The following is a 222,763-nucleotide window of genomic DNA, read 5'->3' on the forward strand; positions in this document are numbered from 1 at the left end:
TGTCGCGCTGAGCACCCCAATTTGGAAGCTTTGGCGAAAGAAGGCATCCCGGTCTATGGCATCAACTACAAAGATCAGTTGGCCAACGCAGATGCGTTCCTGACTGAGCTTGGCGATCCTTACACCGCGATGGGACGCGACGAACAAGGCCGCATGGCATTGGATTGGGGCCTCTACGGTGTTCCTGAAACCTATGTGATTGACGGCGATGGTAAAATTATCCTGCGCTTTGCAGGGCCTATCACGCAACGGGTGATTGAAAGCACGATCCGCCCTGCCTTGGAAAAGGCGGCAGGCGGTTAGACACCTGCATGCGGCTTTAGTAGGTTTTACAATCGATAGCCTCCGGTCACACCGAGGACTTCACCGGTTATGAAGCCCGCCGCATCAGAGGCCAGAAATCGAACGACCCGAGCGATATCCTCTGGCACGCCGACACGCCCAAGGGCGGTGTCTTTGACGAACAGTTTTGTCAGGTCATCCGGGCGCGGGGCTTCGGGGATGTTGATCGCACCAGGTGCAACCGCGTTGACGCGAATACCCTGCGGGCCCAGTTCTTTGGCCATGGCACGGGTCCACAGGTTGAGCGCGGCCTTGCTGGCCCCGTAAGTCGCGGCATCGCGCGGCGGAAGGGTCGCGTTCATGGATGAGATATTCACGACGCTGGATCCGCTTTGCAGATAGGGCAAAGCTGCTGTCAGCAAGGCTATGGGTGCGATCAAGTTAAGGTCCAGAATATCCCTGTGGTCCTGTGCGGCAAACATCTCTTTCGGAGTCGAACGCACAAGCCCCGCATTGTTCACGATGATGTCCAGCCGCCCATACCGTTCGATGACCTGTTCGACAACGCGCCCGGGCTGATCATCCTGTGTCAGGTCCGATCGGATGGCCAGAAAGCTGCGATCCAACACATCCAAATCCGGCGCGCTGTTCAACCATGTGAACGCAACTTGATGATCACGGCCGAGGTCTTCGACGATTGCCCGGCCAATCCCTCGGGCGCCGCCGGTTATCAATGCAACTTTGTCCATAGTCACACCAAATCTGCAAAGTGGATGCGTTACAACGCTAAATCTGATCGTTCTTGAACTGCGTCACCTGCGCAGCAGAATCCAGATCATCGCCGCGATGAACGCGAAGGTCACAAGGTTCATCAGCGTATCTGTGAGATCACCGATCAGCATTGCGCTGGCCCTCCTCTCTCAGGCCGCGGAACAAACAGACCATCAGCAGGACAGAAATAAAGACAAAGGGCAAAGCGCCAAGCGAGATGAGGATCTTGACCGAGTCCACTGACCCAGAAAGGATCATCGCAACGCTCAGCAGCCCCAGTAAGCCCCCCCAGATCAGGCGCACGCGTGGAGGGGGGTTCTCGTCGCCACCTGTCGAGAAGGTGCCCAGGACAAATGCAGCGCTTACGACGCTGGTCACAATGAACAGAAACGCGGCCAGTACCGTTGCGAGCGTTGTCACCAGGGACAGCGGCAGACGGTTAAGCAAGGCGAAGGTCACGCGTTCAATGTTTGTCTGCGTATAGGTCAACAGTTCCCCCGCCCCGTTGAGAGCCTCGAACAGGCCAATGCCGCCAAAAGCGCCGAACCAAAGGATCGAAAACAGCGTAGGGGCGAAGAGTACTCCGATCACGAATTCTCGTATTGTTCGACCGCGAGAGATGCGGGCAACGAAGACACCCACAAATGGGCCCCAGGCGATCCACCAGACCATATAGGTCAGAGTCCAGTCGCTGAACCATTTGGTGACGTCATCGCCGAAAAACGTGAAGGTCTGAAAACCCCTTGGAATGACATTGGTGACGTAATCGCCGAAACCCTGAACGACTGTATTCAAAAGATATTCCGTCGGGCCCAGGACCACCGTGTAGGCAACAAGGCTGATAGCAATCAGCATAGCCGCGTTGGACAGTCGCGCCATGCCTTGACCCAGATCGATCAAGAGTGCCGGGATATACGCAGCGACCATCGCCAGAAAGACAACGCCAATCAGTAGGGCTCCGACCGTTTCCCGGCCACCCAGAACAGCTATGCCATCTGCCACCTGAAACACGCCCATAGCCATGGAACCACCAACGCCGATGGCTATCGCGACGATCGCCATGAAGTCAGAGAACCATCCGACACGTTCGGCCCAGCGTTCGCCGGGAAACAGGCTTTTGATCGGCGCGCTGACCATCATCCCGGTGCCGCGGCGAAAACTGAAATAAGCGATGGTGAGCGCTGTTGAGCCGTAGATGGCCCAAGCGTGCAGACCCCAGTGAAAATTTGTCGCCAACATGGCTTGCTGCGCCGCGATAAATTCCGGCGCCATGCCTGAGATAAAGTTGAAATGGGTGAGTGGTTCTGCCACGGCCCAAAATAGCAGACCGACGCCCATCCCGGCAGAGAACAACATCGAAATCCATGTGGCGGTCGAGAACTCTGGTTCTTCGTCATCGCGACCAAGGCGAATTTTGCCATAAGGAGAAAATGCCAAAAACAGGCATCCGATCAACATGCCCGACGCGGCGAGCATCACGAACCAGCCGCGGCTGTGGAAGGTCTGTTGAACGATACCACTTGCCCAGGTCACCAAACTCTGGATGTCGACAACACCCCATATCCCGATCACAGCGATAACGCTAAGGGAGCAAACCATCAGGGCGTTGGGTTTCTGCATGACACATGATTTCCGTTGATGACCTCGCCCAACAGTTTCAGGTTTTCGAATGAATGACCAGAAAACAAAAAACCCCCGGCGCTTAGCCGGGGGTTAGAAACGCTTGCTTTGCTACCGGGTTACGATGCCTTCGCAAGATTGCGTAGCACGTAGTGCAACACACCACCGTTTTCGATGTACTCAATCTCTGGTGCGGTATCGATGCGGCACTTCAGGGTGATGGTCTTCTCGGATCCATCGCCATAGACGATCATGCAGGGTACCTCTTGCAGTGGCTCGACGCTGTCCAGACCGTGAATCGAGACGGTTTCGTCTCCCTTCAGACCCAGCGTTTTGCGCGTGTCACCGCCAGTGAACTCAAACGGAATGACGCCCATACCGACCAAGTTCGAGCGATGGATGCGCTCAAAGCTTTCGGCGATCACAGCCTTGACGCCCAGCAGCGCGGTCCCTTTGGCCGCCCAGTCCCGAGACGAACCCGCACCATATTGCTCGCCACCAAAGAGGACCAGTGGGGTGCCCTGTTCCTGATAGGCCATCGAGGCTTCATAGACTGAGGTCTGTTCGCCATCTGGGCCTTTGGTGTAACCACCTTCGACACCGTCCAACATTTCGTTCTTGACGCGGATATTGGCAAAGGTTCCGCGCATCATGACCTCGTGGTTGCCACGACGCGAGCCATACGAATTGAATTCGCGCGGTTGCACTTGGCGTTCAGTCAGATACCTGCCAGCGGGTGTGGTCGTGGCAAAAGACCCGGCGGGCGAGATGTGGTCGGTGGTGATCATGTCGCCCAGGATCAGCAGAACCTTGGCCCCGTCGATATTCGAGATCGTGCCTGGTTCAGCCCCCATACCCTGGAAATAAGGAGGGTTTTGAATATAGGTCGAGGTCGGCGGCCAGTCATAGGTTTCCTGTTGCGGAACCTCGACCTCTTGCCATTTTTCGTCACCTTTGAAGACATCGGCGTATTTCGACTGGAACGCCTCGCGGGTCACGGTGGCCTCCACCAGCTCCGCGATTTCGGCTTGGGTTGGCCAGAGGTCTTTCATATAGACGTCGTTGCCGTCCTTGTCTTGACCGATGGGCTCGGACGTCAGGTCGATATCCATTGTACCCGCCAACGCGTAGACGACTACCAGAGGCGGCGAGGCCAGATAGTTCGCGCGCACGTCTGGGGAAATACGGCCTTCGAAGTTGCGGTTGCCGGACAAGACCGAGGTGGCGACCAGATCGCCTTCGGCAATAGCTTCTGAAATCTCTCTCTGGATCGGGCCCGAGTTGCCGATACAGGTGGTGCAGCCATAACCCACAAGGTTGAATCCGATCTTGTCCAGATCCTCTTGCAGACCAGCCGCCTCAAGATAAGCAGATACGACCTGCGAACCCGGCGCCAGCGAGGTTTTGACCCAAGGTTTGCGATCCAGACCCAATGCTGCGGCCTTGCGGGCGACCAGACCTGCGCCGATCATGACGTACGGGTTTGACGTGTTGGTGCATGAAGTGATCGAAGCGATCACGACCTTGCCCGATTCCATGCCCCATTCTTCACCTTTGACTTCGATCTGTTTGCCCATCGGACGCTTGAACGTCTCTGCCATTTCCTTGGTAAAGGCCGCCTTGGCACCTGTTAGTGCAACATAGTCTTGCGGGCGTTTGGGGCCCGAGATCGCAGGAACGATGGTGCCCATGTCCAGCGACAGCGTGTCGGTGTAGATCGGGGCGTAGTTCTCATCGCGCCAGAGACCGTTTTCCTTGGCATAGGCTTCGACCAGTGCCAGACGATCCTCGTCGCGGCCGGTATTGCGCATGTAGCGAAGGGTCTCGCCGTCGATGGGGAAGAAGCCGCAGGTCGCGCCGTATTCGGGTGCCATGTTGGCGATGGTGGCACGGTCGGCCAACGGCAGACTGTCCAGACCTTTACCGTAGAACTCGACGAACTTACCGACCACGCCCTTTTTGCGCAGCATTTCCACGACCTTCAGGACAAGGTCAGTGCCGGTCGTGCCCTCGATCATCGAGCCGGTCAGTTCAAAACCAACAACCTCGGGGATCAGCATCGAGATCGGCTGACCCAGCATCGCGGCCTCGGCCTCGATCCCGCCGACGCCCCAACCCAGAACGGCCATGCCGTTCACCATCGTGGTATGGCTGTCGGTGCCAACCAGCGTATCAGGATAGGCAACCTCATCCCCGTTTTGATCCGTGTCAGTCCAGACGGTCTGGGCCAGGTATTCCAGATTTACCTGATGGCAGATGCCGGTGCCCGGGGGTACAACGCGGAAGTTGTTAAAGGCGTTCTGTCCCCATTTCAGGAATTGGTAGCGTTCCATGTTGCGTTCATATTCGCGGTCCACGTTCATCTGGAACGCGCGGGGATTGCCGAACTCGTCAATCATGACCGAATGGTCGATGACCAGATCAACCGGGTTCAGCGGGTTGATCTTTTGTGCGTCGCCACCCAGCGCCTTGATACCGTCGCGCATCGCTGCAAGGTCGACAACAGCCGGAACACCGGTGAAGTCCTGCATCAGCACTCGGGCAGGGCGGTAGGCAATCTCTCGCGGGTTCTTTCCGCCATTTGCGCCCCATTCGCTGAAGGCCTTGATGTCGTCGACCGAGACGGAAAAGCCGTCATCCTCGAACCGCAAAATATTTTCCAATACCACTTTCAGCGCGGCAGGCAGTTTCGAGAAATCACCCAAGCCGGCCGCTTGGGCGGCGGGGATTGAGTAATAAGAAATGGATTTACCGTTCACGCTCAGGCTGCGGCGTGTCTTGGCGGTGTCCTGTCCGACTTTGATGGGCATCAGTGGCCTCCCTCTCAAATGACTTGGAAAATGGGATTCGCTGTCTGTTATCTGTATCACCAAAGCCCTTGGTTCAAGGTTGAATAATAGCAAAGCTGTCTTTTTGGTATACTATTGTACACAAATTTGGAAAATCATGTATTCCTGCCTCAAGAAACCTTGATTGGTCGTTGAATGCCAAAGCGGTTATTGCTGATACCCGACCGACCAAACCGAGAGTTCTTATGTTCAGATTCGCCGCATTGACCGCCCTGATGTCCTGCCTTCTGGCTGCCTCTGTTGCGGCTGAGGATGATCCAGTGGTGGTTGAATTGTTTACGTCACAAGGATGCTCATCCTGCCCTCCGGCAGACCGCTTGATGCATGACCTGGCCAAACGCGACGACGTCATCGGCTTGGCGCTGCACGTGGACTATTGGGATTACATCGGTTGGAAGGATGAATACGCCGATCCGGACCACACCCTGCGGCAGCGTGCCTATGCTCGGGAAGGGGGGCGTTCGATGATCTATACGCCGCAGATGGTCATTAACGGGCAACATGACATTGTGGGCGCACAATCTCGCGAACTGGATCGTCTGATCAATGCTCATCTCAAGGCGACCCCTGAGGCATCGGTTACAGCAACCCGAGCAGCAGATGAAGTGACAGTGGATGTGACGCCCTTGAAACTGTCAGAGGGCGAGACCTATGACGTGCGTATCGTACAGTATTCGCCCATGCGCCATGCCTCGATCCGTCGCGGAGAACTGGCCGGGCACGAACTGGACTATGCCAATGTCGTTGAGACATGGCAGATTGCGGGGCAGTGGGATGGAAATGCCCAGGAATCGTTTTCAGCTCAGCTCAGCTCTGATCTGCCTGCCGTTGTGCTGGTGCAAAGGGCAAGTCACGGGCCGATTGTTGCGGCCACCCGGGTGAAGTGATTAGGGTGTTTCTTTGGGGTTTATCCCCAGCACGTTCAAGTTTTTCCAACGGCGATGAATCCAGAACCATTGCCCCATGTGCTGCCGCACCACCTTTTCCAAGTCATCATTGGTAAACTGGGTCATGGTTTTGGGGTCCGAATGCGGTACCGGATCATGCAGGATGATTTCAAAATCGATGCCATTGGGCTGCCGCACCGCATAACACGGAATGAGCTCGGCCTTGTACTTTATGGCCAGTTCTGCGTTCAAAATGGACGTTGAAGCAGGCTTGCCGAAGAACATAAGTTCCTCGCCGCCTAACGCATGAAGATCGGATACAATGGCTATGATCCCACCCTTTTTGAGCGAACGCACCATTTCGACCATCCCGCGCCGCCCTTGCTCGAACATCGGCGCGCCGGTTTTGTAGAAGGCTTCGACATAAGCGTCGTTGAAATAGGGGTTGGCCATTCGGCGATAGAGGCAGCCAATCGGTTGGCCGCTATGTTCCTGCAGGGCGATGCGCGCGGCCAGATAGTGCCCGAAATGCGCCGTGATCATCATGACCGGACGCCCTTCTGCGATCGCCTTGTCAAAGGCGGCAATGCCCGGACCGGAGATTTTTGCCGATTTTTGCCGCTCAGTGAATCCCTCGGGTGAAAAATGCTCCATGATAGCCCGGCCGGCATTATCCGGCACATCGCGGCAGATCTTTTTCACTTCGGCATCGGACAGGTCAGGGCAGGTGAGCTTCAGGTTCCGCCGGATACGTGTACGAAACCCGACAACCGGCGCCAAAGTACGCATGATCGCGCCCATGGTCGCGACTCGCCGCTCATATGGGGCAAGGCGCATTGCTCCGATGACCCCTTGAAGGAGCATATTGGCGACATAGTATTTTCCAAGCTCTAACCGGCTGAGCTCCGACTTTTCGACGGGCATGGAGGTGTCTCACCGCGTGTTGCGAAGTTGCTTTGCCAGACATACAGCCCGACGTAGGCAAGCTCAAGCGCTCAGAGAAGGGGAAAAATCCGGGTCTTCATGTATTGTCCAATTACCAGCCTCTGGCGTTGAGGATTTACTATGTTTCTTCGTCTTCGTCATTTTCAATCAGGGCGATTGTTCCGGTGTCGACCAGCATCCGAATGGCACCAACGACCTGAGTCATCGCGTCTTCGGCTTCGGATTGCCTAACGCGCCCGCGTTCACCCATTTCTTCGCGCAGGTTATCCGCCATTCGGGACGAGATATTGGACAACAGGAACTCGACCGACGCCTTGTCATCATCTGCTGCGGCACCAGCCAGCGCTGTGACCAGAACGGGTTGCTCCACTTCGCGCAGGATAACCGGAACGTCCCGAGGCGTTATACGTGTTGATACATGAGCGAAGGTAAAGATCGATCGGCGCACAAGGTCGGCGAAATCGGCGTCATCTTCGTCCAGCGCGCTCAACAAGTCGTCGCGTGTGGCAGCTGCAGATTGGTTCAAGATTGCGCCGACCCTTGCGCCGGGGCCATCATCGAATGCCTGCGCCGGGCGCTGATCAAGCTGCGCAGCCAGAGACCAGCCGATCCGCTCGACCGCTTCGGGGGTGACATTCGCGGTCTTCGAGACAGCAAAGGTGATCCGCCGTGCCACCGGCCCGGGCATGTGGCCCAGCATCTGAGCAGCCTGTGCGGTGTCCATCTTTGACAACATCACCGCAGCCACTTCGGTGCTTTCCGCCTGCGCCATGGCTGCAAGATCTTCGACGGGGATGTCGCGCAGTCTTTGCCACGGGTCACCGATCTGTCGTACCCCGGCCACTTTGCGGAGGCGGGCCGCTGTTTTAGGCGCGATCTTTCCGTTCACCGCATCCAACGCGCCGGCCAGGCCGTGAGGAAGTGCAAGGCCGATGTTGTCCAGAGCATCGCTGAACTCCTGCGCCACCGAATCGAGGGTCACGCGGTCCACCAGACCCATCTCACCCAGCTGATGGGTCAGTTTTTCTTGTAGATCGTCGGGGAGTTCCTCCAATGGGAGGTCAGCGCCTTCGTTCAGTAGAAACCGCACAACAACCGCTGCCTTTTGACGGTTGGTCAACGCCCGAGGGACAAGGCGCGGTGTGGTGTCATCCCCTTTGGCAAGCGGAGTGGGGCCCCCGGGTGCCGCGTTTATCAATGCGTTTGTTTCCTGCATCTGCCTGTGGTGCCAAAACTACTGAGCCACAGGCAGATTACAGAGAATCGGGTTAAATAACCTTGAAGTTTAGTAGTTATAGGTCAGCCCGGTGCGGATCGCTTCGCGCAGCGATGCCTCGGCCCAGGTTCCTTCCCCGCCACGCGTTTTGATTTCGCGCCATTGTTCGATGGCCAGATCGGTTCTGCCCTCGGTTACAAACCCTTGTGCCATATAGCTGCGGGCCAGAAAGTTGTCGGGGTTGGCGTTGATGGCATTCTGATAGAAAACGTTCGCCAGTTCCAATTCGCCCATCTTGCGGTAGGTGAAGCCCCAATAGGTCAGCACACGATCGTCGTTTTGGTCCATGATCCGCAGGATATCCTGAGCGTGTCCGTACTGCCCGTCATAGGCCAATTCGCGGACGGCATCATACAGTTGATCATCGGAAAGATTGGTCTTGTTGGGTTTGACGCATCGGCCTCTGGCCTCGTCGAAAACACGACCGAACAGACATTTCTTGGTCGTGTTCGTCGGTTTGGGTGGGCTGCTGCTGTCACCGCCTGCGGCATGGACCGCTGGGGCAAAGGCAAAGGCTTGCAAGGCAAGGGCCGAAGCTAACAAAAGGCGCATAATCCTACTCCGTTCTCTGGGCTGCTCATAAGATCATAGTGCGATCTACAAAAAAGCTAACAGTTGAACGATTGCATTTATTCATAAGTAGGACAGAAAATTGTCAGCTATTGACGGATTTCGCGCAGCTTTGAGTTTCTGAGTCCCAGGATGTGCCGGGTGCGCAGGATTGCGTCTGTTTGGTGTGTGCATTGCACGCAAGGCTTGCGGTTGCAAAAAGCGCAAGTGCTGCTGCGCTGGCAAGGGTTTTGACCATGGCGTTTTCCCTCCAAGGAATGCGCCGCAAGCATACCTTATTTTAGGCGCGCTGGCAAAAGAACAAGACCCGCTCTGCTTGCGGCAGAACGGGTCCCGAAATTCAACTTCAAAAAATGGTGTTATTCACCAAACACACGGGCAAAGATCGTGTCGACGTGTTTGGTGTGATAACCGAGGTCGAATTTCTCTTCGATCTCTTCGGGGCTGAGCGCGGCTGTGACATCGGCGTCTGCCAACAACTCTTCCTTAAAATCGGTACGGTGTTCCCAGACCTTCAGCGCATTGCGCTGTACCATGGCATAAGCGTCCTCGCGGCTGACACCGGCTTGGGTCAACGCAAGAAGAACGCGCTGACTCATGACAAGTCCGGGGAACTTGTTCATGTTCTCAAGCATGTTTTCGGGGAAGATCAGCATTTTGTCGATCACGCCTGTCAGTCGCGCCAGCGCGAAATCCAGTGTGATTGTGGCGTCGGGTCCGATCATGCGTTCTACCGAAGAATGCGAGATGTCGCGCTCGTGCCAGAGTGCCACGTTTTCCATCGCCGGGATCACGGCCGCGCGCACCATGCGGGCCAGCCCGGTCAGGTTCTCGGTTAGCACCGGGTTTTTCTTGTGCGGCATCGCCGAGGAGCCTTTCTGGCCCATCGAGAAAAACTCGGCCCCCTCAAGCACCTCGGTCCGCTGCATGTGGCGGATTTCGATGGCGATGTTTTCGATGCTGCTGGCGATCACGCCCAGAGTGGCAAAGAAGGCCGCGTGGCGGTCGCGCGGAATGACCTGAGTGCTGATCGGTTCAGGCACCAGCCCCATTTGGTCACAGACATGTTCCTCGACGCGCGGGTCGATATTGGCAAAAGTACCAACAGCACCGCTGATCGCGCCGGTGGCGATTTCCGCGCGGGCGTCGCGCATGCGCGACAGGTTGCGGTCCATCTCGGCATAGAAGCGCGCGAAGGTCAGGCCCATGGTGGTGGGTTCGGCGTGGATGCCGTGGCTGCGACCGATGCGGACGGTGTCTTTGTGTTCAATCGCGCGACGCTTGAGCGCGGCCAGCAGACCTTCGAGATCGGCGATCAACAGGTCTGCGGCACGGGTCAGCTGTACGTTCAAACAGGTGTCCAGCACGTCCGAACTGGTCATGCCCTGGTGCACAAAACGTGCCTCTTCGCTGCCGACATGTTCGGCCAGGTGGGTCAGGAAGGCGATGACGTCGTGCTTGGTGACGGCCTCAATCTCGTCAATGCGGGCCACGTCGAATTCCACGTCCTTGGCCTTCCATACGGCCTCGGCGTTTTCACGAGGGATCACGCCCAGATCGGCCATGGCGTCGCAGGCGTGTGCCTCGATCTCGTACCAGATGCGGAACTTGGTCTCGGGCGACCAGATAGCGACCATGTCAGGGCGGGAATAACGGGGAATCATTGGCGGCAGCACCTTTATGTGATTGGGATGAGGCGTTGGCGCGGGGTTTAGCCCTGTGCGCGCGAGGGAACAAGATGTGAGAGCAGGTATGAGACGGTTTGCCCTGATTTTGGTCTTTTGGCCGGGTGTTTTGGCCGCAGACGGCTTCCAGAAACTGTCGGGCGAGGAAATCCTCGCAGCTTTGACCGGCAAGAAACTGGAATATGGAAGAGGGGTCTGGCAAACATTCGAGGCCAGCATGATTACCCAGTACTTCTCGGGCGGGCCAAGCGCGGGGCGCTGGGCCGTGCAAGAGGATCAGTATTGCTCGACTTGGCCGCCGTCGGACCTGTGGGCCTGCTATGATGTCTTTCGGAATGAGGACACGATCCGCTTTGTAGATGATGCAGGTGGCCAGACCGATGGAGTCTATTCGCCATAGACGTCCCATGTTTCTATGGCGGTGTGGAATTTGGTTTTGGTAATCGGCAGTTGCGCCGCTTGGTGGTCAGTGAAGTACGAACGCGGCTTTTTCTGGTCTTTTCGACGCAATGCTGGACAAGGCGCGCCCTCACGGTTCAATCTGTGGGTACAGAAACTATCAGGTTATTGAAATATGCGTTTATTTTCAGGTCCGATACTTGCCGCCTGCGCCGCAGTCTGGCTGGGCGGGGCAGGTTCTGCGATGGCCGACACCCCTGCGACATATACCGAGGATGGTCGTGCGCTGTTTAGCTTTAACGTGCCCGATTTCTGGTTGCTGCGCACCGGTGGCCCACGTGAGATCGAAGACACCGAGTTGGGGGATCCGCGCGCCGTCGCGCGGGTCATGGGGCTGCGGCCTGTGACAGATGACACCGTCTGGATGGGCTTTGTCTCTCCGGCAGGGGTTGCGACCATTCAGGACGGTATCCGGTATCTTCAGGATATCGATAAGTTTCTGGTCAATGATCCGACTGTCACCAGCACCAGCGACACCCGTATCGGCGGATTGCCTGCCCGGGTTTTTCGAGGGACTGGGCGTCGGGACGGCACAGGGCTGAGCTTTACTGCCACAGTTATTGACCTGCCAAGCAACCGAGTTGCCATAGCTGTCGCGATCCTGCGTGACGGTGCAAATCCAGATTATGCAGATGACCTGAATGACGTCTTCGCGTCGTTCCGGTCGCGTCAGTGAGGGAGGGTGCGATGAGCCTGAGACTGTTCAAACGAATATCCCTCGCGCTGGGGCTGGGGGCTGCGACGTTAACTCTGTCGGCGTGTGATGGTGTTTCGGTAGGGGTCGGGTATGGGTATGACCCGTTTTATGACTCAATGCTCTGGAACGACTATTACCGCCGTGATGTCAATGTGGGTATCAATCCACCAGACCGGCCAAATCGCCCAGATCGGCCAACGCGCCCGGATCGCCCGAAACCGCCGGTTGCCAAACCGCCTGCGCGGCCAAAGCCCCCGACGGCACGGCCACCTGCGGCGCGCCCGCCGATACATCGGCCATCGCCGCGCCGCTGATAGCTTGAAGGCCGCCCTCGGGCGGCCTTTTTCACGGTAGAAGTTCGGTCGTGATATGGGCTGACCCTTCGAGTGTCCGGTGAACCGGGCACTTGTCCGCAATTTCCAGCAGACGTTGCTTTTGGGCTTGGTCCAGTGGTCCGGTCAATCGGATTTTGCGGCGGAATTGATCCACTTTACCTTCATTTGCGAGCCCGGCGTCCTGAGCGTGAACCTTGTCGTGACAGACATCCACACTCACGCTCGTCAGAGGCCAATTCTTTCGCCGCGCATACATCCGTATTGTCATGGATGTACAAGCGCCCAGACCGGATGAGACAAAGCCATAGGGCGACATGCCCTTGTCCGTACCGCCGTAAGAAGCTGGTTCATCCGCGACTGCGTGGTGATGTGGCCCGGCCTGAATGTCCTGCATGAAGCCGCTTGGGTCCGCTTCGGTGACGCGCACAACGCCTTCCGGGGCGCCCGGTGGCGGGGCGGGCGGGCACAGCTTCACATAGCGTGAAACCCATGCTGAAATCACATCGGCCGCATATTCGGCATCCGCTGCGCGCGTGATCAGGTGATCGGCATCATCGAGAGTGACAAAGCTTTTTGGGTGCTTGGCCGCCAGAAAGATGGTGCTCGCGTTGTCGATGCTGACCGTTTCATCCCGTGGCGCATGAAGGATCAGCAAAGCGGCTTTGAGGTCGGCGATCGCGGCGGTCAGGGCGGATTGGGCAATGTCATCCACAAAGGCTTTTCCGATGCGGAACGGGCGCCCGCCCAAAGAAACCTCAGCGCTTCCGTCCTGCTCGATCTGAGGCAGCGCGTCTTCAAAGTGATGCGAGACGTGACCGGGATCTGCCGGTGCGCCCAATGTCACAACGGCCTTTACCGTCGGAATACCAGCGCGCGCGCGCAAAACCGCCGCGCCGCCCAGCGAATGGCCGATCAACAGGGCAGGGGCCATATTGCGCCCGGCCAGATATTGCGCGGCTGAGATCAGATCCTCGACATTGGACGTAAACGTCGTATTGGCGAACTCGCCCTCGGAATGACCCAGCCCGGTAAAGTCAAAGCGCAGCATCGCGATTCCCATTGCCGCCAAGCGGGCCGAGATGCGCCGTGCTGCAGGGATGTCCTTGGAACAGGTAAAGCAATGGGCAAACAGGGCGGTTGCCAGAACCGGTCCGTCGGGCAGATCCAATCGCGCTGCCAGTTGGCTGCCGTCATGTCCGGCAAAAGTGATGCGTTCCGTGGGCATGTCGGCTCCTTGAGTGTGTTGGGGGAACACAGACAATACTGTGTTCATGCTGGTCTGGTCTCAACCCCTATGTCAGTCGCGTCACGTGAAGGTGAGGACATTGAGAACATTGTGCGTTTTTTTTCGCCTGAGCATCATCATTACACTGCGCATCAGGCTTTGAGGAACGTATCTGCCGCTCTGATTTAAATGCATCACGAAATGTGAGGTAAATTCGATCAAACATTCATTTCACTTATATCGCCCTCGCGCACATCTTTGGAACGAAGATGTTGACCAAGGAGATACCCATGTCACATGCAGAGTTCACCGCCCGCACCCGCGAGATGCGCCCGCTGTTGGTCATCGCGTTGCTACTGGCTGGCCTTAGCGGTTTTGTCATCGGCCAGTCTTGGCCCGCGAACTTGAGCGGGCCGAAGGAACAGGTACGTCCAGCCATCGAAGACTGGCACGGCAATGTCCGCCGTTCCTATTGGTCAGAGTGAGGCTTTGGCCTCACTCTAGTCCCATCAACCGAGCATCGAAGGGGTATTTTGTCAGGTTCTCGTACCCGTTTTCGGTAATGAGAACCTGATCTTCCAGCTTGATGCTGAAGTCGCCGCCGACCTCACCAACGCAAGCTTCAACACACAGAACCATTCCGGGTTCCAGCGGGTAATCATATGATCCTTCGACAGCCTTATCGGGATAAGCCACAAGCGGCCATTCATCGCACAGGCCGACGCCGTGCATCAGGCAGCCGTATTTCTGCGCTTGAAACTTCTCGTCCAGCCTATGGGCATTCGCTGTCAGTTCCGGGATCATCACGCCGGGTTTGAGCATCTCCATGTTGGTCATGATGTGTTCATGCGCGTGCTGCATGGCATAGATCATGTCCTCACGCGGCTTCTGATCGCCAATCCACCAGCTGCGGGAAATGTCGATGCAGATCCCGTAGGAACCAATCAAGTCGGTGTCGAAAGAGATGATCTCATTTTTCTGGGTGATCCGAGGGCCGCATTCCTGAAACCACGGGTTGGTGCGTTGGCCCGAAGCCAGAAGGCGCGTTTCGATCCACTCTCCACCGCGCTTGATATTCTCCGCATGCAGTACGGCCCAGATGTCGTCTTCTGAGGTTTTTCCATCCCCCACATTGGCACGCGCGAACTTTTCCATTTCAGCAACGGCTGTCTCACACGCGTGGCTGGCGCAACGCATGGCGAGGAGTTCGTCCGGTCCCTTGATGGCGCGGGTCTTTTCGGTCAGCTCTTCGCCTTCCATGATCTCGAACCCCTGCGCTTCAAGCGCACGCAACCCGTGCAGCATGATCTTGTCGACGGCCAAGCGCGTGTTGCCACCGCTGTGCTCTTCGATCAGCACCCGCACTTCATTCGAGAACACATCCGCGGCCACATCGACCTTGTCGCCCCGGTCGAAGTAAAACAGATCAGCGCCCGAACGCTGTTCCCGCACCAAAGGGTTGAAGGTGCTGAGGAAGGGTGAATTCTTGTAGTCCCAAATCACCATATAACCATCAGCGCACAGCAGAACCGCGCGGAACGGGTTATGTGTGTTCCACAGCTGCATGTTCGTGCTGTCGGTGGCATAGCGAATGTTCAACGGATCAAATATCAGCAAGCCGCCATACCCGCGGTCCACAATAGCCTGCGTCAGCCGCTTCCAGCGATGTTCGCGCATCCGTGCGAGATTGGGCAACTCAAGCCCTGCAGCGGCCCATTCGTCAAATGCCAGCTGCGTCGGTCCGATTTCAATCCGGTCATTGTCATTTGGGGTGCCATCCCCCAACGTAGCACCTCGGCTGGGGTCAATCTTGCGCGAATCTCGGTAGTGCTGGTTCATGACTGACCTCATTGTGTGTTCAAGCAAAGTTAGAGAGCCGCTCTTTTCCGTCTGAAAAAAATGCGACGGCGTGGTTGTCGTTTTTTGACCGAAACGTTGAGAAAGGCATGTTAAGTCTTTTCCATGCCACAGATTTTGCAAGAAACCATCCCTTATGATTTTGCCAACTTGCGTGCCTTACCGGGAATACAGCCGACGACTCTGGACCAGTGGCTGCATCAGGACGAAGCGTTTGTGGGACAGATGCAACGCCGCGAAGAGTTGCTGTCTGAACGTCGCGACGAGGTTCTGATGCTTGATCCACAGGCCGAGCCCGCGGCCCGCGAGCTGCTGGATCTGGTGTTGGCACAGGTCTACCCCTCGGCCGGGACAACTGCGGTCCGAACCGATGGCGTGACGGTTCCCGTCGATGAAGATCGACCGCTGGATACGTTGTGCAAACTGGTGCAGGAAGATTTCTGTATTCTTCAAAAACATGGGGAAGAGCATGTTCTGACCGGTGCGATCCTATGCTTTCCAGCCAGCTGGCGTTTGTCAGAAAAATTCATGCGGCCTCTGATTGGCATTCATGTGCCTGTCGAGAACTATGATGAAAATATCGCAAAGCGGGTGCAGCGGTTGTTTGACGGTATTCAACCCGTCCGTCCGTTGTGGCGTTTCAACGCACTCTGGTACGAGGACCCCGAGCTTTTCCAACCCCGTAGTATCCATGCGCCGCGTGAGATAAAGGATCGGCTGCAAGACTCATTTTTGCGCAGTGAGCGACAGACGCTGTTGCGCCTTCCGAAAACGGACGCGGTCGTGTTTTCGATCCACACCTATGTTTTAGCCGCAAACATGGTTGCAGAAATGGAAAACCCCGCCTGACGGCGGGGCCTCCAAGGAGGGTCTTGGGTAATTTGGTTACATGCCCAGTGCGTTTGCAACTCCGGCAAAGGCATCGCTGGCGTTCAGGGCAACAATGGCGAAGGTCAAGACAAGCACCTGGGTATTGAGGCGAAAGTCTTCACCACGGACCAGGTTAACCGCTGCCATCGACGCGGCGATCGGAGTGGAGACAGTGGCCAGAACGCCTGTCATGCACCAACTGCTGAGGCGGAGGGCATCGCTTGGCCGTTCATCGTCCTGCGCGTTTTCCATTTGCGGCTCTGCCTGATCGGATTGGGCCGCGTCTTCGCTGCGGAACGCGATGCTGAGCAGTTGCTCATCGGTCAATTGGATTGGTCGCGCCGACGGAGTGTGAAGGGCACTGATGCTTTCATCCGGTTCGGGTATGGACATGCTGGAAAACTGACCATTCAGCGCTTGAAAGATCTGCTTTCTATCCCGTGTTGCGCGGCTTGGGGTCAGGGTGTCAAAGGCGCTCATGAACTGCTCGACCGTCAGCACCGTTTTTGGCGAAAGCCATTCCACGCGCCGGGTCGAGCAAATATCGACCATGCGATACAGAATGACGACCAGCATCAGTTCGGAAATTTCTGCGTCATCCAGTAACGGTGATACTGGCGTAATCGACAACACAAGGCGGTTCTGAGGATGTGACACGCGGGGCTTTGTTATGGTTTTTAGCCCCGCGGCACGATCCATGCGCTCGTATCGGTCTTCCTGCTCGGGTTTGCCTGCATCCAGTGTCAACCGAACCAGATATTGGCTCGAGACAATACTGGCCTCGGACATGCTCAGCAGGGCCTTGCGCTCGACCAGATGACCGTAGTCCTCAAGCGTCGCTGCAACAATTGTGCCAAACCGCTCAATCGTGCCGCTTGCGTCGCCATCAAATTGCAGGCCGCCATGGTAGCTGTGCTTCCGAGCCACTGCTCTGTCCTTATTCAAGAAGTGTTCCAGGGGTACTCTAACAACTGTTCTGGGGCAGAATTTGGCGGAAAATGCAAAAAAATGATTTTTTCCCGTGATTGGTTACGCATTGGAAACCAAGAAATTAAAGGCTTTTCTTTGTCACTGTGGCGTAAATGTGGCGAAAGCTGGTGTGACCCGTGTTTTCCGCGAGGCGGGGCTATTGATCGATTCGGGCGGCCATGATGGCAATGGATTGTTGATATACAGAGGCCGCGTTCCACTGCTGCAAGATGCGAAAATTTGGTTCTCCTGGCTGATAGCCGCGCCCCGGTTTCCAGCCCTTCTTGCGAAGAAAATTCGCGGTTGAGGCCAGTGCGTCCGTCATATCGTAAAAGTCGACACGCCGATCGCCAGTGGCGTCGACCCCATAGGTCAGGGCATTGCCCGGTAGGAACTGCGTATGGCCCAACTCGCCATGTTTTGCCCCTTTTGTCGCCATTGTGATGCTACCCATGTCCACCAGTTTCAGTGCCCCAATTGCGTGAGGAACGAAGAACTCGGACCGGCGACAATCATAGGCCAGTGTTGTGATTGCGGAAACAACTTGACTATCACCCATGAAATTACCAAAGCCGGTTTCCATGCCATGAATGGCGATCAGAACGCCTGCAGGCACACCGTATTGCCGTTCAAAGGCTGCATAATAGTTTGGGTTGGCGGCTTTGCGTTTGCGCCCTTGTGCGACGATCGTATCAGCCCCTCGGACCCGCATGAATTTGTCCAGCGAGTATTTAAAGCTTTTCTGATTGCGGTCCGCCGAAATGGTGCGCGTCGCGTACTGTGTCTGGGACAGTGCTTGCAATCCTTTCTTTTTGACCCCGGCCTTGCGTGCCTGTTCGGCAAAATCTGCCTTCCACGCTTCAAAACCTGCACTGGTGTTCCCGCAGGGTGCAGCCAGAACAGGGGAAGTCAGGGAAAGAACAAGTATGGCGGCAAGGCGAAACATGGGCGTAATCCGATCGAGTTGAAATCTGGTCTAAGCCTAGCGTGAGCGTCGGTTCCGGCAAAGCGGTTAGTAAAGGTCCAACTCACCCTTTTCCTTGAGCGTTTCGAACCATTCTTCGGGAGTAGCCTTGATGCGCGCGTGCTTCACCATCATTGCGTTCATGTTTGGCAGATTGGCCGAATCCGGCCAGTCTTCTGGTTGCCACAAGTGCGAGCGGATCACGCATTTCGGACAATGTGCAAAAACGGTCTCGACATGGATCAGCAGCGCCAGTTTAGGCGCGTGCCCGTCTATGGCCATGCTTTCCAACAATTGGGGGTCGGCACAGATGCGGGCTGCGCCCCGGATGCGGAGCGTTTCCAACTTGCCGGGAACAAAGAAAATTACGCTGACGCGCGGGTCCTTCAGAACGTTGTGGAACGTGTCCACACGTTTGTTGCCCGGCCGATCCGGGATTGCGATCAGGGTATCGGACAGCACCTGAACAAAACCGGGCGGGTCGCCGCGGGGTGAAATATCCAGGTACCCGTCCGGGTTGGCCGAGGCGATCAGGCAGAACGGTGAGGTCGCGATGAAGTCGCGACACATCTGATCGAGTGAGGGCATTTCCTTGGCAATGATCTGAGGCAGCGGGTGACCGGAAATCTGTCTCAGTTCCTGTTCGGATGTCACGATGTTTGAGTATTCTGAAAAAGGTGAAGGACTATGAGGCATGCGGTTGTCTCCGACCGGAAGTTTCCGCACAAGTCTGTTGGATCAATGGTGGCGCGTCAAACCTAGTGCAAAGTAATGACAAGGGCGCCCTATTGGGCGCCCTTGCAAGTCGTTTCTGTATGCAGCTTAGCAGCTGTAATACATGCCGTACTCAACCGGGTGCGGCGTGTGCTCGTAGGTTTCGACCTCTTCCATTTTCAGTGCGATGTAGCCGTCGATCTGGTCTTTGGTGAACACGTCGCCCTGCAGCAGGAAGTCGTGATCCGACGCCAGAGCTTCCAGAGCCTCGCGCAGCGAGCCGCAGACGGTTGGAATGTCTGCCAGTTCTTCGGCAGGCAGATCGTACAGGTTCTTGTCCATCGCTTCGCCCGGATCGATCTTGTTCTTGATGCCGTCCAGACCGGCCATCAGCAGCGCGGCAAACGCCAGATAGGGGTTTGCGGCCGGATCGGGGAAACGGGCCTCGACGCGCTTGGCTTTCGGGCTTTCGGTCCACGGAATACGGACACAACCGGAACGGTTACGTGCCGAGTAAGCACGCAGAACGGGGGCTTCGAAACCGGGGATCAGACGCTTGTAGCTGTTGGTCGCCGGGTTGGTGAAGGCGTTCAGGGTCTTGGCGTGCTTCAGGATGCCGCCGATGAAGTACAGTGCTTCGTCCGAAAGGTCAGCGTATTTGTCACCCGCGAACAGAGGTTTGCCATCTTTCCAGATCGACATGTTCACGTGCATGCCGGTGCCGTTGTCGCCGGCGATGGGCTTCGGCATGAAGGTCGCCGATTTGCCGTAGGCATGTGCAACGTTGTGGATGATGTATTTGTACTTCTGCAGCTCGTCGGCCTGTTTGGTCAGGCTGTCAAAGATCAGACCCAGCTCGTGCTGGCACGAAGCAACCTCGTGGTGGTGCTTGTCGACCTTCATGCCCAGACGCTTCATGGTCGAAAGCATTTCCGAACGCAGGTCCTGGGATTCGTCGATCGGGTTCACCGGGAAGTAGCCGCCCTTGACACCCGGACGATGGCCCATGTTGCCCATTTCGTATTCGGTATCGGTGTTCCACGACGCGTCGGTTGCATCAACTTCGTAGGATACCTTGTTGATGCTGTTCGAGAAACGAACATCGTCAAACAGGAAGAATTCAGCTTCAGGGCCCATATAAGCCACGTCACCGATGCCGGATGCTTTCAGGTAGGCTTCAGCTTTCTGGGCGGTGCCGCGCGGGTCGCGCTCATAGGCTTCGCCAGTATCTGGCTCAACAACCGAGCAGTGCACACAGATGGTTTTTTCTGCATAGAACGGATCGACATAGGCGCTGTCGGTGTCGACCATCAGCTTCATGTCCGACGCTTCGATCGACTTCCAGCCCGCGATGGACGAACCGTCGAACATAAAGCCTTCTTCCAGAAAGTCTTCGTCGACCTGATCGGCCATCAGGGTCACGTGTTGCAGCTTGCCACGGGGGTCGGTGAAACGGACGTCGACATATTCGGCGCCCTCTTCCTTGATCAGCTGAAGAACTGCGTCCTTGCTCATTCTCTTGATTCCTCTGACTTGAAGATTGGTGTGTTACAGTGCGTCCGAACCGGTCTCGCCGGTGCGGATACGGATGGCTTGTTCAACGGGCGAGACAAAGATCTTGCCGTCGCCTATTTTGTCGGTCTTGGCGGCCGACACGATGGCTTCGATGGCGGCATCGACCTGATCATCGTCCAGCACGACCTCGACCTTCACCTTGGGCAGAAAGTCGACGACATATTCTGCACCGCGATACAGCTCGGTATGGCCTTTCTGACGACCGAAACCTTTGACCTCGATCACGCTGAGGCCCTGGACGCCCACGTCCTGCAATGCCTCTTTCACTTCGTCCAGTTTGAACGGCTTGATGATCGCTTCGATCTTTTTCATCCCGGCTCACCTTGAATGGTTGTCTCAGGGGCAGTGATCACGTCTAAGATCGGGCGGCAATGTGATTGCGATTTTGGGCAGTGTGGTATGCGTTGAAAACGGGCGCTGTGCTAATTTATGGGCGCGTTGCCTAAAAACTAATCAGAATTGAATCGCGCGAGGGTTTGGGATGACGGAATTGCTGACAGCGGCGCAGATGCAGGTCATCGAAAAGACAGCCATCGAGTCCGGTGAAGTGACAGGTCTCGAGTTAATGGAGCAGGCCGGGCAGGGCGTTGTTGATGCAATCTTCGAGGAGTGGCCAGCGTTGGACAGGCGAGGGGCCAGCCCCTCGCGCTCCCCGGGATACTTGGGGCCAGATGAAGGGGATCCGTTGCGCGCGGTGGTGCTGTGCGGACCGGGGAATAATGGTGGGGACGGATTTGTCGTGGCGCGGCTGTTGCGGGAACTGGGCTGGGCGGTTGAGGTCTTTTTGTACGGTGATCCGGAGAAACTGCCGCCGGATGCACGGGTAAACTATGAGAGGTGGGGAGAAGAAAACGAAGTTCGCGTATTCGCCGTCGACCCCGCCCCGTTAGAGGATGATTTTCTTCGGTTTCCGAATGAAATGGATCTGATTGTCGATGGGGTTTTCGGCACTGGTCTCACCCGGCCATTTGCAGGTGCGTTTTCCATGTTGGCCAACGCACCGGCCAGAACCCTGCTGCGAGATCAAGGCGCAAAGGTCGTAGCAATTGACACTCCAAGCGGCTTGTGCGCCGACAGCGGGCGTGTTCTTGGCCACGCAATTGCTGCGGACATGACGGTGACGTTTCACAGTAGAAAGTTAGGACATGTCTTGAGTGATGGTCCGGCGACCTGTGGGACATTGAAAATCAAGTCAATTGGGCTCGATCCAGCAGAAAACGATCAGGTCGTTCATGCGACCGATGCCGATAGGGTGAAGCTTTCGAAAGCTTCAGGCGGGCACAAGTATGCGCATGGCCACGCTCTGATTCTGTCCGGCGGCTCTGGCAAGACCGGTGCAGCGCGATTGGCGTCCCGGGGCGCTTTGCGGATTGGCGCGGGTTTGGTGACGCTGGGTGTGCCTCCGTCCGCACAAATGGAAGTGGCCAGTCAGATCACTGCTCTCATGTTGCAGCGTGTCGAGGGAAAAGATGGTTTGGCCGACGTTTTGACTGACACTCGCCTGAATGCCCTTTGCCTGGGGCCTGCGCTTGGGTTGGAGCGGGCACAGGTGCTGGTGCCGGTGGCCTTGGCGGCGCAGCGGGCGACGGTGTTGGATGCGGATGCTTTGTCTGCCTTTGCAGACGACCCCGGCGCATTGTTCGCGCAAATCCACGAAAACTGCGTGCTGACCCCTCATGGCGGCGAATTCGCACGGCTCTTCCCGGACATTGCCGAGAAGCTGAATGCGGTGCCTACCAATGGCCCTGCCTATTCCAAGGCCGACGCTGCGCGCGCGGCTGCAAGGCGGGCAGGGTGTGTGGTTGTGTTCAAAGGGCCGGATACGGTGATTGCGTCACCTGATGGGCGATGCTCGGTCAACTCAGCCTCATACGAAAGAGCAGCCCCTTGGTTGGCGACTGCCGGATCCGGTGATGTGCTGGCGGGATACATCACCGGTTTGCTGGCGCGCGGATTTGCACCTTTGCACGCTGCTGAAGCTGCGGCGTGGTTGCATGTGGAATGCGCACGCCAATTCGGCCCCGGGATGATCGCCGAGGACTTGCCAGAGCAGTTGCCAGATGTGTTTAGAAAGATGAATATTTGAGTATATTGGCGGGAGTTGGCTCAAAACTCACCGAGTCGGCGATATTTCGCCGTCAAGATCAACGTCAATGCAGACCGGATGTTTGCCAGACGCATAACTGGGGGTCACAATTCATTTGCGTGCCCTTACAGCAGATGTGCTATGTTTCATGTAAATATATGGAATATATTGTTAAATTGTAATAGTGATCGTGGCTTTTGTTGCGAAATTGCAATGCTTGCGCGGGATAGAATGCGGGCCACTGGAATGCTCGCGCTCAGTAACATTTGGGTAGTACCTGAAACCCGAACCTTTCATGGTGAGTGAAATGACCCCTTGTATCAAATACATGTCAGTTGCAGCCATTTTGACTGCGACAACTGCAATTCCGGCTGTTGCCGAGTTGAAGTATGAGAACAACTCTGGCGGCTATGTGCTGTTGTATGGACAGTTCAACCCGGCCTTGATTTCAGTTGATGACGGGCAGGATACTGAGACCCGTGTTCTCGACAACGATCTATCGAACAGCCGCGTCGGCCTGCGTCTTATGCAGCCTTACGGACAAAACGAATTCACGTTCCGATTTGAATCTGCGCTCGGATTGCCGAACTCGACCGAGTGGAACCAGAACGGTACAAATTTTAGTGGCTGGACTCGTGAAGATATTCGTCACGTGGATTTCGCCTTGAAGGGAAATTACGGTAAATTCTCGGCGGGTCAGGGCAGCATGGTGTCTGATGGTGCCGCAGAAACTGACCTCAGCTATGTTGGAACTGCGCTGTATTCGTTTACCAATGACGAAAACTCGGGCTTCTTCTATCGCGACACGACAGGTTTGCTGAGTGGTATTACGGTTGGCGACAGTTCCAGCAACTTTGACGGCGCGCGCCGCGGACGCGTGCGGTATGACACGGCGTCGTTCAATGGGTTCTCGGCCGGTTTTGCTTATGGTCAGAACATCCTGTCCAGCAGTGATGACGACGACTACTACGACGTCGGTTTGTTCTATGAAAACACCTTTGCCGGCGGTGTGGAATTCGCAGCATCCATTGCTTATGCGGTAAGAGATCGGGATGACAACTCGGGCGATCGCAAAGACACGATCGGCTCAGCGTCGGTCCTGCTGCCCAGCGGTCTGGGTTTTACGATCGCTGGTGGCACACGTGACGATGACCAGGCCGGTGCTACGGATCCGAACTACTGGTACGGCAAGATCTCGTACGAGGGTAACTGGGTGTCTTGGGGCAAGACGGGTGTCGGCATCGATTACTATGGCGGCTCGGACTTCGAAAGCAACGGTTCGGACACCAAAGCATGGGGTATCGCCGTGGTTCAGAAGGTCGAAGCGATCAACACAGACGTCTATCTGAAATATCGTAACCACGACTTTGATGACGGTTCATCCTTTGACAACAACGAAGCCTGGGTATTGGGCGCGCGTTGGAAGTTCTGATCGCACTGAAAAAATCAAACATGAACGCTCCGGTTTCCGGAGCGTTTTTTTGCGGTTTAAGCGATCAAATACTGTTGGATTCCGCCTTTGCCCCTTGCACGTAAGCTGCTGTCCAAATAGAAGGCGTCAAATTTGCCTGGCGCGCCCTTTTTGCGCGCCCCGAATCCTATGGGGACTACCATAATGCAGGTTACCGAGACGCTGAACGAAGGTCTGAAACGCGGCTACAACATCGTTGTGACCGCAGCCGAGCTGGACGCAAAGGTCAATGAAAAGCTGAACGAAGCGCAGCCGGAAATCGAAATGAAAGGTTTCCGCAAGGGCAAGGTGCCGATGGCGTTGCTGAAAAAGCAGTTTGGCCAGCGCCTGCTGGGCGAAGCGATGCAGGAGACCATCGACGGTGCCATGAACAAGCACTTTAAAGACAGCGGCGACCGCCCTGCGCTGCAGCCCGATGTCAAGATGACCAACGAGGACTGGAAAGAAGGCGACGACGTAGAAGTCGCGATGTCCTACGAAGCACTTCCCGCGATCCCCGAAGTCGACCTGAAATCGGTCGAGCTGGAGAAGCTGGTTGTCAAAGCCGATGACGCAGCCGTGGAAGAAGCGCTGAACAATCTGGCCGAAACTGCACAGGACTTCAAGGCGCGCCGCAAAGGCTCGAAAGCCAAAGACGGCGATCAGATCGTGTTCGACTTTGTCGGCAAGGTTGACGGAGAAGAGTTCGAAGGTGGTTCGGCCGAAGAGTACCCGCTGGTTCTAGGCTCCAACAGCTTCATCCCCGGTTTCGAAGAGCAGCTGGTTGATGTGAAAGCCGAAGAAGTCAAAGACGTCAACGTCACCTTCCCGGAAGAATACGGCGCAGAGCATCTGGCCGGTAAAGACGCTGTTTTCACCTGCACCATCAAAGAGGTGAAAGAGCCGGTTGCGGCTGAGGTCAACGACGATCTGGCCATGAAATTTGGTGCCGAAGATCTGGACGCCCTGAAAGCCCAGATTTCCGAGCGTCTGGAGGCGGAATACGCTGGTGCCTCGCGCGCTGTCATGAAACGCGCCCTGCTGGATGCACTTGACGAGAAAGTATCGTTCGACCTGCCGCCTTCGCTGGTGGAAGCCGAAGCCAAGCAGATCGCGCATCAGCTGTTCCACGAGGAAAACCCGGACGTGGAAGGCCACGACCACGGTGAGGTTGAGCCCACTGAAGAGCACACCAAACTGGCCGAGCGTCGTGTACGTCTGGGTCTGTTGCTGGCCGAGCTGGGCCAGAAGGCCGAGGTTGAAGTGACCGACGCGGAAATGACTCAGGCGATCATGAACCAGGCGCGTCAGTACCCCGGTCAAGAGCGTCAGTTCTTTGAGTTCGTTCAGCAGAACGCTCAGATGCAGCAGCAGCTGCGTGCGCCGATCTTTGAAGACAAGGTTGTGGACTACGTCTTCGAACTGGCTCAGGTCGCTGATAAAGACGTCAGCAAAGATGATCTGCAAAAAGCTGTCGAGGCATTGGAAGAGGAGTAATCCTCTTCCGCCCATCCCCAATGGGCACAAAAAAACGGAGCCGCCTGTTCATCAGACGGCTCCGCTTGGGTGGCTTTTGTACCTATGAGGTGAGGGGGTCATGCCTCATGAGCAAAAGCACGGGGGGTTTGTAGCAGAGCGGTTTTCTGCTCTGGTGTGAACGTGTTCGAGAGCGCTTCGATCAGCTTCAGCACATCTTGCCGTTCAGCTTCTGTCGTGGCTGCACTCATCTGTTCGACGAAATACTTCTCAAGATCCGTCAGTGGTTTGTGATCTTGATTTGCTGGCGCGCGCGCTGCGGCTTTCTTGGCGGCGAACAGAGCCAGTGCATCGTCTTCATCGATAAAGACATCGTTGCGAATGCCCGCGAATTCTCGCAAACCCGCGATGCGTTCGTCGGTGCAATCCAGCAGGGCGGCCAGTGCATGGACCTTGCCCATCGGAACTGTTTTACCGACATAGTCATATGGGGCGCAGTTCGACCGTTTCAGAACCCGGTCCATGACCGGATCGATAACAGTGATGATATCCTGGATACCAGCGTTCTTTGCATATTCCAAAGAACCGATCATCAACTCGCATGTTGCGTAGGAGACCGAGTTCTTGTCCTTGCCCCGAGTGAGACGTTGGGTGTCGACGCAGAAGCGGGTCGATTCCCACATGGTTGCGCTGCGCAAGGGAGCTTCCCCGCACAAGATCGCCGAGAAGACATCCGACAGCATGTGAGGGCCGGTGGTCTGGAGGGCACGCACGGCTGCGACGACATTCCCCTCATCGTCGAGTCCGATTACATATGCCGGGTCCAGATGATCGAACTCGTCGATTTCTTTTCCGTCCTGAATATTAACGTCCCATCCAAGACGTTCGCCAAAAACACGTGCTCTCAACTCGAACATTTCGTCAAGAACCTCGCTGAACATATGTCTGTTCAGGCCATCTACCACGATGATCATTTCTTCCCCCTTCGAGTGGTTGTTCGGTAATTTCGACGTTACCGCTCTCTGGGGATATTTCTATTGGGGGATTCCCGTATTTTGGCGAAATTTTGCGTTTTTTATGATTAGCCTGGGGTAATTAGACCAATCGCTATCGCCCGACCGACGGCTTGCGGCGTTGTCAGCGCACTAAGCTTTTCTCGGCTTGAACGCAAGTGAACTTCTACCGTCCGGTGTGAAATGGACAAAATATCGCCGATGTCCTGTTGGGATTTACCTGCAGCAACCCATTGCAGGATCTCTGCTTCTCTGGACGAAAGCGTCGGATGATACAGCGCATTCGTCAGTTCATCTGTCGAAACGACGTGGTCATGAATGTGGACCGCCATGGACTGCAGATCGCTGATCACATGAGTGTAGAGCTTGCGCCACTCTTCCTTGCTGCAGTTGCGCGTGGCGCTCAGCAGACCGATGTCCCCATAGGGGCCGCGCACGGGAATTGTAACGCCTTGATTGGACAGACCAAAATCACTTGCATCTCGGAACACGCGCTGGAAATCGGGGCTGCGCTCGAGGCGACTCCAGTCGACAGGAGCAATGCTGCGGCGGGCCATGTGGATGGTGGGATCCACCATGATCAAACCCTGGTTTTGGTAGTGCTCGGTCCACGCGTCATCATATGTAACGAAACCGGCAACCGTCCCAGCGGCTGGGTTCATGCCCGCATAAGCGGCATGGTCCATCTCATGCTTATCACAGATTTGCCTTAGAAATTCAGTGTAGCGAACTTCTGAATCCGGCAGAGTGCTCAGATCGACAATTTCCATGCGGCGCCTACCAACTGCGGCCCATCTTTGTGCTCGATGGTGTGGTCGAGCAAACGTATAAACAGAGTGGAACCCGATTACCTCACTCGAGCAGAACACCATATTTTCTTAAACGTGACAAGGCGAGGCATATATTGTCTGCGCAATTCAGGACATTGCGATGATCAATAGAACATTTTTGTCACTATATCGCCTGAAGTGCTAACCTTCAGGCGAAAACTGACGCCAAACACCGTCAAGATGCGGGTCTGAGCCCGGTTTCTACCAGCATTCCACGCGCTTTGGCTTCGGGGTAAAAACCCTTGGCGTAAAGGAAAATCGCCCTTTGCTGATCGCCATCAGAAATCAGCCAGGCCCCGCGCAGGTATTTTCCAGCGAACTCAAGGTTGGTATCTGCGTCCAGAAGGCCTTCGGCATTTCCTTTGTAACCCATCGAGCGGGCAGTGGCCGGGAGGATTTGAAGAAGGCCATAGTAAGGGCGGTTCACGGCCCAGGGGCGATGCGTGCTTTCGCGGATGGCCAGCTTGTGAACAAGCTCACGCGGGAGTTCGTAATGATCCGCCCATTTGTTGATCGACGCTCTGAGTTCAGGCGTTTCATTTGGATAGAGCGGCGGGTTGAACTGAGACGTGTCGGCTTTGGAGACCTCTCCACCGCTACATGCAATCAGTGGGATCGTGAGCAGAAAGGCAAGGGCGCTGCGGCGGGGATAAGCGGGCATCTAGAATCTCCGGGCGATTGAGGGGCAATGATATGAAACGTTGATACGGTCGCAAGACTAGCGTTAAATTTGGGCCGAAATTTGCTCGTGCACCAACGCCATGAAAAAAGGCCGCACGAAATTGTGCGGCCTTTCGATTGGTTAAAGCTTAAGCCTAATCAGGCTTTGGCTTCGTCTTCCTCAGCAGGGACAGCTTCGGCAGCCAGATCATCGTCTTCCGATGCGGCCGAGCCGATGTCGTCGAACAGTTCTGCGATCTCGAATTCAGCGGCTGCTTCTTCTTCAGCGGCCAGTTCCTGGATCGATTTGCCCGATGCCTGCAGTTCGGCTTCTTCTTCCGAACGTGCAACGTTCATCTTGATCTGGACTTCAACTTCGGGGTGCAGTCTGACTGCGACCGAGTGCAGGCCCAGTTCCTTGATCGGCGCGATCAAGATGACCTGTTTCTTGTCGACGGTGAAGCCTGCTTCGGTTGCAGCGTCTGCGGCGTCACGCGGAGTGACAGAGCCGTACAGAGCGCCAGCGTCCGACGCCGAGCGAATCACAATGAACTGCTGTCCGTCCAGCTTTTCAGCCAGCGCTTCAGCTTCTTTCTTGGTTTCCAGGTTGCGTGCTTCCAGCTGCGCTTTCTGGGCTTCGAACGACGCGATGTTGGCGTCCGACGCGCTCAGGGCTTTGCCCTGGGGCAGCAGGAAGTTGCGGGCATATCCGGACTTGACGTCAACGACATCGCCCATCTGACCCAGTTTCGCAACGCGTTCCAGCAGGATAACTTGCATGTCAGTCTCTCCTTACTTCACGGCGTAGGGCAGCAGGGCGAGGAAGCGCGCGCGCTTGATCGCACGGGCCAGTTCACGCTGCTTTTTCGCCGAAACGGCGGTGATGCGCGAAGGTACGATCTTGCCACGCTCAGAGATGTAACGCTGCAGCAGACGTGTGTCTTTGTAGTCGATCTTCGGCGCGTTCTCACCCGAGAACGGGCAGACCTTACGACGGCGGAAAAATGGTTTTGCGGCCATGGTTTAGTGTCCTTTCCTCAGGCGGTGATCAACGACGCTCGCGGCGGTCGCCACGTTCGTCACGCTTCTGCATCTGAACCGACGGGCCGTCTACGTGGCCGTCGACCTTGATGGTCAGAACGCGCATGACGTCATCATGCAGGCGCATCAGACGTTCCATTTCCTGAACCGCACCCGAGGGGGCGTCGGTCTTCAGGAAGGCGTAGTGGCCTTTGCGGTTCTTGTTGATCTTGTAGGCCATCGTCTTGACGCCCCAGTACTCGCTATCAACCAGCTTGCCGCCGTTGTCAGCCAGTACGGTGCCGAAATGTTCGACGAGGCTTTCCGCCTGCGCGTTGGACAGATCCTGACGCGCGATCATTACATGCTCATACAGTGGCATGTGCACTCCTGTTTATATCAAGGCGCATTTCATAGGCGGGGCCATTTGGTCCTTCGCGACCCTGCCACGAGAGGCTGCGCGATTCATATGACTGCGAAGGATGGCCCCGTATACACGTTTGAGCGGGCGGGGCAAGCCCTGCCACATATGCCTCTGAGAGGCCGCCCAATTTCCTTTGGGACGCCCAATTGCTGACGCTTTTCGGCTCAAAGTTGTTTTTCGTACCGGGCGTTACCCGGACCCAACCGAATTTCGACAGTAACCTGATAAAAGGTGAAATGGTATGACCGCGACAAACACAAACACATACCGGGAAGAGGCGACCAGTTCGCGCTTTGAAAATTCGGTACCGGTAATGATCACGTTCGCACCGAACTGGAAGGCCCGTTTGATTCTGGCGCGTATGGTCGGTGCATTCCTGATCGTTTCGGCATTCTCGATGTGGCTGATGCCTGGATCGATGATCAGCGCGGATGTTTGGCCGATCAAGATGGTGGCATCGATGCTGTTTCTGATCGTGGGTGTCAGCTTGCTAACGATCGATATCATGGACCCCCGGCCGGATGCCTATTTTGATCCCATTCGTCGTGAAGTTCGAGTGCTGCAGAAGAACGAAGGTGGGCGTCCGCAGACCGTTTTGCGCCGCAGCTACGACTCGCTGGGTGGTGCGCGTTTCGAAGAGAACGAAGTTCATCTTTTCGACGTGGACGGCAGCCTGTTGATGAAGCTGCCGCTTGAATCGGCGGATGTCAGCCGAGCTCTGAAAGGACAGTTGAGCAAAAGCGTAACAATTTTCGGCTGAATTCTATTCTGTTCAAAAAGGAACAGAAGTTGTGTCGGAATGAGGGTTGTGTGCCGCCAATAGGCGGCACATTTAGTTTGTGAGCAACCGTTACGGTTTGCATTCACAAAAAACGCGGAGATTGTTATGAAATCCACCCTTCTTGCTGCCGCACTGGCTGTATCAGCGACCACGGCATTTGCCAGCGCCGAGAAATACGTGTTGGACCCGAGCCACAGCCAGGTTGTCTTCAGCTATGACCACTTGGGCTTCTCGACCACAACTGGCATGTTTTCGGGCTTTGAAGGCGAGATCATGTTTGATCAGGAAGATCCGGCTGCGTCGAGCGTTAGCGTATCGATGCCGGTCTTGGAGATGTTCACAGGCTGGAAGCCGCGTGAAGATCATTTCATGACGGAAGATTTCTTTGGTGCGGTCGAGGGCGATCTGATTACCTTTACCTCGACAGGTATTGAGGTAACCGGAGAAAACACTGCCAATATCACTGGCGACCTGACCATGAACGGCGTGACTAAGTCTGTTGTTCTGGACGCCGAGTTGAACAAAGCTGACAACCACCCGATGGCAAACAAGCCTTGGGCCGGTTTCAGCGCGACCACAACTCTGGTCCGCAGCGATTTCGATCTGGGCCAATTTGCACCGTTCGTCGGCGACGAAGTGCAGGTTCAGATTTCGGTCGAAGCTCAAAAAGCTGAGTAAATACAGAGTTTCGAAAATCGAAGCCGCCGGTGATTGTTTCACCGGCGGTTTTTTTTAGCTTTATTGGTTGCGGCGGGCTGTGAGCTCGACGGTAGCGGATACAGCAAAGCCCAACGACTCTTCTGTGGGTTGTGAAGTACCGACGTTAAAGTCCAGCCGATTCAGTTCAACAGACCCTGCCATGCTGGCCGTATCGCCCTGAAGATCCAGCGAGAAGGGTAGAATGATATCCATCGTGCTATCGCGAATGGTCAGCGGGCCGCGAGCCTCGAATCCGGTTTCGGTTTTGAACAGATCCGCAGTGAATTGAGCCGTGGGGAACTGCGCTGAATCAAAGAAGTCTGCACCCATAGCCTGATCAGTGACCGAACCAAGGCTGAGCGAGCCAATGGCAATGGTAACATCCACCGATCCCGCAGGCCCGGCTTGCGCCGGATCGTCGAAGGTAATGGCCGCCGTCCAATCTGCAAAGGAACCGGTGACGGGGCTGCCCAGTTGCGAGATGGTTATTGACAGGGTGCCGGTCTGTACCTGCCAGTCGGATTGAACTTCGGCAAGTTCGATGTCTGCGTCGTCGGCTTCTTTCGCAAATTCCCCTGTGATCCAGCCGCCCGACAATACCATGGCCCAAACGGTCACAGCGGCAACCGCAGGAACCAGAGAATGATGTTGCTGCGGAGGCTCGGGCGAGTTTGCCTGGCCAGGCAACATTCTGCGCAGTGTACTGTCTTTATCAACGACATGGTGTTTCAGCGCGCCAGCGACGTGCAAGACAAGGGATCCAACCAAAACCCACATGAACAGCCAATGAAGCACGCCTGTTACTTCGGCCACTGCTTCGGATTTCGGGACAAATGGCAGGTTTTGCCCGAAAGGCCACAAGATCGGGGCAAAGCCTTCTGTTGCGGCGTGGTGGACCCAGCCGCTCAGAGGAACAAGGACCAGCGACCCGTACAGGAGCCAGTGCACGGTTTCTGCGGCAAAAGCTTCGGGTTTGTTGTCGGCATTCAAAAGGCCCGGTTTGGTCTGAGTTAAGGCCCACAGAATGCGCGCCAGGGCGACGAAGAATACAGTGATCCCGACCGTTTTATGTAATGAGAAGACACGCGCTGCGCGGGCGATCTCGGCCTCGGTCGGGGCGGTGTTGGCGTGAAGAACCGCATACGCCAGGTTGTCCGCGATCCAGCCGAGCGGCAGGGCCGTCAGGATCAGCAGGGCGGTGAGCCAGTGAAACGTTTTTGCAACGCTTCCGTAGCTGATAAAAGAATTGGTCGCGGCCATGTGTCGAGGACTCCGAGATTCTTGGTTTTGTCCAAAGTAAAGCCACGCGAGGCTTACACAAGTAAGCGCGGGTGCACAGTAATAGTGCCAGAATGCAGAACGCAGGCAGCGCTTGTGCCAGACGGTCAGTCAGTTTACACCCCGCCGCAACCTAACAATATGCATGAGGTTGGCATGACACTCGCGTTCGTTTTTCCGGGGCAGGGCGCCCAGACTATCGGTATGGGCAAAGCTCTGGCCGAGGCTTACCCGGCGGCTCAAGCCATCTTTGATGAGGTGGACGAAGCGCTGGGAGAGAAGCTGAGCAGCCTTATCTGGGAAGGCGACATCGCCGAGCTGACGCTGACACAAAACGCACAGCCCGCACTGATGGCAACATCGATGGCCGCTATGCGTGCCTTAGAGGCCGAAAGTGTTTCGATCAGCAAGGCGGCTTATGTGGCTGGTCACTCGCTTGGTGAATATTCCGCATTGGCTGCTGCTGGTGCTTTGTCGGTCGCCGACACCGCACGTCTTTTGCGCGCGCGTGGGCAAGCGATGCAAAGCGCCGTGCCCGTGGGCGAAGGAGCCATGGCTGCCATCCTCGGGTTGGATCTGGATACTGTACGTGCCGTGGCAGAAGAAGCCGCGCAGGGCGAGGTTTGTCAGGCTGCAAATGACAACGACCCAACCCAGGTAGTAGTATCAGGATCAAAAGCCGCCGTGGAGCGTGCTGCTGAAATCACCAAGGAAAAAGGCGCAAAACGTGCAGTAATGTTGCCTGTAAGTGCTCCATTTCACTGCAAGCTGATGCAACCGGCTGCAGATGTTATGGCAGAAGCGCTTGCTGCTGTAGAAATCAAGGCGCCTGCGGTGCCTTTGGTGGCCAATGTGCGCGCTGAAGCGGTCAGTGACCCGGATCTGATCCGTCAGTTGCTGGTCGAGCAGGTGACAGGTTCGGTACGCTGGCGGGAAAGTGTGCAGTTCATGGCGGCGCAGGGCGTGACAGAAACATGGGAAATCGGTGCTGGTAAAGCGCTGTCCGGCATGATCCGCAAGATTGATCGTGCCATCGCGGGCAAGGCTGTTGGCACCCCGGAAGATGTTCAAAAGGCCGTTCAGGCCGAATCGTAAGCTCAAAACGCGTCGTAGCCGACGCACAAAGAGGGAAACCGAATGTTTGATTTGACAGGTAAGAGCGCGCTGATCACCGGTGCATCTGGTGGCATCGGAGGTGATATTGCGCGTGCGCTGCACGGGGCGGGCGCAACGGTTGGATTATCCGGTACACGAGTCGAGCCACTGCAAGCTTTGGCAGATGAACTGGGCGAGCGCGCGCACGTACTGCCTTGCAACCTGAGTGATCCAGAGGCGGTCGACGCATTGCCGAAGCAAGCGGTCGAGGCGATGGGTTCGGTGGACATTCTGGTCAACAACGCCGGCATCACGCGGGACAACCTGTTCATGCGCATGTCCGACGAGGAATGGCAGAGCGTCATTGACGTGAATATGACCTCGACCGTGAAACTGTGCAAAGGTGTGATCCGGGGCATGATGAAGGCGCGCTGGGGCCGGATTGTGAATGTCTCGTCCGTAGTGGCCATGATCGGTAATCCGGGGCAGGCGAACTATGCCGCGTCTAAGGCCGGAATGATTGGCTTTTCCAAGGCTTTGGCCCACGAAGTTGCAACACGCGGAATTACCGTGAATGCCGTTGCACCAGGTTTTATCACGACCGCAATGACCGAGAAACTGACCGAGGAACAGAAAAAGGGTCTGTTGCTGAAGGTTCCGGCGGGCCGCATGGGCGATCCCGAAGAAATCGCGGCAGCCGTTCTGTACCTTGCAAGCCCCGAAGCAGGCTATGTTACTGGAAGCACCTTGCATGTGAACGGCGGTATGGCCATGTTGTGATCGCGTCAGGGGCGAACGCGAAAGCGTTTGCCTCTTGCGTCGACTATGCTATAGGCGGCGCATCTATGCGGGGCCGGTCTTTCAGGTCGGCCTTATACTTTCCCGTTTACACGGGACCCAAACCGCCCGAAACGGGCAAATCAAAGCCAACCCGTGCGGGCAAGGGCAGAATCGGGCAGACCGCCCTGTAAAGGAATGAGGAATAGACATGAGCGACGTCGCAGATCGCGTTAAGAAGATCGTTGTTGAGCACCTGGGTGTTGAAGAAGACAAAGTCGTGGAAAACGCGTCTTTCATCGACGATCTGGGCGCAGACAGCCTGGACACCGTTGAGCTGGTAATGGCCTTTGAAGAAGAGTTCGGCATCGAGATCCCTGATGATGCAGCCGAAACCATCCAGACCTTCGGCGACGCGGTCAAGTTCATCAGCGAAGCGTCCTAAGCGCTTCTTTCTGATCAAAAGCGGCGCTTCCGGGCAACGGAGGCGCCGTTTTTTTATGCCCGGTCAAAATTCGGTCTTGCACGGCTTTTTTACACTGCGCACTGTTTCCAATGAGGCAAAACTCGAAGTGGACAGGGCATGATAAGATCCACTCCAATGATAAATACCGCGCGTTTGACGCTCTGCGCCATGCGCCCCGAGGATTTTGAGCGGTTCGCGGAGATCTGGCGTGACCCTTGCGTCGTGCAGCATGTTGGCGGGACTCCGCGAACACGTGGCGAAGCGTGGGATTCATTTCTGCGCAATGCGGGACACTGGCAAATGGCCGGATTTGGCCAGTGGGGTGTGATGCAGCAATCAACGCGAACGCTGATTGGGCAGGCAGGGTTCTTTTACGGCAACCGTCGCATGGGCGAAGATTTTGATGGTTTCCCTGAGGCAGGTTGGATTCTGGCCACAGAAGCGCAGGGGCAGGGGCTGGGGTATGAGGCGGCGAAGGCCGCGCATGACTGGTTCGACCGCGTGATTCCCGGACCTTTGGTTGCGATGGTGAACGCGTCCAATCTGTCTTCGCAGAAACTGGCGAAAAAGCTGGGCTATGTTTTGATGCGGGAAGGGGTGTATAGTGAAACCCCGGTGCATTTGTTACGGCGCAACGGACCGCCCGCCCGCGCGTAATTCCGCCACTTTGCCTATATGCCGCAAAATGGCCAAACTGTGCCGATCCCGGTGAATCGGGTTTGGATTGCGCGATCTATGCTGCCGGGGACTTCAAAGCGATTGAGCGGAGGAACAAGCTCATGAGGATTTACCCCACGATGGAACTACAGAACGGCCGGTGTGTCACGCTGGACAAAGGCCGTCTGGATAATGCGATGATCTGGCACGTGAATCCGGTTGAAACCGCGCGGAGCTGGGCCGAGGCCGGTGCCGAATGGATGCATCTGACCGATTTCGATGCGATTGAAGGCAAAGACACCAACGCTGAGCTGATCGAGGAAATCATTCGGGGTGCCGAGATTCCCGTGCAATTGGCCGGTGGTATGCGCACCCGTGAACAGGTCGAATACTGGATCGACAAAGGGGTGGGGCGTGTCGTGATCGGCACTTTGGCCGCGCTCGAGCCGAATCTGGTCAAGGAACTGGCCAAGCTGTATCCGGATCAGATCGTGCTGTCTGTCGACGTCTGGCAGGGATATGTCATGACGGATGGCTGGCGCAACCAGAGCGCTTTCACCCCCGAAGCATTCATCGACGCGTTCGAGGGTGTACCGCTTGCCGCCATCGTCGTGACGGATATCGACAGTGACATGGAAGATGTCGACGCTCAGCTGGGTCTGATTTCTGGGTTGGCCGCGCATTCCCGTACCCCGGTAATTGCAAGCGGTGTCGTGCGTACGGCGGATGATATTTCCCGGTTGGCTTATATTCCCAACATCTCGGGCGCGATTGTCGGGCGCGCGCTGTTCCGCAAATCGCTGGATCTGGCCGAGGCGCTGGACACGGCGAAAGCGGCGCAAGAGCCGGTGGCACAGTTTCAATAACCCGTTCCGCCCTTTCTGACGTGTGCATGAAAGGGCGGGCACACCGTTTTTCCACAATTTGTACTTCTTTGGATGATCGGCGGCAGGATGCCTGCGCGGAAATCGCCCTTGCTCTTGCCCCCGCACCCCGGGCCGGGGTATGAGCGGTTCTCATAACAGGAAGCAGGCAAGAGGCATTTCATGCGCAGAGTCGTTGTAACCGGTCTTGGATTGGTCACTCCTTTGGCCAGCGGGGTCGAGGAAACATGGTCGCGGCTGCTGGACGGAGAATCCGGCGCGGGCCCCATCACGCATTTCGACGCCGAGGCAAGCGGGGTCACTACGACCTATGCCTGCGAAGTGCCCCGCGGTGACGGAACCGACGGCACGTTCAACCCTGATGACTGGATGCCGCCGAAAGAGCAGCGCAAGATCGAGGATTTCATCCTGTATTCGATTGCGGCTGCGGAAATGGCCTGCAAGGACGCGAACTGGTTGCCTGAAGATGAGGAAGACCGCCTGCGAACAGGTGTCCTGATTGGTTCGGGTATCGGTGGGCTGGGCTCGATTGCCAACACCGCCAATCTGATCCGCGACAAAGGCCCGCGCCGTGTATCGCCATTCTTTATTCCGGGCGCTCTGATCAATCTGGCTTCGGGTCAGGTATCGATCCGTCACGGATTCAAAGGGCCAAACCATTCGGTTGTGACAGCATGTTCTACCGGCGCCCACGCCATCGGCGATGCCAGTCGGATCATCCGGGCGGGCGACGCGGATGTCATGGTCGCGGGTGGCGGTGAAGGCTGTATCTGTGAAATTGGTATCGCGGGTTTCAACGCGTGCAAGGCGCTGTCGACCAAGTACGCTGATGACCCCAAGAAAGCCAGCCGCCCCTATGATGTCGACCGTGACGGGTTCGTCATGGGCGAGGGTGCGGGCATTGTGGTGCTTGAGGATTACGAACACGCCAAAGCGCGTGGTGCGAAGATCTATGCCGAGGTTCTGGGCTATGGCATGTCGGGTGATGCGTATCACATCACCGCACCGTCAGAGGATGGCGATGGGGCCGAACGCTCGATGAAAGCCGCGCTGCGTAGCGCTGGGCTGGAGCCGAAAGACCTGGACTATATTAACGCGCATGGCACCTCGACCATGGCGGATACGATCGAACTTGGCGCTGTTGAACGTTTGCTGGGGGATCACGCCGCAAGCGCCACAATGACCTCGACTAAATCGGCAACCGGACACCTGTTGGGGGCTGCGGGCGCGATTGAGGCGATCTTTTCGGTCCTGGCGATCCGCGATCAGGTTGCGCCACCTACGATCAACTTGGACAACCCGGCTGTCGAAACCCCGATTGATCTGGCGCCAAACGCAAAGCGCGAGCGTGAGATCAACGTGGCTCTGTCCAACTCGTTCGGGTTTGGCGGTACCAATGCCAGCGTAATCTTCGGAAAGGTCAGTTAAATGTGGCGGGCCATTGCTTCGAACGCGCTGACCATGTTGGTGGTCGGCCTGTTTCTGATGGGCGGTCTGATCCTTTGGGGACAGTCCCAGTACAAAGCGGAAGGCCCGCTTGAAACCGCAATCTGCCTGCAGGTCAGAAGCGGGTCGAATATGACGCGTGTCAGCCAGGAACTGGAAGAGCAAGGCGCGATCCGCAGCGCCACGATCTTTCGGATGGCTGCGGACTATACGGATCGGGCGCAACGTTTGAAAGCGGGTAGCTTTCTGGTGCGCGAAGGCGCGTCGATGGAGCAGATCATCGATGAGGTTACCAGCAGCGGCGCCAGCACCTGCGGGTCTGAGATCGAATATCGTATCGGCGTTACGCGGGCCCAGACTCGGGTGCGCGAACTGAACCCGGCAACCTTGGATTTTATCGAGATCGCTTCGTTCGATGCGGCTGAAGAAGAGACACCGGAAGCCTATACCGAGAAACGCAACGAGGCGGACACAAGGTATCGCGTGTCGTTGGCCGAAGGTGTGACCTCGTGGCAAGTGGTCGAGGCGTTGAAGTCCTTCGATGCCCTGTCAGGTGAGGTGACCGAGATCCCGGCGGAAGGAATGCTGGCACCCGACAGTTACGATGTCGTGGCGGGTCAGGATCGCAGTGCCATTTTGCAAGAAATGCAGGATAAGCAGCAGTTGCGGATCAATGCAGTTTGGGAAAACCGTCAGGACGGGCTACCGCTGGAGAGCCCCGAAGAGATGCTGATCCTTGCGTCGATCATCGAAAAAGAAACCGGTGTTTCGGAAGAGCGTGGGCAAGTGGCCAGCGTATTTGTGAACCGGCTGAATCAAGGGATGCGGCTGCAGACGGACCCGACTGTGATCTATGGTGTCACCAAAGGGCAGGGCACCTTGGGCCGTGGATTGCGGCGCAGCGAGTTGAACCGCCCGACGCCGTGGAACACCTATCAGATCGACGGGTTGCCACCGACGCCGATTGCCAACCCCGGTTTGGCAAGTCTTGAGGCCGCCGTTGCACCGGATGACACGAGCTTTGTGTTCTTTGTCGCGGATGGCACTGGTGGGCACGCGTTTGCCGAGACGTTACAAGAACACAATCGCAACGTCGCCAAATGGCGCGAGATTGAGGCAGAGCAGAGCTCGGGAAATTAATCTGAACGAAAAGCGTTTTTGTTCTTTGGATTTGCCAACGCCGGTTCTTGACCCGGCGTTGGCTTTTTTGTTGGTGCCGTTCCGGCCTTACGCCGCAGGGCGTTTGCCGCGGGGGCGACGCCGTTTGTTGGCAGCGGGTTTTCCATCCCCATTAGCAGGCTTGGGCTTGAACGCCCGACGGCGGTTGTTCGGGCGGCGCGCAGGCTTTTCTGCTACGGTTCCTTCAGGCAGGGTCCCACTAGCGACCGGGATCTCGATTTTCATCAGCTTTTGGATCTGACGGAGCAGATCAACTTCTTCGGCTGAACAGAATGCAATTGCCTCACCCTCTCGACCCGCGCGTGCAGTTCGACCGATGCGATGGACGTAGTTATCGGGAACCTCGGGCAGATCATAATTGATGACATAAGCCACGCCGGGGATGTCGATACCACGCGCGGCGACATCGGTAGCCACGAGAACGTTAACCTCGCCTGCGCGGAAGGCCTTGATCGCGCGGTCACGTTGCCCCTGGCTCTTGTTGCCATGGATCGAGGCGGCGTTAAAACCGTCGGCGACCAGTCCTTTCATCAGTTTTTCAGCGCCGTGCTTCGTGCGCGAGAATACCAACGTCAGAGCGTCCATATCCTTTGACAGAATCTCGCGTAGCTTGTGGGGTTTTCCCGGCTTGCTGACAAAATGGATCGATTGAGTGATCTTGTCGGCGGCTTTACCCGGGGGCGAGACCTGAACGCGCTGCGGATTGGTCAGGTAGGCACGGCTGAGCTCTTCCATCTGCTTTGGCATCGTGGCCGAGAACAGCATGGTCTGGCGAGGTGTGCCCAGTTCTGGCGCGATGCGGCGCAGGGCGTGGATGAACCCCATGTCAAGCATTTGGTCCGCCTCGTCCAGCACCAGGTGCCGGACCGAGCTTAGGTCGACCGCGCGGCGATCCATCAGGTCAATCAGGCGGCCCGGTGTGGCGACAAGGATGTCAGTGCCGCGCGACAGGAACATGATCTGTTTGTTGATCGATTGGCCCCCAACCACTGTGGCGACGCGCAGTTTGGTGTTCTTGCTAAGGCCGCGCAGGCTGTCGGCGATCTGGTTGACCAGCTCGCGGGTGGGCGCCAGGATCAATGATTTGGCCATTTTCGGCTCGGGTTTGCCAGGCTGCGCTAGAAGGTGATCGATCAGCGGCAGGCCGAAGGCCAGAGTCTTACCAGTGCCGGTCTGAGCAAGGCCGAGGATATCGTGCCCATTCAGCGCCAGCGGAATGGCCTGATTCTGAATCGGAGTGGGTTGTGTAAAATTGGCGCTTTTCAGCGCTTTGTTAAGTGCGGGGGCAAGGCCCAGCATATCGAAGTCGAACAAATAACTATCCTTTATGCCCGGAGCAATCGCCCACGGACAAGTCGTGACGGGTCGCACATGGCGACCTGCAGGGGTTGTGCGAGACCTCGGGACGGGCAGGCGCACCCTGCGCCATCCGGTCATCGCGTCAAGAACCCTGCGTGATGGGGAACTGTGATGTGGATCGGGCGCTGTAGGGCGGAAGAGGTCCGCGCAAGCTCACGCAGCAGCGCTTTGATTGAGTGCACATGAGGGTTGAGAGAGGGATTGTCAAGCTGGCATTTGAAATTGGAGCGAGGTGTTGGCAATGAAGTCGTCGCATTTCCGTCGTTTCTTCGCCCAACTCTGAATGACGTTCTGAAACGTGTTGGCCATACAAAACGGATTTTTCAGCGAGAGCCGTTTTCGCAAAACAGTTAAGCTGAGGAAGGAAATACTTATCGCATCGGACGGTCTGTGTTGCGTCTGTGTTGCGCAAATCATTGACTTTACGGGCTTAATGCCGTATAGGTTGTGTCATGCTAGAAGAAGTGCGCAATGGCCCCGGGGCGACCCGGTGGCCGTTTTTCGTTTCTCTCGTGCGGAGAAAACTCACGCATGAGGTCACAGGCAAACATGACTTTGATTACCCCGGAAGAGCGGATTTCCCAGACGGCTGACTTGTTGCAGTCGCTTGAGAGGTCCATTCGCGATCTGCGGCAAGCGGCGGAAGACCTGCGCAAACAGATCGGTGCCGGGGAGGATGCAGATCTTGCTGGTTCAGCCAGACAACTCGGGCAGTTAGAGGGGCTGATCCGAAGTTGTCAGAAAGTGGAGACAAGCTTTGTCGAACAACATCACAGACAAGCCGGAATTGCCCAAAGCGGGTACGCGTTTGACCTTGACCGAGCTCGGTTTGAGGTCGGGTGCAGGTTGGCTCGCCTCCGCACCTGTTGCGGTGCAGAACAGATTTCTGAGTGAGATCGGGGAGGGGGGGCTGTGTGCCCTCCCTTTCCTGTTTGAGTTCTGGGCGCTGCCGCATCAGCTGCCGCCCAAGAGCGACTGGCGGTCCTGGGTGATCATGGGCGGTCGCGGGGCAGGCAAAACGCGGGCTGGGGCCGAGTGGGTGCGGTCGATGGTTGAGGGGTCGAAAACGTTGGATAATGGGGAGGCCAGTCGCGTGGCACTGGTCGGTGAGACCTTTGATCAGGTGCGCGATGTGATGATCTTTGGCGATAGCGGGATATTGCAATGCTCGCCGCCAGATCGTCGACCTTCATGGAAGGCTTCTGAACGCAAGTTGATCTGGCCCAATGGGGCTGAGGCGCAGGCGTTTTCGGCGCATGATCCTGAGGGGCTGCGCGGCCCTCAGTTTGATGCGGCTTGGGTGGATGAGCTGACCAAGTGGAAGAAGGCCGGGGAAACCTGGGACATGCTGCAATTTGCGCTTCGATTGGGGGATCGGCCCCGGGTCTGTGTGACGACCACGCCGCGCAATGTGAAGGTTTTGAAGGAGTTGCTGGCGTCGCCGTCCACCGTGCAGACCCATGCGCCGACTGAGGCGAACCGGGCCAATCTGGCGGGCTCGTTTCTGGACGAGGTGCGCGCGCGCTATGCGGGTACGCGGTTGGGGCGGCAGGAGTTGGACAGGGTGCTGCTGTCGGATGCCGAGGGGGCACTGTGGACGGGGTCGATGCTGGAATCGGCGCGGTGCACGCAGGTGCCGGAGTTGCATCGGGTTGTCGTGGCGCTGGATCCGGCGGTAACGGCGGGGTCGGGTACAGATGCCTGCGGGCTTGTGGTTGTGGGCGCGCAGGTGCAAGGGCCGCCCGAGAGTTGGCGCGCCTATGTGCTGGCCGACCGGACGGTGCAGGGCGTTGGCCCGGCGGGCTGGGCGCAGGCGGCGATTGACGCAATGGATGAGTTCGGGGCCGAACGGCTGGTGGCCGAAGTCAATCAGGGCGGGCAATTGGTGGAAGAGGTCGTGCGGCAGGTGGACCCTCTGGTGCCTTATCGCGCGGTGCGGGCGTCGCGCGGCAAGGTCGCGCGGGCGGAACCTGTGGCAGCACTGTATGAACAGGGACGGGTGGCGCATGTCACCGGACTGGACGCGCTGGAGGAGCAGATGTGCCAGATGACCGCACGCGGGTTCGAGGGGCAGGGTTCGCCGGACCGGGTGGACGCTCTGGTCTGGGCGCTGCATGAGTTAGTGGTGGGGCCGGCGGGGACGTATCGGAGGCCGAGGGTGCGAAGTTTGTAAGCCCATTGCGGCAAGTGCATCAAGCGCTTTAGACAGGAGCCAGTTCATCTGGCCATCGTCTGGGAAGTTCAGAGATAATCAGCAGAACGTCTGCCCCGGCTAGAACGGCTTGAATATCGTGTATCAAGCGCAGGTTGAGGCGATCGACTTCGTGCGCGAGAATGGAACGATGTGGGTCGTAGTAAACCGTCACATAATAGGAACGGCCCAGTTTGGTGACAGACAGATCCCGAATTTTCCCGCCATCCTCGACCAGGGTTGCACGTAGGGCGCGGCGTGCGGTCGCGATGGTTGCGGGGCTGGCGCTTACGCCAGCAAGCTCGCCCAGTCCGCCTCTGAATTCACGGATATACGACCCGAGGGCCAGCAGACAAAGTAGCAAGACAACCACGGAATCCCCGATCGGTGCGAGCGCAGCAAGAGGGCCTTCCTTGAAGTAGTAGATGGCTGCCAAACCGATGCCTGCCGCAGCAGTGATCAGCCCGTCAAAAAGCGCCGCCTTGGCCTCCAGTCGCAGAATTGCGCTGTTTCGTCCGATGCGGTGCCAGGTGAAATGATGAAAGGCCCAGAGAAAGGTGCAGGTCACGCCAATCCCCGAGAAATAGAGGATCATGGGCGCAAAGCTTAGGGGTTCAGGGGGCAGGCCGATCAGATAGTTGTAGATGTTTTTGAGGGCACTGGTAATCGCAAACAGTACAAGACCCAAAAGAGATAGAGAGCGGAATGTTGAAAAGATCGCCTCGTCTGCGGCATAGCCGAAAGGCCTAAGCTTGTCGGGTCCTGCATCAATTCGTTGGCTGATCTTTCGGCCGAGAAAAGCCGAAGAAAAACCTATCAGTGAGAACAGACCGTCCATCATGATTGCGTTCGAGTTCGATAGAATGCTCGCTAGGATTCCAGCTGCACCCATAAAGAGGTTGCCGCACATGGCTACCACGAGTGCGCGACTTTCCATTCGTTTTCTGGTGGCCAAATCTGGCTGAGTCATCCGGTCGGTCCTGGATTGGTGTCAAGTGCTTCTACCAATAGCCATTCATTCGAAATTGGCCACCCCTTTGGCCAAGCCTGTTGCCCATCCTCCGTACGCCCCATTCCCGAGGCTTAAACTTCTTTCCGTCATAACTCTTTTCAACAAGCCGGGCAGAGCGGCGGCAGAAAGGAGCACAGATGGTATTCGATTTCTTGCGTCGTGGATCGGCTGGGGAAGCGCCCGAGGCAAAGGCGAGCGCGGCGGGGCCTGTGGTGGCTTGGCAAACGGGCGGGCGCGTGGCGTGGAGCCCTCGGGATGCGGTATCGCTGACGCGGACGGGGTTTTCGGGGAACCCGGTGGGGTTCCGTTCGGTCAAGCTGATTGCCGAGGCGGCGGCGGCTCTGCCTCTGGTTCTTCAGGATCAGGTGCAGCGATATGATGTGCATCCGATCCTGTCCCTGATGCGCCGTCCGAATGCGGCACAGGGGCAGGCGGAGTTGATGGAGGCGCTGTTCGGGCAGTTGCTGCTGTCGGGCAATGCCTATGTTGAGGCGGTGCAGGCTGACGAGAGCCTGCCGGTTGAGTTGCATCTCTTGCGCTCGGACCGGATGAGCGTGGTGCCTGGCGCGGATGGGTGGCCCAAGGCGTATGATTACGCGGTGGGTGGCAAGAAGCACCGGTTTGCGGCGGAAAACATCTGTCACATCAAGTCGTTCCACCCGCAGGATGATCACTATGGGTTCTCGCCAATGCAGGCGGCAGCGATGGCGATTGATGTGCATAACAGTGCGTCGCGGTGGTCGAAATCACTGCTGGATAATGCGGCGCGGCCTTCAGGGGCGCTGGTTTGGAAGGGCGGCGATGGCCATGGGGTGATGGCCGAGGATCAGTTCCGTCGTCTGAGCGATGAGATCGAACAGAACTATCGCGGGGCGCGCAATGCTGGCCGTCCGATGGTTCTGGAAGGGGGGCTGGATTGGAAGCCGATGGGGTTCTCGCCGTCCGATATGGAGTTTCAAAAGACTAAGGAAGCCGCCGCCCGCGAGATCGCGCTGGCCTTTGGGGTCCCGCCGATGCTGCTGGGGATTCAGGGCGATGCGACCTATTCGAACTATCAGGAGGCCAACCGGGCGTTCTATCGCCTGACCGTGCTGCCCCTGGTGACGCGGGTGGCGGCAGCTGTGTCGGAGTGGCTGGTGGGCTTTACCGGCGAGGAGTTGGTGATGAAGCCCGATTTGGACCAGGTGCCTGCGCTGTCGGCGGAGCGAGATGCGCAATGGGCGCGGGTCAACGGGGCCGATTTCCTGACGGATGCCGAGAAACGCGCTTTGTTGGGGCTGCCGGAGCGTGCCGATGGCTGAGGGGTATCCCCCATTCGAGTGCGCGCCGGGTCTGCGTCTGGCCGCGCATGAGCGGGTGGCCGAGATCCAGCACGCACATCTGTGTCGGCGTTTGGATCAGATCGAAGAGATGATGGAACGGCTGGAGCGGCGGTTGTGGCTGACGGTCTACGGCGTGGCGGCAGTAATCCTGGCACAGGCGTTTCAGTCATTCCTTGTGGTAACGCCATAAATTCAGTGAGTTACATGGAGAAGTTTGTGGATTTGGAACATAAATTCGCGCGGTTCGGAGACGGATTGTCGGTGTCTGATGATGCGGTGATCGAGGGTTATGCCAGTCTGTTCGGTCAGGTCGATCAAGGCAGTGACGTTGTGCAGCGTGGGGCGTATCGCGGCTCGCTTGAGGGGCTGGCCAAGGCGGGTCAGCGGGTCAAGATGCTATGGCAGCACGACCCGTCGCAACCCATCGGCGTCTGGGACGAAGTGCGTGAGGACGACAAGGGCCTGTGGGTCAAGGGGCGTCTTCTGGAAAGCACACAGAAAGGCCGTGAGGCGGCGGAGTTGATCCGGGCAGGTGCAATGGATGGCCTGTCGATTGGCTATCGCACCAAGCGGGCTGTGAAGAATGACAGGGGCCAGCGGGTCCTGACCGAACTGGAGCTGTGGGAGGTGTCCTTGGTGACCTTCCCGATGCTGCCCAGTGCGCGGGTGGCGGCGAAGGGAACGACCCCGGACGCCGAGGAAGCCCTGCGCAGTATTGCCGAGGTGTTCAACGATGCCCGGCAGGAGTTGGCGCGGACCTAGCGCGCCTCAAACCCATCCAAAAACAGGACATGCTGATGAGCAAGACCGAAACACCGGCTTTGACCGGAGAGGGTGCGCCCCTGGTTCAGGAGGTGAAGCAGGCGATGGCTGGCTTTGTGAATGAATTCAAGGGTCTCAAGGCTGAAGTTAAAACCAAACTGCAACAGACAGAAGAGCGACTGACCATGCTGGATCGTAAATCAACCATTGCGGCACGCCCGCATCTTGCGGCCTCGATTGAGGACGGTGCCCCACACCACAAGGCTTTTGACGCCTATGTGCGTTCGGGCGAGGATGACGGGCTGCGCGGTTTGGAAATGGAGGCAAAGTCTCTGTCAACTGCGGTCAATAGCGATGGCGGCTATCTGGTTGACCCACAGACCGCCGAGACGATCAAGTCGGTGCTGAACTCAACTGCTTCGATCCGTTCGATTGCGTCGGTGGTGATTGTGGAGGCGAACTCTTTCGACGTGTTGATCGATCACACCGATGTAGGTGCGGGCCGGGCGGACGAAAACGCGGCCGCGTCGGAAACCGGGACGCCGTCCATCGATCGTATCTCGATCCAGTTGCACGAACTGAGTGCGCTGCCGAAAGCCTCGCAACGTCTGCTGGATGACAGCGCGTTTGATGTTGAAGGCTGGCTAGCGGGTCGAATTGCCGACAAGTTCGCCCGTGCCGAGGCTGCGGCGTTCATCAACGGTGATGGTGTCGACAAGCCCAAGGGTCTGATGATCCATCGCGCAGTGCCGAATGACAGCTGGTCCTGGGGTAGTCTTGGTTACATTGCGACTGGTATTGACGGTGGTATCGACGCGGATGCGATTGTCGATGTGGTTTATGCGCTGGGCGCGCAGTACCGCGTCAACGGCACCTTTGTGATGAACTCGAAAACGGCAGGTCTGATCCGCAAGCTGAAAGACAGCGATGGCCGCTTCCTGTGGTCGGATGGTCTGGCAGCCGGTGAGCTTGCGCGTCTTATGGGTTATCCGGTGCTGATCGCTGAGGATATGCCGGACGCGGCGTCGGACAGTTTCTCGATTGCCTTCGGTGATTTCAAGGCTGGTTACACCATCGCTGAACGTCCCGATCTACGCGTGCTGCGCGACCCTTTCAGCGCCAAACCGCATGTCCTGTTCTACGCAACTAAGCGCGTGGGCGGCGACGTGAGCGACTTTGCTGCAATCAAGCTGCTGAAATTCGGCACTGCCTAAGCGGTGACGAATCCGGGGGGCCATCGGCCCCTCGGGCGGCGGGCGCGAGCCGGGGTGAGATCCCCCGCGTTGCCTCCGTCGCAGATGCATTTGGGGGCGGGTGATCTGGTGCGGTTGGCAGACGGTGAAACCAGCCCTATCTACCGCATCGACCGTCTGGAAACATCAGACTTGCAACTGGCGGAGGCGGTTCGGGTGGAACAGGGCGTCTATAAAGCATCGGACTTGCTGGACGAGGCACCGACAGTCAAACCCTATGCCGCGCCAACGCCTGTGCTGCCGGTTTTTCTGGACCTGCCTTTGTTCACAGGTGCAGAAATTCCACACGCACCTTATCTGGCCGTCACGGGTGATCCCTGGCCTGGGGCTGCAACAGTCTACACTTCGTCCAATGATGAGGGTTATGCTCTGGGCGATATCATCCCAAATCGGGCGATCATCGGTGCTACCGAGACGCCGCTGCGGCGTGCCAGCGCAGGGATCTGGGATGAAGGGCCTGCGTTGCGCGTCAAACTGATTTCAGGGCAGTTGGAGTCGCGCCCACGCAGCTCGATTCTGAGCGGCGTCAATCTGGCCGCGATCGGTGATGGAACACCCGGAAATTGGGAAGTGTTTCAATTCTCTGACGCGGTCCTCGAAGCACCGGGTGTCTATGCGTTGTCAGGGCGCCTTAGGGGGCAGTTGGGGTCGGATGCGTTAATGCCGGATGTCTGGCCGGACGGATCAATCTTTGTGCTGCTGAATGATCGGGTGCAACAGATCAACTTGCTGCGCACCGAGCGCCGGATTGCCAAGCATTACCGCATTGGCCCAGCAAGCCGCAGTTACGATGACGGGTCTTTCCAACATCTGATCGCCTCTTTCGACGGGAACGGATTACGCCCGTACGCCCCCGTACATCTGAAGGTGCAATCCAGCGATTCAGGGGATGACGTCACTTGGGTCCGACGGGCACGCCTGGACGCGGATGATTGGTCCGGGCTGGAGATTCCCTTGGGCGAAGAGCGTGAGTTTTATCTGGTGCGTATCCGCGCGAGTGGCACCTTGCTGCGTGAAGATCTGGTCGACGAGCCGAGATGGACCTATTCAGCGGCAATGAAAGTGGCGGATGGCCTGAGCGGCGCTTACGAGGTCGAAGTGGCACAGGTGTCCGCCATCTATGGTCCAGGTCTGGCTGCCCGTCATTTGGTTGGACAAATGATCTGATGCGGCCGGTTCTGCACGGAGATGTCAGCTCTGCAGCGCGTGCCTTGTTGGCCGTGCCGCAAATGGACCGGGCCCGTTTATGTGTTCGGATGATCCATGAGGCCGAACTGGCCGACCAGCATCTTGAACGCACAGGGCGGCTTCACCCCGTGTACGGCAACGGCTCGCTCATGGCCGTTGCCCGAAACAGACCCCTGGCGGATGAGCCGGGGTTCGACAATTTGCAATATTGTCAGTGTTTTGAAACGGTTCTGCACCATCTTTCGAAGTTTTTGGTCACCCGGCAGCACAGCTAACACATCTGCCGGCCGCAAGATCCAGTTTCAATCGACCATCCGGGATGCGTTCGCCGCAGTCTTCACAATACCCGTATTCTTCCTCGTCAAGTCGCACCAATGCGGCTTGAAGGCGGCTTCCTTCGATATCGCGATTGGCTTGTTGCGCCTTGGCCATGGCCTGATTTTGCAGCGCATCCATGCGACTCAGCCGACCAACGGCTTGCTGATCCAGCTCGACAACGGCCTGAGCCTTTCGCCCCGAGGCTGAAAGCTGTTCCAGTTCAACCAGTCGTTCGCGAATTCGTGTCTCAAAATATGCGCGTTTGGACTCATTCATTTTCGTTGCAATGCAGATCACGGGTTTGCGTTTGGCCTTTTTACCACTAAATGGCATTCTAGGCGCAGCAAAGGATCAAAGGCCATGTTTGAAAAGCGCAGCCACGTGACACCGGTCGATCCGGTGTGGACCCGCATCACCTCCGAGGCCCATGCGGCCGTTGAAGAAGAGCCCCTTATGGGCGGTCTTGTGCACGCTTGTATCCTGCATCACCGCAGCCTCGAGCGCGCGCTGTCATATCGGGTCGCAGCCAAGCTGTGTTCGAACGAGATGTCGATGATGGTCCTGCGTGAGATCGTGGATGAGGCATATGCCGATGATCCCGGTTTGATCGAATCGGCCCGGGCGGACTTGATGGCCGTGTATGAACGCGATCCCGCTTGCCACCGCCTGTTGCAGCCGATCCTGTACTTCAAGGGTTACCAGGCCATGCAGGCGTATCGCGTGGCGCATTGGCTATGGCAAAAGGGTCGTCATGATCTGGCGTATTTCTTCCAGATGCGCTCGTCCGAGATTTTCGGCATCGACATCCATCCCGCTGCCAAGATCGGCAAGGGGATCATGATCGACCATGCCCATTCCATCGTCATCGGTGAAACAGCTATTGTGGGTGACAATGTCTCGATGCTGCATTCGGTGACGCTGGGCGGGACTGGCAAGGAAGAAGAACAGCGTCATCCCAAGATCGGCAATGGCGTACTGATCGGAGCTGGTGCGAAAGTGCTGGGCAATATCGAAGTTGGCCATTGCAGCCGTATCGCTGCCGGTTCGGTGGTTCTGCAAGAGGTGCCCCCCTGCAAAACCGTAGCAGGCATTCCGGCCAAGATCGTCGGTGAGGCCGGGTGTGATCAGCCCTCGATCTCGATGGATCACATGCTGGGTAAAGACCAGTAAACGGTTTCAGTTCGAGCGGTTGCTGCGTCTTTCCAACCGCTCGCGCCGCCGTTCTTCCTTCTTTTCTTTGCGCAATTCCCTGCGGCGGCCTTGCTCGGCTTTTTGCTGAGCGATCACCGCAGGATCACTCGATTTGAACTTGGAATTCTCACCAGGGTAACTGTTGGGTTTTGCCATAGCTGCGTCAGGTGTTGTACCTGTCAGCAGGGCCAAAACGATCAGACTTTGAATGAGGGTTTTCGGGGACATCACGCACCTTCCTTCTGTCTGCGCCAGTAGTTAGAAGGTGGGAGGTCTTTTTGCGCAAAGCAATCGGAGCCCCGATCACACGGGCTCATATCAGTGCTATGGCCCTCGCCCTGAGTCTTTCGGGCGAGGGCCTTGAGACAAATCCTCAGGCCAGCATGACCATCGGGTTTTCCAAGTTTTCGACGATGGCCTTGAGCAGTTCCGCCCCCAACGCGCCGTCGATGACGCGGTGATCAACTGACATGGTGACAGACATCACAGTCGCCACGGTCAGCTCACCATCATCCCCGACAACAGGTTTTTTCACACCGGTTCCCACGGCCAGAATACCGGCATGAGGCGGGTTCACGATGGCGTCGAAGTTGTCGATGCCGAACATGCCAAGGTTCGAGATCGCAAAGGTTCCGCCCTGGTATTCATGCGGGGCCAATTTGCGTTCGCGGGCACGGGCCGCAAGGTCTTTCATTTCGGTTGACAGGGCGGACAGAGATTTCATGTCAGCGTCCTGAAGAACCGGGGTGAACAGACCGCCCTCAATAGCGACCGCGACGGCTACGTCCGAAGGTTTCAGTTGCAGCACACGGTCACCTGCCCAAACCGCATTGCAGGCCGGAACCTGTTGCAACGCATTGGCGACGGCTTTGATGATGAAATCATTGACGCTCAGCTTGATGCCGCGCCCTTCCAACTGCTTGTTCAACTGGCTGCGGAACTTCAGCAGCGCATCCAGCTTGATGTCGCGACGCAGGTAGAAATGCGGGATGGTCTGCTTGGCTTCACTCAGACGCGCAGCGATGGTTTTACGCATACCGTCGAGCTGAATCTCTTCATACTCGCGGCCCTCATACATCCGCGCGACCATGTCCGCGGACGGACCAGTGGGAGCAACTGGTGCTGCCGCTGGCGCCGCGGCAGCAGCCGCAGAAGTTGGTGCCGGTGCGGTGGCAGTTGCCCCTTCGACATCTGCTTTGACGATGCGGCCATGCGGGCCAGAGCCTGCGATCTGAGCCAGATCGAGGCCCTTCTGCGCGGCAATTCGGCGGGCCAGGGGAGAAGCAAAGATACGACCACCATCGGCTTTGACCGGAGCTGCCGGAGCAGGGGCGGACGCCTCGGGTGCCGCTGGCGCGGCAGCCTCGTTGCCCGCGGCGGCAGGGGCCGCCTCAGGCGCCTTGGCAGGCGTGGCAGCGATGTCATCAGCGCTTTCGCCATCTTCCAGCAGAACTGCGATGGCGGTGTTGACCTTGACCCCTTCAGAGCCTTCGGGGATCAGGATCTTGCCGATGGTGCCTTCGTCAACAGCCTCGAACTCCATCGTGGCCTTGTCGGTTTCGATCTCGGCCAGCAGATCGCCGGAGGAGACGGTGTCGCCTTCCTTGACCAGCCATTTGGCAAGCGTGCCTTCCTCCATGGTCGGTGAAAGGGCGGGCATCAGAATTTCAGTGGGCATCTGTCTGTCGCTCCTTACCGGTAGGTCACTTGTTTGACGGCTGCGATCACCTCATCGGTGGTGATCAGCGCCAGCTTTTCGAGGTTAGCGGCGTAGGGCATCGGGACGTCCTTGCCGGTGCAGTTGATGACCGGGGCGTCAAGGTAGTCGAACGCTTCCTGCATCACCACCGAACTGATGTAGCTGCCGACCGATCCTTGCGGCCAGCCTTCTTCCACTGTCACCAGACGATTGGTTTTCATTACCGAGTTGATGATTGCGCCGGTATCCATCGGGCGGATGGTGCGCAGGTCGATCACTTCGGCGCTGATGCCGTCTTCGGCCAGCTTGTCCGCAGCTTCCAGAGCATATTGCATACCGATGCCGAAGCTGACGATGGTCACGTCAGACCCTTCGCGCCAGATGCGCGCCTTGCCCAGCGGGATAGTCAGGTCATCCACCTGCGGCACGTCGAAGGTGCGACCGTAGAGGATTTCGTTTTCCAGGAAGACCACCGGGTTGGGGTCGCGGATAGCCGATTTCAGCAGGCCTTTGGCGTCAGCCGCCGAATAAGGCATCACCACCTTCAGACCAGGGATCTGCATGTACCAAGCAGCGTAATCCTGAGAGTGCTGAGCAGCCACGCGCGCCGCAGCACCGTTGGGGCCCCGAAACACGATGGGGCAACCCATCTGACCGCCGGACATATAAAGCGTCTTGGCGGCAGAGTTGATGATCTGGTCAATCGCCTGCATAGCGAAATTGAAGGTCATGAACTCGACAATCGGTTTCAGACCGCCAAAGGCCGAACCCACGGCGATACCGGCAAAACCATGTTCGGTGATAGGCGTGTCGATCACGCGCTTGGAGCCGAACTCATCCAGTAGACCTTGCGAGATCTTGTACGCGCCCTGATATTCGGCAACTTCCTCGCCCATCAGATAGACATCTTCGTCGCCGCGCATTTCCTCGGCCATCGCATCGCGCAGGGCTTCGCGCACAGTCTCCGATTTCATTTCGGCGTCGGCTGGCCAGTCGGGTGACATATCGACCACCGGGGCCGCGGGTGCCGCGGTCGGGGCGGGGGCCTCAACCGCCGCAGGGGTGGCCTCGGCGACCGCTGCGGCAGCAGGTGCGGCCGCGGGCAGGGCAGAGGCGTCTTCGCCTTCTTCGACCAGCACCGCGATGGGGGTGTTGACTTTGACCCCTTCGGTGCCTTCTGCGATCAGGATTCTTCCAACAATGCCTTCATCGACGGCTTCGAATTCCATCGTCGCCTTGTCGGTTTCAATCTCGGCCATAATATCACCCGAGGATACGGTGTCGCCTTCCTTGACCAGCCATTTGGCCAGCGTGCCCTCTTCCATCGTGGGCGAAAGGGCGGGCATGAGAATTTCGGTTGCCATGTCTTAATCGTCCTCTCAGGCGTAAATATCGGTCCAGAGCTCTTCGACGGAAGGCTCGGGACTTTCTTTCGAGAATTCGGCGGCTTGGTTGACGACCTCTTTGATCTCTTTGTCGATCGCTTTCAGGTCATCCTCGGTCGCGTGTTTTCCGGTCAGCAGCAGTTCGCGCACATGTTCGATCGGGTCGCTTTGCTCGCGGACCTTCTGAACTTCTTCGCGGGTGCGATACTTGGCCGGGTCGGACATCGAGTGACCGCGATAGCGGTAGGTCTTCACCTCTAGGATATAAGGGCCTTTGCCCGCTCGGCAGTGGGCCACAGCTTTTTCGCCGGCAGCCTTCACCGCCAACACATCCATCCCGTTGACGATCTCGCCGGGGATGCCAAACGCTTCGCCGCGCACATAGATATCAGGCGAAGACGTCGAGCGCGCCTGCGCGGTGCCCATGGCGTATTGGTTGTTCTCGATCACGAAAACCACCGGCAGATCCCAGAGAGCGGCCATGTTGAACGTCTCGTAGACCTGACCCTGGTTGGCCGCACCATCACCGAAATAGGTGAACGTCACGCCGCCGTTCTCTTTGTACTTGTCGGCGAAGGCCAAACCTGCACCCAAAGGCACCTGTGCGCCAACGATCCCGTGGCCGCCATAGAAATGCTTCTCTTTCGAGAACATGTGCATTGAGCCGCCTTTGCCCTTGGACAGGCCACCCTCGCGTCCGGTGAGTTCGGCCATCACGCCGCCCGGCTCCATGCCGCAGGCCAGCATATGGCCGTGGTCGCGATAAGAGGTGATGCGTTTGTCACCTTCCTGAGCTGCGGCTTCGAGGCCGACAACAACCGCTTCCTGTCCGATATAAAGGTGGCAGAAGCCGCCAATCAGACCCATACCATAAAGCTGACCCGCCTTTTCCTCGAATCGGCGGATCAATAGCATTTCGCGGTAGTACGTTTTGAGTTCTTCCGCTGAAACGTTTGGTTTCTTTGTGGTTTTTCGCGCAGCCATCGTGGCGATCTCCCCCTTTCGGACAGATAGTTTAGCGTTAAACTATTTCATAAAGCATTTAGGGCTTTCTGGCGAGTGTTAATGTGACGCAGCGTCGTGACACGCTTCGGAAAACCAGTCGACGAAGGGCAAACGACGGATTGTATGGGACTTTCTGACGAAAAATACAGGCTCGGATCAGCGGATCACGATTTCATCTGCACGGATCATGCCCAGCACCGAACGCGCCTGCTGATCCAGCAAGTCAAGATCCAGATACGTATCCGACAGGCGCCGGGTCAGGTTTTCCATCTCGGCAATTTCGACATTCAGGTTTTTCAGGTTGCGTGACAGGGCGTCCCGTTCCGCTGCAATTTCGACTCGCCGGAACAAGCCATAGTCGCCTTGCACGGCAGCAAAGGTGAAGTACACACCCAGCATGAAAGCCACCGAAAAGAAGACTACTGCGCCCAAACCGGGCCGATGGGAACGGGACACTCTGTTTACCGCCGTATGAAAACTTGCCTCAATAACGGGTCCTTTGCGAACCTCTGCCTGTACTATGTCACAGGTGATTCGGGTTGTGAATCCCCTGATTCGATTTTTTCGTCAGTATTTTGCGGGGGTTAAATTCAGATCATCGCCGGGGCACATGTGCCCGATTTCGTGCGCCTGTCTGCTACTTCATGCATGTCTGATAGGCCATCGAAGGCACGTTACCGAGTTCTCCCATAAGTTGTTTACCTTAGGTGGCACCCCGTGCCTTAAGCTTGATTGTTGACCTGCCAAGTGTTTCTAGGGAGGGTAGTTACCTCGTCAAAAAGTCTGGCTCACAATTGAGTCCTCAATCGTTTGAGCAAACTGTAGTACTCATCACAACTTACAATCAAAGGCTGATCTCAGAAGTCGTGGAAGGATGCATTCTTCTACCCAGTTACTAGTGAGGGCAGCTTTAGGTCGATGGCTTTTGTTAAAAAAGTGGTTCGCGAAATGCTCGCTTTTCTACGCCGCTGGTGTGCCGAAAAACACCCGTCGGCAAAGGTTGTGGAAAATCAAATGCAAAGAATGCGATAATTGAAACGATGTGCGTTGCTTTCCACATCATTTTGTCGATAAGAATCCGCTGTTAATGACGTCTGAGACTAGGTTTTACTTTGGGCACCACAAATGCGCGACCCGATATCTCATCTCCATTTGCGAACAAGTCTGCAGACGGATTGAGTTGAATGATAGAGAGTATCACCATGATGTGTCGGACAACAAAGATTTCGCCGCTGAGCTGAAGGCTGACCCTGTCGATTTCGTTTACTTCTCCAACGCGAAGATCAAAACAGTCAGACTGCTTGAAGGCGATTTTTAACGCTTTCACGTGGTGCGAGACCCCCGCGACATCATAGTTTCAGCGTATTTCTCTCACAAAACAGTCATGGCATCGATAAATGGCCTGAGTTGATGAACATTAGAGAAGAAATTGCGAAAATGTCGATCTCGGATGGTCTGATGTATGAGATTTATGCGATGGTCAACACAATTACCGATCTTACCGAATGGGATTACGATCAGAGCAACATCCTCGAACTCCAATACGAAGAGCTTATACAGGACCCTTACCGAGTTCTCTTGGACGTGTTCCTGCACTTGGGCCTTGTCAAAGAAATCCATGCACATAGGACAAATTAGATTGTGCGCCTGGTGGGCTCTCATATTCGAAACCGATTTCCCAGGAAGCGGGCCAGAGACTTTATTTATTTTTCGGAATTGATGCAAATCACTCAAGACAACAGCTTTTCTAAGAAATCAAAAGGCCGGAAGCGCGGTGAAGAGAATGCCGGACACCATTACAGAAAGGGTGTCGCTGGGGATTGGCGGAACTACTTTGAAGATCGGCATATCGACCTTTTCAAAGAGCGCTACAACGATTGTCTGCTAAAGCTGGGTTATGAAGAGGACGAAGATTGGCACTGAAGAGTTTGGAAGCGGTTCCATCACTCACTTTTGCCGTCCGTAAGGGTTTGAAAAGGCCGCAAGTTTAGACACTTCGGTCTTAACCGTTTCAAACAACAAGGGTGCACCGAGGAAAACGGTTTATTGCGTGCAGCAAGACGGTACTGTCAATAAGGACAGTACCGTGAATACAAGAACCGCTTGTCGGGCTTACTGTTCCAGCGCAGCCACGCCGGGCAGGGTTTTACCTTCCATCCATTCCAGAAACGCACCGCCTGCGGTGGAGATGTAAGAGAAATCATGCGCTGCGCCCGATGCGTTCAGCGCTGCAACAGTATCGCCGCCACCAGCAACCGATACCAATTGGCCCGAACGTGTCAAAGCAGCCGCCTTCAGGGCTGCTGCATTGGTGGCTTTATCAAAGGGTTCGAGCTCGAACGCACCCAGTGGACCGTTCCAGATCAGGGTTTGGCTTTTTGCAAAGATCTCGGTGATTGCGGTGACGCTTTCAGGGCCTGCATCCAGGATCAAACCATCTTCGGGGCATTGATCGGCGGGCAGGATCTGAGTTGGAGCGTTGGCTTCGAACTTTTCTGCCACAACAATGTCCGTCGGCAGGACGATGGTACAGCCCGAGCTTTCGGCTTTGGCCAAGATCTTGACGGCGGTGTCTTTCATGATCCGTTCAGCCAGCGATTTGCCCACGTTCAGACCTTTGGCCACCAGGAAGGTATTGGCCATGCCGCCGCCGATGATCAGGTAGTCCACCTTGTCTATCAGGTTGCCCAGCAACTCCAGCTTGGTCGACACTTTCGCACCGCCCACCACAGCAGTCACAGGACGTTTCGGAGCGCCCAGAGCACCTTCCAGCGCCTCAAGCTCAGCCTGCATCAGTCGGCCTGCGCAAGCGGGTAAAAGCCGCGCCAGAGCTTCGGTAGAACTGTGGGCGCGGTGCGCGGCCGAGAACGCGTCATTGCAATAGACATCACCCAGCTTGGCCATGCCTGCGGCCAGATCGGTGTCGTTCTTGGTTTCGGCTGCGTGAAAGCGCGTGTTTTCCAGCAGCAATACCTGACCCGGTTGCAGCGCATCGGCGGCCAGTTCAGCCTCGGTTCCGACGCAATCGGCTGCAAACAGGACCGGAGCACCAAAGGCGCTTTCCAGTGTCGGCACAAGTTGCTTGAGCGACAGGTTCTCGCGCCGCTCGCCACCCGGGCGTCCGAAATGAGCCAGAAGGATCGGCTTGCCACCAGCAGCCAGAATATCGCGCACGGTCGGCACGATCCGCTGAATTCGGGTGGCGTCGGTCACAACACCGTCAACGACAGGTACATTGATGTCCACGCGCACCAGCACGCGTTTGCCGTTCAGATCCATATCGTCCAGTGTGTTCCAGCCCATCGTGCATTCCTTCTCAGTGGCAACCGATTTAGGCGGTTCTTTTCCTGCATTTTGCCCTCAGGTCAATGCGTCACTTGGCATTCACGCGCTTGGGGCATAGGTATTTGCGCAAGACTAACGACAGGAGGGCCACATGGCCGAGATCAAAGATCCCGAAAACACAATCATCGTCGAGCTGAAGGGCGGTAACGTCGTCATCGAGCTGCTGCCGGATGTGGCACCTTTGCACAGCGCGCGGATGAAGGAACTGGCCCGTGGCGGAGAATATGACAACGTGGCCTTTCACCGTGTGATCGACGGCTTCATGGCGCAAACCGGCGACGTGCAGCATGGCGATATGGAAGACGGTTTCAACCTGCGCATGGCGGGTACTGGCGGGTCCTCGCTGCCGAACGTTCCGGCAGAGTTTTCCAAGCTGCCCCATGATCGCGGCACGTTGGGTGCTGCTCGGTCGCAGAACCCGGATTCGGCCAACTCGCAGTTCTTCATCAACTTCAATGACAACCATTTCCTGAACGGCCAGTACACCGTCTATGGCCGGGTCATCGATGGCATGGAGCATGTGGACGCGATCGTTCGGGGTGAGCCGCCTGCGAACCCGGATCGCATGATCAGCGTCAAGGTGGCCGCCGATGCATAAGCTGGCCGCAGCCTTTGCACTTCTGGCCAGCCCCGCGCTGGCCAGCGGTTTGCAGATCGACGTCGAAGGGGAAGGGGCCAATGGCACGATCTCGATCGACCTTTTCGAAGACGTTGCGCCCAAGCATGTGGAACAGATCACCGCTCTGGCTGCCAATGGCCAGTATGATGGCGTCGTGTTTCATCGCGTGATCGACGGCTTCATGGCGCAAACCGGAGATGTTCAATTCGGCGATTCCAGCGCTGGCGGATTCGACATGCGCAAAGCCGGGCGCGGCGGTTCCGACCGCCCGGATCTGCCAGCCGAGTTTTCCGATGTAACCTTTGATCGGGGCGTGGTCGGCATGGCCCGCTCGAACGACCCGGATTCAGCCAATTCGCAATTCTTCATCATGTTCGAACCGGGCCCGTTTCTGGATGGCCAATATACTGTTGTCGGTCAAGTAAGCGACGGTATGGATGTCGTTGATGCGATCAAACGAGGCGCAGGTCAGAACGGTGCGATTATCGGCGCACCGGACGTGATGAAAAAAGTCACCGTCACCGAATAAACCGAAAAGCCCGACGCTATTCAGAGCGTCGGGCCTTATCTTGTCACTGGTTGCGAGAACAAGCATCAATCGTCGGGTGACATCAACTTCCAGATCACTGCGCCGATCGCTCCACCGATCAGTGGGGCCACCCAAAACAGCCAGAGCTGCGCCAGGGCAGGGCCTTCGGCAAACAAGGCCACTCCGGTAGACCGTGCAGGATTGACCGAGGTATTGGTCACAGGGATCGATATCAAATGGATCAGGGTCAGTGCCAAGCCGATGGCGATGGGGGCGAATCCGGGGGGTGCCTTTTCCGATGTTGAACCCAAAATGATCAGAATGAAGAACGCGGTCAGGACTATCTCGATCACCAGCGCCGAGGTCAGCGAATACCCTTCGGGTGAAGCTTCACCATAACCGTTGGAGGCAAACCCTCCGACACCCGAAAAATCAGGTGCGCCGCTGACGATCAGATAGAGGACAACGGCGGCGACAATTGCGCCCAAAACCTGAGCGACCCAATAGGGCAGCAGGTCTTTGGCCGGAAATCTCCCGCCGATCATCAATCCCAAACTGACGGCCGGATTGAAGTGCCCGCCCGAGATGTGGCCCACCGTGTAGGCCATGGTCAGTACCGTCAGGCCAAAGGCGAAGGACACGCCAAGCCACCCGATGCCGACATCCGCAACACCGGCTGCCAATACGGCACTGCCGCACCCCCCAAGAACCAGCCAGAAAGTGCCGAAGAATTCGGCAAGTAATTTCGATGACATCAAAAATCCTCCACGATGTTATTAGGTTAAGTGTAATTCAAAAATTAACTTTTGTTAAATTATGGCGAACGGGGAATTTGCCGGGTGCCCTCTCATCTTGGGCAATAAGTGACTAGTGCCATCGTACGGGGTCCAGGTGAAACAGTTTTGACAACTGTTCATAGACCTCCGGATCAGAGGTGCGCAGCGCCTTGGGTCGTTCAAAAAACACTTCAACCGAAACGGCAAAAAATTCTTCATGCCCTTCTGCGCCGTAGGGATCAATCACAGTTGGTCGCCCCATTTCAACGGCCTGTACATGGGCGTCATAAGCCGTCAGAAACGCGGCCTCCCATTCTGAAAAGCTCTGGTTACCGCTGAGCACGGGTACACCATTGGCCGAACCTGTCAGATCGTCGATCTGATGGGCGAATTCGTGAAAGACCACATTTTGCCCGTCGTGATCGTTCATCGCGCCGCGCTGGCTATGCGCCCAGGACAGGATCACAGGGCCACGGTTCCAGCTTTCTCCGGTGCGTACGATCTCTTTTTCCGTGACGACATAACCGCTGTGGCGGCTTTGTCTGGATTTGAAAGCACTGGGATAGATCAGGATGGTGGTCAGGTTGTCATACCAAAGATCGGTGTTCACGACCAACAGACAGGCCTGTGCGGCGATGGACATTTGCATGTCTTCGGTAACGTCCAGACCGTCGCAGCCGATGAACTCAACCTGGTCCAGGAACAGGTTGATCTTGCCCTCAAGCTTTGCGCGCAAATCTTGCGGCAGTTTCCGCAAGATCGGCACCTGAGCGTCGATAAGGTGCCGTTGCTGATCGGTCAACGGCGCGGCCAACAAGGCGCGGCGCGCCTGCTGTTTCGACCAAAAGTAATAAGTCACACCTCCAGCGATCAGCGCGACAAGTGTCAGGAATATCAACATGGCCCGACCCTAGCGCGATCCCTGCGGGATCAAAACCAGTTTCCCGGGCAAGCAATTGCCCAAAAAAAATGACGCCGCTGGTTTCCCTGCGGCGTCTCGGTTCTGACTTGAGAGTCAGGATTATTGTTTGACGTCTGCTGCCGGGTTCGATCCGGCCTTGGCGCTGCGACCGGGGTTCAGCGGATCGTCCTGACGCTGCACGGAACCTTCGAAATGCGCGCCGCTTTCGATCGCGATAGTCTTGTGGATGATGTCGCCCTCGACGCGTGCGGTCGAAGTCAGGCGCACCTTCAGGCCACGTACGCGGCCCACGATACGTCCGTTGATGACGACGTCATCTGCGGTGACTTCACCTTTGATCGTCGCCGACTCACCAATGGTCAGCAGATGGGCACGAATGTCGCCCTCCACGGTGCCTTCCACCTGAATGTCACCAGAGGTCTTGATGTTGCCGGTGATGTGCAGGTCCGAGGACAGAACCGACGCAGGCGGCTTTGGCTTGGGTGCAGTGGCAGGTTTCGACTCTGTCGGTGCAGGTGCCGCTGGGGTCGCCGATGCGGCAGGTTTGGCCGCCTCAGGTGCCTTGGATGCGGGTTCGTTGATTTTGCTTTTAGAAAACATTTCTCGCAGCCTTAATGTAAGTCATTGGATTTCTTGGCACACCGTCGACGCGAACCTCATAGTGCAGATGCGTGCCGGTAGACCGTCCGGTGCTACCCATATCAGCAATATGATCCCCGCGCGAGACCCTTTGACCAACCTTCACGTTGATCTTGGTGTTATGAGCGTAAAGTGTCTCAACTCCAAACGCGTGTTTGATTTTCACAAGCCGTCCGAAACCCGATTGCCAGCCTGCATGAGTGACCACGCCATCCGCAGTTGCAAAGATATCAGTGCCATGCGCGCCAGCAAAATCCGCGCCGTTATGCATACGGCGACCGCCGGATTTGGGGTCGCGACGTGTGCCAAACCCGCTGGTGTATCGAACCGCGCTGTGGACCGGGCTGGCGAAGGGGGCCTTTTCCGCAGCAATCCGGTACAGGTTCAGCTGATCCATCTGTTGAAGCAAAATGTTCGCGCGGGCTTCTTCGGCGGACAGCTCGTCCTCCTCGCCACGCGTGCTAAGGGATAAAGGGGTCAGCGGACCGCCCATACCGCTATATCCGCGCCGGACCTCTTCAATGATGCGATCGGTGGGCATTCCCGCCTGGCGGAACATCTTGTCCAGTGGCTCGACCGAGATCACCATGGCTTCTTCCAACTGGCGGAAAATCTCGTCGCTGCGCTCTTGCATCAGACGGATTTCCAGTTCCAGTTCGTCCCTCTGAACCAATGCATCTTGCGCGTCCGAAGCGATTTGGTCGCGTTCTTCGGCAGTGCGGGCCAGTGCATCGGTCATGAAGGCCATTTGCACCGGGGCGGTGGAGGCCGTCATGTACATGTCGGTGTCACTGGTTTCCTGTTTCAGGTTTGCCAGTTCCGTCCGTGCCTCTTCCCGCTGCTTCATCGTGCTGCGCAGCGTCGTCTGGATGACTTCGATGCCGGTCTCAAGTTCGCGACGACGGTTTTCCGACGCCAGCAACTCGGACTGCATCGCGGAAATCTGTTCCAGTGCAGCGTTAAAGCGGTCTTGCGCCGCCAAAGCTTCTTGAGCGCGTGCGTCCCTTTCGGCTGACAGGATATTCAGGCGTTCCTGATAAGTAGCCTGATCGCGCTTGGCCTGTTCCCTGAAGTTGCCCGACCCGATGCTGTCCATCAGCAGAATGGCCGTCGCAATCACCGCCCAACCGACCATCACCGAAACACCAGCGACAGCTATCACCTGCGTTTCCGAGCTGAGCCGGATAAAACGCGTGTCTTTGTCGGATTTCAGAAAAACCCGGCGTTCCGGGAAGCGCCGTTCAAGCAGCGAGTGAAACTTTATTGCCAGACGTGTTCGCACGCGTCTTACCTCTCATCCCCAAGATCGGGACCGGTCATGAGTGCCTGCCGTCCCTTGGGCCGATTGCATAAACGGACGCTCGCGTTCGGGCAAGTTTGTTGACCTGTCTGCGTCAAACAGCGCAAGAATCCCCCGAAGATCGGCGGGAATTTGCCGAAAATGACAGAGAAGTGTCAGTTTGTGATTTCGCCGGGCGCGGGCAGGTCTTCGGTCAGTGGCCAATAGAAATCGGGGGGCAGGCCAGCCTCTGCACGTTTTTCCTCGTTAAAGGGCGGCTTCAGCACACCGTGAAAATAGCGCCGGACCAGCGCGTGAAACACATCTTTAGGATCGGCATTTTCGCGACCACACAGGAAATGGAACCACTTGGACCCATAGGCGACGTGACCGACTTCCTCTGCATAGATCACCTCTAGCGCCGCAATGGCTTGGTCTGCCTTGGCCTTGCGGAAGATCTCAATCATGCCGGGGGTAACATCCAGCCCGCGTGCTTCAAGCACCATTGGAACAACGGCCAGCCGCCCCATCAAATCTTCGGCTGTATCCTCGGCGGCCCGCCACATGCCGGCATGGGCGGGCAGGGCGCCGTAATGGCTGCCCATTTGCTCCAGGCAATCGCAGATCATTTCGAAATGGCGCGATTCCTCTTCGGCGCATTTCACCCAGTCATCGTAAAAGCCGATCGGCATGGGCACATGCCCGAACCGCGCGATGATGTCCCAGTGCAGATCAACCGCGTTCAATTCGATATGCGCCACAGCGTGCAAAAGGGCTATGCGCCCTGCCTCGGTCCCCGGTTTCCGCTTTGGCACTTCACGGGGTGACAGAAGCTCGGGCTTATCCGGGCGGGCGGGGTTCAGAGGCGGAGTAGCTGTGCCGATCTCGATTGGGTCGGCGTCGCTCTTGCGGGCTGCGAACCATGCGGCTGCGTGGGTCTTGGACAGGGCGGTCTTGGTCCGCCCGTCCGCTGCTGTCAGAACCTCTGTCGCCATCTGTGTCAGTGTCTTGGTCACGGGGGTCGCTCCGCCTCAGTCGTGTCGAGGCGGGTGATAAACCGGATGGCATGACAGGTCGAGGGGGGCTTACAAAGCTTTCACCGCCTCGAGCACCTCATCCACGTGACCGGGCACTTTGACCTTGCGCCAGATTTTGGCAATACGACCTTCTGCATCAATCACAAAGGTCGAGCGTTCGATGCCCATCGACTTTCGGCCATACATGTTCTTTTCCACCCATACACCGTAGTCCTCGCAAACGGTCGAGTTTTCATCCGACAGAAGCGGCGTGGTCAGCCCGTGTTTCGCAACAAATTTGTCATGCTTGGCGATGCTGTCGCGCGAGATGCCGAAAACTTGAGCGCCTGCATCCGCAAAGGCCTGAAGTTGCTCTGAGAAACCGATGGATTCCTTGGTGCAGCCCGGCGTATCATCGCGGGGATAGAAGAACAAAACCACAGTGCCACCGCGCTGTGCCGAAAGCGTCACCTCGCCGGCGCCGTCGCGCGGCAAAGTGAAGTCGGGGGCCATGTCTGAAATGTCGGGCATTGGAAACTCCGCTAAAGGTTTTTAAAGGCTGCCTGATATCATAGGGCAACACGTGCGGGTTGGAAGGCGTGGATAGCAAATTGAAGCAGCATGACGGCGACGAACTAAACGAACCGGATCAACCGGTGCGTCGTCGGTCGCGTCGGCGCGCAGCCGGTCTTTGGGCCATGCGTGGTGTCATCATACTGGTGCTGCTGGCGATGTTCACTGGCTTCATGGTGGTGGGGCAAAGGATGCACGCGCCTGCCTGGCTAAGGGACAGGGTCGAAGCCCGGCTGGAACAGGCGCTGGGGGGGCTGCAAATCCACTTTGGTGATGTCAGTTTCATCATTCACGAAGGCTGGCGGCCTCGGCTGCGCCTGACCGACGTTGCCATCAGCGACGCGGCGGGCCAGCAGATTGCGCAGGTCTCGGACATGCGCGCCAGCCTTGCCATGCGCCCGTTGTTGCGTGGGCATGTCCGCCCGAAACGCATCATCCTGAGCGGAGCGCAGATCGCCCTGACCCGAGACGCGGATGGCGCGCTGACCCTGACGGTGGGGTCGGACAGCGCACCGGTGCAAGAGGCACCGAACCTGGCAGAGTTGATCGAGGCATCCGATCAGGTGTTCCTGTCTCCGGCCCTGTCTGCACTGACTTCGATCGAACTGGATGCGATCACGCTGGATTACAGTGATTTGCGACAGGGGCGATCATGGGTGCTGGATGGTGGCCATATTCAGGCCAACCGCAGTGACAACGAAGTGCGACTGGCCACCGGGTTTTCGGTTCTTTCGGGGCGGGATTACGTCAGCGCCATCGAGGCCAATTACACCAGCGTCCTGGGCACCCCCGCCGCGAGTTTTGGTATCTCGGTCTCGGACCTGCCCGCCGAAGACATTGCTGGTCAAAGCCCTGTATTGGCATGGCTGCAGGTCTTGCGGGCGCCGATTTCGGGCGCGTTGCGGGGCAGTATCGATGATAGCGGTGCCATCGGAACGGGCTTTGCAACGCTCAATCTTGGGGCAGGGGTCGTGCAGCCCAACCCCAAAACGCGCCCAGTGCCGTTTGAATCTGCCCGCACTTATTTTACCTATGACCCAAAATCGCAGATGCTGGATTTTAACGACGTCTCGGTGGTTTCGGCCTGGGGCGAAGTGCAGGCGGACGGCCAGGCGTTCCTGCAAGGGGTGGAAGAAGGCGTTCTGGATAGTTTGACCGCGCAGATGCGCCTGTCCGGGATCAATGTGAACCCGGCCAACCTGTTTCCGGAACCAATTCAGCTGTCCCGCGCCAGCCTGGATTTCAAAATGGAATTGGACCCGTTCAGGTTGCAGCTTGGGCAGGTTACTGTCGAAGATCCAGATCACATCGTGCGCGCTTTTGGGGTGCTGAGCGGCAGGCCGGATGGCTGGGCCGTAGAGCTTGATGCCCATCTGGATCAGATGACCTCTGACAAGGTTCTCAGCTATTGGCCCGAGCTTTTGGCTCCGAAACCGCGCGAGTGGGTCACGAAGAACCTTTACGAAGGCGTTCTGTCTGACATGGATTTCGCCCTGCGGCTCGAGCCCCGATCGAAGCCCGATCTGTATTTGGACTTCGGATTCGAGAAAGCCAAGATCCAGTTCGTTAAAACCCTGCCGCCGATAGAAAGCGCCCAAGGGCAGGCCAGCCTGATTAATCGGCGCTTTACCGTCACCGCGCAAAAGGGAGTGGTGATCGCGGACGAAGGTGGGGCCGTGGATGCCGCGGGCACGTCTTTCATCATTCCCGATACGGATATCAAGAAATCCGCGCCTGGAATTGTGCGCATCCAGGCCAAGGGCAGTGTGACGGCTGCACTGTCCCTGTTGGACCGGCCCCCGCTTGAATTGCTGACCAAAGCGGGATTGCCCGTCGATGTTGCCAATGGAACGGCCTCGCTGGTCGGTACCCTGTCCTTGCCGTTGAAGAAGGGGCTGAAGTTTCAGGACACGACGTTTCACTTCGATGGCACGCTGGCCAACCTGTTCAGTGATCGCTTGGTGCCGGGGTTCACGGTCAGCGCTGCATTGCTGGACCTGTCCGGCAACCAGTCGGGTGTTCAGATACAGGGACAGGGGCAATTCGGAGATGTGCCGCTTGAGGCACTTTGGCGGCAACCGATTGATGGTGAAAATGCTCAGCGCAGCACGCTGACCGGCCAGATCGAACTGTCCCCACGCTTGATGGATGAAATCGGGGCGGGTTTGCCTCCGGGAATGCTGACCGGGTCTGGTGTTGCGAATCTCACTCTGGGTCTTGGTGCCGACCTTCCCCCCAAGTTGTCAGTGGAATCGAACCTTCAAGGCGTTTCGCTGGCGATCCCAGAATTGGGCTGGCGGAAGGGGGCTAACACGACGGGCTCGCTGACCGCGGAAGCGACGTTGGGCAAGCAACTGAAGGTCGACAGCCTGCGCATCGAGGGCGCTGGCCTACGTACAAGCGCATCGATGACCTTTCACGAGAATGGCGATTTCGACCGCATAAGGTTCAGCTCATTCGATCTTGGGAATTGGCTGGCAGTTCCGGCCGAGATGATCGGGCGCGGGAATGCCGTTCCGGACATTCGTGTTCTCGGCGGTGTGCTGGATATGGGAAAAGCAACGTTCGGCGAAAGCAGCGGTGGCGGTGCAGGGCCCAAACTGGACGTGGCACTTGATCGTCTGCAAGTGACCGAAACAGTTGCACTGACGGGTTTCAAGGGCACGTTTCAGACAACCGGCGGGGTGAACGGAGGGTTTACCGCTCAGGTCAATGGCGGGGCATCGGTTGCCGGCCAGGTGAGCCCACGCGGAAACCGTAGTGCGGTAACACTTTCGTCGAAAGATGCGGGGGCCGTGTTGCGCTCTGCCGGGGTGCTGACCCAAGCGCGCGGTGGTGACATGACCCTCAATCTCGAGCCGGTTGCCGGGCCCGGCAGCTACGACGTCATCCTGAAAATCGTCAATACACGCATCACCGATGCTCCGGCCATGGCGGCCTTGCTGAATGCGATCAGCCTTGTTGGCCTGCTGGACGAGATGGCAGGGCAGGGCATCTTTTTCTCGGCGATCGACAGCCGCATGAGGATTACGCCAACGGAAATCAAAGTTCTCAATGGCAGCGCCGTCGGGCCGTCAATGGGCCTGTCATTTGATGGCACCATCGACACGGTGAATGAGAGGCTGAACCTGCGTGGGGCTATATCGCCAATTTACCTGCTGAATGCTGTGGGCAGTGTTTTCACCCGAAAAGGCGAAGGGGTTATTGGTTTCAATTACACCCTCACAGGGCCGCTTGCGTCTCCGAAAGTCTCGGTCAACCCTCTGTCCGGTCTGGCTCCGCTTTTCCTGCGTGATCTGCTGCGCCCGCCCGCGCCAAAAGTGTCGGATGGCCCAAACGCAACGCCGCAATTACCGGATGAGCCCAAGCAGCCCTTTGGGTCACCCCCCAGCGACCGCTGACAGGATATGGCCGAATCTTTTGTGGGGATGTAAGGCGCGGGCATGAAACTCAGCGATTTTGATTTCCATCTGCCCGAAGACCTGATTGCCACGCGGCCAGCCAGCCCGCGTTCTTCTGCACGTTTGCTGGTGGCGCAGGGGAATGAGACGACGGACAGCCGTGTGTTCAGCTTGCCTGATTTTCTGCAACCAGGCGATCGGCTGGTTCTGAACGACACGCGCGTTATTCCGGCGCGGCTGAATGGCCGTCGCCACCGGGACAGCGCCCAAGGTCTGGTGTCTGCCGGGGTCGAAGCGACTTTGCTGGATCCGCAGGCTGACGGCACTTGGTCGGCACTGATCAAGCCCTTGAAAAAAGTGAAGATTGGGGAAGAAATTGTCTTCTCGGACGATTTGAGCGCTACGCTGGATCGGGTCGAGGACGGGCAGGCCCATCTGCGGTTTAACCTGAGTGGCGAAGATTTCGATGCCGCATTGGAGCAGGCCGGCGCGATGCCTCTGCCTCCTTACATCGCGGCCAAACGCCCGGCGGACGAGCAGGACAAAACCGATTATCAAACCGTCTGGGCGCGCAACTCCGGCGCCGTCGCGGCCCCGACCGCATCGTTGCATTTCGATGATGCGCTCATGCAGGCATTGGCCGAACGCGGCGTGAGTTTCACCCATGTGACACTGCATGTTGGTGCAGGGACCTTCCTGCCGGTCAAGGTCGAAGACGTGACGACCCACAAGATGCACGCGGAATGGGGGCACGTCAGCCCTACGGCAGCCGCCGAGATTCAGGCGACCAAAGATGCAGGTGGGCGTGTGATCCCGGTGGGCACCACGGCCTTGAGGTTGATCGAAAGTGCTGCGCGCTCCGGCAGGATTCAGCCATGGGAAGGGGGCACGGATATCTTCATCTATCCAGGCTTCCAATTCCACGTCACTGATGCGCTCGTGACCAATTTTCACCTGCCAAAATCAACGCTGTTGATGCTTGTCTCGGCACTGATGGGGCAAGATCGGATGCTGCGGGTTTATGATCACGCGATCGCACAGAGCTATCGTTTCTTTTCTTACGGCGACGCGTCGCTTTTGATCCCGTGAACGGCGTTGATTTGGTATCAATACCGCACGATGTCGTAGACAAGCGCGACAGTCGTAGGCATTGGTCGCACGAAGACTCGCAAGTTTCGGAAGCATAAGTCGGAGACCCCAATGATTCAGGTCCTTTCCAGCGCGTGGGCGTTGCTGCTCGGCATGGGGTTGCTGATGGTCGGAAACGGCCTTCAAGGCACGCTTCTGGGTGTCCGTGGCGAGATCGAAGGATTTTCGACTCTACAAATGTCCTTTGTGATGTCAGCCTACTTTGTCGGCTTTCTGGGCGGCTCACGTCTTGCGCCGGAAATGATCCGGCGCGTTGGGCATGTGCGGGTCTTCGCGGCGCTGGCGTCTTTTATTTCTGCTGTCATGATCATGTACCCGATGATGACTAACCCAATCGCTTGGGTTTTGGGGCGTGTGATCATCGGGTTTTGTTTCTCGGGTGTGTATGTCACCGCAGAAAGCTGGCTCAACAACGCGGCGAACAATGAAAATCGAGGACAGGCATTGTCCCTTTATATGATCGTTCAGATGTCAGGGATCATCGGCGCCCAAGCCCTATTCCTTGTGGGTGATCCGGCGGGTTATGAGACCTTCGTAATCGCCTCAATCCTCGTTTCTGTGTCTTTTGCCCCAATTTTGCTATCTATTTCGCCGACACCGGCCTTTGATACCACCAAACCTATGACCTTGCGCGAGTTGATGAACAAATCGCCGCTGGGATGTGTTGGCTTGTTCCTTCTGGGCGGGGTATTCTCTGCTCAATTCGGTATGTCGGCGGTATACGGCGCGCAGGCAGGGCTGAGCTTGGTTGAGATTTCGATCTTCGTTGCCGCGTTCTACATCGGCGCAGTTGTTTTGCAGTATCCGCTAGGTTGGTTTTCCGATCGTATGGATCGGCGTTTATTGATCCTTTTGGTATCGGCGTCAGGGGCAGTCGCATCCCTGTCGGGAATGCTCTACGGGGTAACATTTGAAATCCTGCTTGTATCGGCGTTTTTCATCGGGGGGATGTCCAACCCATTGTATTCATTGCTTATTGCGCACACCAATGACTTCCTTGATCATGAAGATATGGCGGCGGCATCCGGCGGTCTGGTTTTCATTAACGGGCTCGGTGCCATCGCTGGTCCACTGATCACCGGTTGGTTGATGGGAAAGGCTGTATTCGGCCCGCCAGGCTTTTTCCTCATCATTGCGGTGCTGCTTTTCTTTCTGGCCGTTTATGCCGCGTACCGGATGACGCAGCGTGCGGCGATCCCAGTAGACGAAACTGGCACCATGTCGCCCATGTACCCGACCGCCTCGCCTGTTGCTCTTGAGGTTGCGCAGGAGGTTGCGATCGAAGCAGCCGAGGCCGAAGTCGAAGAAGCCGCGCAAGAAACTGCTTAAGACACGGATTTATGTCGACTATGTTGCAATATGTTACTGTAACAGTTCTGTAAAACGGACTTAAATGACGTTACGTCCCGGATGTGGGCACAAGACGGAGTTTAAGGCAATGGCAACGCCTGAAGAAGTATTGAGTTTTTGGTTAGATAAAGTTGGCCCGAAGGGCTGGTATATTCAGGATGACGCGCTGGACGCAGAGATCCGCGAACGTTTCTTATCTACTTGGGAGGCTGCGGCCGAGGGAAAGTTTTCACTCTGGCTCACGTATCCCAGCGGTGCACTGGCTTATGTTATTCTGACAGACCAGTTTTCACGTAACATGTTCCGTGGTCAGGCGCGTGCTTTCGCGACGGACAAGGCGGCTTTGGCGGCAGCGAAATGCGCGGTCGACAAAGGTTGGGACAAAAAGATCGACGAACCGGCGCGGCAGTTCTTTTACCTGCCGATGATGCACTCGGAAAACCTGTGCGATCAGGAACGCTGTGTGCGGCTGATCTGTGAAAACCTCAGCCGTGACACAAGCAACCTGCTACACGCACGGGCCCATCGCGAAGTCATCCGCAAGTTTGGCCGGTTCCCCTATCGGAACGAAGCGCTGTCGCGCAATTCGACGCCGCACGAAGTCGAGTATGTCGATATGGGCGGATACGGTGCAACCGTGCGCGAGCTTCAGGCGGCTGTCTGAGCGTACCGAAACTGGTTGAGAGGCCGCGCGCAAATGGCGCGGCTCGGGCTTACGATCCCGGTTCACAACCTTTGAACTCCAAAATGCGCGCGGATACGACGTCCGCGCCGTTTTCGATTGTCTGAGCGATCAGAACCTGAGGCTCATCTGCCAGATTTATCAACCGTTCCTGTACTGCCTGCAGCTTTTTGTCCAAGCTGTTCAGCCGGGCCAGGGTTGACCTGATGTCCTGTGCAACTTGGCTATTTGCACCAGCAGGGGCTTCCAGTGACAGCGCTGACAAGTCTTCGCGCAATGCAGCAAGCTCTGTTCGAATGCCTTTCGTCTCGTCCCGGATCGGGGCAACGGCCTGCACGGTTTCGGAAAACTCTGCTGTAATGCTCTCAACCTTTGACGCAAGCTGCCAGCCCAGAAACAGGCACAGCGCCACAAGGATTAATGTAGCGTTGAGCAGAGCAAGCAGCAGATCTTTGAGTGTTTTCGCCATGGTCAGCCTCTTGAATGTCTTTTGATAAGAAATGCTCGAACGGTGTCGGCGGTTCTGTTCTAGCCAGAGCCGGGCCTTGGGTATAGGCTGAAATCCATGTCTTCAGATATTGCTTACCCTGCGTCGCATTTGTCGCGGGGAGGTCCTGTTGATGTGTTTCGAAAAGTAGTTTAATGGTAAACTAATTTCTCAACACCTGCGCCGAGAGGGACACATGGCTGCACAATCTTATGATCTGATCGTAATCGGGGCTGGCCCCGGCGGCTATGTCGCTGCAATCCGTGCCGCCCAGTTGGGTCTGAAAACCGTTGTTGTCGAACGCGAACATCTGGGTGGCATTTGCCTGAACTGGGGCTGTATCCCGACCAAGGCGCTATTGCGATCGTCCGAGGTGTTTCATCTGATGGAACGCGCCAAGGACTTTGGCTTGAAGGCTGATAAGATCGGCTACGATCTGGACGCGGTGGTCAAAAGATCGCGGGGCGTGGCCGGGCAACTCTCGGGCGGGATTGGCCATCTGCTGAAGAAGAACAAGGTCGCTGTTGTGATGGGCGAGGCCACAATTCCCGCCAAGGGCAAGGTAAACGTCAAGACCGACAAGGGCACCGAAGAACTCACCGCCAAGAACATCATCTTGGCGACCGGTGCCCGCGCACGAGAATTGCCGGGGCTTGAGGCGGATGGTGATCTGGTGTGGACCTATAAACATGCGCTGCAACCGCCGCGGATGCCGAAGAAACTGCTGGTCATCGGTTCAGGCGCGATCGGCATCGAATTTGCCAGCTTCTACAACACGCTGGGCGCAGATACGACCGTTGTCGAAGTGATGGACCGGGTGCTGCCCGTAGAAGATGCCGAGATCAGCGCATTGGCGAAAAAGGCGTTCACCAAGCAAGGCATGACCATCATGGAAAAAGCCATGGTCAAGCAACTGGACCGCGGCAAAGGCAAAGTGACGGCTCATATTGAGGTCAAGGGCAAGGTTGAGAAGCACGATTTTGACACCGTGATCTCGGCCGTTGGCATTGTCGGCAATGTCGAGAACCTTGGGCTCGAAGCTTTGGGGGTCAAGATCGATCGGACCCATGTTGTGACGGATGAATATTGCCGCACCGGGGTCGAAGGTTTGTATGCAATCGGTGACATCGCGGGCGCGCCCTGGCTGGCACACAAGGCCAGCCACGAAGGCGTCATGGTCGCGGACCTGATCGCGGGTCAACATGCGCATCCGGTCAAACCCGAAAGCATTGCTGGATGCACCTACTGCCAGCCTCAGGTTGCATCCGTGGGCTACACCGAAGCCAAGGCCAAAGAGCTGGGGTATGACATCAAGGTCGGTCGCTTCCCTTTCATCGGCAACGGCAAGGCGATTGCTCTGGGCGAGCCGGAAGGTCTGATCAAGACCGTCTTTGATGCCAAGACGGGAGAGCTGCTTGGAGCACATATGATTGGCGCGGAAGTGACGGAACTGATTCAGGGATATGTCGTAGGTCGCCAGTTGGAGACCACCGAGGAGGACCTGATGAACACCGTTTTCCCACACCCAACCTTGTCAGAGATGATGCATGAAAGCGTGCTTGATGCGTATGATCGCGTGATCCACATGTAAGGAAAGGGGGCTCTGCCCCCGCCGCGGCAAGCCGCGACTCCCCCGGGATATTTATAGCCAGATGAAGCAGGGGGTCCGTACTTCATCTGGCCGAAAATATCCCGGAGCGCGAGGCAGAGCCTCGCAAAAATCCCTCTATTTGTTCAAAGCATCCAGAATACGGGCCCAGGAGCGGATGCCCTTGTGGAAGCTTTTGACGTCATATTTCTCATTCGGAGAATGGATGGCATCATCGTCGTTTGCATAGCCAACCAGCATCGAATCAAGCCCCAGTACGGTGTTGAAATACCCGACGACAGGAATTGACCCGCCCATCCCGGTAAAGACGGCCTCGCGATCCCATTCGTCTGAAAGTGCGGCGCGCGCGGCTTCGAATTCAGGGCGGTTGATGTTCATGACCGAAGCGGGAGAGCCTTCTAGGTCGTTGTCCCAGACCACTTTGGCGTCCGGAGACAAGCGCTCCTCCACATGTTTGCGAATTTTTGTACGCAGTGCATCGGGGTCCATGTCCCCCACGAGGCGGCAGGTGATTTTACAATGCGCTTCCGATGGAATCACGGTTTTCGAGCCCGCTCCATTGTAGCCGCCCCACAGGCCGTTCACCTCGAGCGTTGGACGCGCCCATTGCTGTTCGAGTGTCGAATACCCCTTTTCGCCATGTGGTTGGGTATAACCGACCGAGTTCAGATAGTCTGCTTCGTCGAAACCGCAGTTTTGCCATTGTCGCAATTGGTCATCAGGCACTTCGTGGACGCCTTCGTAAAAACCCTCAACCGCAACGCGCCCGGTTTCATCATCGTAGAACGAGGCGACGATTTTTGACATCTCACGCAACGGGTTCAGGCCAGGACCGCCGTAATGGCCGGAATGCAGATCGATACGGGGCCCTGTGATGGTGAACTCATCCTTCAGCATTCCGCGAAGTTGGGCAGCAATGGATGGAACCCCGCGTGAGACCATCGAGGTGTCGCAGACCAGTGCGAGGTCCGCTTTGAGCTCGGCCGCGTTTTCCTCGAGGAACGGGACCAGTGACGGAGAGCCCGATTCCTCCTCGCCCTCAAAGAAGAAGGTGATGCGGCAGGGCAGGGATCCATGCACGGCCTTCCAGGCGCGACAGGCTTCGACAAAGGTCATCAGTTGCCCTTTGTCGTCAGATGCGCCGCGCCCGCGGATGACAGGTCCGTGCGCGGTGTCTTCGATGGCAGGATCGAAGGGCGCGCTGGTCCACAGGTTCAGCGGATCGACTGGCTGCACATCATAATGGCCGTAAAACAGGATATGCGGGGCGTCCGGGTCTCCTCCCACATGACCGACAACCATGGGGTGGCCCGGAGTTTCCCGTTTTTCCGCGTCAATTCCGATACTGCGCAGATCGGTGACCAGCCAATCTGCGGCGCGGCTGACCTCGTCTTTAAATGCGGGATCGGTCGAAATGGACTGGATCCGCAGCAACTCCATCAGGCGGTCGATAGAGGCGTTAAGATCATCGTCAATCCGGTTCAGCACGGTGTCTAGCGGCATAGGGGGCTCCTGCTTTTCTAGGTTTGGCGAACCCTAACAGCGTGATCAGCGCCGTCCAGAGTGGTTGCAGGGAAAACCAAAGCTATCGCGCGAAGTATTGTAACAAAGCGGTGCCTGCGTCGTTTCCACGCGTTCGATGGCCGTAACAATACTTGTCGTAGAAGGCGCAACCTTCTATTTGATGCAAATCAAAGTTGGGTTCACATGTTCGGCTGTAACCAGCTGTATAAAGGAACACAAAGCCGCCAAAGCAGGGTACACTGTATAAGTGGCAGACTATTTGCCCAGGGGAAACCGATATTGGGCGCTCAAGGAGGGTCCGTTGGACTATACTGCTCAGCTCGATTCAGCGATTGCCAGGCTGCATGATGAAGGACGTTATCGGACCTTTATCGACATCGAACGTCGCAATGGACATTTCCCACATGCGGTGCGCACGCGCCCGGATGGGTCGCAGCAGAACATCACTGTATGGTGCGGCAACGACTACTTGGGCATGGGGCAGCATCCGGTTGTTCTGAATGCCATGCACGAGGCCGTTGACGCCGCAGGCGCAGGCTCGGGCGGTACGCGCAACATCTCTGGCACCACGGTCTACCACAAAAGGCTTGAGGCCGAGCTGGCAGATCTGCACGGCAAAGAAGCCGCGCTGCTGTTCACCAGCGCGTATATTGCCAATGATGCGACGCTCAGCACGCTGCCCAAACTGTTTCCCGGCCTGATTATCTATTCCGACGCGCTGAACCATGCCTCGATGATCGAAGGTGTGCGCCGCAACGGCGGTGCCAAGCGTATCTTCCGGCACAATGACGTGGCGCATCTGCGCGAGCTGCTTGAAGCAGACGATCCGAAGGCGCCCAAGCTGATCGCTTTCGAGTCGGTCTATTCGATGGATGGGGATTTTGGCCCGATCGAAGAGATCTGCGATCTGGCGGATGAATTTGGCGCGCTGACCTACATCGACGAAGTGCACGCGGTCGGCATGTACGGCCCACGTGGTGGCGGCCTGACCGAGCGGGATCGTCTGGCCCATCGGATCGACATTATCAACGGCACTCTGGCCAAGGCGTACGGCGTGATGGGCGGCTATATCGCGGCCAGCGCCAAGATGTGTGACGCCGTGCGCTCTTACGCGCCGGGCTTCATCTTTACCACATCGCTACCGCCTGCTGTTGCAGCTGGGGCTGTTGCTTCGGTTGCGCATCTAAAGACCGCGCAGGATCTACGCGATCAGCATCAGACCCAGGCAAAGATCCTCAAGCTGCGGCTGAAGGGGATGGGTCTGCCATTGATCGATCACGGCAGTCACATCGTGCCCGTGATCGTTGGAAACCCTGTGCACACCAAAAAGCTCAGTGACATGCTGCTGGACGATTATGGAATTTACGTGCAACCGATCAATTTCCCGACCGTCCCGCGCGGAACCGAAAGGCTTCGTTTTACCCCTTCTCCGGTGCATGGACCCGACGAAATGAACCGTTTGGTGCAGGCGATGGACGAACTTTGGTCACATTGTGCGCTAAATCGCGCCGAACTTGCCGGATAACCTCACGCCAAAGTGTGCAACGAGTTTGCCGCGTGTTAAGCTTACGCTAACAAAATAAGCGGACGAATCATTGTTGAGATGATTCGCCGCTAACGCGAAATACGCGACAGGCAGAATGGGGCAGCAGGGATGATTGGGCGCAGATCACAGCGCAATTCCGAAGAGGACGTGGATGTCAGACCAAAAGGGTTTGACGATTACGAGATTCGTCTAGGCGACAAGATGCGCGGCGAACGCGCAACGATGGGCAAATCTCTTTTGGACGTTCAACGCGAGCTGCGGATCAAAGCCAACTACATTGCTGCAATTGAAAACGCCGATCCCGATGCGTTTGACACACCCGGCTTCATAGCCGGGTATGTGCGTTCTTATGCGCGGTATCTGGGTATGAACCCGGATGACACCTTTGCAACCTTCTGTATGGAAAGCGGGTTTGAGGTGGCGCACGGCATGTCGGCCGAGGCGTCCGTGGTTCGCAAGCCCACTGGCGGACTGCCAGCGCGTGGTCCGATGGGGCGCGATCCGTTTATCTCGCCCAACACGCCCTTCATTCCTGGCAAAGAACCCCTGGTCAGTCAGATTGAACCGCGCGCCATCGGCTCATCGCTGGTGTTGTTGGCGGTGATTGGCGGCATCGGCTATGGTGGCTGGGCTGTTTTGAACAAGATTCAGCAGGTTCAGGTCAGCCCAGTCGAACAGGCACCGGTGGTTCTGTCGGATCTCGATCCGCTTGATGCGGCGCGCAGCAGTGCCGCTGATGCCGAAGTGGAAACTGCGAGCACCGAAGCATTGGACCGTCTTTATCGTCCTCAAGCGCTGGACGTACCGGTTCTGGTGGCCCGTGATGCACCGATATCCACTCTTGATCCACGCGAGGTGGGTACCTTCCGTCCGCCGGAATTGCCAAAGTTCGAAGTGGCTGAGTTTCACACAGTTGAACGTCCGGCGCTGCCGCAGGTGGTCGAACAGATCGACACAATGCTCAAGATCGTGGCCGTTGACCCTGCTTGGATGCGTGTGACGGCTGCGGATGGCAGCGTCATTTTCGAAGGCACGCTGGGCACGGTTGAGCAGGGTAGCGTATTTGAAGTGCCGTTGACCGAAGAGCCGCCGTCATTGCGTGCGGGCGCATCCGGGTCGGTTTATTTCTCGATGAATGGCGAACATTACGGCCCAGCGGGCGCACCAGGCACCGTTGCCAAAGGGGTTGTCCTGTCGAAAGACGCGGTATCCGAGACCTATGCGGTGGCCGATCTTGAGGCAGAGCAGAACAGCGCGCTCAAGCAACTGGTGGCGGAACTCCAGACCGAGGCGACAGAAGCGCCCGCCGAGTGATCTAGCCATTGCGATAACCCGGTTGCCGAACTATCTACTGTCGCAACTCAGGCAGATGCGGATCCGTCCTTATGTCCCTCAATCACGTACGTCCCTGGCGCGACATATACCGTCGTAAATCCCGTCAAATCATGGTCGGAAATGTCCCTGTTGGGGGTGATGCGCCCATTGCGGTGCAGACCATGACCAACACGCTGACCACCGATGTAGCAGGCACCGTGGCGCAGGTTCAGGCGGCGGCTGAGGCGGGCGCGGATATCGTGCGCGTTTCGGTCCCGGATGAGGCATCGTCCAAAGCGCTGAAAGAGATCGTGCGCGAAAGTCCGGTGCCAATCGTGGCAGATATTCACTTTCACTACCGCCGTGGCATCGAAGCTGCTGAGGCGGGGGCAGCCTGCCTTCGCATCAATCCGGGCAATATCGGGGATGAAACCCGCGTGAAAGAGGTCATCCAGGCCGCGCGCGATCACAACTGTTCGATCCGTATCGGGGTCAACGCGGGGTCACTGGAAAAGCATCTGCTTGAGAAATACGGAGAGCCGTGCCCCGAGGCGATGGTCGAAAGCGGGCTGGAACATATCCGCATCTTGCAGGACAACGACTTTCACGAGTTCAAGATCAGCGTGAAAGCAAGCGACGTTTTCCTGTCCGCCGCTGCTTATCAGGGCATTGCCGAAGCTACCGACGCACCGATCCATCTGGGCATCACCGAAGCCGGAGGATTGGTCAGCGGCACCATCAAATCCGCCATCGGTCTGGGCAACCTGTTGTGGATGGGGATCGGTGACACGATCCGCGTCAGCCTGTCCGCAGATCCAGTGGAAGAGGTGAAGGTCGGGTTCGAAATCCTCAAGTCGCTAGGGCTTCGTCATCGCGGCGTGAACATAATCTCATGCCCGTCCTGCGCGCGGCAAGGCTTCGACGTCATAAAAACCGTCGAAGCGCTGGAGCATCGGCTGGAACACATCAAGACGCCCATGTCTCTGTCGATCATAGGTTGCGTCGTAAACGGTCCGGGTGAGGCGCTGATGACGGATGTTGGCTTTACCGGTGGCGGGGCAGGGTCCGGAATGGTTTATCTGGCGGGCAAAGCCAGCCACAAGATGTCGAACGATCAGATGATTGAACACATCGTTGAACAGGTTGAGAAGAAAGCAGCAGAACTGGACGCCGCACAGGAGGCGGCTGAGTAGATGTGTGTAGTCTGAATCATTTCATCAAAGGCATTTCTGCAAGGTCAACAAAAACGAACTGCCGGTCTTCACTGAATTGAACTGGCGGTACTCTTAGATTTTGGTGGTTGGGTCATCGCTGCGGCCATTTCGGTAAGGTCGCGACGCCACAGCACAACGGGTTTCCCATCAAAAAGAAGAGTTTTGGCATCACCGGGTTCCCAGTTTTTTGTCGGGACAGAGTGTGCGCTGGATTGATTTTCGGCTTTGACGTCAGCTGTAGGCTTCGTGCTGGAAGTTAGAAAAACAGTCCTACCACAACGGTCAGCAAGGCCCAACCTGCCGTTACATAGTAAACGAGAGGACCCCTGTTTTTCATTTGTTGTCTGCTCTGAATCGGTACAATTAATCGCGTTCAGGTAGAATAATTGTCTAAATGCATTCACCGCTGGAAGCGGTTTCGATCTACTGAGATGCATACAGCGTCAGAAAAGTAACCCGTGGTTTACTCCAATCAGATACTTCTAAAGCCTTGAATTAGAGGAACGACAAAACTCTGGCCTATGCGTGGTGTAGGGCGGCGATGCCGCCCCACTTCCTTAACCCTGTTCTGCGCGTACGCCGTCCGCAATTTGCTTCATCTGATCGGCGGGCAGGAAGCCGCGCAGCATTTCGGTGCCCAGAACAAAGGACGGCGTGCCCGAAATCTGCATTCGCTGCGCCAGCGCGCGGGTGCGGGTGATTTCGTCCGACACGCGGTCGCTGTCCATCGCGGCAATGATTGCATCGCTGTCCAGACCCAAACCGTCCGAGATGCGGCGCAGCGAGACTTCAGAAGGCTCGCCGGTGAACTCCAGCAGGGCGTCATGGACCTGCTTGTAGGCATCGTCGCCAGCCACGTGCTTGGTGGCGACGGCAAAGCGCGAAGACAGGACAGACGCGTCACCCAGAATCGGGAACTCCTTGATCACCAGACGGATGTTGCCGTCTTCGGCCAGCAGGCTGGCCACTTCGGGGACAGCACGGCGGCAATATCCACAGCGGTAATCCATGAATTCGACCAGAGTGATATCCCCGTCCGGATTGCCACCAACCCAGCTATAGCCATCGTTGAACAGCTCGTCCGCGTTGGCTGTGACCAGCTCTTTGTCTGCAACAGCTTCGGCAGCAGCGTTGCGTTGTTCGAGAATGTTGATCGCCTCGATGATCACTTCGGGGTTTTCCAGAAGGTATTCGCGCACCTGCGCGCCAAATTCGGCCTTTTCGGCATCGCTCAATGCGTTCAGGTCCAGCGCCTGCGCCGAGGTCGCCGCCATGGAAAGCCCCAGAAGGGCGGGTGCAGCATGTCTGAGGATCATTTCCGTTTCCTTTTGCTTTTCTTGAATCGTTCTGAGGCAATCAACACGTCTTGTGCCCTTTGCCAACCCGGTGAACCTTCGGGCAGTCGCGCTACGGCGCGTTTCGCGTGAATTCCGGCATCTTCCAACCGCCCTTGCAGCGCATACCGCTCTGCCGTCACGGTGGATGCCATACCGTTATTACCAACCTTTGAATAGGCCACGCCCAAATCCTGCATCAGGCGCGCGTTGCGAAAATCTCGGGAACGGGCCTGTTCCAGTGCCGTCAGGGCCTGATCGGTTTCGCCCTGCGCCAGCAGGGCGCGTCCATAACCTGCAAGGATCAGCGCGTTGTTCGGAGCCATTTCCACGGCGCTCTGAAACGCTTGCACTGCGTCGTTTATCTGCCTGTTTTCCAAAAGGATTTGACCTTTCAGATCGTAATAGAATGGGTCATTCGGGCGGATGGTCAACGCCTCATCTATGGCAGCACGGGCGCGGGACAAGTCGCGGTTCTGGTGATATGCCGATGCCTCGCGCATCAGCCGGATGTCACGGTCGGATTCTTCTTTGGCACGCCGCAAAGTCCAGCTTGGCGACCGCAGGAATGCTGACAGCTTGCCTTTGACGCGGGCGAACCAGTAATCGGCACTGGAATTGGGCGCGGCCCTGTCACCAAATTCGTCCAGAAAGGCTTCGGCGGCACGCAGGCGTTCGCGGCTTGTTGGGTGCGACCGCATGTAAGGGTCCTGATTGGCAACGCTCAGCAATTCCTGACCAGCGAACTTCCGGTGCAGCTCGACCATGCCGCTGGGAGAAATTTGGGCCCATCTCAGATAGCTGGCGGCACTTCGATCGGCCGAGGATTCTTCGGCTCGAGTGTGGCCCAGAAAACTGCGAAGGGCCGCGCCCTGAGTACCTGCGGCGATGCCGATGGCTGCTTCGCCACCACCAGCAGCCGCCGCCAGCAGGGCCAGCGCGGTGCCAAGGCCGGCATTGCGCCGTGCTGCCTTCAAGTTCTCGGCCCGTCGCGCCAGATGGCCATTGGCGATATGGGCGGCTTCGTGCGCGATCACGGCTTGCAGCATTTCAGGGCTCTCGACGCTCAGAATCAGGCCGTAATTCACATAGATCGCGTTGTAGTCGATGACGAAAGCGTTGAACGTGTTGTCATTGACCACCAGAATCTGAACGCGATTGGTGTTTAACCCGGCAGCGCGCAGCACAGGAAAGGCCAGTTCACGCAGCCCATATTCGATATCAGGATCACGGATCAGGCTTTGCGCATGGGCTTGCGCCGCTGCCACGAGCCAGACGACAGCTGCAAGCATCAGAGCCGGGATTGACGCCAGCCTGGATACGCGTTCAAAAGCCATGGCTGCAACATGGGAGATGGGCATGAGAAACTCAACCCGGTCCGGGGTCGATCCGTTTATTGTGATGGACGTGATGGAGGCCGCGCGCAAGGCGGAAGAGGCCGGACGCCACATCATCCACATGGAAGTGGGGCAGCCCGGAACTGGTGCTCCTCAAGGGGCAACCGAAGCCCTGGCAAAGGCAATGGAACAGGGTCCTTTGGGTTACACGGTGGCTTTGGGGCTGCCCGCGCTCAGGCAACGGATCGCGCGGCTTTATGGCGAATGGTATGATGTTGACCTGAACCCGGATCGAGTGGTGATCACCCCCGGATCCTCAGGCGGGTTTCTGCTGGCCTTCACGGCGTTGTTCGACAGCGGGGACCGTGTTGGCATCGGCGCGCCCGGTTATCCGTCCTACCGCCAGATCCTCAAAGCGCTGGGGCTGGTGCCCGTCGATCTGCCAACCGCGCCGGAAAACAGGTTGCAGCCCGTAGCCAAGGATATTCAAGGGATGGACCTGAAAGGTCTAATGGTTGCCTCGCCTGCAAATCCGACCGGCACAATGCTGGATCATGCAGCTATGGGCGCGCTGATTGAAGCCGCGCGTGGGCAAGGGGCGTCGTTCATCAGCGATGAAATCTATCACGGGCTGGAATACGAAGCCAAAGCCGTGTCCGCGCTGGAGCTGACGGATGAGTGTTATGTGATCAACTCATTCTCAAAGTACTTTTCGATGACCGGCTGGCGCGTTGGATGGATGGTCGTGCCCGAGGATCAGGTGCGTGTGGTCGAACGGATAGCCCAAAACATGTTCATTTGCGCCCCCCATGCCAGCCAGGTCGCGGCATTGGCCGCGATGGATTGCGAAGACGAATTGCAGGCCAATCTGGACGTCTATCGCCAAAATCGTGCACTGATGCTTGCGGGGCTGCCCAAGGCCGGGTTCGCAAACATCGCTCCGCCTGATGGTGCGTTCTACGTCTATGCCGATGTGTCTGACCTGACCAATGACAGCCGCGCCTTTGCGGCAGAGATTCTGGAAATGGCAGGTGTCGCGGTCACGCCGGGGTTGGATTTCGACCCGCAAAGGGGTCATACGACACTGCGCTTTTCCTACGCCCGTGCGACGGGTGATATCAAGGAAGGTCTTGCCCGTTTGCAGCGTTTTATGGCGGACCGAAAGGCCGTTGGCGCACAGGTTTGAACCGTTCACAAAGTTCCCCGTGTGGTGTAGGGTTCGATCCAAACGATCTCGGGAAAACTTGAGGCTATGAGCAGGATCTTCTTTTGCATCGCCCTGATCTGGGCGCTGGCGAGTGGCGCGGTCGCGCAGGATTTCAGCGCTCTGGCGCGTATTCAGCCGGACCAAAGCCGCATAACAGACGTCGGGCGCACTGGCGTGCGGGTGGATATGGGCCTCAGCCAGGGGGTGCCGTACCGGATTTTCACCTTGCAGGATCCCTACCGGATGGTTTTGGATTTTAACGAGGTCGACTGGACCGGGTTGAAGCCCAGGGACTTCCTGCAATCGGATCGTATCAGCGGTGTTCAGTTCGGGGCCTACGTTCCGGGTTGGTCGCGTCTGGTGCTGGAACTGGGCGCGCCCATGGCGGTCGAGACAGCGCAGTTGACTGTCGCCGAAGACTCTGGCGCGGCTTTGTTGACCCTTAACCTCAAAGGCACGGATTTCGACACGTTCAACGCAACTGCGGGCGCGCCACGTAATCCGGGATGGGACCTGCCTGAACCCGCCAACCTGCCGCAAACAGCACCCCGCAGTGCTGACCAGCCCCTTCGCGTCATGCTGGACCCGGGGCATGGCGGTATAGATCCAGGGGCCGAGGTTGGTGGGGTCGATGAGAAAACCCTGATGCTGACCTTCGCACGCGAGCTGCGCGAAGTTCTTTTACGTTCAGGCGGATATGAGGTGGTCTTGACGCGGGTCGAAGATCAGTTTGTCTCGCTTGAGCGTCGGATTGCCTTGGCTCATCGGGCCGGGGCGGACCTGTTCATCTCGCTGCACGCTGATTCCCTGTCCGAGGGACAGGCACATGGCGCGGCGGTTTATACGTTGTCCGAGGACGCCTCGGACGTGGCGAGTTCAAAGCTGGCGGAACGGCACGATCGCGGAGATTTGCTGTCTGGTGTTGACCTCAGCGGCTCGGATGATCAGGTGGCTGATATCTTGCTGGACCTCGCGCGGCAAGAGACCAGGCCACGCACACGGTCCTTGGCCACAGCGATTGCCAACGGTATGGCGCAGCAGGGCGGCCCGATGAACCGCAAACCGCTGCGCACGGCGTCTTTTTCGGTGCTCAAGGCCGCAGATATCCCTTCGGTTCTGGTCGAACTTGGGTTTCTGTCCAGTCCCAGAGATTTAAAAAACCTCAACGATCAGGCATGGCGGGCAAAAATGACGCTGGGAATTTATCAGGGGCTTGAGGATTGGCGCCAACAGGATGTGATCCGCAAATCCCTGATTGGCCAGTGACCTTACGGCGCAAAACAGCTAGAATACGCTTGGTGTTTTGACCCTTGGGCGGTGCGACACTATATAGGCACCACCGCGAGAAAAAGGCAGTAACGTGATCCGGTTCATACTTTCGATTTTCGGGGCGATCTTCAGTATCGTCACCTTGGGTATCTTCATGGTCGCACTGGTAATCGGTGCGGTGTTCTGGATGTATGGCCGCGACCTGCCAAGCCATGAATCGCTGGCCCAATACAAGCCGCCAACCATCAGCCGGATTTATTCGGGCGAAGGGCAGTTGATCGACGAATTCGCGCAGGAACGTCGCCTGTTCACCCCGTCCGAAGACATCCCCGATCTGGTAAAGCAGGCTTTCATTTCTGCGGAAGACAAGAACTTTTATACCCATCAGGGGTATGACCCGCGCGGCATTATTGCTGCCGGAGTTGAGGCCGTACGCACCAAGGGCGAAACCGTGCGCGGGGCGTCGACCATCACCCAGCAGGTGATGAAGAACTTCCTTTTGTCGGGCGACCGTCGGGCTGAACGCAAGATCAAGGAAATCATCCTCGCCACCCGGCTTGAGGATACCTTGGACAAGGAACAGATCCTCGAACTTTACATGAACGAGATCTTTCTGGGCCAAAACTCCTATGGCGTGACCGCTGCCGCGCAGACCTATTTCAACAAGACGTTGCAGGAACTGGCCCCGCATGAGGCCGCAATGCTGGCGGCCATGCCCAAGGCACCGTCCGACTATCACCCGGTTCGTCAAAAGGAGCGCCTGCTGGCCCGCCGCAACTATGTTCTGCGTGAGATGAATCAGAACGGATATATCGATCAGGCGACCTACCAGACCGAGGTCGAATTGCCGTTGCGATCGGTCCAGAACGGTGATTTTGAAAGCTTCCGCACCGCTTTGCCGCCGCGCGACTACTTTACCGACGAAATCCGCCGCCAGCTGAGTGTGGATTTCGGTGAAGGTGAATTCTTCACTGGCGGTTTCACGGTCCGTGCGTCTGTAGACGAAGAGATGCAGGTCGAAGCGGCGCGTGCCCTGCGCGAGGCGTTACAAAAATACGACCGCTCACGCGGCAAATGGCGCGGCACGGGCGAAGTCATTGCAGAAGAACAGTTGACCGACGAAGGGCAATGGCGCGAAGCGCTTGCGATCATGGAAATCCCGCGTGACGTGGTTCTGCCAACGCGCTGGCATCCAGCGGTGGTTCTGGACGTGGCGGACCAGCAATTGACGGTTGGTATCGAGGACGGCCCCGCCGATGGCGCCGTCCCGCGCTCGGACATCAAATGGATGCAGGGTGATTTTGCTGCAAACTTCAAACGCGGCGACGTGATCCTTGTGATGGCCGGGGAAGAGGGGCAATGGTCCGCCCGGCAGGTGCCCGAAGTGCAGGGCGGCTTTGTTGCGATGGATGTGAACTCGGGCCGCGTTTTGGCCATGCAGGGCGGGTTCTCGTATCAGGACACTGTGTTCAACCGCGCCACGCAGGCGCAGCGTCAGCCGGGCTCATCCTTTAAGCCTTTCGTCTATGCCGCTGCGCTGGACAGTGGCTATAGCCCGGCCACCATCGTTGTGGATGCACCGATTGAGGTGAACACCCCGCAGGGACTGTGGCGTCCCAAAAACTCGTCAAACAAATTCTACGGACCGACGCCGTTGCGCACCGGGATCGAGCAGTCGCGGAACCTGATGACCATCCGTCTGGCTCAAGAAGTCACGATGCCGGTTGTTGCGGGATATGCGGAACGTTTTGGCGTCTACGACCGGATGGGGGCTTTCCTTGCGAACTCGCTGGGATCCGAGGAAACGACGCTGTACAAGATGGTGGCCGCCTATGCCATGTTTGCAAATGGTGGTGAGCGGGTCGAACCCACGCTGGTTGACCGTATTCAGGACCGGTTTGGCAAAACCATCTATCGCCACGATGATCGTCAGTGTCTGGATTGCGATTCCACATGGATGGCGCCCGACGAATCTCCGACCCTCGTGACAGATCGCGCGCAGGTCATGGACGCCATCACGGCCTATCAGCTGACGTCGATGATGAAAGGCGTGGTGGATCGCGGAACGGCATCGCGCGTTGTGAACCTGCCGGTTCCGACAGCGGGCAAGACCGGAACCACCAACGAATCCAAGGATGCGTGGTTCATCGGGTTTACCTCGAACATCGTGGCGGGCTGCTACATCGGGTATGACCGCCCGCGCCCGATGGGACGAGGGGCTTATGGTGGCACGATGTGTGGTCCTGTGTTCCAGAGCTTCATGGAAAAAGCTGTCGAAAAATACGGTGGCGGTCCGTTCGAAGTGCCGGAAGGTGGGCACTTCATCAAGATCGACCGGTTCAGTGGCGCGCGACTGCCTGACGATGCCAGTGGTGACTATGTCGTTGCTGAATTCTTCCGTGACGGCGTCGATGGCTTTATCGACCGCGTCTACGATGGCGGTTTTGCGATCGGTTCGGACCTGCCGTTGTTCGAGGAAGTGCAGCGCGCAGGCGTACAGGTGCAGACCTCGACAGGTCAGACGGTGACTGTTGGGCCCAAAGCCACGCAGGGCGACCTGAGCACAGGCGGTCTTTATTGATCGGCGTGACGCAGCAGAAATTGAAGCAAGTCGGCCTCTGCATCCTGTGTGATTGGGCCGCGTGATCTCCAATAGATCGACAAGGCACATTTTGCGGCGGCCCATTGGGCCAGCCGGAGCCGTGGTACGTTCATGGCGCGGGCATACAGCGAAAGACAATACTCAATTTGCGTGGGTTGTCGCACCAGGTCGGGCATCCCTTTGGGGTGTCGCAAGGCATTCGCCAGCTCAAAAGCCGGGTCGCCAAAGTAGCCTTTGGCGTCAATGATCTTGGGGCCGTCAGGCGTTACAATGATGTTGTCGGGGTGAAAGTCGCCGTGCAGAGCGGTGTGATGGGGCTGTTCATCTAGCAGGGCTTGGGCAAGGGTGGTCGCTTTTTCAATGTCCCGTCTCAGTGACCTTGAGCAGTTGGTGGTATATTGAACAGTGAACAGAGGTGCGAAGACCCTTTCTAATGGCTTCAGCCCCTGCACACTGATTTGCGGTGGTTTATGCAAGCCCTGTGCGGCCCGGGCCAAAAGCTTTACCGCGCGATCCGGATTACCGTTGCGGGCAATGTCCCCCAGGGATGGACCTTCCAACCACTCCATCAGCACAGCACTTGCCGTTTCGTTCACGATCCGAACGGCCCCGCGACCTTGCCAGGCTGCCATCAGGTGTGCGCCGGGGGCCTCATTCCCCCGATCTATACGTCGATAGACTTTTAAAGCCCGGTCAACACCAGCCTGAGCCCTTACCTTCCACACCCAAGCGTGCGCGGTTTCGGATACCTGTGAGATTGGGGTCAAACCCCATCTTTCCAAAATCTCGGCCGGTGCAGCCTGCATTCCCGTTCTGCCTGTCTTGTGGTGTCTCGCACCTCTTGCTATCACGCAGGCCTGATTGAGCAAGTTGGGACAAGACCATGCGCGCCGAAACCCAGAACATCGTGACTGAAATCGAAAAGTCGCTAGAGCTGCTGGCGCAGCGTATGGACTATGAAACCGCGCCACATCGCCTTGAGGAATTCAACGCGCGTGTCGAAGATCCCAACCTGTGGGACAACCCCGAGAACGCGCAGAAGCTGATGCGCGAACGGCAGATGCTGGTCGACGCGATCGAGACCTATGAAACCATCAAGACCGATCTCGGCGACAATATCGAGCTGATCGAATTGGGCGAAATGGAAGAGGACGAAGAGGTCGTTCAGGACGCCGAAGCCGCGATCAAGGCGCTGCATGGCAAAGCCGCCAAGAAAGAGCTTGAGGCACTGCTGGACGGCGAGGCTGACAGCAATGACACGTTTCTCGAAATCAACTCGGGTGCCGGTGGCACCGAAAGCTGCGACTGGGCCTCGATGCTGGCGCGGATGTATGTGCGCTGGGCCGAGAAGAAGGGCTATACCGTCGAGCTGCAATCGGAAACGGGCGGTGAAGAGGCAGGGATCAAGTCCGCCGCTTACAAGATTTCCGGCCACAACGCTTATGGCTGGCTGAAATCTGAAAGCGGAGTGCATCGTCTGGTGCGGATTTCGCCGTTCGATTCTGCGGCCAAGCGGCATACCTCGTTCAGTTCGGTCTGGGTCTATCCGGTGGTCGACGACAATATCGAGATCGAGGTGAACCCAGCCGATATTCGGATCGACACGTACCGATCCTCGGGTGCGGGTGGTCAGCACGTGAACACAACCGACTCGGCAGTACGGATCACGCACATCCCAACCGGGATTGTTGTGACCTCGTCCGAGAAGTCGCAGCACCAGAACCGTGACATTGCCATGAAGGCCCTGAAATCGCGCCTCTATCAACAGGAACTGGACCGCCGGAATGCCGATATCAACGCCGCGCATGAGGCCAAAGGCGATGCAGGCTGGGGCAACCAGATCCGGTCGTACGTGTTGCAGCCGTACCAGATGGTGAAGGATCTGCGCACCAATCACGAAACCTCGGACACCAAGGGTGTGCTGGATGGTGATCTGGACGGGTTCATGGCGGCGACGCTGGCCCTGAACGTTGCAGGCAAAAGCCGGTCCGAGGCGCAGGGCGACAGCTAAGGTGCAAGGCCAGAGCGCTTTCCTGAACCTGCTGAAAGGGCACTGGCAGCTTATTCTGATCACTGGTTCGGTCTTTCTTCTTTGGAACACATCGGTTGTGATTCCACTGAAGATTTTGACCGTCTTCCTGCATGAGCTGTCCCACGCCGTGACGATTCTTTTGACCGGTGGATCTGTCGAGAGCTTTTCGATCTCACCACAGCAGGGTGGAATGGTGATCGGCAGGGGCGGCAACCGGTTTCTCAGCCTGTCCGCCGGATATCTTGGATCGCTTGTGCTGGGTATGGTTCTGCTGATCCTTGCTTTGCAGACAAAGGCCGACCGCGCCGTTCTGGCGGTTTTCGGCGGCGTCATGTGTCTGGTGGCCGTGTTGTACATCCGTGATCTGTTTGCACTTGTTTTCTGCGTAGGAACCGGGGCGGCGATGATCGCCACGGCCTGGTATCTGCGCCGCGAGGTCAGCGACCTTGTGCTGCGTGTGATCGGGCTGACCAGCGTGATCTACGTGCCGTTCGATATCTTTGACGATACGATCCGGCGCTCTGGGATGCGGTCAGACGCGTTCATGTTGGCCGAGGAGTTCGGCGGAACCACGATGATGTGGGGCGGGGTATGGTTGGTGTTGAGTGGCATCGCGATCTACTTGTGCCTGCGCTACTGCCTTGGACCCGACAGCAACCTGCATTTTGGTCAGGCAACAAGGTGAAGCTGTCCAGTGGTGCAGTCAGGAAAAGATACATTTAGACAGTGGGTTTAAATGAGCTGAACCGCTCGCTAGGTTGTTGAAGACCAACAACAGAATGGCGTTTTATGGACCTGACCCGGATATCGGCCAAAGAGCTTTTGAAACAGCTGGCAACCCGTCAGGTTTCAGCCACGGATGTGATGCGCGCCACCCTGGATCGCATCGCCAAAGTGAATGGCGAAGTGAACGCTATTGTAGCGCTACGGGAACAGAGCGCGTTGATGGCCGAGGCACAGAAGCGCGACAGCGGCCCAGTCACCGGCCCGCTGCACGGTCTACCTATTGCGGTCAAGGATTTGGTCAATGTAGCAGGTGTGGTCTCGTCTCACGGATCGCCTTTGTTCAAGGGCGTCGTGCCGGACAGTGACGATCTGATTGCCGCCCGGATGCGGAACGCGGGGGCCATTCTGATCGGTAAGACCAACTCGCCGGAATTTGGATTGGGCTCTCACACGTTCAACCCGGTTTATGGCGCGACGCGCAACCCCTATGACGCGGATCATACCTGCGGAGGCTCGTCCGGTGGCGCGGCGGTTGCCTTGGCCACGGGTATGGTAGCGCTGGCAGACGGATCCGACATGATGGGCAGCTTGCGCAATCCGGCGGCCTGGAACAACGTCTATGGCTTTCGCCCAAGCTGGGGCAGGGTGCCATCTGACCCTGTTGGCGATAACTTTCTGCATCAACTGTCCACACTTGGTCCCATGGCGCGCAACCCCGAGGATCTGGGCATCTTGCTCGACGTAATCTCGGGGCCAGACCCGCGCCTGCCTTTGGTCTCTGAAAGTGCTCCGGTGTCTCCGGTGGCTGCGGCGGATATGAAGGGGCTGCGGATCGGTTGGCTTGGGGATTGGGGCGGGGCGTTCCCGACCGAGCCAGGCATTCTCGACCTGTGCAAAGATGCTTTGAACGTGTTTGAAGGGCTTGGTGCTGATGTGCAGGACGTGGATCCGCCCTTCGATGCTGAACAGCTTTGGACCAGTTGGATCACGTTGCGATCCTTCAGCGTTGCGGCAGGGCTGGAGCCTTTGGCCTCACAAAAGGACCATCTGAAAGACACGGCGCAGTGGGAGCTGGATCGCGGTTTGGCGATGCGTGCGATGGAGGTGCAGCACGCCAGTTTAATTCGATCGGACTGGTTCCGGCGCGCAGTGGACCTGTTCAAACAGTTTGACGCATTGGTCCTGCCGTCCACACAGGTCTGGCCCTTCGGGGTCGAGACGCCGTACCCGACCAGTATCGCGGGCCGGGCCATGGATACTTATCACCGATGGATGCACGTCACAGTTCCGGTCAGTCTGATCGGTTTGCCCTGTCTGGCAGCACCTGCGGGGTTCGGTTCAAACGGTCTGCCGATGGGTTTCCAGCTGTTTGGGCCACGGGGCACGGATCAGAAACTACTGTCGGTTGGGGCGGCCTATCACGCCGAAACCAATTGGCCAAACAAGAGACCGGCGATGTCATAACGTCGGACAGGGAGGAGGAGACTACATGGATAAGCCTTTTGGTGTGCCGGAAATGCGACCGGTCGATACAGCCATGCTGCGTACTGCATTGCAGCGCGCGTGGGCTGATTTCCGCCGCGCACCGCTTTTCGGGCTGATCTTTGCGGGCTTTTACGTGCTGGCCGGTTGGGCCATGGCGTGGGTGACTGTGCAGACCGGAACAACCTTCTGGCTGGTGCTGGCGGCCATTGGGTTTCCTTTGATCGGACCCTTCGCAGCGGTCGGGCTTTACGAGGTCTCGCACCGGATTGAGCAGGGTAAGCCCTTGGATATTGGTGCGATCTTTGGGGTGGTGCTGCAGCAAAGCCGCAGGCAGTTACCCTCAATCTGCGCAATCATCGTTGTGATGTTCCTGTTCTGGTTCTTTTTGGGGCACATGATCTTTGCCCTGTTCCTGGGGCTGGCCACGATGACAAATATTTCGACGTCGACCGAAGTGTTCCTGACGCTGAACGGTCTGACCATGCTGGCCGTAGGCACGGCGGTTGGGGCGGTTTTTGCAACCGTCCTTTACATGATCACTGTTCTCTCGATCCCATTGCTGTTGGATCGCGAATTGGATTTTGTCACCGCCATGATCACAAGCTTTTCCTATGTAAAGGAAAACCTGTTCGTGATGCTTGGGTGGGGGGCGCTTATCGCGATTTTGACATTCGTGGCGATGGTGCCCTGGTTTCTGGGGCTGTTCGTGGTTTTGCCTTTGTTGGGCCACGCAAGTTGGCATCTCTACCGGCAGATCACGCAGGGCGATAATCCGCAGACATCCGCAACTGCGACAGGTTAGACCTGCTGTGCAAGATTGTTCGTGGACAGGCGCGCAGCGGCAAATATGGCAGCGGAATCGTGCCCGAGGTACTTGAGAACAACAGGTTCCGGAGAGGACGCCTCGGCTGTATTGATGACCGACCCACGCCATTGAACCGCTGTACCAGTCGGGTCCGGTGAGATCAGATAGACCCGGCTGTTGTGACCGGCCCGCTGGGAGGTCAGCATATAAACGGTGTCGCCGCTACCGGCTGCAATCCCTTGTATCTCACGGGCTTGCGGCGTTGCTTCGGGCATCGCCGCGCGGGACAAATATCCACGTATCAAGGTGCATTGGGGCAATGGTCGGGCGTGCAATAACGTCATGCGATGCTCGTCCGAAGTGCTTTCGATCACCGCATAAAACCCTGGTAAAAAAGCGGATTTTTCAATCGCGTCAGACCCGGACCCCAAAAACTTAGTCAGCGTGGAGGTGGCGGGGTGGTCTTCTAGTTTTTCGATCTCATCCAGTGGTTTCAGAAGGATGCGGGCGTCCACATCGAAAAAACGACAAATCCGATCCAGAACATCTGGCCGGGGAACGCTTTCGCCGGAAAGATACCGATTGAACTGCGTCCGGTTCACGCCAAGCTGACGACACAGGGCCGAGACCGAGCGATGCTGCCGCGCCAAATGACGAAGGTTCGCGCTGAACATATCGCGAAGTTCTTCAGGACTGCGGGTGTCTTCGGTCATGGGCGCCCATGGTTAGTTGTTTTTCCAGATGAAACCATCCGAGCACCACGGCCGAAGCTGGATGCGCGTCGATAAATCGTACAGAATGACCCCAAGCAACGTATCCCCACGTCGCGTTGCGGCACTAAGGTTAATACCCAAAAGCGCAAACGCAATAGGGTTTATCCCATTTTGCGTGATCTTTATCTGGAAAAACTGACCCTATGGTAAAATTAGCGCATAGAGATCGTATGAGTTGAATGCGTGGTGCTATCAACTTCAAGGATGTTCCCGCCTTGGATAAAGGAAAAGCTCCAAGGCGGGAAACGTATTTAATCGCCGCGCAGAAGGGCCGCTACACCGGTCCGTGCCACCTCGACCAGACCCAGCGGGCGCATGAGGTCGGCAAAGGCATCGATCTTGTCGGGCGCGCCGGTGATCTCGAAGATGAACGAGTTCAATGTGCTGTCGACGACGTTGGCGCGGAAGATGTCTGCCAGCCGCAACGCCTCGACCCGTTTGTCGCCTTCTCCCACAACCTTGATGATAGCCAGCTCCCGCTCGACCGAGGGGCCTTCGACGGTCAGGTCATGCACGTCATGCACGGTCACGATCCGGCCCAGCTGAGCTTTGATCTGTTCGATCACCTGCGGTGTCCCGGTGGTGACGATGGTAATGCGGCTCAGGTGTCCGGTGTGGTCAACCTCGGCCACGGTCAGGCTTTCGATGTTGTAGCCGCGGCCAGAGAACAAGCCGATCACACGAGCCAGAACGCCCGGTTCGTTCTCGACCAGAACGGCAATAGTGTGCCGTTCCTGAACGTCCGAAAAGGTAGGCCTTAGATTATAGGCCGAATGGCGGGTTGAGCCCTTTACGATATTTAGCGGTGTCATGGGAAAACCTCATCATGAGCAGAGAGTTCGGATGGTCTTCGCAACTCTGAAATCAAAGCACGAAGGCAGACTAGGCAAGCGAGTATCAGAATGGGGAAGAACAACAGGCGAAGAGAAAAAACCGTGCTGTCTCGAAAGGCATCAAACAGGAAGGCAGGCGTGACGCCGATCCACATAGCTGCCGCCAGAAGGATACCCCACGGTCGCTGTGTCAGGACGCCGGCCCTCAGCAAAAACAGGGCCGCCATTGCAAGCAAAGCCGCTTCGTAGTGCCAAAGATATGGTGTCGACAACAAGATACCCAGAATGAGTACGGCAACCCGCAGATCAAAGCCAACTTTAATGCTGCGCCATGCCAAGAAGACGGCGATTGCAGCCAGAGCAGTTATCAGCCACTGCAGGATCAATGCGAATAACTCGCCGAAACCAAGGCTTGCCAATAAAGAGTATGGGCTCACCATATAAGGGTTCGAACCGATACCGTCCCTGATTTTGTCGGCATGTACGGACATCATTTCCCGCAATTCCAACCAATATTCGGCGCCGAAAACCAGTGTTGCAAAGACGGATATCGCAATGGTCGTGATGACGGCTGAAGCAATTGTTCTCCAGGCTCCGCAAGCAATCAAAGCAACGGGGATCAGCAATCCCAACTGCGGTTTAAGCGTTAGCAAGCCAATGAAAATGCCAGCAAGAACATAGCGATGATCGCGAAGCGCAGCCAGCGCCGCCAAGAGCCCGGCTGTCCAAAGCGCAGCTGTTTGCCCCAAATACAGACTTGGAAGAAGAGCTGGCGGCAGGGCAAAGGCAAACCATACCGGTAGGATGCCACCGGAAAAGGGGCGGACGGCCAGAACCAGCGCCAGAATGGAGATGGCAGAGAAAACCGCCCAGGCTTGGGAAAAAGTCAGAGCGCCCAGCGGTTGCATGGCCAGCAGAAAAGCTGGTGGGTACAACCAGGGACCCCACTCGCCTTCCTTGTACGCCTGGTGGACATCGATCAATCGTTCGACATCAAATGCGGCCAGGGGCTCGCCCAGGTAAGCAAGCCGCCCGGCGGACCAGAAAACTTTGAAATCAAAGTTCAACGCCTGTTTCCCCTCAAGCGACAGCTGGTACCAAGCGGACCCTAGAAAGAACACAAACAAAGCCAGCACAAATGCGGGTGCCAGCGTGCCGACTTGCCAACCACGTTGACCGTTAAAAACAGCCAAGTTCTCCTCTGCGCTCGAGGCACTTGAGGGTATAGACGTGTTTCGGTCACGCATGTTTGTTTCCTTTCGGACTGCGCGCGGCAACGTCAGCGGGGCCAAAAATCGATCTACAGATCGCTTCGACAAACGCCGCCACGAGAACGGTCAAACCAGCACGGCGCCGCCAGCCTGAATCACGCCCTGCGTTTCCGCTTCACCCAGCAGCATCTCGTTATGCGCCTTGCCTGACGGGATCATGGGGAAGCAGTTCTCGTGCTTTTCAACCAGACAATCGAAGATCACCGGACCGTCATAGTTGATCATCTCCATGATCGCATCGTCCAGATCGGCGGGGTCGTTGCACAGGATGCCCTTGGCACCAAAGGCCTCAGCCAGCTTGACGAAATCGGGCAGGGCTTCGGACCAGGAATGCGAATACCGCTCGCCATGCAGCAATTCCTGCCACTGACGCACCATGCCCAGGCGTTCGTTGTTCAGGATGAACTGTTTGACAGGCAGGCGGTACTGAATGGCGGTGCCCATTTCCTGCATGTTCATCAGCCACGACGCCTCACCGGCCACGTTGATGACCAGCGCGTCCGGATGTGCCATCTGCACACCGATAGAGGCCGGGAAGCCATAGCCCATAGTACCCAGACCGCCCGAAGTCATCCAGCGGTTGGGGTCTTCGAAGCCAAGATATTGCGCGGCCCACATCTGGTGCTGACCGACCTCGGTGGTGATGTAACGGTCGTGCTTTTTCGTCAGTTCTTCAAGACGTTGCAGGGCGTATTGCGGTTTGATGGACTTTTCACTGTTGGTGAAGGCCAGACAGTTGATCTTGCGCCATTCCCCAATCTGCGCCTGCCATTGCTTGATGGCCGCCGCATCGGTTTTTCGCCCGCGCGCTTTCCAGACCTTCAGGATGTCTTCCAGCACATGGGCCACGTCACCAACAATCGGGATGTCCACGCGGATCACCTTGTTGATGGACGAGGGATCAATGTCGATATGCGCTTTCTTCGAATTCGGCGAGAATGCATCGATGCGACCGGTGATCCGGTCATCAAACCGTGCGCCGATATTGATCATCAAGTCGCAGTCATGCATCGCCAGGTTGGCCTCATACAGACCATGCATCCCCAGCATCCCCAGCCAGTTCTCACCCGATGCCGGATAGGCGCCCAGGCCCATTAGGGTTGAGGTGATCGGAAAGCCGGTGCCATCCACCAGTTCACGCAGTAACTGGCTGGCCGCAGGGCCCGAATTGATGACGCCGCCGCCGGTGTAGAATACCGGCTTCTTGGCGGTTTCCATCGCGGCGACCAGTTCGGTGATCACTTCCAGATCGCCTTTGACCACGGGCTGATAATGCGACGTCGACGGCTTTGGCGAGGTATACTCGCCATTGGCGAACTGTACGTCCTTGGGGATATCGATCAGCACCGGGCCGGGCCGGCCCGAGGTGGCGACGTGGAAGGCTTCGTGCATGGTTTCGGCCAGCGAATCCGTGTCTTTCACCAGCCAGTTATGCTTGGTGCAGGGTCGGGTGATGCCAACTGTGTCAGCTTCCTGAAACGCGTCCGAACCGATCATGAAGGTCGGAACCTGACCCGTCAGAACAACCAGCGGGATCGAGTCCAGCAGCGCATCGGTCAGGCCGGTGACGGCGTTGGTTGCCCCGGGGCCTGATGTAACAAGTGCTACGCCGGGTTTTCCGGTCGAACGGGCATAGCCCTCGGCAGCATGGATCGCGCCCTGTTCGTGACGCACCAGAATGTGGCGAATGTCATTCTGCAGAAAGATCTCATCATAGATCGGTAGGACGGCGCCACCGGGGTATCCGAATACCGTGTCCACGCCCTGATCCTTGAGGGCCTGAACCACCATCTTTGCGCCGGTCATCTCACGTGTCATCTGCTTTGCTCCGTTCGCGACATGTGTCTTGCGTTCTGCCAAAAAAAAGCCCCCGAGATTTTCGGAGGCGCATGGGTTCGATTATGGTTTTCCGTTACCGGCCCATGCGCGTTTTTCCTACGATTACGACTAGCGTTTTCATCGCCAGAGGCTCCTTCTTTGCGTGCAGGGACATTATGATCGAGGGGAAGGGTCGTCAACAGGCAAAATCGCAAATTTCCTGTCTTGGCGGCGGTATTTTGCGACATTTTATTGCGCAGATTGCCGCATGTTGGGAACTTCTGGGAAAACGCGGTTCGATTTTCTGGTTTTGAGGTTGCGTTTGGGGGTCTGAAAGCGTCAAGGCGATGTCTGAAACTGGCATGATCCACGCAAGTGACTGCGCCACGCTGACCCTGAGGGAACACACGAGGGAGGCGGAAAATGCTGCAAGATTTGTTAGATCTTGGACGTTACCCGATCGATTGCCCAGGCTCGCCAGCTTATGACCGATTGATCGAGGAACTGAGGCAGGAGTTGGAACAAGATGGATGCGCGGTTCTGCCGGGGTTCGTGCATGAAAAAGGCATTGATCTTTTGGTTGAAGAGGCGAACGCAGTCGCGTCCAAGGCACACCGCTCGTTCAGCCGCACAAACGCGTATTTTACCAAGGACGACACGAGGTTTGGCATCGGTCATCCGATCCGCCGGTTCTATGAGCGCTCGAACGCTTTTGTGCCAGCGGACAGTTTCCCCAAGTCCGGCCCCTTGCGGCGGATTTACGAGTTCGAGGATTTTCTGCCTTTTATTCGGGATGCTCTGGATGAGCCTGCGGACCGTTTTTACCGTTACGATGATCCGCTGGCAGATGTGATCGTCAACGTGGTGGAAGAAGGGCAGGGCTTTCCCTGGCATTTCGACACCAACAACTACACGGTGACACTGGCTATTCAGAATGGTGAGGAAGGTGGCGCGTTCGAATACGTTCCCAATCTTCGCACCGCAGAGGATGAGAATTTTGCTCAGGTCGCCTCTGTCTTGGACGGGAACATGACACGCGTTCACCAGTTGAAGCTTCAACCCGGAGATTTGCAGATCTTCAAGGGGCGGTATTCACTCCATCGGGTCGCGCCGGTAACAGGGCAGCGCCGGCGCTATGTCGGGATATTCTCGTTTGTCGAGGCCGAGGGCATGTGTGGCGGAGTCGAGCGAACGCAGCAACTGTATGGGCGGGTGCTGCCGCACCATCATGAACGTGCAGGTCTGCGCAATGACCAATTGCTGGACTAAGAGACCATCGCGGGTAATCTGAAGCTGTTTCCAGTTCGGAGCTTCAGATGCCTGAGATCTTGCAACTCACCCCTTTCGTGCTGTGTTCATCCTTGCAGAACCAGATCGATTTCTACTGTAACCGCTTGGGATTCACCTGTGGATTCAGACAGGACAATTACGCGTTTTTGTCGCTTGGGCCGGTGGCCATACGCTTGTTGGAATGCCCGCCGCGAGAGGATGGAAGGGCGTTGGGCGATGACCAGTCGTTTTACATTGATGTAGACGATATAGACGGCCTTTTTGAAAGCCTGCGGGCCGGGCTGGCCGATTTGCCCGAGGGGCGCGTAAGGCCCCCGTTTGACCAACCTTATTTGCAGCGTGAGTTTCACGTTCTGGATGAAGACGGAACACTTGTGTTCTTTGGTCAGGGTATCAGACCCCGGGCGTGAACACTCCCGCCCATTGTCGCCACGCCTGTGGCGCGTCTCCCCTGGTTGGGCCAGGCAGCGCCACGCGCTGCGTGTGCGCGCAGATCAGAAGCCGACGCCGGTGCCTTGCAGAACGCCGTGTTCCAGCGCATAGCGCGTCAGACCGGCTGTCGAGGAAATGCCCAGTTTGCGCTTGATATTCTTGCGGTGGGTTTCGACCGTACGCACCGAAATCTCAAGTGCCTGAGCGACCTCTTTGTTGGACTTGCCCTGTGCAAGTTCAAGCAGGATCGTCTGTTCGCGCCCGGTGAGTGCCTCGCGCGCGCTATCCCCTTTGGGTTTAAGCGATCCGCTGGCACCAGTGCACAGATATTGCTCACCCCGCATGACGGCGTCGATGGCCTGTTTAATCTCGTCCGTAGGCACATCCTTGAGAACATAGCCTTTTGCGCCGTGGCTGAGAGCCGTAGAAATATATTCCGGACTGTCATGCATCGACAGGATCAGAATGCATGTTGCGGGAAGGCGTTCCAGAATAATCTCCGTTGCGCTGAGACCGCCAAGGCCGGGCATGTTCAGATCCATCAGGATCACGTCGGGGGCCAGATTGACGGCCTGGTCCACTGCAGCCTGACCACTGCCGAGGGTTCCGACCACGTTAATGTCGTCATAACTTTCAAGGATCGACTGAATGCCCTCGGCCACCATCGGGTGGTCGTCAACGATAAGAACTCGGGTTCTGTCGGCGCTCATGTGCCGGCCTTTCGGTTCGGAGTTGCATCTTCCTGCGGCGGAAGAAGGTGGCTCAGTGGCAGGCTGGCCTCGATAACCGTACCGCCACGCGGTCCGCGTGTTGACAGAATCCGTAGGGACCCGTCAAGCTGTTCGATACGTTCCTGCATATTGCGCAGACCGATGCCCGTGGTGGTGGTGCCGGACTCGGTGCGCAACCCACGGCCATTGTCGGTGATCCGCATGGTCGCACCTTTCTTATGCCCGCGCAGGTCTATGATAACATGCGTGGCCCCTGAATGGCGTTCGATATTGGTCAGGGCTTCTTGTGCAATTCGGTAAAGGGCGATCTTGCTGTCCTGATCCAACCTGTTGCGGAACACCACGGTCGAGAATTCTGTCTCGATCCCGGTGCGGTCGCGGAAATCGTCGGTCAGAGCCTTCAGGGCGGGACCAAGACCCAGATCGTCCAGAACGCCGGGGCGCAAGTCGCGGCTGATGCGGCGAACCTCGGTAATGGCGGTGCCAAGGTGATCGATGCCTTTGTCCAGCGGATCGCGCGCGCCTGCACCATCGCCGCGCGACACGCGGCGGCGCGCATTGTCCAACGCATAGCGTACCCCGACCAGGATCTGGCTGATCCCGTCATGCAATTCGCGTGCAACCCGGCCGCGCTCTTCTTCCTGCGCATCAAACACCCGCTGGGTCAGTTCCTTCAGCTTGGCATCGGCCAGCCTGCGTTCGCGAATATTCAGCAACATGCCCGAGGCAAAAACAATGAGTACAGCGGCGACAACGATAGCGCCGATATACATGAAGGTTCGTCGCACACGGGCTTCGACCTCAGCCCGCGCGTTAGCAACCGTTGCGACAATATCGTCGATGAAGACACCAGTGCCCACGACCCAGCGCCAGTCTTGCAGCCCGACGACATAGGCAATCATCTGCGCCTCTTCCCCTGTCGAAGGTTTTTGCCACATGAAACTGTGCCAACCCGCCCCCTGACGGGCGAGGCGGATAAATTCGTCAACGATGGGCGTGCCTTCGCTGTCGGTCAGACCCTCCCAATTCTGGTTGATGAACTGCGTCTGGCGTGGGCTGACCAAGTTGGTGCCGTCATAGTCGTAGACAAAGAAGAACCCATCCTGACCATAGATCATCGCCGAAAGAATCTGGGTGACGAGGTTTTTGGCCACTTCATCATTTGGCTCAGCCCGGCCGTAGATATACGCAAACCCGTTACGCGCCTGCGTGACGTAGTTTCGCAATTCTTCCTTCTTGGCCTCGATCAAGCTGCGTTCCAAAGCCTCGATTTCGCTTTCGGCGGTTTCGCGCGCCTCGTAAGCCACCACCACAGCGATTGCAGCCACGGTGAAGACAAGCGGGATTGCGGCCACCAGCGACAGTTTCTGTGCATAGGTCAGCGAGACCAGATGACGGAGTCTTTGCATAATCGAATCGATACGCAAGCAGCGGCGAAAATGCAAAAGGAATGGCCCGGATCAGGAAAATACCCTGATAGCAGTGGCGTTCGACAGGATATTGCCCAATTTTCTGCGGCTATCCGTAAAAGAATGCGCTTCTCTACGTAGTAGTAGGTATTTCCTTTCACATCTCTGTCATTACGCTGGCCCGCACTGAATGCGACAGGTCCGGCTGTGCCGGATTGTGACTATGAAGGGGAGGAATACTCATATGGATCGTCGTTCATTTCTGAAAAAATCCGCGTTGGGCGGCTCGGCAGCGGCAGCAACCGCTCTGGCGGCACCGGCTTATGCGCAGGGCCAGCGTACCCTGACCATGGTGACCTCATGGGGTCGCGGAGCTGCGGGCGTGTTCGACAGCGCACAGCGTTGTGCCGACAGCATCAATGCCATGTCGGATGGCAGCCTGAATGTCGATATCAAAGCCGCCGGCGAACTGGTTGGCGCGTTCGAAGTATTTGACGCGGTTTCGTCGGGTCAGGCCGACATGTATCACGCGGCTGACTATTACTTTGTGGGTCAGCACCCGGGCTATGCGTTCTTCACCGCTGTACCTTTCGGTATGACTGCGCAGGAGCAGGTGAACTGGTACTACCATGACGGCGGTATGGAACTGCATGATGAACTGGGCGAAATCTTTGGCCTGAAGTCCTTCCTGGCCGGTAACACTGGTGCACAGGCGGGCGGCTGGTTCTCGAAGGAAATCAACGGCCCCGAAGACTTCCAGGGTCTGAAGTTCCGTATGCCGGGTCTCGGTGGTCAGGCGTTGGGTAAACTGGGCGCATCGGTTCAGAACATTCCAGGTTCGGAAGTGTATCAGGCGCTGTCGTCCGGCGCGATCGACGGGACCGAATGGATTGGTCCGTGGGCGGACGAGAAGATGGGCTTCCAGGAAATCACCAAGACGTTCTACACAGCAGGTTTCCACGAACCGGCAGCGGGTCTGTCCCTGGCGACCAACCGCGACGTGTTTGACGAGCTGTCGCCGGCACAGCAGAAGATCATCGAGATCGCAGCTGCCGAAGCGCATCAGTGGAACCTGGCGCAATTCCTTGCCAACAACGGTGCCGCTCTGCAGCGTCTGCAGTCGGGTGGCGTCAAGGTTCTGGAATTCCCGGACAGCGTCTGGGATGCCTTCGGCCAAGCCAGCCAGGAAGTTCTGGACGAAAACATGAGCGATGAGCTGTTCAAGAAAATCCACGACAGCGCTATGTCCTCTATGGCTGCGTCGTCGGCGTGGCTGAACAAATCGTCGGGCGCTTACACCACTCAGCGTGACCGTGTTCGCGGCTAAGCCTTTCTGATCCAAGGAAAACCGGTTCCCCCGCGCGGCGGGGGAACCTTTCCCGTTGCGCTAAGGGGTATGGGCAAGCAACACTAATCCCACGTGCAACTGAGACGACCTGGGGACAAAATGCAGGACGAAAACGGTATCTCGTTCTTCGGCGCCCTGTGGAATGGACTGGTTTGGTTCATTCAGAACATTGCCGAAGCCTTCTATAATTTCGGATACGCCATCACGCATCCGCAGCTCTGGTTGGACTGGTCCGACAAGGCGTCGATCATGCGCTTTGTCTATTACGGCGGTTCGGTCGAGTTCTTCTTTGTGGTGTTCACCTTCTTTCTGGTTCTGACCGCCATCGGGGTCTATTACCGGAACTTCATGTGGGCCATCGTGCGGGGCCTTGAGGGCTTCGCCAACACGACCGGGCGCTTCTTTGCCTGGGCGGGGCTGTTGATGGTGATCCAGCAGATCATCATCGTTTTCATGCAGCGTATCTTCACACGAGCCGACATGGCGTTCGGGTTTGGTATTCCGCTCAGCAAAGACATCAGTTGGTATTCCGAGGAACTGAAGCTTTACAACGCCATGGTCGTTTGTCTGTGCTGCACTTACACATTCGTGCAGGGCGGCCATGTGCGCGTTGACCTTATCTATGCCGGTGTCAGCCATCGCGCCAAACGCGTGATCGACATGCTTGGCGCGGTACTGTTCATGATGCCCATGGCGGTTCTGACCTGGATGTATGGCTGGTACTTCATGTGGCGGCACCTGATCGTGCCAAAACCGTCGGCCAGTGACTCGCTGGATCGACTGGTGACCAAGTCCCGCGCGTTGCGCTGGAACGTGGAAACCATCGGGTTCAGCCCCAATGGCTTTAACGCCTACTTCCTGTTCAAGATCCTTCTGGTGGCCTTTGCGGCCATGGTGTTCCTGCACGCCATTGCTTTCCTGTACCGGTCGTATCTGGAATATGTGGAAGGGCCTGAAAGCACTGGAAAATACCTCGACAAGGACAGCCTTGGTGAGGGTGAAGAAGCCTACGAAGGCGCGCATTAGGGACGGAGAACCAGACAATGCTATTCGGACTTGATGGCGTCGAGATAGGCCTCATTATCGTGTTTTTCTGCCTTTTCGGAGGCATTCTTTCCGGGTTCCCGGTGGCTTTTGCCATCGGTGGGGCCGGGGTCATTTCCTTCGGGATCATCGCAGCGCTCGACAGTGCCGGGCTGTTGATCCATCAGGCAATCGACACCGGGTCGCAAGCCTATAGGGATCTGGTGAATTCAGGTGTCAAAGGGGATGTCATATCCGTGTTCCGATACCCGGACTTGCCAAGGATCGCCGAGCCGGTGTTTGTCTCGGGCTGGGAAACGGCACTGGACCGCAACGTTTCGTTCATCGTGAACCGCATGAACGAGCGCGTACTGGCGGGGCAGTCTATCGAGACACTGCTGGCCGTGCTGATGTTCGTGCTGATGGGTATCACGCTGGAACGCTCGAAGATTGCCAACGATCTGCTGACGACGATGGCGCGCGTGTTTGGACCGCTGCCGGGTGGTCTGGCTGTGTCGATCGTGGTTGTGGGGGCGTTTCTTGCGGCTTCAACCGGTATCGTTGGTGCGACCGTTGTGACCATGGGCCTGTTGGCTCTGCCAACCATGTTGCGGAACAATTATTCGCCAGAACTCGCAACTGGCGTGATCGCGGCTTCGGGCACGCTGGGACAGATCATTCCACCGTCGATCGTGATCGTTCTGCTGGGTACGCTGGCGGGCGATCTGTACTCGACAGCGCAGGAGACGCGGGCTGTTGAGGCAGGGTGTACCGACGCGCTGACCTATCTGGGGGAGCCTGCGGTTGTGTCGGTCGGGACGTTGTTCCAGGCGGCGCTTTTGCCGGGGATCCTGTTGGCGCTGCTCTATGCTCTTTATGCGTTTGGATATGCGCTCCTGAATCCGGACAAGGCGCCTGCCGTTGCAATGTCGGGTGGGTCTGGTGAGCCAATCACCCGGTCTGAAGGTCTGACCTGGCTGCTGGGCGCACCGGTTGCGTTGATTGTCGGAGCCGTTCTGCTGGGAAATGTCGGTGTTATCGGCAGCCAGAATGTCTCGGTCTCGGCCTTCTCGGAAATCGGGCAGGGTGCGTCCCTGCGCACCAACGTGTCGGAAGAATGCAAAGTAGCAATGATCGATCTGCACGGTCAGTCCGCGTGGGATCAGGCCGTGGCCGAGCAGGAAGCCATTGACGCGGCAGGTGGCGCAGCTGAATCGCAGCGCTTGACCGAGGAAGAACTGACCGCAGCCCAGCAGGAAAGGATCGCAGAAGCAGCACCGATTGGAACAGGTGTGGCCGTTGTCGTCCTACTGTTGGGTCTGACCCTGGTTCTGGGCCGTGGGATCGCGCCGTCGCGCGCGCCGCAGCCGTTGATCCTGGGTGCGATTGGTTTGCTGCTGATGTTGCTGGTCGATATCCTGATGATCTCGCCCACCACATCTTCTGGTGCGACATTCGTGTTGCTCGCCTTGCCGTTCGCGTTGGCCATTTATGGCTGTAAGGAAGCTGCCGCACGATGTGCGACCAATGATCTGATCCGAGTGGTTTTTCCGCCGCTGGTTCTGATCATCGCGGTGCTGGGGTCGATCCTGGGCGGCGTGACCAACCCGACACCGGCGGCTGCGTTGGGTGCGGGTGGTGCGATCATGCTGGCGGCGTATCGCAAGCTGCAGGATCAGGGCCGGTCTGGCAAAGTGATTATCTGGTCGACCTTTGCCGTGATGATTGCATTGCTGATGGGGGTCAACTTCGATCTGCGCATCAGTCAGGGCAATGTGCCGTTTGAAACCTGGATCGCCTTCATCATCGCATATGCGTCATACCTGTATGCCCTGTTCGGGCTGCTGTTCGGGTGTTGGGTGCTCTATTCCAGCGGAGTTCTGACTCCGGTGGTGCGTGAGACGGCCAAGGTGACCTCGATGGTGTTCACCATCCTGATCGGGTCGCAGTTGCTGAACCTGGTGGTGATTTCCTTCGGAGGGGAGCACTATATCCAGCAGTTCCTGAAAAGCTTTGACAATGAGTTCACGGTCTTCCTGATCGTGATGCTGGTGCTGTTCATTCTGGGCTTTGTGCTGGATTTCCTCGAGATCATATACATCGTGATTCCCATCGTGGGCCCGGTGATCTATGGCGGATCTTTTGATCCGAAATGGGTGACGATTATGGTGGCGGTGAATCTGCAGACGTCGTTCCTGACGCCACCCTTCGGGTTTGCGCTGTTCTATCTGAGGGGGGTGGCGCCAAAAGAGGTCACGACCGGGCATATCTATCGAGGGATCATACCATTTGTGTTGATCCAGGTGGTCGGCATTGCGATCTTGTGGTTCTTCCCCTCGATTGTCACCATAGTGCCGGATCTGATCCCGAATTGATCCCGGTAAATAAAATGCAAAGGGGGCCGGGTGGCCACCTTTTCTTTTTTGTGTTGGGAAAGGGGCCAGCCCCTTCTTGGCCTGCGGCCAATTCATCGCCGGGATATTTCTGGCCAGATGAATCGGCGGATCAGGTGAATTGGATCAGGTCCCACCGATTGCCGAAGGGGTCGCGCCAGACTGCGACGTTGCCATAGGGCTCAGAGCGGGAGTCTTCTTCGAATGTGACACCCTGCGCCAGCATGTTGGCATGGTCGCGGTGGAAATTATCGGTTTGTAGGAAGAACCCGACGCGGCCACCGGTCTGGTTGCCAATAGCGGCCTCTTGCTCGGGGCCGTCGGCCTTGGCCAGAAGAATGGCGCTGCCCTTCGATCCGGGCGGGGCGACCAGCACCCAGCGTTTGCCGGCGCCCAGGTCGATGTCTTGCAGGAGCTGGAACTTGAGCGTTTCGGTGTAAAATGTGATCGCGGCGTCGTAGTCGGGCACCACAAGGGCAACCGCGTGCAGGTTCTGCTTCATGGCATTGTCAGCCTTTGGTCGGATGGCGGTCGGGCAGCTGGATATTGGCCACTTGTTCGGCAATGGGCGCTGCGGACAACGGGTGATGCGCAGCGTCGGAAAAGGCACTGGGATTGTTGATCTTCTGCCATTGACCTTGAATATAGGCTTCAAGCCCAGAGAACTTAGCTTTGTAGCCCATTTTGGGGCTGCCAGGGACCCAGTAGCCCAGATAGATATAGGGCAGGCCGGCCTCGCGTGCGATGTCGATATGATCCAGGATCATATAGGTGCCCAGCGAGTTCTGGGGCTGGTTCGGGTCATAGAAGGAATAAACCATGCTCAGCCCGTCATCGAGCACATCGGTTAGGCTGACAGCGATCAGGTCGCCTGTTTCCGGGTCTGCATATTCCACCACGCGGCTGCGGATCGGGGTTTCTTCGACCATGGCGGCAAATTCGAACACGTCCATGTCCGCCATACCCCCGTCGGCGTGCCGGGTATCGAGATAACGGCGGAACAGCTCGTATTGTTCGTCCGTGGCCCAGGGCGATGTTGCGCGGCGTAGCAGATACCCGTTGCGCCTGGCCGCGCGCTTCTGGCTTTTGGTGGCGCGGAAGGCCGAGACATCTATTCGGGCGGACAGACAGGCGGCGCAGTCCGTGCAGGAGGGTCGGTAGAGCACATTCTGAGATCGACGAAACCCCTGTTGAGACAGTGAATTGTTCAGCTGTTCCGCGCCTTCGCCTTGAAGGGCTGTGAACAGTTTACGCTCCATCCTGCCGTCGAGATAAGGGCAGGGTTGCGGGGCGGTTACATAAAACTGTGGCGCTATTGGCAGCGTGTGTCGCATGAAGTTCCCATTTAGCCTCGGGACGGATGATAACAATCGTTCCCGAGACCGCCAAGTGATTCACGCAGCTGGTTGTCACGCCCTTTGGTTGATCATGACCGTGCCCAGGAAACTGTCGGTCAGCCCCTGACCGCGGGCGCTGGTCAACATCATGATGATCGAAATGATCTGGATTACAGCAACGGCCATGCTGACGAAGTAGCCAGCAGTGTGCGCGATGGCCTTGCCCATATCCATACGCTCGCCAAATGCATCACGAAGCTCGATCCCCATGAACCGCATTCCAAGCGTGGCGGAGCCGTTGGCGATGGTCACGACGCGGTAGACGAAGCTGGCAACCGCGTAAATCAGAGCCAGAAAGAACAGGCCCAAACCTGCGGTGAGAAGGATTGCGACCGTACAGAGCAGCGAGATGAACGCGACATCGAACAGCCACGCGACAAATCGCTTGGTCGCGACCGAGCTGTAGAATTCGGGTTGGGTCTCCGGGTCAGGCAGGTGGTTCATTCTTCATGTCCGAAATAGGGGTTGAGGCACCCTGACCCGAAACACCGGGTCAGGGCAAGGCTCATCAAGCAGGCGCGCCGTTGCCGTCGTCTTCGTGGTTTTCGCGTGCGCGATCGTCCATGAACTGGTCGAACTCGGCCTTATCCTTGGCTTCGCGCAGGCGGCGCAGGAAAGCCTCGAAATCCTGTTGTTCGCGTTCCAGACGGGCCAGGGTATCGGTCTTGTAGGCGTCAAACGCGCTGTTTCCCGAAGGCTTCATTGCGCTCATGTGGCTGTGCCAGGATTTGCGGCGGCTGCAGGATTTGCTGAACATGCGTTTGCTCCAGATCATGTAGGCCAGAAGGGCAAGGCCAACGGGCCAGAAGAATATGAAACCAAGGACCATGGCGGCGATCCAGGCCCCTTTGCCTTTGTCGTCCAGCCAGGCTTCAATTCGGTAAAGCCATCCCGGATTTGCGGGGACGGCGGGGTCGGAAAGTGCAGTCATGAAAGCTCTCCAGGGTTGATGTAAACTGTTTTCACATTGTCTAGATGGGGGTGCTTTCGGGTGATGCAAGGGGTAATGTGAAAAAGATTTACATTCCGCCATTCGGTTGACGCAGAACATCTCGGATCGCAGGGCGCGGATGTATTGTAGCGCGCCACGGTTTCTTGCAAATTTTGACACGGAAGTTTGCAGCAACTCTAAACTCAGGCTGAAGTGAGCCCACTGCTGCCATTAATCGTGCTTTGGGACTTTGCTCATGCAGCAGGTCGCTAACAGCTGTTACCCGGACACTCGAAAAACAATCTGCCAATGCGCGAAGTGCGATTGATCCTACGGCTCAGGCGCGCGCCCCACCCGTATTACGCCTTCTTCTGTGTTTCGGACGAAATACTGAACCAAATTGCCACTTGGACCAAATAGTATTGCTTTGTCTCCAAAGAGACTTGAGCCGCCAAATCTGGCTTTGACAGTTTTTGTTTGTGGTCCCGGAATATCATTTGCCTCCGCACGGTTCCCGCCGGCATCACAGCTCACAAAGGAAATCAAAGCACGGCCAGATGAATCGACGGGAATATCCAGCTTTGTCGGTGTTACAAAAGACTTGTCAAAATCCGGCCCGCGCACAGTGCATTTTGCTGCAACCGATGCTCCGTTGACTTCTGCGCTGAAAGCAATGGCTCGTGTTTCTACGGCAGTAGGCGATGACAAAGAATCCTCGGGTTTAGGCTCAGGAGAATTTGAAACTGTTGTGGTGTTACACGCGGCCAGTACGACGCAGCCCAAAAAAAAAGGAACGCATTGTGATATCCCGTATCCGATATTTTAGAGGTACTTACATACGGGGCATGTCCGGAGTGCAAGGTTGTTTTCATCCGCCCCCGAAACTGTTCGAAATCAGGACTAGCAACGACTGATACAAACTGAATCAGGGGTGCCAGGGATTGATCCAGCCATCATTAGCTGGATGCGCCGACTAGATGATAAGAGCCCAAAGTAGCAGTTACTGTCAGTACTGCACTCAAGAGAAATAAATTTGCTCTGGCGGCCAAAGTTTCTGTTTTTGCTTTACGGATCAACCCAATTCAAAGTTGTATTGGCTGTAGACTAACAATCGAAATGAATGAGAGCTGGGATATGGATAGAACGATGTCGATGTTGCCAAGATTAATCACCGCGTTAAGCACGTTGGTCATTGTGTCCTTGCTTGCACTGCCGGTTGCGTCAGAAACAGTCGTCAAATCCGTCAAAGGAAAACAGTCGCCCAGAGATGTTATTGTCAGCGGCTTTCGAGGACTAGAACGAGAAAAATGGACGAACGAAAAAACTTACGGGATGCAAATTGTGAAAGACCCTCCCGGAGGAGGGTATAAAAAGGCTGTTCGTATGGAATTGCGCTACGGCGACTGTGGACAGGTTAAAGACTGGGACGACTGCAAGCAAAGAAACCAACGAGTAGAACTGACTAAGGAAAATGCCTTTAAAGCTGGTCAGACAAAAAAATATGCTTGGTCCATGTACTTACCAAAATCGTTTTCGACAGCAGGTTCAGAACAAATTGTTTTGACACAGTTTTCTATGATGGGAGGTAAGTATCACCCCTTTCAATTTTATACTAAAAATGGGGGCTTGATGGCGCGTAAGCGGGTTGAAAGCGCAGACTGGAACTATGAAAGTTTGGTCAAAACAATCGTTCCAAGTTCACGTCTTCGAGGCCGCTGGCACAGAATTGAAGTCGATGCAAAATGGTCACTCAAGCCTGACGGAATTTTCCAAGTTAGAGTTGACGGAAAACTTGTGTACGATTGGAAGGGTGCAACTTTATCCGAACCGAAGCCGGGCAAGATAAAATTGGGCATGTATCGAATAAAGTTGAACTCGAAGGCGCCGCCAGTCGTGGCCTATTTCGCAGGTTTAATTGAAAAGTAATTTGCACGGCTGTCCTATTGAATTTAGTTGGTTGTAATTATTATTCCGGACGCTGACCGAAGGCAGTATGAATGTCGGTTTCGTCCGCATAGCTGCTGTCCAAGGCTCAAAAACACTGCATCTTTGATTAAAGTCCGCTTCCTGTGCATTGCCGCTGTCGCTGAGGCCTAGTTCTTCGCTAGCAGCGAACGGCAGCTCTGTGGCCAAGATGACAACGTTCTTGCCGCCCTCAATCGTTTGCAGCCTCTATCAAATTGCCATACCCGGTATGAAACACAGTAGCGCAGGTGGAAGAAAACCGCGTGCAAGATCACGTCTTTCGGAAAATGCGCACCCTTAAATGAGAGCGTCACGGTATGCTCCTGTTATGTTCTAGTGCGCGCCACCAGAAATGCAGTCAACCTGACAGGTAGGGACAAAGTTTGCGACAGAACCTTGTCAAAGACCGCGATGTGGTCGAATGGGGTAACATAGTCATCGGATCTGAGGTCGGCGGCGTTTTAAGCAACCGAGATGATCCGCTCCTTGCTGTCTGTTTCATTCCAGGAGGCTTTGACGGTGTAGACGCCTCCGGGCCTGACATTCATCGTAACACGATAAGTGATTCCCAATCGGCTCATTGGCTGCGTTCAGGTGCAAGAATCGTAACGAGGGACGGAGCGAGATTCTCGGCTCGACGAGTTTAGAGGCAAACTGTAATTGCGCCGGTGCTGTGTCTGAACCACTGCACCGCGAGGTGATCGAAACGACATGTTTTGGCCGCGCCCATTGGTGAGCTTATCCGCATATCACCTTGAATTCGTTTATCGGCTGCCACCAGCCTTGGCCGCAGGCGCGGCAAAAGCATCGAAGAGTGGCGGTTTCGCACAGGCACGAATCCGAAATGACCGGTTGCCGGGCGCCATCTTCGGGCACCAGCTTTCGTGACAAATGCCCGTTATTGGTGTATGGTTGAGAGTTATTAAGATGTCGGAAACAGATCGAAATCTCGATCCATATGTTACGGCATTTGACGGGATTTTTTCGTGGAGAATGAATTTAGATACGCACCTGCAGCGGTGACGGTTGATGGGCTATTTGCAGTCCCGGTCAAAATTGAATCGGTCACAGCAACCTACGCGATTGATGCTGCTGCAAAGACCGCCTCCGCAACAGCAGAGATGGCGTTCACCTTGGGGTTGCATGACGGCTTTCCGGTCTTTGATCTCAGGCAGACGATTGCGTCCGCAACGCTCGACGGCGTAACAATTAGCCCTTCGGATATGGCGCATCACGACTTCGGCGGTGGCGTCAACGCCGAGATGCGCATTCTCGAACATTGGCTGATCGCAGGCACATCGCACCTGCTGAGCCTGGACTATGCGTTGCAGCAACCGGCGTCACCCAACTCCCGGGGCCTTGTCTGGGAGGCCGGATCGTCGCGCCTGTCATTCGATTTCTTCCTCAGTGATCTGAACCCGGCACGGTATCTGGAAAGCTGGCTGCCTTCGTCCATGCTGTGGGGGGCGTTTCCCGTCACGCTGGACATCTCGATGTCGGGCGCGCCCGCGCATGTGCTGATGTCGAACGGTGCCGTTTCCGAGTTGGGGACAAATCACTGGTCGATCGAATTTCCAGCCGATTTCGCACCCTGTTCGCATTTTTTGGTGATCGAGGCTGCGGACAGGATCACGACGCAAACGCAGAACACCATCCTGCCTGGTGGGCAGGCGGTTTCGATCGAGGTGGCAAGACGCACCAGCGTTAGCGTCGATCTGGCATCCGGCGCCGCAAGCATCGCCGCGGATCTTGTAACCAATACCTCGCAAATCGGCCCCTACCGTCACGGCGGGCGTTACGTCGCCCTTCTGACGGATCCCGGCTATCACAACATGGAATATGACGGGGCCACCACGACCAGCACCGGGGCGCTCTCGCACGAAGTTTTCCACAGTTGGTGGGCCCGCGGTCTGGTCCCGGCGCAGGGTCAGGACGGGTGGCTGGACGAGGCATGGACGAGTTACAACACTGGGGCGGGCGGGCCATCCGCGACTCCGCTGGATTTGGCGGACCCGCCGGTCACGCTGTGGCCGGGGAACCCTTGGGCGCGGACCACGCCGGGGGCGTCCTACGGGCATGGCGCCAGCGTCTTTTCGGGTATCGCCGCTGACATCGGGATCAATGCGCTGCAAAGTCATATGTCCGCGATCTATCAATCCGCGCAGCGACGCCACTACAACACCCCGGGGATCGAAGCTGAACTGATCCGCAGATCCGGGCATATGCCCATCGCGGACTACTTTGAGCGTTTTGTCTATGGCGGCGATACCGCCCAGCCTGGTGCAGCCAATCTGCACCTGCGCGATGCGTCTGATGATACCGGTACCGAGCCTTATTCGGGGACCTTCTGGCTGTCGCCTGACGTGTGGGTGCGACAGGCCGAAGATGGCGGCACCAGCCCGCAAAGCCCGGAATTCGGTCAGGACAACTGGCTTTATGCCCGGGTGAGAAATCGCGGTTCCGCAACCGCCCGGTCCTTCGTCGTGGGCTTCAAGCTGCAGGTCTGGGCGGGAACCGAGTTCGTCTATCCGGGCGACTGGTTTCCACTGACCGGTGTGGCCGTCGGGTTCGATCTGGCACCGGGGGCGTCACAGATCGTGCACACCCGTTGGCCTGCGGGCGACATTCCGGCCGAAGGCACTCATGGCTGCCTGCTGGCCATGGCATGGTGTCTGGACGATCGGCCGGTTCCCGGACGGCATGTCTGGGAAGAGGACACGCTGGCGCAGCGCAACATGACGGTTGTCGATCTGGCCCCCAATGAATGGGAACACTATGCCCTGCGCATCGGCAGCCGCTACCGGAAATTTGCGGAATTTCACCGGCTGGAACTGCTGCGTTCACGCACCGCGCGCGCCGTCGAGGTGCAGCTCACCCATCGCGATCCTGCGCGGGTCGAGGCCTTGTTCCGCAGCGCCGAACGGCTGAAGACCGCCGATGCGCCGCACGCCGCAAAAGCGAAGAGTGCCATCCTGGATCCCGGACCCTTTCTGCTGGCCGGCGGATCTGCAACCCTGCGCCCGGCACCGGGATCAAGCCTTGCCTTCGTGAAGAAATCGCAGCTTTGGCCTGTGGGCGGCGCGCAGGGCGCGCGCCTGGTGAAATCCCGCGAGGGCGGGCTGGCCATCGCGTTCGATCCCGGGCCAAGGGCTGGCCTACTCATCGGGCTGTTGCCGGGGCAGGAGCATCACTTCCAGCTCTGTCTGCGCGCGCCAAAGACCCCCCCGAAAGGCGGTCGTATCGACCTCGTCCAAAGCGATCGCGAAGGCCGGGCAGTGGGTGGCGTGTCCTACGGCCTGGGAAACCCTGAAGAAATGGAGCCGCGGCAATGACACCTCCCGTTCTGTATTTCGACCTGGGCAACACCCTGGTTCACGGGCCATCCGACAACCGGGTGCCGCTGCCCGACGCGGTCGCCACGATCGAGACGCTCTGGCAACGCGGCTACCGGATCGGGATTCTGTCCAACCAGCCGGTCGGGATGACGCAAGCGCTGATGATCGACAAGCTCAATGACTACGGGCTGGACGCCGCAAAATTCGACGCGATCACGTTTTCCTCGGAATTTGATCCGCCCAAGAGCAAGCCGGACCCGGAAATCTTTGACCACGCGCTGAGCAAGGTTGGGTACACGGCGGGCAGCATACGCACGGTTTTCATCACCGAAACACTGAACCATATCGAGGCGGCGCGCAATCTTGGCTGGCGGGCGATCCACACCCCCTACAACGCCACCTGTACAACTGCCTCGGGGGAATGCGTCGAGGCACTGGACGATCTTCTCGACCTGTTTCCCCCGCTTGAGATCGACGTCTATATGCGGGACAATTCAGGCGATGACGGAGACGAGCCGTCGAGCGGCAGTTTCTGGAATTCGCCGGACCTGTGGATTCGCAATCAGAACGATGGCGGCACCGCGCATCAGAACCCGGAAGCCGGGACCGACAACTGGTTTCATACGCGGTTGCACAATCGCGGAGAAGGCATCGCACGTCTCGTGCTGGTCACGCACGCTGTTCAGGAATGGGCCGGAACGCAATTCGTGCACCCGAACGATTTCGTCCCGCATACCGCAATGATCGGGATACTCAATCTAGTGCCGGACGAGCCGCAGATCGCGGTCGTCAAGTGGGAAGCGGACAATGTCCCGCCCGAGGGCACCCATGCCTGCTGGCTGTCCGCCGCCTATTTCACCGGGGACGCAATCGCCACAGGATCTCATGTCTGGGACTCCAACAACCTCGGGCAGAAAAATCTCTCGGTTGTCGAGATGGCGCCGGGCGAGACTGCGGAAATGGCCTTTGTGATCGGCAATCGCGCCGTGCTCACCTCCCGCCGCGTGGTTCTCGAGCTCTGGCAATCCGTCAAGGGCCCCATGCTGTCGGCCGCGATCCGCAGTCAAAGCGCCCCGGCGCTGGGCCGGGCGGTGCGGCGCAGCGGCATCTTCGCGCGTGTCGCACGATCCGCGCCGCCCAGGAAAAACGTCGGCCTGCGCTTTCTGACCGAAGCACGTGTGGAACTGACCGAACTGCTGGACGCGAGCAATGACACCGCCGTATTCGACCTCGCTCCGGGGTCCGAGATGACATTTCCGCCCGGAAAAACCGCTGAGAAGAAGCCGCGCGTATGGCCCGATATGCAGCTGACGGCGCGCCTGCGTAAGGATGCGAAAGGCAACGAAGAGGTTGTTTTTGATCGCGCCGCGTCCAGTGGCATCGCGCTTGGGCTGCGCGAGTGCGAACTGTTGCCGGCCACATTGCGGCTGACCGCCCCGAAAGATGCCAGCGAGGGCGACCGGATCCGCGTCGATCTGGTCCAGCGCGATGATGATGGCACCGTGATCGGCGGCATCTCGGTCTCGGTCGTCATCAGGGCCCGCAAATCCCGCAAATCCCCCGCGAAGAGACGCTCCAAGACTGCCCGCAAGAAGTCGTAACAAACAGACTATGGGAGACATTTATCATGAAAGAATTTTATCGTTCCGACCTGAAAGCGCATGTCCGCACCGATGACGGCAACCATGTCCGCAAGATCCGCCATAGCCAGCAATACTGGGAAAGTCCGGTTGGCGGCGGCGGGCTGGCGACGGCGACACGCTATCTGCGGGATCTGGCAAGCGTCTACGAAATCGCGACGCCACGCCTCGACAATCTTGAAACGAAGGTCACGTATCTCGATCCGAAGAAAGCCCCGGAAGACTACCGGCTGTCCGACGAAAAGGGGCGGTTCGACGGGCGCGTCTACGGGTTCTTCCAGACTTATCTCAACGTGCCGGTCTGGCGCGCCGGACTGCGTGTCACCATCAAGCAGGGACCCAACCGCGTCATCGCCTCGGAGGACACGACAGTGCCGGGCGTCGATGCCAAGCTGCCGTCGCGCAAGACCATAGACCGGTGGCGATCGGTGTTTGTGAACGCGAATACCGTCACGACCCAGACCCATGCGCTGCGCGCGAACGCCGACCTGCGCACGACCACCTTCGGGCCTGCCGCGGGCGAGGCCGGAGGAGATGGCGAGCAGCCGGGCAGCGACCTGATCCGCAAGGCGCTTACCTTCCAGGAAAGCGGCGAGGATCAGCGGGTCACTAGCCGTTTGATCCAGGGGCGGTTCTGGATCTACCGTTTTGATCCCGACCTGCGCCTCGATCCGCATCACCGGCACGATCCGAACCCGGTCATCCAGGAGGACGACGCGCCAGCCCGCCGCCGGAGCAAACGCAGCGGGGGTGAGGTGTTCGATCACGGAATGCCGCAGCCCTTCGATCTGCCGGCCGTCCCCGACCGGATCAAGGATGGGTCGGATTACATGGTGGCCGAGGTCAATTTCGAGCTGACGGTCGGTGCGGATAAACGGGTCTGGCGCATGCTGGTCGAGCTGGAAAGCAACGCCGTTCTATACCTGCGCTCGCTTTCGGGCTGCGTCGACGGGCTGGTGTTCGAAGACGACCCGATCACCAAGACCGGCAACACCGCGCTGAACAGCGCGTCGAACAACGCAACGCTCAATCCCCAGAGGGACGACGTGACACTGCAAAACCTCGATCCGCCCTCGGGCGGCACGCAGTCGCTGATCGGCACTTATGCGGAAGTGACGCAGGTTGCCGGCCTCGATCCCGGAGAACCCACCGAAACCACAGGCACCGATTTCGACTATGATGCCCGGACGCATGATTTCGCGTCCGTGAGTGGCTATTTCCATGTCGACCGGATCTTCCGGACGATGGAGGATTTGGGCTTTACCGTGATCGGCGATTACATGGCGAATACGAGCTTTCCGATCCCCGTCGATATCCGGTACTGGTCGAACAATACGATCAACGCGCTCTGCAACGGCAACGGGTCGGGCGGCATCGGGTCCGTGGGCTACGGCCTGATGGATACCACCGATACCACGAATCCGCTGGGCCGCGCCGCCGACCCCCGCGTGCACCTGCACGAAGTGCTGGGCCACGGCATCCTCTATGAAGGGGTCGACTTCGCCAATTTCGGCTTTTGTCACAGCGCCGGTGACGTTCTGTCGATGATCTATTTCGACCCGGACTCGAACTGCTGGGGCGTCGATGGCACCGCGGTCAACAAGCCGGGTGATCTCCGGTTCACCTATGTGCCATGGCATCCGTCCCTGAACCGCCGGGCAGACCGGGACATCGCGGATGGCTGGGCCTGGAACGGCTCGCGCGATACCGGCGGCTATCCGTCCGAAGAGATACTGTCGACGACGCTGTTCCGGTTCTATCGCGCCATTGGTGGTGATCATCCCAATCTGGGCCGCCGACAGTTTGCCTCGCGCATGTCGATGTATCTGATCATGCGCGCGATCGGGGACCTCACCTCGGGCACCAATCCCGCCTATGCGCGTGATTTCTGCGATCAACTGATGAGCACCGACGCGCTCAACTGGACCAGCGAGGGCGTCTTTGGTGGTGCCTATCACAAGGTGCTGCGCTGGTGTTTCGAACAGCAGGGCGAATATCAGACTCCGCTGGTGGTCGATGGCATCGCTCCGGACGGGACGATAACGACTGCAGGTGATCCGCCCGATACCGATGTCTATATCGATGACGGGCGCGCCGGAGGGTATGACTTTCAGCATGTCCACTGGAACACCACGACGATTTGGAACCGGCGCATGGCGGACGGGATCGAGGCCCACCAGGAACCGGCCCTGAACGAAGTGAATTACGCCTATGTGAAGATCAAGAACCGGGGCACGGCGCAGGCGCAGAACGTGGTTGTCTACGGCTATCACACGAAACCCGGGGCCGGGCTCAACTGGCCCGCTGATTTCGAGGCTTTCAGCACGCCGTCAGTCAATGCCGGCACGCTGGACGCGAACGATTCCGAAGAAAAGATCATCGGACCGTTCGATTGGACGCCGAACATCAACGCCTACGGTCATGATTGCATGCTGATAGTCGTGACCGCCGATGGCGATGCGTCGAATATCGACAATTTCACCGCCGGTGAAACCATCCCCGAATGGCGTCTTGTCCCCAACGACAACAATGTGGGTCAGCGAAACGTCAATCCGGTTCCGGGCGGAGGCGGCGAGCAGGGCCTGATGGCCGGGCTCGACAATGTGAGTTTCTGGGCGGGCAATCCCAACCCGGAACGCGGTCAGATGACCTTCGACATCCATCTGCCCAGACTTCTGCGTGATCGTGGCTGGCGGCTGGAGCTCGTCGGTGTGGGCGCGGGCTTTTCGCTGGCCTCGGGGGCCAAGCGCGAGGTGTTCATCAAACTGCATCCCGGACAGTCCTTCACGCGCGACTCGGTCGAAACGGCCTCGGACCGGGATATCCGCATTGATGTTCTGGCCAATGATGGGCTCGTCGGCGGCATGACCTATCGGCTCGACCCGGATATCAAACGGCCCTACAACGCCGACAAGCCCAAAGACAAGGATTGCCTTGACGAGGCGCAGCGCCTTGCGAAATGCCTCGGTATCGATCAGGACATCAGCAAGGTCTGCGTCAAGGAGATCGTGCTGGGTCTGAAGGTCAAGTCGGACGATTGCTGCTAGCATCTGTATTTCTCAGACGTTCAGAGTGGACCGTTTTTGCTGAGATTTGAGGAGAGGGTGTTGTCACGTTAATTTCCGGTCGACCAAGCAATGCTGATGCTTAGGTTTCAAGCTGCTCGGGTGGCTGCATTCCAGACGCCATATGCCTCGAGACGGTGGTATCGAAGTGTTGAGGCGGAGAGGCGGCGAGCAGGAACGCTGATGCAATTTCAGATGGTTGAATGGGTCGCCACGAACCTCCGAAGTCCGCCTGGAAACCGATTCCCTTGTATCGCTCACTCTCGCTTTCGGAACGGCAAGTGGCTGTTTTCAGCGCGGTTGTTTAGGCCCTTGTGCGACCAATGATCCAGGCCCGGGGCGACCTCTCGCTTGGCAGCACTATACGACCTTGGCTTGTCGGTGATGATACGTTTGGGAATGAAGCCGCGGCTCTTCATCAAACGCCGCAACAACCGATTTGCTGCCCGTTTGTCCCGTTTCGGTTGGAGGATTTCGTTCAGCACGACGCCATGCTGATCGACCGCACGCCATAGCCAATACTTGCAACCTGAAATTCTCACGGCAACTTCATCCAGATGCCGGATATCAGGCAAAAGGCCCGCGTTGCGTCAGCGCGTCTTTGGTCGTGGCGACGAAGAACTTCCAATCGCAGCGGGCGCGGACTTCGCCCAGCATGTCCGTCGCCTTCGCGTCGATTGTAAGGGTGGCCGGGTCGAAGTCGCCAGACCGGTCATCGACCACAAAACGGCCCATCGACACCAGATTGCCGGTAAAGCCCATTGCCATCTCCAGCGCCGCGCCGGTCGGGGGCAGGGCCAACTGAAAGTCATGGTTGTCCACGCGGAACTCTGCGGTGTCAGACTTGGACCCGGCTTTGTCAGTGATCGTCATACTGATCAGACGATCCTGAAATGATGCCGTGACATCGGTGCCGTCTGCGAGGATACGAAAGTCGATTTCCATGCCTCAACCCCAAAGCCGTTTTGGTGTCCTGACCGGATCTTGCTGAACAACCGGGAGGGTGATCACCAGCCCCTTCGGCAGGACCGGCCCCATTGCTGCCAGGCCGGGGTTGGCTTCGTAGACGACAATGGCGAAATCCTCGCGGCCGTAATGAGCCTTGCAGATTTCATCTACCATGCCGCCGTCGATGGTTCGGTACGTTGTCACAGAATACCCCCGATCAAACCTGTGAGGCCCTGTGCATCCGGGCCATAGGATTTTGACGTCAGAAAGAATTCGATCTGGCGCGGGGCCCCGTCAGGCATGAAGTAGCTTTTGCGTTCCTCGACCTGAACAATCACCCAGCGCTTTCAGACCCCACCCAACCTGTCGACCATCATCAACAGCATCTTCAAAGCTGCCTGCGCCCGCATCAACTCTACCTGCCGCAAACCACCTTTGAAATGCACGTAAATGACCCCTTCAATGGTGATTTGCTGAGCGCGTTGGCCCAAGTATTGCAGGGCGGCTTCCCGCCCGATCCGGTTGACCTCGGTCCAGCGATGCCCGGCACTTCGGGCCATCTTTTGATAGGCCCCGTTTGACATGTCAAACCGGAAAACACCGAGCGCCATCATCACACCGCCAAACTGCATCAGTAATCCACTCGGTCATGTAGATCCGCGTTCCGCTTTTGTTTGAGGCGCTCAATCTGGTCTCGCACCATGCGCGCTATCTCTGCCGGATCGGTACCTGGCGGTGGTGCGATCGTGATGGTGATCGTGTCGCCACCACGCACGCCCTGGAGCCCACCAGACAGAGTTGAGATCGGTGGTCGGCTGTCGATCATACCCGACAGCTCGCTTTCCCGACCGAGTTAAACCAACAAATCCATCATCGGCACGAGTGACAAGTGCGCCTCATACGGCTTGTTTAATTAGGTATTGCGGCACTCAAGAGGGATTGCAGTATTTGGTGTCACAATTTTTTGAGCCGAAGCGTAGTCGCCCATTTTAACGGTTTTTGAAAACCATTATGGTTCAAGAAACTTTTAGGGAGGTGCTTGGCGATGAGCCCTATTTTACAACGCCCTTCCGGCTTCTTCCGGTTTCCCGCAATAACAAGTGTCACACAACAATGAATATGACTGAAATCAAAACGGCGCCTGCGCTGAATGATATCCTGGATCTGGAAAAACAGGTATGGATGGCGCTGGTGGAAGGAAATGCAAACTCGGACCGGGCTTTGCTGAGTGCGGATTTTTTGGGAGTTTATCCCACCGGGTTTGCCAATCGAGACGATCATGTCGGTCAATTTGCGGACGCGCCGACGATGGCGGAGTTTGACCTGAGCGATGCGCGGTTGCGCGTTTTGACGCCTGACATTGTGCTGTTGTCCTATCGGGCAGAATATCTGCGACCGGGTGCAACACGGCGTGACACGATGCTGATTTCCTCGCTCTGGGAAAGAAGAAACGATGTCTGGGTCAACAGCTTCAGTCAGGACACACCTCTTCAGGAGATCTGATCAGAATGCCCCATTGACGATCACACACGGCGATGCGCAGTTTGCGGGCATGACTGACGCTCTTGCTATTACCCGACTTCCACGTGCTTTTGATCCGTCTTTAGGCGACGAGGCACGGGCTTTGATCCCAGGATTGACTAAGGGGTTAGGGGATTTGGTTGCGGGAACCGCCGGGTCCAGCCCTTATCTGAAAGGTCTGATCGAGCGGGAGAAGGATTGGCTGCCAGAGGCCCTGATGCAACCGGATCAAGCGCTGGCGGAGGTCATGACCGCTGCACGCGACCTGCCGCCAGACCAGTTGAAGCCCGGCTTGCGGCAAGCCAAGCGGCGAATGGCTCTGCTCACGGCATTGGCCGATATTGCAGGTGCTTGGTCTTTGGAGAAGGTCACGGCAGTACTGACCGATTTCGGAGCTCTGGCAGCGGATATTGCAGCCAAGGCCGAGATTGCAGCATTGATCCGGCGCAAAAAGCTGCCGGGCATGACCGAGGATGATGTCGAAACTGCAGCCGGTTTGGTCATCCTGGCGATGGGCAAGATGGGCGCGCATGAGCTGAACTACAGCTCGGATATCGATCTGATCGTTCTGTTTGACGAGACGCGATTTGACCCAGATGACTTTTATGAGGCCCGGCATGGTATGGTCCGGGCAACGCGGAATTTCTGCGCAACGCTCAGCGACAAGACGGCTGACGGGTATGTGTTTCGAACCGATCTGAGGCTGCGCCCCGATCCCGCCGTGACACCGGTTTGCATGGCGATGGAGGCGGCTGAACGGTACTATGAAAGCCTTGGCCGTACCTGGGAGCGCGCGGCTTACATCAAGGCGCGGCCCTGTGCCGGGGATCTGGCCGCGGGTCAACGATTTCTGGACAGCCTGCGCCCCTTTGTATGGCGGCGCCATCTGGACTTTGCCGCCATTCAGGACGCCCACGATATGCGTCTGCGTATCCGGGAAAACAAAGGAACAGGTGGGTCTTTGTCGATTCCCGGCCACGACATGAAGCTGGGGCAGGGCGGTATCCGAGAGATCGAGTTCTTTACCCAGACCCGTCAACTGATCGCGGGTGGCCGCGACGCGGACCTGCGGGTGAGGGGGACTGTTCCGGGGCTGGCGGCGCTGGCCTCGAAGGACTGGGTGCCGCAGGACGTGGCCGAGAAACTGACCGATCATTACCGGGCGCATCGCGAGGTCGAGCACCGCATTCAGATGATTCACGACGCTCAGACCCATAAAGTGCCAAATTCGCCGGATGGGATAGAACGCGTCGCTTGCCTGATGGGGATCAGCAGCGCCGAGTTGACACAAGACCTAACCCGCCGACTGACTGAGGTGCATGAGCTGACCGAGGGGTTCTTCGCTCCGGGCCACTCACCGGCCCCCGCGCTGGTTCAGGACGTGGAGTTCGACAAAAACATACTGGCCCGTTGGACGACGTATCCGGCCTTGCGATCCCAGCGCGGCGCTCGGATTTTCGAACGCCTGAGGCCCGAATTGCTTTCACGCCTTGCCAAGACGGCCAAACCGGACGAGGCGCTTATGGCCTTGGACGGGTTTCTGGCCGGTCTGCCCGCCGGGGTTCAGCTGTTTTCACTGTTCGAAGCAAACCCGCATCTGATTGACCTTTTGGTCGATATTGTTGGCACATCCCATGCGCTTGCCTCGCATCTGTCGCGCAACGCGTCTGTGTTTGATGCGGTGATCGGGGGCAGTTTCTTTACCGATTGGCCGGGGCAAGAGGCGCTGCAGATCGAACTGGTACAGGCTCTGTCGGAAGAAACGGACTATGAAACCCAGCTTGATCTGGCGCGGCGCTGGTGCAAGGAATGGCATTTTCGCATCGGCGTGCATCATCTGCGGGGCCTGATCGATGGGGCACAGGCCGGTCAGCAATATGCAGAGCTTGCTCAGTCGGTGATCGCTGCCATACTCCCTCATGTCACGGACAACTTCGCCCGCAAACATGGTCCCGCGCCAGGGCGAGGAGCCGCCATTCTGGGCATGGGGTCGCTTGGGGCAGGGCGCATCAACTCGCAATCCGATTTGGACATGATCGTGATCTATGACCCCCTGGACCAAGAGATGTCGGATGGCCCGCGCCCACTGGCGACGCGGACTTATTACGCCCGGTTTACACAGGCGCTGATCACTGCACTCTCGGCCCCCATGTCCCAAGGGCGCTTGTATGAGGTCGATATGCGGCTGCGTCCCTCAGGCAACCAGGGGCCGGTGGCAACAAGCTGGGCCAGCTTTACCAACTATCAGCAAAATGATGCCTGGGTGTGGGAGCATCTGGCCCTGACCCGTGCGCATGTCGTTGCGGGTGACGCGGGGTTGGCTGAGGACATTGAAACCTTCCGGACCGATTTCCTGTCACGCCTAAGGGATCAGGATAAAGTCCTTCGCGAAGTGGCCGAGATGCGTGCGCGTCTGGCCGCCGCCAAGGCGCCTGCGGGCATCTGGGATGCCAAGAACGGTCCCGGTCGTTTGATGGATATTGAGCTGATGGCGGAAACTGGCGCCTTGTTGGCCGGGTCTCAACAGCGCGATGTATCGTCCGGTTTGGATGGGACCGTCGCTACCGGGTTGCTGGATGTCGCGCAAGCGCAATCCTTGAAAGATTGCTATAACTTATGTTGGTCTGTGCAATGCGCGGCGCGGCTGCTTTCTGGTAAGGTCATCGAAGCCGATAAGATCGGCGAGGGCGGTGCGGCCTTTTTGTGCCGGGCGACCGGGTTCGAACAGGTCGAGGCCCTACAGGCGGCATTGCAAGAGAGCTATAAGACCGCAGCCGATCTGATCGGTGGCGTAATTAAAGGGGGCGAAGATGGCGCGCAGCACTGATCCCAACGACCACAAGGGCTTGATCCGCGAAGCCTATCGCATCGAAGGCATCACCCTGCCGGAATGCCGCAGCATCTTTCTGGACTGGGCGCTCAGCCTGCCCGCTGATCGCGATCAGAATACGGCGCTGGCAGAATTGCACGCGGGCTACGTAGATCAGAACCCAGATCATCCCATGACACAGGTGCTGAGCGAGGGCCTTCAAGCGGCTCAGGCCCCCAAACGCCGGGGTGGATGGAGATCTCGTAACCGCTAGGGCTTTTCCACCGGCGCGTTCACGACTATGAGGGCGCCATGACCCAATCTGCCGACCGCCCCCGTATCCGCCTGAAACCCAAAGCCAATGCGCGCGGCCTGCGTCATGGTTTCCCCTGGGTCTATGCCAATGACATCGTCACCGACCGCCGCACGCGCAAGATCCCGGCGGGCGCTTTGGCCGTGCTTGAGGATGACAAACGCGCGCCCATCGCGCTGGTGGCGGTCAACCCCGAGTCCAAGATCATGTGCCGGGTGCTGGACCGTGATATTGACGCGCAGCTTGACGCCGTGTGGTTCGAAACCCGCCTGCAACGCGCCCTTGAAATGCGCGAAAGTCTATTTGACGCCCCATATTATCGCCTGATCCATGCCGAAGCGGACGGCTTTCCTGGCGTGATCATCGATCGCTTTGGCGAGGCCTGCGTCATCCAGCCGAATGCGGCCTGGGCCGAAGCGCATCTGGACGTGCTGACCGCTGCTTTGATCAAGGTCACAGGCGTGACCACTGTGCTGAAGAACGCCTCGGGTCGCACACGCGGGCTGGAAGGGCTGGACGACACCAATCAAACTCTGCACGGCACTGCACCTGATGCACCGCTACCGGTGCCGATGAATGGCGCGACCTATATGGCTGATCTGACCGGTGGGCAAAAAACCGGCCTGTTCTATGATCAGCGCCCCAACCATGCCTTCGCTGCGCGGCTTGTGCATCCGGGCGCGCAGGTGCTGGACGTCTTCAGCCATGTGGGCGGCTTTGGTCTTGCCATGCTTGCAGGCGGTGCAGAACAAGCGCTGTCCGTCGATGGCTCCGCCGCCGCACTGGCACTGGCTGCAAGTGGGGCCGAAGCTTCAGGTTTTTCTGACAAGTTTCAAACCCGGCAAGGCGATGCGTTTGACGTGCTGACCCAACTGGGGGAAGAGGGGGCGCAGTTCGATGTGGTGATCTGCGACCCGCCCGCTTTTGCGCCTTCGAGACAGGCGCTGGATGCGGGTCTGCGCGCTTATGAACGGATCGCCCGACTGGCCGCAGCTCTGGTCAAACCCGGTGGTTATCTGGGGCTGTGCTCATGCTCGCATGCCGCTGATTTGGGCCGTTTTCGCGATGCCTCGTCCCGCGGGATCGGTCGCGCCGGACGGCAGGCGCAACTGATCCATACCGGGTTTGCAGGAGCGGATCACCCGCAATTGCCGCAACTTGCGGAAAGCGGCTATCTCAAAGCGGTGTTCTACCGACTATGAAAGCCGTGCTCGACACCTGCGTCATCTACCCCACGGTGATGCGCGAGATGCTGTTGGGTGCAGCACGTCTTGGTCACTTTACCCCGATCTGGTCCGCACGCATCCTCGAAGAATGGGCCCGGGCGGCCCGCAAACTGGGCCCCACGGGTGAGGCACAAGCGCGTGCTGAAATCGCGCTGACACAAGCCAACTGGCCAAATGCAGAGCACGCATCGAATGAAGGTCTGCAAAACCGACTTTGGCTGCCGGATGCCGATGACATACATGTACTGGCGACGGCAGTTGCGGCCTCTGCCGATATGATTGTCACAGTGAACGCCAAGGATTTCCCGCGAAATATCCTGTCCGAAGAGGGGCTTGAGCGTCGCGATCCCGACACTCTGCTGCATGGGTTTTGGCAGTCGGACCCGGAAGGCTTGAACGCGCTCGGCATTCAGATCCTTGCCGAGGCCAACCGTCTCTCGGGCGACAAATGGACCCTGCGCGCACTAATGAAGAAAGCCCGCCTGCCACGCCTTGGCAAAGCCCTCAGCAGCTAAACGGGGTCCACCTTCATCTGGCTAAAAATATCCCGGAGAGCGCGAGAGGCTGGCCTCTCGCTGCACACCCTCATCCACGGTCCCAACGCTGCTCAAGAGCTTCCAACGCTGCAATCCGCTCGTCCGTCTTGGGGTGACTCATCAACCACGCCGGAACGACACCGGCGCGCTGCTGCGTCAGGTCCTCCAACTTGTGAAACAGCGACTTCTGCGGTCCTATGCCGATACCGGCCTTGGTCAGCAATGCGGCAGCATATTCATCCGCCTCATATTCATCCCCACGTGACAGGCGTGAGGCTAAAAGGGCGGTCAACGCGTTGGCAATCATCGCGCCGATGAACGGGATGAACCGGTTCAGTACCAATATCAATGCCGTCCTCATCGCATTCTGACCGGAAAAATCAATCATCCGCCGCCGCGCATGTCCAAGGGCCACATGCCCTAGCTCATGCGCGATGACACTGGCCATTTCCTCGGCCGATACCTCGCCGTTGCGAAACTTCCGATAAAACCCGCGCGTAATGAAAATCCGCCCGTCCGGAGCGGCCAGCCCGTTCACCGGGTCGATCTCGTAGATATAGACCGGCACCCGATCGATACCCAGGGCGGCGGCCAGCCGGTCCGTCATGCGTTTCAGCGCTGGGTCGGCCAGTTCCGTTGATTTCGCATCCAGTTCTCGATGGGTACGCCAGACGGAAATCCGGTACATGGCAAGACCGTAAAGGAGGGCCAGAAGGATCGGGGTGAGTTTGATCATAAGTCAGATATGGGGCAGTGGCGTAGAACTGGCAAGAGGGACACACGGGCGCCAAGTAGAGCCATCCCGACAAACCCATGATCGCCGCAACAGACGTTGAGTGGGCCAGGGACAGCATTGTGTAGCCCGTTTTCAGACCCGCGCGGGATATGTTTGACCAGCAAGTAACACGGGGCAGATGAGAATTTTGCGAAATTGCAGTATAATCCATCCGATTTTACCGGAGGAAGTGTTGTGTCCGACCCCTATGCCGATCTCGCCTCTCAGGATAAAGAACTTCAGAAACGTATTGCCGACGCGATAGATATCCGCAGCCAGGATTTGGCGCAGAAAGAGATCAGACAAGCTTATCTTGCGGATATTAAGTTGCCCCCGAATGCCTCGGCCGTCGAATTGGGCTCGGGGACGGGGTATGTGACGCAGGACCTGATCAGCATGGCCGGAGCCAAAACTGCGCTGGGGGTGGAACCTTCGCCTGTTATGGTGGAACGCGCCAACCTGCATTTCGCGGATATACCAAACTTGAGCTTTGTGATTGGCGACGCAAGGCAGACCGGTCTGCCGGATGACGCATTCGATATCGTCCTGATGCACACATTACTGTGCCATGTCCCCGGTCCTGAAAAAGCAATCCACGAGGCCTATCGGATTTTGAAACCCGGCGGCGTATTGGCGATTTGCGATGGGGACTACAGCACCGCAACCGCTCGGATCGCCGATTTCGATCCGCTGGATCAGCTTGTGCGTTTCATGATCAACCAGAACGTCACCAACCTGTGGATCATGCGCCAGATTTCAGGTTTGCTGACCCGAAACGGATTTGCATTGGGCGCATTTAAAGGCCACGGTTACGTCGCTGAAGGGCAGGCGGAGTATTTTCTGACCGTGATAGACCGGGGCGCGGATCGCCTGGTTGAAGAAGGTGTTCTACAGCCCGACACCGGAGAGGCCCTGAAGCAAGAAGCACGCGACCGCGTCGCGCAGAACACGTTCTTTGGCTACATGTCCTACGTCAGTCAAATCGCCTACAAGCAATAGGCCCCTGGCCGATCTTGGTCACGCGCATTATCGCGTAAGGTCCCGCATTCCCTGTTCCAGCCCCGCGAGTGTCATGGGAACCATGCGGTTCTCAAAAATCTCGCGGATCATACCGATCGAGTGAGTGTATTCCCAATATTTCTCGGGCACCGGGTTGATCCAAAGATTTGACGCCCATTGCTCACGCGCGCGTTCTAACCAAACCTGACCGGCTTCCTGGTTCCAATGTTCATTGGCGCCACCGGGATAGGCGATTTCGTAGGGACTCATCGAGGCGTCGCCGACAAAGATGCACTTGTAATCACCGCCATAGGTACGCAGCACCTCATGCGTGGGCGTCTGTTGATCCCAACGACGGTGGTTGTCGCGCCATACGCCTTCATAAAGACAATTGTGGAAATAGTAGTATTCCAGATGCTTGAACTCGGTGCGGGCAGCCGAGAAAAGCTCCTCGACCACTTTGATATGCGGATCCATCGAGCCGCCGACATCCAGAAACAACAGAACCTTGACCGCGTTGTGACGCTCGGGGCGGGTCTTGACGTCGAGATAGCCGTGTTCAGCCGTGGCCCGGATGGTGCCGTCCAGATCCAACTCTTCAGCCGCACCTTCACGGGCCCAGCGGCGTAAACGTTTCAGAGCGACCTTGATGTTGCGGGTGCCCAGTTCAACTGTGTCGTCTAAGTTCTTGAATTCCCGTTTGTCCCAGACTTTGATGGCGCGCTGATGGCGGCTTTCCTTTTGGCCAATGCGAATACCTTCGGGGTTATACCCATAGGCGCCAAACGGAGAGGTCCCGGCCGTGCCGATCCACTTGTTGCCGCCTTGATGGCGACCCTGTTGATCTTTCAACCGCTCGCGCAGGGTTTCCATCAGCTTGTCAAAACCGCCAAGCGCTTCGATCTCGGCTTTTTCCTCGTCCGACAGGTGTTTTTCGGCCATCTTGGCCAGCCATTCGGCAGGGATATCCACGGCTTCCAGAACCTGATCGAAACTGATCTCGTTCAGCCCATCGAAACTGGCTGCAAAAGCGCGGTCGAACTTGTCGATGTTGCGTTCGTCCTTCACCATCGACACGCGGGCGAGGTAATAGAACGCTTCGACATCATAGGTGGCGAGGCCCTTTTTCATGCCCTCCAGAAAGGTCAGGTATTCGCGTAAGGAAACGGGAATACCAGCTTTGCGGAGGTTTTCGAAAAAGGGCAGAAACATAGCGTTAGCCCACCAAACGGACCAGAACCAGTGAGATCACCAGCCCGATCAGCGCAAACGCGATCCCGTAACCGGCTGCATATTGCGCCATATCGGCCCCGTTGCCGTTGCGTTTCTTCGCGGTCAAAGCGCCCAGGATTGCTCCCAGTATCGCCATTCCCAGAACTACCACCATGTGTGTTTCATCCGTCTGTCGTGCTGCCCGAGGCCCGTTGACCCGCGCTTTCAACCAAAGACCGGGCCACCAGATCCGAGCCAAAGCCGTATCGCGCCCAACCCAGACTGTCCAGCCTGACCGAACGGGCCTGTTGAACCTGTCCGGCCTGTTTCAGCGCCTCGGATTTCAACAGCAGCAACGTGGCCAGGATCGAGGCGTTCTCGGCGCGGGTCATCACGTCGATGGCGTTGTTCAGTTCGGGTAAAGCGCGGGGTCCCTGATCTTGAGCCAGCGCAAAGGCAGTGGTCTGAGTGGTGACATAGGCCCTGTGGACCTCGGTTCCAGGCGTCGCCTTCAGAAATTGCTGCGCGATCTGGAACTGTCTCAGCGCTTCGTTCGGGTCGCGGAATTGCTCCATCCGCCCCATAAGGTAGTGCGGGTAGGCACGGCGGTGATCCGTCCACCCCAATTGTTGGCCAATGCGGGCCGCTTTTCTGGCAGCCCTCATTTGCCGGGGCGATCCTGGCCCGGGGCCCACCGATTTCTGAATGGCTTCGACCCATTCGCGAGGCGTTTCGGTCGCGGGTTGCACAGCCAATCTGTCCCCGCGCGGGTTCAGGCGGCTCAGCACTCCGGGGATCACGGCCTCGACCTGTTCCCGGCTCATTCCCGTTCGCAGCTCAGGCGCATAGGCGGCGCGCAGGATCAGCATGTCAAACCCGGTCAGAACGGTGTGAATGTTGTCGTCGTTGAACACTGAATCCGGCAGATGATAGAGGTCATTCAGCGGCCCCAGAGCCTGAGCCAGCTCTTCATGCAGACAATCGCGTATTTCCTGTGGGCTGACATCATAAGGAATGAAAATGCCAAGCCGTTCACGTTGGCGTAGCTCGGTCCAACTGCTTTTGGCTTTCCGGCGGTCACGGCGATACTCGTCCAGGCTTGAGGCATTTGGGACCACGAAACAGGCCGCATTGGGCAGAATGCGCAGGATGTCTTCCTGACTGACCGCCTCGATCGTGATATTGGCCTGACCCTCACGGATCTGCCGGATATTGATCCCGGCTTCGCGTTTCAGACGGTTCAGCAGGCGCGTCAGGTCCTGCTGCATACTGGCGGTCGGCGACCCGGTCAGCCGCACCGTGACCGGCGTTTCAAACCGGGTGAACACGGGCAGGGCGGCCCCGCTTTCCAACGCGAAATGCAACGACACAAAGTCAGCGGCGATGTTCTTGTTGGACCGCGCGGGTGGCCATGGACGAGGAGAGCCGAACGACTTGGTTGGAGGAAGCGCCACTTCGACCGAGGTCACTTTTTCGGACAGTTCGATTGTTTGAACCGATGTGCAGCCCGTCACAAACAGTGCCAGCACCAAAGCGGACCAACGCATCATGAGCGGGCGTACTTGATGAACGGTGAGAGCGTTCCGATGCGATCATACAGCTGCCGCGCGGTGTGGTTGAACTCCTGCGTCAGCCAGTAGACCGACGGGGCACCTTGCCGGTCGGCCTCGTCATAAACCGCCTGGATCAGCGCACGTCCGACGCCCTTTCCACGGGTTTCGGGTCTGGCGAACAGGTCTTGCAGATAGCACACCTTTTCCACCTTCCATGCATGTCGATGAAACAGGTAATGCGTCAGCCCGACCAGAGCGCCATCCTGTTCCGCGACAAAACACGAGAAGTCCTGAGGGTCTTCACCCAAAAGTCTGGAGAATGTTGTCTCGTATATCTCAGGAGGCAGGGTGGTTTCGTAAAATGCCAGATAGTCCTGCCACATATCAGCCCACTGGTTCTTGTCCTCGGCGCGAAGTGGGCGGATATTCAGTGCATTCGCCAAGCGGTGTATCCAATTCTGTGGGTTTGAACTTGTTACTGTCGCGATGCTGGCATTCGGGGTGCCGCAACGCAACCCAAGATCACCGATTGTTCAGGTGTTGGCTATCGTTTGCCACGCGCCATAAAGGCCAGACGTTCGAACAAATGCACATCCTGCTCATTTTTTAGCAACGCCCCGTGCAATTTGGGCAGGGCGTTGGCCCCGTCGCGCTTGAGGTCTTCGGCGCTCAGATCTTCGGCCAGCAGCAGTTTCAGCCAGTCCAGAACCTCTGAGGTCGATGGCTTTTTCTTCAACCCCTGCGTCTCGCGGATTTCATAGAACTGGGTCAGCGCAGTAGTCAGAAGTGCGTCTTTTATGCCCGGGTGATGCACCTCGACGATGCGGCGCATCGTGGCCTCGTCGGGGAAGCGGATGTAGTGAAAGAAACACCGGCGCAGAAACGCGTCGGGCAGTTCCTTTTCATTGTTCGATGTGATGATGACGATGGGACGGTTCTTGGCCCGGATCGTTTCGGCGGTCTCGTAGACATGGAACTCCATCTTGTCGAGTTCTTGCAAAAGGTCGTTGGGAAACTCGATGTCCGCCTTGTCGATTTCGTCGATCAGCAGAACGACCTTTTCATCGGCCTCGAACGCCTGCCAAAGCTTACCCTTGCGGATATAATTCGACACGTCATGCACACGCTCTTCACCCAGCTGACTGTCGCGCAGTCGGCTGACCGCATCGTATTCATACAGGCCCTGTTGCGCACGCGTGGTGGATTTCACGTTCCACTCGATCATTCGCAACCCCAACGCCCCGGCCACCTGTTTGGCCAATTCGGTCTTGCCGGTGCCGGGTTCACCCTTGACCAGCAGAGGGCGTTCGAGTGTGACGGCAGCGTTCACGGCAATGGTCAGATCGTCCGTGGCGACATATTCGGCAGTGCCTTGAAAACGTGCGGTCATGAGCCTCTCGTGTGGTTTTATGGCATGGATGGGTGAATTGTGTTTTCCGGGTTACAGAGAGGCAAGGATTTTGACAACCCGCGTCCCTGCGTCGGTCAACAGGATTTTTACTGCATCTCCAACCCCTTTTGCTTGATTCGCGCGCTGCCAAAGCTTGGCATCGTGCGGTTCGCCCTAAAAATGCCTGCTGAATTTCACAGAAAAACAAGGTTTTGTTGATGTTTGTCTCATAGTTAGACAAATCCACGCGGGCACATGTGGAAGCAACGTTTGTGTAGTGACATTCCACCGCCCGTCGGCTAAACGCTGCGCAGAAGGGAGAGCCAAATGTCAGGTGAAACAGCCGCGACCGACGTTTCTGGCCATACCGAGGGAGCAAATATGAAGCAGGAAGTTTTTCTGCCGGAAGATTACCGTCCGGCCGAAGATGAACCTTTCATGAATGATCGTCAGCTTGAGTATTTTCGCCGCAAGCTGCTGGATTGGAAGACAGAGCTATTGGCAGGCAGCCGCGACACGATCGAAGGGCTGCAGGACAACACTCGTAACATTCCGGACGTCGCAGACCGCGCCAGCGAAGAAACAGATCGCGCGCTTGAACTGCGCACCCGGGATCGTCAGCGCAAACTGGTCGCCAAGATCGACTCGGCCCTGCGCCGTATCGAAGAAGGCGAATACGGATACTGCGAAAAGACTGGCGACCCGATTTCGCTGAAACGTCTGGATGCGCGTCCGATTGCCACCATGACGCTTGAGGCACAGGAACGTCACGAGCGCCGGGAAAAGGTCCACCGCGACGATTGATCGCCGGGCTCAGGGTAAAAAATTTAAGCGCCGGGGCCTGTGGCCCCGGCGTTTTTGCGTTAAGGCGGGGCATGAATATCAACAGTCTGAAATTCTGTGTCATTGGCGGCGGCATCGGTGGTCTGGCGGCTGCGCTTGCGTTGCGTGTCAGGGGCGCACAGGTCACTGTGTTCGAACAAGCCAGCGAACTGACCGAAGTCGGAGCGGGCCTGCAAATCAGCGCCAACGGCATGTCTGTCCTGCGGGCCCTTGGCGTTGCAGATGACAAACCTGCCTTTGGGCAGAAATCATTTGGTACTGTGCTGCGCGACTATCGCAAAGGACGGGTCATCAGTCGCGTACCCAGTCCCGCTGCAGGACCGACCTATTACTTCCATCGCGCCGACCTGCTTGACTTACTGCACAAAGCCGCGTTGCGCGCCGGAGTAGAGATATGCTTTGGGTCTCGCGTGACTGAAGTGCGGAAACACCCCGGAGAGGCCGAGATTGTTCTGGAAAGCGGCGAAAGGCTGCGCGCCGAATGTGCTATTGCAGCAGATGGCGGGCGCAGCGTGATCCGGCCGATCCTCAACGGCCCTGAAACTCCCGCCTTCACCCATCAAGTTGCATGGCGTGCCACGATCCCGTGGAGCCATCCCGACCAGACGCCGCGTGCCGCGCTGACCATGGGGCCCGGGCGTCACGTGGTGACGTATCCTCTGCGCGATCAGAGCCTGATGAATGTCGTGGCGATCGAAGAACGGTCGGACTGGCGCGAGGAAGGATGGTGGCAGGAGGGACACCCAGAGGACTTGCGCGCGCGCTTTGCCGATTTCGGTGGTGAGGTGGGTGATATTCTTGCGCAGGTCGAGCAGGTCAACATTTGGGCTTTGTTCTTGCGCCCGGTTGCCGCGAAATGGCAAAACGGCCGCCTCGCCCTGCTAGGGGATGCAGCACATCCTACGTTGCCGTTCATGGCGCAAGGGGCCTGTTTGGCGTTGGAGGATGCGTGGTGCCTTGCCCGCGCCTTCGAGGCGCAGTCGGGTGTCGTGAAGGCGTTGGCCGCCTATGAGAGCGTCCGGAAATCACGCGCGCAAAAAGTCGTCGCGACCGCAGGATCAAACGCGCGAAACTTTCACCTGAGCGGCCCAATGCGTCTGGCCGCTCAAGCTGCTTTGATGGCGCTTGGTCCAAGGTTGGCGCAGCGATACGATTGGATCTACAGCTACGATCCGACCGGGTGAGGAATTACAGGTCCAGATCAACCCAAACCGGCACATGGTCCGAGGGCTTTTCATGCCCCCGAATCTCAAAATCGATCCGGCAATCACGCATCAAGTCCGCAGCCTGTGGTGTCAGCAGGAAATGGTCGATCCGAATGCCGTCATTCCGGTTCCATGCACCCGCCTGATAATCCCAGAATGAATAGTGCCCATGGCCTTGGGTTGTGGCCCGGAATGCTTCAGTAAACCCAAGGTTCAGAATCTTGCGAAACGCCGCGCGGCTTTCGGGCCGGAACAGGGCGTCCTCCCGCCAGGCTTCAGGACGTTTGGCATCTTCGGCCTGCGGAATGATATTGTAGTCGCCCGCCATCAGGGCCGGTTCTTCACTGTCCAGAAGATCACGCGCGCGCTGATACAGCCGTTCCATCCAGGCCAGTTTATAGTCGTATTTCGGGCCGGGTACCGGGTTGCCATTGGGCAGGTACAAACCGCAGATTCGAAGCGCCTTTTTGCCGATGACGGTCGCTTCGATCCAGCGCGCTTGTTCATCTTGATTATCCCCCGGCAGGCCGCGCGAGACGTCTTCCAAAGGCAGCTTCGACAGGATTGCCACGCCATTGAAACTCTTTTGCCCGTGGGTTTCCACGTTATACCCACGCTCTTCAAGCATTTCGCGGGGGAAGTTCTCGTCGATGGATTTGATCTCTTGCAAGAGAACGACATCAGGTTGTGCGTCATCTAGCCACCGCGGAAGGGCTTCGGCCCGCGCTTTGATTCCGTTGATATTGAACGTGGCGATTTTCATGCGCAATCCTCCGAAGCACTGTCGCACCTATCGCTCAGAACGAGCCCAACGGCAAGTCGGAGAGCGAGTATGCGAGGCTCTGCCTCGCGCTCCGGGATATTTTAAGCCAGATGAAGAAACGGATCTTTAACCAATTTTTCTCAAATTGAAGTGGCGGTACAGGCGGGGACGCCGATGGCCGCGCCAGGTGAAGCTCTCTGGTCGTTGGGTCAGAGAGCGGATCCCTGCTTCATCTGGCTAAAAATATCCTGGGGGTGTGGGGGCAAGGCCCCCATCGCGCTCACATCGAAAAGGACGTGCCGCAACCGCAGGAAGAGGTGGCGTTGGGGTTGTCGATCACAAATCGCGCGCCAATCAGTTCTTGAGTAAAGTCGATAACTGCGTTTTCCAGAAAAGGCAGCGAGATCGCATCAACGATGACTTTCTGACCTCTGCCCTCAAGGACCAGGTCATCCTCTTTTGGGGCGTCCAGCGCGATTTCGTATTGAAAGCCTGAGCAACCGCCGCCTTCCACTGCAACACGCAGGGCTTGACCCTGGTCTGCGGCGCCGATCTCGGCCAGACGTTCAAAAGCGCGTTCAGTGACTGTCGGGGGCAGATTCATGCCGCTCTCCAAAGGTTTATTTCCTTAGCATCCTACAATATATGGAACCCAAGGACAGGCGACAAGGACTAGACCTTTGGTCAGAGCGAGTTTTGCCTCGGATCCGGCGCGCGCAAGAGGGCGGCTGGTACCTGAGGAGGAGAGCAGTTTCCGGTCATGTTTTCAGCGTGACCGGGACAGGATTATTCATGCCAGCGCCTTTCGGCGGCTCAAGCACAAGACGCAAGTGTTTGTCGAGCATGAAGGCGACAGCTATCGCACCCGTTTGACCCATTCCATAGAAGTGGCTCAGGTGGCGCGCACCATTGCCGGGGCGTTGGGCCTGAACCCGGAGCTGACGGAAGCCGTGGCGCTGGCTCATGACCTGGGACATACGCCTTTTGGCCACACCGGTGAGGACGCTTTGCATGCGTTGATGGAGCCCTTTGGCGGTTTTGATCACAACGCACAGGCCATTCGGATCGTCACAAAGTTAGAGCGCCACTACGCGGAATTTGATGGTTGTAACCTGACCTGGGAATGTCTGGAGGGTATCGCAAAGCACAATGGTCCGGTCAAAGGTGATCTGCCCTGGGCGCTGGCCGAGTGCAATCAGGGTTTCGATCTGGAATTGCACACCCATGCCAGCGCGGAAGCGCAGGTTGCAGCGCTGTCTGACGATATTGCCTACAACAACCACGATCTTCTGGACGGTCTGCGCGCAGGGTTGTTCGCAGATGATGATTTGCGAGACCTGCCAATCGTTGGGGCTTGTTATGCTGAGGTAGATTCGAAATACCCAGCGCTGGATGACTATCGCAGGCGTCACGAGGCGTTACGGCGGGTGTTCGGTGTGATGGTGTCAGACGTCATCAACACGTCCCGTGACTTGATCGAGAGCTCGGGGGCGCAGTCGGTCGAGGACATCCGCCATCTGAGACATCCTGTTATTCAGTTCTCTGATGGGGTTTGGGCGCAGCTTCGCGAAATCCGGGCGTTTCTGTTTACCCGGATGTATCGCGCACCCAGCGTGATGAAAGTTCGGGCGGAGGTCGCAAAGATAGTGGAAGACCTATTTCCGATCTATCTCAACGACCCCAGGCAAATGCCGGCACGCTGGCACGATGACATTGAAGCAGCCAGAGACGAGACGGCATTGGCACGTATTGTATCGGACTATATCGCAGGTATGACCGACCGCTTTGCCTTGCAGGATCATGAGCGGCTGACCGGCTGATCACTCTACAGCGATATAGGCGATGGCCCAGACTTGCTGACCTGCCTGTTTTGCGGATTGGTCGGCATCATCGGAGGGCGGGAACACGATCATCGTGGGGCCGTACCCGCCGATCCCCAACGGGGTGCCATCGGCGTGCGTGGCAACGATTGGTTTGTTTGTTGCGATGCTGTCCCACTCGATTTCGGCCTGATATCCATCCAGCGCCATGGGCAGGGCCTTTTTCCCTTCGGCTCCGGCCATGATCATGACCTCGGAAAGGAGAGGACCTGAGAACGCATAGTCTCGTTGATTGTCCGGTGGGCCGTAGGGAATTTTGATCTCAAACTGCTCCAGCGCATCCAGCATGGCCGCATCAAATCCGGCTGCGCCGTCATGTGTGACTTCCAGATAGCCCAGCAAACCGCCGTCGTTCTCGCCTCGCGCAGGCAAGTTGGTTTCGCTGACAGCGCCGCCAAGCGTCAGCAGCACGTGGCCCTGTGGTTGAGGCATTTCAGCCTGAGCGGGCAGGGCGATCGTCAAAAGCAGGGCAAGAGGCAGGGTGCAGCGCATGCGGGTCTCCGAGTGTTGAATTCAGGCTGAGATTAACGTGCTACACCTCGAAACCAAGCTTAAACATTAGGCTTCCATTGACCTTGCTGTGTTGCGTGGTAAACCGCCGGGCAAGCAAAAGGACATCCGAAATGAACCTGTTTTCCGAGATCCGCGGCCTTGTACTGGACGCGCTGGCACAGATGCAGTCCGAGGGCGCTCTGCCGGAAGGGCTGAGCTTTGACAACGTGGCGGTCGAACCTCCGCGAGATTCAGCGCATGGTGACATGGCGACCAACGCCGCGATGGTTTTGGCGAAACCGGCCAAGTTGAAGCCGCGTGATATTGCCGATGTGCTGGCTGGGAAACTGGCAGCCGATGACCGGATCACCAGCGCCGAGGTTGCCGGGCCGGGCTTTCTGAACCTGCGTCTCGCGCCGTCCGTCTGGCAGGGCGTACTGGCGGCGGTGCTGGATAAGGGCGCCAACTATGGACGATCGACCATGGGGCAGGGGCAAAAGGTCAACGTCGAATATGTTTCAGCCAACCCGACTGGTCCACTGCATGTGGGGCATACACGGGGCGCGGTGTTCGGGGACGCGTTGGCCAGTTTGCTAGCCTATTCGGGTCACGATGTGACCCGCGAATACTACATAAACGATGGCGGCGCGCAGGTGGATGTGTTGGCGCGCTCCGCGTATGAGCGGTATCGCGAGGCCAACGGGCTAAGCCCCGAGATTGCCGAGGGTCTTTATCCAGGCGATTATCTGATCCCGATCGGTGAGGCGTTGAAGGAAAAGTACGGCGATAGCCTGATCGATAAGCCGGAAAGCGAATGGCTTGAAGAGCTGCGCGAGTTTTCGACCGAAGCGATGATGGATTTGATCCGCGCTGACCTGAAGGCACTGGGTGTCGAGATGGATGTGTTTTTCTCAGAGAAATCACTCTATGGCACAGGCCGGATCGAGGCGGCGTTGAAATCGCTGACCGACAAAGGCCTGATCTATGAAGGCGTGCTGGAACCGCCCAAGGGCAAGAAGCCCGAGGATTGGGAGCCGCGCGAGCAAACCTTGTTCAAATCGACCGAGCATGGCGATGACGTGGACCGTCCGGTCAAGAAATCGGATGGCAGCTGGACCTATTTCGCCCCCGATATCGCGTATCACTATGATAAGGTGAGCCGTGGCTTTGACGCGCTTATCGATGTGTTTGGGGCGGATCATGGCGGTTACGTCAAGCGGATGAAAGCGGCTGTTTCGGCTCTGTCCGACGGCAAGGTGCCGCTGGATATCAAGCTGACCCAGCTGGTGAAGCTGTGGAAGAATGGCGAGCCATTCAAGATGTCCAAGCGGGCAGGGAACTTTGTCACCTTGCGTGATGTGGTCGATCAGGTTGGTCCGGACGTGACCCGGTTTGTCATGCTGACCCGCAAGAACGACGCGCCATTGGACTTCGACTTCGACAAGGTGCTGGAACAGAGCCGCGAGAACCCCGTATTCTATGTGCAATATGCCCATGCCCGCGTGATGAGCGTTCTGCGCCGCGCCGCTGAGGCTGGAATTGCGGCTGATGACGCAGCACTTGCCGGGGCCGATTTACGCAAGAACGATCACGCTTCGGAACTGACCGTCGCCAAGAAACTGGCCGAATGGCCACGTCTGGTGGAAATCGCCGCGCGCACCAACGAGCCGCACCGTGTTGCCTTCTATCTGTATGAACTTGCAGGGGATTTCCACGCGCTGTGGAACAAGGGAAATGAAGAAACCCAGTTGCGCTTCATTCAGGATGGCGATGTTGCCACAAGCCAGTCAAAAATCGCACTGGCCCGGGCCGTTTCTGTTGTGATTTCAGCGGGCTTGGGTATTCTTGGCGTTACCCCGGCGCAGGAGATGCGGTAACAAATATCGCCCGAACCGCCGGTACGAGGTAGGCAAGAAATGACCCGCGCGCCTTAATTTCAGGCGCTAAACGGGCAGTGAGGCGGACATGGCGAGTTACGATTACTCGGGGCACCAAAGCCCCGGGCAGATTCATTACCCGAATCAGGCGCATCCTGAGGATGCGTATGAGTATCCCGAGGATATGCAGGACTATGACGCGCCGCGCGGCACGTTTGGACTGGGCCAGATGGTTAACGTTCTTGGGGCTGTTGCATCCTTGGCGTTGGTCGCTGGTGTCGGCTTTTGGGGGTATCAACTGGTCATGCGGGATGTAAGTGGCGTGCCCGTTGTGCGCGCAGCCGAAGGGCCGATGCGCGTGCAGCCGGAAAACCCGGGCGGCACACCTGCAGATCACCAGGGGTTGGCCGTGAATGCCGTTGCGGCCGAAGGCACCGCCGCCGCCCCGGCGGATCGTCTGATCCTTGCGCCGCGCCCGGTATCGCTGACTGCAGAAGACTTGCCCGGTGGTGATCTGAAGCCAACCCCGGCGCTGCATGTGGTGGAAGAGCCGATCTCAACCCAGGAAGCCGCGCGACTCCGCCAGAATGCAGTAGACGCGCTGGTGGCGGAACTGGCAGGTGAGGCGGCCAAAACCCAACAAGAGTTTGAAGAGGGTGTGCAGGTTGCATCGCTGTCCACGCCCGAGGAAGAACCGGCAATCGATCCTGCCGATTTTGCTGCGGCCTTGCCGGACCCGGCTATTGCCGAATTGCCGGGGGTCCGCAGGTCGTTGCGCCCGGCTAAACGCCCGGCACGCAGTCAAGTTTCGCCCAGCGAAGCGTCTGAGGGCGCCATCAACGCCGCCGTCAAGGCTGCGGTTGGGTTGGATGTCGATCCCGATACGCTGACCAAAGGCACACGCCTTGCGCAGCTTGGGGCCTATGACAGTACTCAGGTGGCCCAGGCCGAGTGGGATCGTCTGAGTGGTCGGTTCGGTGAATATATGGATGGAAAGCAACGCGTTATTCAGAAAACTTCAAGCGGCGGCCGAACCTTCTATCGCCTGCGCGTTCTGGGTTTCGAAAACCTGAGTGACTCGCGCCAGTTCTGTGCTGCGCTGGTCGCTCAAGGGGCCGATTGCATCCCGGTAGCCGTGCGGTGAAATTTGGTGCCACGATCACCGACGCCGAAGGCCTGCGCCTGACGCAGGAGGAAAGAGACCTGTTTCGCCAGATGAACCCGTTTGGGTTCATCCTGTTTGCCCGCAACATCGAAAGCGCCGATCAGGTGCGTGCCTTGTGCGATGATTTCCGCGAGGCGGTTGGTCGTAATTGCCCTATCACCATTGATCAGGAAGGCGGGCGCGTACAGCGCCTGCGCGCACCTCTGGCCCGCGAATGGCTGCCACCGCTGGATCACGTGACGCGTTCAGGCGATCAGGCCGAGCGGGCCATGTATCTACGCTATCGCCTGATTGCTGACGAACTGTTCAGCTTGGGTATCGACAGCAACTGTGCCCCCATGGTTGATGTGGCGCGGTCGGATACGCACGCTTTTCTGAAGAACCGGTGCTATGCTTCTGATCCCGATAAGATTTCCCAGATCGGTAAGGCCGTGGCAGAAGGGCACTTGGACGGGGGCGTTCTGCCAGTAATCAAACATATGCCCGGTCATGGTCGTGCTACGCTGGACAGCCACTATGACCTGCCGCATGTTGATCTGCCGATGGACACGTTGGACAGCAGCGATTTCGCACCCTTCCGCGCCCTGAACGATTTGCCGATGGGAATGACCGCGCATCTGGTATACGATCAGATCGACCCGCAACCAGCTACGATTTCTAAGACCATGATGGATGTGATCCGTGAAAAGATCGGGTTCAACGGGCTGATCATGACCGACGATATCGGGATGAAAGCGCTGAGCGGTACGCCGGCCGATGTGTCACGTCAGGCCATTCAGGCAGGCTGCGATGTTGTTCTGCATTGCAACGGCAGTTTTACGGACCGTGCCGAAGTGATGGAATCCGCCGGAGAGATGACGGATCAGGCACAAGCCCGCGCAGTACAGGCGCTGGCAATGCGCAAACCTCCTCAGGAACTTGACATCCCTGCCGCCGAGGCTGAACTATCTGCCCTAATGGGCGGGCAGGTATATGAACGATAACCTTTTCAGCGAAGACCCTGTTTCGGTCGCGGATCGTCTTGCGGCCGAAGCGCTGATTGTTGATGTCGACGGGTTCGAAGGTCCGCTGGATGTTCTGCTGACCCTGTCACGTACGCAAAAGGTTGATCTGAGGAAAATCTCGGTTCTGGCACTTGCGCAGCAGTACCTGACCTTTGTCGAAAAGGCGCGGGCGCTGAGGATCGAACTGGCCGCCGACTATCTGGTCATGGCGGCCTGGCTGGCCTTCTTGAAATCTCGCTTGCTGCTGCCACCTGATCCCGATGACGAAGGGCCGTCGGGCGAGGAACTGGCAGCGCATCTTGCGTTTCAGTTGGAGCGCCTTCAGGCCATGCGCGACGCTGCCGCGCGTTTGATGGCGCGCGATCAGTTGGGTCGCGATTTCTTTAGGCGCGGGCAGGGCGAAGATATCACCCGCATCCGAACCGTAACCTATTCCGCCACGCTGCTGGATCTGATGCAGGGCTATGCCCGTATCCGCACCCGTGATGAGTTCCGCCCCTTTGTGATGGATCGCGATGCTGTATTCACAATGGAGCAGGCGCTGGAACGGATGCGCCCGTTGATCGGGTTTGCCGGCACGTGGACCGACATGGAGACCTATCTGCCTGACGGCTGGGATGCCGACCCAGTACGCCGCAGGTCAGCAACAGCGGCGACCTTTGCGGCCTCGTTGGAGCTGGTGAAAGAAGGACATATGGAGATGAAGCAGAGCGAGACATTTGCTCCGATCCATCTGCGCAAGAGGACCGAAACACGTGACTGACGCCCCTGAAGAAACCGGCACACTGTTCGAAGCACCTCCGCTGGCGGAACAAGAGCGTATGGTCGAGGCCGTGTTGTTCGCCAGCTCTGAGCCGGTGACAATCGCGGATCTGGAAGCCCGGATGCCCCATGGCAGCGATGCGGCGCAAGCCGTTGAATTGCTTCAAAAACGCTATGAAGGACGCGGCGTGCGTGTGGTGCGTGTCGGTGATGCCTGGGCCATCCGCACGGCCCCTGATTTGGGTTTTCTGATGCAGAAGGAAACGGTCGAGACCCGCAAGCTCAGCCGCGCCGCGATCGAAACGCTGGCCATCGTCGCTTATCATCAGCCCTGCACGCGGGCCGAGATCGAGGAAATCCGGGGCGTGTCGGTTTCACGCGGAACCATCGACCAGTTGCTCGAGATGGAGTGGATCAAACTGGGCCGCCGCCGCATGACCCCGGGCCGTCCAGTGACCTTTGTGGTTACGCCCGAATTCTTGGACCACTTTGGCTTGGAAAATGCGCGTGACTTGCCGGGGCTGAAAGAATTAAGGGCCGCGGGGCTTCTGGAGAACCGGCCTCCACCGGGTGCTATTCCGTTGGGTGAAGGGTCCGAGGACGAGGTCGACGAAGACCAGACCGAACTGTTCGAGGAAGAGTGATCGCGCAGCCCTTTTATTGCCGCATAAACCGCATATCTTTGAGCGAGAAGACACGGAGTTGAGCGATGAATGCAAACCGGATCATCGATATGATTGTGCGTCAGGTCATGCGCCGTCTGGTCAATAAGGGTGTGAACAAGGGCATCGACATGGCCAGCCGAACGGGCGACAGATCGGGCACGTCGAAAGGGCCCGGGCAAGTCAGCGCGCCACGCCATGCGCAGAGCCTGAGGCAAGCACAGCGTGTGACCCGGCAAATGCGCCGGTTTATGAAGTTTTAAGGTTTAGCTTACAGCTTTGAAGTGCTTCGACAGTTTCAAACCCTGACCCTGATAGTTCGAGGCGATGCCTGCGCCGTACAACTGCGTGGGCATTTCGGTCATTTTCTCGTAGACCAGACGCCCGACAACCTGCCCATGCTCCAGCACGAACGGTGCTTCGTGGCAGCGTACCTCAAGCACACCTCGGGATCCGGCCCCACCGGCAGCGGCATGGCCAAAACCGGGGTCAAAGAACCCGGCATAGTGCACTCGGAATTCACCAACCATCGCCAGATAGGGTGCCATTTCAGCGGCGTACATTGGTGGAATGTGCACCGCCTCACGGCTGACAAGGATATAGAACGCGCCGGGGTCCAGGATGATGCAGCCATCCTTGGTGCGCACTTCTTCCCAGTAGTCCTGCGGGTCGTATTCGCCGATACGATCCAGATCGATCACGCCGGTGTGTGGCTTGGCGCGGTAGCCAACCAGATCGGTATCGGGAAGTTGCAGATCAACGGAAAAGCCCAAACCGTCCTGAATGACGGCAGGACCATCCACCAGTGGCGACTCGACGTGCAAAGCCGTCAACTCGGCATCCGAGAGCACGGCCTGACCCTGACGGAAACGAATCTGGTTCAAGCGCATACCGGGCCGCACCAAAACCGAGAAGGAACGCGGGCAGATTTCCGCATAGAGCGGTCCCGTATATCCCGCAGGCACCCGGTCAAATTCGGAGCCGCCATCGGTGATGGTCCGGGTCAAAAGGTCCAGCCGCCCGGTCGAGCTTTTGGCATTTGCCACGGCACTGACATCCTCGGGCAGGGCGAGCGATTCCATCAGGGGCACCAGATAGACGCAGCCTTTTTCCAGAACAGCACCAGCCAAAATATCGATGCGGTGCATCTCGAACTCGGTTAAACGATCGGCGACGGTCCGCCCTTCGCCTGCAAGAAACGAAGCACGGACTCGGTAAGCGACTGTTCCCAGACGTAAATCAAGGCTAGCGGGTTGAATCTGTGCAGACAGAACGTCCGGGCTGGCGGTGATTTCGCTGCGCGCGATCATCGCCTCAATCTGTTGGTTCGGGCAAACACCTGTCATCTCGATCCCCTCTGGTGCCAGAGCGGGATCTGGCCTGTGTGCCATAAACGTCGGTGTGATTTGGTCGGGCTAGCAGGACTCGAACCTGCGACCTTCCGTCCCCCAGACGGACGCGCTACCAGGCTGCGCCATAGCCCGACGTTGGGGTGTTCATAAAGATTTTCCCGGCAGGGGCAAGAGGAAAACACTGCCTTTTTTCCTAACCCGCCGCCTGTGTTTCCACACGGTCCAGCCAGTAACGCAGGTCTTTTGCGATCGGCGCGATGCGGCGCAGCAGGTCGTCGTCAAACTCGGCCCGGTTCCACGCCAAGGATGCGATTCCCCCCATCAAAGGGGCGGTATCAAGTTCAGGTTCCGAATCTGGCTTCTGAATGGCAGATGAGACTGGGTCGACCCGAGCTTCTTCTTTCACCGATGGTGCAGAGGGCTCACCCAGATCCATATGGATCTGTTCAGTGGAGGCCGCGGGTTTCGGTTCAAAGAGCACCACGGTGTCTTCAACAGGTAAAGCCGGGTCAGGGGAGTGTTCGTCCAAAGACGGGGACAGCGATACGACATGTGCCACGCCTTGCTCACGCAGGATGCGCTGAACGCCTTTGATGGTGATTCCGTCTTCGTGGAGCAGTTTTTTGATCCCGCCCAAAAGTCGCATGTCATTGGGGCGATAATACCGGCGTCCACCCGCGCGTTTGACCGGTTTCACCTGCGTGAACCGGCTTTCCCAGAAACGCAGAACATGGGCTTGAACACCAAGCCAATCCGCAACTTCGCTGATGGTGCGAAACGCGTCGGGAGACTTGCTCATATCCGCGAGACCTCGGGGTTACTTGCGATTCCCGGCAGCGACGCGATCCTTCATCAGATGCGACGGGCGGAACGTCAGCACGCGGCGCGGCTGAATCGGGACTTCTTCACCGGTTTTGGGGTTGCGACCAACGCGGGCGGTCTTGTCGCGTACACTGAAGGTGCCGAAGGACGAGATTTTGACCTGCTCACCACGAACCAGAGCGTCAGACATGTGGCTCAAGACGCTTTCCACCAGCTGCGCGCTTTCGTTTCGTGACAGTCCAACTTCACGAAAGACGGCTTCGCTCAGATCCATTCGAGTCAGTGTTTTGTCGCCCATGCCATTTCCCCTTGTTGATATCAGAGCATATGGCTATGGCAAATTCGCTGTCAATATCAATGAATTGCAAGAGGCTGTGTAAGCCGGTTTGCGCCGGTTACCAGCGCAGAACCACGGCGCCCCATGCCAGCCCACCACCAATGGCTTCGGTTACGATCAGGTCACCTTGCTTGATCTGGCCGCGCTGTTTGCCGACTGATAGCGCCAAAGGAATAGACGCAGCCGAGGTGTTACCGTGATCCTGAACCGTGACCACAACACTCTCCATCGGCAGGCCCATTTTCTTGGCGGTGCCCTGAATGATCCGTATATTGGCCTGATGCGGAACGATCCAGTCCACATCCGCACTGCTGAGGCCCGCACGATCCAAAGCCGTTTCCGCAGTTTTCGTAAGTTTTTCAACGGCATGGCGGAACACCTGGTTGCCTTGCATACGTAGGTGCCCAGTGGATTGGGTTGATACGCCCCCATCCACATAAAGAAGATCCTTGTAACGGCCGTCCGAATTCAGGTCGGTTGCCAGAATGCCGCGATCTGCGGCGGTGCCTTCGCCCTCTTGCGCTTCCAGCACCAAAGCTCCCGCGCCGTCGCCGAAGAGGACACAGGTGGATCGATCGGTCCAGTCCATGATCCGAGAGAACGTCTCGGCGCCGATCACCAGCACACGCTTGGCCTGACCGGAAACAATCAGCGCATTTGCGTTGGAAAGTGCAAAAACGAATCCTGCGCAAACCGCCTGAATGTCAAAGGCGAAGCCATTGGTCATGCCAAGCTGCGCCTGAACCATGGTCGCGGCGGAGGGAAAGGTCAGATCAGCGGTTGAAGTCGCAACAATGATGGCGTCAATATCGTCCGCGCTCAAGCTGGCGTCTTCCAAAGCGGCCTCTGCCGCCTTTGTCGCCAGATCCGAGGTGGTCTCATCCTCGGCGGCAAAGTGGCGGCGCTCAATGCCCGACCGGGTGCGGATCCATTCGTCGGTTGTGTCCAGCGTTCTCTCAAACTCGGAATTGGGAACGATGCGTTCCGGCAAATAATGCCCGACACCTACTACAACTGAACGGCCTGCCATTTTGGGGTACTGCCTTTTTTTGGTTATTTATCGGTCTGCGGCGCTGATTGCGCGGCATCTTGTGCAAGCTGGGCCGTGGATGCAACCCGCGCGGCCAATTTTTCGGAAAAGCCCGATTGCGCCAGAGTAAAGGCCAGCTTGATCGCCGCCGATACGCCAGTCGCATCTGCGCCGCCATGGGATTTCACTACGGTGCCGTTCAGGCCCAGAAACACACCGCCGTTCACGCGCCGCGGGTCGATACGCTTTTTCAAGCGATTCAGCGAGGTGATCGCAAGGATCGATGCCAATCGGGACAACGGAGAATACTTGAAGGCCTGGCGCAACAGATCACCGATCAAGCTGGCCGTCCCTTCGCCGGTTTTGATTGCAACATTTCCGGTAAACCCATCCGTGACAATGACATCTGCCCTGTCACCGGGAATGTCGCTGCCTTCGACAAAGCCCACAAATTCGAAATTCGCCTGGTCCGCGAATTCCGCGATCATCGCGTGGGCTTCTTTCAGTTCGGCGCGCCCTTTGTGTTCTTCGGTGCCGACATTCAGCAAGCCGATCCGGGGCCGCTTCAATGCCATGCCGTTGCGCGCGTATGAGGCACCCATCAGGGCATATTGCAGCAAATCCTTGGAGTCGGCACGGACATCTGCGCCCACGTCAAGCATCACATTGAAGCCTTGTGGGTTGCGTGAAGGCCACAGAATCGCGATGGCCGGGCGGTTCACACCCGGCAGTTTGCGCAAGCGCATCATCGACAACGCCATCAGCGCGCCCGTATTGCCGCAGGACACCGCCCCATGCGCTTCGCCTTGGCGTACAGCCTCAAGCGTGGACCACATCGAGGTTTGCTTACCGTTGCGCACAACCTGGCTGGGCTTGTCCTCCATCGTGACCACATCGGGGCAATCACGAAAAACGACGCGTCCTTCAAGGACACGCCGTTTGGCGACAAGCTTACGTAAAACCTGTTCGGGCCCGTGCAACAAAAACCCGATATCCGGGTTCTTGTCGGCTGATTTTGCCAGACCTGCAACAACCACTGCGGGACCTGCGTCCCCGCCCATAGCGTCGACCGAGATGGTGATCCGTCCGGCGTGCGTGGGCTGTTCAGTCATGCCTCGGTCTGCGCTCAATCAGGCTTAGGCTGCGTCTTCGTCCAGATCGATTTCGTCGGCTTGTGCGACGACTTCACGATCATCATAGTGGCCGCAGGATGCGCAAACGTGGTGCGGGCGCTTCAGCTCGCCACAGTTCGCGCATTCGTTCGGGTTTGCAGCAACCAGAGCGTCGTGTGCGCGGCGGTTGTTGCGACGCGACTTGGAAACTTTGTTCTGTTGGACGGCCATGGTCTCAACCTTTGTCTACTGTGGGTCAGCAGATTCGCCGCCGACCGGGTTTCATACTTCGTTTTATCGTGGTTTGACGCGCGTTTAGGGGACCAGCCCCGCAATGTCCAACCCAAATTTCCGATGAGCGCGCGAAAATACTGCGATTCTCGACATGTTCAAGCGATTTTTCTGACCGCCTGCTATGACAGGAAATCAGACTGCTGTCACTCGTCTTTTTTCAGCACATCGCGCAATCCTGCCAATCCTGCAAAGGGCTTGGCATCTTCGTCGGTCATGGGTTTTTTGCCTGGTTCTGTATAGTCTACCTGACCCAGTTCGACGCCGTCCTTGCGCGGATATTGGGGCAGAGCCAGCGACAGCGCCTCGACCATCACCAAAGCCGGGTCAATCTCGGGGCCCAACTGTTCGGATTCGTCATCTTCGGGAATTTCGAACTCTGGCTCGTCAGGGTTGGCCCAATCCGCCAGAAACGTCCGTTGCACGGGAATGTCGATTCGTGTGGTTACGGGATCAAGTGTCACGACACAGGGCTGAACAACGGTTGCACCCAGTTTACCGTTCAGAACCCAGTCACGTTTGCCCTGGGCACGGACCTCTCCGACAAAGCTGAGCTTGCGCAGACCCAGCAGGCCCAGATCCTGCCGAATCCCGTCAAGAGCCGCAGCAGCAGGGCGCAGATCGAAGGGCGTGGGGGCATTCTGGGGCAGGTCAGCCACACGAAGTGATGTAAGGTTGCTCATTTGTGAGCCTTTCTATGTGTTGAACCGTGGCAGCGGTTTCTGTAATCGGATAGAAGCCGCAAGAGGCCAAGGCAAGAGGGTGCGCATGTTGAAGGTAGTGAACCGGTTGAAACCAGCGACGAAATCGCTTGTGTTTGTTGCCTGTCTGGCTGCGATTGGCGCCTGTACGCCGATCTTCAAGAATCACGGCTATGTACCGCCGGCCGAAGATCTGGCCGAAATCAAAGTGGGCGTCGACACGCGCGACAGTGTGGAAGAGGCCATCGGCGCGCCGGGTGCGTCAGGTGTCGTGCGGGATTCCGGTTACTATTACGTGCGCTCGCGGGTGCGCCATTACGGCCCGAAACGGCCCGAAGTTGTATCGCGCGAACTGGTGGCCATCAGCTTCGACCAGCGTGGTGTCGTCAGCAATATCGAACGCTTTGGTCTGGAAGACGGCATCGTGATTCCGCTGGAACGCCGTGTGACCGATTCCAACGTCCAGGACAAAGGCTTCCTGCGTCAGCTGCTTGGCAATATCGGCAACTTCAACCCGGCCAATATCCCGGGCGTGAACAACTAATACGGCCTGCCACCTTGTGAGAGTCACAAGACAGTCACATGTCTTGTGTTAACGAGGCCGTAACGGCAACAATGGGTTTGCAACCGTGGAGGATGCGACCGTGGCGACTGCAGTTTTGCTCAGCAAAGGGCGCTATCGCGCGCGACTTGCACAGTCGGCCGAGGATATCGAGGCTGCACAACGGTTGCGGACGTTGGCCTTCGGCACGCGGCAACTGGACCGCGACGATTTCGACGCACGATGCAGCCATATTCTGGTCGAAGATATGCGTTCAGCGGGCCAACTGGTCTGTTGTTTCCGGATGCTGACCATGGATCATGGTGGCGAAATCGGGCGCAGCTATTCGGCCCAGTTCTACGACCTGAGCTCGCTGGAGGGTTTCAGTGGCCGCATGGTCGAGATGGGACGGTTTTGCATTCATCCTGATCACAGCGATCCCGACATCCTGCGCGTGGCGTGGGGTGCAATGACAGCCTATGTAGATCAGAACGGTGTTGAGATGCTGTTTGGATGCTCGTCCTTTGCCGGTACCGAGACTGAGCAGTATCTAGACGCGTTTGCGATGCTCAAGCATCGTCATCTGGCACCGAAACGATGGCTGCCACGGGTAAAAGCCCCGAATGTTTTTCGCTTTGCTGCGCGTCTGCGGCGCAAGCCAGATGCCAAAAAGGCAATGTTGCGGATGCCACCTTTGTTGCGCACCTATCTGATGATGGGCGGTTGGGTCAGTGATCATGCGGTTGTAGATCGTCACATGAACACACTTCATGTGTTCACCGGGCTGGAAATCGGAGCGATTCCCCCGGCGCGCAAACGTCTGTTGCGGACGGTGGTCGGGTAGATTGAGTATTTCCGAAAAGGTGAAGCAGAGGCGTTGACGCATTGTGTCAGCCGGTTTAGCTGGCGGTCATGGCGAGAATTCCTTTATTGCAGATGTCCGGCATTTCCCTGACTTTCGGGGGCGATCCGGTGTTTTCCGAACTTGATCTGGTAGTCCAACTTGGTGACCGCGTGGCGCTGGTCGGGCGCAACGGGTCGGGTAAGTCTACCTTGATGAAGGTGATGGCCGGATTGGTTGAGGCCGATCGGGGTGAGATTGTCATCCCGCCCGGAAAATCCGTGGGATATATGGAGCAGGACCCAACGATGCAGGGGTTTGCGACACTGGGTGACTATGCTTCCAGCGGGTTGGAGCCAGGCGAGCTCTACAAGGTTGAACGTGCAGGTGAAGGGTTAAAGTTTGACCCGTCCCGCCCCGTTGACACGGCATCGGGTGGCGAGCGGCGGCGGGCAGCGCTGGCCAAGCTGATGGCCGAGGCACCGGATCTGATGTTGTTGGACGAGCCCACAAACCACTTGGATATCGAAGCCATTGCGTGGCTGGAGCGCGAACTTGGGTCAACCCGTGCGGCTTTTGTACTGATCTCGCACGACCGTGCGTTTTTGCGCGCGTTGACGCGGGCGACACTCTGGATTGATCGGGGCGCTGTTCGACGGCATGAGCAAGGTTTTGAAGCGTTTGAGACCTGGCGGGACAAGGTGTGGGAAGAGGAAGACCAGCAGCGGCACAAGCTGAACCGCCTGATCAAGTCCGAAGCGAAATGGGCGGTTGAGGGCATCAGCGCCCGACGCAAGCGCAACCAAGGCCGGGTGCGGGCCTTGCAGTCTCTGCGAGCCGAAAAAGCAGCGCAGATCAAACGGCAGGGCTCGGCTGCCATGACGTTGGAATCGGGGCCAAAGTCGGGCCGTAAGGTGATCGAGGCCAAGGGCTTGGCCAAAGGGTTTGGCGACAAGCAGATTGTTCGGAGTTTTGACCTGCTGGTGCAGCGCGGCGATCGCGTGGCATTTGTCGGGCCCAACGGGGTGGGTAAGACCACGCTGCTGAAAATGTTGCTGGATCAGGTTGAACCGGATGAGGGCTCGGTGTCGTTGGGCACGAATCTTGAGATCGCGGTGTTCGACCAGACACGCGCGCAGTTGGATCCCGAGATGTCCCTTTGGGACAGCCTTACCGGCGACCCCGAGATGCGGGTGTCAGGAAAGGCCGATCAGGTGATGGTTGGCGGGCAACCCAAGCATGTGGTGGGGTATCTTAAGGAATTCCTGTTTGACGAAGGCCAGGCAAGAGCGGCCGTTAAGTCCTTGTCAGGTGGGGAAAAAGCAAGGTTGTTGCTGGCCAAGCTGATGGCGAAACCCTCGAACCTTCTGGTATTGGACGAACCGACCAACGATCTGGATGTTGAGACGCTGGATCTGTTGCAGGAGCTTTTGGACGATTACGACGGAACGGTTCTGTTGGTCAGTCACGATCGGGATTTTCTGGACCGGGTGGCAACGACGACGATTGCGATGGAAGGGAATGGTCGCGCAACGGTCTATGCCGGAGGGTGGTCGGACTACATCGCGCAACGTGGCGATGTCGCTGGGAAAAAAGAAGAAAAAGCAAAAGCTTCAAAGCCAAAGGTCAAGCAAGAGGCGAAGCCGAAACCGGGTCTGTCTTTTTCGGAAAAGCACAGGTTGGAGAAGCTGCCTGCCGAAATCGCGCGCCTTGAGGCCGAGATCGCCAAGCTGGAAGAGCTGATGTCCGACCCAGAGTTGTTCACCCGCGAGCCGGTCAAGTTCCAGAAAGCCACCGACGCGCTGGTCGAACGTCAGGAAAAGCTGTCGGCGGCCGAAGAGGAGTGGCTGGTGCTGGAAGAAAAAGCCGAAGGCGCCTGAGCGCCATCGGCGGAGCGAACCGAGTTTAGTCGATTTTCGTCATCTCGCTCAGCGTGAATTCTGCAACCGCGCCGTCTGTCGCCTGCATATAAGCGGCAAGATGGGGTGCATTCATGTGGGTTTGCCACAGTTCCCGCGTTTCCCAGTTTTCGTAAAAGACAAAAAAACCAGGAGTCGAGGTATCCACATGCAGGTCGTACTGGATGCAACCTTCTTCAGCACGGGTGATGGGGATGAGCTTTTCAAGCTCGGTGCGGACAAGCTCTTCTTTGCCTGGATTGGCGGTGATTTGCGCGAGAATGGTCAGGGCCATGATGTCTCCTTACAGGGCTCGGTTGCGATGAACCGAGATATGTGTGACACCAACAAATCACGCAAGTACGCACTATTTGTGCGGGTAGGTACCATTTGTATACTGTCTGTGGCAGGAGGTCGGGGTGGATCGATTTGAAAGATACGACTGCAGCGGAGGTTGCCCGGTCGAAGCCGGGCTGGAGCAGATATCGGGCAAGTGGAAGGGCTTGGTGATCTATCATCTTCTTGGTGGCACGATGCGCTTTAACGCGTTGTCCCGCGCATTGGGCACGGTGACCCAGCGCAGCCTGACCAAGCAGCTACGTGAGCTAGAGGCAGATGGAATCGTGCATCGCCAAGTTTATGCAGAGGTGCCGCCCAGAGTGGAGTACAGCCTGACTGAAAAGGGGCAGGCGCTGCGCCCGGTGATCGAGGCGCTGGCGGATTGGGGGCAGAATAAGGTTATGGGTGGGACCGGATAGGCCGGGCAGGGTTTCCGGCAACGGTTTCGCCGGGCTGGACATCCTTTGTCACGACACTCCCGGCACCAATCGTGGCATTGTCGCCGACAGTGATGCCGGGTAGCAGAATCGCGCCTCCGCCCACCCAGACATGCCTGCCAATTGTGACCGGCAAGCCGATTTCCAGTCCTTTTGCCCGATCCGCCGGGTCTTTGGCGTGGTGGGCGCAGTAGACCTGGACATTGGGGCCGAACATCGTGTCGTCTCCGATCCGCATTGGGGCCGTGTCCAGCACGACACAACCGGCGTTGAAATAGACCCGGTTGCCCAGATGGATGTTCATCCCATAAGCACAATGGAACGGAGCTTCGAGGAAGCAGGCCTCGCCGACATGGCCCAGCAGTGCATGCAACTCGGGCGCCATCGCTCCGCGTGTGTCCGGCGGGCAGGTGTTGTGCGCGTGAACTGCGCGCCTTGCCTGCGCACGCAGAGCATCCAGTTCCGAATCCAGACAGCAATACCACTGTCCGGACTGCATTTTTTCACGTTCAGACATGCGACAGATTTAGCGCATCCGCAATGCACCGTCGATGCGGATAACTTCTCCGTTCAGATAACCCATCTCGACGATGAAGCCGGCCAATCGCCCGTATTCCATCGGATCGCCCAAGCGAGCAGGGCTCGGGACGTCAGCGGCCAGCTGTTGCTGTACCTCTTCGGGCAGACCGGCCAGCATCGGGGTCATGAAAATGCCCGGCGCGATGGTCATGACCCGAATGCCGGTCGAGGCCAGATCACGGGCCATCGGCAGCGTCATGCCAACAACACCACCTTTCGAAGCGGCATAAGCCGCCTGACCCTTTTGCCCGTCATATGCAGCGATGGAGGCGGTGTTGATGATCACACCACGTGCACCGTCTGCTTCGGGTTCATTCTTTGCCATCTCGGCAGAGGCCAGACGCGAAACGTTGAAGGTACCGACGAGGTTGATATCAATTGTGCGCTGGAAGGCGTCCAGAGGGTGGGGGCCATCCTTGCCAACCGTCTTGATGCCATAAGCGATGCCCGCGCAATTCACGGTTGCGGTGATCTTGCCCATCTTGTCCATGCCCAAGCGCACGGCAGCTGCCACCGAATCCTCATCAGTGACATCGGTCTGCGCAAAATGCCCGCCGATTTCACCGGCAACCTGAATGCCGCGATCTGCGTCCCGGTCCAGAATGGTGACCTGCGCACCTTGGGCGGCAAAATGACGGGCCGTGGCTTCGCCCAGACCGGACGCGCCGCCGGTGACAAGGGCGGCTGTGGTGGACAGGTGCATGGTGAACTCCTCCCAGAGATATGAACGATTGTTCAATAACCGGTTCGCGGGTGCGGTGTCCACAGTTTTGACGAAATGGATGGCCCGGTGACCTGCGTCGCCAAACCAGAACCAAAAAAACGTTCCTGAAGACAAGTTAATCCGGTCCTCACGAAAACGCGCCTGTTTGTGAGTGAAGACTTCAAGGCCGTCATGTGTTTTTTCGCCAGGAGGTCCTGATATGGTTATGAGTAAGAAACAAACGCTGGGTGCTGTACTTGTCGCGCCTGTTTTTGGATTGGTGATGATTGGCAGTGCATCTGCTGCACCGGAAACCTGCACGGGGAAAACGGCCCGCAGCCTGGCCAATGCCGGGGATTACGCGGGGTTGTGTGATTGCGTTCAGGTGACCCCAAGTTTTCTGGAGAGGCTTCAGAAACGTTCGGATTTGGAGACAACGTTGGAAGTGACCGGGGCACAGTGCCCGGGTCTCGCCGCGCTACTGACGGATTTGCCGACGGCAAGCCTGTCGGGTTCAAACGAAAACCGTGGAGAAAGCCGAGGGTCTGAGCCGCAAGGCGAGGCGTTTGCAGAGGCGGCAAGTCCGGGGTCGCCGGGCGGCGGCCAAACCGGTGGTGGCGGTGAACCTGGTGGCGGCGGTGAACCCGGTGGTGGCGGTGAAGCCGGCGGTGGCGGCGAACCCGGTGGCGGTGGTGAACCCGGCGGTGGTGGTGAACCCGGTGGCGGTGGTGAACCCGGCGGTGGTGGTGAACCCGGCGGTGGTGGTGAACCCGGCGGTGGTGGTGAACCCGGCGATGGTGGCGAACCCGGTGATGGCGACGGAAAAGGTGGCAAAGGCGGCGGCAAAGGCGAAGGTAAAGGGAAAGGCGGCAAAGGCGGCGACGGAAAAGGTAAAAATGGCGACGGCAGAGGTGAAGGCAAAGGTAAAGGCGGTAAGGGTGGCAGCAAAGGTAACAACGGCGGTGGGAATGGCGGAGAAGGCAGCAGCCCGGGCCGTGGCAACAACGCCAACAACGACGAAGGCGGCAATGACCGAAACGGTCGTGGCGGCGGTCGAAGTGGTGGAAAAGGCCTTAGGTAATCTCCCGTCTTATGAAGCAGTACGGCCACCCGATCGGGTGGCCGTTATCCTGTTCGGTCTCTTCAGATTGAGATCGTATCAGCCGAGTTGAACCAGTGCGTGGCGCTTTTTGCCTGCGCTTAGCTTGATCGGCGATGACAGGGCGCCTGCGTCGATCATCATCCCGGCATCGGTCAGCGGTGCGTCATCCAGCTTGGCGCCGTTCTCGGCGATCAGGCGCTTGGCTTCTTTGCCGGACTTGGCCAACCCAGATTTGACGATCAGTTGCACGACAGAGATCGGCAGGTCCGCGGCATTGAGGGTCAGTGTCGGAAGGTCGTCGCCTACGCCACCTTTTTCGAACACTTCGCGCGCGGTGGCTTCGGCATTGGCCGCAGCTTGTGCACCGTGCAGCAGGGTTGTGACCTCATTGGCCAGACGGATCTTGGCCTCGTTGATCTCGGACCCGGCAAGCGCGCCCAGACGATCGCACTCATCCACCGGCAATTCAGTGTAAAGCTTCAGGAACCGGCCCACATCCGCGTCGGTGGTATTGCGCCAAAACTGCCAAAACTCGTAAGGCGAGCGCATCTCGGCGTTCAGCCAGACTGCACCGTCCTGCGACTTGCCCATTTTCTTGCCGTCACTGGTGGTCAGCAGAGGCGAGGTCAGGCCATAGATCTCGTGATCCAGCACGCGGCGAGTCAGGTCGATCCCGTTGACGATATTGCCCCATTGGTCTGATCCACCCATCTGCAGAACACAGCCGTAACGGCGGTTCAGTTCCAGGAAGTCATAGGCCTGAAGGATCATGTAGTTGAATTCGAGAAATGACAGCGATTGCTCACGGTCCAATCGGGACTTCACCGATTCAAACGACAGCATCCGGTTGACCGAGAAATGTCGCCCGATGTCGCGCAGGAAATCGAGGTAGTTCAGGTCATCCAGCCATTCGGCATTGTTCAGCATCAGCGCCTTGTTCTCGGCGTCTGTGTCATAGTCGATATAGGCTGCGAACACCTTTTTGATGCCCGCGATGTTTTCGTCGATCTGTTCGGGGTCCAGCAAGGGGCGCTCGTCCGCGCGGAACGAAGGATCACCGACTTTGGTCGTGCCGCCACCCATCAGCGTGATCGGCTGGTGACCGGTCTTCTGGAACCAACGCAGCATCATGATCTGGATCAGGCTGCCCACATGCAACGACTGTGCCGTTGCATCAAAGCCGATATAGGCCGGTTTGCACCCACTGATCAGCGCGTCGTCAAGGCCCTGATAATCGGTGCAGTCGGCGAGAAAGCCGCGCTCGATCATCGTGGCGATGAAATCCGATTTGGGGTGGTAGGTCATATCGTGCCCTTTGGGTTAATGTTGCGGGGCACTGTATAGGCGGCAGCGCCTAGGAGGAAAAGCCACCTTTTTTCCTTGGAGCCGGGTGTCGATCCGGCCACGCGGTTCGCGAAAAATAAGAGGCGCCGTATCAGAACGCTTGCGTTTTTGTGCAAACAAAAGGCAGTTTGACCAGGCTGCAACCCAGAGGTGAACCCAAGGACCCGGATGTGGCGAAGAAGACAGCCAGTTCAGGAGGCAGGCGTGGGCCAGACCATCAGCAAACACGGGGTGATCCGGGCACTGGGCGCAATGTCGGGCACCTCGATGGACGGCGTGGATGCCGCGATCGTCGAGACCGACGGGCACCGGATCATGGGCTTTGGGCAAAGCGGCTATCGTGCCTACTCGGACGCTGAACGCGACGTGTTGCGGGCGGCAATGGGACAGTGGCATGGGCCCGATGTCGATGCGGCTGCCGAGATGGTCACATTCGCCCATGCCGAGGCGTTGTCTGAATTCGAAGAAGTCGACGTGATCGGTTTTCACGGTCAGACCCTGGCGCATGAGCCGCACGGGCGTGGAACCTTGCAGGTGGGCGATGGTCTGGGGTTGGCGCAGGCGTTGGGTCGCCCGGTGGTTTGGGACTTCCGCAGTGATGATGTGGCAATGGGGGGCGAGGGTGCGCCGCTGGCACCGTTCTTTCATTTTGCCTGCGCCAAGTGGTTCGGCGCGGATCGGCCCCTGTGTTTCCTGAATCTGGGTGGCGTTGGCAATCTGACGTATGTTGATCCGTCCTTTGACGGCCCCGAAGTGCCGGGTGCCTTGCTGGCCTTTGATACCGGACCCGCCAATGCGCCCATTGACGATCTGATGCAAGCCCGGTTGGGGTTGCCCATGGATCGGGACGGGGCGCTTGCGCGCGATGGCACCGTCGAAATGGGGGCGCTGGAGCTGTTTTTGGCCGAACCGTTTTTTGCCCGAATGCCACCGAAGTCATTGGACCGAAATGATTTTGCGGAAATGATAGGTCTTGTACAGGAGTTGAGTGATGCGGACGCCGTGGCGACCCTGACCGGGATGTGTGCCGCGGGCGTTGTGCAGGGGATGGAGCACTGCCCGAAACCTCCGTCTTGTGTGCTGGTCACCGGGGGCGGGCGTCATAATCCGGTTTTGATGGAGATGCTGCGCGTGTCGTTGGACTGCCCGGTCGAACCGGTCGAGGCGGTGGGGTTGGATGGCGACATGCTTGAGGCGCAGGCCTTTGCCTATCTGGCGGTGCGCGTGGCGCGCGGCCTGCCGACCTCTTGCCCCGGAACGACCGGCGTACAGGCGCTGGTTGGGGGCGGGGTTGTCAGTTCAGTTTCAATGGACGCTGTAGGCTAACGCCAGCTGGAAAACAGTTCAAAATAACAACTTGTTGTGCGACGGTGGCCCCGGACCCATGAATTGAGGGCAAGGCATAATGGCGACAAAAGCAGAGCTTGAAACGGAGTTAGAGCAATTACGGGAGCGAAACGCGACGTTGGAGGCGCGGGTCGAACAAGACCCGGCCCCCAAGGAAAAGCCCGAACGTACCAAGTCATCCGATGAAATCCGGAAACTGTTGGAAGAGCACGGGATCGACCTGAGCCAAGCGCAGTCACTGGGAGAGGATGTGGTCGAGGAATTCGGTCGCTTGCAGAAGGACTATCCGATCACAGCGCTGCTGATTGCGTTTTCGCTTGGCTATGTTGTCGGGCGCGCAGGGTTAGGAGGAGCCTCATGAGCAGATTAAGCAGAAATCTGGTAGCGATCTACCGAACAGAACGTCTGATCGCACGCCGCCGTTTGGCCGTGGTTCAGCAGCAGACGATACTGATGGGGATTGCAGGCATCGCCGCTTTTTCGGCCCTGGTGCTTTTGAATGTCTCGCTGTTCTTTGCCCTTCAGAACACGATGTCACCAGCTTCGGCCGCGGCTTGGCTGGCCCTTGGAAATCTGGTGGTTGCCGGGGTGCTGGTTCTGATCGCGCGGCGGAGCAGCATTGAAGATGAGGTCGCACCAGCAGTTGAAGTCCGCGACATGGCGATCGCGGACATCGAAGACGAGCTCGAAGAGATGGCGACAGAAGCGCGGGAGGTCGTGCAGGCCGTCAAGAGCATTGGGTCGAATCCTGTGGGGTCTCTGACGACGGTATTGGTGCCCCTGATCAGCATGTTGATCAAAAGCCGCAGTGGGGATTAGGGGGCTCTGCCCCCGTCGCGCAAGCGCGACTCCCCCGGGATATTTTTAGCCAGATGAAGAGCGGATTCTAAAAGCTCGGGAGGCTGTTGAACGCGAGGCAAAACAGGCCAAGCTCGGATACAATCCGCAGGTCTAACGGCAAACGGGCGCACCTTTGCGCTGGGCTGTGTCAAAGTGGAAATGCCCGGCGTGATAGCGATCTGCATCCGGGCCGAGCACGGTGCTGAAGACCCCACAAGCCCCGGTGTGCAACTGACGCAGAACCGCGCTTTGGGTGCTGTCATTCCATCCGTCCTGAACGGTGATCTGGGTGCCATCCTGAAGAACAAAGGTCGAGATATCGATGGCCCGACCGCGTGCGTGTTGCGATAGGCGCGCTCGCGGCTGGTTGTTCTGGGTTTTGCAGGCATAATGCCCAACAACCCGCATCCCCTTGAGCCCGCCACCCAAATCGGCAAAGGCGGGTTTGGCGGTGTTTTCGATCCATGTTTTCAGCGTAACCGCCGTCTGACAGTCCATCAGTGAAAACTGACTGAGCGCAACATCCGAAATCCGGTACACCCGAACCGGGTTCGCGATGCCGCAGCCCCGGGCTTTGCTTGTCAGGGCTTTGCGTGTTTCCCCCAATATGGTCCAGTCGCCACATACGGCCCCGCGTTCGCGCATCCGGTCACGCCCCTGTTCCAGTTGCAGGGTTGCGCAAGGGGGAAGATCTTCGGGGGTCTGCGCTGCGGGGGCGGCGTCGGTTGTTGTACCTGGCAGTGACACTTCGAGCGCTTCGCCAGAATCAGCGCAGTCAGGACTGGCATTTGCATTCCCTGCATTAAGGCAGAGAAACAGAATTGTCAGACAGACCTGCTTCATACTCACTCGATACTCCGTCACACGCGGTTACGGGTACAGGATGGGCAACGCAGGGCCGTCTGTAAACTCAACTTTTCAGAGACTTTTGATGGTTGGGCTATTCCCGTGGGATGTCAAAGTCCGGTGCGGCCAGTTCAAATCCTTCGAAATCAAAGCCGGGGGAAACCGTGCAACTGACCAGAGTGTATTCTCCTGTACTGTGTGCAGCCTGCCAATGGCCTTCAGGAACGATCAGCTGAGGCGCACCTTTTGACAGGTCAGGAGTCAGCAGATGATCGGCAGCAGGCCCTGCATCCGTCGCGCTCAGCGACAGGACCAGCGGCGCACCGGCGTGGTAGAGCCAAATTTCGGTCGCATCGACCCGGTGCCAGTGGCTGCTTTCGCCCGCCTGCAACAGGAAATAGATGCAGGTTCCTGTGGGGCGGCCTGCGTTTTCGGCGCGCCAGGTTTCGGCATACCACCCCCCTTCGGGATGACGTTGGAGGTTCAGGTGGTCGATTATGTCTTGTGCGGTCATGAGTGCCCTCTTGGTTCGGCGCGATTATGCACGGGCACGCACGATCCGCTATGGTATTCGTGAGCCTGAGGAATATGTATTGCAACATGACCCTGACGATCCCGTTTGATAACACCTATGCCCGTTTGCCAAATGCGTTTTTTGCGCGGCAGGCACCCGTTCCTGTGCGTGCGCCGCAGATGATAGCGTTTAACGATGATTTGGCGAAGTTGCTGCAAATTGCCCCCGGCGATGTGAAGGACATGGCCGAGGCTTTTGCGGGCAATCGTCTGCCTGAAGGTGCCGAACCTATTGCACAGCTGTATTCGGGGCACCAATTTGGACAGTACAACCCTCAGCTGGGGGATGGGCGCGCGGTGTTGCTGGGCGAGACTGTGGGCATCGATGGGGTGCGCCGGGATATACAGTTGAAAGGCTCGGGCCCTACGCCGTTTTCGCGCCGCGGCGATGGCCGGGCGTGGCTGGGTCCGGTTCTGCGTGAATATGTGGTATCCGAAGCGGTGCACGCGCTTGGCATCCCGACCACGCGTGCTCTGGCGGCTGTGGAAACGGGCGAGACGGTGTTTCGCGAAGGTCCGATGCCGGGCGCGGTGTTGACGCGTGTGGCCAGCAGCCATCTGCGGGTGGGCACGTTTCAGGTTTTTGCCGCACGGGGGCAGTTGGACAGCTTGCGCCGACTGACGGAATACGCCATCGCGCGTCACTATCCCGAGGCTGAGGGGCCTATGGGATTGTTGCGGGCCGTGCGGGATGCGCAGGCCCGGTTGATCGCGCAGTGGATGAGCGTAGGTTTCATTCACGGGGTGATGAACACTGACAATTGCTCGATCGCGGGCGAGACGATTGATTACGGTCCCTGCGCGTTCATGGACACGTATCACCCCAACACGGTCTACAGTTCAATTGATCGCATGGGGCGCTATGCTTATTCCAGCCAGCCCGATATCGCAGTGTGGAATTTGGCGCAGTTGGCGACGGCCTTGATCCAACAGATGGACGACAAAGAGGCCGCTGTCGAAGAAGCGACCGAGATTGTCCATGCCATGCCGGAGTTGTTGCAAGACAATTGGTTGACTCGCTTCCGGGCCAAGCTTGGATTGACGCGCGCTGAGGATGGCGATCTTGAATTGATCACCGACCTTCTGAAACGCATGGCCGAAGGACAGGCGGATTTCACCAACACGTTTCGGGCGCTGGGCAGTGATTCTGTTCGGGATCAGTTCCTGGACCCTGCGACCTATGATAGTTGGGCCGAAGGCTGGCGCGGACGGATTGCCCGTGAATCGGACCCGCAGGAGGTGATGGCCGCCGCAAACCCGGCGTTTATTCCGCGCAACCACCGTGTCGAACAGATGATTCAGGCGGCGGTGCAGGGGGACTATGCGCCGTTCCATCGACTGAATGCCGTCCTCGCTCGGCCCTATGTTGATCAGGATGGTGCCGCAGACCTAAAACGGCCACCGGCCAAGAACGAAGTGGTGCACGCAACCTTTTGTGGGACGTAACCCACAGGGTGGCGTTACTTTCGAACAATCTCCAACACTGCGGCGCTGACGATCAGCGTGGCGCCCAGAAACTCGCGCAGACCAAAGGGTTCTCCGGACAGCACGGCGGCAGAGGCGATGCCGACGACAACTTCGCTCATAAGCAACAGGCCAACCCGTGACGGGGAAAGCTTCGTTGCAGGCCAGATCGTCATGTAGACCATGGGCAGGATGTAGAATACCGACAGAAGGGCCAGCAGCAGAATGCGGATCGTCTCATTTGGTGCGATGGAGGGTAGGGCCTGCTCAGGCAGTACAAGGAGGCTGAGCAAGGACAGAATCAGCGCGCCGAAAACAAAGGCAAAGACCTGTCCTGAAATCGAGATACGGCTGGCACGGTATAGGCCCAGCGTGCCCAAGGCCCAGCACATACCCGAAGCCAGCGCCAGCCAGTCGCCTATGTTTTGAGGCCAGGGCACAAAACCCGAACCACCCAGAACAACGAACAGCCCTCCCAACCCGCAGAAAAGACCTGCCAAGCGCATAAGGCTGAGACGCTCACCCAGAAACATAACGCCCAACAGCGTTCCCCAAATCGGGGTGAGGTAGAATAGCAGGATCGACCGCACAACCTCGGTATAAACAAGGCTTATGGAATATAAGCTGAACGCGGCCCCCGTGAACATGCCGCTGAGCATCAGGTTACGCCACTCCCGAACAAGTGTGTGTCGGTCGATCCATATCAAGGGGGCCAGAGCCATCAGGGCAGCGCAGTACATGGCAATTCCGGGCCATGGGCCGGTCAATCCTTGATCGAGAAAGAACCGAACCGGGATCCAATAGAGTCCCCATAGCGCGCCGCCCATGACCAGAACCAGGCTGGCGCGGGTGCTGTTGTTCGGCTGTGTCTGATGCAGTTCCATTCAGCCCCTTGTGTCGCAGCGGTGTGACCGTTCCACCGCAACCGGATAGAGCAGGGGGTCCAAAGGAACAATCCTTTGGTGATCGGTTGCACGTCGTTTGCCATTAAATCGTGCAATATGCGTTGTTTCCGTGCGAGGTTTTCGTTCTGTAACAGAACTGAGGGGTTGCGCACCGCGCCAGACGTGGCACTTTGGGCGCCAGCCCATTGGTCAAGCCCTTATGAAACCATCTTCAACCCTACGTATCGCCAGCTACAACATTCAAAAATGCCTCGGGCTGGATCTTCGGCGTCAACCGCAGCGTATACTGCAGGTCATCGAGCACATGCAGGCCGACGTCGTTGTGTTGCAAGAGGCGGACAAACGCCTGCCGCCCCGCCCGGCAGCCCTGCCGCATTTCATGTTGGACGAAGCCGGTTGGCAGATCGTCGATCTGGGCGGGGCCGGAAGCCTTGGGTGGCACGGTAATGCAGTCATCTGGCGCGGGGATGGTATTTCAGTCCGGCAGACAGGGCATCATGAGTTGCCGGGGCTGGAGCCGCGCGGGGCGGTCCGGGTCGAGTTCGATACCCAAATCGGGCCGCTGCGGGTGATGGGGATGCATCTGGGGCTGTTGCCTGCATCCCGACGGCAGCAGATTTCGCATATCCGGCGCTGTGATGATGATCTGCACGAGATGCCAACCGTCTGGGCCGGAGATTTCAACGAATGGTCGCGGCAACCGGTTCTGGACCATCTGGCCCCCGAGATGCGCTTTCTACCGCCCCGGCCCAGCTTTCCCGCAGCTCAACCGCTTGGCGCGCTGGACCGGATCGCGCTGGGCGCGGGGGTAAAGGCCACCGCGCATGGGGTTCACAACGCGCGCCCGGCGCATATCGCATCGGATCACCTGCCCGTATGGGCCGATCTGACACGTGCCGCGTAAGATCAGCGGAAAAGCAGAAATCGCTGTAGCGCAAACTGCGCAGACATACTAAGACAGATACCCGAGCAAGTCTGAGGGGCATCATGTCGGAAACGATTATTGGGCGTTGTGAGGCCAAAGGCCTGCGCATGACCGGTCAAAGAAGGATCATCGCGCAGGTGCTAGAGCAAAGCGACGACCATCCGGATGTCGAAGAACTCTATTCACGTGCCTCCGCTGTCGACAAAGGCATCTCGATCGCGACGGTCTACCGGACGGTCAAGCTGTTCGAAGAGGCCGGGATTCTGGAACGTCTGGAATTTGGCGATGGCCGCGCACGGTATGAGGATGCCGAGCGTGATCATCATGACCACCTGATCGATATGCAATCGGGTGAGGTTATCGAATTCGTCGACCCCGAGATCGAAGCCCTTCAGGAAAAAATCGCGGCAAAGCTGGGGTATAAGCTGAAAGGCCATCGGCTGGAGTTGTACGGCGTGCCGCTGGAACAGGACTGATCCATCACAAAACGCGATTGTTCCCCTCACGTTAATTCATAAGCAGTGGCGGGAATTACCTTGCCAGATGACGTTGGTTGAGGTTGTTGTGCGAACAGGCACCCGAAGTGCCCTTTTCCTGTGGACGCGCAAATGAACAACATAAACGGCATTCTGCTGCTCATCGGATCGATGGCGGCCTTTGCACTTGAGGACATGTTCATCAAGGTTCTGTCGGTTTCCGTGCCGACAGGACAGATCATGGTGTTCCTCGGTCTGGTGTGTGCGCTTGTCTTTGCATGCCTGTCGGTGGTCACGCGCAAACGCATCTTTGATCCGGTGGCGTGGAGCCTGCTGCCGATGGTGCGGGCGATAACCGAAGGGTTCGGGGCGGTGACCTTTGTTACGGCGCTGTCCCTGATCGACCTGTCCACGGTCGCCGCTGTGTTTCAGGCCATGCCGCTTGCTGTCACCATGGGGGCGGCCCTGTTCTTGGGCGAACAAGTTGGCTGGCGGCGCTGGAGCGCTATTGGTGTTGGTTTTATCGGCGTTTTGATGATTATCCGCCCCGGTTTGGACGGGTTTCAGCCAGAGTCCCTGTTTGTGGTTTTGACCGTTATTGCGATTGCCGCGCGTGATCTGATCACGCGCAAGCTTGATGTGCGGGTGGCCTCGACGGTTGTGGCAATGCAAGCTTACGTCGCGGTGGCGTTGGCCGGGGGGCTGTTGATGGCAGTTTCCGGCGCGTCTTTTGTACCGCTTCAGGACGGGCAATCCCTGCCGTATCTGGGGGCCATGGGGTTTGGTGTGATTGGATATTACGGCATTGTCACCGCGATGCGGGTCGGCGAAGCCTCGGCTCTGATGCCGTTCCGGTATACACGTCTGGTGTTTTCGATCCTCGCTGGGATGCTGATGTTTGGTGAGCGGCCAGATGCGCTGACAATGGCAGGTGCAACCCTTATCATCGGGTCCGGTCTTTACACCTTTGTCCGCGAAAGGCGCCTGGCCCGCGAACTGTCCCTGGCCTGACCCTGTTGGCGCAAACAGTAAGCTGTTAGCCCTAAAGGTCCGGAAATATGCGTGTTAGCGATAACGGAAGCGGTTTACTTTTGGGTGGTTGCTGCTATGACGCGTGCAACCGACTGCAGCCATAGGAACGGGCCTCATGAGCACCATTATCGACATCCACGCACGCGAAATTCTGGACAGCCGGGGCAACCCGACGGTCGAAGTCGACGTGATTCTGGAAGACGGCACCATGGGCCGCGCGGCGGTTCCGTCGGGTGCATCCACAGGCGCGCATGAGGCCGTTGAAAAGCGTGACGGCGACAAGGCGCGTTACATGGGCAAGGGCGTTCTGGAAGCCGTTGCAGCCGTGAACGGCGAGATCGCCGAAGAACTGGTTGGCTTTGACGCGACCGAGCAGGTGGCCATCGATCAGGCGATGATCGAGCTGGACGGAACCGAGAACAAGGGCCGTCTGGGTGCAAATGCCATTCTGGGTGTTTCTCTGGCGACGGCCAAGGCGGCGGCGGATTTCACCACGCAGCCGCTGTATCGCTATGTCGGCGGCACCTCGGCCCGCGTTCTGCCGGTTCCGATGATGAACATCATCAACGGGGGCGAGCATGCCGACAATCCGATCGACATTCAGGAATTCATGATCATGCCGACCTCGGCCGCGAATATCCGCGAGGCCGTGCGCATGGGGTCCGAAGTGTTCCATACACTCAAGAAGGAACTGTCGGCAGCCGGTTTGGCCACTGGTGTAGGGGATGAGGGTGGTTTCGCCCCCAACATCGCCAGCACGCGTGAAGCGCTGGATTTCATCCTGAAGTCCATCGAAAAGGCAGGGTACAAACCAGGTGAGGAAATCCACCTGGCGCTGGATTGCGCGGCGACCGAATATTTCAAAGACGGCAAGTACGTTTTGGCGGGTGAGGGCACGACCCTGACCTCGGAAGAAAACGCCGCCTATCTGGCAGCGCTGGTCAATGACTATCCGATTATCTCGATCGAGGACGGCATGTCCGAAGATGACTGGGATGGTTGGAAAGCCCTGACCGACGCCATCGGGGACAAGGTGCAGCTGGTGGGGGACGACCTGTTTGTCACCAACCCCGCGCGTCTGGCCGAAGGGATCGAACGCGGCTGTGCCAACTCGATGCTGGTCAAGGTAAACCAGATTGGTTCGCTGACGGAAACCTTGCGTGCCGTCGACATGGCGCATCGCGCGCGTTACACCAACGTAATGTCCCACCGCTCGGGCGAAACCGAAGATGCCACCATCGCCGATCTGGCTGTAGCGACGAATTGTGGCCAGATCAAAACCGGATCGCTGGCGCGGTCGGACCGGTTGGCCAAATACAACCAGCTGATCCGTATCGAGGAATCGCTGGGCGAGGTCGCGGAATACGCGGGCGCGTCGATCCTTCGCAAATAAAGCATCTGGTGCTAGGCTGACCCTCGGACACAATCTGGGGGTCACATCTTGCTAAACATCATCGAACCAGAAGCGCCGGACCAGCTGAACGCGGTTCGGCGTTTGTGTTGGGATTACAGGGATTTCCTGCTGACCCTGGATAAGCAATCCGTTCAGATCGTTCAGACCTTTTATCCCAGGGAAAAATACGCCCGTTTGATGGACGCCATCGAGGTGGATCACGCGCCACCAAGCGGTGGGATCAAGTTGGCTGTTGTAGGTGACGAACCGATTGGTTGCGGCATGTTTCACACAATTGAGCCGGGCGTGGCCGAGATCAAGCGGGTGTATGTGACAGACGCGGCAAGAGGCACTGGCGCGGGCCGTGCAATTATGCTGTCGCTGATCGAAACCTGCAGGGATCTCGGCTTTGACCATATCCGAATGGATACAGGGAAACCTCTGGAGGCGGCGACTCGATTATACCTGTCTTTGGGGTTTCATCTGCGCGATGCATACTCTGAGATTCCAGAAATCGCACGGGATCACCTGCTTTTTTTCGAAATGTCTCTTTCGCAAATCAAAAAAACTAAAAATACTAATAAATGAATTTAATCAATATTTTATTGCCCGTGATTACTCTGATCAGGTCGCAAAATCCCTGCTTTAGTAAAGTTATGTGTGAACTTGTTACTAACCAAGTTCACTCTGAATGCCGTATTCTCGGTTCATCGTAGAAAGGGGAGTACGATGTCTGTATCAAAATTCCTTCTGATAGTCACCGCAGCGTCCATTTCAGTTCTGTCCGCTTGCTCGGAGCCGGGGACGTATCCAATTACCGGCGAACCAGTTTCGTCGAACGATCCGGTACAAGACATGAACCCGGCCAATATTTTCCGGGGCGAGTCGCGCTAAAGCACCTTGCTCATCAGCATGTACTTTTCTCGGGGTCTGAACCCGGTACGCAGGTACAGTTTCTGAGCGGCCTCATTGGTACGGTCGACTTCCAGGTGAAGTGCCGTCAATCCAGCTCCAGCCAGAGCTTTGGGCAGGTCCAGCAAAACCTCGGTCGCGATGCCGCGACCGCGAACGGCGGGACGGATATAGATTTCGTCCACAAAGCCATCCATGCCACCAAATTCGACCGACCAGCCGAATGTCAGGATGATATAGCCCAACGGCGCTCGTCCCGGTCCGATCAGATAGACGCAGCCGTGGGGGATGCCTTCCAGCAAAGGGACCAGCGCGTTTCTGGTCTTATCTGCGTCCTGTTCGATCCGTGCTTCGACATGAAACGCAGTGACCAGCGCCATCAGGCGGTCAAGATCTTCGGGGCGCGCAAGGCGCAGAGCGGCGCTCATAGTCGGGCCAGCCTTTCTGTCAGTAGTGCAAAGAAGCCGTCCGCGTCGAGATCGCCGATAAACAGCGCGTTTGGAGCGCGGTCTGTAACGCCCCACCAGTCGGCCACGGTCATGCCCATAGTCAGTTCTGACAGGGTCTCAACCTCGACATTCACGTGACGGCCCGAGAACAGTTCTGGTTTGATCAGGTAAGCGGTTACGCAGGGGTCATGCAGGGGGGCACCAGCGCTGCCGTATTTTTCCTTATCGAAGCGTTCAAAGAAGTCGGTCATTTCCGCCACGGCGATGCCGACCCTGGTTCCCAATGCCCGGAACGCGTCATTGCGGGGTTTGGTAACAAGCGCCTTGTGTGTGACGTCCAGCGGCATGACCACGATGGGTCTACCGGATCCGAAAACGATATCAGCAGCTTCGGGGTCGACATGGATGTTGAATTCGGCTGTGGGGGTGATGTTGCCCACTTCAAAATAGGCGCCACCCATCAATATGATTTCCTGCACCCGATCGACGATGTCGGGGGCCTTGCGAAACGCCATTGCGATATTGGTCAGCGGCCCCAACGGGCAAAGAGTTACGGTCCCCGAAGCCTCGGCGCGCAGGCTTTGAATGATAAAGTCCACCGCGTGCCCGTCAGCCAGCGGCATCTGCGGGTCGGGCAGGTCCGGGCCGTCCAGCCCGGTCTTTCCATGCACATGTTCCGCTGTGACCAGACTGCGGATCAGCGGGCGGTCGCAGCCCGCATAGACCGGAATATCGGTCCGGCCCGCCAGTTCGCAGACGATGCGCGCGTTCTTGGCGGTCAGCGACAGCGGCACATTCCCGGCGACGGCGGTGATGCCCAGAACCTCGATCTCATCCGGGCTGGCCAGGGCCAACAGGATGGCTACGGCGTCGTCCTGTCCGGGATCGGTGTCGATAATGATTTTGCGGGGCATGGTCTTCTCCGGGCGGCGTAAGGGTCGGACACTCGCAAGTGTCGCGCTACTTGTCTAGCCGATTTACAGATCGGCTGCGGCATCCACCGGCGGGAGTTTGCCGTTGGCGCGATGCTCCTCGGTTTTGACCTCATCCCAGAGCGCATCCATCTCAGCAAGATCGCTTTGCGCAGGGGTTTTGCCCCGCTCGGACAGCCGGGCCTCGACCTGTTCAAAGCGGCGGGTGAACTTGGCATTGGTGCGGCGCAGTGCGGCTTCGGGTTCGATGCCCAGATGGCGACCCAGATTGACCATCACAAACAGCAGATCGCCGAATTCGTCCTCAAGCGCGTCGGCGTCCATCTTGTCGCGCGCTTCCTCCAGTTCTGCCGCTTCTTCGGTGATCTTGGCCAGCACATGGCTCGCATCGGGCCAGTCAAAGCCCACGCGGGCGGCTCGTTTTTGCAGTTTGTGCGCGCGCAGCAAGGCAGGAAGGTTTCCAGCGACCCCGTCCAGCGCGCCTTTCTGTTCCTTGCCTGCACGCTCGGCGGCCTTGATCGCTTCCCAGTCTCTGGTCTGCTGATCGGCTGATTTATCGCGGGATTCGTCGCCAAATACGTGGGGATGACGGCTTACCATCTTGTCCGACATGGTACGGACCACGTCCTGAAAGGTGAAATGACCTGCCTCTTCGGCCATTTGCGCATGAAAGACGGATTGGAACAGCAGATCGCCCAGTTCCCCCTTCAACTCGTCATAGGCCTTGCGCTCGATCGCATCGGCGACCTCATACGCCTCTTCGATAGTGTAGGGGGCTATGGTGGCGAAATCCTGTTCGATATCCCATGGGCAGCCGGTTTGCGGGTCGCGCAGGCGGCGCATGATTTCCAGCAGACGCTCGATCCCGGCGTCGCTGTCATGGATCAGAGGATTTTCGGCCATTGCGAACCCTTTCGTTCCGGTGTCAGATGCATCCATTCCGCAGTCAGGATCAGGAGTCCACCCCAGATGCCCGTCGTCAACCGAATTGCCGAATTTTCAGCCGATATGGCCAAGTGGCGCCGGCACTTGCACACGATCCCTGAACTGGAGTTCGAGTGCTATGAGACCGCCGCTTTCGTGGCCGAGCGTCTGCGTGAGTTCGGGGTGGATGAGCTGCATGAAGGCATCGCAAGGACCGGAATGGTTGCGATCATCAACGGGCAGGGGGATGGGCCGACCATCGGCCTGCGTGCCGACATGGATGCCTTGCCGATATCGGAAGAAACGGGTGTCGACTATGCCTCGACAAATCCGGGCAGGATGCACGCGTGCGGTCATGACGGTCACACCACGATGTTGCTAGGTGCGGCGCGCTATCTGGCCGAAACGCGAAACTTCGCCGGTCGCGTGGCGCTGATCTTTCAACCTGCCGAGGAAGAAGGTGGCGGCGCGGGCGTGATGGTTGAAGAGGGGATCATGGACCGGTTCGACATTTCTCAGGTCTATGGAATACACAACGATCCGGGAAATCCGGAAGGCGCCTTCTATACCACGCCGGGCCCGATCATGGCGGCGGTGGATTCGTTCGAGATTCATATACAGGGTGTCGGAGGGCACGGGGCGATGCCCCATCAGACCAAAGATCCCGTAATGACAGCCTGCGGCATTGCACAAGCGATCCAGACAATTGTCAGCCGAAACCACTATGCAGTGGATGATCTGGTCGTATCGGTCACACAGATCCACGCAGGAACGGTTAACAACGTGATCCCGGACACTGCTTATTTGAACGGCACTGTGCGCACCTTTGACCCATCTGTTCAGAAGATGGTGATGGAGCGGATGGCGCAGATCGTTCAGGGGCAGGCGACGTCATACGGGGTAGAGGCGCGGCTGGATTATCAGGTAGGTTATCCAGCCACGATCAATGATGTTGAAAAAACCGCTTTTGCCGCCGATGTCGCGCGCGAAGTCTCCGGACCCGAGCGCGTGGTCGACACTATGGGGCGCGATATGGGGGCCGAGGATTTTTCGTACATGCTGCAGGCGCGACCAGGGGCGTATCTGTTCCTGGGGCAGGGCGAAGGCGCAGGGTTGCATCATCCGAAATACAACTTCAACGACGATATCGCGCCGGTAGGGGCTTCGTTCTTCGCGCGGATCGTGGAAAAGGCGCAGCCTTTGGGCTGATGGGGTAAAGAAATGGCACTGGAAGACGCAAAGAACCAAGTGGATGAGGCGTTCACCAACCCGGACCTGAAGGGGTTGTCTTATGAGAACACTTTTGGCGGGGCGACCTCGTTCCTGCGGCGGCTATACACCAAAGACCTAAGTGGCGTGGATATTGCGGTGACGGGTGTGCCCTTTGATCAGGCCGTCACCAACCGTCCCGGCACCCGGCTAGGCCCGCGTGCGATCCGCGAAGCCAGCGCGCTGCAATCGCCTGACGCGCCTTATGGATGGCCTTATGATCCGCTGAGCGAACTGGCGATCGTCGATTACGGCGATATGGCCTATGACTATGCCAATATTCCGGCCTTTCCCGATACGTTGATCGATCATATCCGCACCATTCTGGCGGCAGATGTGGCCTCGGTCACTCTGGGCGGCGACCACTATATCAGCTTCCCGATCCTGAAGGCCTATGCGGAAAAATACGGGCCCATGTCACTGCTGCAATTTGATGCGCATACAGACACTTGGGCCGATGATGACATGTCCCGTGTCGATCACGGAACGATGTTCTACAAGGCGGTGAAATCGGGGATTGTGGACCCGAAACGCTCTGTCCAGGTCGGCATACGCACCCACAATGAGGACACGCTGGGCGTCAACATCATCGATGCGCGCGAGGTCTATGAATCCGGCCCCACCGCAGTTGCAAAGAAGATCAAGAGTATTCTGGGCGACAACCCCGTTTACCTGAGCTTTGACATCGACGGGCTGGACCCGGCCTTTGCGCCCGGCACAGGCACGCCGGTCTGGGGCGGGCTGAGTTCGATTCAGGCGCAGATTATCCTGCGCGACATTGCCGGGATCAATATCAAAGGCGGAGACGTGGTCGAGGTCTCTCCGCCCTTCGACACCTCGGGCGCGACGGCGATTGCCGGGGCCCATGTCGCGACACAGATCATCTGTTTGCTGGGATGGGATAAGCTGGCAAAGACAAAAGAGTAAACCGGTTGGGCACACGTTAACTTCTGGTTAGCCATACCTCCGGTATGTGCTGGAAGAGGTAATTTAAAAGGATGGGGCGGCACGCGCATGACAGAATTCAACCAACCGATCAGCGGCAATGATCTGGCGCGATTTTCGGGGCCGAACACATTTATGCGCCTCCCGCAGGCCGCGTCGTTGGCGGGGCTGGACGTGGCGGTACTTGGGATTCCGATGGATATCGGCACCTCGTGGCGCTCGGGCACACGGTTTGGCCCGAAACAGATCCGCAGTGAAAGCGCGATGATCCGACCTTATAACATGGCCACGTCAGCAGCCCCGTTCGATAGTTTGCAGATCGCCGATATTGGGGATCTTGCGATCAACATCTTCTCGCTGGCCGACAGTCTGAGGATCATCAAGGAAAGCTACGATGCGATTCTGGCAAAGAATGTGATTCCGGTGGCAATAGGGGGTGATCATTCGATCACCTTGCCGATCCTGCGGGCCATTGCGGCAAAGCACGGGCCGGTGGCCCTGGTGCATGTGGATGCCCATGCGGATGTGAATGACGAGATGTTCGGTGAAAGGGAAACCCACGGCACCGTCTTTCGCCGTGCATACGAAGAGGGGCTGATCGTTCCCGACAAGACCTTTCAGATCGGCATTCGCGGCTCGGGTTATGCGGCCTCGGATTTTACCGAGGCCAAGGATTGGGGTTTTCGCCAGTTCCCGGCCTGGGAATTATGGCAGCAGAACCTGACTCAGATCGGGTCGCAGATCCGCAAGACGATTGGCGAGCATCCGGTCTATATCACTTACGATGTCGACAGCCTGGACCCGGCATTTGCACCGGGCACCGGCACGCCAGAGATTGCCGGGCTGACGACACCACAAGCGCTGCAACTGATCCATGCGTTGCAGGGTGTGAATGTGGTGGGCTGTGACCTGGTCGAGGTCTCGCCGCCCTATGATCCTTCGGGCAACACGGCGCTGACGGCGGCGAACCTGATCTATGAGATGCTGTGCATCCTGCCGGGGTGACGTCGCGGTAATCCGGTTCGGAGCAACTTGTCCCGGCGTTTGATCCGCATAGGGTTTCTCGAAGAGGATAATGCGGGATGAAAAAGATGGTTCTTTGGGCAGTGTTCGCGCTTGTGATCGGGCTGGGCGCATATATCCGGCTCGCCCCGTCGGACCCCGCCCAATGGAACGTTGCGCCCGTCGCACCGGTGGATCAGGACCTGCCGGGGGGCGTGGTGCGGGTTGTCGAAACCGGTCCAGACGGATTGCACAGGCTTGACCAGATCATCCGTGCCACGCCGCGCACTTCGATTCTGGCCGGGTCCGTGGACGCGGGCATGATCACCTATATCACTCGCACAAAGTGGATCGGCTTTCCCGACTACACCACGGTTCAGCAGGACGGAAACACCCTGCGTATCAACAGTCGTCTGCGGTTCGGTCGCAAGGATTTCGGGGTCAACAAAGCCCGGGTTGATGGGTGGTTGGAGCAGATGTGACCGTTCCTCTGAGGTTTAAGACGCCTCGTCCTGAACGGCGTCACCAACAGGTTTACTCTGCAACCCCGATGACAGGCACCCTTCCTGAACTTCGCGCCACATGGGAACGTTCAGCGACATCTGACATTGCGCGGTGAACATACGGCCATCGACCTGCAGGCAAATCATTTCGCCCAGTTCGATGCGTGACCCGGATGTGTCGGTGCAATAGCAATCGCGGGTCTTGCCGTCTGGGCCGATGTAATCGGCGAAAACCGGCGTGGATGTCAGCAGCATAACAAGCAAAATCCGTTTCATGACAGCAAGCTTAGCATGACGTTGCCCTTGACCAAAGCCCCCGGATGATAGACACCGCCGGGATGATCCCCGAAGAACGTCTTGAACAGATCACCCAGCGCTTTCAATACCTCGAAGCAGCCATGGCCGATGGCGCGTCGGGGGGCGATATTGCGACGCTGGCCAAGGAATATTCCGACCTCAAACCGGTGGTCGATCAGATCATGGCCTGGCGTCAGCTGGTCGCTGATCTGGCCGAGGCCGAGGCGATGCTGGCTGACCCGGAAATGAAAGAGCTGGCCGAGGAAGAAATCCCTCAGTTACAGGCCGGCATTCCTGTGGCGGCACACGCGCTGCAACTGGCCTTGTTGCCAAAAGACGCGGCAGATGCGCGTCCGGCGATGTTGGAAATCCGCCCCGGAACCGGAGGAGATGAGGCCGCTTTGTTCGCAGGCGATCTGCTACGTATGTATCAGCGCTATGCCGAGGCACGGGGCTGGAAGTTTGAAATCATCGAGGAACAGGCATCGGATCTGGGCGGGATCAAAGAGGTCGTGGCCCATATCAAGGGCGACAATGTCTTTGCCCGGATGAAATACGAATCCGGCGTGCATCGGGTTCAGCGCGTACCGGAGACCGAAAGCGGCGGGCGGATTCATACCTCGGCTGCGACAGTGGCGGTTCTGCCCGAGGCCGAGGATGTGGACATCCAGATCGACGCAAATGACATTCGCATCGACACCATGCGCAGCTCGGGTGCGGGTGGGCAGCACGTGAACACCACCGACTCGGCGGTGCGGATTACGCACCTTCCCACGGGGTTGGTGGTCACGAGTTCCGAGAAATCCCAACATCGCAACCGCGAGATCGCTATGCAGGTGCTGAAGACGCGGCTCTATGATCTGGAGCGGCAACGGATCGACAGCGAACGCTCGGCGGACCGGGCCAGTCAGGTGGGCTCGGGCGACCGCTCGGAACGTATTCGCACTTACAATTTCCCGCAGGGGCGCATGACCGATCACCGGATCAACTTGACGCTTTATAAGCTGGATCAGGTGATGCAGGGCGATCTAGACGAGGTTATCGACGCGCTGACCGCTGACGATCAGGCGCGACTATTGGCCGAGATGGCGCAATGACGGGTCTGCAAACAGCGGCACAGGCCATGGTAGCGGCAACGGCACGTCTGCGGGCGGCTGGCGTGGACGATCCGGCACGGGATGCGCGCGTGCTTCTGGCCCATGCGGCGCGCATAGAGGCCAGTCGGGTGACGCTGATCGCACCAGAAGAGTTGCAGCCCGAGATTGCCGAGCGCTATGACCAGTTGATCTCTCTACGCGCTATTCGGGTGCCAGTGTCACATTTGCTGGGCGAACGCGAGTTCTATGGGCGCAGATTTCGGGTAAGCCGAGATGTGCTGGACCCACGCCCCGAAACCGAAACCCTAATCGAAGCAGCCCTGAGCGCACCGTTTGATCACGTTCTGGACCTTGGTGTGGGTTCGGGTTGCATCCTGATCACTTTGTTGGCCGAACGCACCAGCGCCTCGGGTCTCGGGGTCGACCTGAGCGAGGCGGCTTGCCTGCAAGCCAGTGCCAATGTGGTTGAGCATAAGGTACAGGGGCGGGTTGAAATTGTACGCTCGGATTGGTTCGAGAACATTGATGGCCAATTCGATCTTATTGTTTCCAATCCACCCTATATCTCAGTGGATGAGATCGCAGAGCTGTCACCAGAGGTGAAAGAGCACGAACCGCGTATGGCTCTGACCGATGAAGGCGACGGGTTGGGGGCATATCGGCGGATCGCTGCGTCGGCCCCGGACTTTCTGTTGCCGGGCGGGCGGATTTTTGTGGAAATAGGCCCTACGCAGGCAAAAAAGGTTGGCGCTTTGTTCGACGCGGCGGGGCTTGTAGATGTCTGTGTGATCCCCGATCTGGACGGGCGCGACCGCGTGGTTGGCGCAAAAATGCCGGGTTGATCGGCAGGATTGCGACCAAAAAGCGCTGCCCCGACTAAAAAAGCTGGTGAAAACCCGAGATTCCTCTTGTCTGCGCGCTCAGGACATGTTTACTCAGGATTAGTCGGCGAGGTTGACGCTGTTGCAGCGCACCCCTGACGCCAAGCCCAAAATAGTCGAGATCCCGTCACGGCAAACGCCTCAGAGCAGTGCAAGACACGGGTGGTTCGACAGCGAATTGATAAGGCTGACGTAAAGAAAGATGAGATCTTCCAAATCCCGCTCGCGGGCCAAGAATAACCGCAATCGTCCTTCCGGCGGCAACGTCGTAAACCGTGTTTTTGACAGCTCGGGCCCCGAGGGCAAGGTGCGTGGCACGCCGCAGCAGATCATTGACAAATACAACCAGCTGGCCCGTGACGCGCAACTGTCCAATGACCGTGTGGCCGCCGAAAACTTTCAGCAGCACGCCGAGCATTATCTGCGTATGCTGAGTGAAGCGCAGCGCGAAATGGACGCCCGCCGGGAAGAGCAGGAGCGGCAGAACCGCGAACGCCAGGCTGAACGTGATCGCGAACGCGCTGAACGTCAGGAACGCGAAGCCGCCCGTCAGGCCGATCCGGCCGAGGTGCCACAGCCGGATGTGATGGATTTCGCACCCCCCGAGGCTGCGCCGGAAAGCGGCTTAGTTGAAACACCAGAAAGCAAAGGGGTCGAGACCCCGGCGCCTGAGAAAAAAGAAAAACCTGCGCGCAAACCACGGGCGCGTAAGCCCAAACCTGCGCCAGCTGCGGAAGATGCGCCCAAAACCGATGGGGACGCGCCGGAAGCGGCTGAATAAGCTAAGAAGCAGTTCGAACAAAAGCCCCGGTAGATCCGGGGCTTTTGTGTTTTCAGGTCTTTTGAACTTCGCGTGCCAATTTGCAGAATGCCTCAAGCGGGACCTGCTCGGCGCGTTCCGTGGGCTGGATACCGGCTGCCAGCAGGCGGTCTTCGATATCCGGGGCGACGCTTTTCAATGAGGCACGCAGCATCTTGCGGCGTTGATTGAAAGCGGCAGCGACGACCCGTGACAATGTGGCTGCGTCAGCAGGATATCGGGGTTCGGGCAGGGCGGTCAGGTGAACCACGGCGCTTGAAACCTTGGGCGGTGGGGTGAAAGCTCCGGGCGGCAATGACATGGCGATGCGCGCCTCGGCCCGCCATTGGGCAAGGATGGCGAGACGGCCGAAAGCTTTGCTGCCTGGTTGGGCGACGATGCGTTCGGCCACTTCGCGTTGGAACATCAGCGTCAGGCTTTGCCAGAAGGGCGGCCATTGAGGTGGGGTCAGCCAACGGACCAGCAGTTCGGTGCCCACGTTATAGGGCAGGTTGGCCGCGATGCGGACCGGCGGTGTCAGGTGGTCAAGTGGATTGATTTCCAGCGCGTCGCCGTTGATGACCTCAAGCCGTCCGGGATAGGCGGCGGCGATGTCGTTCAGGGCAGCGATGCAGCGTGTGTCCTTTTCCACCGCCACGACTTTGCGCGCGCCTTCGGACAACAGCCCACGGGTCAGGCCGCCGGGGCCAGGACCGATTTCAAGCACATCACATTCGGTGAGATCCCCGGCCTGACGGGCGATCTTGGCGGTCAGGTTGAGGTCCAGCAGGAAATTCTGACCCAGTGACTTGCGCGCCGAGAGCTGATGGGTTGCGATAACCTCGCGCAGAGGGGGGAGTGTGTCGATTGCGCTCATGATCCGATTACCGTGGCGCAGACTGCAGAGGCAGCGCCAGAGATTTTTTGCCTCCGGCGGGGATATTTTCAGCCAGGTGAAGGATCAAGAGCGTTGTGCCATGCGTTGGGCGAGTTTCAGGGCCTCGATCAGGCTGGTGGGCGCGGCGATGCCTTTCCCCGCGATATCCATTGCGGTGCCGTGATCCGGCGAGGTGCGAATGAAGGGCAGGCCGAGGGTCACGTTCACACCCCGGTCGAAGTCCAGCGTTTTGATCGGAATCAGCGCTTGATCGTGATACATCGCGATGGCCGCATCATAGCGGGCGCGTGCGGCGGCATGGAACAGAGTGTCCGCTGGGTGAGGGCCCGTAAGGGTTGCACCATCCGAGTTCAATTCTGCGATAAGCGAGGCAATCCAATCGCCTTCCTCGGCGCCCATTTTACCCCCTTCGCCCGCATGGGGGTTAAGACCCGCAATGGCGATGCGCGGGGTGTCGATGCCGAACTGGTCGCGCAGGCCGCGCGCGGTGATCTCGATCGTGTCACGCAGAAGGTCCGGGGTCAGGGCCGCCGGAACTTGCGACAAGGCAATATGTATTGTGGCAGGCACGACGCGCAACTGGTCGCTTGCCAGCATCATGACAACCCGACGGGTGCCAGAGAGGGCGGCGAGAAACTCGGTATGGCCGGGATAGCCGAACCCAGCGCCATCCATCAGGGCCTTTTTGTGGATGGGCGCCGTGCACAGTGCTGCGGCAACACCGGATTTTACCAGCTCGACACCCGTTTCGATGGCACCGATCACCGAGGGCGCATTGGCAGGGTCGGGCTGACTGGGCACGTTGGGGGCAGGAAAATCCAGTTGCAGGACGGGCAGCGCCTTCTCACAGACGGTGACAGCCTGCGACGGGTGTTCAATCTGCGCGACAGGCGTGTCGGCAGGCAGGTGGCTGGCGTCACCGATATAGAAGAACGGGCAAGTGTCACGCAGTTCGGCCCAGGCTTTGGCGGCGATTTCCGGGCCGATCCCGGCCGGTTCACCACAGCTAAGCGCAATCGGGCGGGTCATTCCTGAATGATCACGGCATCAGCCCGCAGTTGTTCCACCAGGCTTTCGGCAAACGCCTGAAGGCGCTGCTGTGCCAAAGCATTGGCCACATCCGCGCGTGAGGTGTTTTCACCCAGATTGCGCGTGCGGTTGCACAACATCAGGAACATCAGCGTCTGGCCGTTGTTGCGAGTCAGGTTTGTCGACACCTCGTTACGGTCCAGCTTGGCCAATTCGACCGCTACGTCGCGCGGGACTTCGGACGGGACAGCGTCGATGCGTTCCAGTACCTCGGGGGGCTGATCCTTGGCGATACCATAAAGGTCATCGCAAGTGTCGATCTCTTCCTTGAGACGTGCGGCCTGTGACAAGGCATCAGAACTGCGCCCGCCGGAAATATAGTAGATCGCGTAGTCCAGTTTTGAGATTGGCGCCGCAGAGGTCGCAACCTCGCGCAATCCGCGCATCTGAAACAGGGCAACGGCGTTGGGAAGCGTGATGGGTTGGGTAATTTGGCTGGTCTTCAGGCCCAGAATGACCGGTTGAAGGGCCGGAGGCAGGTCGGTGATGTTCAGCCAATCCAGGCGCCCACCTTGGTCGCGTGTGGCCGCAGCGGAATACTGTGCCGCAGCGGCTGAAAACGCATCTTGACCTTCCAGGTTCGAGATTTCCTGAGCCAGAAGTTCCGTCTGTGCAAGGGTTTGCTGGTTTACCGGAATGATGATCTCGGACAACAGCACCTGCAAACCACCACCGCCGGACTGTCCCAGGGCGCGGTCAATCTCGTCTTCGGTCGGGCGCGCCTGCGACAGGTAGCGAGAGCTGATGTAATCGCGCCAGGCCAGCTGATCCGCCACATAATCGCGAACGGTTTCCTTATCGACACCAGCGTCGCCCAAGAGCGACAGGAATTGTTCCGAAGACAACTGCCCACGCGCCGCAAATTCGTCGATGCCCAACTGAACGGCTTCGGAAGTTGCCTCGACCCCGGCTTCGCGCATCACCTGCTGGCGCAGTTTTGCGTCGATCAAGGCGTCCCGGACATCTGCTTCGCTGCCACCGGGCAGGCCCAGAACATTCAGGAATTGCAGACGCTGTTCCAGCTCGTACCAGGTGACAATGTCCTGATTGACGCGGATCGCCGGGGAAAACAGGCTTTGCGCCCCGACCTGCGAACCGGCAACAGCAAACACTGCGGCGGCCAGTACCGGCGCGACCGGTTTTAGCCAACCGGAACGAAGAAACCTGGAGAAACCTGATATCAACTGCATGTTCTCTTGTATGTCTTGCCACCGCCTTCGACGGAGTATCCTGTCAGAGACAGGGTAAAGCCGAATTCTGTCGAAGGCTCAATAGTGGATGTTGAAGTAAAGCGTCGACTTACGGACATGTTAACCTGAACACATTCGTTCCGGTACGTCACGCCCAGCCCAAGACGGATGGGTTCTGACTGGCCCAGATCATAGCGGGCTTCGGCATTTGTCAGCCAGTTCCGGTCCACCTGATACCGGCCCAGAAGCCAGATTTCCGAGATCTCGTCGACGATGTTTTCCGCCGGGTCCGGTTCCTGCCAGACATAGCTGCCCGAGAGCCCGGCGACCTCGTTCGCCCAGGCGCCGCGAAGTTCCGCTTTGACAAAGCTGAAATCGCTGTCGATCAGGCCACGCCCGCCCAGCGACCAACCGTTGGCGGTTCTGATCTGCCCAGCCACCAGCAGATCCGACGTGGTACCTTGAAGCCCTGAGGTCAGCGTAAAGTTCGGATCGGCGTCGGCCCTGAACACCTGACCCACGGTGGCAAGAGCCTGCCAACCACCCGCGCCATAACGGGCCCAGTTAAGCCCGATCACCCCGGTCGTACCGTTTTCGCGCTGATCTTCGGCCGGAAAACGGGACAGGGCCAGCAGGTTGCCCTGATCGAATTCCTGAAAGGTGCTTTCGTCATTTGGAACGTTGGTGTCGGACACATGCGTCCATCCGATCTGGGCGATCGGTTCCAGGAACTGAACCGCCCCAGACTGTTCGCGTCGGGTCATGGGATAGCGCAGTGTCAGTGCGGCCCTCGGGGTCGATCGGGTGATCTGCGAGGGGAAATTGCTGTCGTGCCGCACGTTGAACGTATCGACCGACGCCCCCAGTGTTGCATCCGCCCGCAAGCCCGAGGCAAAGGTCCAGCTGCGCAACCATTCAGCGTCGAACGTGGCGCGGGCAATATCTCGGCCTATGACATCGGCGTCGCTGGTCCGTTCATGGGCGTGGCTGACAAAGGCCAGTCGAACTTCGCCGCCCACCGTATTGGGAAAGAACCTTTTTTCGTAGTTCAGGTCAAAGACGCGCGAGGGGATTTCATTCTGGTTTTCGCTGTCGCGCAGCGTTTTGTAATGGATCAGGCTTGTCTTGAAGGCTGTATCACGTTTGATCCTCTCCAACGCGACTTCGCTGCGCAAACGGTCCAGATCCGGCAGGCCGTAGTCAACAAGATAGGCATCGTCCGAGGTGGTCTGAAGGTTGAACGTCAGTCGGAAGTCATTCTTGAGGTTGAACCAACCGTTGGCGAAAACGTAGCCACGATCCTGATCTGGCTGAACGTCATCGCGCGTATACGCGCCTTCTACCTGAATGCGACCGTTCACAAAGGCTTGACGATATCTATACCCCAACGTCGTCGTCTTGGACGAAAGGTAAGGCGTCAGCGTCAGGTCCTTGTGGTCCCCAAGCTTGAAGAAATACGGAACCTGCACCCCGGTCCCCAACTGCGAGGTGCTTCGGATCGAGGGCACCAGAAAGCCGGTCGCGCGGTCCAGGGTCGGATCGGGCAGGCGCAGATAAGGAAAGTAGAAAACCGGGTAGTCCCGTACGCGAAGCTGCGCGCCTTCGAAGTACAGCTGTCGCTCCAGTTTGTCATGGATGACGCGGCGGGCCCGAATCTGCCAAAGCGGCGGTTTGCCATTGGCACAGACATGGCACGACGTGGCCGAAACTTTGCTGAACTGCGTATAACGGCCCGCTGCCCGCTTTGCCTGAACCGAGGCGATCTGTACCTGCTGTTCAAAGACCATCCGCGCGCCGATCAGCAAACCGTTCTGAATACCGCTGTCGAGCTGTCCTGAATCCGCCAGCAGGGTGGTCTGACCGCCCTGGTCGATACGGATCGGGCCATCCAGCGTCAGCTCACCGGTTTCACGATCATAGATGATACGTTGCGCAGAAAGCTTGATATCACCTTGAAAAGCCTCGACATTGCCTTCGGCCACCAATTTGCGTTCTGGTGTGATGAATACCTTGTCGGCCACCAGCAGGGCGGGTTCTTTTTGCTCTTGCGCGCCTTGCTGCTGGGCCGGCGTAGACTGGGCCACAAGGGTCGCCGGGGCAGACAAGGCCAGCGCGCTGCTCAGCAAAAGGGGAACGATGCGCCGCATCAGCCGTCCTCCGCATGAAGCAGCAGGCCGAGAGCGAGCAAAATGGCGGCAAAGGGCGGTGCCCAGGCAGCGATATAGGTGGGCAATTGTCCGTTTTCCCCAAGGATTTGCGCAAAGTTGCGGACGAAATATATGGAAAAGCCAAGCAGAACTGCCGTCAGAACAGCTATCCCGGTGCCACCGAAGCGGACGTGGCGCATGGTGAAGGCGGCCCCGATCAGCACCATCGAGACCAGAAAGAAAGGCCGTGCCAGCTGTACCTGAAGCCAGACCTCATATTGTTTGGTCGAAAAACCTGCCTCGCGCAGGTCCGCGATCAGTTGGGGCAGGTCATAGACTGAAACGGAATCCTGCTGCCCCAGCGTGTCCAGAATGCGCTGACGAGTCAGCGAAGTGGGCAGTTCCAGGCGTTCATGCTCAACCGCAGAGGCTTCAGGATTCTGCCCGTCCTGCATAGGCCAGATTTTGGCGTTGGACAGGATCCACCTGCCATCCTCCAGCTCGGCCCGGTCAGCGATGATTTGCTGGGTTGGTTTGCCGTCGCGGGCAAAGGTAATGACGGTCACATCGTCCAGTCCCAGCGTGTCGCCGTTTGAAGTACCGCGCGCGTGAATCACGGCCTGGCCGTTTTCTGCAGACTGGCGCAGCCACAGCCCCTCGCTGCTGATCGACAAGGCTGAACTGCCGTTGTTCTTGTAGGAATCGGACAACCGCTGGAACTCTTCCGAAGTGGCGGCGGAGATTGGGTTCAGCAGGGCGACGGCCAGCGTACCTATGGCCAGCGCCAGCAGCACAGGCGCGACCAGTGCGCGGATGCCCGAGCGGCCAATGGCGCGGGTCACCACCAGTTCCGAAGTACGCGCAAGCCCGACAAACAGCGCAATGGTGGACAGGATGACCAACAGCGGAAGCATTTCGCTGATCGCGGCGGGTGTGTTCAGAAGCGTCAGGTGCAGCAATTGCCCAAACGACAGGTCGTAATCATCAAACCGGCGAATCTGTTCGATCAGATCGATGAGAATCATCAGGGTCAGAAAGATGCCGCCAATGACCAGAAAACTCTGCATGAACCGGCGGGCGAAATAGCGGTCGAGGATCACGGGCACGCCCCCGCTGGGCTTGCAGTACGGGCGATCGGGCCGATAGCGCGTACGCAGAATGTCATGCGCAACGGCGTATGCCTGCCCTTTCGTGCCACGTCTTTCTCCCCCGAGCCTGCCGGTTATTTTTGCGGGACCTTAATGCAATTGATGGGCGGGGAAAACTGCTATCTGGTCAAGTCGTGCAGCGCGGGCTAGGTCTTGGGGAACAGAATTTGAGGAGTTTGCAATGAGCAGTCTGGTACCGATCCGCTTTCAGGAGTTTGACTTGGATGCGATGGCGCAGGCCGAAGGGCAGGTGGCCATCATCATTCCATCTGATGGTAAGATGAACCCTGCGGCCCGTCGGGCCAACCGCCTGACGAAAGGTGCGGTAGCACGGCTGGTCGAAAGTGAGTCATTTGAGAAAGTAAAAACGGGTGACGTGATCTCGCTGGCATGGCCTTCCGGGATGGCGGCCGAGGCGCTGTACATTCTGGTGCTGCCGCGCCGCCCCGAGGCGGACGAGGCGCGCAAGGCAGGGGCGGCGCTGGCCAAGCGTGCGGGCGGCAAGGACGTGCTTGTGATGGCCGGTAATCAGGCGCGCACCGAAGAGCTGGCTTTGGGCATCGCGTTGCGCAGTTATGACTTTGACGTGCACAAAAGCAAGGAAAGCGAAGGCACCGGAACCGTCACGATCAGCCATTTGAAACCTGACGAGGCTGAGGCGGAATTTGCGCCGCTTTATGCAATCGCGGATGGCGTTCGTATGACCCGCGACCTGACCAACGAGCCCGCAAATGTCTTGACCACCACGGACTTCGCCGATCGTCTGGTCGAGATGCAGGAGTTGGGTCTTGAGGTTGAAGTTCTGGACGAGGACAAACTGGCCGAGTTGGGGATGCGTACATTGCTGTGTGTCGGGCAGGGCTCGGACAGCCCGTCCAAGGTGGTCGTCATGCATTGGAAAGGCGGAGAGAACGGCGATGCGCCGCTGGCTTTGGTCGGAAAAGGTGTGGTTTTTGACACCGGGGGCATCTCGCTGAAACCTGCGGGCGGCATGGAAGAGATGACCATGGATATGGGCGGCGCAGGTGTTGTCGCCGGTACCATGCGCGCGCTTGCCAAGCGCAAGGCCAAGGCCAATGTCGTAGGTCTGGTTGGGTTGGTCGAGAACATGCCATCAGGAAATGCCACGCGCCCCGGCGATGTGGTCAAGTCGATGAAGGGCGACACGGTCGAGATCATCAACACCGATGCCGAGGGTCGTTTGGTTCTGTGTGACGTGATGTGGTACGCGCAGGAACGGTTCAAGCCCGTGGGCATGATCGATCTGGCGACCCTGACCGGTGCAATCATCATCGGGCTGGGGCATGAGAATGCGGGCGTGTTTTCGAACAACGATACGTTCTGTGATGCTTTCCTGAAATCGGCCAAGGCCGAGGATGAAGGCGCGTGGCGGATGCCGTTGGGCGATGCTTATGACAAGATGCTGAAATCGCGCATCGCGGATATGAAGAACGTGGGTGGTCGGCCTGCGGGTTCGATTACCGCCGCGCAATTCCTGCAGCGTTTTGTCAAAGAAGAGACCCCCTGGATTCACCTGGACATCGCGGGTGTAGCCTCGGTTTCGTCCGAGACATCTTATGCGCCCAAAGGCGCCACCGGCTGGGGCGTGCGCGCGCTGAGCCGGTTTGTGCAGGACAATTTTGAGTAAGCAGATGGGCGCTGTCTATTTCTACCACCTGACCCGCCAACCGCTGGAGCACACCTTGCCGGTGCTGCTGGACAAGGCACGGCAGGCCAGGTGGAAGATCGCCGTGCGGGGCACTGACCCTGCGCGGTTGGACTGGCTGGATGAGAGACTGTGGCTGGGGTCCGAAGACGGGTTCCTGCCGCATGGCCGCGACGGTGGCCCCCATGACGCTGACCAGCCCATACTGTTGACCACTGGCTCTGACGCTGCCAATGGCGCGACTTGTGTGATGATCGTGGATGGCGCGCTGGTTGAGGCGGAGGAAGTCGCCACGCTGGAGCGAGTGTGCATTCTGTTCGATGGCAATGACGACATGGCCGTTCAGCACGCGCGCGGGCAGTGGAAAGCGCTGACCGCTGCGGGATGTGCGGCACAATACTGGTCGGAAGAATCCGGGCGGTGGGAAAAGAAGGCCGAAGCCTGACGGGCAACGCCATTTTCAGGAGAGTTGATGATGCAGATGAAGCCCTTGGGCCGTACCGGAATTATGGTGAGCGACCTGTGCCTTGGGACAATGACCTTCGGCACTCAGACATCCCAGGCGGATGCGCACAGACAGATGGACATTGCTTTGGAAGCCGGGATCAACTTTGTGGATGCAGCCGAGATGTATCCGGTGAACCCGGTCTCGAAAGAAACGATCGGGCGCACCGAAGAAATTCTGGGCAACTGGAACGCGGCCAATGCAGCGCGGCGAGGGGATTACATTCTGGCGACCAAGCATTCCGGCGAGGGGTTGTCCTATGTGCGTGATGGTGCGCCGATAACAGGCAAGACGATCCCCGAAGCGATTGAAGGGTCGCTGAAGCGGTTGCAGACCGAGTGCATTGATCTCTATCAGTTCCATTGGCCGAACCGCGGCAGTTACATGTTCCGTCAGAACTGGGACTTTGCTCCATCCGGGCACAATACAGACGACGTTCTGGAGAATATGCAGGACTGTCTGGAGGCGCTGCAGGCACAGGTCGACAAAGGCAACATTCGAGCGTTTGGTTTGTCTAACGAAAGCGCCTGGGGCACGGCGCAATGGGTGCGTTTGGCCGAAAAGACGGGCGCGCCGCGCGTGGCGTCGGTTCAGAACGAGTATTCGCTGCTCTGCCGTCTGTTTGACACGGACATGGCCGAACTGTGTGTGCATGAAGATGTCGGCCTTATGGCGTTCTCGCCTTTGGGCACAGGGCTGCTGACAGGCAAGTATCAGCGTGGGGCGGTGCCCGACGGCTCGCGTATGTCGCTTTCGCCTGAATTGGGTGGGCGCAAGTCTGATCGGGTGTTTGATGCCGTCGCAGCCTATCTGGAAGTGGCCGCGCGACATGGATTGGATCCGACGCATATGGCCTTGGCCTGGTGTCGCACCCGGCCATTCATGATGTCGTCCATTTTTGGCGCGACCACGATTGAGCAACTTGAACATGTTTTGGCCGGTGCGGATTTGACGTTGTCAAAGGAAGTGCTGGCTGAGCTGGATGGAGCCCACAAGGCGCATCCGATGCCGTACTGAGGGAAGGGGGCTCTGCCCCCGTCGTGCTGCGCACGCCTCCCCCGGGATATTTTTGGCCAGATGAAGTTGGATCCCGTCAGTGATGGGTGGGATGCGCGCGCTCTTGTCTGAGATCGCGGGCTGACAGGCCGTGTGTGGTGCGGAAGGCGCGGGCGAAGCTGGATTGTGATGCGAAACCAGTGGCCAGCGCGACATCCATCAGGGGCATGTCTGTATCGGTGACCAGACGGCGCGCCTCGGCCAGGCGGAGTTGCAGATAATGATCCTGCGGCGTGGTGTTCAGGCGCAGGCGGAACTGTTGCTGCAAGGTGCGTGAGCTGGTGCCCAGTCGGTCTGCGATATAGGCAAGCGGCAAGGGGTCATCCAAAGATTCCTGCATCAGTGAGTTGGCCTTGGCGGTCAAAGCCGTGTGGCGGTGCGGCGCGCCAGTGCGGCTTTGCGGTTTGGCAGGGTCCGGCGCACCCTCATAGAGGAACAGGCCCGATACGCGTGCGGCGAAACCTGCGCCGTGACGGGCGGCGATGATGTGCAGCATCATCTCGACCGCCGGGATCGCTCCGCCCGATGTCAGCCGGGCGTCCGAGACAGTGAAGCGGTCGGGGCGTACATCCACTTCCGGGAAGCGGTCGGCGAAGTTTTCCAAGTCTTCCCAATGAGTGGTGGCAGCGTGAGCGTCGAGCAGGCCAGCCTCGGCCAGCAGCCAGGGGCCGCCATCGATGCCAGCCATCGTTGCGCCGGTGCCTGCAATGCGGCGCAGACCGGCCAGCAGGCTGGGGGTGGCGTGGCGGGCCAGTTGGAAGCCTGCGACAACGATCATCAGATCACAGTTTTGCAGCCGCGCCAGCGGAATGCCGGGCACTTGCAGGGCGCTGGTCAGCATCGCGGGTTCTGGTGTGGCGGTTACATAGTCCCAGTCAAAGGCCGGGCGGTCGGCAAGACGGTTGGCTGCACGCATCGGGTCGACGGCCGAGGCAAAGCTGAGCGTGTTGCAGTCATCAAGCACCAGCACCGCCGTTTTCAGGGCGCGATGTTCGGGTTGCAGTATGTTTTTTGCGGATTGCATCAAGTTCGATTCGCATTTTGCCAAGTTGTTTCCCCAAAGCTGCGCCAGAGTCGGGTACGAACGCAAATCGGAATCCGGGGAAAAGCCTGGGGAAAACTCAGGTCGAAACCGGGTATAACTTGGGGAAAACACCATGCCTCTGGAAATGAACCGCGACGTCTTCATCACCTGCGCCGTGACCGGCTCGGGTGGTACTCAGGATCGTAGCCCTCATGTGCCACGCTCGCCGCAGCAGATTGCCGACAGCGCGATAGCTGCCGCCAAGGCCGGGGCCGCGGTCGTACATTGCCATGTACGCGACCCCGAGACCGGCGCGCCAAGCCGCCGGTTGGATTTGTATCGCGAGGTGACGGACCGGATTCGCGACGCCGATGTGGATGTTGTTCTGAACCTGACGGCTGGAATGGGCGGGGACATTGTCTTTGGCGGCGTCGAAAGCCCATTCCCGGTGAACGAGGCCGGAACCGACATGATCGGCGCGTCGGAGCGTGTGGCGCATATTGCCGAATGTCTGCCCGAGATCTGCACACTGGATTGCGGCACCATGAACTTTGCCGAGGCCGACTATGTCATGACCAACACCCCCGGTGCGCTGCGCGCCATGGGACAGATGATGACGGATATGGGTGTTAAGCCCGAGATCGAAGCCTTTGACACCGGGCATCTGTGGTTTGCCAAGCAATTGGTGAAAGAAGGGATTTTGGAACCCAATGCTCTGGTCCAGCTGTGCATGGGCGTACCGTGGGGCGCGCCGGACGATCTGAATACCTTCATGGCGATGGTCAACAATGTGCCTGACGATTGGACGTTCAGCGCATTCGCGCTGGGTCGCAACCAGATGGCCTATGTGGGGGCATCGGTGCTGGCGGGCGGCAACGTGCGTGTCGGGCTCGAAGACAACCTGTGGCTGGGCAAGGGCGAATTGGCCGAGAACTGGCAACTGGTCGAACGGGCGGGGACCATCATTGAGAATATGGGCGCGCGAGTCATAGGGCCGCAAGAGGTGCGCGAGAAACTGGGGCTGGTGAAACGCGCGCCAAAGGGCTGATCTGCTTGCGTCGGGTGACAAAATCGGAAAGCTCAGGGGTGTCAGCAGAAGGATGATAACCATGCGGGCGGTTGTTGTAACATGCGCGGCCATTATGGCGGTATGCCTGCCCCGAGAAGGGGCGGCACAACCCACAGAGGACGCCTCAGCCCGTCAGGAGTGCGAAGCCAAGGGGGGACGCTATGAGGTAGGCGGGCGGATCCAGCAGTTTATCTGCTTTGAACCCTTGCCCGACGCCGGAGCGTCCTGCGAAAAAGCCTCCGATTGTGCAGGGTTCTGCCTATCGGACACCAAACAATGCAGTGCCATCACGCCAAAATTCGGATGCACCGCGCATCTGGACGAGGCGGGTCAGGCGCAAGTGATCTGTATCGATTAGAGGACGACATGACAAAGACGGCAGCAATCATCGGGGGTGGGGTTATCGGCGGCGGATGGGCCGCGCGGTTCCTGCTGAATGGCTGGGACGTACGGGTGTTCGACCCGGACCCAGAAGCAGAACGCAAAATCGGTGAAGTCCTGGATAATGCGCGGCGGTCTCTGCCGGGCCTGAGCGACGTGCCGTTGCCGCCCGAAGGCGCGCTGAGCTTTCACGACGACATGGCCGACGCGGTACAGGGTGCAACGTGGATTCAGGAAAGTGTGCCCGAGCGGCTGGATCTTAAGGTGAAGGTCTACAAGGGCTTGCAGGAGGCTTGTGATCCGGGCGCAATTATCGGGTCCTCAACCAGCGGTTTCAAGCCGTCCGAGTTGCAGGAGGGCGCGCTGCGGCCTGAACAGATCGTTGTGACGCATCCGTTCAATCCGGTCTACCTGTTGCCACTGATCGAGCTGGTTCCAACCGACAAGAACGCGCCCGAGATGGTCGAGCTGGCGCAGGAACTGCTTAAATCGGTCGGATTTTTCCCTCTGCACATCAAAAAAGAGATCGACGCGCATATCGCCGACCGTTTTCTGGAAGCCGTCTGGCGTGAGGCACTGTGGCTGGTCAAGGACGGCATCGCGACTACGGAAGAGGTGGATGAGGCGATCCGCATGGGCTTTGGCATCCGTTGGGCGCAGATGGGCCTGTTTGAGACCTATCGCGTTGCCGGTGGTGAGGCCGGGATGCGGCATTTTATGGCGCAGTTCGGTCCGGCACTGAAATGGCCGTGGACCAAGCTGATGGATGTGCCCGAATTCACCGACGAGCTGGTCGACATGATCGCCGATCAGTCGGATGCACAATCGGGAATGCATTCGATCCGCGAGTTGGAGCGCATTCGCGACAACAACCTTGTGGGCATGATGCGGGCACTCAAGGCGCAGAATTATGGGGCGGGCGCGGTGCTGAACCAGCATGATGCGCTGCTGAAACCGGGTGCCTTGCCAACGCTGGATCAGGCGGATCTGAGTCAGCCAATCCTGACCCTGTCCCGAGCCGTCCCGTTAGATTGGACGGACTACAATGGCCACATGAATGAGGCCAGGTATCTGGAAGCCTTTGCCGCAGCGACCGACCGATTCATGGAGATCATCGGATGCGATATGGAGTACATATCGTCGGGCGGCAGCTATTTCACCGCAGAAAACCACATTCGTTACATCGACGAGGTCAATGCGGGTGCAAAGATCGAGGTGCGCACGCAGATGCTGCTGGGGCAGGGCAAGAAGCTGCACGTGTTCCATAGCATGTATGAAGGCGACAAGTTGCTGGCCACGGGCGAAAGCTTCTTGCTGCACGTCAGTCTCGAGACGCGCCGACCGAGTCCTCCGTCTCCTGAGATTGAGGCGGCGATGGCGCGGATTGCCGAGGCTCAGTCCGCGTTGCCTTACCCAGAAGGCGCGGGGGCCGGTATTCGGAAGCCGTCATGAACCGAAGGGTTCTGGTGACGGCTGGTGCGTCCGGTGTCGGTTGTGCCATGGCGCAGGCATTTGACGCTGCTGGATATGAGGTCTGGGTCACGGATATCGATCAGGCCGCGCTAAGTTCTGTGCCTGGTCACTGGACGACACATTCCGCCAATGCCTCGGATGAGGCTGATATGCGCGGTGTCTTTGATGCTGTTTCAGAGGCAGGCGGGTTGGATACCCTGTGTGCCAATGCCGGAATTGCGGGGCCAACAGATGCAATCGAAGACATCGACCTGACCGCATGGCGGGCCTGTATTGCGGTCAATCTGGACGGAGCGTTTCTGGCCGCCAAATATGCCGCGCCTTTGATGAAATCGGCACGCTCGGGCAGCATCATCCTGACCTCGTCGACGGCAGGTCAGTACGGCTATCCGTTCCGCGCGCCGTATGCTTCGGCAAAATGGGCGGTGATTGGCTTAATGAAAACGCTTGCCATGGAGCTGGGTCCACATGGCATACGCGCAAACGCTATCTGCCCGGGCGCAGTGGAAGGCCCGCGCATGGAGGGTGTTCTGGCCCGTGAGGCAGAGGCCAAAGGCATGAGCCGCGAAGCCGTGTACCAAGGCTATGCCTCGGGCACGTCCATGGGGCGCTTTGTCGAGGCGCAGGACATCGCCAATATGGCCGTTTTCCTGGCGTCCGACGCGGCGCGGCTGGTGTCGGGTCAGGTCATCGCGGTGGACGGCCATACGGTCAATCCTGACCCGAAGCTGTAATCTAACCCTGGTTTGGCCCTCTAATCTGGCGGATGGACTGGCGGACCGCCTGCCAGTCCTGTGCTTCCTGCTGGTTTCCGGCTGCCTCGCATTCGCGCATTTTCTGCGCAGCTTCCGCCTCGGCGCGGTCTCCGTGAGCGGCATAAAGGGCACGTGCGTATTGAGCCGTTTGTATTGCGTCCATTCCTGTGGTCCTCCGTCTGTGATCGGAATGCCCGAAGGTTCGCGCCAAGGGACAATAGCACAGTATCGACCAGCCTGCATCAAGTGCCTTCGGAAATCCCGGATCTGAGCTGTCGCAGGTGGTTGGGAAAGTTCCGGGCGGTCACGTCGGCTTCGCGTACAAGCGTGTCGAAGTGGCGGGTAAAAGTTTCGATTCGGTCCCGGTCGCGGAACGCCATATAGTGACTGCCCGCGTAAAACACGCAAAGCAGGGGGCCGAAAACCGTCACCGGAGCGCAATAAAGCCGTTTGGCATCGAACAGATAGATACGCATTCTGGGGTAAAGCTGATCACATAATGCAAGCAGGCGGTCGATCTGTTCCAGCCGCACCTGCGGGCTGAGGCCGTGATAATACCCTGTGGCGCTTGCAAAGCTCTCGATCTCGAACAGGGGCATGGCGATTTCATAGTCCGATTGCGCACTGCGCATCCAGGTCAACCTGTCCTCGGACGCGCCGATGGCCTGATCCGACGTTCGCCCCAGATGCGGGGCATATTCCCATTCCAGCACGGCACGGGTCTTGAGCATGTCAGGCAGTTTGGCCGGGACATAGCGAATCTTGTAGCCAGCGGCCTCTTTGTGCCACTCGAAGATCCGTTCATCGACCAGCGCGCGAGGGGCTTTGGTAAAGGTCAGAGAGCCGGCCAGAATCTCGGCTGCGCTTTCAGGCCTGTCGGAAAGGCTCAGCAACCAGTCGGCGGATACGCCGAGCGCGGTCGCACATCCCCCGACCACATGCGCGTTGGGCAGGCGCGCGCCATGCCCGGTCAAAAGCTGCGATACGGTCGAGCGGTCCACACCGATGTCACGCGCAAGCGCGCTTTGGGTGACGTTGCGCATTTCCATCGCACGGGCAAGGCGTTGTCGAAACTGCGCGGCGCGGTCTCTTTTGTCTACTTTATTCTGCATGTGGTGATAAATATCATAGTTGCTGAATTTTGTTAATCATATTCGGAATTTCCACCATGACCATCGAACTGTAACCCTTTGAAAAAAGCAAAAAGACTGAGGGTCGGAATGGAAACTCGACAAAGATCTGTCGTGAAAGCAATCGTTTGGAATGTCATGGGGCTTGTCACCATGACTGTGGTGGGGCTGATTGCAACGGGCTCGGCCACTGTGGGCGGGGCGGTGGCGGTGGTGAACACGGCCATTGGCCTGACCATGTACCTGATCTACGAGCGGGTTTGGGCAGGCATCTCGTGGGGGCGCAATGGCTGAGCGCCCCACATCCCAACCCCCTGAATGGGGCACGTTTTTCCTGATCATTGCCTGTTATTCGGCGTGGATTGCCGGGCTGTTCTGGCTGGCGAGCGTGTCGGTGTGGCTGGCCGTGCCAGCCCTGGCTGTTGTCGCCGCATTGCATTCGTCACTGACGCATGAGGCCCTGCACGGTCACCCGTTTCGCACAAAATGGATTAACGAGGCGCTTTTGGCGCTGCCGCTCACGCTGTTCATCCCGTTTAATCGTTTTCGGGATCTGCATCTGGCGCATCATCAGGATGCCGCGCTGACCGATCCGTATGACGACCCGGAATCGAACTATCTTGACCCCAAGGTCTGGTCGAAATTATCGCGTGGCGTACAGCTGCTTCTGACACTGAACAACGCGCTTCTTGGGCGCATGATATTGGGCCCGGCCATCGGGCAGGTTCTGTTTCTGCGTGACGAATGGCGTGGATTGCGGCACTGGGACAAAGACATCCTGCTGGCCTGGGCTTTGCACCTGCCGGGTGTTGCGGTGGTGCTGTGGGTGGTTGCGCAGTCGGCGCTGCCGGCCTGGGCCTATCTTATCTCGGCCTATCTAGGGCTGTCTCTATTGAAAATACGCACCTTTCTGGAGCACCGCGCGCATGAGAAGTCACGGGCGCGCACGGTCATCATCGAAGATCGGGGGCCGCTGGCTTTATTGTTTCTGAACAATAACCTGCACGTGGTTCATCACATGAACCCCAACGCCCCCTGGTATCACTTGCCGCAACTGTACCGGGACGGCAGAGACAGGTATCTGGCCTGTAATGAGGCATACGTATACCGGTCTTATGCGCAGATTTTCCGGCAGTACTTATGGCGCGCGAAAGACCCTGTGCCGCATCCGCTCTGGCCAAAGTCCTGATTTGACGACACAACGGGTGACATGAGTCTCTGGATCCCTGTCACCATCGCCGCCGCCAGTTTTCAGACGGTACGTTTCATGCTGCAAAAATCCCTGAGCAGCGTGAAACTGTCTGCGGTTGGCGCTACGTTTGCGCGTTTTGCCTATTCCATGCCGTTGGCTGTCGCGGGGTTGCTGGTCGCTTTGCATGTGACGGGGGCAAGCCTGCCACCTCTCAGCCCTTTGTTCTGGACCTACGCGGTGATCGGCGGAACTGCGCAGATACTGGCGACGATTTGCGTTGTTGCCCTGTTCAAACAGCGCAATTTTGCGGTGGGGATCACCTTCAAGAAAACCGAAGTGATTCAAACTGCGATTGTCGGCTTTCTGGTTCTGGATGATCGCGTTTCATCAGGTGCGCTGGTGGCTATTGTGTTGGGTCTTGCCGCGGTTCTGCTGCTTTCGAAAACACCTGGCGGCGATGCGGCTTGGTGGCGACATCTGACCAACCGCGCCTCACAACTTGGGCTTGGCTCGGGCGTTTTGTTTGCCTTTTCCGCCGTCAGCTATCGCGGCGCTTCGCTGCAACTGGGCGACGTCGATGCGTGGTTCCGGGCACTGGTCACTCTGGCCGCCGTTGTCACGTTTCAGTTCGTCAGCATGGGGCTTTGGCTGTTGTGGCGGGACCGGTCCGAGCTGATCGCAGTCTGGCAAACACGGTCTACCGGTGTGTTTGTCGGGCTGACCAGTCTGGGTGGATCGTTCTGCTGGTTCTGGGCTTTCACCTTGCAAAACGCGGCATACGTCAAAGCGCTGGGTCAGGTCGAACTGCTCCTCAGCCTGATGGCCTCGATCCTGGTGTTCCGCGAAACGATCACCCGGCGAGAGATCGCCGGAATGACCTTGCTGGGGTTTTCGATACTGGCGCTTGTGATGGCGATTTAACCAGCGCGACGCTCATCAAAACTGAGCGCAATGAAGCTGGGCAGATGATCACCCATCCCCACAACGGCCGGACCGTTGTCGGTTTTGCGGCCCCGCCCGCGCCCTTTGGGTTCACGCTCTTTCCGGTTGTCCCTAGCGCTTTCCGATTCCCTGACATTTTTCTCGGGCTTCGGTTGCTCAGACTTGGCTCTTTCGGGCTTGGGCTCTTCCTTGATCGGATTATCTATGCGCGGAATTTCTTTCTGGATCAGCTTTTCGATCGCAGTCAGGGCCTTTTCATCTCGGCCTGAGCAGATCGTAATTGCTTTACCTTCGCGCCCGGCGCGGCCGGTGCGGCCGATACGGTGTACATAATCCTCGGGGTGGCCGGGGACGTCGAAATTGAACACATGGCTGACGGCCGGAACGTCCAGACCGCGCGCAGCGACGTCCGACGCGACCAGCAGACGCAATGATCCGTCGCGGAATCCGTCCAGTGTTTTCATCCGCTGTGACTGATCCAGATCGCCATGGATTGCTGACGCATCATAGCCATATTTCTTCAAAGATTTCGCGCAGATATCGACATCTGTTTTACGATTACAGAAGATGATCGCGTTGGTACACTTTTCACCCTCGGCGTCGATCAGTGCGCGCAGCACGTTGCGCTTCTGGCTTGCCTCACGATCCCGGCGGCCGCCTTTGAACATGACAACGCCCTGTTCGATCGTTTCAGATGCGGTCGCTTGGCGGGCGACTTCAACACGAGCAGGGGCAGACAGGAAGGTATCTGTGATTCGTTCGATCTCGGATGCCATGGTCGCTGAGAAAAACAGCGTCTGCCGGGTGAACGGCGTCAGCGAGAAGATGCGTTCGATATCAGGGATAAAGCCCATATCCAGCATCCGGTCGGCCTCATCCACCACCATGATCTGAACGCCGGTCAGCAACAGCTTGCCGCGTTCGAAGTGATCCAGCAGGCGACCCGGTGTGGCGATTAGAACGTCAACGCCCCGGTCGATCAGCGCATCTTGTTCCTTGAAGCTGACGCCGCCGATCAGCAGCGCCTTGGTCAGCTTTACATTTTTGGCATAGGTATCGAAATTCTCGGCTACCTGCGCGGCCAGTTCCCGCGTCGGGCACAGAACCAGCGAACGCGGCATCCGCGCACGTGCGCGGCCACGGGCCAGCAGGGTGATCATCGGCAGGGTAAAGCTGGCGGTTTTGCCAGTGCCTGTCTGCGCTATCCCCAGAACATCGCGCCCTTCCAGAGCGGGCGGAATCGCGCCCTCCTGAATCGGAGTGGGGGTTTCGTACCCGGCTTCCTCAATGGCTTTGAGGACCTTCGGGTTCAGGTTCAGTTCGTTGAATTTTGTCATGTAAGTCCGGTTTTTGCGGACACTTGACCTGGCCCGCGCGTCTAAGATGTGCCGGGCCCGGTTGGCCATGCGCGCAATGCGCCGTATCGGCTTGATGGCGGACATAACAAAAACGTTGGTCAGGGTCAAATGAAGACCGCTTAATCCAGGTTGCGCGGCAGCGTGTCAGGATTTTTCGCAACAATTCAGCAGGTTCCGGGGAAGTGTTTCGCCAGTTTTTTGTCCAGGTCCAAGGGGCGGTGACGCAACAGGCCATGCTGGTCCAAACGGGCGCGGATATTGGGGTCTGCGCCGCTCATCTCATCGTAAAACGCGCGCAGCCCGTCCATGCCTTGTTCGGCCTCGATCCAGTTGAACAATTCGTTTTTGTTCAGACCACCCTGTTCTCGCGGCACATTGGGGGCCATGCCTGCCTGATACGAGCCACGATTCTTGCGAAATTGATAATGCCCGATCCAGTGGTCCCAATCCGGTGCATGCCGGTGGCACAGATCGACGTCCGGAAGCTCGAACTTGCAGGGCAGCAATTTTTTGTTCTGATACAGGTTGTGGATGCGAAAGCTCAGCTTTTCCAATCCTGTCCGCACAAAAAGCTTGCCCTGCACGTGGCTCAGGAAGCCGCCGAGGATGAAGGCTCCATAGGTCGGGTAAAGCGTTTCGACCAGGCTGTTCCGCCCGGGGCTTTGGGGGATATGTGCCTTGTACAGATCCACGCCCCCTGCCAGTGCCTCGATCGGACGGACACGCGCCGCGTGAACATGGCGCGGCACCTCTTGCAGCGTGCCTGCAATCGGTTTTGCGGACCACAGGAACTCGTCCACATCGATATGTGCCAGCCAATCCATCGGTGTGGACCGATAGGTGAGCGTGGCATTAAGGGACTGGCGGACCTGATGTTTCTCGGGGCGCGGGCGACCTTGCTTTTGCCAGAAGGCGTCATCGCACAGTTGCACCTGCACTCGGGGGTGATCGTCGAGCGCCTGGAAGGTGCGTGGGTTGGGCTCGTCCATGAAGACATACAGAACATCCACCTCCAGATCGAGGTGATGCGCCGCGAACCGAAGAACGTCTTCGGTCGGGCCCCGGACCATGGACACGATCCCCCAGGTGGTCATTTGCGCGGCTTGCGTGTTTGGCGCATATGTTCCAGTCGACGGAATATACTGCCGGGGTCCTGGTTCAGCTCGGTCATCAGATGATCGACCAGCGCCGAGATAGTGGGATCATTCAAAGCCTTGGTCCAGACCGGAGCGATCAGATTCACGTCCAGACCGCCTTTCTGCAGGGAAAATCCCCGCATCTGATAGGGAAGGGGGGCGTGGTTTTTGTCTTGATACTGAAACGCTGTCTCGGGCGGCAGGCCCGAGAAGAGCCGCTCGTATTCATACAGCTTCATCATGCCGAACAGTATCCGCAGGGCGTGGCCAACCTCGCGCTGGGTTGCGGTTTGCCCGTGATCGGCAAAGGTCTGTACCGAAGACACCAGCCACCGCAGATCAAGCGCGCTCAAAAGGTGTTCTGATTGCTCTTGCCACAGGCGGCAAAACAGGGCTGGTGCATGACGCGGAAAAGACCGTTTCCGCAGGTTCGAGATCAATTGAGCATTCAGAAAGGCAAGCTCGGAATTCCCCACGAATTCCCTGGCAATCTGGGCGCGTTTGCGTTGCCAGCGCGTATTGCGGCCGGGTGGCAGTGCGGTGGCCGATTCAGGCACCTTCTGCCGGGCCAACGCGTCCAGATCGACGTCCAGATCGGGCAGGGGATCGATGCCAAACTGAAACGGGTTGCGCCGGGATTCGTAGCGGTCCAGCATCTGCGGCAGGCCGCCCGGAAAAGTCAGGTCGTCGTCACTCATGCGCGCAGGATTGCACAGCCGGGTTCAGCTGCGCAATCAGCCAGTTGCCTCAGGTCATCATCTCTTTGGTGGCGGTCAGGTTCAGCGCCGGATAGTCGCGCACGACCCGGTCGATATCCCATTGCAGGCGGGTCAGGTAAACGATGTCACCGTCGTGATCATGGGCGATATGCTGCTTGTTGGCATTCACGAACTTTTCAACCTCGGCCTTTTCACCGTTGACCCAGCGGGCCGACGTGAATTGCGAAGCCTCAAAGCGTACGGGCAGGCCATATTCCATCTCGATCCGACTGGCGAGCACTTCGAATTGCAGCGCGCCGACGACGCCGACGATAAACCCCGAGCCGATCGAAGGTTTGAACACCTTGGCCGCGCCTTCTTCGGCGAATTGCATCAGCGCCTTCTCCAGATGCTTCGCTTTCATCGGGTCGCCGGGGCGCACTGTTTGCAGCAATTCCGGTGCGAAAGAGGGGATGCCGGTGACGCGGATCGCTTCACCTTCGGTCAGCGTATCACCAATGCGCAGTTGCCCGTGGTTGGGGATGCCGATGATATCTCCGGCCCATGCCTCTTCCGCCAATTCCCGGTCAGAAGCCAGGAACAACACAGGGTTGGAAATTGCCATCGGCTTTTTCGACCGCACATGGGTCAGCTTCATGCCGCGCTTGAAGTGACCGCTTGCCATGCGGACAAAGGCAACCCGGTCGCGGTGCTTGGGATCCATGTTGGCTTGCACCTTGAAAACAAACCCGGAGACTTTCTTTTCGTCCGGCGAAATCTGGCGGGGTTCAGCGGATTGAACCTGCGGCTGCGGGCCATAGGCACCGATGCCTTCCATCAGTTCCTTGACGCCGAACGAATTGATGGCCGAACCGAACCAGATCGGCGTCATATGCCCTTCCAGTACCGCCTGTGGGTCAAGCTTGGGCAGCAACTCGCGCGCCATCTCGACCTCTTCCAGCAGTTTTTCCAGCAGATGCTCGGGCACGTGCTCGGCCAGTTTCGGGTCGTCCAGACCGTTGATCTCGATGCTTTCTGCCACCTTGTTGCGGTCGGCGCGGTCCATCAGTTCCAGCCGGTCGCGCAGCATGTCGTAACAGCCAATGAAGTCGCGACCTACACCGATCGGCCACGCGGCAGGCGTGACGTCGATGGCCAGCATTTCCTGAATTTCGTCGATGATCTCGAACGTGTCGCGGCTTTCGCGGTCCATCTTGTTACAGAAGGTCAGGATCGGCAGATCGCGCAGGCGGCAGACCTCGAACAGCTTCTGGGTCTGGCTTTCCACACCTTTCGCGCCGTCGATCACCATTACGGCCGCGTCCACGGCGGTCAGCGTGCGATAGGTATCCTCGGAAAAATCCGAGTGACCGGGTGTGTCCACCAGATTGAAGCGGAAGTTTTCATAGTCAAACGACATCGCCGAGGCCGAGACCGAGATGCCCCGATCCTTTTCCATCTGCATGAAGTCCGACCGCGTCCGTCGTGCCTCGCCTTTGGCGCGCACCTGTCCCGCCATCTGGATCGCGCCGCCGTACAAAAGGAACTTTTCCGTCAGCGTGGTCTTGCCCGCATCCGGATGCGAGATGATGGCGAATGTCCGGCGCCGGGCAATCTGGGGCGGCAAGGCGGGTTGGTTCGAGGTGTCAAGCATAAGCGCGCGTATATGCGGTGAATCCTGCCGAAGCAAGACAAAGGGGGTGGTTCGAATCATACGTCTGTGGCAATAAGAACATATAGTGAACAAATTATGGAGTGGATCAATGAATTTGAAAGAGATCGCCGACGAATTGGTGGCCGGTTGCCGGGAAAATCGTGCCAAAGAGAACCTTGAAAAGCTTTACGCCCCTGACGCCGTTTCGGTCGAAGGGCAGGACTTTCAGGGAATGGGTCGGGAAACCAAAGGGGTCGAAGCCATCCGTGGCAAGCATGAGTGGTGGGAAAACGCCCATGAGGTTTCCGGTGCGTCCGTCAGTGACCCGTTTCCCCATGGCGACGACCGTTTTGCCGTGATCTTCGAAGTGCAGGGCAAGGTGAAGGAAAGCGGTGAAGCGTTCGATATGCGCGAAGTGGGTGTTTATCACGTCGCTGACGGCAAGATCGTTCGGGAAGAGTTCTTCTATTAATCACCAAGCCGTTTCTGGTCTTCCCTGTCTGGCCGGTGCTAGACATGCGGCAATGACTGACAGGGAGGATCCGATGGATCTGGGAATTCGAGGAAAACGCGCGCTGGTTTGTGCCAGCAGCAAAGGGTTAGGTCTGGGCTGTGCTGAGGCTTTGGCGGCTGCCGGTGTGAACCTTGTGATGAATGCACGTGGTTCTGACGCTTTGGAGGCCGAGGCGGCTCGACTGCGGTCAGAGCATGGCGTTGAGGTGCAGACGGTCGCATGTGACGTGACAACCGCCGAGGGTCAGGAACAGGTCATAGACGCCGCGCAGGACGTTGATATTCTTGTGACAAACGCAGGCGGACCTCCTCCGGGAATGTGGTTGGACTGGGAGCGCGATGATTTCATCAAGGCGCTGGACGCCAACATGCTGACCCCGATTGCGTTCATGAAAGCCCTGCTTCCCGGAATGATGGACAAGGGCTGGGGTCGTGTGGTGAATATCACCTCGCAATCCGTGCGTGCGCCGATTGCGGTTCTGGGCTTGTCGAATGCGGCACGGACCGGATTGACCGGATATGTGGCGGGAACGGCCCGTCAGGTTGCGCCTCATGGCGTCACAATCAACAACCTGTTGCCGGGTATTCATGCCACGGATCGAGCGGATTCGCTGGACAGCGGGGTGGCAGCGCAGCAGGGCATCACGATGGACGAAGCGCGCGCCAACCGCGCGGCGACAATTCCGGCTCGACGTTATGGCTCGCGGCTGGAGTTTGGTGCGACCTGCGCATTCCTGTGCTCGCAACACGCGGGCTTCATTGTCGGCCAGAACATCCTGCTGGATGGCGGCGCGACCAATGTGACGATGTGACTATGGCGCAGGGTTATTCGTTAAAGGATCAGTTATTCAACGCTGATAAGACGCGCTATATCAGTGGGTTATTTGCGAGTGCTGAACCGGCGTTCGATGCCTCGGCGTTTCAGGCGCAAGTCATGTCGCGCCTGCCTGAACTGGAATTGAAAGAGCGTATGGCCTGGATCGCAACGTGCCTGCAACAGGCCGTGCCGGGGGATTTGCCAGCGGTTGCTCCGGTGATCCTGCGTGCCTTGCCACCGCCTTTGGATCCCACGAAAACAGATGATGATTTCGGGGATTTCATCTTTGGACCATTGGGTGAGTGGGTCGCAGACATCGGGCTGGATCACGTGGATCTGGCATTGGATGTTCTGGAAGAGTTAACCCAGCGGTTTTCAATGGAATGGGCCATTCGGCCCTTTCTGAACCATGACCCGGACAAAGTGCTGGGGCGGATGCAGGACTGGTGCACCCATGACAGCTATCATGTGCGCCGATTGGTCAGCGAGGGCACACGACCCCGGTTGCCTTGGGGGCAGGGTATTGATCTTGGGCTGACCGATCCGCTGCCTCTTTTGGACCGGCTGCACAGTGACACCACCAGGTATGTGACGCGGTCAGTGGCCAATCACCTGAACGACATCACGAAGAAGGACCCGGATTTGGTGCTGGGGCGTCTGGGCGATTGGCGCTCTGAGGGACGTCAGGTCGCGGCAGAGCTGGACTGGATAACCTCTCATACGCTGCGCGGCCTTGTCAAAGCGGGGCATCCGGAAGCAATGAAGATGCTGGGATATGATCCGGATGCTGGTATTGCGGTTGTGATTGATCTGATTTCCGAAGCGCGCATTGGCGAGGCGCTTGAGTTTTCGGTTGAACTGAGCGGGCATGGTGAACAACCGGTTCTGGTCGATTATATTATTCACTTTCAACGCCCTGGGGGGAAAACCTCAGCTAAGGTTCATAAGCTGAAGCAGGCAGCTTTGAAAGGCGGCAAGCTGAAGCTGGCCAAGCGTCACAAGTTTAAGGGTGATGCCACGACGTTCAAGCTGGTGCCCGGAGCACATCGGTTGGAAGTTCAGGTAAACGGTGTAATCCGCGCTGGATTGGATTTTGATCTGCTGGGCTAAAGCTGCGCCGGAAGGCTCACGGTTTCGTCAGAAACACCTTCCCCGGATTGCGAACGAGAGGTAGCTGCATTAGCTGCGATGCAACCACTTACAAGGGGAAGAGCGCGATGAAGCATGAATCGGTGCAGAATTATTATGGTGAAGTCCTGCAAAGCAGCGCGGATTTGCAGACCAACGCGTGCTGCACGCCCGATGACATGCCGGATCACGTCAAAAAGATCCTCTCGAAAGTCCATGACGAGGTGCTGACCCGGTATTACGGCTGTGGTCTGATCGCGCCTCTGGATCTTGAAGGCATGTCGATCCTCGATCTGGGCTGCGGCGCGGGGCGTGACGTCTATGCCTTGTCGGCCATGGTGGGCGAAAAGGGTCGGGTGGTCGGTGTGGACATGACGCCCGAGCAGTTGGATGTTGCCCGCGCGCATCAGGACTATCATGCCCAAGCCTTTGGGCATGCAAAAAGCAACGTTGAATTCCATCACGGGTATATCGAAAAACTGGATGAACTGGACCTAGAACCGGGATCCTTCGATATCATCGTGTCGAACTGCGTGATCAACCTTGCAACCGACAAAGATGCTGTTCTGCGCGGCGCGCATCGGCTTCTGAAAGAGGGCGGCGAGATGTATTTCTCGGACGTCTACGCAGACCGCCGTATCCCGCAGGCGATGGCCGAAGATGAGGTTCTGTATGGCGAATGCCTGTCGGGTGCTTTGTACTGGAATGACTTCCTGTCGATGGCGCGCAAAGCCGGTTTTGGTGATCCGCGTCGCAAGACGCACCGCCCGTTGACCATCGAAAACCCCGTGCTTGAAGCACGTGTGGCCCCGCTGAAATTCCTGTCGGCCACCTACCGCCTTTTCAAACTGCCCGCGCTGGAACCGGCCTGTGAAGACTATGGTCAGGCGGTGATCTATAAGGGCACCGTGCCCAATGCGCCGCATGAGTTTGTTCTGGACGATCACCATATCATCGAAACCGGCAAGGTCTTTCCGGTCTGTGGCAACACATGGATGATGTTGCAGGATACACGGTTCGCGCGGCACTTTGATTTTATCGGCGACTTCTCGACCCATTACGGCATCTTCGATGGCTGCGGCGGTGAAAGCCCGTTTGAGGCCGTGGGTGAGGCCGCATCTTCGGGCGGTGGTTGCTGCTGATCCCTTGCACCTGAGAGGCGGGGTTGCTATCCCCGCCCAAGCCCGATGGAATTGATCGGGAAAGGCAAATGGGGTCCATCGGTGACAGGTAACGCATCTCCTCCGCGTTTGGAAATTCGCAACATTATCTGCCGGTTCGAAGGGCGGGTGGTCGTGGATGACGTGTCACTGACCGTGCAAGCGGGGAAGGTGACCTGTTTGCTGGGGCCGTCAGGTTGCGGCAAGTCCACGACGCTGCGCATGATCGCCGGGGTCGAAATGCAGGACTCGGGTGAGATTTACGTCGATGGCAAGCTGATCTGCGACACGGTGTTCCGGGTGCCGCCGGAACGGCGCGAGATCGGTCTGATGTTTCAGGATTTTGCGCTGTTCCCACATCTGAGCGTGGCCAATAACGTGGCATTCGGTCTGAAAGGCACCAAGGACGAAAAGCGCGCCCGGGTTGAGGAATTGCTGCGCAAAGTAGACCTGATGCGCTTCATCGACGGGTTTCCGCATCAGTTGTCGGGCGGTGAGCAGCAGCGTGTGGCATTGGCCCGCGCATTGGCGCCGCGCCCGCGGATCATGCTGATGGATGAACCGTTCTCGGGCCTCGACAACCGTTTGCGAGACGGCATTCGGGACGAAACACTGGCCATCCTCAAGGAAGAGGATGCCGCCGTTTTGCTGGTCACGCACGAGCCGGAAGAGGCGATGCGCATGGCTGACGAAATCGCCCTGATGCGACGCGGCAAGATCGTCCAGCAGGGCGCGCCCTATAACGTTTATACCCGCCCGGCAGACAAGGCGGCTGTAGCATTTTTTAGTGATGTCAACGTGTTGCGCGCGCAGGTGAATGGGGCGTTGGCGGATACGCCGTTTGGTCAATTCCTTGCGCCGGGTATTCCGGATGGAACGGATGTCGAGATCGTTTTCCGCCCGCAGCACGTCAAGCTGGATTTCGACCGAAACGGCAAGGGACCTCTGCCCACGCCGACGGATGGTGTCGCGGCGCGCGGTGTCGTTGAACGCGCGCGCTTCCTTGGCAACGAAAGCCTGATAGAATTTCGCATGGACTATGACGGTTCGATCCTCAGGGCCACGGTTCCGAATGTCTTTGTGCCGGGTCCGGGCAGGGTCATGTGGCTGACTATCCGACGCGACCGGTGTTTCGTTTTCCCCGACACGTAAGTTCAACCGCTCGATTTCCCCGCAAGTGGTGCGCGAAAGCCTCAGATTGGGGGTCCACGTCGCTTGCCGCAACGCAGGTCGGGGTCTATCAAGGGCCAAACGCGGGGGTGAAACGGGCATGCGTATTCTTCTGACCAATGATGACGGGATCAACGCTCCGGGCCTGATCACGCTGGAAGCGATTGCAGCCGAGCTGGCCGGACCGGATGGTGAGGTCTGGGTGGTTGCGCCTGCCTTCGAGCAGTCCGGCGTAGGGCATTGCATCAGTTACACCCATCCCACGATGATCGCCAAGCTGAGCGAGCGGCGCTATGCGGCCGAGGGGTCGCCTGCGGATTGTGTATTGGCAGGGTTGCATGATGTGATGGTGGATTGCCCGCCAGATCTGATTTTGTCCGGTGTGAATCGGGGGAACAATTCGGCTGAGAACACGCTTTATTCAGGCACCATTGGTGGCGCGATGGAAGCGGCGCTGCAGGGCGTACCCGCGATTGCATTGTCTCAGTATTTTGGCCCACGCAATCTGGGGCTGGATGATCCGTTTGAGGCCGCTGCGCGCTTTGGGGCCGATCTGGTGCGGCGCATTCTGGATGCCACCCCGGCAGAGCAGGGCGATTACCGTCTGTTCTACAACGTGAATTTTCCACCTGTTCCGGCAGATGAGGTGTTGGGAACACGCGTGGCGGCGCAGGGCTTTCGACGCGACACGCATTTCTCGGTTGAGCCGCACAGCTCGCCCTCGGGGCGGCGGTTCTTGTGGATCAAGGGCGGCTATCAGCACAACCCGACGGCTCCGGGCACCGATGCGGCGGTCAATTTGGAAGGCTATATCTCGGTCACGCCGATGCGCGCTGACTTGACCGCGCACGATATGCTGGAGGCATTGAAGGCAGTCGAATGAGCGGACTGGATCCTGAAACCGTAATGCAGTTCCTGTTTGCCCTGCGTAAACGGGGCGTGACCGATGCGCGCGTTCTGGCGGCGATGGAGCAGGTGGACCGGGGGCGGTTTGTCACCGGCCTTTTCGCAGACCGTGCTTACGAGGACATGCCGCTGCCGATTGCCTGCGGTCAGACAATTAGCCAGCCTTCGGTCGTCGGGTTGATGACACAGGCGCTGGATGTGCGGGCGCGGGACACCGTGCTCGAGATCGGAACCGGCTCGGGTTATCAGGCGGCGATCCTGTCGAAACTGGCACGTCGGGTCTATACCGTCGAACGCCACCGGCGGTTGGTCAGCGAAACGGGCAAGCTATTTGCCGATCTGGGGCTGACCAATATCACCGCGATGTTGTCGGATGGATCTTATGGTCTTTCGGAACAGGCACCCTTTGACCGGATCATTGTGACGGCTGCAGCCGAAGACCCTCCGGGCCCGCTCTTGGCGCAGCTTAAAATCGGGGGTATCATGGTTTTACCCGTGGGACAGTCGGATGCGGTGCAGCAGCTGATCAAAGTGACGCGCACCGAGACCGGTCTGGACTATGATGAATTGACGTCGGTTCGTTTTGTGCCTCTGCTTGAGGGGCTTGGCAGGGACGAAACCTAGCAGGCTTTGTGAGTTGGTCGCCGGAACCCCGGACAACAGGGGCGGGCTTTGAGGACAGAATTATGAAAGCAGTATCCAAACCATCTATGCGCCGCTGCGCGACCGGACTGGTCGCTGTGGCCGTTCTGGCCGGGTGTGAGGGGCCTCTGGACTATGATCTGCGCGGGCAGGTCGGCGGGTTCTCGACCACTGACGCGGTGCAATCCGCCACCACATCACGGCCGACGCCGGACAGCCGGGGCGTAATCACTTATCCCAACTATCAGGTTGTCGTGGCCCGCCAGGGTGACACGGTGCGGGATGTGGCGGCACGGGTGGGTCTGCCGGAAGGTGAGTTGTCGCGCTTCAACGGGTTACAGACCACCGACACCCTGCGAGATGGCGAAGTGTTGGCCCTGCCGCGTTCGGTCGGTGCGGGCAGCGGGGTGGACATCGCCTCGGTTGCTGGAAACGCAATTGATCAGGCCCAGGATACCAGCTCGGTCCAGACGACAACACTGGAACCTGTGCAACCCGCGCCAACGCCAACGCCGGCCCCTGTGGCCACGGGGCCGGAACCGGTCCGGCACAAGGTCAAGCGGGGCGAGACGGCATATACCATCTCGCGGCTCTATCAGGTGCCGATCGACGCGCTTGCCGAATGGAATGGGCTGGGCCCCGACTTCACCGTGCGCGAAGGTCAGTTTCTGCTGATCCCGGTCAAGAACCAAACTGCACCACGACAAAACGCTGCTGCTGCGGCGCCGGTAGTGGCTACGGAAGTGACCGAGCCGGGGCAGGGGTCGCCGACCCCGACCCCTCCGAGTGCTACGCAACCGCTGCCCGAGGAAAGCGTCGCGCCTCTGGCAGAGGCTCCGGATGTAACAGCCGAGGCCCCGACCAACTCTCGGTCTTCAGCCCTGTCTTTGCCGGTGAGCGGTACAATCATTCGTGGCTATAACAAGGGCAAGAATGAAGGTATCGACATTGCCGCAGCACCCGGCACGGCCGTCACAGCAGCCGAGGCAGGCACCGTTGCGGCGATTACGGCTGATGCGGATCAGGTGCCGATCATCGTCGTCAAACACAAGAACGATCTGCTGACGGTCTATGCCAATGTCGATGATATCGTGGTCAAGAAAGGCGACCGGGTGCGTCGTGGGCAAAAGCTGGCGCAATTGCGGGGTGGCGACAACGCCTATGTGCATTTTGAAGTGCGCAAAGGGTTCGAGTCGGTCGATCCCGAACCTTACCTGAAGTGAGGGTGAATGGCCCGTTCCGGGCCATGCCTTCGGCGGGAGTATTTCTGAAAAGATGAAGAAGGTCAGGCGTTTGGGTTGTAGTCGCTCAGGCGTTTGCCGGGTTCATCTGCAAAGAGTTCCGGTAGCGGCGTCACGGATTCGATCAGGTCGATTCGGAAGACGCGGAAACCCTGGCGCAACTCGCACCATGCCGTAAGGGTCCAGACGCGGCCCCAATATTCCATGTGAAGCGGGCGGATGGAACGGTCGGTCAGAACCCCGTCTATCCGTCGATATGACAAGCGGAGTTTCTGGCGGGATTTGATGGCAGCGCGGATCGGGGCCATATGTGCCAGCCCGCGGGCGGCATCGGCAAAGGGGTAGACCGCGAATTTCCATGCGTCGGCCTCCGCTACCACTTGCGTGGGCAGGACAGTGTCGATCTTGTCGGCCAGAGAATTGGCGGCGGCTTTCAGGTCCGGGTCGGCAGCCTCGGCCACGATGGCCATGCCAAGGTTCAGCGCTTCAAGCTCGGCTGTGGTCAGGTTCAGTGGGGGCAGCGTGATCTGCTCGCGCACCATGTAACCTACGCCGCGTTCACCCTCGACCGGAAAACCCGAAGCCACCAGCGTATCCATGTCGCGATAGATGGTACGGACCGACACCTCGAGCCGGTCCGCAATGTCCTGCGCGCGGTGCAGTTTGCCGTCGCGCAGGATCTGAATAATATCAAACAGGCGATCCGTGCGGCGCATGTCACGCCGTCCAGACTGCGCCTAGGCAGTCATGTTCCATAGCACGTTCTCGTGGCGCATCTGGACGCTTTCAGGGTCAATGGCAGCCATCATGCCCGCAGCAAAGTCCTGTTTCGGAAATTGCGCTGCGGCGTCCTGAGCGGCCTTCATATCTGTCCAGACGACATAGTCGGTCCAGCGACCGTCTTCGCCCTGGCTGAGCTGGCGGTGGGCAAAGCCCGGCGCGCTGCGCACAAAGGCTTCAGAGGTTTGGCTGAGTTTCACGAACTCTTCCGGCGTGGTGCCATTGGCGAGAGTGAAGGTGACGATTTCAGCAACATGGGTCATGTGGTTCTCCGTTGACCAGGTTTCGATATCGCCTCATTAATCATACCCAACTGACATAAACCTGTCAGTTGGAAAATGCGACCCCTTAGATTCTGCCGGATGACATCAAATTTTACCCTCAATCTGCGCCTGATCCCTTTTGAGACAAAGCATCCGGGCGTAAACACGGACCCAGTTCATATTCCCGGCGCGCAACCGCGTCGATGAAAAAGGAGAAGAGACATGCTCAACAATATCGGCCTTCCCGGTCTTCTGCTGATCGCCGTTGTGGTACTGGTTCTGTTTGGCCGTGGTAAGATCAGTTCGCTGATGGGTGAAGTTGGAAAAGGCATCACGTCGTTCAAGAAAGGCGTCAAGGAAGGCGCGGACGAGTTGGATCAGGACGCTGCCGAAGTGGCCAAAGACGTCACACCCGAGACCGAGAAAGACAAGGTGTAAGCTCAGATGTTTGATCTTGGCTGGACCGAACTTCTGGTCATTGGCATTGTTGCCCTGATCGTTGTGGGGCCAAAGGACCTGCCGGTGATGTTCCGCAATGTCGGGCGCTTCGTCGGCAAGGCGCGCGGAATGGCGCGTGAGTTCAGTAGTGCCATGAACGAGGCCGCCGATCAGGCCGGGGTGAATGAGATCAAGCAAGGTCTCAACGCCGCCGCGAATCCTGTGGGTTCGGCTATGGACGGCGTAAAACAAGCCGCGCAGGAAATGGCGAAAAGCATCGATCCGACCAAGTTCGATCCGGACAGCGAAACCGGTAAGCTGGCGACAGAGCGCGCCGAGCAGGCCAAGAAGATTCAGGCCACCACTGCCCGCGCCGCTGCCGAGCGTAAGGCCAAAGAAGCTGCAGATGCGCTGGTCAAAGCTGAAGAAGCTGAAGCGGCGCTGAACACTGAAAGCAAGACATGACTAAAACCGACGAGATCGAAGATACCTCGGCCCCATTGATCGAACATCTGGCCGAGCTGCGCACGCGGTTGATTCACTGTGTCGCGGCCTTTCTGGTCGGTATGATCATCTGCTTTACTGTGGCCACGCCGCTTTTCAACTTTCTGACCAACCCTCTGTGTGAGGTTCTGACCGAACGCGGGCAGGATTGCGGGCTGATCTTCATCTCGCCGCAGGAAGGGTTCTTTGTGGCCATCAAGGTCTCGCTGCTGGGCGGGTTCATTCTGGCGTTTCCATATATCGGAATGCAGATGTGGCGCTTCGTGGCACCGGGCCTCTACAAGACGGAAAAGAACGCGTTTCTGCCCTTCATGCTGGCCTCGCCGTTCATGTTCCTTTTGGGCGCAAGCTTTGCCTTTTATGTTGTCACGCCGCTGGCCTATGATTTCTTTCTGGGATTCCAGCAGTTCGGCGCGGAAGGTGAAGCCGTGGCAGATGGTTCAACTACTGCACCATTGAGCGTGGTGTTCCAGGGTTCGGCGCAGGAATATCTGAACCTGACAATCAAGTTTATCGTGGCCTTTGGACTTTGCTTCCAGTTGCCGGTTCTTTTGACCCTCATGGGCAAGGCTGGGCTGGTCAGCGCCGAGGGGCTGGGTGCCGTGCGCAAATATGCGGTTATTGGCATTTTGGTTCTGGCGGCCGTTGTGACGCCTCCTGACGTGATCACTCAGATCATTCTCTTTATTGTGGTCTATGGCCTCTACGAGATTTCGATCTTCCTGGTGGCCCGGGTTGAACGGAAGCGGGAAGAGCAATTGCGTGCCGACGGCTACTACGACGATGAAGAGGCAGAGGCGGATGAAGACCTGATGCAGGAATTCGAAGACAAGAAGTAATCTGCTAAGAAAACAACACAGGCGCGCCTCATCGGGGTGCGCCTTTTTCGTTTGTGGGCCTTGTTGCGCCAATCAGAACATGCTTTGAACCCATCCAAATTTGACCGGAGGATCCGATGGACGAACAAGCCCTGAACCGCATTGCCGCTGCATTGGAACGCATGGCACCGGCGCCTCTGGCCACACCGGATTTCAACGCAGCCCCGGCTTTTGTCTGGCATGTGGAACCGGAACGGTTGGAACCGGTTGAGCAGGTTAATCGCGTCGATCTGGATCTGTTGGTTGGAATAAACCGGTCGCGGGACACATTGCTCGACAACACCCGCCGGTTCGCGTCCGGTTACAAGGCGAACAACGCGTTGTTGTGGGGTGCACGGGGAATGGGCAAGTCCAGCCTTGTAAAGGCGGTCCACGGCACACTAAGCGCGGATCATCCTGACCTGAAACTTGTGGAGCTACAGCGCGAGGACATGGCCTCGGTCGCCCGCTTGCTGAACCACCTGCGCTCTGCACCGTACAGATTCATCCTGTTCTGCGATGACCTGTCGTTCAGCCACGATGATCAGCATTACAAATCGCTCAAGGCCGTTCTGGATGGTGGTATCGAAGGACGCCCCGAAAACGTTGTTTTTTACGCCACTTCGAACCGTCGTCACCTGATGCCGCGGGACATGATCGAAAACGAACGGTCCAGCGCCATCAACCCTTCGGAAGCAGTTGAGGAAAAAGTCTCACTATCTGACCGCTTCGGTCTGTGGCTGGGTTTCCACCCTTGCGATCAAGACGAATATCTTGCCATGATCGACCGCTATTGCGCGGCTTATGGTGTCTCAGTTGATACAGATACTCTGCGCGCCGAGGCGATCGAATGGCAGGCCACGCGCGGTTCGCGCTCGGGCCGTGTCGCCTGGCAGTTCTTTGTCGATCTGGCTGGCCGCAACGGCGTTCATATCGCCTGACCCCAGCTTCATCTGGCTAAAAATACCTCCGCCGGGGGCATGGCCCGTCAGGGCCATTTTCTAAAGTAACGCCAGAATCCGCGCTGCTTCATCTGCGGTGCTGTTCAGCGCATCCCGATCCTCTCCGGGATGGAAACGTGCGCGTACGGCAGTAGGCATCGGTGCAGGCTCGACAATCGAAACGCGCGGACCGGTGCGCTCGGTCTCGGCGGCCCAGCTACGGGCCAGAGCGATCTGCGCGGCCTTGGTGGCCCCATAGATGCCATAGAACTTCTCGCCAGCTTTCGGGTCGTCAAAGAACACCGCGTGACCATTTTCGCCCAGAAGGGGCGTCACATAGGGAATCAGAACCGAGGTTGCATTGGCGTTGGTATTGACGGCCTTTGACCACTCTTTCGGATCGATGAAATGTGTAGGCGTCAGCGCAGACGTGTGAATGGCCGTGTGCAGCCACAAGTCTACCTTACCCCATCGGTCGTGAATACCACGGCACAGGGTCGCCATGGCATTGGGATCGGTGATGTCCATAGGGGCCAGAGTGGCCGAGCCGCCCTTGGTCTTGATCCGGTCGTCCAGCTCTTCCAGCCCGCCGGTGGTGCGGGCGACGGCGACGATGTGATATTCGGGTGCCAGGGCTTCGGCAAGGGCAGCGCCCAACCCGCGAGAGGCCCCGGTGACAAGGGCAATTTTGGTCTGATCGGTCATGGCTGCGGTTTGAACCCCCGCGCGCGGGGCGTCAAGACGCGATTAGCTGCCGGGAATGGTGATACGCTTGGTCTGGCCGCTTTGTCGCAGCATGATGCCATCTTCATCAATGGCAATCACTGTACCCGAGGCAACACGGCTGCCGGGTTTGACTTCTTTCACACGGCCCGATGACAGGCGCATCAAGGCACGCAGATCACTTTTGGGTCCAAATATCCCCAATACCGACACGGTATTCTTCTTCAATGCACCCTTCTGCGTGGCCGTGCTTTTGACTATCGAGTTCGACATGGTTTGCGGCGCGGACCATGGCCCGAACCCCTTTGCTAGGTGAGTGGTGCCGGTCAGTTACCAAAACCAGAGGATAAGCAAAAGCGCATCACACGCACACGTCATCAAGGCTGAAACCGGCAAATGAAAGCCATTGAGAACGCAAGACGTTCACCGCGGAGTTGCGGCAAGTTTCCACTCATCGCAGCACCGTGAGCTGTTGGGATCAACCGGTTTTGCCGAAGCGATTCGCATCGTCTCGGTGTCGGTTGAATTCCAAGCGTTTGCCAATCAGCCCGAGGCCAGCTTGGCTGCGTTCCACGATCCGCCCGGAATCTGCATATCGGCGCGTTTCTGGCTGACGCGGCTGCTGTTTTCCAGATTGTCCAGATAATCCTCGCTGACGCTGCCGGTGATGTAATTGCCGTCGAAGCAAGAACAGTCAAAGGCTTCGATCTCGGGATTGCCTTCTTTGGCCGCCCAGATCAGATCGTCGAGGTCTTGATAGAACAGCGCATCCGCGCCCAGCTCTTCGCGGATCTCTTCGATCTCTTTGCCGTTTGCGATCAGCTCGGTCTTGGTTGGCATGTCGATGCCGTAGACATTGGGATACTGCACCGGGGGCGAGGCGCTGGCGACATAGACTTTCTTGGCTCCGGCGTCGCGACACATTTGAACGATCTTTTTGATGGTGTTGCCACGCACGATGGAATCGTCGATCAGCAAAACGCTGTGCCCGTCAAACTCAAGCGGGACGGCGTTCAGCTTGCGGCGAACGGACTTCTGCCTCTCTGCCTGACCCGGCATGATGAAGGTGCGTCCGACATAACGGTTTTTCACCAGTCCTTCACGATAAGGGATGCCGGTGATCTTGGCGGCTTCCAGCGCCACGGGGCGGGCACTGTCCGGCACAGGAATGATCCGGTCGATTTCCAGACCCGAGTCCTGAATCTGTTTAGCCAGCGTCTGACCCATACGCATCTGGGTTTTGTAAACAGAAACGCCATCCAGCAATGAGTCCGGACGAGCCAGATAGACATACTCAAAGATACAGGGCGTCAGCTTGCCTTCGACGGCCTGGAACTCGTGCATGTTGCCGTCCAGATCGATCAGGATCGCTTCACCCGGGCGCAGATCGCGCAGTTTTTCGAAGCCGTTGATGCCAAAGGCCACGTCTTCCGAAGCAAATGCATAGTCATCGCCTTGGCCATCCACCTCGCGCTTTGCAACCGACAGTGGACGAATGCCAAACGGATCGCGGAATGCCAACATCCCGACGCCTGCGACCAGACAGATCACGGAATAGGCGCCCTGAACGCGTTCCATCGTCATCTTCACACCGGCAAACAGATTGCGGATGGGTTCGGCATTGCCGTTCACCTTGATCGCGTCCGCCACCTTGTCGGCCAGTACGTTCAGCAGGATTTCGGAATCTGACGTGGTGCGCAGGTGACGGCTGTATTTGCCGGTAACCTTTTCGCGCTGTTCGGCGGTGTTGGTAATGTTGCCGTTGTGAACCAGATAGATGCCGTAAGGGGCGTTCACAAAGAAGGGCTGCGCCTCGGCGGCACTAAGCGATCCGGCCGTCGGATAACGCACATGACCCATGCCAACCTGGCCCAAAAGGGTTTCGGCATCTTGCGCATTGAACACGTCTTTGACGAGACCGTTGGCTTTCTTCTCGCGGAAAAACTCGCCATTATAGGTCACGATCCCGGAAGCATCCTGACCCCGGTGCTGCAGCATCAGCAGCCCGTCATAGATCTCGGCAAACACATCATGTGTCCGGCTTGCGATTCCCAAAATCCCACACATTTACGGGGCTCCAACTTCTATGACGATTTGATCTGAGGACTGACCGCTCTTCGGTTTCGGGCCGTCTGCAAAGCCTGCGCGGGTGTTTTGGTAGCAGGTGAACTTGACGCCAATAGGGCGACCATCATCACGACCAGCGCGCATTCGTACAGAAAGAACAAGATCGGTGGCTCCGATTCCGTGGCGGGTTGGCCTCCACATAAAGACTAATGAGCGGGCTGTCATCAAAGGATCACACTCACCTATTGCCGCAGGCTGAATTTGTGCGCGGAGACGCTTGCTCATGAAATGGATGACATGTGCAGTCATATATGCTGTCATGCTAGTGAATATGTGCAAGTTTAGAGTGGTCAAGCACACAGAGGGCCTGAATGTGGCAGCATAAGCCTCAACAGAACAAGCAGGAACGGATAAAGCAACGGTGTCATCGGTGCCGAGGCATGGGGCGGGCGCCCTGTCAGATCTGCAACGGTGCAGGCGAAGTTGTCAAAGGCCGCGATACTTTGGGTAAACCCATCTTCAGCCGGTGCGATGGGTGTTTCGGATTGAAAACCATCCGATGCACCGTGTGTGGTGGCGAAGGTTTCAACTGACCGGCATGAAAAAAGCCCGGGCAGGGCCGGGCTTTTCCGTGAAATCCATACGAAAGAGCGTTTAACCTTCGGCAGGCGCCGTGGTTGCAGGCTGGGCGTTGTCTGCCGTGCAGCTGGCCACCAGCTCTTCATATTGCGCTGTAACCCAGCCCAAAGCGGCCTCGGGATTTTGTTCTTCGATCTGGCTGCTGAACTGTTCAAACACTTTGGCCGAACGGCTTTCGTCGACGATCGTGTAGGACTGACCGGTCATGACGGTGTCATAGACAAAGAAGGCGATCGCAACCAGCAGGATGCCGCGTGCGATACCGAAGAAAAGACCCAGTGCCTGATCCAGACCGCCCAAGGCCGAGCGTTGCACAAGCGAAGAAAACAGGGGGGTGAATATGCTGACCACAATCAGCGCAATGGCAAAGACTGCCGCAAAACCTGTGATGACCGAAAGCTCGCAACTGTCGCGCAGGAAATCTCCGACAACCGGGATCTCCTTGACCAGCGGTACGGCCTGTGGGGCAAAGATGAACGCCAGAACGGCCGCCGCGACCCAGCCTGCGATGGCAAGAACCTCGCGCATGAAGCCACGCGAGTAGGCCAATATGCCCGACATCACGATGATCAGGGCGACGACCCCGTCAATTATTGTAAAACCTTCCATGGCCCTCGCCTGTTTGTTTTCTGCCCCTCAGGGCGCGACCTTAACCTGATCCGAAGGTTTCGCCAACAAACCCAACCAAATCAGAGGGTCGGGTGAGTGACAGACCTGCCACAGTGCCGGTTTTGCCACCTGCCGGAGCAATTGCCGCTGTGAAACCAAGTTTTTGCGCTTCTTTCAACCTATTTTCGGTCTGCGGGGCTGGTCTAAGTGCCCCGGACAGCGAGATTTCTCCAAAAACAACCGTCTCAGCGGGCAGGGCGGTGTCTTCGCGGGCACTGAGCAGGGCCGCGGCCACAGCGAGATCAGCAGCGGGTTCGCTGATTTTCAGCCCTCCGGCGACGTTCAGATAAACATCGAGCCCGGCAAAGGGGATTCCACAGCGCGCCTCGAGCACGGCAAGGATCATGGCCAGCCGCCCACTGTCCCATCCAACCACCGTGCGGCGGGGCTGAGAATGGGGCGAGGGGGCCACGAGGGCCTGCAGTTCCACCAGAACGGGGCGGGTGCCTTCAATGCCAGCGAAAACGGCCGAACCGGGGCTGGGCGTACCGCGTTCCGACAGGAACAGGGCCGACGGGTTGGTGACCTGAGCCAGCCCTTTGCCTGTCATCTCGAAAACGCCGATCTCATCAGCGGGGCCAAAGCGGTTCTTGACGGCGCGCAGGATACGAAACTGGTGGCCGCGCTCACCTTCGAAGTACAGTACGGTGTCGACCATGTGTTCAACAACGCGGGGGCCTGCGATCTGGCCGTCCTTGGTGACGTGGCCGACCATGATGATCGAAACACCGTGTCGTTTTGCAAACGTGGTCAATTCATGTGCTGCGGCCCGGACCTGTGACACCGACCCCGGAGCGCTGTCAACGTTGTCGGCCCACATGGTCTGGATCGAGTCGATGATCGCCAGACCGGGCTTTTCGGCCTCAAGCGTCGTAAGAATGTCGCGTAGATTGGTCTCTGCCGCCAGTTGCACCGGTGCGTCCTCAAGGCCCAGACGACGTGCGCGCATTCGAACTTGTGCACTGGCTTCTTCGCCCGAGACATAGATGGTTTTAACGCCTGCACGCGCAAAACGGGCTGCGGCTTGCAAGAGTAGCGTGGATTTACCGATACCCGGGTCTCCGCCCACCAGAAGCGCAGAGGCCGGGACCAAACCACCTCCGAGTACGCGGTCGAGTTCTTCGACTCCGCAGAGGGTGCGGGGCGGAGGTGTTTCCTCGGTCGACAAATCCGTGAGTGCGATGGACTGGCCGCGTTTGCCGCCGAGGGATTTTTTGGCCGGGCCAGCCGAAAGGGGCGCGTCCTGAATGATTGTATTCCACTCGCCGCAGGCATCGCAGCGTCCGGACCACCGCGTATGAGTTGCTCCGCAGGCTGAGCAGGAGAAAGAAGTCGTTTTTGCCATGACGCACTTCGTGCCCGAGCTTGGGCGGTTCTTCAAGCCCTTGCGGGCTTTCCTTACCGCCGGTGGCGCGCTGCGGCCTCAGGCCCGGATGGGCCATCGTCCGCAGCGGGCGCTGACGCGCCTATTCCGCCGCCCGAGGGGGGGACATGGCAATAACGCTGGACGCTTTGGAGGACTTTTCGCTGCGCGGTGCGTGCAATTGAGTCGACAGCTCGGGCAGAAGCTCAAACAGCTCGTCCCGCAGGCGTGCCAGTTGCGACTTGGCGATTGTCTCTTCCATTTCCACATCGCGCGTCCATTGGCGCAATTCGTTCTGGATGACCTGAGCCTCTCCCAGCCGCTGTTGGAACAGCTCAATCTCTTCCTGCCGCTGTTGCAGGAACATCTGCGCACGTTCGACCCGTGCGTCGCCATAGGTCTCGGCCAGTTCCTGGCTGATCTGGCTCATCTGTGCGGCCAATTCCAGTATCTCAGGCTCGAGCGATTGTAGATCAGGGTGCTGGCGCAAAAATGCCATGCGTTCTTTGACCGCGTCAAACTCGGACGACATCATGAACAGCCCGCCACGGTCGGCGGCATGGGCCATCTGATAGGCTTCCGCGATGTCATGCATGTTGAGGGCAAATTTGCGATGGTTGTTTTCCAGCGCCATCATTCGCGCATTGGCAGGCAGATAAAACGCCAGCATGAGAATCAGTGCGGTCAGGCCGATCTGGATGAACATCCCGGCGTCTGTCACCGGTCCATTGCCGAGTCCGGCCTGCATTGAAAGCCAGGGCAAAACACCCAAAGCGGAAAAAAGCGTGGCTGAAACGGCCAGCAAGGCCGCCATGCAGATCAGTAAAAAAGTCAATCTCAAAAAGGCATTCTGACATTGCAATGTTATATTATGGAGGGCGGCCATGATCGTCGTACTCCTTCTTCAAACCGGAACACACCGGGCCGAAGCGGAGGAAGATCACAGAACTTAGGGCGATCCGCTGCGGACCTGGAAACTACAAAACTGCACTGCTCGAAATATAAAGATGATACTTAGGTACGTGTTTTCAATCAATTAGGTCTGAGGTTTTCGTGAAGTGGATGTCATCTCTGTAATATGGCCAAGCGCGATGGAAGCCAGAATGCAGGCTGTGAACAGGTAGAGACCCCATGCGGTTTCGATGGTCGCGTAAGAGATGCCCTTGGCCAGAGTGATGTAGAGCGCGATTAGGAAGATGTCGGCCATTGCCAGTTTGCCGAGGATGTTCAGTGCGGGTTGGACGCGGGCATCCAGCAGGTTCCATTGGATCAGGGCGGTTCCGATAGTTTTGATGTAGGGCGCGAAGAGGGCGAAGACTGTGACGATCAGCGCGAGGAAGACGTCGGATTTCCACAGGGACTGGAGCCCGGTGATGACGCTGATCTCTGAGAGGCCGAAGATCGGCAGGAACCCTGCGCGCATCAGCGGGGCGAACCACGCGATGGGGTAGAGGATCAGCAGGGAGAGGGTGGCGAGGCGGAGGGTCATGCGTATTGCGCCGGTGTTGTCAAAAGTTGCTCAGCAATAAGATCACAAACAAAACTGCGCTGATAGCCGAAATCGCGACGTTCCAAACTCCAGGTGACCGTACTTTGCCCAGAAGGCTTTTGTGCAGTTGGGCAGTGCCGATGATGACGCCAAGCGCATCGGGAATATCAGCCGCGATCTCATTTTCTGGAAAGACAAATAGAACAGCTTTGCCAAGTATCACCCCAAGAAGAATGGCAAATGACAAAACGTAAATTTGCTTCTGAAAAAGCAATCCCACCTTCAAGCGGTTTGCGATTATCCAGGCAATAAAAACGGTGGCGAAGTACGAGATCGGCAAAAAATTTAAAACGTAATTGCCAAAACTACTCACCGCACGGCTTCAATCGGCCCTTCTGCACTCCCACTTATGAACTGCTCCACATAAGGATCACCCGAAGCATCCATCTGGCCGACCGGTCCGGTCCACTGGATGACACCTCCGTGCAGCATGGCGACGTTGTCGGCAATCGCGCGGACCGAGCTCATGTCATGGGTTATGGTCATCGCAGTGGCGCCCATCTCGGTCACGATTTCCCGGATCAGATCGTTGATGACGCCGGACATGATCGGGTCCAACCCTGTGGTGGGTTCATCGAAAAAGATGATTTCGGGCTCGGCGGCAATGGCGCGGGCAAGGCCGACGCGCTTCTGCATGCCGCCTGACAGTTCCGCCGGAAAGCGGTCGGCCACGTCAGATTTCAGGCCCACGCGGCGTAGTTTCTCGATGGCGATTTCGCGGGCTTCGTCCGCAGGACGTTTCAGTGAGCCACGCAGCAGGCGGAAGGCAACGTTCTGCCAGACGGTCATCGAGTCAAACAGGGCCGCGCCCTGAAACAGCATGCCAAAACGGGCCAGAAACGCGTCGCGGTCGCCTTTGCTGGCATCCTTTCCGTCCACATAGATCATGCCGCTGTCGGGTTGGATCAGTCCAAGGATACATTTCAGAGCCACCGATTTCCCGGTGCCAGACCCGCCGATGATGACCATCGAGGTGCCCTTGGGGATCTCAAGGTCAAGCCCTTGCAATACGTGGTTGTCACCAAAGGCTTTATGTACGTTCTCCATCCGGATCATAGCGAGAAGAATACCCCTGTGAGAACGAAGTTTGCAGCCAGGATCAGCACCGCTGCGGCCTCGACCGAGCCTTTGGTAGCACGCCCCACGCCCTGTGCGCCGCGACCAGAGTTCATGCCGTAGTAACAGCCCATAATGGCCGCGATCAGGCCAAAGGCCGCGCCTTTGACCAGCGATGAGACGATGTCGCGGGTTTCAAGAAAATCGACCGTGTTTTTCAGATAAGTCGCTGGGTTGAAGCCCAGATTTTGCGTGGCGACGGTGTAGCCCCCGGCAATGCCGATCACGTCACCTACCGCAACCAATGCGGGCACGGTGATCAACGCGGCCAAGACGCGCGGGGCGGTCAGGTATTTCATCGGATGGGTCGACAGCGTGACCAGCGCGTCGATCTGTTCGGTCACTTTCATCGTGGCAATCTCGGCCGCGATGGACGAGGTCACGCGGGCAGCAATCATCAGGCCGACCAGCACCGGGCCAAGCTCTCGGACCATGCCAATGGCGACGATTTGGGGCACCACGGCTTCGGCGTTGAAACGCGCGCCGCCGGCATAGATTTGCAACGCCAGCGCGCCGCCGGTGAAGATCGCGGTCAAGCCGACCACGGGCAGGGACAGCCAGCCGATGTTCAGCAAGGCCATACCAAATTCGCGCGGATAAAAGGGTGGGCGAAGGATATGCGAGATGGCATCAAGCGCAAACAGGGCCACCCGACCAAAGGCTGCCATCAGGCTCAGAACAGCGCGGCCCAGCCCCCCAAGCGCGGTCATTGGGTTCATTCTACGTAGCCCCGCGAATAGCGATTGCCCATAGATGTCAGAATCTCGTAGCCAATCGTTCCGGCAGCTTCGGCCAGATCATCGACGGTCTGATGGCCGTTGAGAATACGCAGACGTTCCGGGTCGTTCGGCAGGTCGGTGACATCCACCGTGATCAGATCCATCGAGATACGACCAACAACCGGGCAAGGCTGGTTGCCAGCGAACGTGTCAATCCCGCCGCCAATCGCACGATGCAGACCATCTGCATAGCCTGCAGCAACTGTGGCGATACGAGACGGGCGGCGCGCAACCCAGCTGTTGCCGTAGCCGACTGTTTCGCCCACGTCCAGTTGGCGCACCTGTATGACGGGCAGATCGACGGTGACAACCGGCTTGGCCCCGGCAAAAGGCAGGCCACCATAAAGGCCAATGCCCGGGCGGCAGAAATCGAAATGGAACTCAGGCCCCAGAAAGGTGCCTCCGGTTGCGGCTAGCGAACGGGGTGCGGTGACGCCGTCGGTCATCTCGCGGAAGGTTTTCAACTGCTGCTGATTCATCGGGTGATCCGGTTCATCCGAACAGGCCAGATGAGACATGACCACCACCGGGTTCAAGGCCTCGGCCTTTGGGCGCAGCTCGGCCCAGTCGGCTGGCTCAAGTCCCAAGCGATTCATACCGCTGTCCAGTTGAATACCGAATGCGTGATCGGGCAGCGCTTGCAAATGACGCTGGAACTGTTCGGCCGAGTTGATCAGTGGTGTCAGATCGTGCGCACGCAGCAAATCTGTATCGCCTTCCATGTGCCCGGAGAAAATTCCGATCATCGGGCCCGGTCCGACCGCCTCGCGCACGGCGGCGCCTTCCTCGGCTGCGGCAACAAAGAACTTTCGAACGCCTTCTTCGGCCAGCGTGTCGCTGACAGGCCCGGCACCCAGCCCATAGGCATCGGCCTTGACCACGGCCCCGGTTTCTACCCCGGTCTTCGCATCAAGCGCGCGCCAGTTGCTGGCCAGCGCCTGTAGATTGATCGTCAAACGTGCAGTACTCATGGAACTGTTCATGACATTGCGCCGTCCAAGGTCAAGAGGGAATGGCGCATTTCCTTGGCGTATTCCGTTGCCACGTCGTCGCAATCGCCGAATAACGCCGAAAACCAAGACATATTAGCGATTTGTTGCTTTGAATAAACCGCTTTGTGATTGTCTTCACATTGATGTTAAAACGATCTTGTGGGCGGGATCGTCTCATCACCACACATTCAGGGGTGCGGCCGCAGGGACTAGGAATTCATGGAATTTTCAACCGGTTTGACATCAAACCCATCCGAAGTGGTCCGGCTTTTCACAGATGTTTTTGCCGCGTCTGAGGGGAAAGACGAAGGCGCGGTAATTGGCGCTTTTGTACAAGACCTGATCGACAATACACCATCCGAGGATCTTATGGTGTTCACAGCCCATCGGGATAACCAATTGCTAGGCTGTGCCATTTTTTCCCGTGTCGCATTTCCGCAGGACACGCGATGTGTGTTCATCCTGTCGCCCATGGCCGTTAGGACAGACAGCCAAAAAAGTGGAGTGGGTCAGGCATTGATCTCATACGGGTTGGATCGCTTGCGGTCCTCAGGTGCGGATGTGGCGCTGACTTATGGCGATCCGGGGTATTACGGTAAGACCGGCTTTGGGCAGATCTCTGAGACCACCGCGCAACCGCCGCTGACGCTGAGCCACCCGCATGGATGGTTGGGGCAAGCATTGGATGGTCAGGATCTGAAACCGCTGAAAGGCCCTTCGCGTTGCGTACCTGCGTTGAACAATCCGTCGCTTTGGTGAACGGAAAGGCAGGGCACAATTAGCGTTTCTCGTCGTTAGATCAAAGACTGATCCAGTACGGGTTTTCTGTTCTGTTTATGACGCGTCACCAGTTTCTTCTGCTGCTTTGCGCTGGGGATATAACAGGCAGGGGGCATGTTCTGGTGACGGACCAGGCCGGGAAACAGCTGCAAGAGCTCATGCAGGGCTTCTGACGGCAAGGATCTCAGCGCTTCGGGGCCTGTAAACAGGCTTTCGCTTGGTGCGCCTTCGGCAAAAAGAACCACATGCCGGTCGAAAATGAGGTGGTGATAGGTCACGCGCGTTGCCGCATCGTCGATGAAAATGCCGGGCAGCTCGGTCAGACGAACGGCCGAGATCAAAACATCGCGCGTCGCAAACATCCGAAGCGCAATAGCCGAGCGGACCAGCATCCGATGCTGGCGCGACACCCGCAGATCACGGCGGGGCAGGCCGTGGCCAAGCGAGCCGGCCGCGATAAAGATCGGGCGCAACTCCGGTTTCTTCAATAGATCCGACTGCCGTAGGGTCCGGGACAAGACCATGCGCACCGGTTCTGACCCGCCTGTGGTTGTCACAACCCGGATACCGGGTTTGATGTCCTGTACGCGGATTTCACCCCGATCGGTCATTATCAGCGTGTCCGAAGTAAAACAGGGTGCGCCTGGGCTTGGGTTCGGATCCTGGACAAAATTCACCCCATCCGTTGACGACAGCGAAGACGTGTCATCCGTTCCGTTGCTGCCGATCTGGGTCGAAGTTTGGCCGTTGGCCGGGCCTTGGGTTGCCGTCACTTGCGCGTCGAACGAGACAAAGCTCAGCACCGTGCCGTTGTCAGACAATGAAACTGCGCCCGATCGGTTGATGCGCGCCGAGACCACGTAATAGTCGAAGCCGCCCACCGGTGTCATCGTAGCGGTGTCGACATCTGTAGAACTGCGCACCGTGCCATTTGGGTTGTAAACATCAACCTGAAGGCCGGTGACATCCGTTCCGGTCGGCACGCGGACTTCGATGAAATCCCCGTCCGGCGCAAAGTTCGGGCCGTTACGATATCTTATTTCCGAGATGATCGCGGGCAAAACTCAGGGACTCCGACCGGTGTGGGGCGCTGTGCAATGTTCGTTCAGGGATGTTAACACAGCCTAAAGGTTGCGCCACCAGCTTGACCCGCGACGTGCCCATAGTTCAGAATCAGTGTGATCAGTATCCCTCGATCTCGCCGCTCTGCTGCCAGGGTTTGACCAGATTTCCAAAGCGGGTGAACTGGGCTTCAAAAGAAAGCTCGACCGTTCCGATGGGGCCGTGACGCTGCTTGCCGACAATGACTTCGGCCTTGCCGTGCAGACGCTCCATTGCCTGCTTCCACTCTTCCATCTTTTCCAATTCGTGATCGCCGGGCTTCTCGCGTTCCTTGTAGTATTCCTCTCGGAACACGAACATCACTACATCGGCATCCTGTTCGATCGAACCCGATTCTCGCAGGTCGGACAGTTGCGGGCGTTTATCGTCGCGGTTTTCCACCTGACGGCTCAGCTGCGACAGGGCGACGACCGGTATCTGCAATTCCTTGGCGATGGCCTTCATGCCCATCGAAATCTCGGCAATCTCATTGACGCGGTTCTCGGCCATGCCGCGACACAGCTGCAAATAATCGATCACTAGCAGGTCCAGCCCGTGGGTTCGCTTCAATCGTCGCGCACGGGCGGCAAGCTGCGAGATCGGCAGGGCCGGGGTATCGTCAATGAACAGAGGGCAGGCTTCCAGTTCCTTCGCCGCATCCACAAAGCGGCGGAACTCGGCCTCAGTCATGTCACCCTGGCGGATTTTGTGGCTGGAGATTTCCGAGGCTTCGGCCAGAACACGTCCCGCCAACTGTTCCGCGCTCATTTCGAGAGAAAAGAACCCAACCACACCGCCGTCAATCGCACCTTCGCTGCCGTCTGGTTTGGTGCCGCGCTTATAAGCCTTGGCCACGTTGAAGGCCACGTTGGTCGCCAATGAGGTTTTCCCCATCGACGGACGCCCAGCCAGAATGATCAGGTCGGATGGGTGCAGACCACCCAACTGTTTGTCCAAGTCGGCCAGACCGGTGGAAATCCCCGCCATACCACCACCACGCTGGTAGGCTTCGTTGGTGACATTGACGGCTTCTGTGACCGCCTTGAGGAAGGATTGAAATCCCTGTTCGGTCTGGCCCTGCTCGGATAACTGATAGAGTTGCTGCTCGGCTTCGACGATTTGTTCTTTGGGTTCGCTGCTGACTTCAACCCGTGCCGCCTTGTCCGAAATGTCGCGGCCAAGACGGATCAACTCGCGCCGAATGGCGAGGTCATAGATCATCTGGGCATAGTCATGCACAGCAAAGGCGCTGATCGAGGCACCGGCCAGTTTTACCAGATAGGCCGGGCCGCCCAGCTCTTTAAGGCCCTCATCTTCACCCATGAAGGATTTCAGTGTGACGGGTGAGGCCAGCGCGTTTTTAGCAATACGGGCGGCGGCGACTTCATAAATCCGGGCATGAACCGGATCATAGAAATGCTCGGCCCCGATGATCGAGGCGACGCGGTCATACAGATCGTTATTGGTTAGAATCGCGCCCAGCAACTGCTGCTCGGCCTCGATGGAGTTCGGCATGGTTTCCGCGTTTTGAATCTGCGCTGCTGCCTGTTCGATACTGCTGATCTCGTTCATCTTGTCCCCGCTGCCCGTGCGTCGGTTCTACACGTGAAACGTCATCGCAAGCTATCTGGAAAAACCTGTGGCTAACTTGGGGTAAGGCCTAGGGATAACTTTCCGAACCGTTTGGATACCTGCGTATGCGTAGCTCATTATGTAGGAATTAGGGGAAAAGTCACCAGATATCGTGGCTCAAGGCTCGATTCTTTCGAACTTATCCCCAACTTGCCCACAAGAGGTTTACGTGGGTTTATTGGCCTCTTGCCAGCCACGCGGATCGTTCAGGAACGCCTCGACACCGTCAAGTGTCTCTTGGTCAAAGGCTTTCTGCACTTTTGCCTCGGCCAGAACGTCCCACCAGGTGCACAGCGCGTGCAGCTTCACGCCGTGGTCGCCCAGCGTTTTTTCGGTTTCCGGGAAAATTCCATAATAGAAGATCACCGCCGTGTGCCCGCAAGTCGCGCCGGTTTCGCGGATCGCATCCACAAAGGACAGTTTCGAACCGCCATCGGTGGTCAGGTCCTCGACCAACAGAACCCGCTCGCCTTCGCTCATTGCGCCTTCGATGCGCGCGTTGCGGCCATATCCTTTGGGCTTTTTGCGGACATAGGTCATGGGCAGCGCCATACGCTCGGCCACCATGGCGGCAAACGGAATGCCTGCCGTCTCGCCACCTGCGATATTGTCGAACGCTTCGAACCCGGCTTCGCGCATCACGGTGACGGTCAGGAAGTCCATCAGGGTCGAGCGGATGCGCGGGTACGAGATCAGTTTGCGGCAGTCGATATAGGTCGGGCTGGGCAGACCGCTGGCCAGCGTGAACGGCTCGCGCGCGTTGAAATGGACAGCCTTGATCTCCAGCAGCATCCGCGCGGTCAGGCGGGCGATTTCGGTGCTGTCGGGAAAGGAACTGGGGATCATGGCGCAAACCTCGGGGCTGAAAACACGTTGCGGGCTGATAGCCCGACCCTTGGGCCGGAGTCGAGAGGCCCGCAAAAGAAAAGCGGACCCCCAAGAGGTCCGCTTTTGCCCTTACGGGCGATGGGCAGCCAAGGTGGGCTTAGCTGCTCATGTCTTAGACGCGCTCACCCTGTGTCGACAGATCGCGCCTGTTTGTTTCGGTCTTGGCGTCTACGCGACGCAGGATGAGAAGTGCAACCACCTTCACCAAAACAATCGTGACAACTGCCGTAAAGGCACCCACAAACACCAGCCCGTAAAATGCGCGGTCCGGGTGTCCGGGACAAAAGTGGCGGTTCCTCAATAAGAGCTCAAAATATCGCCTTTTGTTAAAGGGACGACAGGTTCTGCAAAATTACGTGTGTGATATGCCTGAAGAACGGGCGCTTATGAAAGGCTGTCTTTCAGCAGACCCAGCGCGTGATCACGGGCCGCCAAACGGACGGCATCTCGCCCCAACGCGCCGAATTCAACGGTTTCGGTTTGGGTGGTCCGACCGTCGCGGGCCAGCCCGAAACATACGCGCCCCTCCGGTTTGAACTCGGACCCGCCCGGTCCGGCAATGCCGGTGATCGATACGGCAAGCTGGGCCTGAGAATGGCGCAGGGCGCCGTCTGCCATCTCGCGGGCGACGTCTTCCGACACTGCACCATGCGCGGCCAGCGTCTCGGCAAAAACGCCCAGCATGTCTTGTTTGGCTGCGTTGGTATAGGTGACAAAGCCACGGTCCACCACGGCGGAACTGCCGGGAATATCGGTCAGGGCAGCGGCCACCATGCCGCCGGTGCAACTTTCAGCAGTAGAGATCATAACGCCCTGCGCCTTGGCAAGATCCAGCAGCTCGGTCACGTTCATAGGCCCAGAACTCCGTGTGCCAATCCAGCCAGAACCATCACGCCGATGGCTGCAAAAATGCCTGCGATGACGTCGTCCAGCATCACGCCCGTCGGATCGCCGCGCCGGTCGGCCCAGCCAACGGGCCCCGGCTTGGTGATGTCGAACAGGCGGAACAGAATGAACCCTGCCACCCAACCTGGCCAAAGGGCGGAAATGTCGATCTCATGGGCCCAGGACGGGTAAGAAATCGCCCAAAGCGCGATGAACTGGCCTGCGACCTCATCAATGACGATTTCCGATGGGTCGTGATCGTCTTGCCCCTCTGTCATCACGCGGGTCGCCCAAAGGCCGCCGACAAAAACAACAAGCGTTGCGAGTGCCAGCAGAGGAAACCCACCCAGCGTGTGCAACACCCAAGCCATGGGCAGCGCTGCCAAAGATCCCCAGGTGCCGGGGGCAGGGCGCAAATAGCCGACACCGCCGACCGTGCCGATCACCTGCGCCGCAGTCATGCCTTCACCAGACAGGCAGTGGCGAGCGAGGCAATCCCCTCGCTGCGGCCGGTAAAGCCCAAACGCTCGGACGTGGTGGCCTTGACCGAGACCTGATCCTCGCTCAACCCCATGATATGAGCCATCTCGGCGCGCATGGCGGCAGCATGAGGGCCGATCTTTGGATACTCGCAGACCAGCGTGCAGTCGACG

Annotated in this window: 232 protein-coding genes, 1 tRNA gene and 1 pseudogene (2 of these 234 only partly in view); 115 read left to right on the forward strand and 119 right to left on the reverse strand. The window is 57.9% G+C overall.

The genetic code is table 11. The annotated features are described in order from the left end of the window. A protein-coding gene (locus ALB80_RS00585) for a DsbE family thiol:disulfide interchange protein (RefSeq protein WP_050602087.1) crosses the window boundary here: on the forward strand, positions 1 to 303 show its 3' portion. The gene continues 237 nt to the left of window position 1, outside the view; the window shows 303 of its 540 coding nt (coding positions 238–540); the start codon falls outside the window, past its left edge; it ends in the stop codon at positions 301 to 303. Between the two features lie 26 nt (positions 304 to 329). Here ALB80_RS00585 and ALB80_RS00590 read toward each other — a convergent pair whose 3' ends face one another. From ALB80_RS00590 to acnA, 3 genes are all read right to left on the reverse strand, one after another. Beyond that, positions 330 to 1,031: an SDR family NAD(P)-dependent oxidoreductase gene (locus ALB80_RS00590; RefSeq protein WP_050602088.1), complete on the reverse strand. Its 702-nt coding sequence runs from the start codon at positions 1,029 to 1,031 to the stop codon at positions 330 to 332. Between the two features lie 139 nt (positions 1,032 to 1,170). Further along, positions 1,171 to 2,673, reverse strand: a complete 1,503-nt coding sequence (locus ALB80_RS00595) for a BCCT family transporter (protein ID WP_050602089.1) — start codon at positions 2,671 to 2,673, stop codon at positions 1,171 to 1,173. 119 nt (positions 2,674 to 2,792) lie between these two features. Further along, the gene (gene acnA, locus ALB80_RS00600; RefSeq protein WP_050602090.1) at positions 2,793 to 5,483 is read right to left on the reverse strand and encodes an aconitate hydratase AcnA; all 2,691 of its coding nucleotides are present in this window, start codon (positions 5,481 to 5,483) and stop codon (positions 2,793 to 2,795) included. Positions 5,484 to 5,707: 224 nt separating this feature from the next. On the opposite strand from acnA, the gene ALB80_RS00605 reads away from it, so the two are divergent. Further along, positions 5,708 to 6,409 (forward strand): thioredoxin family protein, encoded by a 702-nt coding sequence (locus tag ALB80_RS00605; protein ID WP_050602091.1) that lies wholly within the window; start codon positions 5,708 to 5,710, stop codon positions 6,407 to 6,409. Here ALB80_RS00605 and ALB80_RS00610 read toward each other — a convergent pair whose 3' ends face one another. The 4 genes from ALB80_RS00610 to purB form a co-directional block, all read right to left on the reverse strand. Continuing rightward, positions 6,410 to 7,333, reverse strand: a complete 924-nt coding sequence (locus ALB80_RS00610; protein WP_050602092.1) for a lysophospholipid acyltransferase family protein — start codon at positions 7,331 to 7,333, stop codon at positions 6,410 to 6,412. A gap of 139 nt (positions 7,334 to 7,472) precedes the next feature. After that, positions 7,473 to 8,570, reverse strand: a complete 1,098-nt coding sequence (locus ALB80_RS00615; RefSeq protein ID WP_083445150.1) for a flagellar motor switch protein FliG — start codon at positions 8,568 to 8,570, stop codon at positions 7,473 to 7,475. Positions 8,571 to 8,639: 69 nt separating this feature from the next. Further along, positions 8,640 to 9,182 (reverse strand): tetratricopeptide repeat protein, encoded by a 543-nt coding sequence (locus ALB80_RS00620; RefSeq protein ID WP_050602093.1) that lies wholly within the window; start codon positions 9,180 to 9,182, stop codon positions 8,640 to 8,642. 377 nt (positions 9,183 to 9,559) lie between these two features. Further along, positions 9,560 to 10,864, reverse strand: a complete 1,305-nt coding sequence (purB, locus tag ALB80_RS00625; protein ID WP_050602094.1) for an adenylosuccinate lyase — start codon at positions 10,862 to 10,864, stop codon at positions 9,560 to 9,562. An 88-nt stretch (positions 10,865 to 10,952) separates the two neighbouring features. Here purB and ALB80_RS00630 point away from each other — a divergent pair, with 88 nt between their 5' ends. Continuing rightward, positions 10,953 to 11,285 (forward strand): hypothetical protein, encoded by a 333-nt coding sequence (locus ALB80_RS00630; protein ID WP_050602095.1) that lies wholly within the window; start codon positions 10,953 to 10,955, stop codon positions 11,283 to 11,285. A gap of 174 nt (positions 11,286 to 11,459) precedes the next feature. Then, complete coding sequence (locus ALB80_RS00635; RefSeq protein ID WP_050602096.1) at positions 11,460 to 12,020, forward strand: hypothetical protein; 561 nt, start codon at positions 11,460 to 11,462, stop codon at positions 12,018 to 12,020. 180 nt (positions 12,021 to 12,200) lie between these two features. Here ALB80_RS00635 and ALB80_RS22090 read toward each other — a convergent pair whose 3' ends face one another. Then, positions 12,201 to 12,341 carry a hypothetical protein gene (locus ALB80_RS22090; RefSeq protein WP_157054116.1) on the reverse strand — a complete coding sequence of 47 codons (141 nt, stop codon included), beginning with the start codon at positions 12,339 to 12,341 and terminating at the stop codon, positions 12,201 to 12,203. A 45-nt stretch (positions 12,342 to 12,386) separates the two neighbouring features. Continuing rightward, the gene (locus tag ALB80_RS00640) at positions 12,387 to 13,601 is read right to left on the reverse strand and encodes a bifunctional alpha/beta hydrolase/OsmC family protein (protein WP_050602097.1); all 1,215 of its coding nucleotides are present in this window, start codon (positions 13,599 to 13,601) and stop codon (positions 12,387 to 12,389) included. A 290-nt stretch (positions 13,602 to 13,891) separates the two neighbouring features. Between ALB80_RS00640 and ALB80_RS00645 the strand changes: the two genes are divergently transcribed. Then, positions 13,892 to 14,086 carry a hypothetical protein gene (locus ALB80_RS00645; protein WP_157054117.1) on the forward strand — a complete coding sequence of 65 codons (195 nt, stop codon included), beginning with the start codon at positions 13,892 to 13,894 and terminating at the stop codon, positions 14,084 to 14,086. Between the two features lie 10 nt (positions 14,087 to 14,096). Here ALB80_RS00645 and dddP read toward each other — a convergent pair whose 3' ends face one another. Next, positions 14,097 to 15,440, reverse strand: coding sequence for a dimethylsulfonioproprionate lyase DddP (gene dddP, locus ALB80_RS00650; RefSeq protein WP_050602099.1), 1,344 nt, complete (start codon positions 15,438 to 15,440; stop codon positions 14,097 to 14,099). A 123-nt stretch (positions 15,441 to 15,563) separates the two neighbouring features. Between dddP and ALB80_RS00655 the strand changes: the two genes are divergently transcribed. Then, a complete protein-coding gene (locus ALB80_RS00655; RefSeq protein ID WP_050602100.1) occupies positions 15,564 to 16,307 on the forward strand; it encodes a DUF3445 domain-containing protein in 744 nt (247 codons plus the stop codon). Positions 16,308 to 16,343: 36 nt separating this feature from the next. On the opposite strand, the gene ALB80_RS00660 is transcribed toward ALB80_RS00655, so the two are convergent. The 5 genes from ALB80_RS00660 to ALB80_RS00680 all read right to left on the reverse strand — a co-directional run bounded on the left by ALB80_RS00660 (position 16,344) and on the right by ALB80_RS00680 (position 20,862). After that, on the reverse strand, positions 16,344 to 17,255 hold the full coding sequence (locus ALB80_RS00660) for a hypothetical protein (RefSeq protein ID WP_253276790.1): 912 nt from the start codon (positions 17,253 to 17,255) through the stop codon (positions 16,344 to 16,346). A gap of 199 nt (positions 17,256 to 17,454) precedes the next feature. Further along, positions 17,455 to 18,243: a lytic transglycosylase domain-containing protein gene (locus ALB80_RS00665; protein WP_050602102.1), complete on the reverse strand. Its 789-nt coding sequence runs from the start codon at positions 18,241 to 18,243 to the stop codon at positions 17,455 to 17,457. A 66-nt stretch (positions 18,244 to 18,309) separates the two neighbouring features. Then, positions 18,310 to 18,957 carry an MSMEG_1061 family FMN-dependent PPOX-type flavoprotein gene (locus tag ALB80_RS00670; RefSeq protein ID WP_050602103.1) on the reverse strand — a complete coding sequence of 216 codons (648 nt, stop codon included), beginning with the start codon at positions 18,955 to 18,957 and terminating at the stop codon, positions 18,310 to 18,312. 126 nt (positions 18,958 to 19,083) lie between these two features. Then, positions 19,084 to 20,490 (reverse strand): type I glutamate--ammonia ligase, encoded by a 1,407-nt coding sequence (gene glnA / locus ALB80_RS00675; protein ID WP_050602104.1) that lies wholly within the window; start codon positions 20,488 to 20,490, stop codon positions 19,084 to 19,086. Positions 20,491 to 20,523: 33 nt separating this feature from the next. Continuing rightward, the gene (locus ALB80_RS00680; protein WP_050602105.1) at positions 20,524 to 20,862 is read right to left on the reverse strand and encodes a P-II family nitrogen regulator; all 339 of its coding nucleotides are present in this window, start codon (positions 20,860 to 20,862) and stop codon (positions 20,524 to 20,526) included. A 169-nt stretch (positions 20,863 to 21,031) separates the two neighbouring features. Between ALB80_RS00680 and ALB80_RS00685 the strand changes: the two genes are divergently transcribed. The 3 genes from ALB80_RS00685 (at position 21,032) to tig (ending at position 25,583) form a co-directional block, all read left to right on the forward strand. Beyond that, the gene (locus tag ALB80_RS00685) at positions 21,032 to 22,636 is read left to right on the forward strand and encodes a bifunctional ADP-dependent NAD(P)H-hydrate dehydratase/NAD(P)H-hydrate epimerase (RefSeq protein WP_050602106.1); all 1,605 of its coding nucleotides are present in this window, start codon (positions 21,032 to 21,034) and stop codon (positions 22,634 to 22,636) included. A gap of 307 nt (positions 22,637 to 22,943) precedes the next feature. Beyond that, positions 22,944 to 24,068, forward strand: coding sequence for a porin (locus tag ALB80_RS00690; protein ID WP_050602541.1), 1,125 nt, complete (start codon positions 22,944 to 22,946; stop codon positions 24,066 to 24,068). A 183-nt stretch (positions 24,069 to 24,251) separates the two neighbouring features. Beyond that, on the forward strand, positions 24,252 to 25,583 hold the full coding sequence (gene tig, locus ALB80_RS00695; RefSeq protein ID WP_050602107.1) for a trigger factor: 1,332 nt from the start codon (positions 24,252 to 24,254) through the stop codon (positions 25,581 to 25,583). Between the two features lie 98 nt (positions 25,584 to 25,681). On the opposite strand, the gene ALB80_RS00700 is transcribed toward tig, so the two are convergent. From ALB80_RS00700 to rpsF, 6 genes are all read right to left on the reverse strand, one after another. Continuing rightward, on the reverse strand, positions 25,682 to 26,536 hold the full coding sequence (locus ALB80_RS00700; RefSeq protein ID WP_050602108.1) for an acyl-homoserine-lactone synthase: 855 nt from the start codon (positions 26,534 to 26,536) through the stop codon (positions 25,682 to 25,684). 107 nt (positions 26,537 to 26,643) lie between these two features. After that, positions 26,644 to 27,345, reverse strand: a complete 702-nt coding sequence (locus ALB80_RS00705) for a LuxR family transcriptional regulator (RefSeq protein ID WP_050602109.1) — start codon at positions 27,343 to 27,345, stop codon at positions 26,644 to 26,646. Positions 27,346 to 27,580: 235 nt separating this feature from the next. Continuing rightward, a complete protein-coding gene (locus ALB80_RS00710; protein WP_083445152.1) occupies positions 27,581 to 28,066 on the reverse strand; it encodes a transglycosylase SLT domain-containing protein in 486 nt (161 codons plus the stop codon). 158 nt (positions 28,067 to 28,224) lie between these two features. Then, positions 28,225 to 28,845 carry a 50S ribosomal protein L9 gene (gene rplI / locus ALB80_RS00715; RefSeq protein WP_050602110.1) on the reverse strand — a complete coding sequence of 207 codons (621 nt, stop codon included), beginning with the start codon at positions 28,843 to 28,845 and terminating at the stop codon, positions 28,225 to 28,227. 12 nt (positions 28,846 to 28,857) lie between these two features. Then, positions 28,858 to 29,085: a 30S ribosomal protein S18 gene (gene rpsR, locus ALB80_RS00720; RefSeq protein WP_005608650.1), complete on the reverse strand. Its 228-nt coding sequence runs from the start codon at positions 29,083 to 29,085 to the stop codon at positions 28,858 to 28,860. A gap of 28 nt (positions 29,086 to 29,113) precedes the next feature. After that, on the reverse strand, positions 29,114 to 29,467 hold the full coding sequence (rpsF, locus tag ALB80_RS00725; RefSeq protein WP_050602111.1) for a 30S ribosomal protein S6: 354 nt from the start codon (positions 29,465 to 29,467) through the stop codon (positions 29,114 to 29,116). Between the two features lie 283 nt (positions 29,468 to 29,750). Here rpsF and ALB80_RS00730 point away from each other — a divergent pair, with 283 nt between their 5' ends. After that, on the forward strand, positions 29,751 to 30,269 hold the full coding sequence (locus tag ALB80_RS00730) for a hypothetical protein (protein ID WP_050602112.1): 519 nt from the start codon (positions 29,751 to 29,753) through the stop codon (positions 30,267 to 30,269). A gap of 126 nt (positions 30,270 to 30,395) precedes the next feature. Beyond that, complete coding sequence (locus ALB80_RS00735) at positions 30,396 to 30,968, forward strand: YceI family protein (protein ID WP_050602113.1); 573 nt, start codon at positions 30,396 to 30,398, stop codon at positions 30,966 to 30,968. A 60-nt stretch (positions 30,969 to 31,028) separates the two neighbouring features. Here the strand turns inward: ALB80_RS00735 and ALB80_RS00740 are convergent, their stop codons facing one another. Beyond that, a complete protein-coding gene (locus tag ALB80_RS00740) occupies positions 31,029 to 32,249 on the reverse strand; it encodes a cytochrome b/b6 domain-containing protein (protein ID WP_050602114.1) in 1,221 nt (406 codons plus the stop codon). A 174-nt stretch (positions 32,250 to 32,423) separates the two neighbouring features. Between ALB80_RS00740 and fabD the strand changes: the two genes are divergently transcribed. The 7 genes from fabD (at position 32,424) to mltG (ending at position 38,732) form a co-directional block, all read left to right on the forward strand. Continuing rightward, complete coding sequence (gene fabD, locus ALB80_RS00745; protein WP_050602543.1) at positions 32,424 to 33,362, forward strand: ACP S-malonyltransferase; 939 nt, start codon at positions 32,424 to 32,426, stop codon at positions 33,360 to 33,362. Positions 33,363 to 33,404: 42 nt separating this feature from the next. Then, positions 33,405 to 34,142, forward strand: coding sequence for a 3-oxoacyl-[acyl-carrier-protein] reductase (gene fabG / locus ALB80_RS00750; RefSeq protein ID WP_050602115.1), 738 nt, complete (start codon positions 33,405 to 33,407; stop codon positions 34,140 to 34,142). Positions 34,143 to 34,350: 208 nt separating this feature from the next. Further along, on the forward strand, positions 34,351 to 34,584 hold the full coding sequence (locus tag ALB80_RS00755) for an acyl carrier protein (protein ID WP_050602116.1): 234 nt from the start codon (positions 34,351 to 34,353) through the stop codon (positions 34,582 to 34,584). 138 nt (positions 34,585 to 34,722) lie between these two features. Next, complete coding sequence (locus ALB80_RS00760; protein ID WP_050602117.1) at positions 34,723 to 35,262, forward strand: GNAT family N-acetyltransferase; 540 nt, start codon at positions 34,723 to 34,725, stop codon at positions 35,260 to 35,262. A gap of 122 nt (positions 35,263 to 35,384) precedes the next feature. Next, positions 35,385 to 36,128, forward strand: a complete 744-nt coding sequence (locus ALB80_RS00765; protein ID WP_050602118.1) for a HisA/HisF-related TIM barrel protein — start codon at positions 35,385 to 35,387, stop codon at positions 36,126 to 36,128. Positions 36,129 to 36,308: 180 nt separating this feature from the next. Next, positions 36,309 to 37,574, forward strand: a complete 1,266-nt coding sequence (gene fabF, locus ALB80_RS00770; RefSeq protein ID WP_050602119.1) for a beta-ketoacyl-ACP synthase II — start codon at positions 36,309 to 36,311, stop codon at positions 37,572 to 37,574. Then, positions 37,575 to 38,732 (forward strand): endolytic transglycosylase MltG, encoded by a 1,158-nt coding sequence (mltG, locus tag ALB80_RS00775; RefSeq protein ID WP_050602120.1) that lies wholly within the window; start codon positions 37,575 to 37,577, stop codon positions 38,730 to 38,732. An 87-nt stretch (positions 38,733 to 38,819) separates the two neighbouring features. Here the strand turns inward: mltG and ALB80_RS00780 are convergent, their stop codons facing one another. Next, the gene (locus ALB80_RS00780; RefSeq protein WP_050602121.1) at positions 38,820 to 40,085 is read right to left on the reverse strand and encodes a DEAD/DEAH box helicase; all 1,266 of its coding nucleotides are present in this window, start codon (positions 40,083 to 40,085) and stop codon (positions 38,820 to 38,822) included. 991 nt (positions 40,086 to 41,076) lie between these two features. Between ALB80_RS00780 and ALB80_RS00790 the strand changes: the two genes are divergently transcribed. Beyond that, complete coding sequence (locus tag ALB80_RS00790) at positions 41,077 to 42,303, forward strand: DNA-packaging protein (protein ID WP_050602545.1); 1,227 nt, start codon at positions 41,077 to 41,079, stop codon at positions 42,301 to 42,303. Positions 42,304 to 42,331: 28 nt separating this feature from the next. On the opposite strand, the gene ALB80_RS00795 is transcribed toward ALB80_RS00790, so the two are convergent. Continuing rightward, positions 42,332 to 43,291 carry a cation transporter gene (locus tag ALB80_RS00795; protein WP_083445153.1) on the reverse strand — a complete coding sequence of 320 codons (960 nt, stop codon included), beginning with the start codon at positions 43,289 to 43,291 and terminating at the stop codon, positions 42,332 to 42,334. A 179-nt stretch (positions 43,292 to 43,470) separates the two neighbouring features. Between ALB80_RS00795 and ALB80_RS00800 the strand changes: the two genes are divergently transcribed. The 6 genes from ALB80_RS00800 to ALB80_RS00825 are packed head-to-tail and all read left to right on the forward strand — an operon-like array spanning position 43,471 to position 48,133. Further along, positions 43,471 to 44,634, forward strand: a complete 1,164-nt coding sequence (locus ALB80_RS00800) for a phage portal protein (RefSeq protein ID WP_050602123.1) — start codon at positions 43,471 to 43,473, stop codon at positions 44,632 to 44,634. Then, complete coding sequence (locus ALB80_RS00805; RefSeq protein ID WP_050602124.1) at positions 44,627 to 44,845, forward strand: hypothetical protein; 219 nt, start codon at positions 44,627 to 44,629, stop codon at positions 44,843 to 44,845. The genes ALB80_RS00800 and ALB80_RS00805 overlap by 8 nt, the downstream gene beginning before the upstream one ends. Positions 44,846 to 44,859: 14 nt before the next feature. Beyond that, entirely contained in the window at positions 44,860 to 45,417 is a 558-nt protein-coding gene (locus ALB80_RS00810) for an HK97 family phage prohead protease (RefSeq protein ID WP_050602125.1), read from the forward strand. Positions 45,418 to 45,452: 35 nt separating this feature from the next. Continuing rightward, complete coding sequence (locus ALB80_RS00815) at positions 45,453 to 46,631, forward strand: phage major capsid protein (protein WP_050602546.1); 1,179 nt, start codon at positions 45,453 to 45,455, stop codon at positions 46,629 to 46,631. 54 nt (positions 46,632 to 46,685) lie between these two features. Continuing rightward, positions 46,686 to 47,837, forward strand: coding sequence for a hypothetical protein (locus ALB80_RS00820; RefSeq protein ID WP_157054118.1), 1,152 nt, complete (start codon positions 46,686 to 46,688; stop codon positions 47,835 to 47,837). Next, on the forward strand, positions 47,837 to 48,133 hold the full coding sequence (locus ALB80_RS00825) for a hypothetical protein (protein WP_050602127.1): 297 nt from the start codon (positions 47,837 to 47,839) through the stop codon (positions 48,131 to 48,133). The genes ALB80_RS00820 and ALB80_RS00825 overlap by 1 nt, the downstream gene beginning before the upstream one ends. Here ALB80_RS00825 and ALB80_RS00830 read toward each other — a convergent pair. Then, positions 48,114 to 48,452 (reverse strand): TraR/DksA C4-type zinc finger protein, encoded by a 339-nt coding sequence (locus tag ALB80_RS00830; protein ID WP_050602547.1) that lies wholly within the window; start codon positions 48,450 to 48,452, stop codon positions 48,114 to 48,116. The genes ALB80_RS00825 and ALB80_RS00830 overlap by 20 nt on opposite strands. A gap of 84 nt (positions 48,453 to 48,536) precedes the next feature. Here ALB80_RS00830 and cysE point away from each other — a divergent pair, with 84 nt between their 5' ends. Further along, a complete protein-coding gene (gene cysE, locus ALB80_RS00835; RefSeq protein ID WP_050602128.1) occupies positions 48,537 to 49,346 on the forward strand; it encodes a serine O-acetyltransferase in 810 nt (269 codons plus the stop codon). Between the two features lie 6 nt (positions 49,347 to 49,352). On the opposite strand, the gene ALB80_RS00840 is transcribed toward cysE, so the two are convergent. The 5 genes from ALB80_RS00840 to ALB80_RS00860 form a co-directional block, all read right to left on the reverse strand. After that, complete coding sequence (locus tag ALB80_RS00840) at positions 49,353 to 49,595, reverse strand: hypothetical protein (RefSeq protein WP_050602129.1); 243 nt, start codon at positions 49,593 to 49,595, stop codon at positions 49,353 to 49,355. A gap of 145 nt (positions 49,596 to 49,740) precedes the next feature. After that, on the reverse strand, positions 49,741 to 51,045 hold the full coding sequence (locus tag ALB80_RS00845) for a pyruvate dehydrogenase complex dihydrolipoamide acetyltransferase (RefSeq protein ID WP_050602130.1): 1,305 nt from the start codon (positions 51,043 to 51,045) through the stop codon (positions 49,741 to 49,743). Positions 51,046 to 51,059: 14 nt separating this feature from the next. Next, on the reverse strand, positions 51,060 to 52,430 hold the full coding sequence (locus ALB80_RS00850) for a pyruvate dehydrogenase complex E1 component subunit beta (RefSeq protein WP_050602131.1): 1,371 nt from the start codon (positions 52,428 to 52,430) through the stop codon (positions 51,060 to 51,062). 15 nt (positions 52,431 to 52,445) lie between these two features. Beyond that, positions 52,446 to 53,435, reverse strand: a complete 990-nt coding sequence (gene pdhA / locus ALB80_RS00855; protein ID WP_050602132.1) for a pyruvate dehydrogenase (acetyl-transferring) E1 component subunit alpha — start codon at positions 53,433 to 53,435, stop codon at positions 52,446 to 52,448. 177 nt (positions 53,436 to 53,612) lie between these two features. Next, positions 53,613 to 53,912, reverse strand: a complete 300-nt coding sequence (locus ALB80_RS00860) for a septum formation initiator family protein (RefSeq protein WP_050602133.1) — start codon at positions 53,910 to 53,912, stop codon at positions 53,613 to 53,615. A gap of 954 nt (positions 53,913 to 54,866) precedes the next feature. On the opposite strand from ALB80_RS00860, the gene ALB80_RS00865 reads away from it, so the two are divergent. Both ALB80_RS00865 and ALB80_RS00870 read left to right on the forward strand, forming a co-directional pair. Further along, on the forward strand, positions 54,867 to 55,094 hold the full coding sequence (locus tag ALB80_RS00865) for a hypothetical protein (protein ID WP_050602134.1): 228 nt from the start codon (positions 54,867 to 54,869) through the stop codon (positions 55,092 to 55,094). Between the two features lie 3 nt (positions 55,095 to 55,097). Further along, on the forward strand, positions 55,098 to 55,379 hold the full coding sequence (locus tag ALB80_RS00870; protein ID WP_157054119.1) for a sulfotransferase domain-containing protein: 282 nt from the start codon (positions 55,098 to 55,100) through the stop codon (positions 55,377 to 55,379). Between the two features lie 189 nt (positions 55,380 to 55,568). On the opposite strand, the gene pgk is transcribed toward ALB80_RS00870, so the two are convergent. Beyond that, on the reverse strand, positions 55,569 to 56,759 hold the full coding sequence (gene pgk, locus ALB80_RS00875) for a phosphoglycerate kinase (protein ID WP_050602136.1): 1,191 nt from the start codon (positions 56,757 to 56,759) through the stop codon (positions 55,569 to 55,571). A gap of 133 nt (positions 56,760 to 56,892) precedes the next feature. On the opposite strand from pgk, the gene ALB80_RS00880 reads away from it, so the two are divergent. Beyond that, positions 56,893 to 57,399, forward strand: coding sequence for a peptidylprolyl isomerase (locus ALB80_RS00880; RefSeq protein ID WP_050602137.1), 507 nt, complete (start codon positions 56,893 to 56,895; stop codon positions 57,397 to 57,399). Beyond that, positions 57,392 to 57,949, forward strand: a complete 558-nt coding sequence (locus tag ALB80_RS00885) for a peptidylprolyl isomerase (RefSeq protein WP_050602138.1) — start codon at positions 57,392 to 57,394, stop codon at positions 57,947 to 57,949. Before ALB80_RS00880 ends, ALB80_RS00885 begins: the two co-directional genes overlap by 8 nt. Before the next feature lie 65 nt (positions 57,950 to 58,014). On the opposite strand, the gene aqpZ is transcribed toward ALB80_RS00885, so the two are convergent. The 6 genes from aqpZ to ALB80_RS00915 form a co-directional block, all read right to left on the reverse strand. Further along, positions 58,015 to 58,704 carry an aquaporin Z gene (gene aqpZ / locus ALB80_RS00890; protein WP_050602139.1) on the reverse strand — a complete coding sequence of 230 codons (690 nt, stop codon included), beginning with the start codon at positions 58,702 to 58,704 and terminating at the stop codon, positions 58,015 to 58,017. Between the two features lie 112 nt (positions 58,705 to 58,816). Further along, positions 58,817 to 59,626, reverse strand: a complete 810-nt coding sequence (locus ALB80_RS00895) for a zinc-dependent peptidase (RefSeq protein WP_050602140.1) — start codon at positions 59,624 to 59,626, stop codon at positions 58,817 to 58,819. A 120-nt stretch (positions 59,627 to 59,746) separates the two neighbouring features. After that, a complete protein-coding gene (locus ALB80_RS00900) occupies positions 59,747 to 60,247 on the reverse strand; it encodes a polymer-forming cytoskeletal protein (RefSeq protein WP_050602141.1) in 501 nt (166 codons plus the stop codon). Beyond that, positions 60,237 to 61,568, reverse strand: coding sequence for a M23 family metallopeptidase (locus tag ALB80_RS00905; protein ID WP_050602142.1), 1,332 nt, complete (start codon positions 61,566 to 61,568; stop codon positions 60,237 to 60,239). Before ALB80_RS00905 ends, ALB80_RS00900 begins: the two co-directional genes overlap by 11 nt. A 173-nt stretch (positions 61,569 to 61,741) precedes the next feature. Beyond that, positions 61,742 to 62,560 (reverse strand): ferritin-like domain-containing protein, encoded by an 819-nt coding sequence (locus ALB80_RS00910; RefSeq protein ID WP_050602548.1) that lies wholly within the window; start codon positions 62,558 to 62,560, stop codon positions 61,742 to 61,744. A gap of 90 nt (positions 62,561 to 62,650) precedes the next feature. Next, complete coding sequence (locus ALB80_RS00915) at positions 62,651 to 63,112, reverse strand: peroxiredoxin (protein ID WP_050602143.1); 462 nt, start codon at positions 63,110 to 63,112, stop codon at positions 62,651 to 62,653. Positions 63,113 to 63,192: 80 nt separating this feature from the next. On the opposite strand from ALB80_RS00915, the gene ALB80_RS00920 reads away from it, so the two are divergent. From ALB80_RS00920 to ALB80_RS00935, 4 genes are all read left to right on the forward strand, one after another. After that, on the forward strand, positions 63,193 to 66,555 hold the full coding sequence (locus tag ALB80_RS00920; protein WP_253276792.1) for a DUF3971 domain-containing protein: 3,363 nt from the start codon (positions 63,193 to 63,195) through the stop codon (positions 66,553 to 66,555). 42 nt (positions 66,556 to 66,597) lie between these two features. After that, on the forward strand, positions 66,598 to 67,644 hold the full coding sequence (queA, locus tag ALB80_RS00925; protein ID WP_050602145.1) for a tRNA preQ1(34) S-adenosylmethionine ribosyltransferase-isomerase QueA: 1,047 nt from the start codon (positions 66,598 to 66,600) through the stop codon (positions 67,642 to 67,644). A gap of 111 nt (positions 67,645 to 67,755) precedes the next feature. Then, positions 67,756 to 69,033: an MFS transporter gene (locus tag ALB80_RS00930; RefSeq protein ID WP_050602146.1), complete on the forward strand. Its 1,278-nt coding sequence runs from the start codon at positions 67,756 to 67,758 to the stop codon at positions 69,031 to 69,033. Between the two features lie 109 nt (positions 69,034 to 69,142). After that, positions 69,143 to 69,718: a DUF924 family protein gene (locus ALB80_RS00935; protein ID WP_050602147.1), complete on the forward strand. Its 576-nt coding sequence runs from the start codon at positions 69,143 to 69,145 to the stop codon at positions 69,716 to 69,718. Positions 69,719 to 69,767: 49 nt separating this feature from the next. On the opposite strand, the gene ALB80_RS00940 is transcribed toward ALB80_RS00935, so the two are convergent. Next, complete coding sequence (locus ALB80_RS00940; RefSeq protein ID WP_050602148.1) at positions 69,768 to 70,205, reverse strand: hypothetical protein; 438 nt, start codon at positions 70,203 to 70,205, stop codon at positions 69,768 to 69,770. Positions 70,206 to 70,419: 214 nt separating this feature from the next. On the opposite strand from ALB80_RS00940, the gene lpdA reads away from it, so the two are divergent. Further along, the gene (lpdA, locus tag ALB80_RS00945; protein ID WP_050602149.1) at positions 70,420 to 71,814 is read left to right on the forward strand and encodes a dihydrolipoyl dehydrogenase; all 1,395 of its coding nucleotides are present in this window, start codon (positions 70,420 to 70,422) and stop codon (positions 71,812 to 71,814) included. Between the two features lie 135 nt (positions 71,815 to 71,949). On the opposite strand, the gene ALB80_RS00950 is transcribed toward lpdA, so the two are convergent. After that, entirely contained in the window at positions 71,950 to 73,335 is a 1,386-nt protein-coding gene (locus tag ALB80_RS00950) for a dipeptidase (RefSeq protein ID WP_050602150.1), read from the reverse strand. 322 nt (positions 73,336 to 73,657) lie between these two features. On the opposite strand from ALB80_RS00950, the gene hemA reads away from it, so the two are divergent. The 3 genes from hemA to ispG all read left to right on the forward strand — a co-directional run bounded on the left by hemA (position 73,658) and on the right by ispG (position 77,409). Continuing rightward, on the forward strand, positions 73,658 to 74,881 hold the full coding sequence (hemA, locus tag ALB80_RS00955; protein WP_050602151.1) for a 5-aminolevulinate synthase: 1,224 nt from the start codon (positions 73,658 to 73,660) through the stop codon (positions 74,879 to 74,881). Positions 74,882 to 75,010: 129 nt separating this feature from the next. Then, positions 75,011 to 76,216, forward strand: a complete 1,206-nt coding sequence (locus ALB80_RS00960; protein ID WP_050602152.1) for a helix-turn-helix domain-containing protein — start codon at positions 75,011 to 75,013, stop codon at positions 76,214 to 76,216. Between the two features lie 71 nt (positions 76,217 to 76,287). After that, a complete protein-coding gene (gene ispG / locus ALB80_RS00965) occupies positions 76,288 to 77,409 on the forward strand; it encodes a flavodoxin-dependent (E)-4-hydroxy-3-methylbut-2-enyl-diphosphate synthase (RefSeq protein WP_050602153.1) in 1,122 nt (373 codons plus the stop codon). Positions 77,410 to 77,987: 578 nt separating this feature from the next. Here the strand turns inward: ispG and ALB80_RS00970 are convergent. Then, the gene (locus ALB80_RS00970) at positions 77,988 to 78,746 is read right to left on the reverse strand and encodes a DsbA family protein (protein ID WP_050602154.1); all 759 of its coding nucleotides are present in this window, start codon (positions 78,744 to 78,746) and stop codon (positions 77,988 to 77,990) included. Next, positions 78,743 to 80,125 carry a M48 family metalloprotease gene (locus ALB80_RS00975; protein ID WP_050602155.1) on the reverse strand — a complete coding sequence of 461 codons (1,383 nt, stop codon included), beginning with the start codon at positions 80,123 to 80,125 and terminating at the stop codon, positions 78,743 to 78,745. The genes ALB80_RS00970 and ALB80_RS00975 overlap by 4 nt, the downstream gene beginning before the upstream one ends. Between ALB80_RS00975 and ALB80_RS00980 the strand changes: the two genes are divergently transcribed. The 3 genes from ALB80_RS00980 (at position 80,124) to ALB80_RS00990 (ending at position 85,158) form a co-directional block, all read left to right on the forward strand. After that, entirely contained in the window at positions 80,124 to 81,287 is a 1,164-nt protein-coding gene (locus ALB80_RS00980; protein ID WP_050602549.1) for a pyridoxal phosphate-dependent aminotransferase, read from the forward strand. The genes ALB80_RS00975 and ALB80_RS00980 overlap by 2 nt on opposite strands. Positions 81,288 to 81,353: 66 nt before the next feature. Beyond that, on the forward strand, positions 81,354 to 82,574 hold the full coding sequence (locus tag ALB80_RS00985; RefSeq protein ID WP_050602156.1) for an N-acetylmuramoyl-L-alanine amidase: 1,221 nt from the start codon (positions 81,354 to 81,356) through the stop codon (positions 82,572 to 82,574). A gap of 94 nt (positions 82,575 to 82,668) precedes the next feature. Further along, positions 82,669 to 85,158 carry a penicillin-binding protein 1A gene (locus tag ALB80_RS00990; protein WP_050602157.1) on the forward strand — a complete coding sequence of 830 codons (2,490 nt, stop codon included), beginning with the start codon at positions 82,669 to 82,671 and terminating at the stop codon, positions 85,156 to 85,158. Here ALB80_RS00990 and ALB80_RS00995 read toward each other — a convergent pair. Next, positions 85,152 to 85,985, reverse strand: a complete 834-nt coding sequence (locus ALB80_RS00995; protein WP_050602158.1) for an aminoglycoside phosphotransferase family protein — start codon at positions 85,983 to 85,985, stop codon at positions 85,152 to 85,154. The two genes, ALB80_RS00990 and ALB80_RS00995, sit on opposite strands and share 7 nt — an antisense overlap. Before the next feature lie 77 nt (positions 85,986 to 86,062). Here ALB80_RS00995 and prfB point away from each other — a divergent pair, with 77 nt between their 5' ends. The 4 genes from prfB (at position 86,063) to ALB80_RS01015 (ending at position 90,224) form a co-directional block, all read left to right on the forward strand. After that, a complete protein-coding gene (gene prfB / locus ALB80_RS01000) occupies positions 86,063 to 87,190 on the forward strand; it encodes a peptide chain release factor 2 (protein WP_050602159.1) in 1,128 nt (375 codons plus the stop codon). Between the two features lies 1 nt (position 87,191). After that, positions 87,192 to 87,896, forward strand: coding sequence for a M50 family metallopeptidase (locus ALB80_RS01005; protein ID WP_050602160.1), 705 nt, complete (start codon positions 87,192 to 87,194; stop codon positions 87,894 to 87,896). A 104-nt stretch (positions 87,897 to 88,000) separates the two neighbouring features. After that, positions 88,001 to 89,401 (forward strand): amidase, encoded by a 1,401-nt coding sequence (locus ALB80_RS01010; RefSeq protein ID WP_050602161.1) that lies wholly within the window; start codon positions 88,001 to 88,003, stop codon positions 89,399 to 89,401. A gap of 25 nt (positions 89,402 to 89,426) precedes the next feature. Then, positions 89,427 to 90,224, forward strand: a complete 798-nt coding sequence (locus ALB80_RS01015; RefSeq protein ID WP_050602162.1) for a DUF2189 domain-containing protein — start codon at positions 89,427 to 89,429, stop codon at positions 90,222 to 90,224. On the opposite strand, the gene ALB80_RS01020 is transcribed toward ALB80_RS01015, so the two are convergent. From ALB80_RS01020 to ALB80_RS01035, 4 genes are all read right to left on the reverse strand, one after another. Then, positions 90,221 to 90,940 (reverse strand): helix-turn-helix domain-containing protein, encoded by a 720-nt coding sequence (locus ALB80_RS01020; protein ID WP_050602163.1) that lies wholly within the window; start codon positions 90,938 to 90,940, stop codon positions 90,221 to 90,223. The genes ALB80_RS01015 and ALB80_RS01020 overlap by 4 nt on opposite strands. 311 nt (positions 90,941 to 91,251) lie before the next feature. Beyond that, complete coding sequence (gene ilvN, locus ALB80_RS01025) at positions 91,252 to 91,812, reverse strand: acetolactate synthase small subunit (RefSeq protein WP_050602164.1); 561 nt, start codon at positions 91,810 to 91,812, stop codon at positions 91,252 to 91,254. Continuing rightward, entirely contained in the window at positions 91,809 to 93,026 is a 1,218-nt protein-coding gene (locus tag ALB80_RS01030) for a glycosyltransferase family 87 protein (RefSeq protein ID WP_050602165.1), read from the reverse strand. Before ALB80_RS01030 ends, ilvN begins: the two co-directional genes overlap by 4 nt. Positions 93,027 to 93,170: 144 nt before the next feature. Beyond that, complete coding sequence (locus ALB80_RS01035) at positions 93,171 to 94,922, reverse strand: acetolactate synthase 3 large subunit (RefSeq protein WP_050602166.1); 1,752 nt, start codon at positions 94,920 to 94,922, stop codon at positions 93,171 to 93,173. Between the two features lie 423 nt (positions 94,923 to 95,345). On the opposite strand from ALB80_RS01035, the gene ALB80_RS01040 reads away from it, so the two are divergent. Continuing rightward, positions 95,346 to 96,191, forward strand: a complete 846-nt coding sequence (locus ALB80_RS01040; RefSeq protein ID WP_050602167.1) for a 2OG-Fe(II) oxygenase — start codon at positions 95,346 to 95,348, stop codon at positions 96,189 to 96,191. Between the two features lie 47 nt (positions 96,192 to 96,238). Further along, positions 96,239 to 96,622, forward strand: a complete 384-nt coding sequence (locus tag ALB80_RS01045) for a VOC family protein (RefSeq protein ID WP_050602168.1) — start codon at positions 96,239 to 96,241, stop codon at positions 96,620 to 96,622. Between the two features lie 84 nt (positions 96,623 to 96,706). On the opposite strand, the gene ALB80_RS01050 is transcribed toward ALB80_RS01045, so the two are convergent. Further along, complete coding sequence (locus ALB80_RS01050) at positions 96,707 to 97,354, reverse strand: response regulator transcription factor (protein WP_050602169.1); 648 nt, start codon at positions 97,352 to 97,354, stop codon at positions 96,707 to 96,709. Continuing rightward, positions 97,351 to 98,784, reverse strand: coding sequence for a cache domain-containing protein (locus ALB80_RS01055; RefSeq protein ID WP_050602550.1), 1,434 nt, complete (start codon positions 98,782 to 98,784; stop codon positions 97,351 to 97,353). Before ALB80_RS01055 ends, ALB80_RS01050 begins: the two co-directional genes overlap by 4 nt. Positions 98,785 to 99,028: 244 nt before the next feature. Between ALB80_RS01055 and ALB80_RS01060 the strand changes: the two genes are divergently transcribed. The 3 genes from ALB80_RS01060 (at position 99,029) to ALB80_RS01070 (ending at position 103,530) form a co-directional block, all read left to right on the forward strand. Continuing rightward, positions 99,029 to 100,111: a TRAP transporter substrate-binding protein gene (locus ALB80_RS01060; protein WP_050602170.1), complete on the forward strand. Its 1,083-nt coding sequence runs from the start codon at positions 99,029 to 99,031 to the stop codon at positions 100,109 to 100,111. 120 nt (positions 100,112 to 100,231) lie between these two features. Next, a complete protein-coding gene (locus ALB80_RS01065) occupies positions 100,232 to 101,158 on the forward strand; it encodes a TRAP transporter small permease subunit (RefSeq protein WP_050602171.1) in 927 nt (308 codons plus the stop codon). Positions 101,159 to 101,175: 17 nt separating this feature from the next. After that, positions 101,176 to 103,530: a TRAP transporter large permease subunit gene (locus tag ALB80_RS01070; protein WP_050602172.1), complete on the forward strand. Its 2,355-nt coding sequence runs from the start codon at positions 101,176 to 101,178 to the stop codon at positions 103,528 to 103,530. Positions 103,531 to 103,660: 130 nt separating this feature from the next. Here ALB80_RS01070 and ALB80_RS01075 read toward each other — a convergent pair whose 3' ends face one another. The 4 genes from ALB80_RS01075 to ALB80_RS01090 all read right to left on the reverse strand — a co-directional run bounded on the left by ALB80_RS01075 (position 103,661) and on the right by ALB80_RS01090 (position 105,876). Continuing rightward, a complete protein-coding gene (locus ALB80_RS01075) occupies positions 103,661 to 104,050 on the reverse strand; it encodes a VOC family protein (protein ID WP_050602173.1) in 390 nt (129 codons plus the stop codon). 7 nt (positions 104,051 to 104,057) lie between these two features. Continuing rightward, entirely contained in the window at positions 104,058 to 104,882 is an 825-nt protein-coding gene (locus ALB80_RS01080; RefSeq protein ID WP_050602174.1) for an arginyltransferase, read from the reverse strand. A gap of 75 nt (positions 104,883 to 104,957) precedes the next feature. After that, the gene (locus tag ALB80_RS01085; RefSeq protein ID WP_050602175.1) at positions 104,958 to 105,389 is read right to left on the reverse strand and encodes an RDD family protein; all 432 of its coding nucleotides are present in this window, start codon (positions 105,387 to 105,389) and stop codon (positions 104,958 to 104,960) included. 64 nt (positions 105,390 to 105,453) lie between these two features. Further along, on the reverse strand, positions 105,454 to 105,876 hold the full coding sequence (locus tag ALB80_RS01090; RefSeq protein ID WP_050602176.1) for a DUF2852 domain-containing protein: 423 nt from the start codon (positions 105,874 to 105,876) through the stop codon (positions 105,454 to 105,456). A gap of 400 nt (positions 105,877 to 106,276) precedes the next feature. Between ALB80_RS01090 and ALB80_RS22095 the strand changes: the two genes are divergently transcribed. Together ALB80_RS22095 and ALB80_RS01105 are read left to right on the forward strand one after the other, a co-directional pair. Then, entirely contained in the window at positions 106,277 to 106,702 is a 426-nt protein-coding gene (locus ALB80_RS22095) for a hypothetical protein (RefSeq protein ID WP_172677843.1), read from the forward strand. 308 nt (positions 106,703 to 107,010) lie between these two features. After that, positions 107,011 to 107,802 (forward strand): heparin lyase I family protein, encoded by a 792-nt coding sequence (locus ALB80_RS01105; protein ID WP_172677844.1) that lies wholly within the window; start codon positions 107,011 to 107,013, stop codon positions 107,800 to 107,802. Between the two features lie 263 nt (positions 107,803 to 108,065). On the opposite strand, the pseudogene ALB80_RS22100 reads toward ALB80_RS01105, so the two are convergent. After that, positions 108,066 to 108,155: pseudogene (locus ALB80_RS22100) on the reverse strand (IS6 family transposase); the annotation flags it as partial. A gap of 672 nt (positions 108,156 to 108,827) precedes the next feature. Here ALB80_RS22100 and ALB80_RS01110 point away from each other — a divergent pair. From ALB80_RS01110 to ALB80_RS01120, 3 genes are read left to right on the forward strand one after another with little or no spacing between them, the layout of a single operon-like run. Then, entirely contained in the window at positions 108,828 to 111,173 is a 2,346-nt protein-coding gene (locus ALB80_RS01110; protein WP_157054121.1) for a hypothetical protein, read from the forward strand. Continuing rightward, a complete protein-coding gene (locus ALB80_RS01115; RefSeq protein WP_050602181.1) occupies positions 111,170 to 112,777 on the forward strand; it encodes an HAD family hydrolase in 1,608 nt (535 codons plus the stop codon). Before ALB80_RS01110 ends, ALB80_RS01115 begins: the two co-directional genes overlap by 4 nt. Before the next feature lie 26 nt (positions 112,778 to 112,803). After that, positions 112,804 to 115,863, forward strand: coding sequence for a hypothetical protein (locus tag ALB80_RS01120; RefSeq protein WP_050602182.1), 3,060 nt, complete (start codon positions 112,804 to 112,806; stop codon positions 115,861 to 115,863). Between the two features lie 275 nt (positions 115,864 to 116,138). Here the strand turns inward: ALB80_RS01120 and ALB80_RS22560 are convergent, their stop codons facing one another. The 6 genes from ALB80_RS22560 to ALB80_RS01145 are packed head-to-tail and all read right to left on the reverse strand — an operon-like array spanning position 116,139 to position 117,655. After that, a complete protein-coding gene (locus ALB80_RS22560) occupies positions 116,139 to 116,456 on the reverse strand; it encodes a DDE-type integrase/transposase/recombinase (RefSeq protein WP_256364007.1) in 318 nt (105 codons plus the stop codon). Continuing rightward, positions 116,449 to 116,826: a phage late control D family protein gene (locus tag ALB80_RS01130; protein WP_050602183.1), complete on the reverse strand. Its 378-nt coding sequence runs from the start codon at positions 116,824 to 116,826 to the stop codon at positions 116,449 to 116,451. Before ALB80_RS01130 ends, ALB80_RS22560 begins: the two co-directional genes overlap by 8 nt. 3 nt (positions 116,827 to 116,829) lie before the next feature. Next, entirely contained in the window at positions 116,830 to 117,033 is a 204-nt protein-coding gene (locus tag ALB80_RS01135) for a tail protein X (protein ID WP_083445155.1), read from the reverse strand. Next, a complete protein-coding gene (locus ALB80_RS22565; protein WP_253276794.1) occupies positions 117,030 to 117,167 on the reverse strand; it encodes a hypothetical protein in 138 nt (45 codons plus the stop codon). Before ALB80_RS22565 ends, ALB80_RS01135 begins: the two co-directional genes overlap by 4 nt. A 9-nt stretch (positions 117,168 to 117,176) precedes the next feature. After that, the gene (locus ALB80_RS22570; protein WP_253276795.1) at positions 117,177 to 117,461 is read right to left on the reverse strand and encodes a phage tail protein; all 285 of its coding nucleotides are present in this window, start codon (positions 117,459 to 117,461) and stop codon (positions 117,177 to 117,179) included. Further along, positions 117,461 to 117,655 carry a hypothetical protein gene (locus ALB80_RS01145; RefSeq protein WP_050602185.1) on the reverse strand — a complete coding sequence of 65 codons (195 nt, stop codon included), beginning with the start codon at positions 117,653 to 117,655 and terminating at the stop codon, positions 117,461 to 117,463. Before ALB80_RS01145 ends, ALB80_RS22570 begins: the two co-directional genes overlap by 1 nt. A gap of 293 nt (positions 117,656 to 117,948) precedes the next feature. On the opposite strand from ALB80_RS01145, the gene ALB80_RS01150 reads away from it, so the two are divergent. From ALB80_RS01150 to ALB80_RS01170, 5 genes are read left to right on the forward strand one after another with little or no spacing between them, the layout of a single operon-like run. Further along, on the forward strand, positions 117,949 to 118,332 hold the full coding sequence (locus ALB80_RS01150) for a nuclear transport factor 2 family protein (protein ID WP_253276796.1): 384 nt from the start codon (positions 117,949 to 117,951) through the stop codon (positions 118,330 to 118,332). Between the two features lie 49 nt (positions 118,333 to 118,381). Beyond that, positions 118,382 to 121,177 (forward strand): [glutamate--ammonia-ligase] adenylyltransferase, encoded by a 2,796-nt coding sequence (locus ALB80_RS01155; RefSeq protein ID WP_050602552.1) that lies wholly within the window; start codon positions 118,382 to 118,384, stop codon positions 121,175 to 121,177. After that, positions 121,161 to 121,433, forward strand: a complete 273-nt coding sequence (locus tag ALB80_RS01160) for a hypothetical protein (protein WP_050602186.1) — start codon at positions 121,161 to 121,163, stop codon at positions 121,431 to 121,433. The genes ALB80_RS01155 and ALB80_RS01160 overlap by 17 nt, the downstream gene beginning before the upstream one ends. 38 nt (positions 121,434 to 121,471) lie before the next feature. After that, complete coding sequence (locus tag ALB80_RS01165; RefSeq protein WP_050602187.1) at positions 121,472 to 122,674, forward strand: RSP_2647 family RNA methyltransferase; 1,203 nt, start codon at positions 121,472 to 121,474, stop codon at positions 122,672 to 122,674. Beyond that, positions 122,671 to 123,213, forward strand: coding sequence for an RSP_2648 family PIN domain-containing protein (locus ALB80_RS01170; RefSeq protein ID WP_050602188.1), 543 nt, complete (start codon positions 122,671 to 122,673; stop codon positions 123,211 to 123,213). The genes ALB80_RS01165 and ALB80_RS01170 overlap by 4 nt, the downstream gene beginning before the upstream one ends. 70 nt (positions 123,214 to 123,283) lie before the next feature. Here the strand turns inward: ALB80_RS01170 and ALB80_RS01175 are convergent, their stop codons facing one another. Then, positions 123,284 to 123,970: a M48 family metallopeptidase gene (locus ALB80_RS01175; RefSeq protein ID WP_050602189.1), complete on the reverse strand. Its 687-nt coding sequence runs from the start codon at positions 123,968 to 123,970 to the stop codon at positions 123,284 to 123,286. 234 nt (positions 123,971 to 124,204) lie between these two features. Here ALB80_RS01175 and ALB80_RS01180 point away from each other — a divergent pair, with 234 nt between their 5' ends. Beyond that, positions 124,205 to 125,008 (forward strand): methyltransferase domain-containing protein, encoded by an 804-nt coding sequence (locus ALB80_RS01180; RefSeq protein ID WP_050602190.1) that lies wholly within the window; start codon positions 124,205 to 124,207, stop codon positions 125,006 to 125,008. A 27-nt stretch (positions 125,009 to 125,035) separates the two neighbouring features. On the opposite strand, the gene ALB80_RS01185 is transcribed toward ALB80_RS01180, so the two are convergent. The 5 genes from ALB80_RS01185 to ALB80_RS01200 form a co-directional block, all read right to left on the reverse strand. Then, positions 125,036 to 126,220 (reverse strand): VWA domain-containing protein, encoded by a 1,185-nt coding sequence (locus ALB80_RS01185; protein ID WP_050602191.1) that lies wholly within the window; start codon positions 126,218 to 126,220, stop codon positions 125,036 to 125,038. Between the two features lie 4 nt (positions 126,221 to 126,224). Then, positions 126,225 to 126,395 (reverse strand): hypothetical protein, encoded by a 171-nt coding sequence (locus ALB80_RS22345; RefSeq protein WP_172677845.1) that lies wholly within the window; start codon positions 126,393 to 126,395, stop codon positions 126,225 to 126,227. Between the two features lie 7 nt (positions 126,396 to 126,402). After that, positions 126,403 to 127,770 (reverse strand): DUF2927 domain-containing protein, encoded by a 1,368-nt coding sequence (locus tag ALB80_RS01190; protein WP_050602192.1) that lies wholly within the window; start codon positions 127,768 to 127,770, stop codon positions 126,403 to 126,405. Next, complete coding sequence (locus ALB80_RS01195) at positions 127,767 to 128,216, reverse strand: GNAT family N-acetyltransferase (protein WP_157054122.1); 450 nt, start codon at positions 128,214 to 128,216, stop codon at positions 127,767 to 127,769. Before ALB80_RS01195 ends, ALB80_RS01190 begins: the two co-directional genes overlap by 4 nt. Before the next feature lie 101 nt (positions 128,217 to 128,317). Next, positions 128,318 to 129,163: a MoxR family ATPase gene (locus ALB80_RS01200; RefSeq protein ID WP_050602193.1), complete on the reverse strand. Its 846-nt coding sequence runs from the start codon at positions 129,161 to 129,163 to the stop codon at positions 128,318 to 128,320. Positions 129,164 to 129,544: 381 nt separating this feature from the next. Between ALB80_RS01200 and dksA the strand changes: the two genes are divergently transcribed. After that, positions 129,545 to 129,967, forward strand: coding sequence for an RNA polymerase-binding protein DksA (gene dksA / locus ALB80_RS01205; protein WP_050602554.1), 423 nt, complete (start codon positions 129,545 to 129,547; stop codon positions 129,965 to 129,967). A gap of 71 nt (positions 129,968 to 130,038) precedes the next feature. After that, positions 130,039 to 131,190 (forward strand): NAD(P)/FAD-dependent oxidoreductase, encoded by a 1,152-nt coding sequence (locus ALB80_RS01210; protein WP_050602194.1) that lies wholly within the window; start codon positions 130,039 to 130,041, stop codon positions 131,188 to 131,190. Between the two features lie 4 nt (positions 131,191 to 131,194). Here the strand turns inward: ALB80_RS01210 and xth are convergent, their stop codons facing one another. Together xth and ALB80_RS01220 are read right to left on the reverse strand one after the other, a co-directional pair. Further along, entirely contained in the window at positions 131,195 to 131,974 is a 780-nt protein-coding gene (xth, locus tag ALB80_RS01215; protein WP_050602195.1) for an exodeoxyribonuclease III, read from the reverse strand. Between the two features lie 280 nt (positions 131,975 to 132,254). Further along, positions 132,255 to 132,578: an iron-sulfur cluster assembly accessory protein gene (locus ALB80_RS01220; RefSeq protein ID WP_050602196.1), complete on the reverse strand. Its 324-nt coding sequence runs from the start codon at positions 132,576 to 132,578 to the stop codon at positions 132,255 to 132,257. A gap of 76 nt (positions 132,579 to 132,654) precedes the next feature. On the opposite strand from ALB80_RS01220, the gene ALB80_RS01225 reads away from it, so the two are divergent. Further along, positions 132,655 to 133,794: a deoxyguanosinetriphosphate triphosphohydrolase gene (locus tag ALB80_RS01225; RefSeq protein ID WP_050602197.1), complete on the forward strand. Its 1,140-nt coding sequence runs from the start codon at positions 132,655 to 132,657 to the stop codon at positions 133,792 to 133,794. On the opposite strand, the gene ALB80_RS01230 is transcribed toward ALB80_RS01225, so the two are convergent. Then, positions 133,795 to 134,346: a hypothetical protein gene (locus ALB80_RS01230; protein ID WP_050602198.1), complete on the reverse strand. Its 552-nt coding sequence runs from the start codon at positions 134,344 to 134,346 to the stop codon at positions 133,795 to 133,797. It lies immediately after the preceding gene. Between the two features lie 131 nt (positions 134,347 to 134,477). Here ALB80_RS01230 and argS point away from each other — a divergent pair, with 131 nt between their 5' ends. From argS to ALB80_RS01260, 6 genes are all read left to right on the forward strand, one after another. Further along, positions 134,478 to 136,223, forward strand: a complete 1,746-nt coding sequence (gene argS / locus ALB80_RS01235; RefSeq protein ID WP_050602199.1) for an arginine--tRNA ligase — start codon at positions 134,478 to 134,480, stop codon at positions 136,221 to 136,223. Positions 136,224 to 136,311: 88 nt separating this feature from the next. Next, the gene (locus ALB80_RS01240; RefSeq protein WP_050602200.1) at positions 136,312 to 137,367 is read left to right on the forward strand and encodes an SPOR domain-containing protein; all 1,056 of its coding nucleotides are present in this window, start codon (positions 136,312 to 136,314) and stop codon (positions 137,365 to 137,367) included. Next, positions 137,364 to 138,371: a beta-N-acetylhexosaminidase gene (gene nagZ, locus ALB80_RS01245; protein WP_050602201.1), complete on the forward strand. Its 1,008-nt coding sequence runs from the start codon at positions 137,364 to 137,366 to the stop codon at positions 138,369 to 138,371. Before ALB80_RS01240 ends, nagZ begins: the two co-directional genes overlap by 4 nt. Then, the gene (locus ALB80_RS01250) at positions 138,361 to 139,155 is read left to right on the forward strand and encodes a ScpA family protein (protein ID WP_050602202.1); all 795 of its coding nucleotides are present in this window, start codon (positions 138,361 to 138,363) and stop codon (positions 139,153 to 139,155) included. Before nagZ ends, ALB80_RS01250 begins: the two co-directional genes overlap by 11 nt. Beyond that, positions 139,148 to 139,798: an SMC-Scp complex subunit ScpB gene (gene scpB / locus ALB80_RS01255; RefSeq protein WP_050602203.1), complete on the forward strand. Its 651-nt coding sequence runs from the start codon at positions 139,148 to 139,150 to the stop codon at positions 139,796 to 139,798. The genes ALB80_RS01250 and scpB overlap by 8 nt, the downstream gene beginning before the upstream one ends. Before the next feature lie 65 nt (positions 139,799 to 139,863). After that, entirely contained in the window at positions 139,864 to 140,079 is a 216-nt protein-coding gene (locus ALB80_RS01260; protein ID WP_050602204.1) for a hypothetical protein, read from the forward strand. Positions 140,080 to 140,082: 3 nt separating this feature from the next. On the opposite strand, the gene ALB80_RS01265 is transcribed toward ALB80_RS01260, so the two are convergent. The 8 genes from ALB80_RS01265 to ALB80_RS01300 form a co-directional block, all read right to left on the reverse strand. Then, positions 140,083 to 141,162: a 2'-deoxycytidine 5'-triphosphate deaminase gene (locus ALB80_RS01265; RefSeq protein WP_050602555.1), complete on the reverse strand. Its 1,080-nt coding sequence runs from the start codon at positions 141,160 to 141,162 to the stop codon at positions 140,083 to 140,085. A gap of 61 nt (positions 141,163 to 141,223) precedes the next feature. After that, positions 141,224 to 141,300 (reverse strand) — tRNA-Pro (locus ALB80_RS01270). A gap of 61 nt (positions 141,301 to 141,361) precedes the next feature. Then, entirely contained in the window at positions 141,362 to 141,967 is a 606-nt protein-coding gene (locus ALB80_RS01275; RefSeq protein ID WP_050602205.1) for a MerR family transcriptional regulator, read from the reverse strand. Between the two features lie 18 nt (positions 141,968 to 141,985). After that, positions 141,986 to 142,288 (reverse strand): integration host factor subunit alpha, encoded by a 303-nt coding sequence (gene ihfA / locus ALB80_RS01280; RefSeq protein ID WP_050602206.1) that lies wholly within the window; start codon positions 142,286 to 142,288, stop codon positions 141,986 to 141,988. A 97-nt stretch (positions 142,289 to 142,385) separates the two neighbouring features. Then, positions 142,386 to 143,357, reverse strand: coding sequence for a beta-ketoacyl-ACP synthase III (locus ALB80_RS01285; RefSeq protein WP_050602207.1), 972 nt, complete (start codon positions 143,355 to 143,357; stop codon positions 142,386 to 142,388). A 23-nt stretch (positions 143,358 to 143,380) separates the two neighbouring features. Beyond that, positions 143,381 to 144,469, reverse strand: coding sequence for a phosphate acyltransferase PlsX (gene plsX, locus ALB80_RS01290; RefSeq protein WP_050602208.1), 1,089 nt, complete (start codon positions 144,467 to 144,469; stop codon positions 143,381 to 143,383). Between the two features lie 24 nt (positions 144,470 to 144,493). Further along, the gene (gene rpmF / locus ALB80_RS01295) at positions 144,494 to 144,700 is read right to left on the reverse strand and encodes a 50S ribosomal protein L32 (RefSeq protein WP_037316137.1); all 207 of its coding nucleotides are present in this window, start codon (positions 144,698 to 144,700) and stop codon (positions 144,494 to 144,496) included. Between the two features lie 206 nt (positions 144,701 to 144,906). Further along, a complete protein-coding gene (locus ALB80_RS01300) occupies positions 144,907 to 145,443 on the reverse strand; it encodes a DUF177 domain-containing protein (protein ID WP_050602209.1) in 537 nt (178 codons plus the stop codon). Positions 145,444 to 145,528: 85 nt separating this feature from the next. On the opposite strand from ALB80_RS01300, the gene ALB80_RS01305 reads away from it, so the two are divergent. The 3 genes from ALB80_RS01305 (at position 145,529) to ALB80_RS01315 (ending at position 148,723) form a co-directional block, all read left to right on the forward strand. Further along, on the forward strand, positions 145,529 to 146,005 hold the full coding sequence (locus ALB80_RS01305; protein WP_050602210.1) for an outer membrane protein assembly factor BamE: 477 nt from the start codon (positions 145,529 to 145,531) through the stop codon (positions 146,003 to 146,005). A gap of 100 nt (positions 146,006 to 146,105) precedes the next feature. Continuing rightward, complete coding sequence (locus tag ALB80_RS01310; RefSeq protein ID WP_050602556.1) at positions 146,106 to 146,846, forward strand: GNAT family N-acetyltransferase; 741 nt, start codon at positions 146,106 to 146,108, stop codon at positions 146,844 to 146,846. A gap of 68 nt (positions 146,847 to 146,914) precedes the next feature. Then, positions 146,915 to 148,723: an ABC-F family ATP-binding cassette domain-containing protein gene (locus tag ALB80_RS01315; protein ID WP_050602211.1), complete on the forward strand. Its 1,809-nt coding sequence runs from the start codon at positions 146,915 to 146,917 to the stop codon at positions 148,721 to 148,723. A 25-nt stretch (positions 148,724 to 148,748) separates the two neighbouring features. On the opposite strand, the gene ALB80_RS01320 is transcribed toward ALB80_RS01315, so the two are convergent. Continuing rightward, positions 148,749 to 149,036: a putative quinol monooxygenase gene (locus ALB80_RS01320; RefSeq protein WP_050602212.1), complete on the reverse strand. Its 288-nt coding sequence runs from the start codon at positions 149,034 to 149,036 to the stop codon at positions 148,749 to 148,751. A gap of 124 nt (positions 149,037 to 149,160) precedes the next feature. Between ALB80_RS01320 and ALB80_RS01325 the strand changes: the two genes are divergently transcribed. Next, positions 149,161 to 149,499 (forward strand): helix-turn-helix domain-containing protein, encoded by a 339-nt coding sequence (locus ALB80_RS01325; protein WP_050602213.1) that lies wholly within the window; start codon positions 149,161 to 149,163, stop codon positions 149,497 to 149,499. On the opposite strand, the gene ALB80_RS01330 is transcribed toward ALB80_RS01325, so the two are convergent. Together ALB80_RS01330 and ALB80_RS01335 are read right to left on the reverse strand one after the other, a co-directional pair. Further along, a complete protein-coding gene (locus ALB80_RS01330) occupies positions 149,480 to 150,034 on the reverse strand; it encodes a sugar O-acetyltransferase (RefSeq protein WP_050602214.1) in 555 nt (184 codons plus the stop codon). The genes ALB80_RS01325 and ALB80_RS01330 overlap by 20 nt on opposite strands. Before the next feature lie 9 nt (positions 150,035 to 150,043). Then, positions 150,044 to 150,799 carry a 3-hydroxyacyl-CoA dehydrogenase gene (locus tag ALB80_RS01335; RefSeq protein WP_050602557.1) on the reverse strand — a complete coding sequence of 252 codons (756 nt, stop codon included), beginning with the start codon at positions 150,797 to 150,799 and terminating at the stop codon, positions 150,044 to 150,046. A 226-nt stretch (positions 150,800 to 151,025) separates the two neighbouring features. Between ALB80_RS01335 and ALB80_RS01340 the strand changes: the two genes are divergently transcribed. After that, entirely contained in the window at positions 151,026 to 151,880 is an 855-nt protein-coding gene (locus tag ALB80_RS01340; protein WP_157054123.1) for a hypothetical protein, read from the forward strand. A 78-nt stretch (positions 151,881 to 151,958) separates the two neighbouring features. On the opposite strand, the gene tyrS is transcribed toward ALB80_RS01340, so the two are convergent. Beyond that, positions 151,959 to 153,206: a tyrosine--tRNA ligase gene (tyrS, locus tag ALB80_RS01345; RefSeq protein WP_050602216.1), complete on the reverse strand. Its 1,248-nt coding sequence runs from the start codon at positions 153,204 to 153,206 to the stop codon at positions 151,959 to 151,961. Positions 153,207 to 153,497: 291 nt separating this feature from the next. Between tyrS and ALB80_RS01350 the strand changes: the two genes are divergently transcribed. The 3 genes from ALB80_RS01350 (at position 153,498) to ALB80_RS01360 (ending at position 155,411) form a co-directional block, all read left to right on the forward strand. After that, positions 153,498 to 154,571 (forward strand): anhydro-N-acetylmuramic acid kinase, encoded by a 1,074-nt coding sequence (locus ALB80_RS01350; protein ID WP_371255942.1) that lies wholly within the window; start codon positions 153,498 to 153,500, stop codon positions 154,569 to 154,571. Positions 154,572 to 154,650: 79 nt separating this feature from the next. Further along, on the forward strand, positions 154,651 to 154,953 hold the full coding sequence (locus ALB80_RS01355; protein WP_050602218.1) for a hypothetical protein: 303 nt from the start codon (positions 154,651 to 154,653) through the stop codon (positions 154,951 to 154,953). Continuing rightward, positions 154,950 to 155,411, forward strand: a complete 462-nt coding sequence (locus ALB80_RS01360; protein ID WP_050602219.1) for a phage holin family protein — start codon at positions 154,950 to 154,952, stop codon at positions 155,409 to 155,411. The genes ALB80_RS01355 and ALB80_RS01360 overlap by 4 nt, the downstream gene beginning before the upstream one ends. A 132-nt stretch (positions 155,412 to 155,543) precedes the next feature. Here the strand turns inward: ALB80_RS01360 and ALB80_RS01365 are convergent, their stop codons facing one another. Both ALB80_RS01365 and ALB80_RS01370 read right to left on the reverse strand, forming a co-directional pair. After that, complete coding sequence (locus ALB80_RS01365; protein WP_050602220.1) at positions 155,544 to 156,275, reverse strand: extensin family protein; 732 nt, start codon at positions 156,273 to 156,275, stop codon at positions 155,544 to 155,546. A 97-nt stretch (positions 156,276 to 156,372) separates the two neighbouring features. After that, positions 156,373 to 156,792, reverse strand: coding sequence for a cupin domain-containing protein (locus ALB80_RS01370; protein ID WP_050602221.1), 420 nt, complete (start codon positions 156,790 to 156,792; stop codon positions 156,373 to 156,375). An 86-nt stretch (positions 156,793 to 156,878) separates the two neighbouring features. Between ALB80_RS01370 and ALB80_RS01375 the strand changes: the two genes are divergently transcribed. Beyond that, on the forward strand, positions 156,879 to 158,297 hold the full coding sequence (locus ALB80_RS01375; protein WP_050602558.1) for a YdiU family protein: 1,419 nt from the start codon (positions 156,879 to 156,881) through the stop codon (positions 158,295 to 158,297). Positions 158,298 to 158,311: 14 nt separating this feature from the next. Here ALB80_RS01375 and ALB80_RS01380 read toward each other — a convergent pair whose 3' ends face one another. Beyond that, complete coding sequence (locus ALB80_RS01380; RefSeq protein ID WP_050602222.1) at positions 158,312 to 159,199, reverse strand: DMT family transporter; 888 nt, start codon at positions 159,197 to 159,199, stop codon at positions 158,312 to 158,314. A 220-nt stretch (positions 159,200 to 159,419) separates the two neighbouring features. Here ALB80_RS01380 and ALB80_RS01385 point away from each other — a divergent pair, with 220 nt between their 5' ends. From ALB80_RS01385 to ALB80_RS22350, 6 genes are all read left to right on the forward strand, one after another. Further along, positions 159,420 to 160,124 (forward strand): endonuclease/exonuclease/phosphatase family protein, encoded by a 705-nt coding sequence (locus ALB80_RS01385; RefSeq protein WP_050602223.1) that lies wholly within the window; start codon positions 159,420 to 159,422, stop codon positions 160,122 to 160,124. An 83-nt stretch (positions 160,125 to 160,207) separates the two neighbouring features. Next, positions 160,208 to 160,621, forward strand: a complete 414-nt coding sequence (locus ALB80_RS01390; protein ID WP_050602224.1) for a Fur family transcriptional regulator — start codon at positions 160,208 to 160,210, stop codon at positions 160,619 to 160,621. Between the two features lie 132 nt (positions 160,622 to 160,753). Continuing rightward, complete coding sequence (locus ALB80_RS01395) at positions 160,754 to 161,632, forward strand: DMT family transporter (protein WP_050602225.1); 879 nt, start codon at positions 160,754 to 160,756, stop codon at positions 161,630 to 161,632. 136 nt (positions 161,633 to 161,768) lie between these two features. Next, complete coding sequence (gene eno / locus ALB80_RS01400; protein ID WP_050602226.1) at positions 161,769 to 163,046, forward strand: phosphopyruvate hydratase; 1,278 nt, start codon at positions 161,769 to 161,771, stop codon at positions 163,044 to 163,046. Between the two features lie 102 nt (positions 163,047 to 163,148). Continuing rightward, complete coding sequence (locus tag ALB80_RS01405) at positions 163,149 to 163,634, forward strand: GNAT family N-acetyltransferase (RefSeq protein WP_371255943.1); 486 nt, start codon at positions 163,149 to 163,151, stop codon at positions 163,632 to 163,634. A 141-nt stretch (positions 163,635 to 163,775) separates the two neighbouring features. Further along, the gene (locus ALB80_RS22350) at positions 163,776 to 163,940 is read left to right on the forward strand and encodes a hypothetical protein (protein WP_172677846.1); all 165 of its coding nucleotides are present in this window, start codon (positions 163,776 to 163,778) and stop codon (positions 163,938 to 163,940) included. Here ALB80_RS22350 and ALB80_RS01410 read toward each other — a convergent pair. From ALB80_RS01410 to mazG, 3 genes are all read right to left on the reverse strand, one after another. Beyond that, positions 163,937 to 164,386, reverse strand: coding sequence for a GNAT family N-acetyltransferase (locus ALB80_RS01410; protein ID WP_050602228.1), 450 nt, complete (start codon positions 164,384 to 164,386; stop codon positions 163,937 to 163,939). The genes ALB80_RS22350 and ALB80_RS01410 overlap by 4 nt on opposite strands. Continuing rightward, the gene (locus ALB80_RS01415; protein ID WP_050602229.1) at positions 164,383 to 165,321 is read right to left on the reverse strand and encodes a nucleoside hydrolase; all 939 of its coding nucleotides are present in this window, start codon (positions 165,319 to 165,321) and stop codon (positions 164,383 to 164,385) included. The genes ALB80_RS01410 and ALB80_RS01415 overlap by 4 nt, the downstream gene beginning before the upstream one ends. A gap of 63 nt (positions 165,322 to 165,384) precedes the next feature. Continuing rightward, on the reverse strand, positions 165,385 to 166,242 hold the full coding sequence (gene mazG, locus ALB80_RS01420) for a nucleoside triphosphate pyrophosphohydrolase (RefSeq protein WP_050602559.1): 858 nt from the start codon (positions 166,240 to 166,242) through the stop codon (positions 165,385 to 165,387). Between the two features lie 66 nt (positions 166,243 to 166,308). Here mazG and ALB80_RS01425 point away from each other — a divergent pair, with 66 nt between their 5' ends. The 4 genes from ALB80_RS01425 (at position 166,309) to ALB80_RS01440 (ending at position 169,961) form a co-directional block, all read left to right on the forward strand. After that, positions 166,309 to 167,472 carry a M20 aminoacylase family protein gene (locus ALB80_RS01425; RefSeq protein ID WP_050602230.1) on the forward strand — a complete coding sequence of 388 codons (1,164 nt, stop codon included), beginning with the start codon at positions 166,309 to 166,311 and terminating at the stop codon, positions 167,470 to 167,472. Between the two features lie 12 nt (positions 167,473 to 167,484). Further along, complete coding sequence (speB, locus tag ALB80_RS01430) at positions 167,485 to 168,459, forward strand: agmatinase (protein ID WP_050602231.1); 975 nt, start codon at positions 167,485 to 167,487, stop codon at positions 168,457 to 168,459. An 87-nt stretch (positions 168,460 to 168,546) separates the two neighbouring features. Then, positions 168,547 to 169,482 (forward strand): agmatinase, encoded by a 936-nt coding sequence (gene speB / locus ALB80_RS01435; protein WP_050602232.1) that lies wholly within the window; start codon positions 168,547 to 168,549, stop codon positions 169,480 to 169,482. Positions 169,483 to 169,559: 77 nt separating this feature from the next. Continuing rightward, entirely contained in the window at positions 169,560 to 169,961 is a 402-nt protein-coding gene (locus tag ALB80_RS01440; protein WP_050602233.1) for a DUF1499 domain-containing protein, read from the forward strand. Positions 169,962 to 169,976: 15 nt separating this feature from the next. On the opposite strand, the gene ALB80_RS01445 is transcribed toward ALB80_RS01440, so the two are convergent. Then, positions 169,977 to 170,258, reverse strand: coding sequence for a hypothetical protein (locus tag ALB80_RS01445; RefSeq protein WP_050602234.1), 282 nt, complete (start codon positions 170,256 to 170,258; stop codon positions 169,977 to 169,979). Positions 170,259 to 170,320: 62 nt separating this feature from the next. Here ALB80_RS01445 and prfA point away from each other — a divergent pair, with 62 nt between their 5' ends. From prfA to ALB80_RS01460, 3 genes are all read left to right on the forward strand, one after another. Further along, positions 170,321 to 171,376 carry a peptide chain release factor 1 gene (gene prfA, locus ALB80_RS01450; RefSeq protein WP_050602560.1) on the forward strand — a complete coding sequence of 352 codons (1,056 nt, stop codon included), beginning with the start codon at positions 170,321 to 170,323 and terminating at the stop codon, positions 171,374 to 171,376. Continuing rightward, the gene (gene prmC / locus ALB80_RS01455; protein ID WP_050602235.1) at positions 171,373 to 172,218 is read left to right on the forward strand and encodes a peptide chain release factor N(5)-glutamine methyltransferase; all 846 of its coding nucleotides are present in this window, start codon (positions 171,373 to 171,375) and stop codon (positions 172,216 to 172,218) included. The genes prfA and prmC overlap by 4 nt, the downstream gene beginning before the upstream one ends. Positions 172,219 to 172,459: 241 nt before the next feature. Beyond that, entirely contained in the window at positions 172,460 to 173,038 is a 579-nt protein-coding gene (locus ALB80_RS01460; protein WP_050602236.1) for a DUF4167 domain-containing protein, read from the forward strand. A 52-nt stretch (positions 173,039 to 173,090) separates the two neighbouring features. Here ALB80_RS01460 and rsmA read toward each other — a convergent pair whose 3' ends face one another. The 5 genes from rsmA to lptG form a co-directional block, all read right to left on the reverse strand. Further along, positions 173,091 to 173,933, reverse strand: coding sequence for a 16S rRNA (adenine(1518)-N(6)/adenine(1519)-N(6))-dimethyltransferase RsmA (rsmA, locus tag ALB80_RS01465; RefSeq protein WP_050602237.1), 843 nt, complete (start codon positions 173,931 to 173,933; stop codon positions 173,091 to 173,093). Positions 173,934 to 174,017: 84 nt separating this feature from the next. Beyond that, positions 174,018 to 174,983, reverse strand: coding sequence for a 4-hydroxythreonine-4-phosphate dehydrogenase PdxA (gene pdxA / locus ALB80_RS01470; RefSeq protein ID WP_050602238.1), 966 nt, complete (start codon positions 174,981 to 174,983; stop codon positions 174,018 to 174,020). Then, positions 174,980 to 176,233, reverse strand: a complete 1,254-nt coding sequence (locus tag ALB80_RS01475; RefSeq protein ID WP_050602239.1) for a peptidylprolyl isomerase — start codon at positions 176,231 to 176,233, stop codon at positions 174,980 to 174,982. Before ALB80_RS01475 ends, pdxA begins: the two co-directional genes overlap by 4 nt. Beyond that, positions 176,224 to 178,380 (reverse strand): LPS-assembly protein LptD, encoded by a 2,157-nt coding sequence (locus ALB80_RS01480; protein WP_050602240.1) that lies wholly within the window; start codon positions 178,378 to 178,380, stop codon positions 176,224 to 176,226. The genes ALB80_RS01475 and ALB80_RS01480 overlap by 10 nt, the downstream gene beginning before the upstream one ends. Then, on the reverse strand, positions 178,380 to 179,480 hold the full coding sequence (gene lptG, locus ALB80_RS01485; RefSeq protein WP_050602561.1) for an LPS export ABC transporter permease LptG: 1,101 nt from the start codon (positions 179,478 to 179,480) through the stop codon (positions 178,380 to 178,382). Before lptG ends, ALB80_RS01480 begins: the two co-directional genes overlap by 1 nt. A 229-nt stretch (positions 179,481 to 179,709) precedes the next feature. On the opposite strand from lptG, the gene ALB80_RS01490 reads away from it, so the two are divergent. Genes ALB80_RS01490 through ALB80_RS01500 form a run of 3 tightly spaced genes read left to right on the forward strand, consistent with a single transcriptional unit; the run spans position 179,710 to position 182,716 of the window. Continuing rightward, positions 179,710 to 181,176, forward strand: coding sequence for a leucyl aminopeptidase (locus tag ALB80_RS01490; RefSeq protein ID WP_050602241.1), 1,467 nt, complete (start codon positions 179,710 to 179,712; stop codon positions 181,174 to 181,176). 4 nt (positions 181,177 to 181,180) lie between these two features. Continuing rightward, positions 181,181 to 181,639: a DNA polymerase III subunit chi gene (locus ALB80_RS01495; protein WP_050602242.1), complete on the forward strand. Its 459-nt coding sequence runs from the start codon at positions 181,181 to 181,183 to the stop codon at positions 181,637 to 181,639. A gap of 30 nt (positions 181,640 to 181,669) precedes the next feature. Further along, the gene (locus tag ALB80_RS01500) at positions 181,670 to 182,716 is read left to right on the forward strand and encodes an aldo/keto reductase (protein WP_050602562.1); all 1,047 of its coding nucleotides are present in this window, start codon (positions 181,670 to 181,672) and stop codon (positions 182,714 to 182,716) included. A 76-nt stretch (positions 182,717 to 182,792) separates the two neighbouring features. Here ALB80_RS01500 and ALB80_RS01505 read toward each other — a convergent pair whose 3' ends face one another. Then, positions 182,793 to 183,779 carry a GlxA family transcriptional regulator gene (locus tag ALB80_RS01505; RefSeq protein WP_050602563.1) on the reverse strand — a complete coding sequence of 329 codons (987 nt, stop codon included), beginning with the start codon at positions 183,777 to 183,779 and terminating at the stop codon, positions 182,793 to 182,795. Between the two features lie 133 nt (positions 183,780 to 183,912). On the opposite strand from ALB80_RS01505, the gene ALB80_RS01510 reads away from it, so the two are divergent. From ALB80_RS01510 to ALB80_RS01525, 4 genes are all read left to right on the forward strand, one after another. Beyond that, the gene (locus ALB80_RS01510) at positions 183,913 to 184,827 is read left to right on the forward strand and encodes a 3-keto-5-aminohexanoate cleavage protein (protein ID WP_050602243.1); all 915 of its coding nucleotides are present in this window, start codon (positions 183,913 to 183,915) and stop codon (positions 184,825 to 184,827) included. Between the two features lie 61 nt (positions 184,828 to 184,888). Continuing rightward, entirely contained in the window at positions 184,889 to 185,206 is a 318-nt protein-coding gene (locus ALB80_RS01515) for a hypothetical protein (RefSeq protein WP_050602244.1), read from the forward strand. An 8-nt stretch (positions 185,207 to 185,214) separates the two neighbouring features. Next, positions 185,215 to 186,681, forward strand: a complete 1,467-nt coding sequence (locus ALB80_RS01520) for a carnitine 3-dehydrogenase (RefSeq protein WP_050602245.1) — start codon at positions 185,215 to 185,217, stop codon at positions 186,679 to 186,681. Then, positions 186,678 to 187,436 carry an SDR family oxidoreductase gene (locus tag ALB80_RS01525; protein WP_050602246.1) on the forward strand — a complete coding sequence of 253 codons (759 nt, stop codon included), beginning with the start codon at positions 186,678 to 186,680 and terminating at the stop codon, positions 187,434 to 187,436. Before ALB80_RS01520 ends, ALB80_RS01525 begins: the two co-directional genes overlap by 4 nt. Position 187,437: 1 nt before the next feature. Here the strand turns inward: ALB80_RS01525 and ALB80_RS01530 are convergent, their stop codons facing one another. Next, on the reverse strand, positions 187,438 to 187,620 hold the full coding sequence (locus tag ALB80_RS01530; RefSeq protein WP_050602247.1) for a hypothetical protein: 183 nt from the start codon (positions 187,618 to 187,620) through the stop codon (positions 187,438 to 187,440). Positions 187,621 to 187,699: 79 nt separating this feature from the next. Further along, complete coding sequence (locus ALB80_RS01535) at positions 187,700 to 188,569, reverse strand: helix-turn-helix domain-containing protein (RefSeq protein ID WP_050602248.1); 870 nt, start codon at positions 188,567 to 188,569, stop codon at positions 187,700 to 187,702. A gap of 108 nt (positions 188,570 to 188,677) precedes the next feature. On the opposite strand from ALB80_RS01535, the gene ALB80_RS01540 reads away from it, so the two are divergent. From ALB80_RS01540 to ALB80_RS01550, 3 genes are read left to right on the forward strand one after another with little or no spacing between them, the layout of a single operon-like run. Further along, positions 188,678 to 188,881 (forward strand): DUF2061 domain-containing protein, encoded by a 204-nt coding sequence (locus tag ALB80_RS01540; RefSeq protein WP_050602249.1) that lies wholly within the window; start codon positions 188,678 to 188,680, stop codon positions 188,879 to 188,881. Beyond that, a complete protein-coding gene (locus tag ALB80_RS01545) occupies positions 188,874 to 189,776 on the forward strand; it encodes a fatty acid desaturase (protein ID WP_050602250.1) in 903 nt (300 codons plus the stop codon). Before ALB80_RS01540 ends, ALB80_RS01545 begins: the two co-directional genes overlap by 8 nt. Before the next feature lie 21 nt (positions 189,777 to 189,797). Next, a complete protein-coding gene (locus ALB80_RS01550) occupies positions 189,798 to 190,700 on the forward strand; it encodes a hypothetical protein (RefSeq protein WP_050602251.1) in 903 nt (300 codons plus the stop codon). Here the strand turns inward: ALB80_RS01550 and ALB80_RS01555 are convergent. The 4 genes from ALB80_RS01555 to ALB80_RS01570 form a co-directional block, all read right to left on the reverse strand. After that, positions 190,697 to 192,058 carry a DEAD/DEAH box helicase gene (locus tag ALB80_RS01555; protein WP_050602564.1) on the reverse strand — a complete coding sequence of 454 codons (1,362 nt, stop codon included), beginning with the start codon at positions 192,056 to 192,058 and terminating at the stop codon, positions 190,697 to 190,699. The two genes, ALB80_RS01550 and ALB80_RS01555, sit on opposite strands and share 4 nt — an antisense overlap. A gap of 185 nt (positions 192,059 to 192,243) precedes the next feature. After that, a complete protein-coding gene (locus tag ALB80_RS01560) occupies positions 192,244 to 193,173 on the reverse strand; it encodes a glycosyltransferase family 2 protein (RefSeq protein WP_050602252.1) in 930 nt (309 codons plus the stop codon). After that, positions 193,170 to 193,913 carry a hypothetical protein gene (locus ALB80_RS01565; RefSeq protein WP_050602253.1) on the reverse strand — a complete coding sequence of 248 codons (744 nt, stop codon included), beginning with the start codon at positions 193,911 to 193,913 and terminating at the stop codon, positions 193,170 to 193,172. The genes ALB80_RS01560 and ALB80_RS01565 overlap by 4 nt, the downstream gene beginning before the upstream one ends. 49 nt (positions 193,914 to 193,962) lie before the next feature. Beyond that, on the reverse strand, positions 193,963 to 195,567 hold the full coding sequence (locus ALB80_RS01570) for a peptide chain release factor 3 (RefSeq protein WP_050602254.1): 1,605 nt from the start codon (positions 195,565 to 195,567) through the stop codon (positions 193,963 to 193,965). Positions 195,568 to 195,676: 109 nt separating this feature from the next. On the opposite strand from ALB80_RS01570, the gene ALB80_RS01575 reads away from it, so the two are divergent. The 8 genes from ALB80_RS01575 to ALB80_RS01610 all read left to right on the forward strand — a co-directional run bounded on the left by ALB80_RS01575 (position 195,677) and on the right by ALB80_RS01610 (position 203,126). After that, the gene (locus tag ALB80_RS01575) at positions 195,677 to 196,039 is read left to right on the forward strand and encodes a nuclear transport factor 2 family protein (protein WP_050602255.1); all 363 of its coding nucleotides are present in this window, start codon (positions 195,677 to 195,679) and stop codon (positions 196,037 to 196,039) included. A gap of 73 nt (positions 196,040 to 196,112) precedes the next feature. After that, positions 196,113 to 196,892, forward strand: coding sequence for an SDR family oxidoreductase (locus tag ALB80_RS01580; protein ID WP_050602256.1), 780 nt, complete (start codon positions 196,113 to 196,115; stop codon positions 196,890 to 196,892). Between the two features lie 2 nt (positions 196,893 to 196,894). Next, a complete protein-coding gene (locus ALB80_RS01585; protein WP_050602257.1) occupies positions 196,895 to 198,007 on the forward strand; it encodes a hypothetical protein in 1,113 nt (370 codons plus the stop codon). Between the two features lie 107 nt (positions 198,008 to 198,114). Beyond that, positions 198,115 to 199,167: a methyltransferase domain-containing protein gene (locus tag ALB80_RS01590; RefSeq protein ID WP_050602258.1), complete on the forward strand. Its 1,053-nt coding sequence runs from the start codon at positions 198,115 to 198,117 to the stop codon at positions 199,165 to 199,167. A gap of 45 nt (positions 199,168 to 199,212) precedes the next feature. Continuing rightward, the gene (locus tag ALB80_RS01595; RefSeq protein ID WP_172677847.1) at positions 199,213 to 200,337 is read left to right on the forward strand and encodes an ABC transporter ATP-binding protein; all 1,125 of its coding nucleotides are present in this window, start codon (positions 199,213 to 199,215) and stop codon (positions 200,335 to 200,337) included. A 118-nt stretch (positions 200,338 to 200,455) separates the two neighbouring features. After that, positions 200,456 to 201,238 (forward strand): 5'/3'-nucleotidase SurE, encoded by a 783-nt coding sequence (surE, locus tag ALB80_RS01600; protein ID WP_050602259.1) that lies wholly within the window; start codon positions 200,456 to 200,458, stop codon positions 201,236 to 201,238. Continuing rightward, complete coding sequence (locus tag ALB80_RS01605; RefSeq protein WP_050602260.1) at positions 201,235 to 201,885, forward strand: protein-L-isoaspartate(D-aspartate) O-methyltransferase; 651 nt, start codon at positions 201,235 to 201,237, stop codon at positions 201,883 to 201,885. Before surE ends, ALB80_RS01605 begins: the two co-directional genes overlap by 4 nt. Positions 201,886 to 201,947: 62 nt before the next feature. Beyond that, positions 201,948 to 203,126, forward strand: a complete 1,179-nt coding sequence (locus ALB80_RS01610; protein WP_050602261.1) for a peptidoglycan DD-metalloendopeptidase family protein — start codon at positions 201,948 to 201,950, stop codon at positions 203,124 to 203,126. 62 nt (positions 203,127 to 203,188) lie between these two features. Here the strand turns inward: ALB80_RS01610 and ALB80_RS01615 are convergent, their stop codons facing one another. Together ALB80_RS01615 and ALB80_RS01620 are read right to left on the reverse strand one after the other, a co-directional pair. Further along, positions 203,189 to 203,860, reverse strand: a complete 672-nt coding sequence (locus ALB80_RS01615) for a YafY family protein (RefSeq protein ID WP_050602262.1) — start codon at positions 203,858 to 203,860, stop codon at positions 203,189 to 203,191. A 21-nt stretch (positions 203,861 to 203,881) separates the two neighbouring features. Further along, positions 203,882 to 204,187 (reverse strand): hypothetical protein, encoded by a 306-nt coding sequence (locus ALB80_RS01620; protein WP_050602263.1) that lies wholly within the window; start codon positions 204,185 to 204,187, stop codon positions 203,882 to 203,884. Positions 204,188 to 204,409: 222 nt separating this feature from the next. Here ALB80_RS01620 and ALB80_RS01625 point away from each other — a divergent pair, with 222 nt between their 5' ends. The 4 genes from ALB80_RS01625 (at position 204,410) to ALB80_RS01640 (ending at position 206,927) form a co-directional block, all read left to right on the forward strand. Next, positions 204,410 to 204,625 carry a twin-arginine translocase TatA/TatE family subunit gene (locus ALB80_RS01625; protein WP_050602264.1) on the forward strand — a complete coding sequence of 72 codons (216 nt, stop codon included), beginning with the start codon at positions 204,410 to 204,412 and terminating at the stop codon, positions 204,623 to 204,625. Positions 204,626 to 204,631: 6 nt separating this feature from the next. Continuing rightward, positions 204,632 to 205,090, forward strand: a complete 459-nt coding sequence (gene tatB, locus ALB80_RS01630) for a Sec-independent protein translocase protein TatB (protein ID WP_050602265.1) — start codon at positions 204,632 to 204,634, stop codon at positions 205,088 to 205,090. After that, positions 205,087 to 205,968 carry a twin-arginine translocase subunit TatC gene (tatC, locus tag ALB80_RS01635; RefSeq protein ID WP_050602266.1) on the forward strand — a complete coding sequence of 294 codons (882 nt, stop codon included), beginning with the start codon at positions 205,087 to 205,089 and terminating at the stop codon, positions 205,966 to 205,968. The genes tatB and tatC overlap by 4 nt, the downstream gene beginning before the upstream one ends. Before the next feature lie 116 nt (positions 205,969 to 206,084). Further along, positions 206,085 to 206,927: an ATP-binding protein gene (locus ALB80_RS01640; protein WP_050602267.1), complete on the forward strand. Its 843-nt coding sequence runs from the start codon at positions 206,085 to 206,087 to the stop codon at positions 206,925 to 206,927. A 60-nt stretch (positions 206,928 to 206,987) separates the two neighbouring features. Here the strand turns inward: ALB80_RS01640 and ALB80_RS01645 are convergent, their stop codons facing one another. The 11 genes from ALB80_RS01645 to alr all read right to left on the reverse strand — a co-directional run bounded on the left by ALB80_RS01645 (position 206,988) and on the right by alr (position 216,803). Next, positions 206,988 to 207,632, reverse strand: a complete 645-nt coding sequence (locus ALB80_RS01645) for an SDR family oxidoreductase (RefSeq protein ID WP_050602268.1) — start codon at positions 207,630 to 207,632, stop codon at positions 206,988 to 206,990. 42 nt (positions 207,633 to 207,674) lie between these two features. After that, a complete protein-coding gene (locus ALB80_RS01650; protein WP_253276798.1) occupies positions 207,675 to 207,878 on the reverse strand; it encodes a hypothetical protein in 204 nt (67 codons plus the stop codon). A gap of 315 nt (positions 207,879 to 208,193) precedes the next feature. Continuing rightward, positions 208,194 to 209,717: an amidophosphoribosyltransferase gene (purF, locus tag ALB80_RS01655; RefSeq protein ID WP_050602270.1), complete on the reverse strand. Its 1,524-nt coding sequence runs from the start codon at positions 209,715 to 209,717 to the stop codon at positions 208,194 to 208,196. Positions 209,718 to 210,371: 654 nt separating this feature from the next. After that, positions 210,372 to 210,965: a CvpA family protein gene (locus ALB80_RS01665; RefSeq protein WP_050602272.1), complete on the reverse strand. Its 594-nt coding sequence runs from the start codon at positions 210,963 to 210,965 to the stop codon at positions 210,372 to 210,374. 40 nt (positions 210,966 to 211,005) lie between these two features. After that, complete coding sequence (radA, locus tag ALB80_RS01670; protein ID WP_050602273.1) at positions 211,006 to 212,370, reverse strand: DNA repair protein RadA; 1,365 nt, start codon at positions 212,368 to 212,370, stop codon at positions 211,006 to 211,008. Positions 212,371 to 212,491: 121 nt separating this feature from the next. Next, positions 212,492 to 213,229 (reverse strand): DNA repair protein, encoded by a 738-nt coding sequence (locus tag ALB80_RS01675; protein WP_253276799.1) that lies wholly within the window; start codon positions 213,227 to 213,229, stop codon positions 212,492 to 212,494. A gap of 195 nt (positions 213,230 to 213,424) precedes the next feature. Further along, a complete protein-coding gene (locus ALB80_RS01680; RefSeq protein WP_050602275.1) occupies positions 213,425 to 213,877 on the reverse strand; it encodes a paraquat-inducible protein A in 453 nt (150 codons plus the stop codon). 19 nt (positions 213,878 to 213,896) lie between these two features. Beyond that, positions 213,897 to 214,250: a hypothetical protein gene (locus ALB80_RS01685; protein WP_050602276.1), complete on the reverse strand. Its 354-nt coding sequence runs from the start codon at positions 214,248 to 214,250 to the stop codon at positions 213,897 to 213,899. Next, positions 214,247 to 214,993, reverse strand: a complete 747-nt coding sequence (locus ALB80_RS01690; protein ID WP_050602277.1) for an ABC transporter ATP-binding protein — start codon at positions 214,991 to 214,993, stop codon at positions 214,247 to 214,249. The genes ALB80_RS01685 and ALB80_RS01690 overlap by 4 nt, the downstream gene beginning before the upstream one ends. Beyond that, on the reverse strand, positions 214,990 to 215,772 hold the full coding sequence (locus ALB80_RS01695) for an ABC transporter permease (protein ID WP_050602278.1): 783 nt from the start codon (positions 215,770 to 215,772) through the stop codon (positions 214,990 to 214,992). Before ALB80_RS01695 ends, ALB80_RS01690 begins: the two co-directional genes overlap by 4 nt. Next, entirely contained in the window at positions 215,769 to 216,803 is a 1,035-nt protein-coding gene (gene alr / locus ALB80_RS01700; RefSeq protein WP_050602279.1) for an alanine racemase, read from the reverse strand. The genes ALB80_RS01695 and alr overlap by 4 nt, the downstream gene beginning before the upstream one ends. Positions 216,804 to 217,043: 240 nt before the next feature. Between alr and ALB80_RS01705 the strand changes: the two genes are divergently transcribed. Further along, positions 217,044 to 217,583, forward strand: a complete 540-nt coding sequence (locus tag ALB80_RS01705; RefSeq protein ID WP_050602280.1) for a GNAT family N-acetyltransferase — start codon at positions 217,044 to 217,046, stop codon at positions 217,581 to 217,583. 35 nt (positions 217,584 to 217,618) lie between these two features. Here ALB80_RS01705 and ALB80_RS01710 read toward each other — a convergent pair whose 3' ends face one another. The 7 genes from ALB80_RS01710 to ALB80_RS01735 form a co-directional block, all read right to left on the reverse strand. Further along, complete coding sequence (locus ALB80_RS01710) at positions 217,619 to 218,665, reverse strand: Hint domain-containing protein (RefSeq protein WP_050602281.1); 1,047 nt, start codon at positions 218,663 to 218,665, stop codon at positions 217,619 to 217,621. Between the two features lie 121 nt (positions 218,666 to 218,786). Further along, the gene (locus tag ALB80_RS01715) at positions 218,787 to 220,277 is read right to left on the reverse strand and encodes a replicative DNA helicase (protein WP_050602282.1); all 1,491 of its coding nucleotides are present in this window, start codon (positions 220,275 to 220,277) and stop codon (positions 218,787 to 218,789) included. A 225-nt stretch (positions 220,278 to 220,502) separates the two neighbouring features. After that, positions 220,503 to 221,183 (reverse strand): orotate phosphoribosyltransferase, encoded by a 681-nt coding sequence (locus ALB80_RS01720; protein ID WP_050602283.1) that lies wholly within the window; start codon positions 221,181 to 221,183, stop codon positions 220,503 to 220,505. A gap of 154 nt (positions 221,184 to 221,337) precedes the next feature. Continuing rightward, complete coding sequence (locus ALB80_RS21715) at positions 221,338 to 221,526, reverse strand: hypothetical protein (RefSeq protein ID WP_083445158.1); 189 nt, start codon at positions 221,524 to 221,526, stop codon at positions 221,338 to 221,340. A gap of 83 nt (positions 221,527 to 221,609) precedes the next feature. Next, a complete protein-coding gene (locus ALB80_RS01725) occupies positions 221,610 to 222,077 on the reverse strand; it encodes a CinA family protein (protein ID WP_050602284.1) in 468 nt (155 codons plus the stop codon). Beyond that, positions 222,074 to 222,571 (reverse strand): phosphatidylglycerophosphatase A, encoded by a 498-nt coding sequence (locus tag ALB80_RS01730; RefSeq protein ID WP_050602285.1) that lies wholly within the window; start codon positions 222,569 to 222,571, stop codon positions 222,074 to 222,076. The genes ALB80_RS01725 and ALB80_RS01730 overlap by 4 nt, the downstream gene beginning before the upstream one ends. Beyond that, positions 222,568 to 222,763 carry the 3' portion of a bifunctional 2-C-methyl-D-erythritol 4-phosphate cytidylyltransferase/2-C-methyl-D-erythritol 2,4-cyclodiphosphate synthase gene (locus ALB80_RS01735; protein ID WP_050602286.1) on the reverse strand. Its footprint extends 935 nt past the window's final position, so only the last 196 of its 1,131 coding nucleotides appear in the window; its start codon lies beyond the right edge, outside the window; its stop codon occupies positions 222,568 to 222,570. Before ALB80_RS01735 ends, ALB80_RS01730 begins: the two co-directional genes overlap by 4 nt.

The organism is Ruegeria sp. 6PALISEP08, assembly GCF_001238295.1.
Taxonomy (GTDB): domain Bacteria; phylum Pseudomonadota; class Alphaproteobacteria; order Rhodobacterales; family Rhodobacteraceae; genus Ruegeria.

What these genes read in the sequence shown, in the direction of transcription:
- ALB80_RS00590 (WP_050602088.1), bottom strand. Translation starts at nt 1,031, where the DNA reads ATGGACAAAGTTGCATTGATAACCGGCGGCGCCCGAGGGATTGGCCGG.
- ALB80_RS00595 (WP_050602089.1), bottom strand. Translation starts at nt 2,673, where the DNA reads ATGCAGAAACCCAACGCCCTGATGGTTTGCTCCCTTAGCGTTATCGCT.
- acnA (WP_050602090.1), bottom strand. Translation starts at nt 5,483, where the DNA reads ATGCCCATCAAAGTCGGACAGGACACCGCCAAGACACGCCGCAGCCTG.
- ALB80_RS00605 (WP_050602091.1), top strand. Translation starts at nt 5,708, where the DNA reads ATGTTCAGATTCGCCGCATTGACCGCCCTGATGTCCTGCCTTCTGGCT.
- ALB80_RS00610 (WP_050602092.1), bottom strand. Translation starts at nt 7,333, where the DNA reads ATGCCCGTCGAAAAGTCGGAGCTCAGCCGGTTAGAGCTTGGAAAATAC.
- ALB80_RS00615 (WP_083445150.1), bottom strand. Translation starts at nt 8,570, where the DNA reads ATGCAGGAAACAAACGCATTGATAAACGCGGCACCCGGGGGCCCCACT.
- ALB80_RS00620 (WP_050602093.1), bottom strand. Translation starts at nt 9,182, where the DNA reads ATGCGCCTTTTGTTAGCTTCGGCCCTTGCCTTGCAAGCCTTTGCCTTT.
- purB (WP_050602094.1), bottom strand. Translation starts at nt 10,864, where the DNA reads ATGATTCCCCGTTATTCCCGCCCTGACATGGTCGCTATCTGGTCGCCC.
- ALB80_RS00630 (WP_050602095.1), top strand. Translation starts at nt 10,953, where the DNA reads ATGAGACGGTTTGCCCTGATTTTGGTCTTTTGGCCGGGTGTTTTGGCC.
- ALB80_RS00635 (WP_050602096.1), top strand. Translation starts at nt 11,460, where the DNA reads ATGCGTTTATTTTCAGGTCCGATACTTGCCGCCTGCGCCGCAGTCTGG.
- ALB80_RS22090 (WP_157054116.1), bottom strand. Translation starts at nt 12,341, where the DNA reads ATGGCCGATGTATCGGCGGGCGCGCCGCAGGTGGCCGTGCCGTCGGGG.
- ALB80_RS00640 (WP_050602097.1), bottom strand. Translation starts at nt 13,601, where the DNA reads ATGCCCACGGAACGCATCACTTTTGCCGGACATGACGGCAGCCAACTG.
- ALB80_RS00645 (WP_157054117.1), top strand. Translation starts at nt 13,892, where the DNA reads ATGTCACATGCAGAGTTCACCGCCCGCACCCGCGAGATGCGCCCGCTG.
- dddP (WP_050602099.1), bottom strand. Translation starts at nt 15,440, where the DNA reads ATGAACCAGCACTACCGAGATTCGCGCAAGATTGACCCCAGCCGAGGT.
- ALB80_RS00655 (WP_050602100.1), top strand. Translation starts at nt 15,564, where the DNA reads ATGCCACAGATTTTGCAAGAAACCATCCCTTATGATTTTGCCAACTTG.
- ALB80_RS00665 (WP_050602102.1), bottom strand. Translation starts at nt 18,243, where the DNA reads ATGTTTCGCCTTGCCGCCATACTTGTTCTTTCCCTGACTTCCCCTGTT.
- ALB80_RS00670 (WP_050602103.1), bottom strand. Translation starts at nt 18,957, where the DNA reads ATGCCTCATAGTCCTTCACCTTTTTCAGAATACTCAAACATCGTGACA.
- glnA (WP_050602104.1), bottom strand. Translation starts at nt 20,490, where the DNA reads ATGAGCAAGGACGCAGTTCTTCAGCTGATCAAGGAAGAGGGCGCCGAA.
- ALB80_RS00680 (WP_050602105.1), bottom strand. Translation starts at nt 20,862, where the DNA reads ATGAAAAAGATCGAAGCGATCATCAAGCCGTTCAAACTGGACGAAGTG.
- ALB80_RS00685 (WP_050602106.1), top strand. Translation starts at nt 21,032, where the DNA reads ATGACGGAATTGCTGACAGCGGCGCAGATGCAGGTCATCGAAAAGACA.
- ALB80_RS00690 (WP_050602541.1), top strand. Translation starts at nt 22,944, where the DNA reads ATGACCCCTTGTATCAAATACATGTCAGTTGCAGCCATTTTGACTGCG.
- tig (WP_050602107.1), top strand. Translation starts at nt 24,252, where the DNA reads ATGCAGGTTACCGAGACGCTGAACGAAGGTCTGAAACGCGGCTACAAC.
- ALB80_RS00700 (WP_050602108.1), bottom strand. Translation starts at nt 26,536, where the DNA reads ATGATCATCGTGGTAGATGGCCTGAACAGACATATGTTCAGCGAGGTT.
- ALB80_RS00705 (WP_050602109.1), bottom strand. Translation starts at nt 27,345, where the DNA reads ATGGAAATTGTCGATCTGAGCACTCTGCCGGATTCAGAAGTTCGCTAC.
- ALB80_RS00710 (WP_083445152.1), bottom strand. Translation starts at nt 28,066, where the DNA reads ATGCCCGCTTATCCCCGCCGCAGCGCCCTTGCCTTTCTGCTCACGATC.
- rplI (WP_050602110.1), bottom strand. Translation starts at nt 28,845, where the DNA reads ATGCAAGTTATCCTGCTGGAACGCGTTGCGAAACTGGGTCAGATGGGC.
- rpsR (WP_005608650.1), bottom strand. Translation starts at nt 29,085, where the DNA reads ATGGCCGCAAAACCATTTTTCCGCCGTCGTAAGGTCTGCCCGTTCTCG.
- rpsF (WP_050602111.1), bottom strand. Translation starts at nt 29,467, where the DNA reads ATGCCACTGTATGAGCATGTAATGATCGCGCGTCAGGATCTGTCCAAC.
- ALB80_RS00730 (WP_050602112.1), top strand. Translation starts at nt 29,751, where the DNA reads ATGACCGCGACAAACACAAACACATACCGGGAAGAGGCGACCAGTTCG.
- ALB80_RS00735 (WP_050602113.1), top strand. Translation starts at nt 30,396, where the DNA reads ATGAAATCCACCCTTCTTGCTGCCGCACTGGCTGTATCAGCGACCACG.
- ALB80_RS00740 (WP_050602114.1), bottom strand. Translation starts at nt 32,249, where the DNA reads ATGGCCGCGACCAATTCTTTTATCAGCTACGGAAGCGTTGCAAAAACG.
- fabD (WP_050602543.1), top strand. Translation starts at nt 32,424, where the DNA reads ATGACACTCGCGTTCGTTTTTCCGGGGCAGGGCGCCCAGACTATCGGT.
- fabG (WP_050602115.1), top strand. Translation starts at nt 33,405, where the DNA reads ATGTTTGATTTGACAGGTAAGAGCGCGCTGATCACCGGTGCATCTGGT.
- ALB80_RS00755 (WP_050602116.1), top strand. Translation starts at nt 34,351, where the DNA reads ATGAGCGACGTCGCAGATCGCGTTAAGAAGATCGTTGTTGAGCACCTG.
- ALB80_RS00760 (WP_050602117.1), top strand. Translation starts at nt 34,723, where the DNA reads ATGATAAGATCCACTCCAATGATAAATACCGCGCGTTTGACGCTCTGC.
- ALB80_RS00765 (WP_050602118.1), top strand. Translation starts at nt 35,385, where the DNA reads ATGAGGATTTACCCCACGATGGAACTACAGAACGGCCGGTGTGTCACG.
- fabF (WP_050602119.1), top strand. Translation starts at nt 36,309, where the DNA reads ATGCGCAGAGTCGTTGTAACCGGTCTTGGATTGGTCACTCCTTTGGCC.
- mltG (WP_050602120.1), top strand. Translation starts at nt 37,575, where the DNA reads ATGTGGCGGGCCATTGCTTCGAACGCGCTGACCATGTTGGTGGTCGGC.
- ALB80_RS00795 (WP_083445153.1), bottom strand. Translation starts at nt 43,291, where the DNA reads ATGACTCAGCCAGATTTGGCCACCAGAAAACGAATGGAAAGTCGCGCA.
- ALB80_RS00800 (WP_050602123.1), top strand. Translation starts at nt 43,471, where the DNA reads ATGGTATTCGATTTCTTGCGTCGTGGATCGGCTGGGGAAGCGCCCGAG.
- ALB80_RS00805 (WP_050602124.1), top strand. Translation starts at nt 44,627, where the DNA reads ATGGCTGAGGGGTATCCCCCATTCGAGTGCGCGCCGGGTCTGCGTCTG.
- ALB80_RS00810 (WP_050602125.1), top strand. Translation starts at nt 44,860, where the DNA reads ATGGAGAAGTTTGTGGATTTGGAACATAAATTCGCGCGGTTCGGAGAC.
- ALB80_RS00815 (WP_050602546.1), top strand. Translation starts at nt 45,453, where the DNA reads ATGAGCAAGACCGAAACACCGGCTTTGACCGGAGAGGGTGCGCCCCTG.
- ALB80_RS00825 (WP_050602127.1), top strand. Translation starts at nt 47,837, where the DNA reads ATGCGGCCGGTTCTGCACGGAGATGTCAGCTCTGCAGCGCGTGCCTTG.
- ALB80_RS00830 (WP_050602547.1), bottom strand. Translation starts at nt 48,452, where the DNA reads ATGAATGAGTCCAAACGCGCATATTTTGAGACACGAATTCGCGAACGA.
- cysE (WP_050602128.1), top strand. Translation starts at nt 48,537, where the DNA reads ATGTTTGAAAAGCGCAGCCACGTGACACCGGTCGATCCGGTGTGGACC.
- ALB80_RS00840 (WP_050602129.1), bottom strand. Translation starts at nt 49,595, where the DNA reads ATGTCCCCGAAAACCCTCATTCAAAGTCTGATCGTTTTGGCCCTGCTG.
- ALB80_RS00845 (WP_050602130.1), bottom strand. Translation starts at nt 51,045, where the DNA reads ATGCCCACTGAAATTCTGATGCCCGCCCTTTCACCGACCATGGAGGAA.
- ALB80_RS00850 (WP_050602131.1), bottom strand. Translation starts at nt 52,430, where the DNA reads ATGGCAACCGAAATTCTCATGCCCGCCCTTTCGCCCACGATGGAAGAG.
- pdhA (WP_050602132.1), bottom strand. Translation starts at nt 53,435, where the DNA reads ATGGCTGCGCGAAAAACCACAAAGAAACCAAACGTTTCAGCGGAAGAA.
- ALB80_RS00865 (WP_050602134.1), top strand. Translation starts at nt 54,867, where the DNA reads ATGAACATTAGAGAAGAAATTGCGAAAATGTCGATCTCGGATGGTCTG.
- pgk (WP_050602136.1), bottom strand. Translation starts at nt 56,759, where the DNA reads ATGGGCTGGAACACACTGGACGATATGGATCTGAACGGCAAACGCGTG.
- ALB80_RS00880 (WP_050602137.1), top strand. Translation starts at nt 56,893, where the DNA reads ATGGCCGAGATCAAAGATCCCGAAAACACAATCATCGTCGAGCTGAAG.
- ALB80_RS00885 (WP_050602138.1), top strand. Translation starts at nt 57,392, where the DNA reads ATGCATAAGCTGGCCGCAGCCTTTGCACTTCTGGCCAGCCCCGCGCTG.
- aqpZ (WP_050602139.1), bottom strand. Translation starts at nt 58,704, where the DNA reads ATGTCATCGAAATTACTTGCCGAATTCTTCGGCACTTTCTGGCTGGTT.
- ALB80_RS00895 (WP_050602140.1), bottom strand. Translation starts at nt 59,626, where the DNA reads ATGTTGATATTCCTGACACTTGTCGCGCTGATCGCTGGAGGTGTGACT.
- ALB80_RS00900 (WP_050602141.1), bottom strand. Translation starts at nt 60,247, where the DNA reads ATGTTTTCTAAAAGCAAAATCAACGAACCCGCATCCAAGGCACCTGAG.
- ALB80_RS00910 (WP_050602548.1), bottom strand. Translation starts at nt 62,560, where the DNA reads ATGGCGACAGAGGTTCTGACAGCAGCGGACGGGCGGACCAAGACCGCC.
- ALB80_RS00915 (WP_050602143.1), bottom strand. Translation starts at nt 63,112, where the DNA reads ATGCCCGACATTTCAGACATGGCCCCCGACTTCACTTTGCCGCGCGAC.
- queA (WP_050602145.1), top strand. Translation starts at nt 66,598, where the DNA reads ATGAAACTCAGCGATTTTGATTTCCATCTGCCCGAAGACCTGATTGCC.
- ALB80_RS00930 (WP_050602146.1), top strand. Translation starts at nt 67,756, where the DNA reads ATGATTCAGGTCCTTTCCAGCGCGTGGGCGTTGCTGCTCGGCATGGGG.
- ALB80_RS00935 (WP_050602147.1), top strand. Translation starts at nt 69,143, where the DNA reads ATGGCAACGCCTGAAGAAGTATTGAGTTTTTGGTTAGATAAAGTTGGC.
- ALB80_RS00940 (WP_050602148.1), bottom strand. Translation starts at nt 70,205, where the DNA reads ATGGCGAAAACACTCAAAGATCTGCTGCTTGCTCTGCTCAACGCTACA.
- lpdA (WP_050602149.1), top strand. Translation starts at nt 70,420, where the DNA reads ATGGCTGCACAATCTTATGATCTGATCGTAATCGGGGCTGGCCCCGGC.
- ALB80_RS00950 (WP_050602150.1), bottom strand. Translation starts at nt 73,335, where the DNA reads ATGCCGCTAGACACCGTGCTGAACCGGATTGACGATGATCTTAACGCC.
- ALB80_RS00960 (WP_050602152.1), top strand. Translation starts at nt 75,011, where the DNA reads ATGATTGGGCGCAGATCACAGCGCAATTCCGAAGAGGACGTGGATGTC.
- ispG (WP_050602153.1), top strand. Translation starts at nt 76,288, where the DNA reads ATGTCCCTCAATCACGTACGTCCCTGGCGCGACATATACCGTCGTAAA.
- ALB80_RS00970 (WP_050602154.1), bottom strand. Translation starts at nt 78,746, where the DNA reads ATGATCCTCAGACATGCTGCACCCGCCCTTCTGGGGCTTTCCATGGCG.
- ALB80_RS00980 (WP_050602549.1), top strand. Translation starts at nt 80,124, where the DNA reads ATGAGAAACTCAACCCGGTCCGGGGTCGATCCGTTTATTGTGATGGAC.
- ALB80_RS00975 (WP_050602155.1), bottom strand. Translation starts at nt 80,125, where the DNA reads ATGCCCATCTCCCATGTTGCAGCCATGGCTTTTGAACGCGTATCCAGG.
- ALB80_RS00985 (WP_050602156.1), top strand. Translation starts at nt 81,354, where the DNA reads ATGAGCAGGATCTTCTTTTGCATCGCCCTGATCTGGGCGCTGGCGAGT.
- ALB80_RS00995 (WP_050602158.1), bottom strand. Translation starts at nt 85,985, where the DNA reads ATGCAGGCTGCACCGGCCGAGATTTTGGAAAGATGGGGTTTGACCCCA.
- prfB (WP_050602159.1), top strand. Translation starts at nt 86,063, where the DNA reads ATGCGCGCCGAAACCCAGAACATCGTGACTGAAATCGAAAAGTCGCTA.
- ALB80_RS01010 (WP_050602161.1), top strand. Translation starts at nt 88,001, where the DNA reads ATGGACCTGACCCGGATATCGGCCAAAGAGCTTTTGAAACAGCTGGCA.
- ALB80_RS01015 (WP_050602162.1), top strand. Translation starts at nt 89,427, where the DNA reads ATGGATAAGCCTTTTGGTGTGCCGGAAATGCGACCGGTCGATACAGCC.
- ALB80_RS01020 (WP_050602163.1), bottom strand. Translation starts at nt 90,940, where the DNA reads ATGACCGAAGACACCCGCAGTCCTGAAGAACTTCGCGATATGTTCAGC.
- ilvN (WP_050602164.1), bottom strand. Translation starts at nt 91,812, where the DNA reads ATGACACCGCTAAATATCGTAAAGGGCTCAACCCGCCATTCGGCCTAT.
- ALB80_RS01035 (WP_050602166.1), bottom strand. Translation starts at nt 94,922, where the DNA reads ATGACACGTGAGATGACCGGCGCAAAGATGGTGGTTCAGGCCCTCAAG.
- ALB80_RS01040 (WP_050602167.1), top strand. Translation starts at nt 95,346, where the DNA reads ATGCTGCAAGATTTGTTAGATCTTGGACGTTACCCGATCGATTGCCCA.
- ALB80_RS01045 (WP_050602168.1), top strand. Translation starts at nt 96,239, where the DNA reads ATGCCTGAGATCTTGCAACTCACCCCTTTCGTGCTGTGTTCATCCTTG.
- ALB80_RS01050 (WP_050602169.1), bottom strand. Translation starts at nt 97,354, where the DNA reads ATGAGCGCCGACAGAACCCGAGTTCTTATCGTTGACGACCACCCGATG.
- ALB80_RS01055 (WP_050602550.1), bottom strand. Translation starts at nt 98,784, where the DNA reads ATGCAAAGACTCCGTCATCTGGTCTCGCTGACCTATGCACAGAAACTG.
- ALB80_RS01060 (WP_050602170.1), top strand. Translation starts at nt 99,029, where the DNA reads ATGGATCGTCGTTCATTTCTGAAAAAATCCGCGTTGGGCGGCTCGGCA.
- ALB80_RS01065 (WP_050602171.1), top strand. Translation starts at nt 100,232, where the DNA reads ATGCAGGACGAAAACGGTATCTCGTTCTTCGGCGCCCTGTGGAATGGA.
- ALB80_RS01070 (WP_050602172.1), top strand. Translation starts at nt 101,176, where the DNA reads ATGCTATTCGGACTTGATGGCGTCGAGATAGGCCTCATTATCGTGTTT.
- ALB80_RS01075 (WP_050602173.1), bottom strand. Translation starts at nt 104,050, where the DNA reads ATGAAGCAGAACCTGCACGCGGTTGCCCTTGTGGTGCCCGACTACGAC.
- ALB80_RS01080 (WP_050602174.1), bottom strand. Translation starts at nt 104,882, where the DNA reads ATGCGACACACGCTGCCAATAGCGCCACAGTTTTATGTAACCGCCCCG.
- ALB80_RS01085 (WP_050602175.1), bottom strand. Translation starts at nt 105,389, where the DNA reads ATGAACCACCTGCCTGACCCGGAGACCCAACCCGAATTCTACAGCTCG.
- ALB80_RS01090 (WP_050602176.1), bottom strand. Translation starts at nt 105,876, where the DNA reads ATGACTGCACTTTCCGACCCCGCCGTCCCCGCAAATCCGGGATGGCTT.
- ALB80_RS01105 (WP_172677844.1), top strand. Translation starts at nt 107,011, where the DNA reads ATGGATAGAACGATGTCGATGTTGCCAAGATTAATCACCGCGTTAAGC.
- ALB80_RS01115 (WP_050602181.1), top strand. Translation starts at nt 111,170, where the DNA reads ATGACACCTCCCGTTCTGTATTTCGACCTGGGCAACACCCTGGTTCAC.
- ALB80_RS01120 (WP_050602182.1), top strand. Translation starts at nt 112,804, where the DNA reads ATGAAAGAATTTTATCGTTCCGACCTGAAAGCGCATGTCCGCACCGAT.
- ALB80_RS01130 (WP_050602183.1), bottom strand. Translation starts at nt 116,826, where the DNA reads ATGGAAATCGACTTTCGTATCCTCGCAGACGGCACCGATGTCACGGCA.
- ALB80_RS22570 (WP_253276795.1), bottom strand. Translation starts at nt 117,461, where the DNA reads ATGCAGTTTGGCGGTGTGATGATGGCGCTCGGTGTTTTCCGGTTTGAC.
- ALB80_RS01145 (WP_050602185.1), bottom strand. Translation starts at nt 117,655, where the DNA reads ATGATCGACAGCCGACCACCGATCTCAACTCTGTCTGGTGGGCTCCAG.
- ALB80_RS01150 (WP_253276796.1), top strand. Translation starts at nt 117,949, where the DNA reads ATGACTGAAATCAAAACGGCGCCTGCGCTGAATGATATCCTGGATCTG.
- ALB80_RS01155 (WP_050602552.1), top strand. Translation starts at nt 118,382, where the DNA reads ATGACTGACGCTCTTGCTATTACCCGACTTCCACGTGCTTTTGATCCG.
- ALB80_RS01160 (WP_050602186.1), top strand. Translation starts at nt 121,161, where the DNA reads ATGGCGCGCAGCACTGATCCCAACGACCACAAGGGCTTGATCCGCGAA.
- ALB80_RS01165 (WP_050602187.1), top strand. Translation starts at nt 121,472, where the DNA reads ATGACCCAATCTGCCGACCGCCCCCGTATCCGCCTGAAACCCAAAGCC.
- ALB80_RS01170 (WP_050602188.1), top strand. Translation starts at nt 122,671, where the DNA reads ATGAAAGCCGTGCTCGACACCTGCGTCATCTACCCCACGGTGATGCGC.
- ALB80_RS01175 (WP_050602189.1), bottom strand. Translation starts at nt 123,970, where the DNA reads ATGATCAAACTCACCCCGATCCTTCTGGCCCTCCTTTACGGTCTTGCC.
- ALB80_RS01185 (WP_050602191.1), bottom strand. Translation starts at nt 126,220, where the DNA reads ATGTTTCTGCCCTTTTTCGAAAACCTCCGCAAAGCTGGTATTCCCGTT.
- ALB80_RS22345 (WP_172677845.1), bottom strand. Translation starts at nt 126,395, where the DNA reads ATGGTGGTAGTTCTGGGAATGGCGATACTGGGAGCAATCCTGGGCGCT.
- ALB80_RS01190 (WP_050602192.1), bottom strand. Translation starts at nt 127,770, where the DNA reads ATGATGCGTTGGTCCGCTTTGGTGCTGGCACTGTTTGTGACGGGCTGC.
- ALB80_RS01200 (WP_050602193.1), bottom strand. Translation starts at nt 129,163, where the DNA reads ATGACCGCACGTTTTCAAGGCACTGCCGAATATGTCGCCACGGACGAT.
- dksA (WP_050602554.1), top strand. Translation starts at nt 129,545, where the DNA reads ATGAAGCAGGAAGTTTTTCTGCCGGAAGATTACCGTCCGGCCGAAGAT.
- ALB80_RS01210 (WP_050602194.1), top strand. Translation starts at nt 130,039, where the DNA reads ATGAATATCAACAGTCTGAAATTCTGTGTCATTGGCGGCGGCATCGGT.
- xth (WP_050602195.1), bottom strand. Translation starts at nt 131,974, where the DNA reads ATGAAAATCGCCACGTTCAATATCAACGGAATCAAAGCGCGGGCCGAA.
- ALB80_RS01220 (WP_050602196.1), bottom strand. Translation starts at nt 132,578, where the DNA reads ATGAATCTGCCCCCGACAGTCACTGAACGCGCTTTTGAACGTCTGGCC.
- ALB80_RS01230 (WP_050602198.1), bottom strand. Translation starts at nt 134,346, where the DNA reads ATGCGCTGCACCCTGCCTCTTGCCCTGCTTTTGACGATCGCCCTGCCC.
- argS (WP_050602199.1), top strand. Translation starts at nt 134,478, where the DNA reads ATGAACCTGTTTTCCGAGATCCGCGGCCTTGTACTGGACGCGCTGGCA.
- ALB80_RS01240 (WP_050602200.1), top strand. Translation starts at nt 136,312, where the DNA reads ATGGCGAGTTACGATTACTCGGGGCACCAAAGCCCCGGGCAGATTCAT.
- ALB80_RS01250 (WP_050602202.1), top strand. Translation starts at nt 138,361, where the DNA reads ATGAACGATAACCTTTTCAGCGAAGACCCTGTTTCGGTCGCGGATCGT.
- ALB80_RS01260 (WP_050602204.1), top strand. Translation starts at nt 139,864, where the DNA reads ATGAATGCAAACCGGATCATCGATATGATTGTGCGTCAGGTCATGCGC.
- ALB80_RS01265 (WP_050602555.1), bottom strand. Translation starts at nt 141,162, where the DNA reads ATGACAGGTGTTTGCCCGAACCAACAGATTGAGGCGATGATCGCGCGC.
- ALB80_RS01275 (WP_050602205.1), bottom strand. Translation starts at nt 141,967, where the DNA reads ATGAGCAAGTCTCCCGACGCGTTTCGCACCATCAGCGAAGTTGCGGAT.
- ihfA (WP_050602206.1), bottom strand. Translation starts at nt 142,288, where the DNA reads ATGGGCGACAAAACACTGACTCGAATGGATCTGAGCGAAGCCGTCTTT.
- ALB80_RS01285 (WP_050602207.1), bottom strand. Translation starts at nt 143,357, where the DNA reads ATGGCAGGCCGTTCAGTTGTAGTAGGTGTCGGGCATTATTTGCCGGAA.
- plsX (WP_050602208.1), bottom strand. Translation starts at nt 144,469, where the DNA reads ATGACTGAACAGCCCACGCACGCCGGACGGATCACCATCTCGGTCGAC.
- rpmF (WP_037316137.1), bottom strand. Translation starts at nt 144,700, where the DNA reads ATGGCCGTCCAACAGAACAAAGTTTCCAAGTCGCGTCGCAACAACCGC.
- ALB80_RS01300 (WP_050602209.1), bottom strand. Translation starts at nt 145,443, where the DNA reads ATGAGCAACCTTACATCACTTCGTGTGGCTGACCTGCCCCAGAATGCC.
- ALB80_RS01305 (WP_050602210.1), top strand. Translation starts at nt 145,529, where the DNA reads ATGTTGAAGGTAGTGAACCGGTTGAAACCAGCGACGAAATCGCTTGTG.
- ALB80_RS01315 (WP_050602211.1), top strand. Translation starts at nt 146,915, where the DNA reads ATGGCGAGAATTCCTTTATTGCAGATGTCCGGCATTTCCCTGACTTTC.
- ALB80_RS01320 (WP_050602212.1), bottom strand. Translation starts at nt 149,036, where the DNA reads ATGGCCCTGACCATTCTCGCGCAAATCACCGCCAATCCAGGCAAAGAA.
- ALB80_RS01330 (WP_050602214.1), bottom strand. Translation starts at nt 150,034, where the DNA reads ATGTCTGAACGTGAAAAAATGCAGTCCGGACAGTGGTATTGCTGTCTG.
- ALB80_RS01335 (WP_050602557.1), bottom strand. Translation starts at nt 150,799, where the DNA reads ATGCACCTGTCCACCACAGCCGCCCTTGTCACCGGCGGCGCGTCCGGT.
- ALB80_RS01340 (WP_157054123.1), top strand. Translation starts at nt 151,026, where the DNA reads ATGAGTAAGAAACAAACGCTGGGTGCTGTACTTGTCGCGCCTGTTTTT.
- tyrS (WP_050602216.1), bottom strand. Translation starts at nt 153,206, where the DNA reads ATGACCTACCACCCCAAATCGGATTTCATCGCCACGATGATCGAGCGC.
- ALB80_RS01350 (WP_371255942.1), top strand. Translation starts at nt 153,498, where the DNA reads ATGTCGGGCACCTCGATGGACGGCGTGGATGCCGCGATCGTCGAGACC.
- ALB80_RS01355 (WP_050602218.1), top strand. Translation starts at nt 154,651, where the DNA reads ATGGCGACAAAAGCAGAGCTTGAAACGGAGTTAGAGCAATTACGGGAG.
- ALB80_RS01360 (WP_050602219.1), top strand. Translation starts at nt 154,950, where the DNA reads ATGAGCAGATTAAGCAGAAATCTGGTAGCGATCTACCGAACAGAACGT.
- ALB80_RS01365 (WP_050602220.1), bottom strand. Translation starts at nt 156,275, where the DNA reads ATGAAGCAGGTCTGTCTGACAATTCTGTTTCTCTGCCTTAATGCAGGG.
- ALB80_RS01370 (WP_050602221.1), bottom strand. Translation starts at nt 156,792, where the DNA reads ATGACCGCACAAGACATAATCGACCACCTGAACCTCCAACGTCATCCC.
- ALB80_RS01375 (WP_050602558.1), top strand. Translation starts at nt 156,879, where the DNA reads ATGACCCTGACGATCCCGTTTGATAACACCTATGCCCGTTTGCCAAAT.
- ALB80_RS01380 (WP_050602222.1), bottom strand. Translation starts at nt 159,199, where the DNA reads ATGGAACTGCATCAGACACAGCCGAACAACAGCACCCGCGCCAGCCTG.
- ALB80_RS01385 (WP_050602223.1), top strand. Translation starts at nt 159,420, where the DNA reads ATGAAACCATCTTCAACCCTACGTATCGCCAGCTACAACATTCAAAAA.
- ALB80_RS01390 (WP_050602224.1), top strand. Translation starts at nt 160,208, where the DNA reads ATGTCGGAAACGATTATTGGGCGTTGTGAGGCCAAAGGCCTGCGCATG.
- ALB80_RS01395 (WP_050602225.1), top strand. Translation starts at nt 160,754, where the DNA reads ATGAACAACATAAACGGCATTCTGCTGCTCATCGGATCGATGGCGGCC.
- eno (WP_050602226.1), top strand. Translation starts at nt 161,769, where the DNA reads ATGAGCACCATTATCGACATCCACGCACGCGAAATTCTGGACAGCCGG.
- ALB80_RS22350 (WP_172677846.1), top strand. Translation starts at nt 163,776, where the DNA reads ATGTCTGTATCAAAATTCCTTCTGATAGTCACCGCAGCGTCCATTTCA.
- ALB80_RS01410 (WP_050602228.1), bottom strand. Translation starts at nt 164,386, where the DNA reads ATGAGCGCCGCTCTGCGCCTTGCGCGCCCCGAAGATCTTGACCGCCTG.
- ALB80_RS01415 (WP_050602229.1), bottom strand. Translation starts at nt 165,321, where the DNA reads ATGCCCCGCAAAATCATTATCGACACCGATCCCGGACAGGACGACGCC.
- mazG (WP_050602559.1), bottom strand. Translation starts at nt 166,242, where the DNA reads ATGGCCGAAAATCCTCTGATCCATGACAGCGACGCCGGGATCGAGCGT.
- ALB80_RS01425 (WP_050602230.1), top strand. Translation starts at nt 166,309, where the DNA reads ATGCCCGTCGTCAACCGAATTGCCGAATTTTCAGCCGATATGGCCAAG.
- speB (WP_050602231.1), top strand. Translation starts at nt 167,485, where the DNA reads ATGGCACTGGAAGACGCAAAGAACCAAGTGGATGAGGCGTTCACCAAC.
- speB (WP_050602232.1), top strand. Translation starts at nt 168,547, where the DNA reads ATGACAGAATTCAACCAACCGATCAGCGGCAATGATCTGGCGCGATTT.
- ALB80_RS01440 (WP_050602233.1), top strand. Translation starts at nt 169,560, where the DNA reads ATGAAAAAGATGGTTCTTTGGGCAGTGTTCGCGCTTGTGATCGGGCTG.
- ALB80_RS01445 (WP_050602234.1), bottom strand. Translation starts at nt 170,258, where the DNA reads ATGAAACGGATTTTGCTTGTTATGCTGCTGACATCCACGCCGGTTTTC.
- prfA (WP_050602560.1), top strand. Translation starts at nt 170,321, where the DNA reads ATGATCCCCGAAGAACGTCTTGAACAGATCACCCAGCGCTTTCAATAC.
- prmC (WP_050602235.1), top strand. Translation starts at nt 171,373, where the DNA reads ATGACGGGTCTGCAAACAGCGGCACAGGCCATGGTAGCGGCAACGGCA.
- ALB80_RS01460 (WP_050602236.1), top strand. Translation starts at nt 172,460, where the DNA reads ATGAGATCTTCCAAATCCCGCTCGCGGGCCAAGAATAACCGCAATCGT.
- rsmA (WP_050602237.1), bottom strand. Translation starts at nt 173,933, where the DNA reads ATGAGCGCAATCGACACACTCCCCCCTCTGCGCGAGGTTATCGCAACC.
- pdxA (WP_050602238.1), bottom strand. Translation starts at nt 174,983, where the DNA reads ATGACCCGCCCGATTGCGCTTAGCTGTGGTGAACCGGCCGGGATCGGC.
- ALB80_RS01475 (WP_050602239.1), bottom strand. Translation starts at nt 176,233, where the DNA reads ATGCAGTTGATATCAGGTTTCTCCAGGTTTCTTCGTTCCGGTTGGCTA.
- ALB80_RS01480 (WP_050602240.1), bottom strand. Translation starts at nt 178,380, where the DNA reads ATGCGGCGCATCGTTCCCCTTTTGCTGAGCAGCGCGCTGGCCTTGTCT.
- ALB80_RS01490 (WP_050602241.1), top strand. Translation starts at nt 179,710, where the DNA reads ATGAGCAGTCTGGTACCGATCCGCTTTCAGGAGTTTGACTTGGATGCG.
- ALB80_RS01495 (WP_050602242.1), top strand. Translation starts at nt 181,181, where the DNA reads ATGGGCGCTGTCTATTTCTACCACCTGACCCGCCAACCGCTGGAGCAC.
- ALB80_RS01500 (WP_050602562.1), top strand. Translation starts at nt 181,670, where the DNA reads ATGCAGATGAAGCCCTTGGGCCGTACCGGAATTATGGTGAGCGACCTG.
- ALB80_RS01505 (WP_050602563.1), bottom strand. Translation starts at nt 183,779, where the DNA reads ATGCAATCCGCAAAAAACATACTGCAACCCGAACATCGCGCCCTGAAA.
- ALB80_RS01510 (WP_050602243.1), top strand. Translation starts at nt 183,913, where the DNA reads ATGCCTCTGGAAATGAACCGCGACGTCTTCATCACCTGCGCCGTGACC.
- ALB80_RS01515 (WP_050602244.1), top strand. Translation starts at nt 184,889, where the DNA reads ATGCGGGCGGTTGTTGTAACATGCGCGGCCATTATGGCGGTATGCCTG.
- ALB80_RS01520 (WP_050602245.1), top strand. Translation starts at nt 185,215, where the DNA reads ATGACAAAGACGGCAGCAATCATCGGGGGTGGGGTTATCGGCGGCGGA.
- ALB80_RS01525 (WP_050602246.1), top strand. Translation starts at nt 186,678, where the DNA reads ATGAACCGAAGGGTTCTGGTGACGGCTGGTGCGTCCGGTGTCGGTTGT.
- ALB80_RS01530 (WP_050602247.1), bottom strand. Translation starts at nt 187,620, where the DNA reads ATGGACGCAATACAAACGGCTCAATACGCACGTGCCCTTTATGCCGCT.
- ALB80_RS01535 (WP_050602248.1), bottom strand. Translation starts at nt 188,569, where the DNA reads ATGCAGAATAAAGTAGACAAAAGAGACCGCGCCGCGCAGTTTCGACAA.
- ALB80_RS01540 (WP_050602249.1), top strand. Translation starts at nt 188,678, where the DNA reads ATGGAAACTCGACAAAGATCTGTCGTGAAAGCAATCGTTTGGAATGTC.
- ALB80_RS01545 (WP_050602250.1), top strand. Translation starts at nt 188,874, where the DNA reads ATGGCTGAGCGCCCCACATCCCAACCCCCTGAATGGGGCACGTTTTTC.
- ALB80_RS01550 (WP_050602251.1), top strand. Translation starts at nt 189,798, where the DNA reads ATGAGTCTCTGGATCCCTGTCACCATCGCCGCCGCCAGTTTTCAGACG.
- ALB80_RS01555 (WP_050602564.1), bottom strand. Translation starts at nt 192,058, where the DNA reads ATGACAAAATTCAACGAACTGAACCTGAACCCGAAGGTCCTCAAAGCC.
- ALB80_RS01560 (WP_050602252.1), bottom strand. Translation starts at nt 193,173, where the DNA reads ATGACCACCTGGGGGATCGTGTCCATGGTCCGGGGCCCGACCGAAGAC.
- ALB80_RS01565 (WP_050602253.1), bottom strand. Translation starts at nt 193,913, where the DNA reads ATGAGTGACGACGACCTGACTTTTCCGGGCGGCCTGCCGCAGATGCTG.
- ALB80_RS01570 (WP_050602254.1), bottom strand. Translation starts at nt 195,567, where the DNA reads ATGCTTGACACCTCGAACCAACCCGCCTTGCCGCCCCAGATTGCCCGG.
- ALB80_RS01575 (WP_050602255.1), top strand. Translation starts at nt 195,677, where the DNA reads ATGAATTTGAAAGAGATCGCCGACGAATTGGTGGCCGGTTGCCGGGAA.
- ALB80_RS01580 (WP_050602256.1), top strand. Translation starts at nt 196,113, where the DNA reads ATGGATCTGGGAATTCGAGGAAAACGCGCGCTGGTTTGTGCCAGCAGC.
- ALB80_RS01585 (WP_050602257.1), top strand. Translation starts at nt 196,895, where the DNA reads ATGGCGCAGGGTTATTCGTTAAAGGATCAGTTATTCAACGCTGATAAG.
- ALB80_RS01590 (WP_050602258.1), top strand. Translation starts at nt 198,115, where the DNA reads ATGAAGCATGAATCGGTGCAGAATTATTATGGTGAAGTCCTGCAAAGC.
- ALB80_RS01595 (WP_172677847.1), top strand. Translation starts at nt 199,213, where the DNA reads ATGGAATTGATCGGGAAAGGCAAATGGGGTCCATCGGTGACAGGTAAC.
- surE (WP_050602259.1), top strand. Translation starts at nt 200,456, where the DNA reads ATGCGTATTCTTCTGACCAATGATGACGGGATCAACGCTCCGGGCCTG.
- ALB80_RS01605 (WP_050602260.1), top strand. Translation starts at nt 201,235, where the DNA reads ATGAGCGGACTGGATCCTGAAACCGTAATGCAGTTCCTGTTTGCCCTG.
- ALB80_RS01610 (WP_050602261.1), top strand. Translation starts at nt 201,948, where the DNA reads ATGAAAGCAGTATCCAAACCATCTATGCGCCGCTGCGCGACCGGACTG.
- ALB80_RS01615 (WP_050602262.1), bottom strand. Translation starts at nt 203,860, where the DNA reads ATGCGCCGCACGGATCGCCTGTTTGATATTATTCAGATCCTGCGCGAC.
- ALB80_RS01620 (WP_050602263.1), bottom strand. Translation starts at nt 204,187, where the DNA reads ATGACCCATGTTGCTGAAATCGTCACCTTCACTCTCGCCAATGGCACC.
- ALB80_RS01625 (WP_050602264.1), top strand. Translation starts at nt 204,410, where the DNA reads ATGCTCAACAATATCGGCCTTCCCGGTCTTCTGCTGATCGCCGTTGTG.
- tatB (WP_050602265.1), top strand. Translation starts at nt 204,632, where the DNA reads ATGTTTGATCTTGGCTGGACCGAACTTCTGGTCATTGGCATTGTTGCC.
- tatC (WP_050602266.1), top strand. Translation starts at nt 205,087, where the DNA reads ATGACTAAAACCGACGAGATCGAAGATACCTCGGCCCCATTGATCGAA.
- ALB80_RS01640 (WP_050602267.1), top strand. Translation starts at nt 206,085, where the DNA reads ATGGACGAACAAGCCCTGAACCGCATTGCCGCTGCATTGGAACGCATG.
- ALB80_RS01645 (WP_050602268.1), bottom strand. Translation starts at nt 207,632, where the DNA reads ATGACCGATCAGACCAAAATTGCCCTTGTCACCGGGGCCTCTCGCGGG.
- purF (WP_050602270.1), bottom strand. Translation starts at nt 209,717, where the DNA reads ATGTGTGGGATTTTGGGAATCGCAAGCCGGACACATGATGTGTTTGCC.
- ALB80_RS01665 (WP_050602272.1), bottom strand. Translation starts at nt 210,965, where the DNA reads ATGGAAGGTTTTACAATAATTGACGGGGTCGTCGCCCTGATCATCGTG.
- radA (WP_050602273.1), bottom strand. Translation starts at nt 212,370, where the DNA reads ATGGCAAAAACGACTTCTTTCTCCTGCTCAGCCTGCGGAGCAACTCAT.
- ALB80_RS01680 (WP_050602275.1), bottom strand. Translation starts at nt 213,877, where the DNA reads ATGACCCTCCGCCTCGCCACCCTCTCCCTGCTGATCCTCTACCCCATC.
- ALB80_RS01690 (WP_050602277.1), bottom strand. Translation starts at nt 214,993, where the DNA reads ATGATCCGGATGGAGAACGTACATAAAGCCTTTGGTGACAACCACGTA.
- ALB80_RS01695 (WP_050602278.1), bottom strand. Translation starts at nt 215,772, where the DNA reads ATGAACCCAATGACCGCGCTTGGGGGGCTGGGCCGCGCTGTTCTGAGC.
- alr (WP_050602279.1), bottom strand. Translation starts at nt 216,803, where the DNA reads ATGAGTACTGCACGTTTGACGATCAATCTACAGGCGCTGGCCAGCAAC.
- ALB80_RS01705 (WP_050602280.1), top strand. Translation starts at nt 217,044, where the DNA reads ATGGAATTTTCAACCGGTTTGACATCAAACCCATCCGAAGTGGTCCGG.
- ALB80_RS01715 (WP_050602282.1), bottom strand. Translation starts at nt 220,277, where the DNA reads ATGAACGAGATCAGCAGTATCGAACAGGCAGCAGCGCAGATTCAAAAC.
- ALB80_RS01720 (WP_050602283.1), bottom strand. Translation starts at nt 221,183, where the DNA reads ATGATCCCCAGTTCCTTTCCCGACAGCACCGAAATCGCCCGCCTGACC.
- ALB80_RS01725 (WP_050602284.1), bottom strand. Translation starts at nt 222,077, where the DNA reads ATGAACGTGACCGAGCTGCTGGATCTTGCCAAGGCGCAGGGCGTTATG.
- ALB80_RS01730 (WP_050602285.1), bottom strand. Translation starts at nt 222,571, where the DNA reads ATGACTGCGGCGCAGGTGATCGGCACGGTCGGCGGTGTCGGCTATTTG.